This is a genomic window from Agrobacterium sp. SOY23, from assembly GCF_027212525.1.
Lineage (GTDB): Bacteria > Pseudomonadota > Alphaproteobacteria > Rhizobiales > Rhizobiaceae > Agrobacterium > Agrobacterium tumefaciens_I.
Map to the genome: position 1 here is coordinate 114539 of NZ_JAPWDT010000007.1, position 224557 is coordinate 339095.

Genomic DNA, 224557 nt, shown 5'->3' on the forward strand with positions numbered 1-224557 from the left:
CGGTCGGATATTGTGCCGCAACCAGCGCCGCGACCTCGCCAATTCGCTTTTTTCGCTCTTCGAAACCGGCCTTGTCGAAATCACGGATCATGACCTTCAGTCGGGCCTCGCTATCGCTGGCGACCAGATCCTTGAACCAGAAATACCCTTCCCTGCCTTCGGTGCATTCAGGCGTATCGTTACGATCGAAGTGCGAGATGAAATCGAGCGCCATCAAAAGAGGATTTACCAGTATCCCTTTGGCCGACATCGGATGAGCGCTGACGCCCGTAAAAACGATCTCGGCGGATGCGGCGTTGAAATTTTCGACCACCACCTCGCCCTGCTCACAGCAATCGATGGTGTAAGCGAAGTCGCAAGGGAAACGGGCAAGATCGAGCGCCTTTGCTCCCCTTAAGCCGATCTCCTCGTCCGGAACGAAGGCGATGGCAATGTCACCGAGGGGAGCATCATCCTCCAGTCGTGCCAACAGCGTCATGATGACCGTAATCGCGGCCTTGTTGTCGGCACCGAGCAGGCTGGTGCCGTCGCCCACGACAATATCTTCACCGTCCCAGTCCCTGAGTTCAGGATGATCATTCACCCTCAGCCAGATATCGTGGTCACTGTTCAGGCAGAGATCGCTTCCTTCAAAGCGCTTGATCTGTGGCTTGATGGTCGCAGACAGGCCGACATCGACGGTATCGAGATGGGCGATGAAGCCGACGCGCGGGAGGTTCGGATCACTGCCGCGCCTGATCGCCGTGACGATTGCATTATCATCGACAATCACCCCTTCAAGGCCGAGTTCCTGAAGCTCCTGTGCAAGCAGCAAGGCAAGTTTCAGTTGTCCGGGCGTTGACGGTAACTCTGAAGAGGCCGCATTGCTCTGGCTTTCGATGCCGACATACCGGAAAAATCGTTCGAGAAGCTCGTCACGTAGCCCGGTTGCGTCCCCTGCTGTCGTGTCCATGATCTGCGCTCCGTTCGTAATCTTTGTAATGTGCAGTTTGAAGATCTTATTGCTTTGCTTTTGCCCGGACCTGCATGGCAATTCGCGCTGCCTCGTGTTCTGCTCGATCCAGGGCTCAGAGCCGAAGAATGCCGATGTTGTCTTCGATGTCGATCCTCGTTCCCAGTTTAGCCGACTGCGCCTGAAGTCGCGTGAGGATACGGTCCGCTCTCCCGTTGGTCGCAAGATGGGGCGCCAGGCGCTCCTCCAGCCTCGAATGGCTCAAACCCTCCTCGCCACCGATGACAACGGGATGGAAATCGATACCTGCCAGGTGATTGCCGGTATCGAAACTGCACACACCAATCACGCTCTCCCAGACCTCCGGTGCATGCCATGTGGATTTCGACGGAACATGGAATATGAAATTTCCAAGGCTGTAAAAGATCGGCCGGCCGTTATAAATCTCGAGCGGTTGAAGAACGGGTGCGCCGTGGCTCAGGAACATTGCCGCGCCCGCGTCGATGCAACTGCGCGCGACGGAGCCAACCCAGTCGGGAACCTGGTACCAGTCCGGGGCCCAATGATGATGATGCAGATAGGCGACGACGAGGTATCCTTCATTCGCAGCCGATGCGATTTCCTGAAGGTTGCGCTCCATGTCCGATCTGTCGATGCTGACGTTGCGCCCAAAACGTCCGGCCCGCTTGAAGACCGTCCGGCCGAGCGCCAGCTCGTCAACAGGATCGACGAAAGGCGGATCGTTCGGTTGACTGTCGTTGGAAAGGTCAATCGCGGTATATCCGACTTTGTCCCGGATCGCGGTCAGCTCTTCAAAGGCGCGATCGTCGACTTCGATGAGCTGCGAAAGCTTGAGACGGTTGATGCCGGGACGCGCGGGGCGATGTTCGTCACCGTCAGCTGCATACATGAGATCAGGTCCCGGACCGCCATCCATGGCAACCATCGCCACGCGGTTTGTGCCAACCACTCCCCTCGCCGCCTGGGCTGCATGCCGGTGGTCCCTTCCGATCCCCGCACGCAGTATCCGGCGCCGTTCCACTTCGTCCAGGGTTGCCAGGATCCCTGACGGTCCCAGGTCAAACGCATGGTTGTTGGAAAGTGACAGAGCGCCAAAACCCATCTCGGCCAGAGCATCAAGCACGATTGGCTTGCTGCATCCGAAAAAGGAACCTTTCAGTGGCCAGCCGCCATAATCTCCAAGAATGGTGCCCTCGAAATTCGTAAAGGAAAGATCTGCATTTCGAAGGATGTTCTGGACCGCCTTGAACTCCGCAGCATCGATGTTCCGAATGTCGTGTTTGATAAGAGACTGGCCGGTCACGGCGAGAGTAAATCGTCCTGTCATATGCTTTTGCCTGTGTTGACCGCCTGCGGGGGCGGCAGGTTGGTGGACGGGCGAACAATCGCGCCCCTGAAGCTGTGGTGCTGGTAAATGAACGTGATCTTCCGCGGAGATATCAGTGCGTGAATCTTCGTGGGCGAGCGTCGATGAGACTTCGCGTGTAGGGATTGCGCGAATTCGAGAAGACGTCATCACAAGGGCCGCTGTCCTCGATCCTGCCATCCCTGAAGATGAAAACCGAGCGGCAAAGCTGCTGGACGACCGCCAGATCGTGCGAGATAAACAGCATCGAAAGTTTCTGGCTCAGAACGGTTTCCCTGAGCAATTCGATGATCTGGGCCTGCACCGAGACATCAAGTGCAGAGGTCGGCTCGTCAGCGACGATGATTTGCGGACGTGCCAGAAGGGCTCTTGCGATGCAGACGCGCTGTTTTTGTCCACCCGAAAGCTGGTGCGGATAGCGGGCAAGCAGGCCCAGCGGAAGTCCAAGTCGTTCCATCATTGCATCGAGTGAGTGCTTCTCGCCGTCGTCTCCCGCACTAGCGCCAAAGCGGAGGCTCTCGCGCAAGGCCTCGCCTATGCGCATCGTCGGGTTTAGTGACACGGCAGGATCCTGAAAAATCATCTGCACCTGTCCCAGAAGGCCGCTGCGGTGTCCCGGTCGAGTCACATCGTAGGGCCTGCCCTCCAGCAGCATCGTTCCGGTGGACGCCGTTTCCAGCCCCGCAATGATCCGGCCGAATGTTGTCTTTCCGCTGCCGCTTTCTCCGACTATGCCGGTGATCTCGCCCCGAGGCAGCGTCACGCTGATCTCGCTTAAGGCGAACCGGGCAGAGCCACGCCCCCTGCCGACCACAGAGGACAGCTTGCTTGCAACGAATGACTTTCCAATGCCTTCGGCAACAAGCGAAGCATTGGAAGCACCCCTCATCGCTGCAACTGCTTCCTCCCCCCGTGGGCCGTTGTGGCTGTTCTCGCCAGGACCCTCACTATTCAGACGTAGCCGGGGAACCGCGGCGAGAAGGTCGCGTGTATAGTCCTCGGCAGGTTTGTCGATCACGCTGGTGGTGTCGTTTTCCTCGACCACCTTTCCGTTGCGCATGACGAGGACGTGATCCGTAACGTCTGCGACGACGCCCATGTCATGGGTGACAATGATGATTGAAATGCCCGTTTCATCAACGAGCGTGCGCAGTAGCGCCAGGATTTGCTTCTGCACTGTGGCATCCAGTGCCGAGGTCGGTTCATCCGCGATAATGAGATCGGGCGATCCGGCCAGCGCCATGGCGATCACCGCCCGCTGTCGCTGCCCGCCGGAAAACTGGTGCGGGAAGTGACCGTAGCGACGCTCCGGGTCGGGAATGCCAACTCGCCCGAGCAGCTCCAGCGAACGCAGCCGGGCATCAGCGGAAGACAAGTTCGCGTTATGGGCGCGAACCGTCTCGGTGATCTGGGCACCGATGGTCATCAGCGGGTCTAGTGAGGCGGTGTGATCCTGGAACACCGCTGAAATCCGCCGGCGCCTCGCGAGGTCACTGTCGAGTGGAGCGATGGCCACCCCGTCGATGGCCATCGTTCCGGAAACCTGCTCGATGCCGGGCGGTAGCAGGCCGAGGATCGCGTTTCCAATCGTTGATTTTCCGGCACCTGATTCCCCAATAATTCCCAGGATTTTGCCACGGTCGAGTGTGAAACTGACATCGCTCAGGATGATCGACTGGCCGGACTTTGACCGGTGGCGGAGACTTAGATTGCTGACCTCGACAAGAGGCACAGCGTCGTTGTCTGTCACAGGTTTTGTCATTGCTGTTCCTAAGCTCTTCATCGCGGCTTGCTCCTGGGGTCGAGGCGCAGGCGAATGCCTTCGCCCGTAAAGTTGATGGCGGCGATCAGGCAAAACAGTGCAAGGCCAGGAAACAGGCTGATCCAGTACTGACCAGTCAGCAGGTATTGGAAACCGTTTGCGACCATCGAGCCGAGCGACGGTTTGTCGAGCGGAACGCCAAGGCCGAGGAACGACAGTGTCGCTTCAAGCGCTACCGCATGCCCAACCTCGATCGGGATGAGACTGACGGCCGGAGCGATACTGTTTGGCAGGAGGTGCCGAAATATGACCTTTTGGGTCGGCAGACGCATCAGGCGTGCTGCATCCATATAGGACTTTCGTGTCTCGCTGAGGGCGACACCCCGCACCAGCCGCGCATAACTCGCCCATTGCGCAATCACGAGCGCGAGAATGATCCGATCCACGCCCGGACCAAGCGTGACGATGGCGACCAGCGCAACGAGGATCGTCGGAAGGCTGAGCTGCAGGTCGACGAGACGCATGATGACAACGTCAACCCAGCGCCCGAAATAGGCGGCGCTGACCCCAGCCGTCAGACCGATCAATGCAGCGATCGCCGAGCTGGTGAGCGAAACGACGAGGCTGATGCGCAAACCATAGAGAATGGTGCTGAAAATATCCCGCCCCAGCCCGTCCGTACCAAGGAGATAAATGTAACCTCCGCTGCCGACGGTGCCAGGAGCCGATGACGCCTCCCACACGAAAACCTGAAGCGGATCATAGGGGTTCTGCAAAGCAATCAGGGGTGCTGCAAGCGCCGCCAGTATGAAGCAGCAAAGGACGACTGTTGATAGGCGACCCGAAGCATGAGAAAAAGGGCGTCGTCCGGACATGCCGGTGCGCATCCCAAGCGCCCGAAGAATAAGCGGTCTCATGATATGTCCCTTCTTATGGCGACAGGCGCACGCGTGGGTCGACGAACGCGTAATAGAGATCGACGACAGCGTTCAGCGTAACGAAGCTCACGGCGGTGAAGGTGAGGCTCGCCATCACGACAGGTCGGTCCAGCAGCTGAATGGAGTCGATCAGGAGCTTGCCAATCCCCGGCCAGGCAAAGATCGATTCAACAACGATGGCAAAGGCGAGCATTCCGCCAAATTGCAGGCCGATGATCGTGACAAGAGGCACACTGATATTCGGCAAGGTGTGAGCCAGGAGGATTCGCTTCGGCGAAAGGCCTCGTGCCCTGCAAAAGCGCGTGAATTCCTGCTGTTCCACCTCGATCGTGCCCGATCTTGTCAGTCGGGCAATCAGTGCGATGTTCGGGATGGCAAGTGCCAGCATCGGGAGGATCATGTGCCGCAATCCGTCTGCGGTCAGAAAGCTCCATTCGCTCCCTGCAAAACTTGCCGTCGTGCCTCTGCCACCCGACGGGAACCAGCCGGTCAGGACCGCACCCGTCAGGATCAACATCATGCTGAGCCAGAACGAGGGAACGCTGAGAGCAAAAACGCTGCCGTTCAGGACTGTCCGGTCGAACGCCGTTCCCTTTCTTCTGCCGGCAACGAGGCCAAGTCCGATCCCGGTGACGGCCGACAGAAGGATCGCCGCGCAGGCGAGCTCCAGCGTTGCCGGCAGTTTGCCAAGAACCAGGTCAAATGCGGGTTGATGGTAGATATAGGAGGTACCGAAGTTGCCGCTGACGACGTTCTTCAGGAACAATCCATATTGTTGCCAGATCGGCAGGTCGAGCCCGAGCGCAACTGTCGCACGCCTGATGTCTTCGGGTGTGGCAGTTTCGATGTTGACCACATTGAAGACGGGATTGCCGACGCTGTGGATGCCGATGAAGCCGATCAGCGACATGGCGAGGAGTAGAAGCAAGGCCTGCGAGACCCTTGCCGACAAGGCGGAGATTAGACCCATCACCTTACTCCGTCGCTGCGATGGTCTGCATGGCCGTTGTCCAGCCGCGCGGGTGCATCACGAATGATCCAACTTTCGGGCCGTAGCCGACGATATGATGGAAGTGATAGAGCGGGATGATCGGCTGGTCTTTGAGAGCAAGCTCCGTTGCCTCTGCAAGCGCAAAATTCCGCGCCTCGCCTTCTTCGAGGCCCTCTGCCTTTGCAAGAAGTGCGTCAAAGGCTGTATTGCGATAATGCCCGAAATTCAGCGCTCCGGTGCCGCGCTCCTTATCCGGAGAGGCCAGCAGCGCTTGCAGGATGACGTCCACGGATTCGCCAGAGGTCCCGCCGTACCAGGCGGCGTATTCGCCGGCGGCGCGTTTGGTGTTGAATACCGAAAACGGGGATGCCTGGGGCTGGACAGACACGCCGATCCGCGCCCAGCTCTGTGCCACAGCCTGAAGACTGTCGCTGTCTCCGGGGTAACGGCCGGCAGGGCCAGCAAGCACCAGGTTGAAACCGTCAGGATAGCCGGCATTTGAAAGCAGTGCCTTGGCCGCGTCATAGTCGGGTGCTTCTGCCTTCAGGTTTGGGGAGGTTCCGGGCAATCCTTCGGGAAACAGCTGTGACGCTGCGGTTCCGTAGCCGGAGAGGATTTTTTCCGCGATTACTTTGCGATCCGTGGCAAGCGCCAGGGCCTTTCTCACCCTCACGTCGCGAAACGGGTTTGGAATTGGGGTACCGGATTTGTCGGTAACGCCGGACACCTTCTCCTTCTCGACTTCGAACTGCAGAAAATTGATGCGAGCCGCACTGATGCTGGCGATACTGGCACCGCGCTGTTTCAGGGAACTCACGTCCCTTGCCGGGATGGAGTCAGCCACGTCCACATCACCGGCAGACAAAGCCGCGACACGGGCCGCAGGACTTTCCATGACCCTGAAGTTGACCGTGGGCCATGCAGGACGGCCGCCCCAGTAGTCATCGTTTCGTGTCAGTTGCAGGGTCTCGCCCGAACTCCAGTCTCCCAGCTTGTAAGGGCCCGTGCCGACTGATGCCCGCCCGGAATTGAGTTCCTCTGTTGTTTGAAACCCGTCCCCCGGCTTGTGCATGATGAAGACGGAAGACATCAGTAAAGGGAAATTGGGGACTGGCCGATCCGTTTCGAAGGTGACCGTTAATGGATCCGATGCCGTAACGGACCTGATATCTGTCACGTAGGAACGGTATCCGCCGCTGGGTGACTGCAGGAAGTTACGGACACGCTCGATGGAATAGACGATATCCTCTGCCGTAAACGGCGAACCGTCATGAAACTTGACGCCGTCACGCAGCTTGAACTCCCAGCGGTTGCCGGAGATCATCGACCATGAAACCGCGAGGCCGGGCTTGAGAGAGAGCTTTTCGTCCTGGTAAACCAGCCGCTCGTAAATATTCGACAGCAGCGAGGTGTTTTCGTTGAGGTTCGCGTAGTGAGGATCGAGTGTCATCAACTTGTAAGATGTCGCGATCCTTAAGTCCGACTGGGTCTGCGCGCCGACTGGCGTTGAGGGCTGGGTGAGAAGCACGATTGAGAGAATGCCCGCCGCAATAGCGATTGGTCGTAATGTTTTGGTGAAATTGGTCATTGAGTTCCCTTTTGTCGTTGAAATTTGGACGGCCGAGCCACCTGCTGCGACAAGGCCGCAACTTGGTTCAGCAGTCAGATGGTTGAATCGGAAACACGACGGGACACTCGGACCCCGCCGGATAAATGTAACGGTGTTCGAATTTAGACGGCTACGGCCTTCCCGTTTTGATCCCCGGCCCTAGTTGGTTGGGCCGGCGCGGTCATCGGGCCAACGCGCGGGCAGTAGGCAGGAAAAAAGACCTAGGAGTTGAGTTGAAATCTGTCCTCGCGAAATTAGGCGTAGTTCTGCTATTGTCGGAATCAGCCATGATCCGAGCTCCCTAACAGCATGATTGTGGTTAGGCCGCATCATGCGCTCGTGCGCGAGATGCAGTCAAGTGAAACTAAAAGTGCCACATGAACTAAAAAAGTTCAACCCGAAATCGTGGATTTATGAAGAAAATAACAGGTGCTCAGATTCGAGCCGCAAGGGCCCTAAAGCGATGGACGGCTGAAGAGTTGGCCAGTCATGCCTCTGTTGGATTATCGACGATAAGAAGAGCTGAAGCTGACAATGGAGTACCATCCATCACCGCGGCAAACTTGAAGCTAATACATCTCGCTTTTGAAGATGCTGGAATCGAATTCATCGAAGAAAATGGCGGTGGGGTTGGTGTTCGCTTCAAGAACCCGCGTTAATCGAACGATCTTAGATCTGCCCATGGGAAGCGAGGAAGTTTCTGAACTGCGACGTACGCGATAATCCCAATAGAAAATTGCGTGCATGTTGCGATCGTCAATTGGTTTTTCGCGACGAAGCGCCTCTCAATTTTCTGTCGGAAGCGACGTTTTGGAATCTCTGCCAAGATGGGTTTATCAGTGAGCGCTCCGGCAAATCACACACCGTAGTGGCGCAAATCTAGGCAGACTCTCGTGATTGGCAACTCGGGGAGATTGAATTGATTGCAGATGGCCGAAAACCTAGTGATATGAAAAACCCACAGGAAGATAGCGCAGCGATCCGTTTGCTGGGGATGGAAATACCGGACGTTACGCTGAAAGCGACCGATGGCACGACTGTTGACCTCAAAGGACCGGGTCTATCCGTAGTCTATGCGTACCCACGCACTAGTCCACCAGACGGCAGCGCATTTGAGGGATGGGACGAAATACCCGGAGCTAGAGGATGCACGCCTCAGTCTTGTGCGTTTCGCGACCATTTCTCTGAGTTGAGAAGACTAGGGGTGAGTCGTCTTTTCGGACTTTCGACTCAGACCACTGAATATCAAAAAGAGGCCGCAGAACGGCTTCATCTGCCCTTTCCATTGCTTTCTGACAATTCGCTTTCGCTGGCCAACGCTCTTGACTTACCCACTTTTGAATCCGGCGGGTTCACCTTGCTCAAGAGGCTGACAATGATAATCGAAGAGGGTACTATCAAGCATGTTTTCTATCCGGTTTATCTGCCCGATGAGAATGCCGACGCGGTGATTGCTTGGCTGGCAGCAGACTATCGCTCATGATTGAACGGAGTACCGACAACGGTCGAGACGCACGCTGCTTCTGTGGTTCCCGCACAGATCCATCGGCTTCGGGCACTTTAGCCCACGTGCTTAGGTGCCTTTGGAAAGACAGTTATGGGGCCGGGCGCGGACTGTCCGCTGGTGGACACATTTACCGGATAGCTACGTTCAGTAACCGGCCTCAAACAGATGTCGACGCTGCTCGTTCGCGCATGCTGGGCGGCCGCCACTGTGCATGGCGACCGTTTGGCCATGCTCAGAGGTTTTCCTTGTAGAAAGAGATCAGCTTCGCCAGCGCCTTTCCGACTGGCTCTGGTTTGTCATAGAGGTCATAGTGCGACCAACCTTCGACGACGACCAGTTCCTTCTTCTTCGAGGCTGCCCGTTCGATGATCTCGCAGCCGTCGCGATAGGCGCCGAACGCGCCAACCTGATCGCCGACTACGATGCAGAGAGGCTGCGTCAGCAGCACTTCCGCCAGATGGAAAGCGTCCCAGCCGACCGCGGCGGCCTGATGTGACAGGAGCGAACGGTTCAGGCCATTCGGCTTCTGGCCGCGTGGCGTCCGGTAATAGTCGGTCGCCTCCAGCGGATCGCGGTCGGTAACACCGGCGGCTCGTGCTTCCTCGACGGAGTTGGCCAGCAGATTGTCGACGTGGAGCGTTGCACCACGGGCCTCGGCGGTGCGTTGCCTGGCCATTGCCTCCAGCGCACCAATCGGGTTGAGGCCGGTGAAGTTGCCGCGCATCAGGCGGCCATAGTTTGCGCCGGTGACAGTGCCGACTGCCTTGATGCGGCGTTCGGTCATGGCGGCGTTGATCGAATAGCCACCGCCGCCGCAGATGCCGAGGACGCCGATGCGGTCTTCATCGACATAGGGGAGCGTCACCAGATAGTCGGCGACATGGCGGAAGTCCTCGACGCGCAGCGTCGGGTCTTCGATAAAGCGCGGCTCGCCGCCGCTGGCGCCCTGGAAGCTGGCGTCGAAGGCGATGACGACGAAGCCTTCCCTGGCCAGCGCCACGCCATAGACGTTGCCCGCGGTCTGGTCCTTGCAGCTTCCGATCGGGTGTGCGCTGATGATGGCCGGATATTTTTTCGACTTGTCGAAGTTCGGTGGGAAGTGGATATCGGCGGCGATATCCCAGTACATGTCGTGGTTGCGGATTTTCACGGTTTCCATGATGCGATCTCCTTGGTTTCCAGATTAGGGGGTGTTTTCACCAGTCGAAGGGCGGGCTTGGTCATATGAAGGCAGGCTTGTCGCCATCGGTATCGGGCTTGTTGACACCGATGTTGCGGTTGCCCAGAGCGCCCGGCACTGCGGCCAGTTCAACAACCAGCGCCGCCACGCTCTTGCGAGCGACTTCCGTGCCCTTGAATGGCTCGTTGCGCTCGGTGGTCTCGTAGTCGACCTCGTCGGCGTCAGTCAGCCACGCCGGACGCAGCACGGCATAATCCAGCCCGGATGCCTCAATGAGATCCGCTGCCTTCCGGTACGGCGGGAAATACTCGCCGATCTCCCGGTTGTTCCACTCGCCGAACTTTCCAGGCACTTCGTCATAGATGCCGAGCGTGGTGCAGAAGATCAGCTTTCGGACGCCGGTAACGTTCATGGCGGCGATAATCGCGGCTGCCTGTGTATCTACGTCGCCTGCGAGGTTGGCATAAACAACATCCTGGCCGCCCATGGCTTCCTTCAGTTTGGCAGCGTCGTGAACGTCGCCTTCGATAACGCGGGTGTTGGCAGGAACCTTGCGGCCCAACTTCTTCGCATCGCGCAGGAACAAGGTCAGTTCGGCACTGTTTCGCTCCGCCAACATATCGACGACATGCCGGGCGATCTGCCCGCTTGCGCCGAGGATCAGGATTTTCGTCATGCCGTTCTCCATGCCGTTTTTTGATGAGGTTAACATAGCCCCCTCGACGGCCCTGAAAAATGGAGGCATCCTTCAATGAGTTTGAAGCAGCAGTTCATAATGAGAGCCTATGGATCGCAATCTCCTACCTGCCATCGCCGCTTTCGCGGAAGTCGCCCGGGAGGGAAGCTATACCCGCGCCGCCGGCCGGATTGGCATTTCCCCGTCGGGTCTGTCGCAGTCGATCAGAACCTTGGAACAACAGCTCGGTGTTCGCCTGCTCAATCGGTCGACACGCTCGGTGTCACTGACGGATGACGGCAGGAAGCTGCTGTCCCAAGTCGAGCCAGGGCTTGCGATGATCTCCCATGCGGTGGTCGCGGTCGGCGAGGCGCGCGAGAAGCCGAGTGGTGAAATCCGGCTGAACGCGCCGCGTGTCGTCGCACATCATTTCATCGAGCCGCACCTGGGAGAGTTCGCCCGTCGATATCCTGAAGTGCGTATCGAACTCTTCATCGATGACGGGTTGGGCGATATTGTGCGGGAGGGCTGCGACGCGGGCATTCGTCTGCGCGAAAGTGTTACGGACACGATGATTGCTGTACCAATTACGCCACCTGTTGCCCTGGCCGTCGTTGGTTCACCGGCCTACTTTGCAGCCAATCCGCCCCCTAGGCTGTTCGAGGACCTAGCGAAACACAATTGCCTCGGCTTTCGCCAGTCGAGCAGCGGGGCTGTTTTCCGCTGGGAGCTAACGGACCCTCGGTCGGGCGAGGAGCGGCTGTACCAGCCGCTTGGAACATTCGCCACCAACAGCGACGACGTCATGCTGAGTGCCGCGCTCCAAGGACTCGGCCTTGTTATGCATCTGGACTTTGCAGTGCGTCAGCATCTGGCTTCGGGCGCATTGGTCCGTGTGATGGAGGATTGGTGTCTGCCCTTCGAGGGTTTCAATCTTTATGTGCCGTCTCGTGACCAGATGCCGGCGAAACTGCGTGCCTTCGTCGATTTTCTTGTCGAAAAACGACGGCAATTGGAACGGTAAGCTGCTTCGCGTCAATGGGCTGCTGGCGAGGGGCGGATCGCCTCGATTCCCAAATTTTCCATTTTCCATCAAAAGTCACCGTCAAGATGCGTTTGAGTTGATATCCGCTTTTAGGGGAAACCAAAGCTGTACGACGGGCCAAATGAAGGCGCGTTGCCGATGTTCAACCGGCGCGGCGAAGGACAGCTTCGAACCCAATCTGGACATCGACGAGCAACTATGCGCACCGTAAATCATGTCCCTGACGCAAGACCTCGAGAAAATTCTGGAAACTGTCCTGCCAACCGATCCCAGCTTTCGGCGGATCGAACAGACGATGATAGACAGCTGCATTTGTGACACTCGACGATGCGCTTTGGAGGGCTCCAAGGAGGCCTTTCTGTTTTCCGCGATGCGCCTGCTCGCACTTCCCGACAACGGACACACACGGCTGATCCCAAACGATTCCATCTCGGTGCTCCCGCTGAGGTTTGTGAGCGTCGGTACGGTGGTGCAGTTGACTGACACCGCACTGGAAACAACTGCGCCAAGAGGAGAGTTGATAGCAGTCAACGGCACACCTTTGGGCCAAATTGAAGCCGCCGCAGAGAAATTTCTGGCGGGAACGCGCCAGAGGAAACGGGTCCTCGGACCGATTCTTCTCGCATGGCCGTATGCATTGGCTCACCTCGGGTTTTCTTCAAAAGAGAATACGACGGAATATCGCGTGAAAGACGAGAATGGGCAGATAACCGATTTGAAAGTGGAGAACGGGCATACGGTTCCTGCATCGATGCTCTACCCGAGAAACGAGCATGGCAAGGCTGATCCGGCCTGGAAACCCGAGAGATTTGTGGAGATTAAGGACTGGCAGGGGCTTGGGCTTTCAATATTATTGCCAAGTTTCTTCGATCCAGGCGAAAGTGCGCTGCCGAAAGCCGTCTCTGGCGCAGTGGAGCATGTAAGCGCCTGCTCGAACAAAAAACTCTTGATTGACGTTCGCGGAAACACCGGTGGCGACTTCCTTCAAACGATGCCCTTGATCGACGCCATCTCTCAAAATGCAGGCAGGCAGGTTGTTGTGCTTGTCGACAAATTCACGTTTTCCGCAGCGATAGTGTTTGTAGCCATTCTCAAACATCGTTTGGGACGCAGACTCAAACTCGTCGGGGAGGAAATGGGCGACGGGTTGATGTTTTTTGCCGAGGGAGGGTTGCTCGATCTACCGATCAGCGGAGCGGTCGTTCGATACTCATCAGCCTTTCACGACTGGGAGAACGGAACCAGCAACGAAACCACACCGGCTGAGATCGCGCGGCAAATGGTCCCGGCAGGAAAACTGAATTTGGATTGGGAATGGGTCGCAAGGTCTACTGCTGAGAATGCACAAGGCGCGTTCTATCAACAAGTTCTAAAGAGCCTGAACGATTAGACGAATGGCGGCTCAGTCCGCTTGGCCGACCTTGGAATGCGCCGCGGCGAACGGCCGCTTCTCGAGATATTAAGCAACCGTGAACGACCGGGATGAAGGCGCGAAGCTGCATATCAGCTTCCGACCTTAAAAGCGGTCGCCCAGGGGAGTAATCGAAAAATGCGGAAAGTGGTCTTAGCCAAGCGTTGCTAACCTGGGGCGGCCTCTGAGCTTCTCAACTCGGCTCGGGGATTTGGATTTACAACTCCGTCTGGTCGTAAGCGCGTCGTCGCGCCTTGATGGTGTTCAGATTGTCGTGAACCCAGAAGTTAAATCCCTCAAGGGCGCGCAAGGCTCCGTGGCCGATGTCTGTCAGCTCATACTCGACACGCGGCGGCACCTCGGGGAAATAGTGACGCACAACAAATCCTTCGCGCTCGAGATTGCGCAGCGTGAGGGTCAGCATGCGCTGGGTGACCTCACCGACTTCTTTTCTCAATGCCGTAAAGCGGAGCCGATGATCCTCAGCGAGCGAAAGGCGCCAAAGAACAGGCACAGTCCATTTGTCACCTACCAGGCTGCAGACCCCGTTTGACGGGATTGGTCTGAAGTGTCTGTCGTTTTCTGATCCGCGCGACCTGCCGGCATCGATCTGTTCGTCCAAGGGTATCATCCTTGTGCCTGATGCTGAAGAATGTGCCGTCTTCCGGCAAAACTGCATTCATATATATAGACGGTCCTTGTTTAACGCGAGGGTTTCAAGTGACCAATAGCAAGCACCCCATTCTGGTTTTCGGCGCTACCGGAAGGCAGGGCGGATCTGTCGCCAAAGCCTTGTTGAAGGCGGGATGGCCCGTTCGCGCGCTCGTTCAGGATTCCAGCAAAGCCGTATCTCTGAAATTGCGGAATGCAGGCGTCGAGCTCGTGCAGGGTTCATTTGAAGAGGCCAATGTAATCCACACAGCGATGAAAGGCGCTTACGGTGTCTTTAGCGTACTGCCAGCCAACCTGGCTGCCGAAGACGAAGTCCGTCATGGTATATCGATTGCGGATATCGCTGCAGAAACCGGCATCAACCATTTTGTTTATTCGTCGGGCGCCAGCGTGGGGGATGAGCTGACAGGCGTTCCGCGTTTCGACGCCAAGCCTCGTATCGAAGCCCATATTCGACATCTCGACATGGCTACGACAATCATCCGGCCGATGATTTTCATGGAAATGCTTGTACGACCGGGTTTCGGTCTGGATCAGGGCCGGCTGGTGTCCCTGATCCGACCCGACCATTCTATTCAGCTTACTGCCGTGGAAGACATCGGCAGGTTTGTCGCTGCCGTGTTTGCTGACAAGCCCCGCTTTGACGGCGTAACACTCAAGATCGCCAGCGATCGACTGACCGGCCCCGGGCTTGAGGCCGCCTTCAGCGAAGCAGCCGGTCGCCCGATCACCTATGAACGGTTTCCGGACGATGTTTTGGCTGTAAACGCTGATCTCGCGCATATGGCAAAAAGCCTGGAAGACGGGCCGCTCGCCGAGCAGGTCGATCTGAAACTTATGCGCGAAATCAACCCCGACCTGCTGACTTTTGCGTCTTGGCTTGCTGGCGATGGGCGCAGGTCGCTGGATGCAGCCTTGTCAGCATCAGTCTCGTGATGATACGCCGGCTTCAATAATACCAACCGGGAGGGACGTCACGAGGACAGGCTTGCCAGGCCTTTCGACCTCATTGCCATCGTTACCTTCCCGTAGCCGGGTGCCTTAGAGCTGATATGACAAACAAGGTTACGCCAATTAAGTCAGCCTGTTTAAAGATACGACGGCGCCACAAGTACCAGGAATGCGGCGACCTCGAGATCGCATTGAACGTGCTGGGCTTGGTCGGAGCACAAGCATGATCTTGCCGCGCAGTCCGCCTTTTGCGATCACGTCATACTCCCTGTTTACGCTGGACACGGATATCGTCGCATCGCAACCGAGCGAACGTTTGCGGGCATCAGTCACGCGCCAGGGCTTCGATCGGGTCAAGTTTTGCCGCATTGCGGGCGGGAAGAAAGCCGAAGACGATTCCAATGAGGGTCGAGCAGGTAAAGGCCACCATGATGGAGCTCGAGGAGAAGATCATTTTGAAGTCTGGGCTTAGCAAATTGAAAAGAGCGCTGATCCCGAGGGCGAGCATGACTCCCATGAAACCGCCGACAAGGCAGACCAGAATGGCCTCGATCAGGAACTGGGAGAGGATGTCGCTGCGGCGCGCGCCGACGGCCACACGAACCCCGATCTCCCTGGTGCGCTCGGTCACGGACACCAGCATGATGTTCATCACGCCGATGCCGCCGACAATCAGCGAGATCACGGCGACTGACGATATCAGCAGCGTCAGGGTTTGCGTGGTGGTCTCGATGGTTTCACGAATGGTCGCCGAGTTGGTGAGGAAGAAATCTTTCGCGCCGTGCCGGCGCTCGATAAGGCGCGAAACCGCAGCCTCGACATTTCCCGGGTCGACATCGTCTCTGATACGGACCGTTATGCCGTCGACGTTCGGACGACCCAGCATGCGGCCCATGACGGTTGTGTAAGGCGCATAAACGGTCAACGTATCAACCGCCGGGCCGAAGGAGTTTTCCCGTTTCGTCACACCTACGACCCTCGCCGGCATTGTGCCCAGAAGGATGACCTGCCCCACCGGGTTTACCCGGTCTGGAAACAGGTCTCGCGCGGCGTTTGCATCGATCACCACATTCTGGCTGTAGCTGGTAACATCCCGGGTGTCGAACAGATGTCCTTGCGCCAACTCAAGGCCCCTTGCGCGAAAGAAATCCGCGCCGACCCCGGTGACTGACGCATTGACGGCCACGGCGGCTCGCTTGACAGTTACGCTCGTCGTGACGGCTGGTGTCACGCTGTCGACATAGGGCTGGTTCACCAGCGCTTCTGCATCGGCGGGAACCAGCGTCCGTATCTTGCCCGCTTCCAGATCGCCGAAGCCTTTACCGGCCCGCACCTCGATCGTGTTGGTGCCGAGCGAACTGATACTGCTCAGGATTTGTTGCTGCGAGCCGGCTCCCAGTGCCGAGATAGCCGCCACTGAGGCGATACCGATGATGATGCCGAGCATGGTCAGAAGCGAGCGCATCTTGTGCGCCCATATTGCCGCGCCCGCCATACGAAAAGCTTCGGCCATCCGGTCAATTGCGCCACGCCAGCCAGCGCCCGGCGCGTGCTCGCGGATGGGACGGGCCGTCGCGGCGGATTTGGATATATTGCGCTCATCGGAAATGATAACGCCGTCGCTGATCTCCACAACCCGATCCGCGTGGTCGGCGATCTTCTTGTCGTGGGTGACCAGAATGATGGTGTGCCCTTCGGCGTGAAGCTCGCGCAGGATCTTCATAACCTCGGCGCCGCTGTGCGTATCCAGTGCTCCGGTCGGTTCGTCGGCCAGAATTATCTCACCGCCATTCATCAGGGCGCGGGCGATCGACACCCGCTGCTGCTGGCCGCCAGACAGCTTTCCAGGGATATTGCCCGTCCGCTCGGCAAGGCCCAGTCGGGTCAACAGGGAGATGGCTCGTTTGTGCCGGTCGGATCGGCTGCGTCCGGCATAGATGGCTGGCACCTCGACGTTGCTGGCCGCGCTGAGATCGCCAAGCAGATGATAGCGCTGGAAGATGAAACCAAACCGCTCACGGCGTAGCGCAGCCAGTTCGTCCACGGACATCTTCGACATCTCGCGCCCTTCGATCCAGTAGCTGCCGTCCGTCGGACGATCGAGGCAGCCAAGAATATTCATCAGGGTCGACTTGCCGGAGCCCGAAGCGCCGATGATGGCCATCATCTCACCGGCCTCTATGTCTAGGTCGACGTCTTTCAGCACCCGCACCATCTCGTCGCCTGCGGGGAAAGCACGGGATACCCTACGTACCCGGATCAGTGGTTCCGTCATGGCGCCGCCCTACCGCTGCGCCGCGGCCAGTTGAGACTGACCATCTGTGCGCTCGTCTGTGGATGCTCCCAGGACGATGATCTCGCCTGTCTGAAGACCGCTACGGATCTGGATGTCCGCACCGTTGTCGATGCCGACCTGGACCTGCCGGATCTGGACGTCGCGTGCCGCGTCGAGCACCCGGATGCGTGCCGTGTCGCCAGCCCGCAGCGCACCCTCCACAGCACTCAGCGGGACCAGCACGGCGCCGCTGACGCGGCTCAGGACGATGGACACCTGCGCCGTCATGGAGGGCCGCAGAACCCCGTCCGCGTTTGCGACGTCGATCAGCCCGGTGTAATAGACAGCACCTTTGGTTGAGCCTAGCCCGCTTGCAGCAGTGCTGCCCTCGTTGGCGATAGAGGCGGGGGCCGGCTCCACCTGGTGCAACTCCCCATCGAAACGTCGTTTCGGGTCGCCAAGAATGCTGAACCAGGCCGGCAGGCCCCGCCGTACACGCACGACGTCAGCCTCGGAGATATCCGCGCGCACCTTCATTCTGTCCAATCGCGCGATCATGACGATGGTCGGCGCAGTCTGCAGGGCATTGACGGTTTGACCTTCGTCGGTGACGATCGCCACCACGGTGCCGGCGATCGGGGCGGTGATGCGGGTATAGCCCAGCTCTATATCCGCGGACGCCAGCGCCACCTGCGCCTGGGTGATCTGAGCATCCAGCGCCTGGACCTCCGCCCGCGCACTGTCCAACGTGGCGACAGCCGCGTCATACTGGGCACGGGGTATCGAGCCTCCCGCCAGCAGTTCCCGCTCGCGCTCGAAATCCTTCTTCGCTTTCACCAGACCGGCCATACGCGCGGCATGGACGGCGCGGATGTTGGCCAATGCGGCCTCCCGGTCCCGCAAGGTGTTGCGCCGGGTCTGGGAATCGATCTCGGCCACCAATTGGCCAGCCTCCACGACGTCACCGATCTTGACAGCCAGATGCTCAACGCGACCCGACGCCTGGGCGCCGACACGCACCAGTTCGAGCGGTTCGAGAACACCTGTCGCCAACACGACCTCTTCAATGTCACCCGTTCTCGCCTGCGTGGTCACCAGTTCAGGCTTCGCCGGCGGACGCAGAAACAGGTCCCAGACAACCAGCAGACCGACAAGGGTCACTGTCGCCAGGATCAGACGCTTGCGGGTAATGTGTCGTGTCATCAAGCCATGGTCCGTGCCATTGAGAATTGCGGGCTTTCTCCGTCACGAAAATTACGCAAAAATTACGGAGAGTGGCCGTCGCCGCTGGCAGTTGGTCAGGAACCTGCCATTACCTGGCCGTTGTCACGCCTGGTGTGTTTGGCGCCCATTGCAAAGTCGACGGGTCGACAAAGAGTGCTTGCCATGTTGATGGCATGCCAGAGATTGCCTGCGGGACATTGAATGCGATAACGGCCATATCCACAAATGAAACCGTCTTATCGACCAGTCGGCGCAACCGGCGAGCTCCCTACGGGTGACGGAAAACGCGCATGTCGCGCCAGCGCACCACGAAGATGCTGCCCTTGCCTGGCGCGGAAGAAAGCTCGACGTAACCTCCATGGCGGGTCACGATCTCGTTGACCATACTGAGGCCCAGGCCCGCACCTGAGCCGTGAGGGTTGACCCGGTAGAACGGCTCGAATATGCGCGAATGCTTGTCACCGGCAATTCCGCAGCCCTGATCGGCTACGGTCACGCTGCCGTCAGCCTCAATACTGACCGATATCTGTCCTTTTCCACCTCCGTACTGGACTGCATTCCGTACCAGATTGACGAATGCACGCTCCAAAGATTCGGCATCACCAGGGACGAACACGTCTTCCGCGTCGCTGTCGAACGAAATCTCGTAGCCTTCGGCGATGGCCAGGGGAGCAAGGTCGGCGACCACCTTCGACACGACTCTGTTGAGATCGACAGGTGCATTCTGCTGAGGCTTTTGCCGGTACTTCTCGGTGTCGAGGAGCTGGTTCGCGATCGCTGTAAGTCGCTTGATGGCCGTCTGCAGGTGCGTCTTGTCCGCACCTGGTGAAAGGGTATCGATTCTCACCTGCAGGACAGCGATCGGCGTTCTAAGTTCATGCGCCGCGTTCACGAAGAAGCGCTCCGTCGCCTCGAAGCCACTATCGAGACGACGCAGCGCCCTGTTGATGTCGCGCACCAGGCGAAGCACCTCATTGGGCAAGCCACGCTCTTCCACCAGGGCGCCGCGTGTATCGAGATCAATCCTGTCGAGACGCCCCGTCAGATCGCTGAAGGACCGCAGCGCCCAGCGTGTGACAAGCGGAACGCCAATGAGGGAGATGGCGACGAGGATAAGCGCCGGTACGCCGATGGCAAGGTTCCCCAACAGCACGGTCACACCATATTGGGACATCGAAACACCGCCAGCAAAAATCGTTGCCTCACCGGCCTGGGTGTCGAAACGCTCCATGCGGGCGACACTCAACGGATCATTCAGATCACCATGGAGCTCGACGCTTCTGAATGTCCGCAAGAATGGTATGTTGTTGGCGATTTTCCCGGGAGGCACGCCGTGTGCAAGGACGATATCGTTGCCCAGGTCTGCCACGAACCACAGGTCAGGCGCTTCCTCCATAATCTCTTTAAGCTTGGCCGTCGGCACCAGATGGGGGCGGCCATTCGGCTCGAGACGGACCGAGTCTGCTATTTCCTGGGACAGCCAGATGGACGTGATCGCCACATCGGGCTTGATGCCAGAAAGGAGATAGAAAACCAGGCTGAGCGACGCGATGACCGCGCAGAGCTGCAGGACAATAAAACCAAAAGTGAATCGCCAGCGAAGGGATGTGCTGGTCATCCTATTTCTGCTCATGAAGGTAGTAGCCTATGCCACGAATGTTCTTGATAACAATGTCGGCCTCCGCTTCACCAAGCTTTCGGCGCAGGCGAGACATATTGGATTCCAGGGAGTTAGACTGGATCTCATCGTCAAATGAATAAACCTGCCCCTCAAGGGACGAGCGCAACACGGTACGACCTCGGTTTCTCAGAAGAGTTTCGATGATGAGCAGTTCCCTGCGGGTGAGCGCAAGCCGGACACCGTTGACATGCACGTCGCATGAAACGCGATCATAGGTGACGTTTCCTGCCGACAAGACGAACGGGCCGGTTGTCGGCGCCCGCCTCAGCACAGCGCTCATTCTGGCAATCAGCTCGGGGATTTCGAAAGGCTTCGGCAAATAGTCATCAGCACCGTCATTGAGCCCGGAAATTCGCTCGTCGGTCGATCTCAGAGCGGAGATGATGATCGATCGCGTATTTGAACCCGCGCGACGCAAATCAGCGAGGAAGGTACTGCCATCACCATCCGGCAGTTGCCGATCGATAAGGACAATATCGTAATCCGCCATAGCGATTGCTTCCCGCGCCGTTGCCAGATCTCCAACGGCGTCAAGAACGATGCCATGCTGCGAGAGAGCTACCCTCAACGCATCCGTCATTTCCGGATCATCTTCGATAAGTAGAAGTTTCATAATCGCATAGCCAGTCAAATCACGAACTATCATTCCCGATAGTCTCTACAGCAAAACTGCGGAACCGGTTCAGATAAGCTCGACGGTCTTGATGTCCGTTGTTGGACACCAGAAAACCGTTGCGGACGTAGATACCAGCGAAACCGAAGTTCGCCCGGTATCCATCTCGCCTTTGACCGCGCTTCGCCCAGGCAACAATCTTTATCGGCAGCGACCGTAATAATCCTGATATCTGCAGCCGTAGTTGCGTCGGTCCTGTGGTTCCCAGCGGTCGCGGCGGTTCCTGTCGTTACGTTCGCTGACGTTGCCCACCACGGCCCCTCCCACGCCACCTGCAGCAGCTCCCACTGCAGCGCCTTGCCAGGTGCCGCTTGCCAGTCCGCCAATGACTGCACCACTGGCCGCGCCAATGCCGGCAGCCTTTTCCGTCCGGCTGCAGGCTGTCAGTGTCAAACAAATGAGTATGCCTGAGATTATCTTTTTCATGTCTGTCCTTTCGACCCATCGCTGCTACGGCCATCCGTCGACCGTTGAGACGCACCAAGGCGGAGACGTATGGACACCGAAAATTACGCGGAAGTTACGGGGAACCATCGCAATCGACACCGGTCGAAAGCGCAAATTCGTGTAGGATGCGTGACGCCTTATCGGAAGCCGTATGGAATAGGGTCGCAGCTGAAGTCAGCTCTTGGGTCGGCTCTGGGCGGAGAAGAAAGTGGTATGCCCTTCCGCCCGCGAGGTTATCAGATAACAGGCCACAATCGTGAAATACCTCTAAGCCAGGGAACCAACTGAACGAAATCTCCGTTGCCGTCACGATTATTTCTTCGGAGGCGCGTCATGAAATTCAAGCTGGCTTTAAGCATAATTTTAAGCGTTACCTTTACGGCTGCAGTCGCGGAAGCACGGACCCAATTGCATCTTTATGGTACTGTCCCGGTGACAGGTAACCACGTACTCGAGGTTGCCTATCGTGCCGCACTCGACAGGTGCAGCTTCGAAACCTACCCATCATATGACCAGGCGTTTCTCTATGCAGGCGCCTACGGCACTACCGAGGTGCGCAGTTGCATGTACCGTAAGGGTTTCGTCTTTGAAAATGGTCAGCCTTTTGCATACCCTGTCAGGAAGGTAACCTACCTTTTACGGTAACAAGGTGTTGAAACATCTGATTGCGGAGCGCGTGATAGTCGCCGTCCAAACGGGGGGGACTTGATATATTTACGAGGCCTGCCCCCAGGGCGCTGTCATTGCCGTTGACTGGCTCGATTGCGTCTTGAAAACCGGCTCTCGAATATCAATTTTCAGGCTAACCTGGAGGTCGACATGATCTACATTATTTTCGCATTATGCGCGCTCGTGGCGACATTCTTTGTGTGTCGGTACTACGCTGCCAAGACCCTTCTCGTCGAACACGAAATCGACAAAGCCATCGCGCGGCGATTTTCATCCAGCCAGAAGGCTCTCGAGCTTGCGAAACTGCGAGAGGAAAACGTCGTTATCCGAAATCTCTTGCTTGACCTTCTGGAGAACGAAGCGGCTTTTCCAGTTCAGCCGGCAACAGTATCGAAGGACGATTTACGCAGGATGAGCGCGGCCAAGATCCAGCGGTATCGCGAGATACTGGCCGAAAGTCGGCACTTGCTGCAACAGCGTGACGCCACGGACGTTTTCGAACACTCCAGCTCATTGAAGGCTTCCCAACGGAGGATGTAAGGTTGGAAAAGGTCGAGCAGAAAACTTCAGAAAGCCGTCTCCCGAAAGGTCGCCTGCTGCCGGCCCAAAGCCCTTTTGCGGATGTAACCGCCTCGAACAAATGGTCCTGCCTGAACCACCTGGAACTCTCCACGCGATTTGAATATCAGGATAGTGACCGTCGACTCGCGCCACAAATGGTGCGAAGCGGAAAGCCGCAGTTACACGGAAGCTCAGAAGGAACCCAAATGTCGATCACTGTACAGAGAACAATTCCTGCCGAGCGAATGCTCCAGTTCCACCAAATGGTTGATCGGTGGCTGGGAGAAGGTCCGATCAAGCTTGCGACGAATGCAACGATAACCGCAATGGACAATGCCGGCATCCCCAAGGCCGAACAGGCGGCGATTATCGAGGATCGGGATATCATCATGAAATACAATATGCGCCTTGGTGTAATCAGCGAGGTATTTGGCCCAGCCATTGATAAAGCAGTGGGGTCGTACCGTTCGGGAAGTGAGGCCCAGGATGAAATCGCTCGGTTGATTGTGACCGCAATCGGTATCCGTCAGGACGATGACAGTGAACTGATCACATTCACCTTCACGACCCAAGCCGAAGCAGATGCGTTCGACAAATCTACCTGACGGACTGCGTGTCCTGTCGCTCTTGTGTCTTGAAACTTTCGAACACTGGCCTCTTCTCTGGCCGAAGAGCGAACGTCTGTGCGACCAGCCATTACATCCTGGTCTATCTCGGAGCGCGGCTTGGTGTGACCCCGGCGTCCTGTGTGAGGCAAGCTGTCACTTATTTCTTCTTCTGCCCAATCGAGACCGTCGCCGTCCTTCCAGCAATCAGCCGCACCTCCTTAGGGACATCATCGATCTCGATCCGCACGGGAATCCTCTGGGCGAGCCGCACCCATGAGAATGTCGGAGCCACGCTTGCGAGCGAGCCGGCCGTATCGCTCCGTTCCCGGTCCTCGATACCCGCGGCAATTCCGGTGACGTGTCCGGTGACCCACACAGCTTCACCCATGATCTTGATTGCAACGGGGTCACCGACATGGATTCCCGGTAGCTTGGTTTCTTCAAAATATCCCGCAAGATAGATGGATTCTCTTTCCACCAGGACGCCCACGGCATTTCCAGCCTGGACGTAGTTTCCCTTGCGAAGGGAAAAATTCGTAATCGCCCCGGATGTCGGCGCCTTCAGCGTTGTTCGCTCAAGATTCAGCTTTGCCAGATCCCGCGCGACCAGCGCGGATCGATAGGCAGCCTCTGCCTGGTACATCCGGCTTTCCGCCTGCTGCCGATCCTTGAGGCTGGCAGCCTCCTTCGATGCAAGCAATTGATACCGTTCGAAATCGATTTTCGCCAGCTCTGATGCCGCCCTCGTCCCCGTGACCTGCGTTTCTGCCTCCCGCAACGCAAGCTCGAAACGATCCGTTTCGATGCGAAACAACGGCGTTCCTTTCTCAACCTGCGCATTGTCCGACACAAGCACCTCGGTGACCGGCCCGGAAACATCCGGCGCAAGTCGAACGATATCGGCCCGGACATGGGCGTCTCGCGTCCACGGCGCCTCCATATAGAAAGACCAGATGTGCCAGCCCAGCACGGCAGCACATACCGCCATGGACAGCGTCAGGAGGACTTGACCCGAAGTGAACGCCAGATTTTTCATCGTCATTGAAACCAGTCGATAGCGGCGGAAAATCCGCCGACAAGGGAGATATAAAGTGCGAGGTTGAACAGAGAGCGATGCCAAACCGCGCGGTAAAAACCTGTCTTGCCAAGAAAGGAGGCGAGGACGCGCAACCCGACGTAAGCAGACAAGGCGAGCGCTGCGGACGATGGCAGAAAGACACCATAGAGATCGAGGTCTTCCATCAAGCGGCTTTCCCTCCTGTAAACGGGATTCCAGGGACGGGCCTGTCGGCGTCCGGAGCGATGCATAGGCGAAGAGCGGCGGCGTGAATCAGAACCTCGTTATCCATCGCGGTGGTGACGGCAAGGGAAAGGATGAGATCATCCAGCGCCCGCACGGCGTCATCCAGGGAGGTCGGGCGATCGGCCGGGAGGCTGCCGTACAATACTGTGACTGCCCGGAAGACCGATCCTGCGATGAGACGAATATCGACCGGCGCTTTTGCAATAAGCTCTTGCATTGCAATCAGATGCAGGCCTGCGCGGATATTCCGTAAAGGGTCGCAATCGCCGAGGTTGGAAGTCCGCGGGAGTTTTGCCACTTTCGAGGCGAACAGGCCGACCACGTCGACCATGCGATGTCTTGTAACAAGCCGGCCGGCGTGCTTGCCAACGGCGATATTTGCGACGTGCCTGCGGGTAACGGAAAAAAGCCTTCTCGCATTCGTTTCGGCCTGCACAGATCGAAAGATACCACAGACCGCAATCGTCCAGACCATCGCCAGAATGGTCGCGGCCGTCGCATTCGTAAATGTGGTAAAATCGGCTCTCGGATATGCCTGAAGCGTGAGAAGAAGCGGGAAATTGATGCAAAGACCCATACCGACAAGTGCCAGCGAAGGCACGGCGAGGCATATTCCCGCCGGTATCAGAAACACTCCCAGAGCAGCGACAAGCGGTGCAAAACTGTCAATCGCCGGCAGGATCGCATAGCCATAGACGAATGCCGCAATCGCAGCGCCGATCGTCACATTAGCGAATTTGCGCATGGCCGGGACCGGATCATCCATCGTGGCAAGGAGGCAGCACAGAACGCCCGATATCTGGGCAAGTGTCATTCCGTCGGACCAGCCAGTGGCGATCCAGAAGGAGAGCGACGTCGCAAGGCACACCGCAACCGCAAGCGACGATAGCAACGCCATTCCAATATCACGGTGCGGTGCGGTGCGGCGGAGGGGAAAACGAGCCGCTGGTGCGCCTTTTTCGCTTTCAATCAGGTTTCGAAGAGTGAGGCACTCCTCAGAGAGTCGAAAACCAGTCCGCAGCTCCCGGGTATAATTGGCGAGAAGAAGTTTTTCCCATGTTGGGCGCGCCGCCGAAGAGGTTGCATCGACCGTGGTCTCAAGCGAGGGCGAACCAGCCCCGGTGATCGTTGCCAAAGTCTTTTCGTGACAGGACGGATCAAGCCTGCAAAGCGCTCGTCGCAAATCCTCCAGTTCGCTCAGCAACGGAATGAAGGCGACCATCCTGTGCTGCAGCGACTTCACCAACACAACTCTGCTTCGGTATCTTGAGCCGTCATACTGAAGATGGGCCGCAAAAGAACGCAGATCGGCCGCCTCCGCTGCCAGTGCATGGAGCTCCATCCTTCTCCGGGTTTGGTCCATTTCGCCGGCGGTCGCTGCAAGCGACTCCTGCGCCCTCGCCATCCAGCCATCGATCCGGTCGAGAAGGGTTGTCCCGACATGAACCGGAAAAACAACGTGACTGACGATCGAAGCGCATATGATCGCGAGTCCGATTTCCTCTGTACGGGAAACGACAATATCGAAAGCATTTCCGGGGGTGTTGACCAGCGGTAGTCCCGCAAGAAGCACCGTATACCCCGCCAACAGGGCTACATAACTGCGTGGCGTGCGATCAAGAAGACTGAAGAAGGTGCATGTGGAAACCCATAGGATGATCGCACCAGAGAGCAAGATCGGCTCGTTTACGAGGTTCGGAACCATCACAATTGTCGCGCTGCCGCCAATCAGTGTTCCGAGCAGCCGATAGACCGACTTTGATGAGATCGCGCCGGACAGGGGATGAGCGACGATGTAAACGGTCGCAACTGCCCAGTAAGGTCTGTTCAAGTCAAAGCTGAGGGCTATAAGATACGCCAGCATGGCCGCGAGGAATGTCTTCAGTGAAAAGATTACGTTTCCGCTGGTGACAATTGGTCTACCACTCAAATGTCTTCTCCCGTCCGGGAGGTATTCTGCTCCACTCCCCGTTCGTCGCAGGTGGTCCTGGGCGGCAGGTAGATCACTGGCGAGACATAGCAAAAGAATGGTGCGGCGAGGCAGGCGTGCAGATAGGCTTCGGCCTGATCGGTGCACGCATTACCCTCCGGACGGCGGCCAGGAAGCGCGTGGGCTTTTAAAAGGATACGGCTCGTGATTGTCCTCAAAAGACCGGTCCGGGACGAGTTGGATGGCGACAGAATCCAAAGACTACGAGGCCCTTTTCGGGATAAACGAATTTCGGTTCTGACAATGTCAGACCACCACCGGTCGTCGAATTTTTGAAGTGCCATAATCATACTCCAGCTTGTTGCCGGATGACCCTATCGACAAAACGCACGGAAGAATTTAGGTATTCTCTCTAATGATCACTAAATACCACCATTCGCCAATATCCCTGTCCGGCGCCGTCGCCGACCATGATCTTGAAAGCTCTTCATCGCGCGTTCGCGCTGTGAGGATCGACGTGTCGCAGAACGAACGCGAGGCTCCTGAACACCGGCACCGCAAGGGCCAGCTTGTTATGCCCCTGCGTGGTGGTGTGACTTGCCAGGTTCCGGGCGGCATGTGGATGGTTCCGCCTCACTGCGGCGTCTGGGTGCCGGGAGGCATGCTGCATAGTAATGTTGCTACGGCCAACGCGCGTCTGTTCTTCCTGTTCATCGAGCCGGGGGCTGCCGATCTGCCGGACCGGTGCTGCACGCTTTCCCTCTCACCGCTCGTCAGGGAACTTATCATCGAGATGGCGGACCAGTCCGAGGTTGCGACCGCGCACTCGGAACTCATGACGACGTTGCTTCTGTCAGTATTATCGCGAATGCCGGTAGAGCATCTCCATCTGCCGCTGACGGGTGAATCAAGGCTCGCGCATATTGCGTCAGTGCTGGCGGATAATCCCTCCGATCGCAGTACGATGGCGCAATGGGCAAAACGAATGGCGATGAGTGAGAATTCGCTCGCCCGTCTCGTCCAAAACGAGACGGGCCTGACCTTCGGCCGCTGGCGACAGCAATTGCAGGTGATTGTCGCAATTCGAAGCCTTGCAGCGGGGGCGACGGTGCAGCAGGTTTCGGGGGATCTTGGATATCAATCCGTGTCTGCGTTCATAACCATGTTCAAGAAAGCGCTTGGCACATCGCCTGCCCGATATCTGGCAAATTTCGACCGCTGGACGTCAGAAAATACAGCGACACCCGAGAGGAGATAAAGCATGTTCACCCACGTCATGATCGGCAGCAACGACCTGGAGCGGGCCAGGAAATTCTACGATGCCGTCTTCGCCGCTCTGGGCGGCAAGCCCGGCGCGATGGACGCGAGAGGCCGACTGATCTACGCCCATGAGGGTGGGCGGCTCATGATCACGAAACCGATCGACGGCAAGCCGGCGACTGCTGCCAACGGCGGAACGATCGGTATTGCGGCCGCAACCCCCGATCATGTTTTGGCCTGGCATGCCGCCGGCGTCGCGCATGGCGGCGTGGCAATCGAGAGCCCGCCGACGGCGCGCCCGAACGGGGCGTTCGTCGCATATCTTCGCGATCCTGATGGAAATAAACTGACCGCGCGGACGCCTCCGACGACATGAGGCAGGCAGCCTCGCGCTCGGTTGGTTTCATGAAATGAAGCAAATCGGCGGAGGGTCCGGATCGGAACCTAATAGGCCATTTGCTCGCGCAGGCGGGGCGTGATCCAGTCCAGAAAGCGTCGCACTTTCATCGATAAGGGGTCGGCCGGCCCATGAATGACATTAACGGGCAGCGGTTCAGGTGCGAACTCGGTCAGAATTTCCTGCAGGGCGCCGGAACGTAGCTGATCGGCAACCTGGTAGGAGAGCACCCGAATGATGCCAATGCCAGACACAGCTGCCTGAATTGCGGCCTCTGTCGTGTTGACCGCAAGCCTGGGACGGGGTTCAACATTGAAGGTGGCCCCGTCGCGGCGGTAACGCACTTCGGGCGCGGTCGCGAAGCCCTGGAAACTTATACCGTCGTGCCGGGCAAGGTCGTCGGGGTCAAGCGGAACTCCTCGCCGGGTGATATAGTCAGGGCTGGCGCAGACGACCCGGCGGACTGAACCAACACGCGTTGCGATCAGCGCGCTGTCGGCCAGATGACCGATGCGCAGCGCGACGTCAACGGGTTCGTCCGCCAGACTTATCTGGCGGTCCGTCAGCGTCAGTCGCATGTCGATTTCGGGTTGCTCCTTCAGGAATTCCAGCACTATAGGCAGAACGTGGCGCTCCCCGAAAGCAATCGGCGCGGTCATATGCAGCCCTCCGCGCAGCGCGCCGTAATCGCCGCTGGCCTGCCGCTCTGCCGCATCCAGTTCCCCGAGGATACGCCGTGACGCGGCGACGTAATTTCGTCCTTCATCCGTCAAGGTCAGGCCGCGGCGGGTACGCAGCACCAGACGGGCGCCAAGGTGCTTTTCGAGGTCGGCGACCTTGCGGCTGACCGTGGCGAGCGGCGCCTGCAATCGCCGTGCACCAGCCGAGAGGCTGCCGGCATCGACCACCGCGAGCAGTACTGACATCGCTTCGAACCGGTCCATTCTATCCTTCCATAAATTGAGAGGTAATCTCCTGAAATCGGAGGATACCGTATCGGTTTTGGATATCCTAGCTTTCATGATGTCGGGGACCTTCCCTCGTTGCCACATTAAGGAGAAAGACATCATGCCCAATCTTTCGCGTCGTGCCTTTGCCAGCGCTCTTCCTTTTGGTCTCCTCGGGGGAGGACTGATCCATAGCGCGCAGGCCGTCGCCGCAACACCGGAACCGGTCGCGACGCTGGCCAGCGTAACGCCGCTGGCGCAAATACGCATCGGCCGCTTTACGGTGACGGCGCTGACGGATGGTTATGCGGATATGCCCTACAACTTTTTTCCCGGGCGTGACCCGGCCCAGGTAGAACAGGCGGCTGCCGCCCAGTTCATCGCCAGGCCAAGCGGAGTGCGGTTTCTGTTTAATCAGTACCTTGTCGATGACGGCCAACGTCGCATCCTGATTGATGCCGGTGCAGCGGGCTCGATCGGGCAAACCGGCAACCTGCCGCAAGCCCTCGCCAGGCTCGGTCTGCGGCTTGATCAGATTGACGCGGTGATCGTGACCCACATGCACCAGGACCACATGGGCGGGCTGATCGCGGGCGGCAGGAACAACTACCCGAACGCGGAGGTTTATATCGATCGGCGTGACGTCAAGCACTGGACCGACCCGGCCAAGCGTAGCGGCGCGCCCGATTACCTCCGGACCAGCTTTCAGATGGCAGAAGAGGTCGTGCGCCTCTACCCCGGACTCCAGGCGATCGACGGAGAGCGCGAAATTATGCGTGGCGTCTCGATCGTCGACCTGACCGGCCACACACCCGGTCACATCGGCGTTCGGGTGGAAGATGAGGGAAAGAGCCTTGTCATGGTTTCAGACATGATCTTCCCGGTCGTACATCCGGGAGCGACCGACGTGTTCTTTCTGTTCGAACAGGACCGGGCAGCGGCCAGGGCGATGCGCGACCGCTTCTTTCCTCGCGCCGCTTCGGAAGGCACGCTCATAGCCGCGACGCACATGCCGTTCCCGGGACTGGGTCACGTCGTTGTCGATCGGGGACAAATTCGCTGGCAGGTCGCGGACTGGGCGTTGCAAGACTGAGGCCGGTTTCGGCCGTCTGGAAAGGCAGATGGAAAATGAGCAAATATCTCGACATTGCCGCGACTCCTTCCGTCACGGCCGCACAGGATAAGTACGGAAGTGCGGAGCAATGGGCGCGGATAGCCGCGCGTGGTGGCGCCGGTGAAACGACCCTGAGCCAGCGCCTCGGTCCCGCAGAAACAGCCTTCATTCAAGAGCGTGACGGTTTTTATCTCGCCAGCGTTTCGGAAACGGGCTGGCCTTACGTCCAGTACCGGGGCGGGCCGGCCGGTTTTCTCACCGTTCTCGACCCGACGCTGCTGGGTTTTGCGGATTTTCGCGGTAACCGGCAATACATCACGACAGGCAATGTAACAGCGAATGACCGCGTCTCACTGTTCCTGATGGACTACGCTCACCGGCAACGCCTGAAAATCTTTGCCCGCATGCGGATCGTCGACGCAGGAGATGATCCGTTGCTGGCAGAGAGGCTGACCCTGCCCGACTATCCCGCTCGTGTGGAACGTCTTGTGCTCATCGCCGTGGAGGCATTCGACTGGAACTGCCCCCAGCATATAACGCCGCGCTTTACACTTGCCGAGCTGAAGCGTTGGCGAATGGAGTGAACAGGGTTGCTGCCCCGTTTTCAGGGCTTCGGGACTTTATCGAGCCGAAGGGGCACTGGACATAACCGGCATCGTCCGTCTCGCCGTGCGAAGGGGGCGATCTGGTCAGGATCGGACTCATTGGGTATCCCGAGTTTATGCTGCAGCCTTTGATCCGAACCGGAATTCTGTGCCCTTGCCCCGACATCCAGGGGGCACATTGGTGCCTCGTGCGACATTGAATATCGGTCATGCGTGTCTCGGCCGGAGGCGTTTTTAAGTGAATGTCTAAATACTGAGATTAATGTTGACGATTGAGACAGTGGTGTGGTCTATTCTTCTTTTCGTCGTTAGGTCAAAAAGGGGAACAAAATGACCATGGACACCGCGTATCGTGAGGAAGTGACCTCATCGAGTCCGAGTGAAGTAGATGGAAAGGCAAAGAAGGCGATGCTGGGCGCCGCCATCGGTTATGCGATGGACGGGTTCGATCTGCTGATCCTCGGTTTTATGTTGAAAGCAATTTCGAGCGACCTCTCCCTGAGCCAGGGGCAGGCGGCATCGCTCGTTACCGCGACGCTTATCGGCGCCGTTATCGGGGGCGTTCTGTTCGGCATGTTGTCCGACAGACTGGGTCGCGTCAAGGTTCTGACCTGGACGATCGTGCTTTTTGCCGTTTTCACCGGACTTTGTGCCCTTGCACAGGGCTATTGGGACCTTCTTTTCTACCGTACGATGGCCGGCCTCGGCCTTGGCGGTGAGTTCGGCATCGGGATGGCTCTGGTGGCCGAGGCCTGGCCAGCAAACAAGCGCGCCAGGGCGTCATCCTATGTTGGCCTGGGGTGGCAACTCGGTGTCCTGGCAGCGGCGATTGTGACACCAATGCTCTTGCCTGTGATCGGGTGGCGAGGAATGTTCGCGATCGGGATTTTCCCGGCTGTCGTCGCCTACTTCATTCGAAACTCCCTGCACGAGCCCGAGGTTTTTGTCGCAAACAAAGCCAGAAAATCTACGAAATCCTCGCTGCGACTTCTGGTGGAAGACTGGGACACCACAAAACTCAGTATCGGGATGGCTATTCTCTGCTCGGTTCAGAATTTCGGCTATTACGGCGTGATGATCTGGCTTCCGAACTATCTTGCTACCCGGTTTGGCTTTGCGCTGACACAATCGGCGATCTGGACGACCGTAACGATTGCGGGGATGGCATTGGGCATTTTCATGTTTGGTCACATTGCAGACCGGATCGGTCGTCGTCCTGCCTTCTTCGGGTACATGTTCATGGCCGCGGTTATGGTCGTGATCTACTCGCAACTGACGGACCCATATGAATTGCTGGTGGCAGGCGCAGTTATGGGATTCTTCGTCAACGGAATGCTTGGCGGTTACGGTGCCCTTATCAGCGAGCTCTTTCCGACCCCGGCTCGCGCTACCGCACAAAACGTCCTCTTTAATGTCGGACGCGGCGTTGGTGGATTTGGCCCCGTCGTGGTTGGCACTATTGCGTCGTTCTACGGGTTTGAACTGGCGATTGCGCTTTTGGCGACGCTATACATTCTCGACATGGTAGCCATGTGGTTCCTGATCCCGGAACGGCGCGGACGTGAGCTTTCCTGACGATTGAGCGGGACGCAACCCCCGTAAATTCGAGGCCCTGCCGCAGAATGCGGCAGGGTGAATGTGACTGACGCCGCCCATGCGGCGTTGTCAGTGCGACAGGAACATATATTGATTTTTCGCGGCGTAATTCCCGCCTGCCCATAACTGAAAGGCTCCACGGTCGTCGCATCGAGCGATCGCTTCACGGTATTTTGCCCGGGTGTCCAGAAGTTTAGATTTGTATAAATACCGTGCAGGCATTGTGGCATGTTGCTCCGATCCTTCTGGTATGCGAACGGTATCGCTCATGTATTAGTCTTTGAAAGCTGGCGGCGGCATCAGGATGACTGACGAAACTGCATATGACGATGTAATTCGGATCGACGAGATTGGTGCGCGATTGCAGGCCTATCGTATCGGTCACGGTCTGTCCCCGGAGGAAATGGCGAAACGTCTTGGTATTTCTCGCGCCGCCCTTTATCGCGCGGAAAAAGGGGAGATTCTCAAGATCGAGCTCCTCATCAGCATTACCAAGGTTCTGGGTGTTTCTATCCAGAGCCTCCTTGGCGTTGACATTGAATACATTGACACCGCTGGTTCCTTCTTTGAACGCATGCGTCAGCTCGAGGAGAAAAGCGAGCAAATCATTGGTTTCTTTGGTCCGATCTCTTATCTCCTGACATCCGAAGTGTACGACGAGATGCTTCAGGAGGTCTTTCTCGATACAGCTCCCATGGATGACGCAACCGAAGATGCGATCCGCCGGTTGATCGATACGTTAAAGGGACGGAAGAAAAACTACCGATTGCGCCGGCCCTTGCTCGTAAGCCTGATTGCCTCTTCAGATCTCGAACGTTTTCTCCTCCATGGTCTGGTTGGTCGCCAGGATTTGCCGGAAGATGTTCAGAGGCGCCGCCGTGTCATGGCATGCCGGGAAGTACGCCACATAAGCAGCCTGTTTCGAAAGCAGCCACTGGGTGTCCAACTGGGTATCCTTCCGCAATCGGTCCCTTCCACAAGCTTCCAGATTTTTCGTCAGGCCGATCACTCGGTGCTGGCCATCAGTCCGTTCCGTTTGGGAGAGCAGCCAAATATTCGCGTCGGCGTCGGTCTGATAACCAGCTCCCAGGATGGAGTGCGACTGCATGAGGATATCTCACGCCAGATGTGGGAGCAGGCACTGAAAGCGACTGAAGCTGCGAACTTCATTGATAGTTTGATAGCCAAATACGGTGTGGATGACGACCAGTAGGATCGAGTGAAACGTTGGGGTTTTCGGCGATGTCGGAACCGGGCAGTTTCCTGCGTCTTGCAACACGGGCGTTTGCTGGAGAAGATATCACCACTACCCTCCCTAAAGAGGATTTCTTCCCTGTTTGACAGAAAAAATTGACAACCCCCGATGTTCCAAGCCTTACCATGTCACTCCCTCAATGTGAGTAGATCTCCTGTCGCGTCATCAGGCGAAGCTTGCCCGGTGGACGCGCGGTAAATGTCCAGCGAAAAACTTGCCGAAGGTGCGAGATCCGCGGCGCTGAATGTGCGCGGGTCAACCAGAGGGAAGCCGCTATTTTTGTCGGTTCGGTAACTGTCATGGGACCGGAGCGCCACCCGCAGATATAAAAGACGACAATCCAGTTCGCGGCAGTTCCCGACGCTCCTTCCCCGTCATGCTGGAGGCGCAGGTGAGAAAACCGATCGATTTCAATTACGGCCGCTGTTCCAACTTCTTCCTCGATTTCCCGATGCAACGCGTCCCGAAATCGCTCTGCGTTGGTGCATTGCCCCCCAATCCCTTCGAGGAGGCCAATATTGTCGCGATACATCGGTCCCCTCTTGATGAGAACCGCTTGCCCTTGGTCGTTCAGAACAAGTCCTTCAACTGCAAAATTGGTTATACTCTTGTCGATGCCATGCCGTGAGCAGGCCACAACGAGTTCGCCAATATCCGCGGATTCCGGGGAGGATAAAGTGTGGGCATCAGCGCCCCGGCTCCTGCAGGAAGCGAGCTGAACGAGCGAAGTCGGCGATTGTCTCGCGAAGTTGATCTCGGTCGGGCCCTGCTGAAAGAATTGACCGGGACACTGTCGGAATTACGCGTGATGCACTCGACCCGAACATTTTATGCGCGTCCTGCATCGTTGCCCCTTGGGCACCAATACCTGGGGACAGAAAAAGGGATCGGGGCAGCGCGTCCAGAAGTGTCGCAGTTTCGGCTCCGCCCGTGGCGCCGACGACTGCGCCAACTGGCCCGATATCGGTCTCATTTTCCAGTGCGTCGTTCCAGTCCGTGACCGACGCCGCGACCTCATGGGTGACACTGCGCCCCTGCGTCAAGGCGGCTTGAATGGACGTGCCTTCCGGATTGGACGAACGGACCACCACAAATACGGCCGTCTCCGTTGAAGCCGCCTGCCGATATAGCGGCGATAGCGCCGAGGTTCCCAGATAGGGGCTGGCGGTGACCGCGTCGGCACCGAAGGCGCTTTCGGGCCCAAGCCAGGCTCTCGCATAGGCTTCCATGCTCGAACCAATGTCTCCGCGCTTCGCATCAGCAATAACCAGCAGGTCCCGCGACTTCGCGTCGCGTATGAAACGAGAAAGCACTTGCATGCCTTCGGGGCCAAAGGATTCGAAGAACGCGACCTGGGGTTTCACGATACCAGCCAACCCGTCAAGCGCATCAAGAAGGACGCGACAGAGCTGGGCTGCGCCCTTTGCATCGGGCGCAAACCCCCAGGATTGAAGGACCGTGGTTGACGGGTCGAACCCGACACAGAGCGGCGACACGTTTTTGGCGGTCTGCATAAAACGCGAGGAAAAGCTGGTGGATGACATGAATACCCTTTGTCGTCATTTAGCATTAATAATGAGATTATTCTCATATATAGATAAAAGTTTCATAATGCAAAATATATCATTAAATATGAGACTCGTATCAAGAACAGTTTTTTGACCAAACTGATGTGGGTGCCGGCAGGCCAGACAGCGCTTCACTCTCAATGGATTTGCGCTGAAGTCGCCGGGAAGCGCACCCTTTGCCTGATTATTGATGCGATTAATCTCAATTTTGAGAATTTTGTTGACTGTTCAAGCGTTGAGGACGTATGTTCTGTTTTTGAACGCAGGAGTGCCCATGACACTTTATCGCCTTATCGCTCGACGCTGATCTGGGTTTCGGTCGCGCGATGCCGGTGTTTCCGTCTGCGTACTTTCCTCTCTGTCGATGCTTGCCTCAACAGCGGACTTGGCCGCTGGAGGGCCGCCCGTCTTTTCCCGGATTCACACATGTCAGCCAGTCTTTGTGCCTTTCCAGCTTCCGCTCCCCTTCCACCTCATCGATCCATTCATGAGGTTGAGACGATCATAAAACGACACGAACCGGTAAACGGCCAGTACCGCCTGATTGTCCTCTCGGCCCCCGATTCAGTGCTCGATTGCCGGTCGGGCCAGTTCTTTCACATTCTTTGCCCGCAGACGGATCAATTCCAGCCATTTTTCCGTCGACCGATGAGCATCTACTCGTATGACCTGGAAGAAGGAGAGCTAGCCTTCCTCTACAAGGTGGCTGGTGCAGGTACCCGTGCGCTGTCTGAACTGAAGGCAGGCGACACGCTCGATATCGTCGGCCCGATTGGCCAGGGTTTCGAATTAAAGGCTGAATGGCAACGGCCTCTTCTTCTGGCGCGGGGTGTAGGGCTGGCGACGCTTGCACCGCTTGCCAGGGAATGTGCGTACACGGGGCGGCGACTGACAGCTATTTGCAGTGCACGCTCTCCCGAGCTTCTTATGTCCACAGACCTGTTTCACGCCTATGGCGCGGAAGTCATCACCGTTACCGATCTGGAAAGCAATTCCGGTGTGGAGAGCCTGACACCGCTAATCGATAAGCTGGTCAAGAGCCACCAGGTCGATTCGTTCTTCACCTGCGGGTCGGCCCGCCTGATGCGCATGTTGCAGGACATCGCTACCAGACATGGTATCGGGGGGCAGGTTGCACTGGAGCAGCATATGGCGTGCGGCATTGGCATGTGCCAGGCCTGTGTAAGACCCTTCAAGCGTTCGGCAGAGGCAGTCAATCTCAGGGTCTGCCGTGAAGGCCCTGTCTTTGACCTCGATGAGGTGCTGTGATGACGGATATTTCCACGCGGATCGGAACTCTCTCGCTAAAAAACCCGATCATGCCGGCGTCCGGCACATTTTCCGAAGAATTGGCAGATGTTTTCGACCTGGACTGCATTGGTGCGCATGTGACCAAGACCATCACCCGTGAAAGACGTTCAGGCAACCCTGTGCCACGCGTTTGTGAGATCAGTGGTGCAATGCTGAACTCGATCGGGATACCAAGCAAGGGGGCGGACTGGTTTGTCAGGAACACAATTCCTTTCTACACGCAGTATGAGGCGCCTCTTGTCGTCAGCATATCTTCGGGAACGGCCGACGATTTTGCCCGGTTCGCCGAGGAGATCAGCATTCCAGGTGTCGACGCGATCGAGATCAACATTTCCTGTCCCAATATTGAAGATCATGGCAAGGCCTTCGCCATGCGCCCCGGTTCGACCGAAAACGTGATTCGGAAAATTCGTGACGCAACCGATCTGCCGCTCTGGGTAAAGCTGTCGCCTAATACAGGTGAAGTGGTGGAAGTGGCTCAGGCAGCCGAAGCGGCAGGTGCCGACGCACTCGTCGCGGCCAATACCATGCTCGCGATGGCCATTGACAGCCGCACCGGCGAGATCCGGCTTGGCAATGTTATGGGCGGCCTGTCCGGCCCGGCCATAAAACCAATCACGCTGCGCATGACATATCAATGCGCTAACGCGGTTTCCATCCCTGTAATCGGTTGCGGGGGTATCTCTACGGTTGATGACGTCATCGAATACCTGATGGCCGGCGCACGTGCCGTTCAGGTGGGCACCGCCACTTTTATCAGCCCCAATACCATGCCGCGTCTTGTTCGCGAGCTCGAAGCTGCGCTCATTGCCCGCGGCCTCGCCAGTGTGGATGCATTGATCGGCACTGCAAAACTTGCCAGAGAAACGATCGCTCTTGCGGAGTATATCTGATGCCTGCAACCCTTGCGAACATGGGCGAAATCAACGACCTGTCCGGCACGGCTGTCCATCTGTTCAGGCAGGTCGCCATGCAATCAGCCGATCTCGAAGGCGTCAGTCGACCCGCGTTCTCCGATATCGAAACCGGTACGCTGCAGTTCCTGATGGATTTTGCCCGTGCTGAAGGGCTGGCCGCTGTGTGGGATCAGGGCCGCAACGTCGTATTCTCGCTGCCCGAACATCAGACGGCCGATCGCTTTGTGTTGTGTGGTTCACATGTCGACAGCGTTCCTCGCGGAGGGAATTTCGACGGACTGGCCGGGGTTCTGTCAGGTATCATGTGCCTGGTTCGCGCCAAGCGGGAGGGCAACAGTTTCTCCCAGCCGGTAAAGGTCATTGCCATGCGCGGCGAGGAAAGCGCATGGTTTGGTCCCTGCTACGTGGGGTCCAAAGCCCTTCTTGGCGTCCTTTCACCGGAGGAACTTGCCGCAAGACATCGAGGTGATGGACGCACGCTGTCCAACCATATGGAAGCCCTGGGTATCGACATGGAGCCGATTTGCGCCGGCAGACCGATTATCGACGCGAAACGTGTGAGCGCCTATCTCGAGGTCCACATCGAGCAGGGGCCTGTTTTGGTCGAACGCAATCTGCCGACCGGGATCGTGTCGGGTATACGCGGCAATTTTCGTTACAGAAAAATCGCTTGTTACGGCGAGGCAGGTCATTCCGGGGCGGTTCCCCTCGCCTACAGACACGATCCGGTGCTCGCCATGGCGGAACTTCTCAACGTTCTCGATGCCGCCTGGCATGAATTTGTTGCCGCCGGCCGTGATCTCGTCATAACCAGTGGTATGGTTTCAACAGATCAACAGAAACATGCACTGACCCGGATCCCCGATTTTATAGAGTTCAGCCTGGATATTCGCAGCCAGGATAGCGAGATGCTTGACAGTATGCATTCGTTTGTTCTTGCCCAGATCGCTCGTATCGAGCGCGAGCGCGCGGTTCGTTTCGATACCGGTGAAGTTTTATGGACGAGTCCGGCGATCTGCGATGAGAAACTCATCGCTCACCTGGGGGAGGCCACCAGGGCGACAGGTTCACCCGTTTGCCTGCTTGCATCAGGTGGCGGCCATGATGCGGCGGTGTTCTCGGAAGCGGGAATTCCATCCGGTATGATCTTTATCCGCAATCGCAACGGATCACATAATCCGCAAGAAGCGATGGCAATCGAGGATTTCGACGTCGCAACGGACATTCTCTATCAGCTTCTGATCAACCCGATTGCATTACCTTCGAGGGAGCTCTCCCCTCGGGAAAGAGAAAAGGCGAAGAACCCCATGTTTAAAATGATTACCGATATCATCCGGGAAAAAGGCAACGGCTCTCGGGCTTATCACAGCGCCGCAACCGTGGCCCGGAAGGCCGCGCTGGCGGATCCCGAGCGGGCTGCTGGCTATTTCATTCTTGCGGTGGCAGCCCAGGAGTTCGCCGATCTGCATTATGGCGAGGCCACGCAGGCGGATGTTTTTGACCGCGAACTGGACCGCTTCCAGGACGCCGTAGACACACTTGATCAAGCATTTGGGGGCTCGGACGCAGACCAGAAGCTGAAGGCTATATCAATGATGGCAATACATTTTATTGCCGGGGAGCAAGGCCAACAGCTTTGAAAATGCCATCTCGCCTGTGCGCATTTGGGTGATCGGGGATTGCTCCAGGAGCTCATCGCCGCCTTTTCGTCCGGTATCTGGCGCGCTCGAATCCCGTGGATGTCTTGAGCAGGATGACAGGGTGTTTGATCAAATGAAACCTATCCATAAAACGGCAAAATGAAATCCGGCCGCAGAGGATAGTGCTGCCGGCCGCCATAACCTACCTCTTCTGGCATCAGCACGATGAGACGGGAGCAGCAAGCTGCTTCTCGCCTTGATGACATCGCGCAGGCCGAGAGACAGGATTGGAGATAGCCGTGATGAATGATGACAAACCGATAATCGTAATTGTCGGAGCGACGAGCAAGCAGGGCCGGAGCGTTGCGGCGACCCTGCTTCGAAGCAAGCGCTTCCGGGTTCGTGCATTGACCCGGAATGATGGATCTCCTGCAGCCGTTGCGCTCAGGGATATGGGGGCGGAGGTCATCAGGGTTCCTTCCGGCCGGACGAAAGAGCTTGTCGTCGCTTTCGAAGGCGCGGCAGGCGCTTTCCTGATGACGCCTCCCATCACACCACCCGACACAAGCGAAGCACCGCTCGGCCGGCAGCTCGCAGACGCTGCGGTGGCGGCAGGCGTGCAGCATATCGTGTTCAGCACGCTCGAGAACGTCGACAGGATTTCAGCCGGCACAAAATATGCGCCGCATTTCACGGACAAGGCCGAGGTTGCCGATTACATTCGCGGGCTACCCATTTCCCGTTCCTTCGTCATGCTCGCCTTCTTCTATACCAACCTCCTGGAATATTATGTTCCTCGTTATGAGGGCGATACGCTTCTCCTGCCCATCTACCTTCCGGAAGATTTCCGCGCACCTTTCGTCGACCCGTTGACGGCGACGGGTCCTGTTGTGCTGGAGATTTTCTCCAACCCCGCGCTCTATGACGGCAAGACACTCCCGATCGTCGGTGACCTGATCTCCCCGCGGGAGATCGTGGACACCTTTCAGCGGGTAACGGGTATCAGGGCCGAGTATCGCAATGCCTTCACACGCAATGGCCTGTTGCAAAATTTTCCGGATTTTGCTGACAACGAACTCCTGGTGGATGAGCTCCTGGGTATGGTCGAATACGCCGTCGAATACGGATATTATGCAAAGGAACGCGATCTCGATTGGAGCCGCAAGTTGAATCCGGAGACATTGAACTGGGAACAATTCCTGCGGACGACGGGATGGCGGGGAGACCGGCAGTCTTTCGGTATCTAGGTTTGATCGTGCCGTGGCCGGTATGGCCTAATCCCCGGAAGCTTCCGGATCTCTTCAACGAGAAAGTCGGTCAGCAGCCGCACGCGGGCAATGCCGGCCCTTTCGGGAACAACGAGAAGACTGACAGGGACAGGGTCGAGATCGTAGGCGTCAAGCACGGTTTCGAGCTTGCCGGCATCCAATAGATCCTGGACGAGCCAGAGGTGCGCCGGACCAAGGCCTCGGCCGGCAGCGAGAGCAGCCCGGGCGGCGAGCCCATGGTCGACAACCAGGGTGCCACTCGCCGGCACCATCAGGCGTACTCCATCCGAAGCAGTCAGAAAAAGCTGGTTGCTTCCCGCGACGTTGGACATCATCACGCAGTTGTGCTGTGAGAATTCGGCGGGACGTGCAGGGCGTCCGTGGCGAGTGAAGTAATCAGGTGAGCCCACAAGTCTTCGGTGACTTGCGCCGATCGGGAAAAGCTTCATTGCCCCATCAATGATCGGCCCCAGCCGAACCGCGATGTCGACACCCTTGCGGGCAAGATCAATTCGTTCATCCGTGAGATTGAGCTCTATACGGATATCAGGATGCTTGTCCTGGAACTCGAAGACCATCTGCGTGACATGCATGACGCCTAGTGCTGCAGTGCAGGAGAGGCGAACAGCGCCGGCGGGGACCCGACGGGCGTCTCTCGCTTCGTCCGTCGCCTGCTCTACCAGCCGCAAAATCTGGACGCAGTTCGTATAATAGCGGCTGCCCTCCTCGGTCAAAGTGACCCGACGCGTGGTTCGTCCAAGAAGAGGAACGCCAACAGTCTCTTCGAGCTCGTTGATATGCCGGGTTACCGTCGACTGCCCGATATCAAGATCTCTGGCCGTCGCTGACAGGCTGCCGCGCTCGGCCACACGGACAAAGGTTCGCATTCGCTCCAGGGAAAGGCCTCTGTCATCCATTTTTCGGCAAAATCCAGTTCTTGGCCTTTGTATTCCGCCCATCACTTTTTGGCTATAGGCCGCGTTGGACAAGCGCCGTCAGTCTGCGCCTTGCAAACCACGAAGACGGATCAGCTTCCAACTGTGCTGATCAACAGCAAGGCCGCACGTTCAGTCGTCTGGCCATGAGGATCTCGTCAAATGCGCCGCCGGCGTCCTCGTGGCCTTGAGGGATATTCCCGATTTCGGCGAAACCGGCATTTTTGTAAAACCGGATCGCTTGCTTACGGTCGGCACGTACCCCGAGCTCGATTTGTGCAATTCTTTTGCTCTGCGCATGGTGTATGACCGCATCCAGTAATTCGCCGGCAAGACCGGAACCGCGAAAGCTCTTGTTCACGTAGGCCATCATGAGCGTTGCCCGATGCATCATTTTCGGCGGCTTAAGTCGTTTCAGGGCCATCAGCGCGACTGGCCGGTCCTCCACAAAGGCGACGAAAATAGGAATGTTCATCCGAGCCTCCCATTCCGCGTCCGGGAGTTTCAGCCAGTCTCCGTAAATACTTGCAAAAGCCTGCGGCTCGCATCGCAGCGCCTCAAGACGAATCTGGCGAAACGCGTCCATTTCCGCCACTGAAATCTCTCGGATTTGCCATTTCGCTTGTGCCATGGTGGTGCCTCGGTTTGTGCCTCTGCTAGGCCCATTGCCATTCCGTCGACGCGGCGGTGATCTTTCCGCTTGTGATATGTCCGCACATCACCGGCCAGATCGGATCGGCCGTGAAGAAAGAAAGATCGCCTGCCGATGTTTCGAGCGATTGTTCACCGTATGCCGCCGCAACGGCGAGGCCGTGTCCTGTCTTCTCTGTTTCCAGCAATGGAAAGGCATTTGCGGGACGCAGAACGCGATGACCCCACATGCCGGCACGCCTGTCATTGCGTATAGCGGCCAGAAGGGCGCGATCATGCTCGACGTCCAGAGCGGTCGCGACGAGATAACGCATGAGCGGATGATATACGGTCTGCCGGCTGCCTCCGAGCAGCCGCACACCCGGAAGGATTGATGTCACGAGCGCCATCATGAGCAAGTTCGGGATCAACCGGTGTTGGCGCAGCGAAAGAGCAAGATTCTGAGGAGTGAACGGGATACTGATGCCGGAAGTGATTGAACCTGTAAGCACACCGTTGTCCAGCCGAAGGGGAACGATCCGGCCGCCCGCAAGACCCCAGAAAAAGTCAGTCGTTCGCCTTACCCAAGCGGCCCAGAGACCACCGTTCAGATCATCTATTGCGCAAAGGATTTTCTCCGCGACCAGATTATCGCCCGCGAAGCGTCTGGAGAGCCACGAATCCGGATCTTCGAAATGATCGGCAACGAGTTCTCCGATGTCGGTGTCATTGAACTGGAGCAGTTGTAGCGAAAGCGGGAAGAACTGCTTCCAGAGTGTCTGGTTGGCAGCAACGATCGCATCGCTTGCCGTCGGAAACACCGTTTCAGGCAAGTGGGTTTTGAGCCATTGAGCGGTGGGACTTACAGCAGACGGAATGTCGGCGTCGAGCTTGAATTCGTAAGGCCCGTTGTGGCCACAAAGACTGGTCGAGCCCATGCGCCTTCTCGACAGACCGAAGACGTTGACGAGATGACCGCTGTCGTCAAACCAGCCGGGCCCCTTGCCAGGCCTTTCAATAAACTTCACGGTCGAACAGCCGAAGTACATGTGCCACCGGCGTCTATGGGAACTTAACCCAAGCGCGCTGAACAGGTGTGTGTAAAAAGCCTCCGGGTCAACCATCAAAAAACAGTGTGGTCCACTTTGCATGACCGGCAACTCGGATATCTGCCTGGCAGCATCAAGCGCCTGGTCCTCGCTTGCTCCCGATCGCAGGGCCACGTTGCTGACGAGGGTCTGCAACCGGCCCATCGCGTCATTGCGGACGGAGCAGTTTCCTCGATCAACACGATCGTAGACCGCATGGGCGTAGTCGGAGAGTGGACGCGGCCAGAACGTTCCGAGTTCCGGAAACAAATGCGTCAGGGCTTGTCTGATCTGCCCGGAAGAAACACGAGATTTTCCGGGTTCTTCATGGTTATCAGCCATAAGTTCATCCCCCGCAGGACCGTGGCGGCCTCGTCTCGATAGGTGGTGTCGCTTGAGAGGGGCGCCACTGCCAATTGTCGGAAAGTGGTTCTCTGTCATCGTCAACTATGATCTGTGGCAAAGTCTCATGACAGAAGTCGTTAGGTATGGCCGGTTTCACCAGAGATGAGACGAAATCGATCATCGAGTGCCGGCAATTCGATGAAATGATCGTATAGAAATTGCCGCTGTTCCAGGTCACCACGCTGTAGCGAAAACACCGCTGAAGGGCTGCCCTGGTCGTTGCCATATCTACTTGGAAATCGACCATGGTATTGAGGACCTCACGTCTTTTCTCCGCGATCTGGGCAGGTGAAAAAAAACGCGATTTGAACATCTCGTCCTTCTGGCGCTCACGCTCTGCGTAGACCAATGGATCAGGATGAAGAAGTTTCTGGACCTGCACCAGCACGCCGGTCGACCGTACCGAGCGAGCGACAAATCTCGTCTGCCTGTCACGGTCGGTCCCATACATCTGGAACGTGGTATCTTCCATGAGCACGTCGAACCCGTGGCGAAAGGGCTCAAGATCCTGATCGGTCGAGTAACGTTCCTCGTTAAGCTCGAAGAATGCGCCGTCGAAGAAATTCGCATGCTCGCTGCCGCGCTTCTCATAGAAGCATACGCGGTTTGCGACCGTTGGACTGCAACTGAGGGTCTTGATGCGTCCGTCGCCGAGTTTCGCCAGGGAACGCGAAAGACTGCCCGCGCCAGCGCCCAGGGTGTACAAGGTGGCCGCCCGGTTTTCTCGTGCCCAGGCCCTCAGGCAAAACCGGAACGCCGCAGCCGCGAGACGGCACTCCTCCTCCAGCCGGAAAGGAATGCTCGCAAAGTAATGATGCTCGAACTTGCCCCAAAGTCGCCGGTGGGTGTCTGCATAGATGAGGCAATCGAGATCAAATTGCAGCAGATCGTATTCAGCGGCGGGCGCACCATAATCAGGCGCACCCTCCTGACCGCTCGCTGTCCTTTCGAAAAAGTCGGCAAATTCGTTTAGTCGAGGGGCACGTCGCCACGCGTCGATTACCTTGTCATCCATCGCTGCCTGTCCTCGCTGTTGCCGAAATGACATGCGCTACCGCTTGGCCGGACGCGGCAACTGGTGTCGCCGCGGTCAAGACCCACAGTCGTTGTTCAGCGAAAATGCCGTGGAGAATGATGAGGGTACAATCTGCCAGTTTCACCAGATTGACGAACTGCCGGAGCAAACGATTGGTCGTCCCGACGCGTCGTTGAAGACTGCATCACGCGTCTGCCTCATTGGCGAAGTCACAGGGAGTGTGAAAAAACGGACAGCTATGTTCAAACCTCGATCAGCTCAAGGATGCTTGCTCGAGCAATCGCCTGATAAATTGTGGTTGCGTCCAGCTTTCGTTTCGCCGAAGCAAGGTAGAGCCGAACCGCGCTCTCGGACAGGTGCAGACGGTGGGCGATTCTCTTTGGCACGACACCTCCCGCAAGGAGCTGGAGACATTCCCGTTCCCGTCTGGAGAGAGCCCGGAAGTAATGGCTACGCGTCCCGGTGACCGCCATAAATCTCTCGTGCATGTAGTGTGACAGAAGCATCAGATCGTGTTTGGTCGATCGCCGAAGTTCTATCCAGTTCTCCACAGAGAGGTTTGATGTCACTGAGAAAAGGCTACGCTCTCCTGAGGGACCTCGTATCGGCATTGTGACGCCGTTACGGCCGATCCCCACCTCGAGAGCCTCGTGGAACAGCTCATGTACTCCGTCGGAAAATTCTGCGAGCGACGCCCAGTCGACTGGCTGAAATCCGGTTCTGTAAATCGCGACAACGGGGTCGATCCTGAAGTAGTTTCTCTCGAGATAACGCGACGTCCACTCACCCGGATATGTCGTGCAGAATGCCCATTGAGCTCGCTCCCCGACTGAAATTCCAACGGACAAGAATGTCATATGAGCAAATCCGTACAGGTCCCGGATTTTGCTGATTGCGCTTTCAATATCGCGCCTGCTATCGGCCCCAAGCAGCGTGGCAATGGATAACGAGAGCTTGGACATCCGAGTTTCAGCCATTTGCCGATGATTTCCGGGTGGCGCGAGTTGCCGTTGGATCGCGGCGCGCCCTCCGCTTCGATGAAAAAGGCAGTAAATGCCGAAACGTGCCGGTCGTGCAATTTGCGGAATTCGACAACTTGCGTAACGGAGAGCCTTGCTGCCGTCAGGGGGAATGTTATCGATCGGGCTTTTGATCGAACGGAAACACTCCGAACTTGCCGGACTTCGAAAGGATTGCAGACATCATTCTGTCTGCGAAAGACCTGTCAGGTCAAATCCTGGCAGAAGCCGGAGTCGTTTCGTCAATGCTCTGAACGGAGGTCGGGACGCGAAGGGTACCTGTCCTGGACAGAGTTACGAGTGAAAGCGATCATCCCTTGCGTGTCGCGCGCAACAAGTCACCCGGCTCGATACCGAGCGCATCCGAAATCTTGCCCAGAACCGTGACACTTGCGGATTTGTCAGCCCGTTCTATCGCACCGACATAACGGGCGCTTATCCCGGAAAGGTCCGCGAGTTCTTCCTGCGTCATTTGCCGCTCATGACGAATCCTACGCAGATTGATCGCCATGGTCTCCTTGAGATCCATGACATTAGCGGAACCTTAATCGGAACTATGGTTCTAGGAACGATAGTTCCGATTCGACATCCTGCATGGTATCTGTTGCATTACCGGTTTTGGAATCTGTGTTCCGCGGCGCTTCGACGGGGTGAATACGCGCCGAATAGATGAATTTACCAGTCTGATTTGTCACATGTCTCTGTTATATACGCTGCGGGAGAACGGGAGGGACGGTGAAATGTGTGAAAAAAGCGCGCTGAGCTACCAGTCGATGGACCGGTCCCAACTGGAACAACTGGCGATATCGGCAATCAGGGAGCATCGGGCGTTGCTCGCAGCTGATCAGATTATGTACGAAGAATGGACACGCGCGAGCGAGGATCCGTCAGTGCCAGCCTGCGTTACGCAGTCCTTGCAAGACGAATATCTGTCCCGGCAGCGAAAATCCGAGGCACAACAGGAGAAACTCTCGGATATAATCGACACGTTGGGTTTCGTCCCGACAGTGGCTGAGGAAGATTGATCGGCAGGTTTCAGATCAGCCCGCGATCTTTGGCATTTCCGATTAGTTGAGTCACCGTTCTGGCGTTGAGCTTTTCGCGTGCTGTGTCCAGATAGTGCTGAACTGTCCGGGCATTTATCCCCGTTAACATAGCCGTTTCGGGCGTGTTTCTTCCCTTCATGGCCCACACCACACACATGTGCTCCCGCGGTGACAGCATTCGCCGTGGCGCGACAATAGTTTTGCCCGCTACGATCTTCAGACTGTAGTGAACAGCCAGAACAGCCCGAATTGCGCTTTGGGAGTCGAACAACTCCGTCGAATCCGCTCTTCTTCTTGACGATGCCAGGGTCAGCATCATCATCGAGCCGAAACTTCCCTCGACAGGAATGGTCACGCCGCAACGGATTTTATGATCGATCGCCTCATCACGAAACCGTCGCAGCGGGGATGAGCCACTCGCTGGCCAGTCTTCGGCACTCCATGTAAAGGGTTCCCGGCGTCGTTTCGCCTCAGTGACGACGGGGTCTATACGGGCGTAGCCGCCGGCGAGATAAGTGTCTTGCCAGACCTCCGGATAGGAGTTGAACGTTCTGACCTCCAGACCTTCCGTCTGCAGATAAGCGAAGCGGTCGAAGCCGAGGGATTTCGCAAACATTTTGACCGCGTTTTTGACCATGTGTTCGTCAGGCGCGGCTTCCAGCATGTCAATAAGTGGGCGGAGACTTTCGTTCACGAGCTACTCCTGTCTTCTTACCCCACAGGCGGCGAACTGTGGCGCGGGATGAGAGTTGAATTGGCCTGCTATGCGCGCAGTGTTCAGACCACTTGGGGCGGGGACGTACGAACACGATCGTCCGCAGTGTATTGGTCGACTATCACCGCTCTTTGCCGAGATGGATCTGCGTATGCGCCGACTTGGTGCTCGAAATAGTACTTCAGGCCTGATTGAATGTTACACGTCTGCTCAACCTCGAGAAAGCGGCTATTGTTCATGGCCCGTTTATCTTTGCCGATACGCCGACGGAAACACGATATCTTGATCAACCAGCACATTGAACGTGTAGCCTGGCCGAATCCGGATCGTCGGTTGGACGTCGAGGCTTCTGGAGATGCTCTGCTCGGCAACGCGCCCAAAGCTCTCGGCGAAGTTTCGCCGCGCTGCATCGGACGCAGTGTCCTGCGTGGCAAGCGTCGAGCTCTGAGGGAGAGACAAGTCGATGCCCGCGCCGATGAGCGCGACAAGGGCGGCCGAGCCGAATGTCCGCAACAGGTGACGGTCGACCTTGTCGTCGAAGCCACCGTATCCTTCCGCATCAGTTCCAGCCATGCCGCCGATCTGCAAGGTCGATCCGTCAGGAAAGACAAGATCTGTCCATATAACCAAAAGTCGATCCTGACCGAACGATAGCTTTGAATCGTAGCGACCAAACAGTTTGGCGCCCTGGGGGATCAGGAGGCGATATCCAGTGGCGCTGTCATAGACATTTCGACTAACCTGCGCCGATATCCGCCCGGGAAGCTCGGAATTTAGGCCGGTTATGAGTGTGGCAGGAATGACTGAGCCGCGCTTCAATTCGTAGGGCGACATTTGCGGTATGACCCGGTTTGGCAAATATCCCGGATCCTTGATGTCCTGATTGAAAAAGCCCTCTTTCTTCGTTTGGCCATTCGGGTCGCCATTCTGCCCAAGCAGCCCCGACCCCATCGCCGCGGCGTAGAGGTCGGACCCACTGTTTGCCGTTGTGCTGGCCGGGCCTTCCCTGTCGGAAGTTCTGGTGTTTGGCGATGTTGTGGCGACATCGACTTTCAGAGGGGAATCCAGGGCCGTCGCCCGTGCCTGCACGCGTGCCATCCGCTGCCGTTGTGCTTCGCGGATATATTGCTCTTCCTGTTCTCTTTTCAGGCGTGCCCTCCATTCTTCCTCCGGCTCGAGCCGGGAGCGTGCTTCCTCACGCACCTCTCTGTGTTCGATGACTGGAGCTCGCCTTTCCTCCTTTTGGGGGGCGGCGGGCGCCGGTTGAAAAACTTCCTGATTTTCCGGCTCTCCGATAATGCCGTCGGTTACGCCACGTTTAAGCTGATCACCGAAATTCGTCGCCGGCGGGCTTGATGCGCTGCCTGGATCATTGTCCCGGCTGAGCGAAAGTCCGCGCCAGGAGAGGCCGACGACGACAACACCCAGGAACAGGATGACGATCATGATGGAGACTACAATCGGCATGCGATTGAGCCGACGCATCCCCTGTTGGCCATCCGAACCCGCGGAAGTTCCAAGTTGCAGTGACTGAACCATTGCTACACCTTTTCAGTTTCGCTGCATGACGGACAATGGGCTGGAAGCCGTTGCGCCTGCGCCGGTGACATTATAGGCGCGGCCGAGTGCGATAGAGGGTGTTGCGAGATAGGCAAGGAACTGGCCGTCGAAGCTATGCAGCGAATAGGAAATCTCGACAGGCTTCTGATTTTTTGCCTCCTTCTCATCCGTGATGACGGTATAGCCCCAGCCTCTAAACGCCGCCTCGAGCGCGCTCGCATACTCTGTCGCGTCCTTCTGCATCTTGATCGACCTTGTTCCGGCCGGACCGATCTGCTCCGCAAGGCGGCTTGTCATGTCACCGGCAATCGCGGATGCGGCGGGCCCTGCCACGCTGGTGGCCATGGAGGTCGCAGACAGTGCGCCATCCGTGCCTTGGCAACCGGAAAGCATGGCGATCGGGATGAAGGTGAAAAGCATCCGCATGGTTCACGCTTCCCGCCGGATGGTAATCTTTTGCTGGCGCCAGCCAACGCCTGACACAAGGGTCGCTTTGTCGACCGCATAGTCGACGATCATCATGTCATTCTTCATCCGATAGTTGACGATACGGTTCTGGCCTCCGCTCACGACGAAGAGAACCGGCGCATCCTGTCCGGATATCTCCTTCGGGAACTGAATGTAGGTCTTCATTCCATCGGAATAGACACGCTTCGGCTTCCAGGACGCGCTTCCGCTCACAGAGTAGGAGAAGTTCAGCCTGTCGGCTGCCGTTCCCGCGACACCTCCCGCCTCAAGCCTCGCGTTGATATCGGCAAGCTTCATCGATGTCTCTTCCGGATACTCGAAACCGATACGGGCCATGTACTGGCTTGGGTGAGACTTCAGCTGGATATGGTAGGTTCGCCGCGAAGTCGTCACGATCATCGAGGTGACGAGGCCGGGTTCTGATGGTTTGACAATAAGGTGGATAGCCTGTCCGCCGGCGGCGCCAGATGTCGCCGGCTCCACCTTCCACCGGACTGTGTCGCCTACAAGCACATCTCTGACGACCTCGCCACCCTGCAGTTCGATATCGCAGACCTGAAGGGGTGAGCACACCACGGAAGGCTGCGTCTCACCGAACAGAAAGATGACTTTGCCGTCCGGCCCTGTCGTAACCAGCCCAGCGGCGCCTCGCCATTTTTGCGAGATGCCGGTCCCCTTGAGTTCCTTCGAGGTCATGCTCTGTGCAATCGCGCTGTGCGTCAGGACGATTCCAGCCACGCAGCCGGCGGCCGCGATCAACCCGGTTCTGTGCATCTTGTTTTCCCCTGCTCTCAAAGCTGTGCGGTCCAGTCGAAATCCTGGATATAGAGACCGATCGGATTGAGGCGAATGATCGCCTCGTCCTGTGGAGCAGTCAGCGCGACCGTTGCGATGCCGCGGAACCGGCGTGTGCCGGTTTCCTTGCCCTTGCGATCGCGCTCATATTCTGTCCAGTCGATCTGATAGGTCTGGTTGGAGAGCGCCACGATGTTGTTGACCTCGATGGCGACCGTCGACATCTTCGCCCGCTCGAAGGGCGAGTTTCCCCTGAACCAGGCATTGATCTTCTGCGTTGATGGATCCGGAGCGCGCAGCAGTGCGTAGGTCCGATCGATATACTGCTTTTGAACGACCGCATCGGGCGTGATCGATCGGAAGCTTGCCACGAAGCTGCCAAGCGTTGCCCGGACCACCCTTGCGTCCGCATACTCGATCTGTTGCGGAAAACCTGCGGTAACCGAGGTTCCCAGCTTGTCCACCTCGACAATGTAGGGAACGAGTTTCACCTGCGTACTCAGGTACATGGCATAACTGAAACTGATCATCGCAATGGTCAGGCCGATGATACCGACAATCCGCCATGCCCGTGCGGCCTGGACATAGGATCCATATCTCTCCGTCCATTCCTGTCGCGCGGCAAGATATGGATTTTCACCGGCACGATTTACGGCCATTCGGATTTCCTTCTCGATTTATGATTGGTCTTTGCGTTCCGGAGGTATTGGCTTGCCGCTTTGGCTGCCGTCGAGCTTTGCGTTGGCGAGACCAAGAAGAGACCCGGCATAGGCGCCTGGTGATCCGATCGCCTTTTCCTTCGCGGCAGATCCCGCCGCCCTTGCGCCTGATCCGATTGCCGTTCCAATACCGCGCAGCGCGGCGCCCGCTGTCGATGATCCTGCCGAGCGTGCTGACTGTGCCGCAGCACTCCCTGCCCTGGCGGCGCCAGCAGCAAGCATGGCTGCTCCGGCTGTAAACGATGCAGCCTGCCCGCCATGGCGAATGGTCTCCATTCCAACGGTGACCGATGCCCCCTGAACAACGCCCTGGATGATGCCTGGAACATACATCGCGATGATGAAGACGACGACGGCTATCCCTGCGATTGCAAGGGCAGTCTGGAATTGATCGCCGACATCGGGGCGGTTCGACAGACCGATAAGCACTTCCGAACCTATGCGGGAAATCATCACCAGGGCCATGAGCTTCATGCCAACCGAAAAGGCATAGACCAGGTATCGGACCGCAAAGTCCTTGGTGAAGGACGACCCGCCAAGTCCCAGCATAATCATTCCTGCAAGCAGGCCCAGGTACATCTCGGCCATGACGGAGACAAAAATTGCCGCGACCAGTGAGAATGCGATAACTGTGACGACCATCGCGAAAGCTGCTGATATTGCCAGCGCGTTGTCTTCGAACAGGCCAAACTGGACCTTCTCCGACATTTTCGTTGCGACGGTGAGACCAGCATTGAAGACGTCTGCGGGTGAAGCGGTTCCGCTGCCAGCACCGATCTGGAACAAACTGTCTACGACCGCCTTCGCGAAGGTCGGCCCCTCAGCCAGGACGAAGGCAAAGAAACCCACGAAGATGATCCGCCGGACGAGTTCGGCGAACCAGCTGTCGAGAGATGCCGCCTGCAGGGCAAGCCACACTGCGGCGATTGCGATTTCAATGGTCGCGAGAATCCAGAATAGGGATCTCGCTGCATTCATCACGGTGCTTTCCCACCCTTTTGCGGCCGCGGTCATCTCTGCCTGCAATGCAGAGAGGACGGAGCCGTCCTGTGCGAGGGTGGGTCCAATCGACATCACGAAAATTCCCGCGGTAATTGCCAGAAACCTTGTTCTATTAAGATCCGGCGTCATCGGCTCACCACTCGATCTTCATTTTTTCGCCACCGGATGCTGGAGGCGCGATTGATCTGAAAAACTCCTCCCGCCGCTTCTGCGCCAGGTCCTTGTCGGTTTGTTCCGACTGAAGCCAGGTGCCCATCATCGTCATTTGTTGCGAAACCAGGCCGCGGAGCTTTTGTATCTGGGCAACCTGCTGGGCGGCTATCTGGTGGCCGACCTGAAGCGCCTTCATCTGCCCGTCTGCCGTTTCCGACATCCCGCGCAGTGAGTTCATCGTGCCTTCTTCGCTGTCAAACTGATCCGCCGTCAGGCTCGCGGCTTTCAGCGTGCTGGCGATCGTGTCGCGGTTCGTATCCGACCAACTCTGATAGCTTGAGGAGAAGCTTTTCGCATTTGGCAAGTTCGCCTCAAGGTCAGCATAGCTTTTGAACCGTTGCTGGAGAACGTCGCCAGCATTACCCATCGAGAAAGAAATGCTTTGGCCCTGATCGACGACATTCCGGAGGCGGTTGAGGTCATTTTCGACCTGCCCCCATATGTGATCGGGAAGCCGGGCCGTGTTCTGGATCATGTTTTCGTAGATCCTCAGCTGGTTCTGGATCTGCTCCGCCAGTTGACTTATCTGGGTGATCTGATTGTCGACCTGAATACCGGAACTCTTCAGGAGGTCGATAAGCTGCGCATTGTTTGCGAGCTGGGTCCATTCCGTGGCGGCTCCCGTCGCCGAGCCAGCCCGGGCCGTGGGTGTTGCTCCGAAAACCAGGGCGCCGGTCATCAGGCTGGCGACCAGTCTACGTGAAGCTGGATAGCGATACGGCATCGTGGACTCCTCTCATTTCAAGCCATTGGATCGGCCAGCTTTCACCATGTGCTGCCTTCAGTGTGCGAATGCGCTTCAGGTCCTCTTTTCCGGAGACGCCTACGAAGCTGAGCGCGACGGGCCCGGGCGACATGTCGAATAACCGTCGGCCATCGGGCGTCGCGACGTAATAGTCGCGTTTCGGGATGGCGCTCGACACGATCTCGATCTGGCGTTCGTTGAAGCCGATCCGCTCGTAGAACTCCCGAGCGCCCGGCTCGCGAGCAGCGCCATTCGGCAAGCAGATTTTTGTCGGGCAGGATTCCTTAAGCACGTCGATGATGCCGGAACGCTCCGCGTCGGATATTGACTGGGTCGCCAGCACGACGGCGCAATTGGCCTTGCGCAGGACCTTGAGCCATTCACGAATCTTGGCTCGGAAAACCGGATGACCCAGCATCAGCCAGGCCTCATCCAGAAGGATAAGGCCGGGTGAGCCATCCAGCCGCTTTTCGATCCGGCGAAACAGGTAGGTCAGGACCGGCACGAGATTTCGTTCTCCAAGATTCATCAGATGCTCGATCTCGAAGCACTGGAATGTTCCGAGGGTCAGGCCGTCCGCTTCAGCGTCGAGCAGCTGGCCCATAGGCCCATCGACGGTGTAGTGGTGGAGCGCCTCCTTGATCTCACGCATCTGGACGCCGCTGACGAAGTCCGAGAGTGATCGGCCAGGTGCTGTCGCCATCAAGCCAACTTGCCGTGAGATTGCGTTGCGGTGGTCGGGCGTGATCGTCACACCCTGCAGCGCGACAAGCATTTCGATCCACTCGCTTGCCCATGCGCGATCTCCTTCGGTTGAAAGATCAAACAGCGGACAAAACGATAACGCCCTCCCCTCTTCCCCTTGATCGCCACCGATCTCGTAGTGGTCGCCGCCAGCGGCCAGTGTCAGGGGCAGAAGAGAGTTGCCTTTGTCGAACGCAAAGATCCGGGCGAACTCGTAGCGCCTGAACTGTGCCGCGATCAGCGCCAGAAGCGTGGATTTACCTGAACCGGTCGGTCCGAAAATCAGCGTATGCCCAACGTCACCGACATGAAGGTTCAAACGGAAGGGACTGGAGCCGCTGGCGACCTGCATCAGAGGTGGAGAATTTGCGGGATAAAACGGGCAAGGGGCGACCGGATTGCCCGACCAGACCGAGTTGAGCGGGATGAGATCGGCCAGATTGTTCGTGTTGATCAACGGTTCGCGGATATTGGCATACCAGTTGCCTGGAAGGGTTCCGAGAAACGCGTCCGTGGCGTTCAATGTCTCGATCCTGGCGCCAAAACCCTCCGCCTGAATGAGCCTGCGGATTGTCTCGGCCTTTTCCCGTAATGCCTCGCGATCCTCATCAAAGAGGATAATGGCCGGTGTGTAGTAGCCATAGGCAACCATTTGCGACGACGCCTGTGCGATTGCATCTTCAGTTTCCGCGACCATCGTCATGGCGTCCTGGTCGATGGATCGGCTCTGCGTCTGGAACAACTGGTCAAAGAACGGCCGCACCTTCTGCTGCCACTTCTTGCGGGTTCGCTCCAGCTTCTGTCGTGCCTCCTCGGCATCCATGAAGATGAAGCGGGAAGACCATCGGTAGGTCAACGGCATCAGGTCGAGGTTGTTCAAAATACCCGGCCAGCTCTCGGCAGGCAGGCCATCGATCGCCACGACACCGAGGAACCGGCTTTCGATTTTCGGTGTCAGCCCGTGTTCGAGTTCAGCCGTGGCGATCCAGTCCAGATACATCGGCACGGCGGGAAGCCGGATCGGATGGTTTTCGCCAGTGATGCAGAAACGAACAAATTGCAGAAGCTCGTCATAACGAGCCGTGCGTTCCCCGCCCCGTTCGGCGACTTCACGTGTTTCCATCCGCAAGATCGAGATGGTGTTTGCGAGATATTGCTCGATCTCCCGGACTGAATTCTTGAACAGTAAAAGCACGGTTTCCGCATAGGACTTCTTCCGGCTTTCCTCGTCGGAATAAATATACTTGCTGAGCGCCGTCTTCCTGGATTCGGGAGGCCGGTACGTCATGACAAGTGCATGCTTGCTCTCAAAATGCCCCTGTTCGCGTTCGAAGTGCGCGCGCCGCTCTGCATCTATCGCCCGTGTGACCGGATCAGGGAAAAAGCAACGATCCTCGGACGGATACTCGATCACCGGAATCCTGATTGCCTCGACATGGATCATCCAGCCGCTGCCAAGCCGCGACAGGATCGCGTTGATCTGTCGCGAGAGTTCGTTGCGCTCGACATCGGTCGCGCTTTCTGCGTCGGGGCCGGCAAAATACCACCCCGCCATCAGGCTTCCGTCCTTGAGCAGAAGGATGCCGTTGTCCACCAGGCCAGCATAGGGAACGAGATCCGCGAAGGATGGGCCGGTGTTTCGGAAACGTTTGAGTGTTGCCATCGCCGCCGCCTCAATACTTCCGCCACGGTGACGTGGTCGGCCTGTAATAGGGCCTGTAGGACACGTGGCGCACATAGACCTGGCGCATGAGCGGATCGGCCTTCGCCATCATGCGCAGGACGCCGATCACAACAATCCAGATGGCAGCACCAACGAGGGCCGAATAGACCGTCAGAACGACGAATATCAGTATAGTTGCCGCGAGCCCGGTGATGAGAACCAGTTCCCGGTCAGCACCCATGAGAAGGTTCGGGCGTGATATCGCCCGGTGGATCCGGTTGCGGTGCAGCCCTGACAGATTGTCAGCCATTTCCTCCCTCCCCCGGCTTCAGGTACTTAAGAGTGGAAATCAGTTCTTGCGGCTCTCCGATCGATGCACCCGTTGCACCGAAGAGACCAACGATTGTCGTGGCACCAAGAAGAATGCCGGCGACCAGCACGACATACACAAGGCGACGCGCAAAATCGTTGAGTTCGCCGCCAAAGATCAGCATGCCGCCGGCGATCGCGACCGCAGCAAGGGCAATGTAGCCGGCAACGGGGCCGGTGATCGATTCCTGTATCTGCTCGAGCGGTCCTTCCCATGGCAGGCTGCCACCGGAACTGGCAAATGCCGGTGTGACCAGGGCAAGGAGGATCGGGGCGGCGATGAGGGTGTTTTTACGCCACATTGCGTGCCTCCTGCTCTTCCGTGGGTTGATCAGCCTGAATTTCGTAGTCGCCGTTGGCAAAACGCTCGACATTGATCACGTCCCGAACCCGGCGACCACGTGAGGTTCGCTCGATCGACACGATGAGATCGACAGCGTCACCAATCACGTCATGCATCGGCTGTTGGCTGACTTCTGCGGTCAACTGCTCAAAACGTCTCAGGGCAGAGGTTGCGGTATTGGCGTGAACTGTCGCTACACCGCCAGGATGCCCCGTGTTCCATGCCTTAAGCAGGGTTAAAGCGGCTCCGTCACGGACCTCACCGACGATGATACGATCCGGTCGCAGCCGCATCGTGCTTTTTAACAAGCGGCCCATATCGACCGTGTCACTTGTGTGGAGGAAAACAATGTTGTTGCCGACACACTGGATTTCGGCGGTATCTTCAAGGATAACCAGTCGATCATCTGGCGCGCGGTTGACGATTTCGCCAATGACCGCGTTGGCAAGTGTCGTCTTTCCCGAGCCCGTTCCGCCGGATATGACGATGTTCAGGCGTGAGCTGATCGCGCTCCGGATCTTGCCGACCTGAGCCTCGGTCATGACGCCATTACGCACGTATTCTTCGAGTGGTATGAGGCGTGACGCCCGGCGGCGGATCGAAAAGGCCGGTCTTGATACGACAGGAGGAAGCAGGCCCTCAAATCGATGGCCGCCAATCGGTAACTCTCCGGAAATGATTGGTTGGTCTGTATCGACTTCCGACCGAAGCGCGTGAGCGACGGTGCCGATCACCATTTCAGCGGCAGCCGATGACATTTCCCCGGCCGCCGTGATGCCTTGGCCGACATTTTCAATGAAGAGCCTGCCGTCTGGATTGAGCATAATTTCGGCGACTGTGCTGTCGTCAAGTGCGGAGCAAAGCCGATCGCCGAGCGCCTCCTGGAGTTTTCTGACGAGCCTTGAATGGGAAGGGAGCTGGGTCACAGTCTGCTCCTTAGGCAGGTTGACAGTGGGTGAAGGCAATCATCGACTGATAGTTTTTGGGCCGAAGCCTCGCGAAGATGGCAGGGTCTGCAGGAAGGGTGCCCGCTACTGCGGTCGTGCTCCCGATTTTCCTGGGAGGCCCAATGCGTTGCAGCGGCCAGTCAACGCGAGACAATATCCGTTCGAACCGGAGATCAGTGACTGTTACGATCTCCGTGTAGCCATTGGCGATCGACCATTCGATGATCCCCGCAAACATCGTGAGCGTCGCTTCGTGAATTGCATTCGATCCCCGGCCCGCCTCCACGGAGGTATCGACGCAGAAACGCGAACTCTCGATCATTGCGTCGTGGGAGCGGAGCTTTCCGTCAGGAAGAAGCGATGAGAAGACGTTGGCAATCATTGTAGGACCGGCTGCCGGAAGCAGGCGCGCGCAACCGATCACGCGGTCGTTGTCTGTGACGGCAAGAATGTATATCGGCCGGAGGTCGTCGAAATGATCTCTTTCCTGCCCGCCACGGACGTCGACTTCCCATCCCAGGCGTCCTGAAAAGACTTCCGCTCTGAGCTTGTGCTGCTCCGATAGCAGCTTCCTTTCGGCCTCATTCCGAGGTGTCGCAACCGCTGTAATATACATGAAATTCCCCGTTTTTGATGTTAGCGGGAAATCAGCACATCTCGGAACCGGGCGGCAGTTGATGAATCCTACAAATTCGCATTTTGATGAGTCGCGCGTTTTCAAACTCTCTATGGCGCGCTGAGCGTGCTTCCTAAAAGCTTTGCCCTGTGTGATTGACCCTAGAACAAAGTGCGATCACGGCGCCGGGAGAATATAATTAAGTGATTGAAAAATAAAACTAAATATCAAGTTTTCGTTCAATTGTGCCGTTCCGTGGAGATTGGTCTGTTAAGACTTTGTTAACCCTAAACGGCTGGACGTAAGGCTAGAATCGTGTTGTATCTTTGGCGGGCAATGGTCGGCAAACCGAAAGCTGCCCGCCAAGGGGACGATATGGCGATAGCGAAAAACGTAGAAGCAACAATCGGTCAGAAGGAAGACGCGGGTGGAAAGATCATGCGTCACGCAGGCCTTCTGTCACAGCAATTGCAGCAGCTTCGCACCCGCATGTATCCTCCGAAGTCGGAGAAGAGCTTGAGGCCCTTCCTTACGAACGAAGTCTCCAAGCTGACATCCATACCCGATTCCACCCTGAAGCTCATGTCGAGCGAAGGACGCGGTCCGATTCCAGGTCGGCTGGAGAATAATCATCGCGTCTATACGCTTGCCCAGATAAACGAGTTGCGCGAATTCTTTGCCAGCCAGAAGCCTTCAGAGGCGCTGAGATTTTTGCCGCGCAGACGCGAGGGCGAACATCTTCAGGTCGTCGCAATTGCCAACTTCAAGGGCGGCAGCGCGAAGACCACGACCTGCGTTCATCTTGCACATTATCTCGCATTGCAGGGGTATCGCGTCCTTGCACTTGATCTCGATCCGCAGGCATCACTTTCTGCTCTCTTCGGTGCGCAGCCCGAATTCGATGTCGGCGCCAACGAGACCATCTACGCGGCTCTTCGTTATGACGACGCCGAGCGTCGCCCGATCCGCGATATTATTCGCAAGACGTACTTCGATGGTATCGACCTGATTCCCGGCAATCTCGAAGTCATGGAGTACGAGCACGAGACACCGCGTGTGCTGGCCCAAAAATCAGGCTCCGGGGCAATCTTCTTTGAGCGCCTGAAGCTCGCACTTGCGGAGGTCGATCAGGATTACGATGTCGTTATCCTCGATACACCTCCGTCACTGGGGTTTCTGACGCTCAGTGCAATTTATGCTGCGACCAGCATGATTATCACGGTACATCCGGCGATGCTTGACGTGGCTTCCATGAGCCAGTTCCTGTTGATGATGGGCGATTTGATCAGCGTGCTGAACGAGAGTGGAGCACAACTCGATCAGGATTTCATCCGGTATCTTGTCACCCGCCACGATCCGAATGATGCGCCACAGTCGCAGGTCGTGGCTATGATGCGTCATCTGTTCGGAACTGATGTGCTTCTACCCACGCTGATTGAAAGCACGGCGGTCGAGGCAGCGGGACTTGCCAAACGGTCCATTTACGAACTTGAGATGGGCCAGATCGGTCGTGACACGCACAAACGCGCACGCGAGGCGGTGGACGCCGTCAACGAAGCGATATTGAAACTCATCAACATCAGTTGGGGACGCACATGACCAGCAAGTCGTCGCGTAAATCCATCGTTGCAAATTTCGGACTGTTGTCGGCGGAGCTCGAAAACCGGCTGTCGACGGACAGTTCTGCCTCCCCGCAACAATCGCCAGCACCCGCACGTGTGGGCGCTGGCGTCATCGGTGCGGCACATCGGGCAATCGATGACATCAAATCGGAACGCGACCGGCTGAAGGCGCTTGTTGAATCGGGTGGCGGTGCGATCCGGGAACTCGATCCGTTAATGGTCGATCCCTCCCCCTTTCCTGATCGTCTTCCGGACGACGATGCATCGGACTTCGAGACTTTCAGGAACTCCATTCGGTCCGAAGGTCAGAAAGTTCCCATTCAGGTCCGCAAGTCACCATCCTCACCGGATCGCTATCAGGTGATCTACGGCCATCGTCGACTGCAGGCAGCCAAAGATCTCGGAATTCCGGTCAGGGCGATCGAGGTCGAGATTTCCGATGTCGAGCTTGTCATCGCGCAGGGTATCGAAAATGCCGATCGTCAGGATCTGAGCTGGGTCGAGCGCGCCCTGTTCGCCCGTCGTATGGATGACGCCGGCGTGAAGCCTCGCGATATCAAGGCGGCATTGTCGATCGATGATCCGGAGCTTGCGCGAATGCGGGCGGTTTATCGCTCCGTTCCCCTCGATATCATCGAGGCGATCGGTCGGGCTGCCAAGGTCGGCCGTCCGAGATGGGTAGAATTCGCGAAGGTGTTTTCTGAACGGGCTGATCTGCACGAAGAACTGCGTAGAGTGCTGTCAGCCGCCGCAGAGAAACGGCTGGGGTCAGACCAGACGTTTCTGGCCGCCTTCAATGCCCTGAAACCCACAACAGAGCCCCGGAAGGACGGCAAGAAGATTGCCGGTGCCGCGGGCGAGCCGCTTGGCAGTTACGTGCGCACGCCCAAGGACATTCGCATTTCGGCGGAGACGCTGGCCGGAGCAGAATTCCTCGATTTTATCGAAGCCGAACTGCCCACGCTGGTGGAGCGGTTCGCACGCGAGGGATCCAGGACTTAATTCGAAGCTGACTGGCAGGCTTCGAAATGATTTTACGGAAGGAAAGTGCGCAAAAGAAAAAGGCCCCCGAAACGTTGCCGTCATGGAAGCCCTTCTCGTTGTGTGAGAACTTGAGAATCGCATTTCCATGAATCCTAGTCAAGAGTCTTTGGCATCGTTTTGGTGAGCGTGGATCTTTTGCCTTTTTGAAAGGTGAAGACATGGAAGGTGGACAAGTGACGACGCCCTTTGGGCGGCGGCCGGTGACCCTTGCGCTTGTGAAGCGGCAGATTGCCGCGACCAAGATCGAGGAAGGCAAGTCGGCAGACAAATGGAAAGTCTTTCGCGATGCATCGGAGGCAAGAGAAGTGCTCGGTCTGCAGGATCGTAGCCTTGCGGTGCTCGACGCTCTCCTCAGCTTTTATCCCGAGAATGAACTGCGCCAGGACGCGCAGCTCGTCGTCTTCCCGTCGAACATTCAGCTGTCAATTCGCGCGCATGGCATCGCAGGTGCCACTTTGCGTCGGCATCTTGCTCTTCTCGTTGAGGCCGGCTTAATCATCCGCAAGGATAGTGCGAACGGCAAGCGCTACGCTCGAAAGGATGACGAGGGATCAATCGAACACGCCTTCGGATTCGACATATCCCCGCTTCTTATGCGTGCTGAGGAACTCGCATGCCTGGCTCAGCAGGTTGCCGCTGATCGAATTGCCTTCAGAAGAGCAAAGGAAAGCCTGACGATCTGCCGGCGCGATATCCGAAAGCTGATCACCGCTGGCGTTGAAGAGGGAGCCTCAGGCGATTGGGGCGGGCTTGAAGAGCGCTATCTTATGCTCGTCGGGCAAATTCCGCGCAATCCGACACTGAATGAACTTGGCGATCTGGGTGCCGAGATGGGCAGTTTGCGAGCGGACATCCTCAAACTCCTGAATTCCGGCGATTTTTCTTCAAAAATGATCACCAATGATGCTCAAATTGAGCGTCACATACAGAATTCAAATACCAACCCTCCTAATGAACTTGAACCTAGCTCTGAAAAGGAGCAGGGAGCGAAGCCGGGCGAGAACAAGCAGACGGGCCATGTGCCGATCAAGGCTTTTCCTATTGGCCTTGTATTGCGAGCTTGCCCGGAGATCTCGAACTATGGGCCTGGGGGCCAAATCGGGAGTTGGCGCGAACTCATGACCGCCGCCGTGGTTGTCAGGTCAATGCTTGGGGTTAGTCCCTCCGCATATCAGGAGGCCTGTGAGATAATGGGTCCGGAGAATGCTGCGGTAACCATCGCCTGCATTCTGGAACGTGGTGGCCACATCAATTCACCGGGCGGGTATCTCAGGGATTTGACGAACAAGGCAAAGCGCGGTGAATTTTCACTTGGTCCGGTACTTATGGCGCTATTGCGAGCTGGCGGTCACCAGGTGAAAGCCACGGGATGATGGTTGGCGGAGAGGTGATATCCATGGCGGCCGCAGCCTGGGACTTCGGAACCGTAGTCAAGGTGGTGAGGCGTTTAACTGCTCACGCCAGGAAGACGGCCATGCCAGTTATCACCACCCGCCCTGCCCTTCATTGACCCGTCCCGTTCACTTCACCGAACCGGTGAATGGGACAAGATCAATCCACGTCCGGTCGATAATTGGTGCATGCCGCAAAATAAGCCCGCCGTTAGTTCGGCAGGCTCGTCCTGCGGAAATCTTCCTAAAATGGTTCTAGCCCGCGAAACGCTCAGGACGGAAGGTCGCCAACATCGGATGTTCCGCTCCCGTTGCGATCTCATACGCCAGCAACTCGCCAGTGATAAGACCAAGCGTTGCGCCGCTATGGCTGAAGGCCACGTAATAGCCGGGAATGGCCTTGATGGCTCCAATCACCGGCTCGCCGTCGCCCGGGATCGGTTTCCCGCCAACACCTATCGAAGCGACTTCGAGTTGCGGATTGCCTTCCATCACCTTGGCAGCCTCCACCAGAAGCTCGGCAACAATGCTGCCATCGATCTCATAGGTGCCGTCCGCACGCACTGTCACACCCTCGTCGGCTGCCCAGTCGGCATCCAGCGAGAAGGTACCCCCCGGGGCCGGGCGGACAGCGACACGCGGTGTGTTGAGGACAGCGCGCAGGGGATGGGCGAGCGGTTTGGTCTGCACGAGAAGCGCGACCGGTGTCCCGTCGCCGATTGTCTGTCCGCTTTCCGCAGCCATTTTCGGCACGGCCGGGCCTGTCGCAAGCACAACAGCATCGGCCCGATGGAGATGACCTTCTGCGGTTTCCGCACCGACGGCACGACCACCCTCGAGCACGACCCGCGCGGCACCCTGGTCGGTCACCAGAACGCCCCCGAGTGTGGAAAACTCTTCCAGAAGCACTCCGATCAACGTCGGCAGATCGACCCAGCCTTCGCCGGGATTGAAGATGGCGCCCTGCGGAGTGATAGCACCTGCATCGAGCCCGGGCGCGACGCCGGCGACTTCTGCTGCGGAAAGCCGCTGCGCATCATAGGCAAGCGAAACCTCGTGGCGATAGGCCGCGTCGATCTCGTTGCGCTCATCATCCGCATCCCAGGTCAGCCCTCCATCGAAGCGAAGCCATTCCGCATCAGGGTTCTGCGCCGCGAGTGTGCGATACCGGTCGATGCCGGCCATACGCAACTGATGATAGGGTTCCGAGCGCATGCGCGCCGAGTTTAGCCAGGAAAGCGAACGGCCGGAGGCACCGTTGGCGGGCGGGCCGTCATTGAGGATAGTGACCTCGATGCCGCGCCGCGCAAGCTGCACGCCGGTAGAAACGCCGAAGATACCGGCACCGATGATGACGGCCGAAGAGATGGTGTTGTCGGTCATGGGGTTGGCTTTCAATCAATTATCATAGGGATGGTGTAAAGCGGTCAGGGCTCTTCCCAGCGGCCACTGGCGGTGGAGCGGAAAAGGGCGTCGATTGCCTTCATGTTCGCAATCGCGTCGCCAAGCCCTGTCTCGAGTGGCTTTCCGGAGAGAACGGCCTCGGCGAATGCATCGGCCTGTTCGCGATACTGGTCGACCTGGCCGATCACGATCTCCTCGCGTCCACCGCCGGCAAGATCACGGCCGTCGTCGAAGATGAGGACAGTCGGCTCATCGGCCGGTGCATTGAAAGGAACGGGAATTTCCAGACGCCCGCGCGTTCCGAGCACCGTAACCTTTTGCGTGAGGGACAGCTGCGTGGAACAGGTAAAGGCAAGCTGCCTTCCTTCCGGAAACGCCAGCAACCCGCTCGTCAGGCGGTCCGTGCCGAAGACGGGATCGCATTCTATGAGAGCGATTGCCCGCAGCGGTTCCGCGTCGAACAGGAAACGCGCCGTGTTGATGGCATAACACCCGACGTCGAACAGACCACCGCCGCCGATATCGGCCTGGTTACGCACATTTCCAGGATCATCGAGATAATAGGAAAAGATCGTCTGGATGGCCCTGACCTCACCAAGGCGCCCCTCCGCGATCAACGCACGTGCTTTCTTCCATTGCGGATGGTGGCGAACCATGAAGGCTTCGGCGACGGGCAGGTCCGCCGCCTTCTGTGCAGTCGCCAGTTCCACCGCCTGCGCGGCATCAAGCGCGATCGGCTTCTCGCAGAGAACGGGTTTGCCCTGCTCCAGCGCCTTGATCGTCATGGGCACATGCAGATGATTGGGCAAAGGGTTGTAGATTGCATCTATTTCCGGATCGGCAAGCAAATCCTCATAGTTGCCATAGGACCTGGCTATGCCGAAGCGGGCCGCCATCTCCTTCGCCTTGGCGGCATCACGCGAGGCAATTGCAACAACGCGCCCCAGACGGCTTGACTGGATGGCGGGAATGACCGCCTTTGCGGCAATTCCTGCGCAACCGAGTACGCCCCATCGTATCGTTCGTGTCATCTTTTTCTCCTCCCGACGCTCAGAGCACTTCCGCAAGGAAGCGCTGAAGGCGCGGGCTCTGCGGGGTATCGAATATCGCCTCCGGCGTGCCGGCTTCCACCACGCGCCCCTCGTCCATGAAGACGACCTGATCGGCGACCCGGCGGGCAAATCCCATTTCATGCGTGACGACGACCATGGTCATGCCACGCGTGCCGAGTTCGGCCATCAGGTTGAGCACGCCCTTGACCAATTCCGGATCGAGCGCACTCGTCACCTCATCGAAGAGGATAACTTCCGGCTCCATGGCAAGCGCACGGGCAATGGCGACGCGCTGCTGCTGCCCGCCGGAAAGACCGCCTGGACGATGATGCTGGCGGCTTGCAAGACCAACATCGGCAAGCCTTGCCTTGGCGATGCGCTCGGCCTCGGCTGCCGGTAGGCCCTTGATCTTCGTCAGCGACAGCATGACGTTTTCCAGTGCCGTGTGATCCGGAAAGAGGTTGAAATGCTGGAAGACCATGCCGACCCTGCGGCGCAGCGTTTCCGGCTTGATGGCGAGAATGCTTTCACCATCGATGAGAATATCGCCACTCTTCGGCTCGACCAGACGGTTGAGCCCACGCAACAGGGTGGATTTGCCGGAACCGGACGGGCCGATGATGCAGGTGACGCTGCCCGGCTTTACTGAAAGGTCGACACCCTTCAGCACATCGAGGTCGCCGTAGGCCATGCCGAGACGGCGCACATCAAGGCTGCCACCCTTGAAGGCGACACCGGAGGCGCGGGCCGCACTGTCGAGTTCACTGACCTCTTCCAGCCCACTGGTGATGACGGAGGGACGCTGCTTGCCCATCCGCAAGCGATTGTCGATCGCATTGACGACATGGGTGAGCGGTACGGTGACGATGAGATAAAACACGCCCGCCAGCAACAATGGTGAAAGATTGCCCGTCACCACCGCCTGGTCCTGTCCTACGCGGAAGATCTCGCGTTCGGAGGCCAGAAGCCCGAGGAAATAGACAAGGCTCGAATCCTTGACGTTGCCGATGAACTGGTTGACGAGGGCCGGCAGCACACGGCGCACGCCCTGCGGCACGACAATGAGGCGCATGCCCTGACCGTAGCTCATGGACAGTGCACGACACGCCTCCATCTGGCCGCGATCGACACTCTGGATGCCGGACCGGAAAATTTCGCCAATATAGGCGCCGGCAATCAGGCTGAGCGCCAGAATGCCGAGTGGATAAGGCGACGGGCCGAAGAGTTCGCGGCCGATGCGGGCAAAGCCCTGACCGATGAGGAGGATTGTGACGATGGCCGGCAGGCCGCGGAAAATATCGGTATAGAAACGTGCGGGAATGCGCAGCCATGGCGAGCGGGAAATGCCCATGATGGCGAGCATCATGCCGATGGCGACGCCAAGCACCGTCGAGGTCGCAGCCAGGATCAGCGTATTCTTCAGGCCGACCGTGATCATGGTCGGCAGCACTTCGGCCATGGCATTCCAGTCGAGGAAGCTGCGGCGCAGGTTTTCAAGCCAGTTCATCAGGATATCCCTTGAAAGAAAGGCCGGTCCGATCGGTGAAGGCCGGACCGGAAGGCGGCATCACTGCTTGGGAAGATACGCCGCCGGCATGGGCGTGCCGGGGAACCATTTTTCATGAAGCTTCTTCCATGTGCCGTCCTGCATGGCCTCTTTCAGGCCATTGTTGAGTGCCTCGCGCAATGCATCGTTCCCCTTGCGGATGACGAAGCCGGCAGGTGCGTCGAAACTTGGAATGTTGACGGCAATCTTCAGTGCCGGATAGCGGGCGGAGTAGTCCTTTGCCGCCTCGAAATCGAGGAAATGGGCGTCGACCGTGCCGTTGTTGAGTGCGGAAACGGCAGAGTTGTTGTCCGGGAACTTGACGAGATCGGTGCCGGCAAAGTTCTTCTCCGCATAGATTTCCTGCAGCGTGCCCTGCACGACACCGAGACGCTTGCCCTTAAGCCCTGGTGCATCGGTGATGCCGGCCTCGGAAGTCAGCACGCTGAGGAAACCTGCAAGATAACCATCGGAGAAATCAACGGTCTCCTTGCGCTTGGCCGTTGTGCCGATTGCGGCAGCCGCAACATCGAAGCGGCCGTTGGCGACCGAGGGCATCAGAGCCGAGAACTCCTGGCCAGTGAAGACCACCTGCTCCTTCCTGAAGCCAAGGCGTCCGGCGACATTGAGAAGAAGCTCGATGTCGAAACCGGTAAAGTTACCGTCGGCAGTCGTAAAGGCATAGGGCTTGGCATCGCCCATCGTACCGACACTGATTGTGGCGGGATCAATGAGGCCAAGCGGATTGTCGGCAAGCGCCGGGGTCGCCGCTCCTGCAAGGACACCGAGCGTGACCGCGATGGCAGTGGCGCGGATTCTGGCAAAGGGGGAAATGAGGGTTTCGTTAAATCGCATTGGTTTCGTCTCCTCTGGTGTCGTTGTCTGCGATGTATTCAATGCGCACGGGTCCCATCCGAGCGGCGACATGACGTCACCTGCCCGGCCCATGCAGTTCGCATGTCGGAAGTCTTTTTTCGCCATTGAGACCGGTCTCAATAAGAAAGAGACCGGTCTCTTTGACTATTGGCAATTGTTATCTTCGCATTTGCCACTCGTCAAGTTCTCTTGTAAGGCTACCGTCTATGGATAAGAGCCTATCTAAAACTCCTTCCGTCACCGTGGCTGACGTCGCGCGCAGGGCCGGCGTCTCGAAGGCAACGGCTGCACGCGTACTTGGCGGCTACGGAACTGTCAGCGACAGGGTGCGCGAGGCTGTCACAACTGCCGCAAGTTCCCTTGATTATCGCCCCAATGAGCTTGCCCGCAGCATGACGACGGGCCGTTCCGGCACGATCGGTGTTGTAGTGGGGGATATCGAGAACCCCTTCTTCAGCCTCGCCGTGCGCGGCATCACGGATATCGCGCGGCAGGCAGGCTTTACCGTCATTCTCATCAATTCGGGCGAGGACGCGACAGCGGAGAAGGCCGCGATCCGTACATTGCTTGCCAAACGCGTCGATGGCCTGATTGTCTCCCCTGCCAAGGAGAACGATGTCGATCACCTCAGGGAAGCCATCCGGTCCGGCTTGCCACTCGCGTTACTCGACCGTTGCGGCGAGGCGCTGGACGTAGACACTGTCATCGCCGACGACCAGAATGCGGCGGAGAGTATTACCCGCCAGTTGATCACACTTGGCCACCGCCGCATCGCCTATCTTACCGCCTGCGACACACCGGATCATCGCTTCCATACGCCGCGGGACATCAGCACCGGTTCGGTGCGGCGCCGCATCGAAGGGTATCTTGGCGTCTGCCGTGAGGCCGGCCTTATCGGTATGGAGGACTGGGTGAAGGTTGGGGCCGTTACACCGGAACGCACACACCGGATCGTTATCGAAATGTTCAAGTCGGGACACCGTCCGACGGCGATTATTGCATCGGACAGTATAATCGGTCTTGAAGTGTTCAGGGCACATCGTGAATTGGGAATAAATATTCCGGGTGATCTATCTCTGGTGTCGTTCCATGACGCGGACTGGACATCTGTAACCACTCCCCCGGTTACTGTCGTGCGGCAACCCGTCTACGAACTGGGAGCGACAGCGGCCAAGCTCTTGGTTGAGCGATTAAATGGCGAAGATCGGGCCGCCCGCAAGGTGGTTCTAAAAACCGAGGTCGTTGAACGCGCTTCCACGCAGGCCATTTGACATTAACCGTCGCCCCTGGCCCTTGGATTTCCACGTTGCTTCCGTTTCTGGCATGGCCGCGACGTCCTCAATCATCGCAGGACCAACGTGCGGCCCTTGGGTCGATACTGTCGAAGACGCACCAGCCATCAGGGGCAACCGGTTTGGAAAGGGATTCGATCTCCTCGTCACCGCAGACGGAATAGTAATCTTTTGGTGCGCCGTGCAGACAAATGTATCCTGGCGGCGTGTTGAAAGCTTCTGTAGGCCTCACGAGAGAGGCATACCGTTGCAGGCCCCTCCCCTCTCCGGTATTGACCACGCGGTGGTATCACTGATGGGTAAGTCACTTCCGGCTATCTTGCAGTTGCGCGTTGTTAAAGAACTGGCGCTTCGGACGTTCCCGGCGCATTTCCCGTTTACGGCGAATAAAATGACACCGGGCGAGTTTGAAGAGTTCCACGGTCGCGGCGAACCTCGTCATCCCGCAACGGTTTTTCTGGCGTTACCGGGGGGCTCGCGGTTATGCCGTAACGGGGTTGCATATAGGTGGGGTCATTGCAGCGGGTACGTTTCGCGAGCAGCTCAGACCTTCTCGCAAGTGGATATGCCGCCTTGGTTTGCGGCGGCTGATACCGCCGTTCTGGTTCGTGCTCGACCGGAGAGATGCACCTTGGTGGAGTGCCAAAATTGAACCCGTTGTTCGTCCACATTGTAGACATGCCGGCACTTGGGAAGTGGCTCCTTTGGCAGCGTACTATCATGCCGGTCAATGCCCCCTCCCCGCCTTCCCTCCCCCGTCCCTGCGAAAGTGTGTCGGCTCTCTTTTGTGGCCGAGCTATGCCAAGCGGTGTTTTTCGCAAGGTAATATTGATCTCTTCGGCATCCCTGCTCCACCTGAACTGCGTTCCAGGCGAATGTTTCACTTTTGCAAACCTTGTCAGCTGACAAGGTTTTCCAGAGGTGCCTTCCAAGCCGAGCAGTGAAGACCGCACCCACTGGTATCGAGAAACGAACATGCCGTCGACTGAAGGAACCTATTCAAGGTAACGATGAAATACATGTAGCCGAGCTTGTAGAATCCGACCTGCCGTGGTCGAGGCGCTTGCACTTTCCCGGCACGCCGCCCCACTTGGCAATGTCGGATAGTCCAGATCGCGCGGCATTTGTCCCGTCTGCCTGGAGGGCGATCGGCAAAGTGGCCGCGATCAATACGTTCGCAGACGCTGGTCGCGCTCCGAGACCGTGGCTTGCCCCATCCACCGGGTTTGCCTGCGCTTCTCCTGCATGAAATGCTTCACGCGATACGACTTCCGGTTCGAATATCGGGATGAATTGGCTGAGCTGATTTGCTCCGGCTGCCTGGCGCCTGTTGTGTGCACCGCCGGCACCCTTTTGAGGTCCATCACGCCGACCTGCCCATTGCAACGATGGAGGTGACCGATGGTGCCGAGAAGGGAAGGGGCGGGCTAAGGCTTTGGCGCGACCCTGCGAACAGCGGAAAACTCGAGATCACCTTCTTCGGTGTCCAAAGCACGCCCGGGCCGGCTTCCATCCCGGTGAACGCGGATGCGCCGTTGACATGCTTGTCCATGACGTGGCGATCCAGCACTCTTCTGACCATTGCACAGATGCTGGATATCGGCAGTGCGCGTTCCAATTTCGGGCCTCCCAGCGACTGGCTGACACTCGCGTTCGAACGGTTTGGCAGCAATGGCGCTTACAGACCGAGCTTACCCGAACGACCCAAGGCGAAACCTCGTCGAGTGGCACTGTCGCTTCGGTCTGACGCGGACTATCTCCAACTGGCCGCCTTGGGATTAAGGGATCCGCAACGGCACGACGTATCGAGGTAGAGCGCGCGCGACCACTCAAAAGCTCTCTCGATTGGCACCCGACCTGCTCAGTCAGCTGCGATTATCTAAATACCTTGCGCGAACGTCACGTTGAATGTCAGACCAGTTTGCTGTGGAAGTGAGCCGCAACCCGGTCGGCGGCCTGACGCACGGTGTCGCCCTGGTCGTAGAAGTCGAAATGCTTGCCGACCACCCAATGCAGCTCCTTCGGACCTGCAAGCTGATTGTAGACTTTGCGTGCCTGATCGGGGAATGCGGCGCCGTCCGAATGGATCACCAGTGCGGGCGCCGTGACCTTCGAGGCCTGTGCAACGGGATTAAAGGCGATCCAAGACTCCCAGCCCATCACCGCAAACTCATTGCGCCACGAACGGACACCGCCGCCGCGTGTTTGGTCAAAGTAGTATTCGCTTGGGCTCGCGCTCACCGCGGTTTTGTCACCGGGATTGTAAGTCAACACGGTCTCGATGACGCCGGTTTCCTCAAAGCGTTTACGGGCCGCACGGCTCGCCGCGATCCGCTGGTCCACGCCTTCTTGTCCGCCGAACATTTTGACCGCGAACTCCGGATCGGAAAAGAACCCGGCGACGGTCGCTACGGCACTGACGTTGGCATCCTTGGCCGCTGCATACAGGACCGTGCCGCCGCTGGTGCAGATCCCTAGCAGGCCGGTCGCGGTCACGTCGGGTCGCGCCTTCAGGAAGCGGAGCGCGGCCGACAAATCCTCTGATTTGGAGGCCTGATCCTCGTACTGGCGCTCGGCGCCGCTGCTTTCGCCGTAGTTCCGGTAGTCGATCGCCAAGGCGATGATGCCGCGCCGGGCCAGCTCGCCGGCGTAGTTGCCTCCCATCTGTTCCTTGACCGAACTCAGCGAGCCGGCCATCGCCACGGCTGGGTAGCGTTTGGACGGATCATGCCCTTCAGGAAGGTAAAGGTTAGCCACGACTACGCCGTCGCCGCTCCGGAAGCTGACCTTCTGCGACTTGGGCTGGCTCCGTTCGGTCAGTGATTCTGCCATGGCATAGGTTCCTGTATTGAGGAGGACAGCACTTGCCCCGACAGCGAGGCCAAACATCCGGCGTGTGATCGATGTGGGGGTCATAAGAGCATCCTCGCTAAGTTCCTCCACAAGGTAGGCCATGGCGCTGAGCTTAACAATTGGCTATTCATTTCACACCCTATGAAACAGGATTTGACAATGCAGGCCGATTTGCTTGATGGGATTGTGATTTTCACGCGTGTTGCGGAGAAACGCAGTTTCACGGCCGCAGCTGCCGAACTCGGTGTTACGACGGCCGCAATTAGCTGGAGCATCAAGCGCCTTGAGGCACGTGTTGGCACCACGCTTCTGACCCGCACGACGAGATCGGTGGGCTTAACCGAAGCGGGTGAGCTGTTTTTGGAGCAAGCGCTGGCCAGCGTGGCCAACGTTGAAGCGGCGATCGAGGCCGCCCAGCGGATGGGGGCCAACCCCGCAGGGTTGCTGCGCCTGAGTGTTCCCTACATTGCCCAGACGCTGCTCGAGCCGATATTGGAAGGCTTTGCCGCCGCGTATCCCGGTATCGAGCTGGAGCTGGTTTTTGAAGACCGCTTTGTCGATATCGTCGCTGAGGGATATGACGCTGGCATCCGCATCGGCGAAATGATCGCGCAGGACATGGTGGCTGTAAGGCTCACTGAACCCTCGCCACTGACTGTTGTAGGATCTCCGGCGTATTTCGCCCGCAGAGGTAGACCGCTACGTCCGGAACAGCTCAGTGAGCACGCCTGCATCAACGTCCGGCTGTTCGGGGGCGCGGTCTACCGCTGGATGTTCAAGGAGCGATCCGGACAAGACGATCCGCGAAGTTTTTCCATGGATGTCAAAGGTCCGCTGACAGTCAACGGGCCGGCGACATGCATATCGGCCGCTGTATCCGGCGTCGGTCTCACTTACAATATTGCGTCGGTCGTCGAGCCCCTCGTCCGGCAGGGGTTGCTGGAGCCTTGCCTGGAAGGCTTCATGCCTGAAAGCCCCGGCTTGTTTATCTACTTTCCGAGCAGGAAACAGATGCTGCCCAAGCTCCGGGCATTCGTGGAGTTTTGGAAAGAATTCGGTGGCCGACAGATTGATCGCCCGTGACCCTGTCTAGCAACACTGGGAGCCGCTCCCACCGAACAGGTCGCGCAAAACGACGGACCTCTGCATGTTCGTGCTCGTGGCGGATAAGGCCGAACCGTTGCGCCTCATCCAGCAGGTGGCGGACTGACGACGGTTGCCATTTGCGTCCACCGCGCGCGGGCCGCTGCATGATCGCGGCGATAGCGTGGATCAATGGTGGCCAGTTGGCGATCCGAAACCTCAAAGATTTCGAGACAACAGGGCTCGAATTGATCTCGCCCTGGCAATTCTGACAGTGAGACCCGATCCTACAACAATCGGGCCGCTCGCCCGCTTCTGCGTGTAGCACTGTTATAATAGCTGGATGCTTGCTGGACGGATCGGTGGCGTAAGCTTTGCGTGTATTGGCGGAACTGGCCGCTGCGACGTAGCCCCTGGCACGATCGGCAAGGGTGGCGAGATGAGCCGGTGTCTCGTCCTCGCCGACAAGAGAGGGGAGGGGGCCGTCGCGCGACACCTCCGGCGCGGAAACATCGCGCCCAAGCGCCGGGCTGAGAGACGGCACTGAGGTCTCCTCGACATGAGTTTCGGTGTTTTGCTCGATGATTTGGGCCATTCCTCTCTAATGACAAAGATGTCCGATAATGCAAGATTATCGGTCGTTTAGCGAAGAAATGGTGTCGAGGAGTTACGCTGGCCCGCAGACTATCCCCATCAATGAGAATTTGGCTATCGGTCAAGCAATAGGCGACCGGCGGCAGACAGGGACATTGCCGTCGCACCGTTTGGAAGAGGGAAGGCCTCTTGACCGGGGTAGATAACGACCCGCTTTTGCGGCTGCAAATCCTCGCAGGCAAGATAAAACCCTTTTTCGAGTTTAGGCGTAAGGCTTCGCTTGATCTCTATCGCCCAAGGCTTTTCGCCTGGAGGAGTCAGCAGGAGATCGATTTCGGCTCCAGCAGCTGTGCGGTAGAAGTTGGCTGCAGTGCTGTCAGGCGAGGACGCGATCAGTGTTTCGATCACGAAGCCTTCCCAACTGGAGCCGACAATTGGATGACCAAGTAATTGTTCAGCGCTTCCAAGCCCAAGCAGCGCATGGGCAATCCCGCTGTCCCTGACATAGACTTTTGGTGATTTGACCAACCGCTTGCCGACATTGGCATGCCAGGGTTCGAGACGACGCACCAGTAGCAGGTCGACAAGAAGATCGAGGTAAGAAGCGACGGTTTTGCCATCAACCCCCAGCGAACGGGCGAGTTCGGCTGCATTGAGAAGACTAGACTGGTGGTGTGCCAGCATGGTCCAGAACCGCCTCAGCGTCTCGGCAGGAATGCGTGGCCCCAAAAGCGGAATATCTCGTTCGAGATAGGTGCGAATGAAATCCTGTCGCCAGCGCATACTTCCACGGTCGCTGGAAGCAAGGAAACTATCGGGAAAACCACCCCGTAGCCAAAGTCTCGCGAGTGCATCTGCCGGCACTTCCAATCCGTCGACAGGCTGCATTTCAAGATAGGCTATACGGCCAGCCAGCGTTTCTCCAGATTGTTTGAGGAGATCGATAGAAGCTGAGCCAAGTAGCAGGAACTGGCCGGTGCGCCGTCCGGCGCGGCGGTTGCGATCGATCAAGCCTCGCAGGATTTGGAATACGTTTGGCAGGCGATGAACTTCGTCAAGGATAACCAGCTTGTCGTCATGGCTTGCAAGATAAAGCTCCGGTTCCGACAGTTTGGCTCGATCTGCTTCCGATTCGAGGTCGAGATAGATGGACGGTCGGGTTTCGCCAATATTGAGTGCTAATGTCGTTTTACCGACCTGACGAGGGCCCAATAGCGCAACCGCAGGGCTTTCGTTAACCAGATGCAGGAGTTCGGCTTCAATTCTTCGCTTAATCATCCTTGCATTTATGGAGTACTGTTCCGGAATTGCAAGGAAAAGTTTATCTATGTAAGGAACCGCGTGGCCCGACCGCTACGCCGTGTCGCATTATTGTAGTAACTCGATGCCTGCTGAACAGACCGATGCTTTGACTGCTCCATAGCTTCGGGCAGTGGGATACCACGATTGGCAGCCTCTGTTAGATAGCCGGACCGCAACCCGTGCGCGGAAAACTCCACACTGTCCAACCCCGCCATCTCTGCCCGTTGCTTGAGAATGGCATTGACCGACTGCGGATCGAGCGCCCGCCGGGACACGGTGCCCCATCTTCCGATCCCCCGGAAGACGCTGCCCTTGTCGACCTTGGCGGCCGCCAGCCAGGCATTCAGCGCTTCCACCGGCCGACCGGTCAGATAGACGACGTCGTCCTGCTCGCCTGATGTCGTCTTGGTCCGGCCGAGATGAATGGCGAGTGAGGGGAGGGGAGGGCCGTCTTCAACTTCGATTGGAGGTTCCACGGTCAACTGTTCCAGGCGAAGGCCTGCGATCTCGCTACGTCGTCGGCCGCCCGAGGCAAAGGCGACCATCAGGATCGCCCTATCTCTGACATCGCGCAGACTGTCGCTGGCACACGTGGCAAGCAGCTTTGCCAGGACATCACCGGTCACCGCTTTCGCGCTCTTGCGGCGACGCTGCCTCGGGACGGCCCGCACGGCCAGACGAATGGCGGATTTAAGGGCAGGAGAGGCGAAGGCGCCTGAAAGCGCACGCCATTTCGTCAGGGTCGACCAGCTGGCCAGACGGCGGCGGACCGTATCCGGTGCATGCGGGCCGACGGATTTCAGAAAGCCCTGGCGCCGGAGGTTGTCGTCGACGTCCACAGGCATGCCGTGATCCGGATCGGCCGCACGTTTCTCCGGATCCCACAGATGGTGCGCGACGAATTTCAGCAGCAGCGCCTCGGGCGCTGGCCAAGGCAGGGAGGATCCGGTCGCGGCCAGTCCCCAGGCTTCGAGATAGGCGAGATCGGATGTGAGCGCTCTCAGCGTATTGTCGCCCATACCGCGTTCAACGAGATGCTTGAGAGTTTCGACATCCTGGTCGGTGAGAAGCTCGGCAAGCTCGTCGCGGCGCTCCATTGGCAGGACGGCGGCAATGGTGTCGAGTTCTTCGGCGCGGCGCTCGACGGCAGTCAGGGATGTTTTGGTCTTGGCCACGGACGCTCCAAAAGGACGGTTTCGGCGGCCTCGAAGGCCGTGATTTGCCTCGATTCTTGCTGATTTGCGACTCCAGATCAACTACTATCGATAAGGGGTACTTATCGATGGTAAATATACCAACCTGGAATTATACCATGTGAGGAATAATAACATTCAGCTAGAGTTCCTTTAACAAATCATTTATCATGATTTCAATGGCTTACGATATCGCGAAAATCAGCATGACAGCGCTCATGGAGTCGGCTTTTCGGGCTGGCGTCTTATTGGCGCGTCTCGACGAGCGTATTGCGCGCTCGCCGGTCGGAAGCGGGTGGATCGAGCGGCAAAATTTCGCCGACGCCTGCGCCTCGTTGTGGATCGACGGCGAACTGGTCCATTTCGAAGACCTCATCCTGCATGACGCGACCCGCGACATCCGCACCCCGACCCACGAACTCACCATCGCCCGCGACGTGTTGCGAACTCGCCGACGTATTTCTGGCCAGCCGCCGGATTGGGCTTTGTCCGCCGAGGGTGTCCGCACCTTGCGACAAACATCGGACATCACGCCGGCGGGCGCCGAGGCTGCGGAGCCAATCGGCGTCATGCGGCCGGCGGTCCCAATCGAACAAGGGGAGGGGGATGATGACGCCAACGATCTGCCCGGCGTTGATTATGCCGCTATCGACTCGCTGCTCGCTCGATCCGAGGCAGCGATCGAAGACGCAACTCGTCCTGGTCGCGCCGGCGGCCGTGCAACGGCCGGCCGTCCCGAAAAGGATCCATTGATCTACGATCTTGATTGGGACGAGGATGTCCGGCTCGACGAATGGCGCGGCGTCCTGCGGCAGGCCGAACATCTGCCGGCGGTGCTGCAGGCGATCATTGCCCTCGATGCCTGGAACGAGATTTTGGTCCTGGAGCACGCGCCCTGGCTTGGCCGGCTATTTGCCGCCTCTATCCTACGGGAATCCGGCATCACATCAGGCGCCCATCTCGCGGCCATCAATCTCGGTCTCAAAACCATCCCCGTCGATCGGCGCCGACATCGCGACCGGGAGACCCGGCTGCTCGCAATTGCCCACGGTCTTTTGGCGGCCGCCGAGATCGGCATGAAGGAATACGACCGGTTGATTCTGGCGAAGACGATGATGGACCGGAAACTGGAGGGGCGGCGGACGTCGTCAAAACTGCCGGAGCTGATCGAGCTCGTCATGGCAAAACCATTGGTGTCGGCCGGGATGGTCGCAAAGACGCTCGATGTGACGCCGCAGGCGGCGCGGCGGATTGTTTTGGAGCTGGGCCTGCGCGAGATGACGGGGAGGGGGAGGTTTCGGGCGTGGGGCATTCTCTAGGACAAGGTCGGCCAATTCGCCAGCTCTCTCTGGATGCCACCGCAGTTTCGATGTCACGGTCCCGTATGGAACTGCTGCGGATCGTTAGTGGTCACCCTCAAAATTCTAGCTTGATGCACTGGAAAAACCTAATTTACGTCTGCCTTCAAATTGAAAGACATCAGTTCGCTCCTAAGTCATTTTCACCTTCCGCCTTCGCAGTTGAAGTTAAAAGCTCCTCTGCTTGGTCAAGAAAGGCCGCGATTCCGCTGTTATTGCGGGCACCTTGTGCTCGCCATTCCCGCAATGGCCTAGCCGTGGCAAGCATTTCTGCCTCTCGCGAAAGCTCCTCGAGAGCTGCGCTCTCTTTTCCGCTACGTTGAACGTAGTACTGTGCCCACCTCGTAAAGGCGAATATCCACATCGCAACCAACAAAGCGTCATTCCATCGAGACCAATTGGATGTGCTAGCAAGTGGTTGCTGGATGGCGTGCTTCTGACCCTTCAGTATAGATTTCAAAACGTTTAAACTGCTCGCTTGTTGATCGTTACTACTATAGGCAAACAAGATCGCAGCTATATTAGTCGTCTGGCCTTCACGAGATTTTTCGAAGAGCCTCGAGTCTTTTTGCATCGGTCCGAGCAGCATATTCAGTTCCTCGAACCAAATACCGCAGGCGTCGTCAATATTTGCGCGCTCGCTCTCCAGCAAAGGAAAAATCACATCTCTTGAAAGCCATGGTTCCGCCCAGGCCAACTCGGGCATATGGCCACGCATAGAACGAACCAGACGTTTCAGATCCTCTGCCGGAATTGGTGATGGGAGCGCGTCTCGCAATGCTGCCAGCAAAGCATCGTAGATGCCAGATTTTTCAGGATTCTTTGCTGCACGACAAATCATCCATCCGAGGGTGTGAATCTGCTCGGGATATGGAAAAGCGGCAATTAATCTTAGTGCTTCTGAAGGCCCCTCGGATTTTCCAAGCTGCCGCTCGATCGCGTTGAGGCCCATCCAATGCATGAGGCTGTTTTGGCTGCGAATAAGCGAGTCCCGCTGCGTCGGGTTAATGTTAAAATCGGCAGACAGCGAGATTTCGCAGGCAATCTGGCTCAATAGCGATAGTCGCAGTGCCCCTTCGACCTTTGGCTCTTCAGGAAGAGATCCTATTTTTGCCTCGGCTATCTGAAGAAGCACCTCCGGGGTATGCAACCATAGAATCTTGATTGCAAAAAACTCTGACCAGGCCAGGCCGGAGAATTTTGTCATATGGCTCAGGTGATCGAGACGATATGGGCTGTGCAGGAGCTCATCGAGCGAACTTTGAAAGAGCCTAGAGTCCAATACAGTCCATTCTTTATCCCCGGCGTCATGAGCACGACTAAAGGACCTTTCGATAACTTGGGCAAGGAGCTGCAGAAGGCCGTGATCGGATTGAAACTCACGATAAACGCGGTCGTCGATATGGGAATGTGCAAGAATGTCACCTATAACGCCCCACCAAGCTTCGAATTCATCGAAATTCTCTGCCTGTTTCGTGACGCAATTGCGTAAGCCGGGTGTATCAGGCAATGCCAGCGCTTCATCCTTGAGCAGGCCGAGGTCTGTCATCTGCTTTTTTAACTCAGCTCCGTTGAGGCCTTCCAGCGAAATTTCGCCGGTCCACGCACTCAGCACATCTCCGGCCCGCATCTTCTCCAGGAACTGCAGCGGCTCGTAGTTCATCCGCATCGGGCGCGAAGTCTTGGTTTCGAAGAGAAGGCGCATAGAAGGGTTGTCTGCCTCTTCAGTCGATTGGGCGGCTTTTGCCTCCTGAATTAGAGTTGATTTGTAGTCCTCCACTGCAAGCAGGGTGTCCGCAGGAATCGGGGTAATCAGTAGCGGATAGTTTTCAGCTGCCTTTTGAAGCGAATTCGAAAAATGAAAGCCCGCTGCCGGCAGCCCGTCCGGAGCCATGAAGAGGACGTAGCGATCATGCAATCTACCTTCTTTCAAGCCGTATATCCGCAATTTCAAATGTTCTATTCTGTTGCGATTATTTTCGCAGATTGCAATCAGGTTGCTGATCCGGGTCGGCGTGGCGCTCTCCGATCCATCTGCTACGGGGCCATCCGCTTTGTGCCGCACCTTTGGTAGCGACGTGAATACTATATAGTCCCCTTGGGCTGAGGCTCCGAGCACCATAAGGCTTAGGCCCACATCTTCGAAATAAGGATCGAAAATCACAATCTGATGATCTCGATACTTGTTTAGCAGCTGCTTGAACCACTCGACGAATTGAAGACGCCCGTCACCATTACCTTCGCTCCAGCGTAAGAAGAAGCGTCCATCTGACTTCGAAGGATGGAGACGCGCAAAAAGCGACCCGAGATTGTGATTGGCCGGAACCCAAGGATCCGCGGCGCGTCCGCCCACGCTGCTTTTGAATGCATGGCTGCTACGATCAATTGTCAGCGCACCTTTCACTCGGGCCGATGCTGCCGGACGGGTAGTTTTTTCTAGCCAGTCAAACTTGACCGGACTACTGCTATGGCCTAACGCGTGACCACTGAAGCTTATCTCCCGAATATAGCTGATCCGCCAACGGCAGCACAGGATGCCTTGGCGAAGATGGTTGTCATTGAATCCATAAATCTCAAGTTCCGTGCTGTCGGTTCTGCTGCGGAACTGATCGGGTAACTCGAATTTGCACTCAAATATTTCCGAATTTGTCCGCTCCGCAAAAGCAATTGCGGAATATGCAATTTGGCCACCATTCTCGATAACAAGGCGGAACTGGAAACCGGTAAAGAGTGACACTTGCTGCGGATCGAATTGCGCTGTGAGCGCCAGCGGGCTTTCGGTCCATTTTACATCTAACAACTGACGCTCGCGATCGTCCAGCGTCGGAAACACCATGAGCTCGATGTCGCCGAGACGTGAGCTGTCCACGCCGCCGAAATCCAGGCCGGTATCAGCGTCCAAGCGGCGAACTAATAATTCGGTTAGACGAACGCTGTATTCTCCTAGGAGGCGAAATAGTTCTTCTTTGTTGGCTTGGACGATGGACGCGCTGTAGGCGCCGGAGCCGCCGTGCGGACTGGATGGAGCTGAGCGCTCATATGCATCTCGATTGATCAGATAAGAAACAGGGCGATAGACCAAGGTACCAGCGGTCAACGATGCTGTTCCGAACTGCGCTTTTAATTTTTTTCTCTGGAAGGTCAGCTTCAGATCATCGCTGATTTCGGAGATAGTCCGGCCGGTACTGAAGTGTCGCAACAGCTCCGCACACCGCACACTCCGGATGTAGAGGCTGAGTTTCTCGATCTTTACATCCGCTTCCCCAATGACGTGAGAGTCGTTGTTGTCGCTGGCTGACCATGAATCGCTCGAGAAGTTGTAAGGGACAAGACGCCCATAAATGATCCGGTTCTCAATTGTGTCCGCGGACTCTATCCGCATGACCCAAAGCTGCAGAGCGCAGTCGCGTTCACCCGACGAGAATAAACGACCCAAGCGATCGTCATTGAGAAGATCGTCAAGTGTTGGAGCCGCTTGTTCTAGTTTTGCGTGTTTTCCCATTCTCATTTCACCAGTAAGAGGTCGAGATTTTTTCGATCTTCGGATAGAAGCCTCGGATATGATATGAATTGGGTTGTTAAGAACAGCACGAAATATGCGTGCCGTGAAGCTCCTGAGGCTGCCCGTCTTCCGTCTCTCGCGCGGGGCGAATTCCCGAAATCCTGGCCAGCGGTCGGCGCTATGCTGATTTCTTCGATTGCAGCAAGTTGAAAACGGACGGTCGCCCTTTGCTCATCCTGCTATTTTGCGACATCCCATATCCATCGGCGCACGAACTCAATTCGTCTGATGACCAGTTGATGATTTGGCATGTCCCATCGTTCCGCTAGGCCCGTCACGCGGGCGTATGAGGGATCCCATTGCCTTCCGGTCATTTCGGCGCGCACCATGCCGGTGTCCCAGACGAGCGATCCGCTCAGACCATAGGCTTGCTCCTTCCTGGTGTTCGCCCTTGTTTCCCGCGGCGTCCCACGTGTAAAATGGCTGTCACTCATTTCAAAGTTCAAATAGAAAAAGTTGTCTTCCGAGATGAACTTCTCGTTGATTTGCGTACAAAATCCGGTCGGCTTCGTATCGATGATACCATCCCAGGCCGCAGAATTTTCTTGGCTGTACCCCTGCAAGAAAAACACTTCTCCCCGCACAGGATCGTGTTTCTCCGCAAATAACGTTTCGAACTCGATTGGCTCAGACTCATGAATGGTATCAAGCCAAGCCTCTTCCTGAACTGGCAAAACGGCGCAATCCAACGCACCATCTGCTTCGATGTACTTGTAAGCTGACCTGTAGAGCTTTTCGGTATTTTGGAACCCAAACACAGCTCCACCGTCATCAGCGACGTGTTTACACGTTATAATGTGAAGTCTTTGATCGATGGTAAGTAGCGTCCCGGTACCCACCAGATATGCGTGATAATCGTCTACCCGCAGCAATGGAATGACCGATGGCCCGATCAGCCTGATCATGACGTCGGCGACGTGTGCCATCTTCTTTCGGAATTGTCCCTGTGCTTTGTCAGACACTGCAACCTCGATCAATCAATACGACTATGTCGGCGCAAGCTATGCGTTGTGGGTTGAACTGCGGTTAAGTTGAGTGGGCGAACATTGAGGTTTCAGGCAAGCCGGTCGGTTTGTGACAGGAATTTCACAAGTTTTATTCACTAATTCTCGCTGGGACCCGGTGTCCTTGTAGACCGATTTGGTCCGACGTGATCGACGGATGCCAAGACTGTAAATAGGACCAGGCCGCGGATCACCGTCACACGCTTTATGTCGATGGCGCGGAGCCGACCATTCGGCCGCCTCCGCAGACACCGGTTACGATCGCTTGCCCTACGGACGCCTACGCACCCGATTATGAAGCCCGTTCCGGACCGCTTCTGTCTGTTCTCGCCCCACGACATCGCCATCCGTTCGGGTCAAGTGACGGGCGCGGCAAGCCGCTTGTCGCGTCGGAGAAAAGCGGCTTTCGGCCTGCGGGCCCCTTCAAAGTTTGGTCAAGTGTCCGCGCAGCCCGTGGCGTCCAAACCGGCGGCAGGAAACCGACCATCGTATTGTTGCACTACCTCGGCCGTGTGGGGATAGCGACTAGCGGTAAGGTCAGAAACCTAGCAGCGCATTTCGATCTGGCGAATAGCAGCAGTCGCCGATCGCGCGAAGTCTGGTTGATTGAGGAGAATTCGCAGCATTCCCAAATCGCTCCTGTCGCCTAGCTGCCCGACGAGGCTCACTGCCCATGCTGTGGACCGCTCATCTTTGCGACCGTGACTGTCTAAAGCTGGAGTGCCATGAGGCAGGAGCTGCCGTGCAATTTTAAGCAATTCCGGCTGAAAAAGTCGAGAAATCTCGACCGATCCATAGCTTCTTGACTCAGACATCGGCGAGCGTTGTTCAAGCCCCTCGAGAATGACGTCATGCAGACAACTAATAACGATGGGAGCAGGTATAAGCAGCAACGCTTCCCAGGCCGCAGCTGCACCAGACAAGGCAGCCTCCGAACGAACTTCAACATACCTTACGATGTCACGGAGGTGTACGAAACATCGCTGGCGATCGTCATCCGTAGGCGCTTCAGGCAATTCGACTCCATGTCTCGCAAGGAACCTCGTCGCTAGAACAAAAACCGCGATTTCGTCCTGCCAGTGCGGATTGCTTTCCGGATAGCGCGCATAGCGAATGAAAAGTGGCGCACTCGAAGGGTCATCTCTATCTGCCACTGCGGTCGCTAGCCATTTCAACGACATGGAGCGGCGAACGCTATCGGCTTGAAAAGCGCGGGTTACCAGTCGCTTCTTCTCGATATCCGAAAGGCCGTTGATCTCCTCGCAATATATGCCGTCGAACGGATGATCGAACTGGGCGACGTAGACCGACAGTGCCTGCTCAAAGGTATCTTCTTCATCCTCGCCGTCCAGCGCCGCGCGTAGCTGGTCTTTTATCCCTTCTCGTGCCTCTTCCGCTTCCTCATCGAGAGCACCCAGAAGCTTCAATGCCTCGATAATGCTGGTGCTGATAAAGATGTGAAAATCATTGGGCTCAAGTTGCTGTATCGCTTCGGTGAGGGTGGTAAGCGCCTCGTCTGAAGCGCGGCGCACAAAACCGGCGGCATGCAGGATGGCAAGCTGTACATGATACGGCTCGCGCCGAAACCTCGCCGTAATCACCTTTGCGAGTTCCTCGCAGAACGACGATTCATGCCCGGCATACAAAGAGTGCCTATGTTCAACGGCGAAATGAAGTTCGCCGGATGTCAAATCCATCAAATGTTTGGAGCGCATCACATCGCTTGGTCCAACGTCCTCCCAAAACGATTGCGCCGCTCCCACCATGAGCCGGAAACTCGATTTCCAGCCGGAATACAGGCCGAGATACGCAAGCCCAAAGCTGACACTTCGAAGTCCAACATTGTACCGTTGGGCATCATCATCTAACCGCTTTCGCTCCCACAGGAGCCGAGCGTCCATTGCTCGGCATAGCCTCAGGTATTCCTCGACCATAACGCCGAACTTTGCAGCAATGCCCAAACCGCAAAACTGGGCGATCTCTTCTTTGCTGTAGTCCGGCAGTTGCTCCCACTCGACACTGACCTTGTCCTCGGTCGCACGAAGCGCCAATCGCAGGTTTTCGATATCGAAAAGTATCTGGGATGCCGCTTGGGCCAAGATTTTGCGGGACGCCGACCTGGCAACTGGGCCGGACTCGCCCATAGCGCATTTCGCTAAAATTTCAGCGCTCGTCAGTGAGCCTAGGATTTCACAGGCTGTTGTCTCGTCGTCGACTGCCGCCAAAACATCCGGTGCAAGGGCTTCGGCAAAGGCGGTATTTAGCGCTTGCGACACTGCACCTGTTCCCGAACGGGCAAGCTGAGCGTAGGCCTGCGCAGCGCAGCCAAACAGGAACATCTCGTGATAGAAAGAGATGCGGCCGGCGCGGCGTTCAAGCAGGCCGGATGAGACCATTGTCTCGCACTGCTCATCGCCAAGACCATTCGCGATCATAATGTCGTCGAATGCGGTCTCGGTCATCGAATAAGAGAACTGCCCAAAGAGCTGAAGAGCGAAGGATCTTAGACCGGCGTAGCAGGTTCTCGCGTTCTCTCCCAAGCGTTTTCGGATGATCTGATCAACAAGAGTGCTTCTTGTCGCATCAAAACCAAGCTCTCCTTGAAGTTCGGCCACCATTCTCGCCTCGAGGCCGCTTCGCACCCCTGTAAGAACCTTCTTCGCCTCAGCAGAGAGAGAGGATGCTGCTGCGGCTGTCGCGATTCTATTTTTCAGGCCATCATCCGGTTCACTCACCCTGATGAGTGCCAATTCTTCAAGAATGGCCGGTCTTTTGCCCTGGCTGGTGACGACCAACTGTGCTCCGTATCTCCTGGCAAGGATTTTCAATCCGCGGAGTGTTTTTTCAACGACGTTACCGGGTAGCTCGTTTAGGCCGTCAAGAAAGATGCACACACGCGCGGACGTCTGCCGGACAGCTTTCAGCAGCGAGGCCAGGAGGATATCCGCCACGAGTGCAATTTCGGTTTTCAGAGCATCGGCAAGCGATTCCGAAATGTCTTTTGCCTGCACAAACAGGACTACTGCACCATCCCGCGCCAGATGTACCGCAGACGCCTTCGCCATCAGGGTCTTGCCGCATCCTGAAGGGCCTGTGACGAATACTCCCGCATTTCCTCCAGCCAGCGCAGACGCAATGGCATCACGTTGCTGATCGCTAGCGGCGATCCAGCCATCGGCCTGCGGATTATAGTCCCTGAGGAGAGCTTCTCGATACCGCCCCATGAGTTCGGCCGGCGCATTGTCGAATGCCTCGATCAATGGCACTCGCCTGAGGCGCTGGCGTTCAGCCCATTGCCTCCACTCCTCAAGAGACCAAGGGTTACCATCCTCCCGAGAAAGTGCTGTAAGAAAGTCCGCCAAGCCGCCAACATACACCTTGAAGTTTCCAGGCGTGAGATCGGAGCCTTCAGGAATATCCTCGGTGAAAACAACGTGTGCCTGGGGATGAAATTCCTTCGGCAAGCGCCCCATGGCGTCGCGAAGGATATTCTTCTGACGGAGAGCCTGCTTGTAGCCATTGGTGACGGTTGTCCAACCGCCATCGGCCGTCGCGTACTCCCACATGCCCTCGATATCGCCGCGCACAGGAAAGGCGCTTGACTTGACCTCGGTGACGACAACGCGGGTAGCTGTGATGACAACGAAGTCGAACTGCCGCCCGGAAAGCTCAAAATTGGCGAACACCAGAAGTGGTTGTTTGTGTTCATCGGAGAATTTACTCAAAGCTCGGAGAAGCTTTACTTCTGAGCGGTGCGCGATTGGGTCGCCTATAAAAATGTCCAAATATTCGTTGTGACTCATGCCGTTTATTCTAGCAAAGTTTTAACTCGCCCGCACCAACGCCGATCTGGACGGGCTAGCGCGGGAATCGTGAAAAGCTCCGCCCTGGCGTCACGGACGAAGCTGAATCGCGGGCGTGCATACCAGTAGTAATATCAGCGGCAGAAGAATTTATTCGGCAACATTGGGCGGATGTATTCGGCGCACTCATCGATCGCAGACGGGCTTTTGGGGCGTCGCTCCGAGTCGTCCAACTGTCCTGATCTTAAATCGGCCGCGAAAAGGCTTCTTGCGAGATGGTGTGTAAAATGTGACGTTACACTCGCCCATCCTCAAGGAACTGACCCACACGCATGAGCGACGCCTATTTGCAGGGAATATTGGCCCGCGAGGCCGTCGATACCGGGCCATATTCGCCGGTGCGGGATGTTCAGGGGATTCTGACGCCGCTGGTTGGCGAGTGGGCTAACGGCAACCTGATTTCGATTAGCCCGAGTGGATCATTTTCAAAGGGAACAGCCAACCACAGCGGCACGGATATCGACCTGTTCATCTCGCTGTCGGAGAACACGCCTGATACGCTCCAGGAGATATACGACAAGCTGTTCGCCAAGCTCGCAGGGGCGGGATACGCGCCGAAACGACAGAACGTTTCCATAAACATCAGGGTCGGCGGCTACGACGTGGACCTGGTCCCGGCCAAGCGGCAGAACGCCTTGTCGAACGATCACAGCCTTTATCGGCGCAAGGCCAGCACCTGGACCAAGACCAACGTCCAAACGCACATCAAGACTGTTTGGGCGGGCGCCCGGCAGCAGGAGTCGCGCCTCATCAAGCTGTGGCGAGACCAGAAAGGGCTAGATTTTCCGTCCTTCTACGTTGAGCTGGCCGTCATCGTGGCGCTGAGCAATACGAATTACCCGACCTTGAGCGATCGGATCGTCGCGTGCCTCACCTATCTGCGCGACACATTTGCGAATGCCCGGTTTGTCGATCCCGCCAACACCAACAACGTGATTTCGGACGATCTGACGGCTGCGGAAAAACAAAGGATCAGCGCTGCCGCGGGGCAGGCGCTTAACGGTGGCTGGGAGCAGTTTATCAGATGAGTGGGTGGTCGCTGCAGGAATTACTGGCTGGGTTGCACGACAAGGTGCAGGAGGACCTGAACCGAGCGCGCAAGTCGTTCGCCCATTCTGGCACGAAAGGTGACGCCAGCGAAGCCGTTTGGGTCGATTTGCTGAACACCTATCTGCCGAAGCGGTATCAGGTAGACACCGCCCATATCGTGGACAATCACGGCACGTTCAGTCAGCAGATTGACGTCGTCATTTACGACCGGCAATACACGCCGCTGATTTTCGAGATGCACGGCATCAAAATCATTCCGGCCGAAAGCGTTTATGCCGTATTTGAGGCCAAGCAGACGCTGAACGCGACCTATGTGGGATATGCCCGCGACAAGGCGGCGAGCGTCCGTAAGCTTGACCGCACCAGCCTGGCGGTGACGTGGCTCGGCGGGAAGTCGGAACCAAAGAAGCCGCACTGGATTCTCGGTGGCATCCTGACGTTCGAAAGCGAGTGGAGCCCGCCGATGGGCAAAACCATGACGGACCTGCTCGACAGCGCACCGGATGAAAGTCTGCTCGATATCGGCTGTGTGGCGGCACACGGCTGGTTCGGCCGCAAGGCCGACGGCGTTACGGCCGTGACACTCAACGGCAAGTCCGTCACGGGATTTCTGTTGGAGCTGATCGCTCGGCTGCAGGAAATCGGAACCGTGCCGATGATCGACGTGCGGGCTTATGCTCGCTGGCTGGCGGAAAACTAGGAGCGCTTGATGCTTAAATTTGACCCTGCATGGCGGTTTTCCAGCCCTGGACCGGCGCCGGCGACCCTGTCGCGCGCATTCTATGATTTCATCGAAAAAATCGCCTCTCAGGGAAGCACCTGGGGGATCGTGGAACGCTTCAAGGAAGCGTTCGGCGGTTCGGGGAACAGCAGCAGCCTTAGCTGGGCGTGGTCCGATCTGGATAGCGCAATGCGCCGGGCGGAAGAAAACGCGCCACTGTTCATCGAGGCGTTTTATACGGTCTGCATGGAGTGCGCTGATGACGGCCTGGGCGTGCCCGACGTGGCGATGATCAATCGCGTACTTGCGGAACACGGCGCGGGCTATCGAATCGAACCGCCCCATCTGGTCGCCGCAAACCCGCAGACCCCACCGATTTCCGTGCCCGACGCCGCACCTTCCCTCGACGCCCAGGCGCGGGAGCTGATTGACGCGTCGCTCGAGGAGTCGAACCGGCTCCTCGGAGAAGGTAAAAGCCGCCAGGCGGTCTCTGAAATCCTCTGGCTTCTGGAGTCGGTCGCGACCGTGTTCCGGGGCACCGGCACGAGCGATGGCACGGTTCAGGGAAAATACTTCAACAAGATCGTCGGCGAAATGAGATCCGGCAATCGCGGAACGGCTCAGGAGCAAATCCTTGACTGGATGACGAAGTTGCACGGCTTCCTGTCCTCACCAACCGGCGGCGGCGTACGTCACGGCATGGATCTCAAGGCCGGGGTCGCCATCCAGCAGCATGAGGCGCGGCTGTATTGCAATCTGATCCGGAGCTACATCACCTATCTCATCGAGGAACACGAGCGTCTTCAGAAGATGGGAACCACTGCAGCGTGAAGCGGCGCGAATGCTTTACTTCGGATCGATCGATTAGGATCGGAACACGGCGCACTTTTCGTTCCGATCAGCGTTTGGGCATGTTACAACTGCTTTTGCGGTACAAAAAATGAAGATTACGTATGGAAACTAGCGACCCCACCCGTCGGGAACCGAGCTTCCTAAGGTAGGGTCGATATCCGACCAGTAAAGAAGCGCGGACTATATAGCTATAGTGGTGGACACAGCACAATTAACGGAGATAGGGGTACCCCCTGCGTTTTCCATACCCCTGCCAGCCCGCGTCATTGAAAGCTTGTATGCCCCTGCGTATCTTCTTTGCAGCCGAAGGAGATTTAAACCATGAGCGCAACGCCTACCGACGCAGAAGTCATCAACTTTCCCAAACCCGCAGCCAAAAAGCCGTCCTCTACGGAGCGCATCTGGGGAAGGCTGTTTATAGTCACGGCTATGCGGGCATTCCCTCCATCCTGATCCAGGCCCAGCGGCGCCTCGGCATCAACGCGATGCAGATGAACATCATTATCCAGCTTCTGGATTACTGGCACGAGCCTACGCGCAAGCCGTTTCCGGCCAAAAAGGAACTGGCGAAACGCATGGATGTCACGGAGAAAACCATCCAGAACAATATGCGCGCCCTGGAGAAGGCTGGCTATATCAAGCGAGAAATGCGCAAGACGGCCGCTGGAGACTGGAACAGCAATATCTACCACCTCGACGGTCTGGTGACGGAGATTCAGGCGCTTGAGCCGGAATTCGCGGCTGAAAAGAAGCAGCGGAAGGAAGCCAAGGCGGCTTTGCAAGTTCCGAAGCACGTCAAGTGATTAGGGCAAAAAATTACCCCGGCCGCATGCCTAGGGCAGAGACGGTACCGGGGTGTACGATTATCTATATAGAAGGGGTGGGGAAAAAATGCAAGGGGAAGTAGGGAAGCCAGTTTCCTATGAAGCGCTGGAAATGGCGCTTTCCCTAGAGCGGTTTGGCCGTTACCTCGATTGGGCGAACGGCGACCGTAGCCGCGCTATTGAGCTATATACGCTCAACACGCTGATTTCGGAAAGCCTCTATACGCCGCTGCAGATGCTTGAAGTGGCGCTGCGCAACCGAATCCATGCAGTCATGACCGAAGCGGTTAATGAAAGCTGGTTTCATGAACCGGGGTTGCTGCTCGGCGAATGGCAGCCCGAACAACTCGCCAAGGCCATCCAGGACATTGAGGCAGACAAAAAAGAAGCGACCCCCGGCCGGATCGTCGCGGCCCTGACCTTCAGCTTCTGGACCGCTATGTTCGGCAAGGACTATGAAACATTGTGGCAGACGACGCTGCACAAGATCGGCCGTAAGCCAGACGGAAAGGGGCTGCGAAGAAAGGATTTCTCTGGCCCGCTGGCGCAAATCCGCAGCCTGCGCAATCGCATTGCCCATCACGAGCCTGTCATCATGTGGAACCTGCCAAAGCGCTACGAAAGCATGGTGGAAATAACGGGCTGGCTGTCCCCGGCCGCCGCGGCCTGGTGTCAAGCGCACTGCCGGTTTTCAAAGGTCTATCCGGCGGAACCGATCATGCTGCATCAGCCGCTCAAGGAAGCGAAAGCCGGGAAGCCTGATAGGATGAGCGACCGCGCCTAAGCCATCTGACTTTGCGCCACCATGCCACGCTGATCGACCACAGATGGAGCAAGACGCGCGTCGTCTTAAAGAAACAAGACCTACAATCGCAGAGTTTAAGAACTATTCCACTTCATCAGAAACGCGCTAATCCCGATGTCACAAATCGATCGCCTGAACCCCTATCTGCATGGCCCTGTCACGATCCGTGCCCCGAAAATGACGCTCTTAGCCCGGGACTTCGAACCGCCCTTGGCGGAGGGGGAAGGCGTGTTCGAGCTCGTGTCCGAGCGGGAATTCCGCTATCGCATGACAGGGCTGCCTGTCGATCTGAATCACAGCCTACAAGCTCTCAATCGGGAGCGGGATGAGCCGTACGACCCTCTCAACAGGTTCCGTCTCGTGATGACCGACGCGGACGGGACAGAATGGATGGGCGGCTGGACGGTGCCCGATGTAGATCCGGATGGCGATCAATGGGTGCTTCAAGGCACGGTTCAAAGTTTGAGCGCCGGCGTTCAGGGGCCTGCAATGGGGGAAGGCGGCGCCGAAGCCCGCTTTCTCATTCCCCGAAATCATAGCGCCTCGATCATTTTTCGTCGCTTTGTGCAGAGCGACGACGGGAAGGGCGGACTACAGGCCATCCGCACCATCGAAGCTCTCGGCGTGCTGGTCAGGTTCGCGTTCGATAGCGAAACCAACGTGCTGTCGATTTCGGCTGACAGCAGCGCGGCACTACCCGCGCACAACGCGGAGAACTGGTTCGGGGAACCGCTCCGGATTCTTTTCGGACAGTTGGTGTTTCCGCGTCTGGTCGAGCGTCGGTTTCCGGACGGGCGGTCGATGCTCTGGGTGCGACAGTCTCCCGTCTGGACTGCAGATTCGACATGGACCGCTTTGTGGAACGGTGACGACCGTCTTACGAACGACGCCGATTTCTTCGATCTCTATGCTGGGCTCCTTACCCTGGTTGCGCGCGAAGGAGGGTGGGAAAGCCACACGATCACCACCTTCTATGAGGAAGTGATCCAATCTGCGCAGGGTTCCAGATGGGTGATGGCGCTGACGCTGGCCAGCAGTATCGAAGGCGTGGCGCGTCGCCTCGTTCCTGGAGGCACGCTCAGAACCGACGCCGATCAGGCCGCTATCGATTCCCTAGTCGCTCATATCGAGCAGTGGGAGGGTGCGTCGAGGCTAAGGGATGCAGCCAAAGCCGCGGTGAATAGAGCGGATGCGGTTTCCGTGCAGCGGGCGCTTTACACATTGGCGGATGAGAGGGTGGGAACAAGACCTCAGGTAGCGTCCTGGATAAAGATCCGCAACGGTGTCATGCACGGCAAGCTTGTTTCGCCCTATTCAAGCGAGGAGGATGACCAGATCATCATCAATCTAGCCGGTCTGCTTCGGGCGCTGACGCGAGAAGCAGCGCGGCGCGCATTGATTTGATCCTTGAGAAGGCGCGAGCGAAATCGGAATGTTCTATGTATCGAGCATGTTAAACTGATGCAGCAATGTCGGAGCCGCAAGTGTCGCTATCGGCAAGGCCGCAACAAAAGCATCGACCTCTTCCTCGATGCTATGAAATCTTCCAACGGTTCGTCTCCTGCATTGCCGAGATCGGCATAACTTTATCAATCGGGAAATTCCGCTCGGGGGTGGGCAAGCCTCGCTGCAGCGAGAAGATCCGAAACATCATTCAAAAGAATATAATCGATGCCACCGAGTAGGTGTGCCAGTCTTGCTCCATAATCATGGGTATTATCACGACCGCCGCCCGTGACGATTGAGCGGATGAGGAACTTTCGAGCTTCCTCGTCCCCGGGCTGCACGAGATACCTGATGTCCCTCAAGGCGCATTCGACCATATACATAGCAAACGTATCGCCGACACGTTGGGACTGGAGAACATAGTAGAGGCACGTGCCAAGACTGCGCGCCGCATTCGCCGGAATGCCCGCCGATCCTTGGTGAAGGCTTCCCGGAAAACTACGATGAACCGATCCCTCTGGGGCCTTTCGAGTAAACTGAACCCAGTGTCCCAAGGTGTTGATACATTCATAGATCAGGTGAGCATTCCAAGTCGGAAATTCATCACCCTGAGCGATCTCGGGACCGGTGGCATCGTAGATGTCAACCAGCTCGCCAACGAAGTGATCCAGGTATCTTTTGTGCGATTTAAGCATACCCAAAAAGCAGCTGCTCCATTGAGCGTGGGGTATGCAAATTTGCTCACCCAGCCCCTCCTGCGACAATCTGTCCCGACGGCGGAAATTTTCATGGGAAAACAAGCCGGCGTGGATCTTCCGTTCCGGATTTGTGCTATAACCAGCTTAGTGAGTCGTTAACCATATCAAGGTTTTTTTGACTCGCAGTCGGTTTTATCCACAGCGTCGTATTGACGATTTGTGGAAAAAATGTAAAATCGCGCAGCGGCATATTCAATAGCTATTGATTTGTATTCAATTCTCAGATAACAAAAAAGCCGGAGACACGTTTTGCGTGCTCCGGCTTCTGTGTTTTCCGAACGCTGAACGTCGGCCTCGGTTCAAGGAGACACGGCGCGGCGCACGTCAACGGTGACACTTGGTGTGTATCCCTCGCGAAGCCTTTTTTCAACTGGCCGCAGGATTGAACCCACAATGGGATCTCATAGCAGTGGCGGTGGTGACCGTCTGAAGCCGGGGCAGGCTGCCCCTCGTTCTGATCAGTACGACCTTGTCGGCGCCTGGGGTGGTTGCCCCGGTCTCGAAGTGATGGGGGGCAAGGGTAAGACTTTGCATCCCCGCAATAGCAGTCCCCGCCTTACCCCCTTGATCGTCTCCCAGATCAAGGGCCTCTGGCAGCATACCCGTCTCAACCAAGCTCAGATCGCAGCTCGTCTTGGTGAGCTTAACCAGGGTCGTGTCTCCGAAGTTATCTCTGGTCAGCGCTTCCCTGAAATCCAGCCTGCAGATCTGCAAGCCGTCCGTTCTTACATGTGAGGTGAACCATGGCACGCGATACGCACCGTGTAATGCCTCATCCTGACGGTGGATGGCAGGTTAAGCGTGATGGCGACCAGAAGGCCAGCCATCGCACCGACATCAAGAGCGATGCTGAGAAACTCGCCCGTCCGATCAGTCGGAACCAGGGAACGGAACTCCAGATCCATGGCAAGAATGGCGTGATCCAGCGCTCCGATAGCCATGGCAACGATCCGAACCCGCCCAAGGACAAGAAGTAAGTCGCCGGGCGATCTGGGACAATTAGAAAAATGCACCTGGTGACCACTTATCTCCGGGTGCATTTTTAAAGTTGAATTTCCATAAGTTGTATTGTCATATTCTCTGAATTGGGGAACGAAAAGTCATGTCACGATGCACGGCGCCGAGAAACGGCCACCGCACTGCAAGCGGTCGAGAAAACTGCCCCGCATGTAGTCGCGGGTATAGCCGTTATGGCGGTGGATACAGCAGCTATTCAAGCTCTTACCCATCTTATTCTTCGGGAAGCACCGGTGGTGTCCGGAGCAGCGGGGGCGGGGGCGGTGGTGGCGGAAGCGCAAGGCCACGCTGGTCGCGAGCCGGTTCTTCCGTGTCTTACACCCTTTCTGAGGTGCTCGCCCTCACACCGGTACGGGAGAGCGTCGAAAGACAGGCGCCGTTGGATCTTCGGGACGTCTTTCTTTGCCATGCTTGGGACGACAGGCAGGGCGCTGCGAAGGAACTTCACGATCTTCTGGAAGGACTTGGTGTCAAGGTGTGGTTCAGTGAGAAGGACGTGGGCCTTGGAGTGCCATTGCTTCGCGCCATTGACAAAGGCCTGGCCAATTCGCGGATCGGTATCGTCCTTGTAACGCCCGCGCTGATCGCTCGCCTTCCCAAAGAAGGCATTGCCGACAAGGAACTCTCGGCACTCCTTGCGGGCGAACGGCTTGTTCCGGTTGTGCACAACACAACATACGAAGCTCTTCGCAACGTTAGCCCGCTACTTGCATCCCGAAGTGGCCTGAGCACTGCAGAAGATCCCATGGCAACTGTTGCGGCCAAACTCGCCGAACTGGTCGCCCTTTAACGTGCAGCACAACAGATCGAGGGATGACAGCATGCAGAAGTACCGTAAAGTGCCCTGGCAACGGAACCTCAGACAGGTGCCGGCTGCAATTCTGAACAAAATCCAGCATCTTCCCACAGATGCTTTCGTGGTTGGCTGCGTCAAAACGTTGACGGCGTCACAGCTCACTGATCCCTTCGGCCACCTGGCTCCTCCTGGTGAACTCGACGCCGCGAGCGATGTCCTGCCCCCGGCCAACATGGGCTTGTATTCAGAGCGGAATACGCACGGCTGGGTGGAAAAACGCAAAGACCTCCCGAAGATAACGAAAACATTTTACTGGGAGTCGCCCAACTTTGGTGATGCTGCCACTTATGGAACGCACCTTCATTTCCATGACCGGCAGGTCTACCAAACCGAGTATCACGAGCCCCGTCTCTACAAGATCCGGACCAAGCTCCTGAAAATGGCTACAGGGCCTGTCGGCGGCGGTGTCTATCAGATCACGGTCGATCAGCCCCTTCTGCGCAGCCAGAAGGACTTCGAGAAGGAGCTGCTTTTTATCCTGAACCTGCTTCAGGAAAACTGCGGCGAGGTTGACGTTTTCAGCGATGGTGCGTCGGCCGAAGAGATTATTTCGACGCTCTCGCTGGACTGGGACGTTTTCCCTCCGGGAACCAACGAAGATATCGTGCGCCATTTCATAGGCGGGCGCCAACTGCCTGCAGGGAAGGCAGGGGTTGTCGCCGAAAGGGTCAAGTTGTTTTCACTGCTGAAACCTAACGCCTACCTCAAGGGTAAAGGCACCTTCGGAAACTACATTGGCGCCCGTTACGCGGACGATCTGGTGGTTTTCGAGAACATGGATTACGGCAATGCGCTCTACATCCTCTATGATGACTGGGCAGAGGTTTCCAAGCGCTCCAGGCTCGATCTCATTCGTGGAACCGATGCCACCTTCGATCGCCTGGTTCACTCGTATGGATGGGAACAGGCGTTCGGCAAGATCATGAAGAGGGAGAAGCGGAAACGGGGCTTGGTCTAACCCGGTTAACCGGTAACACAGCCAGGCGCCGAAAGCCTAGCTGTGCCGCCTTGAAACTACTTTTATCACTTCACATATCATGAATATGCCCTGGGTGGTTCGCAGACGCTGGCTTGGCATATGAATGGGTTACCAGTGGGCGCGGCCTTAGCCCAAACGCAGTCCGAACGACAGAAGCGTGGCCGCCGGGAGTTCACCGTCACTCTCGCAAGTCGCTGTCAATCCTGACGCCAGGTGAAGGCTGTCAGGGGTCTGAAGCGCGGGGTCGGCTCCGAAGAGCAGATGTTGACGCAGAGGGCATGGGACCGCCCTGGCTAAACCCCGGGGCTGGTCGTACTTATGTCCTCGCTTAAGGTCTCACCAAAGAGCAACAGGACGTGACTTTCTGGTCTGGTTGTGCCAGGCATTCGGTGCACGCATTAAATCAAAGGGCAGGAATGATGGGTCAGCAGCTTTCCAAGTGGAAACGGCGGAAAGAAGCGCGCCAGAGACTCTATGACATAGGTGAAGATAGGGCGCATACCCTGGTAATCCACTACTCCTGCGAATCCTTCTACGAAATCAAAGATGGCCGCACTCCGCGCGTTACATCCATAGCCGTTCGCTATTTTGCTTCCGGCACGACAGCCTCTTTTTCGATCCACAAATCTGCGGAGCTCAGTAAAATTGCGTTCGGAGACATTGATGGCCAATACGACGTTCTCGAGAAGCAAATGCTGGACGAGTTTTTCAAATTTATAGAAATTCATCAGCAATATCAATTTGTTCACTGGAACATGCGCGACATCAACTATGGCTTTCAAGCCATTGAACACCGCTACAAGGTGCTTGGCGGCAATCCGATTTCGATTCAGGAGTCAAAGAAAACAGACGTGGCCCGCCTGTTAATCGACGTATACGGTCCTGGCTACGCTGCGCATGGCAAGAGCGGGCGCCTCCATACTCTTATGGATCTGAATTCGATTAAGACGAAGGATGTGCTTACCGGCAAAGAGGAAGCACAGGCGTTTGATGATAAGGAATACGTCAAACTCCACCAGTCAACGCTGAAGAAGGTCGATGTCGTCGACAATCTGCTAGATCGTTTCATCGACGGTAATTTGAAAACACAGGCAAAATTTAAAGAAAAATATGGCTATCATCCCGCCATATTGTTTGAACTGCTTAGTGAGCATTGGATCGTATCCTTGCTCGGCGTGGCAATCGCGATGATATCATTCATCGCGGTGTTCTTTCCGGATTTGTTTCCTTCGATTTTCGGTTAAGACCGAACTGAAAGCAGTTTAGCCCATCAGGTCGTGTGGAATGGGGTCCGCACGTTCATTCCAGTCGATCACCCTCCGCGGCTGCGCGCTATTGTAGACCACTGACCCGCGACGCCGGAACGACTGCAGTGATGCTGTGGGAGACCTGGTTCGAGCCAGTCGTAGATGGGCCGCTTGTGATGAGCCAGACCGGTGCAGTCGCTGAAGCAGCACCGGTATATTTGACCGTTATAGTTCGCTTGCAACTGACAAAGGCATCCTGCTGTTGCCGATCGTTCATGTCATTCAGTGCATCGCGTATACAATCCAAGAGACCGGTCTGGAAAATATTCCGCTTATTGCAGTCGTCGAAATTTCCTGCGCTGATGTTGAAAACAGATCTGTAGGTCCGGGAGCTTGCGTCCGTCGTATCGATGCCACCTGACACGCCGATGTTGAACAGGGGAAATTTGAGCCCAACCGGTGTCCCAACACTTTTTGTGCTTTCCAGTACAGTCGTAATCCTGGCTTTCAGCAGGTCAGGTTTGATGCTGCTGTAATTTCCCGCCCGAATGGCGAGGGCAAGCTCACACTTGATGCTTGAGTTGATGACGTCCTTACTGAAATCCCAGATTTTTGGATAATATCTCGGTGCGGCAAGTGCCTGACCCGATATGAAGATCACACTTAACAGCACTGCAAAAATTCTGCGCATTTTCGCAAGCTATAGTAGTATGGACGATAAAGTCGAGGGTTCGATTTTAGCTTGATCCAACAAAATGCTCGAATTAGCCGCGGCTGGTAAGTTGAAAAGCCTCGGCTATGTTGAAAGGGGACTTGGCTCAAATGGAGGAGTTGGAAAATAGATGGAAATGGCGCTCCTCGGCGTTTCACCTGAAGCCTGGTTTCCGATCATTACGCTGCTTGTCGGCGCACTCCTCAAGGGAGTCTTCGATATTCTCACAGAAAGGCGTGCGGAACGTCGCGAGGCCCGGTTGCGCCGTGAACAGCGGCGCGACGCCCTTCAGCTGAAACGGGCTGAATTCCAGCATGCGACCCTTGTTGAGTTTCAGGAGGCGACCGGTCGGCTGGTGCGGCTTTTCGGTCGGGCGCACTTCGTCGATGAAATGCACTTCCGCGAAACAGGAAAGTGGAAAGGCGCTCGCCTTCCGTCCGACCTGGATCAGGATCTGGCGAACGAACAAGCAATCTTCGCACGCTTGCGAGTGCGGATCCGGGACGAAAAGACACGCAAGCTGGCTGCGGATTTTTCAGACCTGGCGATCGGCGCCATCATGTCCAAGGATCAGGACGATGCGCGTGCCGCAATGATGGCTATGACTGATCGCATGGTAGAACTGACGGAGCGCGTAGGGGAACTTATCCGGGATCTCGAAAGTGACGAGGATGCTCTTGTTCTGAAAGACGCGCGGTGAAAGGGCATTCATTGGGTGGAAGCCTCACCAATCCAATCCTTACCTTCCCTCCACTGCTTTGCGCACGATGTTAAATGCCAACGCAATGCCTGCGATAGCGTCCGATTGCAGTGATCCGCTCGTCGATGTGCGTCGAGTACTGGTCGATCGGGTCAACGCCCTATCCATGATAGACGACATTATCACGATTATTCAGCGCGATAAGCAATTGGGAGATCTGCGGGTCACGGGTTCGACTCCGTTCAAGGCGTTCGCCCATGAGGTTCAAGCCGCGGCAGCCCCCAACCCGCGTACACCGCAAAATAACAAACCTGTAATCTGATTTACTTCCCTAGGGGATAGCTCAAGACAGGTGGTACAGTTACGGTGTCAGTAAGCAAGTTCGGGTTGGGGAAGTGAAGTGGCTCTATCGCAGAAACAATTTCAAGAAATCCGCAGTCTCTTCGTTCATCCGGATGGTACACTAACTGAAGCCGCTCATCGCGAATCAACTGAAATTTCTTTGAATCTTATCCGCGACATAGTCGTAGAGCGTTTGAATGATGCAAGCTTCATTGATCTAATTCCTACAAGTATGCCCCTCGGGCAGAGCAGTGGATATCTAGTTGAAGACGCCGCAGGAATTGTTGAGAAGCGATTAATGCTAGTGGCGCAGCGAGCAAAAAAGTTACAGAAAGACGTTGATAAAGCAGTCCAATTGGAAGCCTTTCCAATCGCTGCCGCAATCGCGATCGAAGTGGCAGGCACCCACCCTAACACCGCCGATCTTCCTGACGGCGAGTCTGCGAGCGACTTTCGAAATTCGATGCGATCCTACCTCGCTGCAAAAAAGCGTTGGGACGATAAGGCAGATGCTGCTTACGAGCCTAACCAACTTCAAGAAGATATTTTTCAGATTAGAGCTGCCAAAAGGGAACTTGCCTCTCAACGGCGAGCGTTAAGCCTCCTCTTGGAGGAAGCACGTATCCGAGTCGAAGCGAAGCTTACGGAAATCGATAGGCGATCAAAAGACATTGAGGACGGCTTTAGGACTAACCGCGAGTTATTACGAGATGACCTTTCGCTCCTTCAAAATACAGCTTCGTCAGAAGCTGAAGGCCGTGAAAGGCGTTTTCTTGAGTTTCTGAAATCGACTCAGTCGGATCTCTCAAATGCGACGACTGAAATCGTTGATACCTACAAAAAGGAAATCGATAAACTTAACGCCAATCGCTCTCACGTTGAAGAACGTCTAAACGAGCGCATAATAGGACTTCAAGATTACATATCGCGAGCTGAGGATGCCGAGGCTCGTCTGGTGGCGCTAAATGCGTCGATCAGCCTTACCGAAGAGAATTTGGCGGCATTTAAAAAAGCGGCTGAGGAACGCGCTGGACAGTCCCAAAGTCGTCAGCATTGGTCACGTCGGGTCAAGATCAATAGTGCTGGCTTTATTTCGTCGCTTGTATTGATTCTGTTTTTCCTAATTATTGTGCCAGTTTTAGGTGTCATATACTCTTCTGAAATTTTGCTGTTTTTAAAGTCGGTGAATAGTGAAATAAGTAATGAGCTTGGGGATTCGCCAAATGCCGCCCAAGTCACGATGGCGGCTGTGAACCGCTTGCTTTTGATCGGTGCCCCGGTGGCGCTCTACTTTTGGCTGGTAAGAATACTCGTCCGTTACAATTCGATGGCACTGGCCCTGATGGACGATGCGCATCAGAGACGAACAATGATCGATACGTATATCCACCTAATCGAGCATCAAGTCGCCAGGACTGAAGATCGGGCGATACTCCTAAACGCCATTTTTCGGGCATCACCAGGACAAGGCAGCGACGTAGAACCGCCTAGCTTTGTAGATCTTATCGATCGACTGAAGCCGTCATCATAAAGATGCAGAAACAAAAATTGAAACCATCGCTAGAAGCAACACCTCCGCCGCGGTAGCGTTGATGCAATGGATTGATCGGGATTGAGTCATCAGTGACAACCTGAATGTATGAAAAATCACATTTGAAAAGGGTAACAAGAGGCCCTGCTGAATTCGACCTTTAGCTAATTGTAACTGATGGACTAGCTGCTGGATGTTAACCGCCGCCCTTCGTCCGAGAGACACCGGAGGCGTTGTGTCGATCGAGGAAGCTTTTCGCGAGCAAATGAGGGACGGAAATTGAGTGATGGACCGACCGCCATCGGTAATAATGCGACCTCTCCTGTTCTCCTCTACAATCCCAAGCTACTGAGCTGCGACTTAGACGGCGACAACCGTTGCTACCCTATTTGCGATGGCGGCCTGCACCTCGGCGTATAGCTCGGCTGGGGCCGAGCCGGCGTCGATTTCGATAACCAGCGCGAAGCGTGCATTATAGTTGTGGGGATCGGGGATGCTCTTCGCCTTCCACCATCCGGTTACGGGATGGACTGCGATTAAATTGCGGCGTGCAAGGTCTGAGGCAGCACATGTCAGCTGATCGATCTGAAGCGATCCAACATCGCGCCTGTTCGGCCCAAACATCCAGCCATCCGGCTCCTCGATCGTCCCCTCATCTGTTTGCTCGGCAATCTTGCTGATCCGCCTGATAAAGGCGCCCGGCTTTTCATTAGGCCTGTTCAACTTAAAGCGCAGATTGTGCGACGCATAACGGTATTTGTTGCCGCGTGCCGGTTCCGAGGGGTTCGGCAAAATGAAGGTGCTGAGGCTGATGCGGAGCTTAACCTCGATCGCACCAAGCCGGCGAAGTTCCTTGACCGGCCAGGGAAGCTCGAACAGCTTCAGCTCGTTGTGGATATGCTCGGCATTCTTCGTGGCGCTCTTCTTGTAGGGCTGGATCGTATCCTCGACGATGAGCGTCAGTGCATTTGACGCGCTGCGCCGTGCCCGCTCCATATCTGGAACGCCATAGCCATAGCGCCTGAAGAGAATCCCCAGATCCGTCTTCGACGGCTGCTGAGGAACGTGGCTGAGCATCCGGTTGGTCCATCGGGCCGACGACACGAAGATTGCCCGCACGGTTTCCGGCCAGAGCTCCGGATAGTCCGACCACAGCGCGGTGATGTCGCGCGAGGCGAGCGCTGTCGCCGCACTGGTCTCGCCGCAAGTCGTGAACGCCCGCGCCGGATATTGGTGATGGGTGGTGAGCGGCGCAAGGGCCGGATGTTTCATCGGCGGCGGCGCGCCGTGCATAAACCAGTTGCCACCCTCGTAAACGACGTCTGGCTTGATCGGCCAGTAGGATTGCCAGCTTGCGGTCCGCGATGACGGCGCCAGATCGCCCAAGGGAGCAACGCAAACGCCGGGCTCCTCCGGCGGCAGCGTGACCTTCTGCGTATAGGCGCCAACACTGATTGCATTCCATGCTTGCGCAGGCGATTCCAGCTCGTTGTCGGGGTGATCGGAGACGGCGAGATAATTGCCACCGGTGAAAGCGTTCTGGTCGCTGTTGCCCGCCGAGACCAGAATAAGTCGCTGGCGTCTCTGCAGTCCTGATGCGCCGGAGGCGAGCTGATCGATTTCACTCGACCAGGACGTCGGCGCGCCGTCATGTGGTGTGTCGTCTTCCGTGGTGCTCGCCAGGCAGAAGGTCCGCCGCCGGACCGCAGCCGCTTCCGCCGCATTGATGCCTTTGCGCGTCACGGTTCCAAGCAGATGATGCGGATTGTGGCCGGCATCCGGTATAATCTTTGCCGATTCCAGCCGGTGACCGATGGTGATCGGTAAAGTGGTCTGCAAGGCCGTGCTCAGATCGCCGAACAGCGCCAGGCCGGCCAGCTGCGTACCATGCCCAACGAAATCGTTGACGTCCCATGCCGCCTCCGCGGCATGCCGGTCGGCTGCCGCCAGTGCGGGCTGGATCAGAGGATGGGCCCGGGTCACGCCGCGATCGAGGAGCGTGATGTAGTTCGGATCGGCATCGACGGAAAATGTGGTGCGGCCGACGAGATCGCCGACCCACTCATGTTGTTCCTCGATCGGCATGGCATCGAAATCGTCTGCGGTACGGGTCGGCGTCGCCAGCGCCCGGACACCGCCAAGATTTCGGACAGCAGCTGCCAGTTCAACGGCAGTCGCAACCGCGATCACCACCACATCTTCCGGGAATTCTAGCCTGTCGGTTCCGACCGCAACACCATAGTCTGCGGCACTGGCGAGAAAGCCAGAGGCGCCCGACCTTCCAAGCCAAACTTCCCAGGCCTGCTTGCCGGGTTCGGTCGGAAACCGGCCACCGGGACTGCGCCATAAGGCCCGGAGCCCGGCCTCGGAAATCGCGCCGATACTCTGCACCAAGTCGGCGTTCTTCGGTGGCTTGAAGCTTCCGTCTTCGTTGACCGGGAGATCGCCGCCAAAATCCTCAATCTTCTTGCGAAGCTTCTCGATGCCATTTTCGGTCGCAAACACCGTCGCCGCCGCCGTCGCGCCGGGCTGCTTCGCGACTTTAAGAAGGGTCAGCCCACTGGCGTTCAGGCTCTTGGTGACCATCACCTCATGCGGGCGTCCCTCGATCGCGAGGTAGACACCCGGTAGGTTGTTCTCGGTGATGTTTGGGAGGTGGCCGAGGGCTGTCAGCAGCGCCTGCGCATGCGCCTCACGGTGGTTGACGTCACTTGGATGTTTTGACGATCCGCCGGTTTTTGCTGCGAACGGGCGCGTCTTTCCGATTCCGCTCAGTGTGAAGTGGCGCCGATCTCGAGCCATGTTTGCCTGTTCCTATGCCTTGCAGCGAACGCCTCCGCTCCAGCGATGCCACCACCGCTGAAGTCTCGACGGCGCCGGAATCGAGAATGACAGCACGGCGCGCAGCGTCTTCAGCGGCCGCGATCACGTCGGCCGTCGACAGACCATCGGCGCAGCCGGTGATCTGACTCCAGTTGATAGCACCGACGTCGAAGCCGTGCAGTCGGCGGCGCATTGCCTTTTCGATCGCGTCCTCGTTCGGCAGGTCGTAAGACAGGACCAGATCGAAGCGGCGCAAAACCGCGCGGTCGAGCAGTTCGGGAAGATTTGTGGTCGCGATGATAATCGATGGACCAGTGTCCTCGTCGAGGAACTGGAGGAACGAGTTCAGGACGCGTCTAGCCTCGCCGACATCGTTCTCATTGCCGCGACTTGAGGCCAGCGCATCGATTTCGTCGAAGAGGTAGACGCCGCGTGTCGTCTTGATCGCGTCGAAAACCATGCGAAGCTTCTGGGCAGTCTCGCCCATGAACTTCGTGATTAGCCCGTGCAGAAGAACGGTAAAGAGTGGATAGCGAAGTTCGGCGGACAATGCCGCGGCCGTCAGGGTCTTGCCGGTCCCAGGCGGACCGGCCAGAAGCACCCGCCGCCGTGGCCGTAGGCCGCGCTCTTCGAGCTTTTCGGCATGGTGGATCTCGACAACCAGATGCCGAAGTTCGTCTTCGATAACAGTCGGCACGATCACATCCGCCATCCGGGCCGTCGGATAGCTGGCGCCCAGGAAGCCCGACAGTTCACCGCGTGGAGCGGCAAGGGGCGTCAGGTTGGGCCGTTTCTGTTCCGGCGCGCTGGCGCCGGCCTCGGCCCACTGGCGAAGTTGTTCGGCTAGACGGCTGTGGCCCTTTTGGGATTCGGCGGCAGCCAACTGCATCGCAAGGTCGTAAAAACGATCCTTGTCGCCTTCAGCATGGCTCTTGACGAGCCCTATGATCTGTTGTGCCGATGCCATGGTCTTAACTCTAAGCGTGTTGCCTGATTTAGGAAGCCCCAGAACGATTATATGGGAACTTTCTGAACAGATTTACTTGTATCCTGTCGGAATTGGCTCGCGCGGACCTTACGATCCGGAAGGAGCCGCAGGCATAACGCTCCGCCCCCGATAGTTGTTCGCAAGCTCATAGCAGTCAGGGTCGGCCGACACCACCCGATTCAGAGAGAATGAAGAGGCGAAGAAAGGCGGGAAGGAACATGATCACAGGGTTTCCGCGTCGGCGTCGGTTGCGCTCCCCGATCGCCCTGTGTTTGGGTGTATGTCTTCAAAGGACTGAAAAGGGAGCACGAGCGACTTCACCCGTCATTCGGTGATCGAGTGCGTCAGGATAAATAAAAATCTCTTTGTTTCAGTTCTTGGCTGCTCAAATTGAAGACGCCAACTTAGGGGGTCGACGGTTCGATTCCTTTCAAGACGTTAACTTACAAGTACGAGCGCGCCGAAAAGGCGCGCCCGGTGTTTTCTTCATTTCTGCGGAACGCTTGCGATCGCATCGAAAACTCGAGCTGAATATGTCAGGGCAGCTCCGGCATTGAGTGCGATCGCGACACCCAGGGCCTCTGCAATCTCGCCCTCGGTCGCACCGAGCTCGATGGCCTTCTTGGCATGAACCGCAATACAGCCGTCGCAACGCGTAGTAACGGCTACGGCGAGGGCGATAATCTCGTGCATCTTCGGCTCGAGACGACCCGTCTTGTTGCCGCTGCCTTCGATCGTGTTCAGGCCGCGGAGCACGTCCGGGCTCAGCTTGGCGAAGTCGCCAACCCGGCTGATCAGCGCGTCGCGATAGGCGTTCCAGTCCTGCATATTATTCATGACCGCTCCCTATTGGCGGCCGGCGGTGACGCCGCCGTCGACCGGAAGAACCGTGCCGGTGATCCATGAGGCCTGCTCGGAGGCGAGGAACAGGATGGCCTCTGCAACGTCGCGTGGCTGACCGTTGCGGCCGAGCGGATGGAAGGCGTTGAACGTCGGCAGCACTCCTTTGACCTGGTCGTCGGAGAGGAAGGTGTTATAGACCGGCGTCTCGACGACGGCCGGAGCCACGGCGTTAATTCGGATGTTGTACGGTGCTAGTTCGATCGCCAGATTGCGAACCATGGCGTGGACGCCTGCGTTCGCAGCCGAGTATGCGGCCGATGGCGTGGCGCCGATCGCCTGGATTGCCCACATTGAACCGGTCTGCACGATCACGCCGCCCTTTTCCTTCATGGCCTTCGCCGCAGCCTGCGCGGTGAAGAATTTTCCCTTCAGGATCGTGTCCAGGTACCAGTCGTAGTCGGCTTCCGTCAGCTCGATGAACGGCTTCGGATTGAAGACGCCCGCATTGTTGACGAGCACGTCCAGCTTACCAAAAGCTGAAACTGCCGCGTCAACGAGAGCCGCGCCGGTCTCCGGCTTGGCGATGTCGCCTGCGGAAACCACGATGTTCTTGCCCGACGGATCGATGTCCTTGGCTGCTGCCTCAAGCTTCGCGAGATCGCGACCATTGATGGCGACCTTCGCACCTTCGGCGACAAACCGCGCTGCTGCTTCCTTGCCGATGCCCGAACCGCCGCCGGTGATCGCTACTACCTTGCCTTCGAAACGCATGTCTTTCTCCTTGTTTTTGTCTATCTAACGTTAGATAGATGATCTGGATCTAAGGATTGCGTTTCCGAATTGCAAGTCCTATCTAACATTAGATAGAGAGGATTTTGAAATGACCGATACCGTTACCGCCATCCTGGACGCTGCCGAGGAACGAATCAGGGGCGGGGGCTACAGCGGCTTCAGCTTCCGCGACGTCGCGGCCGACGTCGGCGTAAAGTCGTCCTCCGTCCACTACCACTTCCCCGCCAAGGAGAAGCTCGCAGCGGCCGTCGCGCGGCGATATACCGACCGCTTCGTCGACGCGGTGGACACGGAGATCGCGAACGGCTCGGAGGTCGTCGAGGCATGGCGGGACGTGTTCCGCACCGCTCTGAGACGAGACGGCCGCATGTGCCTCTGCGGAGCGCTCGCCGCGACCTCGCACGACCTGTCGGAAGAGGTCAGGGTCGAGGTCCGCCGCTTTTTCGAGTTGGGCATCGCCAAGCTTCAGGAAGGCGGCCTCGACCGTGACGCCGCCATTCGGGTGCTTTCCGCGCTCGAGGGTGCGATGCTCACGGCGAACATCCTCGGCGACCATCAGGTCTTCGAGAGCGGCAGCGCCGCTCTCGTCTGAGCATTCCCTAGGCCGCGGACAGCGGGCGCGCTGCCCGCCAGACCAGCGGGACGAGCACGAGCGCGCAGGCAGGCAGCACGATCCAGTTGATCGTCTCCCATCCGGAACTGTGCAGCAGCGAACCGGAGAAGAAGGACGCGCAGGCGACCGTCCCGAAGACGAGAAAGTCGTTTGCGCCCTGGACCTTGCTCCGTTCCGCGGGCGTGTGGCAGTCGCCGACCATCGACGTCGCTCCGATGAAGCCGAAGTTCCAGCCGATCCCAAGGAGGATCAGCGAAACCCAGAAATGCGCGATGTCGAAGCCGGACAGTGCGACGGCCGCCGAAGAGCCGATCAGAAGGAGGCCTACGGCCGCGATCCTTTCCTTGCCGAACCGCACCATCAGGCGGCCGGTGATGAACGACGGGCCGTACATGGCGAGGATGTGCCACTGGATGCCAAGCGCCGCCTGGTCGATGGAGTGGCCGTGCCCGACCATCGCGATAGGGGACGCGGTCATCACGAAGGTCATCAGGCCGTAGGAGACGACGCCCGTTGCGATGGCGAGCAGGTACCGGCGGGAGCTGAGGATCTCCAGAAGCGGCCTCTCGGCAGAGCTTGTGGCTCCCGTCGTCCGGGTTGCCGCCGTCGAGCGCAGGCTCCATAGGACAGGGAAGGCAAGGGCCGCAAGCAGGAGCTGGCTTATGAAGCTTCCGGCGAATGCCGTGCCGGGTACGGCGTCCCGTGTCCAGATGACGAGCTGCGGGCCAATGATGGCGGCCACCAGTCCTCCGACCATTACGCGGGCGATCGCCTTCTGGCCCTCCGCACCCGAGACATTGTCGGCCGCGGCGAAGCGGTAGCTCTGGACGTAGGACGAGTAGAAACCGGCCATGCAGGTCCCGAGGCAGAAGATGACGAAGCTCGAAAGGATGATCCCCATGGCCGCGATCAGGCCGGAGATCATGCCGATCGTGGTTCCGAACAGATATCCGCTTCGGCGGCCGAAGCGGCGCATTACATAGGCCGCCGGCAGGGCTCCGAGCGCAAGGCCGAGGTTCAGCAGGCTCACGGGCAGGGTGATCAGGTCCGGATCCGGCGAGAGCTTCTGTCCGACCAGTCCTCCCAGCGAGATGACGATAGGAGCATTGGCCCCGCCGAAGGCCTGGGCGACGGTCAGGATCCATCCATTTCTCTTGCCCACGGCCGTATCGACCGGTGCGTTCTGAGCGATGTTCATTTCGTTTCCAATCTCGTGAGGATTTCTGAGACCGCCTGCTTTGCGGCGACGACGGCGCCCGCGAGATAGCCGGGTTCTGATGGACTGGTCTCGCTGCCGGCCATGACCAGACGACGTTCCCATTCGCCGCCGACCCACCGTGAACTTCCGGGAGTCGGATGATCTCCACCGGTCCGGTCGTCCGCCGTCGCAGTGAACGGGTCTCCAGCCCAGTCTTTCAGAAGGGTGGCACGAGGAGTCAGCGCCGCTGGTCCGAACAACCTTCCGAGCTGGTCGACGCAGGCTTGCTTCAGCGCCTCCTCGCCGACCGACTTGCGTTGCTCGGCGCCGACGCCGAGAAAGCCGAAGAAGGCCGCCCTGCCAGACTTGGTCGTGGAGTCGTGGATCTCGACCATAGGCCCGACCATGCTTTGGGCCGTTCCTGAAAGGCCGTCCGTCCCACGCAGGGACAGTTCGACGCCGTGTTGCCTCAGGGCCATCGCCCTGACCTGAGTTCCCAGTCGGATTCGTTCGTCGGGCAGACGCGCGGCAAGCGCCCGCACGACCGCGCCCGTTCCTCCGGAGACCCGCATGGACTGCTGGTTCTCGTAGGCGGGAGAGAAACGCTGCGGCCGTTCACGAGACATGCGCTCGAAGACGACGTCGCCGGTGCTGTGTTGGATAAACGAATCGAGCCCCAGTTCGGTGACGAGCTCGGCCATGGTAGGCTGCATCTCGGGCCAGAACCACGAAGGGCCAAGATCGAACCCATCGTCAGAAGGCGTACCGCCATCATCTACTGTCAGGATTCGTCCGCCGAGGCGGTTGCGACCCTCGAGCAGGAGAACGTCGACGCCCGCGGCGTGAAGCGCCTGAGCCGTGTAGAGGCCTGCCAGGCCCGCGCCGACGACAGCCACCTTGCTTGAATTCATGAACGTGTCTCCTGGACGGACACATCGAACGCGCAGACGTCGTAGTGCATCGGAGGCGCCGCCTTGTACCAGACCCGCGCGCCTGCCGGGCCGACCTTCGCATTCAGGGCCTGTCCTGCCGGGAGCCTCAGCCAGCTCCACCGATCGAGTGCATCGCCATCCTCGACAAAGCTGCCGTCGATGACAAGAAGCTCAAGCCCTTCGTCATTGGCAAGCTCGACGTCGGCACCCGCCTGCCATTCCTCCAGCCCGACGCGTTCTTCCGAACCTTGAAACAGAACCGTCGACGAGGTGACACCGGACCGCAAGGCTGCGGCGTGGCCTTCGCCCGGACGGCGCACGATGCGCTCACGGTCATCCGCCTTGAACTGCCAGAGCTTCACCAGGATCGTGCACCCGGCATCGCTCTTCGGCGTGTGCCCTGTTCCGGGAGGGTTGCGAACATATGTCCCGGCCGGGAAGTCGCCGCTCTCGTCCTGAAACGTGCCGTCGAGAACGAGGAATTCCTCGCCACCCGGATGCTGGTGATGGGCGAAGCTGCTTTCCGGCGCGTAGCGGACGATGGATGTCGCGCGAGCCTTCTCGTCGCCGATCCTAAACAGCATGCGCCGGTCGACGCCCTTCGCTGGGCTTGGTACCCAGTCGATCGCGGCGGCGTGGACGAGTGCACGCCTGGTGAGGTTTTCGTTGATCAACATGTCAAAGTTCCGATCTGCCGCCGTCGATCACCATCTCGGCCCCGAGCATGTAGCTCGATGCGTCGCTGGCCAGAAAGAGGACGGCGGCTGCGATCTCTTCCGGTCTGCCCATTCTACCAAGTGGAACCTGCGTGCCGACCCGCTCGGTATAGGCGCGAAATTCCTCGTCGGTCTGATCCTTGCCGCGGTGGATCGGCGTTTCGATCGATCCTGGACTGACGGCATTCACCCTGATGCGACGGTCGAGCAGTTCGGCCGACATCGTTCTCGCGAACGACCGCACCGCCGCCTTCGAGGCGGACAGGATGGCGCGGCCGGGTGTTCCGACCTGGTTGAGCCAAGACGTGTTGAGAATGATCGAGGCGCCGTCGCGCAGCAGCGGAAGCACCACCTGGACGGTGAAGAACACGCCCTTTACGTTGGCATCCATGATCCTGTGATATGTCGCCTCGTCGGCCATCGCGAGCGGCGTGCCCATTGCAACGCCCGCATTCGCAAAGACGATGTCGAGCGATCCGAGGGTATCCTCGATCTTCGTTCTCATCGCGGCAAGGTCTGACAGCAACGTGACGTCCACGACCACCGGAACGACGTCGCCACGGAGTTCGGCGACGGCCTTGGCGAGCTTTTCTTCCGAGCGCCCAGTGATGGCGACGCGCGCGCCGTTTTCCATCAGTATCTTCGCGGCTGCCAGGCCGATCCCGCTCGATCCGCCGGTCACAAGCGCCGTCTTTCCTTCAAGAACCATTCGTTTTTCCTCATGTTCAGTCGTCCATGAATAGACCCCACCGTTTGCATTCACGAGGAAAAGACGCCATATCGAGAAGAAAGAAAATCTTTGTCGTGATGATCATGAGAAACCTGACGAGACTGAAATCGCTGCAGGCGCTCGAAGCTTCGGCCAGACATGGAAGCTTCGTCGGGGCGTCGGCCGAACTTGACGTGACGCCGCCGGCCGTCGGCCAGCTCGTGCGCTCGCTAGAGGACTGGGTCGGCTATCCGCTGTTCAAGAGAAGCCGTTCCGGGGCAGAACGCCTGACGCCCGTCGACGAGGCACAGGAGGCTCTTGAAGACATCGCGCAGGGTCTCGACCTGCTGGAGTCAGGTCTTCGAAAGCTGCGCGGCCGCAAGGCCCGGTCGGTCGTCGTCGTAACGGCGTCGCAAGCGCTTGTGGCAAACTGGCTGATGTCACGCCTGGAGGACTTCTCCTCGAAATATCCGAACGTCGACGTCCGGCTCGACGTCTCCGATCGCGTGATCGATCTCGCGCAGGGAGAGGCGGATATCGGGATCCGATGCGGCCTCGGGACCTGGAAAGGCGTAAAATCCACCTACCTCATGGGCGAGGAGATCATCGCCGTCTGCCATAACAAGCTGCTGCCGACCGATCGCGAGGTGACGGCCGGCTGGATCGCGGAGCAGACCCTGATCCATGACGGCACCCCGCATCCGGGCGGCGACTTCCCGACCTGGAGCGAGTGGCTGGCCCGCGCCGGCGCGAACCAGGGCCCAGCCGACGGAGGACTTAAGATCAACTCCACCGCAGCGGTGATCAATGGGGCGGTCGCGGCACGCGGCATCGCGCTGGTTCGCAAGGCCTTCGTGGCGCAGGAGGTCGGGAGCGGTCGGCTCGTGCATCTGATGCCCGAGGTGCGGTGGCCGGTCAAATGGGCCTACTACGTCGTGGCGTCGTCGAAGGCTCTTAGGCGCTACGAAGTGAACGCCTTCCACGACTGGCTGGCCTCCGGCGTCGCCCGCTTGTAGCGTCATCTCGGCAGCACGAAAGCACAGGTTTTCAAGCGATTAGGGCGGAATATACATCGGGTCGAAGGTTCGACTCCCTTCAAGAGCAGGACTTGTTCCGCTTCGAAGAACATAGCAGTTCGAGGCGGCCGAAGCCGCCCCGCCAGAACCGGGCCTGTGCCCTGCCGCCATCGGTAACCAGAACGCAAAGGTTCAGATTGGCGGGGATGACGACCGCCACCATCGGCGCTGCGATACCCGGAAACAGAGCTGTAAGGACATCCACCTGACCCGCCGCGCCTTCCGTAACGCCGAGATCGGGGGCATTGCCATGGGCCGCAATTCGCTGCTGATCAGGGCAAAGCTGACGACGGTCAGCGAGATGATCGACAGGCATGTCGAGATCGGCCAGGAGCTTTTCCTTGAAACCGTTTCGGGCATTATATCCTCCCCAGTCACCGCTCGCGGCAATCGCACGGGCAAACGCAAGGACTGCTATTCGTACCGATCGTGACGGCGCACCCAGTCCATTCCTTCGGCTTCATTGCGTCCCTTCGGGGCGAGATCGAGCAGCTGATAGGTACCCATCATCGCCTCGACGCCGCGCCCATAGGTGGAGTAGGTGCGGAAGACCTTGCCGGCGTCGTCCTTGTAAAAGGCGCTGATGCCCGGCCACTCCTCTCCCAGCTCCGGCCACTCTCCGAAATTGTAATCGATCCTGCCGGAGGCGACTTCGTCAGGTGTGAAGCTGACACGGAAATCGTGATTGAAGTCATTTCCGAAGGACGACACCCATTTGAACTGCCAGCCCATCCGTTTACGATAGCGCTCGATGTCGGCGAGCGGTGCCCGCGATACGGCGATCATGGTAACGTCGTGATGCGCCAGATGCTTGTTCATGCCATCGGTGTGATCGGCCATGAAAGAGCAGCTCGGGCAACCCTCCTTCCATCCCGGTGCGAACATGAAGTGCTGCACCAGAAGCTGCGATCGGCCATCGAACAGATCGGCAAGCGTTCGGGGGCCATCGAGCGTATCGAACCCGTATTCCTTCTCGATCCGTACCCATGGCAGTGCCAGCCGCTTTTGGGCAACCTGGTCCCGGTGTCGAGTAAGCTCTTTCTCTGCTTTCAGAAAATCCCGCCGGGCGGCGCGCCAGTCTTTGGCTGAAACGATTTTGCGGTTCATTGTCAGTCTCCTCGGGTTTTGGGGGATGGATATTGCCGCCAGCAAGCGGAAGCGAGCTTCAGCCAGGGCGACAGGTGAAAGAGGTTCATCAGCAGGTACATGAAGGCCATGCCGCTGATGGGCAGCGTGCCGGGTGGGGACGCGCAGATCCCCGCCTGCATGTCGTTCGCCGAAATCCAGGCCATCGACGCGAAGGCTGGTGAAGCTGCAAGAACGAGCCACCCTGAGACATTGCCTGGTCGCCAGGTGCCCGAAGGGCGTTTTCCCGTTGGTTTGGACATTGTCATTTCCGGATTCCCTTTTGAGGTTCGACATACCGTCCCGCGACGCTTAACCTGACAAAAATCTATGTCCGAACGGCCGGAGAACGTGAGTAACAAGTGTGACGGGATTTCAATGGACTCTCTGATGACCTTCGCGGCGCGGGCGCTTGCGGCGGGTGATCCGCTTGCTGCGCTCAAGCGCATCGCCCTGCGCGACGATGCGCCGGCGCTTGCCCTGCGCGGCATTGCCATGGCGCAACTCGGCGACCTTGCGCGCGCGAAGAAACTGCTGGGAAACGCGGCGGGCGCTTTCGGCCGCCGGGAGCCTATGGCCCGTGCGCGATGCAACGTCGCGGAGGCAGAGATCGCGTTGGTCTTGCGCGACCTCGGCCGTCCCATGGACGGGCTCGCCGCCGCCCGGACAACGCTGGAGGCATTCGGAGACGTCGCGAACGCCGCGCATGCCGGCTATCTCGAAGCAAGGCGCTTGCTGTTGATCGGCCGTCTCGACGAGGCCGAGCGGGTTCTGGGCAGCCTCGATGCTGGTGCGTTGCCGATGACATCGCGGGCAGGCTACGAATTGGTAGTCGCGGGCATCGCGATGCGCCGCATATGCGCGAAGCCGGCTCATGATGCGCTCGATCGCGCGGAAAACGCCGCAGCCGCCGTTGGAAATGCTGCATTGAAAGCCGAAGTCGACAGAGCCGTACGGGCCTTCGAAGTGCCAGCCGCGCGGCTGGTCGCGCGCGATGGAGAACGGCTTCTTCAGCTCGACGAGGTCGAGGCGCTCATTGCATCGAACGCGCTCGTCATCGATGTTTGCCGGAACGTTCTGCGCGTCAATAAAGCCATGGTCCTTCTCGCCAGTCGTCCTGTCCTGTTCGCGCTCATCCGCGTGCTCGGTGAAGCTTGGCCGGAAGATGTCACGCGGGAAGAGCTTCTCGTCCGTGCCTTTCGCGCAAGGGAGGCGGACGAATCGCATCGCGCTCGGCTGCGGGTCGAGATCGGACGTCTGCGTGAGGCAATCAGGCCCTTGACGGAGATACGCGCCACTGCGCGGGGATTCGTACTGGAGCCCCATGACAGCGGCGCGGTGGCGGTGCTTGCGCCGCCCGTCGAAGACAAGCATGGCGACGTGCTGGCTCTTCTCGCCGATGGCGAGGCTTGGTCCAGTTCTGCGCTGGCGCTGGCGCTCGACGTCAGCTCGCGCACGGTGCAGCGGGCGCTCGATACCCTTGCGAAAAATGACAAGGTGGAGTGGTTCGGCCACGGACGCGCCCGTCGCTGGATTGCGAGGAGTGTACCGGGGTTCCCGACAAGCTTGTTACTCCCCGCCGTTGACGTTTTGGGCTAGGATGAGGGCATGAAACACACAGCCGCCGAAATTATCCGTGAATATGGCCCTTTTCCCGGAGTGGATCACGTCCATGGGGTCAGCTTTGACGGTCGCCGGATCTGGATGGCGACAGGCGCAAAACTGGACGCGTTTGATCCCGACAGCGGGGACATGCTGATCTCGCTCAATATTGCCGCCGATGCCGGCACGGCATTCGATGGCGAGTACCTGTTCCAGATTGCTGAAGCGGTGATTCGGAAGGTCGATCCCAGGACCGGCGAGGTGATTGCCACGATTCCCGCCCCCGGCAATGGAGGCGATTCCGGCCTTGCCTGGGCTGAGGGTTCGCTGTGGGTCGGGCAACATCGTGGCCGCAAAATCCATCAAATCGATCCCGAGACGGGAAAGGTACTACGCACGATCGAAACCGATCGCTTCGTTACCGGGGTCACCTGGGTCGACGGCGAACTCTGGCACGGTACATGGGAGAACGACCAAAGCGATGTCCGCCGCATCGATCCTTCGACCGGTGAAGTGCTGGAGCGGTTGGAGATGCCGGCGGAAATGGCAGTTTCCGGACTTGAATCCGACGGACGGGATCGTTTTTTCTGCGGGGCCGGGGATAGCCCCAAAGTTCGCGCAATACGCAGGCCAAAGCGATCTGGAGCCGCAATGTGAAACAGGAAGCAAGTTGCGGATTTGTGCAATCTTTATTCTATGGTCCTTTTGGCGGTAACCGTTGGCCTGCGTGAGGGTGGTTGTCGCTTTACAGCGTCAGCCCGAACGACGTTGCCAGCCGGGGACACTTACATGTGCTGTCGTTCCGGGCCGCTGACAGTCTGCTCCCGCAGCGGCTCTGCCGTTCGTGGTACCGATCAAATGGCAGGTTTCAGGTGGCAGCAGCGCATTGAATAGCTGACATCACGTCGGGAGCCGTCAGAATGCTCAGCGCCAGAAACGGTCATTGCAATAATCTACATTTTGCATATATTGATATCAAAGCCATCATTTCTGTGGAGGTGATATCAATGCCGGCAGTCACTATTCGAAACCTTTCTGATGAAACACATCGTGCTCTGCGGGTGCGAGCGGCTCATCATGGGCGGAGCACCGAGGCTGAGATCCGTGACATTATTGAAGCGGCTGTTCGTCCTCCTGAACGTATCAAGCTTGGCTCCTTGCTGACGGCCATTGGTCGCGACGCCGAGCTTTCCGACAGCGACGTTGATGCCCTGCAGAAAAGTCGCGACAAGACACCTGCTGAACCCATGACCTTCGAATGATCTTGCTGGACACCAACGTTATATCCGAACCCTGGAAGCCGGTTCCTGATGAGGCGGTAATCGCTTGGTTGGACGCCCAAGCTATCGAAACGCTTTCCCTCTCCGCAATAACGATTGCTGAACTTCGATTCGGGATTGCTGCTATGCCTTCAGGGAAACGTCAGACTATCCTCCGCGACCGCCTTGAAGGCGAAGTGCTGCCCCACTTTTCCGAGCGCATCTTTTCCTTCGATCTGGCTGCTTCTCAGTTTTATTCCGAACTGATGGCACGCGCTCGAGTATCTGGGAAAGCGATTGGTACGGCTGATGGTTACATCGCGGCCATAGCGGCAGCAAACGCCCTAGTGATCGCAACTCGCGACACGAGCCCTTTCGAGGTTGCAGGACTGAAGGTGATCAATCCCTGGTCCAGATAACGACGGTGTGCATGCAGGTGTCGTGAGTCGGATCCCTGTCAAGAGCGAGCAGTGCTCACTTTCGCAATGGCGCCCAATCGGAAATAGAAGATCAGTCGCTGAACGTCGGCTTCGCGCCTTCATTTCAGTCTTCGGTGTCACTCTACCTGTTTCAGGAAGCTGCCATTCGGGTTTGTTTGAGCTGAATGCCCTACTTTGAGGTGGTTGCAGTCTGGCAGCCTGCGGCAATTGGCAAGCATTCAGACGCTCGTGGACGGGTTTGGGCGCGGGCCAACTGACCAACGCCAATCGCCGGCGCCGCCTTTAGAAGTTGCGCTGCGGCAGTATCGGTTGGATTGATGAAGTCAACATCTCGACCAACCAAATTTCTCTGAAACGACAGCACTCGGTAAGGTAGCAATTAATGGATAATTAAGTATCATATTGGCAACATCGGGCATTGAGTCTCATAATTTTCGGGCCAGTGCGCAATGCAAAAAAGCCTTTTTTACCAAAGTGTTTGGGCGTCGCGTCGGTGTCTGCTCATTTCGACGGCGCCTTTCGTCGTAGCGCTGGCGGCGCTCTCGCCCGCATCAGCGCAAGTGTTCGTGGGCGGGGACAGCACGCCGTCAGACCCCGCACTCATCGACGGCAACGTTGATCTGGAAATCGGTGTGAACGGTGCTGGTAGCTTGACCATTCTCAATGGCAGCACATTGACCAATGCTACGGGTTACGTGGGGCTCAATACGCTCGGTGTCGGCGTCGTAACGGTCTCGGACCAGGGTTCACGTTGGGACAATCTTGGTGACGTCGTCATTGGGCAGGAAGGCAATGGAACGCTCGGCATCGACGCGGGCGGGTTCGTCAGCGGCGGGACCGGCTATATAGGGTCCTTTCTGGGCAGCACCGGCATTGTGACGGTCACGGGCGCGGATGGTTCGGGCAATGCTTCGATATGGTCACTTCGGCAAAGTCTGAACATCGGAGATCAGGGGACAGGAACGCTCAATATTGAACTGGGCGGTCATGTTGAAGTTGGCGGGCGGGTCAATGTCGGCCTGGACGGGCAGGGCAATATCGAGCTCTCGAATAGTGCCACTCTATCGAGCAATGACGCCGTCATCGGCCTCTATGATCATGGCGAAGTGCTCCTGACTTCGGGCGCGTCCTGGACCATGGCGGGCCAGCTTACGGTCGGTTGGGGTGACCAAGGCGTTCTGCGAATTGAAGACGGCGCCAGCCTGACCAGCAATCAGGGCTATGTGGGCGCCGAAGCCGGCAGCGATGGCAACGTTACCGTGATCGGAGCGGGGTCGAACTGGGAGATGACCGGCTTCAACCTCAACCTTGGCCATAAAGGGACCGGCGCGCTGACCATTGCAGATGGCGGCCGGGTTTACGCGAATAGTGGCGTTTATCTCGGCTTCGACAATGCGGCGGCCAGTGGCACGCTGAATGTGCTGGGTACGCCAGGTGCGCGTGGGGTTCTGGAAACCAGCGGTTTCCGCGGCGGGAACGGCACGGCAAATGTCACTCTGGATGGCGGCATCGTTCGGGCCATCAGCAATAATGCGAATTTCTTCAACAGCTTTGGCGCTCAGCAGGTTACCCTTGGCGCTGGCGGCGGCTTCATCGATACCAATGGCCATAATATCGGCATCGCCCCTGTCATGACCGGCGCGGGCGGCTTGACCAAGGATAGTCTGGGCACATTGGCGCTCACCGGCGCCAACACCTATAGCGGAGGCACGACGATCGCGGCCGGCACCTTGCAATTGGGCAATGGCGGGACGAGCGGCAGCATAATGGGAAATGTCGCCAATAGCGGTGTGCTGGCCTTCAATCGCTCTGATGCAGTGACCTTTGGCGGGGTGATCGCCGGGACAGGTGGCGTTTGGCAGGTCGGTGCCGGGCAGACCACGCTCACCGCCGACAGTTCAGGCCTGTCTGGCATGTCCAGGGTGTATGACGGCATTCTCTCGGTCTATGGCCTGCTTGGTGGGTCGATCGAGGTCATAGGTGGGAGATTGCAGGGTATCGGCCAGGTAGGGGCGACGACGAATTTTGCCGGAGGAACTATCGCTCCGGGCAATTCGATCGGCATACTCACCGTGGCGGGCAATTATACCGGTAATGGCGGCACGCTCGAAATCGAGACGGTTCTGGGTGACGACAGCTCGGCCACGGACTTGCTGGTGGTGACCGGCGACACGTCCGGCAGCACCGGTGTTCGTGTCATCAATCTCGGAGGCACTGGTGCGCTGACCAGCGAAGGCATCAGAATCATTGATGTCGGGGGTGTATCCGCGGGGGATTTCACGCTGCTGGGGAGCTATAGTTTTGAAGGAGCTCCGGCGGTAGTTGCCGGGGCCTATGCCTATCGGCTTTATCAGGGGGGCGTCAGCACGCCTGCCGACGGTGACTGGTATCTGCGGTCGGCCTTGATCAACGGGAGTACACCGACGGGGCCACTTTATCAGGCCGGGGCTCCGATCTACGAGGCTTATGCCACGGTGCTGCAGAGTTTCAATGAACTCGAAACCTTGCAGCAGCGCGTCGGTAATCGCGCCTGGATTGCTGGTCCGGCCGAAGCAGACGCCTTGCCCGAAGCGGCTGGCGCGGATAGCGGTATCTGGGGCCGTATTGTTGGCCGCCACGCCAGCATGAATTCCAGGTTCTCCACGACCGGCACTGACTTCGATGTCGATACCTGGCAATTGCAGGCCGGGGTCGATCAGCAGCTCTATTCGGATGAGGCCGGCAATCTTGTCGGAGGACTTTCCGCGCGATATGGCACCATTGCTGGCGATGTGACCTCGATATTCGGAAACGGCTCGATCAGCAGCAGCGGCTATGGTCTGGGCGGATCGTTGACCTGGTATGGTTCGGGCGGTTTTTACCTCGATGCTCAGGCGAACCTGACCTGGTACGACAGCGCACTCGCTTCCTCGACCGCAGCGACCGGCCTGGTTTCGGGTAATGGCGGCTTCGGTTACGCCCTTGGTGTCGAGGCTGGCCAGCAGATCGCGCTTGCTCGCAACTGGTCGATCACGCCACAGGCGCAGCTAACCTATTCCGATGTCAGCTATGATGGCTTCACCGACCCCTACGGCGCCGCCGTTTCGCTGACCGAGGGCGATGACCTCACTATCCGGCTAGGCCTTTCGGCGGACTACCAGGACACCTGGATCGATGAGGCCGAGGAGACCAGCCGTATCCATGCCTATGGCATTGCCAATTTTTACTACGACGCTCTGCCCAATAGCAGGACCGATCTTGCTGGCTTCGAGTTGATCAACAAGCAGGACAGTCTCTGGGGTGGCCTCGGGATCGGCGGTACTTATTCTTGGGGCGACGATAAATACGCCATCCGCGGTCAAGCTGGCGTGAATACAAGTCTTGCCGATTTCGGTAGCAGCTACAGCCTCGCGGGCACAGCCGGGCTCACGGTCAGGTTTTAGGGTGTTTCAGGGGCTACTTGGTAAGTCGTCAGCCTGATAAAGGGAGCTGCAACTGGCTGCTGCTTTGGAGCGATGGTAGCCTCGCTCAACCTAAGGGCATATTAGCGCTCGGGCTTGTCATTCAAGATATGATAAACCCCTGAGTCGCAGGAAGCCGAAATTGCGGGGCTTCGGTCCGATTCCCTTCAAGGCGAAGACAGTCAGGAAAAGTTTTCAAGCACCGCCATAAAAGTATGTCGATCGCCCTGTCCTTCAGTCAGCCTTACGCGACCCTCGATGTCGGCGAGGTGGTGATCCATCAACTGTTGCGCCTTGGCCAAGTCCTTGGCTTTCAAGGCGGTAACGATCAGGCGGTGGTGGTCGGCGCCGCAGTCGTCTTTCTTGTCTTCTTCATAAAGCGCCATGACGAGGGAAAGGCGCGCGACGATCTTGGAGAGCGTTTCGGTCATGACAGCATTGCCGCCAAGCTCTGCCAGCACAATATGGAATTTTCCGGAAAGCACCGTCTTCGACTTTTCGTCGCCGTGGTGGTGAATATGCTCTTCCTCATCGGTCAATTTTTCGAGCGCATCAAGTTGTTCGGTGGTGGCACGGGCCATTACGAGGTCGAGGATCGCGTGTTCGATCTTGCGGCGCGCCTCGAACAGAGCCTTGGCTTCTTCGATGCCCGGTTCTGCGACGAAGGTGCCGCGGTTGCGCTTGCGTTCAAGCAGGTGATCGCTTTCCAGTACGCCGAGAGCGCCACGAACGACGGTGCGGCTGACCCCGAAATGGTCGGCAATCGCGTCTTCGAGGATTTTGGTGCCGGGTTTCAGCGCGCCTTCGCCGATGGCATTGGCAAGGGTCGAGCGAATGCGCTCAGAGACATCGTCATTGGCATTCTCTGTGGTTTCGGCCGCGCTCGGCGCCTTCGGGGCGGCTTTAGGGTTTTGCCGACGTGTCTTCTTCATGTCCTGCTCCGCATGCATTCGAGCGGCAGTTGCTCGATTTGATCACATCCATACACATATTGTTGCGTACATTGACGCGCGCTGGAAATCCACCTGATCTTGGTGTTTTGCACGATGGCGGCGGCGATCTCCGCCATCAGCGCGCAGGGCGATATCAAGCCGCCTCGCGTTTCGCGACGGGTGCGGAAAGATCAATGCCGTTGTCGGCGCAGATCGCCTCGATATGCTTGGCTGAGTTGCGGATGAAGATGATAGCCGCGTGGAAGCCATAGGTCTGCTTTTCGTATGTCGGGTGGCCGTAGTTGCTTGCCTCATAGGTCTCCCAATCAGGGATCTCTCCGGAAGCAACACGCTTTTCGAAGGCGCTGACCAGAGAAAGATAGGCTTCCAGCTCTTCCGCATCCAGGTCCGGGTGGGCAGCGCGCCATGTGGGGTCGTCAATCTCGATGCACTGGCGTGGATTGGCCTTGCGCGGCTTGTCTTCGACGGAGGCCGCAACTTCCAACGAGAGATTGAGATCCGGGTTCGCCGCGGCCAGGATCGGAATGATTGTGGTAAAATCCACGATACCGCGACCGACGGGGCGGGTCTGGAAATCGAGGCCGCCCGGTGCGCGGCCCACATAGGCGTCCTTGATATGGGTTTGGCGAACGTAAGGCGCGATGCGCTTTGCCGCGTAAACCGGATGTTCCCCGCGCTGCAGACCGTTGGCCGTGTCGAAGACGACTCCCATGCAGTCCTCACCGACCTTTTCGATCAGCTGCACTATTTCGAAGGACGTAATCTCGTCATGGGTTTCCATATTGAGATGGACACCATTGGTGCGCGCGACGGGAGCGAGTTTCCGCAAGACCTTCTCGATTGCCAGCAGCTGCTCATTCCAGGTGACGTCGGTGCGGAAGCGGTCGTTTGCCAGCCTGCCACGATACTCCGATTTGAAATTGCCCGGCGAGATCCATAGTTCGCGGCAGCCGATGGAAGCGCTTGCCTCGATCATTCGGGTAAAGCCCAGAATGACGTCGCCATCGCCGATCGCCCGAAACTCCGGAGCCTCGGCACTGCAATAGGGATTGATCTTGCCGACGCCACTTTCGAGGTAGAGCCCCAGTTCATCGGCTTTCTCGCGGATGTCGCGAAGGGCAGCCTTGTCGAGCGTCGGGCTCATGTCGAGAACGGTCGGGAAGAACAGGCCCCCAAGGCCGAGTTCCTTGACAAGGTCGAGGCTTGCGAGCGGTCCCCGTTTCACGAACTCGGGAAGTTTTTGGCTGTCGATACCCAGTCTCATAGTGGTCTCTCCTTGATGTTTCCTGATAGGATGCGCTGCGGTGGCGATCCCTTGGTTGATTGATTTTTCTGGCGCCATCGCCGGCGCTTAGGGCGTCCAAATGCTCAATTCTTGCCGCTGTTCGAGCGGCCTTTCGGCGCGAGTTTCCGTTCCAGATAGTGCTGGCCGATCGATGCGATCGTGGTGATCCCGAGGTACCAAAGCGATGCAACACACAGGAGCTCGATGACCAGAAAGTTGCGGGCATAAATGGCCTGCGCCTGTGTCAACAAATCCTGCATGCCGATGACAGAAACGATGGCGCTCGCTTTCAGCATGCCGATCGCCTGGTTTCCGGTCGGCGGGACGATCAGACGGACTGCCTGAGGGAGGACGACGGTCCGCAGGGTCTGCAATGGTCTGAGGCCCAGAGACGATGCGGCTTCGCGCTGTCCCCGATCCACGGCTGTCAGGCCGCTACGAATGATCTCGCTCATGTTTGCCGCCTCGTGCAGACCCAGCGCCAGGAAGCCCGCGAAGGCGGGTGTGACGATGTCGTTTACCGAAACGGACCAGGAACCGAAGCCGATCTCGGGAACGAAGAGCGCGATGTTGAACCAGAAGAATATCTGGACGATCAGCGGTACGCCGCGGAACCACCAGACAAAGGCGACGGCAATCGCCTTGAGAACGATGTTCTGGCTCGTCGCCATAATGGCAACGAGGCAGCCGATGACGATGCCGGCGACCATGGCGCCGGCGGTCAGTTCGAGCGTCAGGACCACGCCGCCAAGAATGACGGGGTCGATCATGTAGCGCGGGATCTCGCTCCACTGGACGCTTTGATTGCGCCCGATAGCCAGGACCATGAGGGCCAGAACGAGGATCGCGATGGTTCCAGTTGCGAATTGTCCCCACCGTACAGATTTGCCGTTTGGCGGGGCGATGGTCATGCTGATCGGTTGAGCGAAGAGTGCCATGGCTCAATCCACCGGCATCGAAGCGGCGTCGTTGAACTTGACTGTCTTCACGGCAAGAGGCCCGAGGCTCCATTTCTCCATGATTGACTGATAGGCGCCGCTATCCACCATGTGCTGGAGTGAGGCGATGACGGCATCCCGGAGCTGCGGATTGTCCTTTGAGACCAGCATGCCAAGATATCCGACGGCAAGGCGGACGTCGGGCAAGGCTTGCAGGCCGACGCCTTTGCCGGTCTGCTTTTCTGTGGTGTACACGCTCGTTGCGTAGCCGTTGACGGTCGCATCAGCGCGGCCGGTTCGCACTGCCTGCAGGACGTCAGGCATTTTCGGGATGGACATGATCTCAATTGGAGTTGTCTTGCATTTTGCCGATGCGGCGACCACGAGCCTGTTCTGGAAGGTGCCGACGGGCACGGCAACCCTCTTGCCGCAAAGGTCTTCCATGCTCTTGATGCCGAGCGGATTGCCCTTGATCGTCATGATGGTCGTTGCGTCATACATGTAATCGATCACATCGACCTGCTTTTCCAGCTCCACGTCATCATTGATACCGGAGAGCGTCATGTCGAAACGCTTGGAAAGCACGGCCGGAACGATGGCCGCCCCCGCGCCGACATTGGTCATCTGGACGTCGACGCCGAGGATGACGCCCAGCGCGGCTGCAAGGTCCGCATCGATGCCGATGAGCTTGCCGGCCTCGTCCTGGAAGCTGATCGGCGGTGTGAGATCGGTTGCGACCTTGATGACCTTCTTGTCTTTGATCGTGCCGGGAAGGCTGTCGGCAAGTTTCTGGTCGAAGGCAACGCCTGGCAGTTTCGCGACGTCGGCCTCTGGCACCATCTTTACGGCCGGACCTTCGGCAGCCTGTGTTGTCGATGCGAGCAGCGTAAATGCGATGCCGGTCAGGCCGGCTGTGAGTGTTTTCTTGAAGCTGTGCATGCGGAACCCCTCTTTCACATTCTATTGGCGTGAATTCTCAGGATGGTTCCATGCAATCACCATGCCATCTTGGTTTCCTTATCCGTATTCCTTTGTTTTTCATGTAGTATTTTTCATTGTCAAATTTTTCAACGACCTTGAGCGAGGATTACGCATATCTGTGCGTATATAGATGATGAAAAAATCATCGTTTATCAAATTAGTATGCACAATTTATGTATGATTATATTAATCCGGAGATATATGATTATAGATATACGAAAATAAGTAAAACAAAAATATGCTATTTAAATCAGTCTGTTGATATTTGAAATCCGGGGCTAGGCGCAGAGTTGGCACGCCGCTTGCAATTGCTTTGGCATGAGCCAGAATGAACTCAAAATTGCCGATCGATCACATCTCCGCCTGATGTCGGCGAGCGCGACGCTCTCGTCAGGTCAGGCGCAACCCGAGGGGATACTCATGCCGCAGGCTTCAAATGCAGCAGATGGCAGAGAGCTCAGCGTTCGTGGCCTGACCCATAGTTATGGCGGGCAGAACGCAATTAGCGACATTTCCTTCGAGATAAAGGCGGGCGAGATCGTCGCGCTTTTGGGCCCGAGCGGCTGTGGGAAGTCGACGGTGCTGCGTGCCATTGCGGGCCTGATCCAGCCGAAAAGCGGGCTGATCCAGCTTGGCGGCCAGGATCTCGCCAATGTCTCGGCCCGTGCGCGCGGTATCGGCATGGTATTCCAGAACTATGCGCTGTTCCCGCACCTGACGGTGGCCGAAAACATCGCGTATCCGCTGGCCTGTCAAAAGGTGGCGCGCGCCGAGCGCCGCGAACGGGTGGAGGACATGCTCTCGCTCGTGCAGTTGAAGGGGTTTGGCAACCGGCTACCGCGCGAGCTTTCCGGCGGTCAGCAGCAGCGCGTGGCGGTGGCCCGCGCGATTGCCGGACGCCCTTCGCTCTTGCTTCTCGACGAACCTTTCGGCGCGCTGGACCGGGCACTGCGTTTCGACCTTCAAGTGGAACTGCTCCATCTGCAGAAGACGCTCGGCATTACCACGCTGATCGTCACGCATGACCAGGAGGAGGCGCAGAGCCTCGCGGGTCGGCTCGTGCTGATGAACAAGGGCAATGTTGAGCAGATCGACACGCCGATGGCCGTTTATGACCGGCCGAAGACCCTGTTCGTCAATACGTTCATCGGGCAGGCGAATGTACTGCATGGAACGGTAGATCGCCTGGATCCCGAGGCAACGACGGTTGCGCTTGCCAACGGCAAGAGCCTGGTCCTGCCACGTCGCCTGAATTTCACCACAGGCTCCAGGGTCACGATTACCTTCCGTCCCGAGGACGTTCGCCTGTCTGCCACGCCGAGCGCATCGGCCCTGCCGATGCGGCTGACAGTGTCCGTGCCGCTTGGCCCCACACTTGTCCATGATCTCCTTCTCGAAGACGGGACAGGTCTTCGTGCGTCGGAGGTCCGCGGACCTTCGACCTTCTTTCCCGAGCCGGGAGCACAGCTCTTTGCCGAGATCGACACCACGAGGTGTCACGCCTTTCCGAGCGAACCGGAAGCATTGCGAGAATAAACAACAATAGAGGTGAACAGATGCAGGACTTCAACATCACAAGACGCCATTTCGGACTGCTTGCCGCCGGTGCGGCCGCCACCGTTCCTTTCGTCGCCCGTGCGGCCAGTGGCACTGCCGTCGCCGCGACCTTTCCAGGCAACTGGGAAGACGGTTACCGCAGCGTATTGACGCCCTTAGTCAGGCAAGCCGGGTTCGACCTGACCGTTGCCCCGGCAATGGCGCAGGACCAACTCGCCAAGGTTATGGCGAGCCCTGGAAACCCGCCTTATGACACCCTTCTGATGTCGCCCGGCCAGATGGCTGTCGCCGTCGAGAACGATCTTATCCAGAAGATCGACCCGTCGAAGCTGAAGAACTGGAGCATGCTCGATCCGGCCTTCCAGGGCGAGTATGGTCCGACCGTGACGGTGGAAGTCAACGGCATCGCGTATAACCCGGACCTCGTTCCGGCGCCGAAGGGCTATCGCGATCTCTTCGACAACCCGGCGTACAAGGGCCTGGTGTCATGGACCGGCTTTGCCTCCAATACCGGCGTGATGGCCTATACCGAAATCGCAAAGATCTTCGGTTCCGGCCCGACCGACATGGATGCCGTCTTCAAGCTGTTCAAGGATCACCCGGAACACATCAAGGGCGTCGTTGCCAGCACCAACCACCAGATGACACTGTTCCAGCAGGGCGAGATCGCCGTCTTCATGTGCTCGACCGGCAATGTCGCCAAGCTGAAGGCGCTGGGGCTGAAGGCCGAATTCGTACAGCCGGAGACGGGTTCCCCCGCGGCCCCCGTCAACATCCATCTGACCAAGGGCGCCAGGAACGTGGACGCAGCTTACGCCTACATGGATGCCGCCATCTCCAAGGCGGCGCAGGACAAGCTGAAGATGCCGCCGCAGGAAATGTTCCCAACCAACAGGCAAGTCGAACTGACACCCGGCATCGAAGCCTATGTGAAGCGCGAGCAGCTCGCCTCGCTCGTCTATCCGGACTGGGCGGCGATCAACAGGAACCGTGCGGAATGGATCCGCCAGTTCGACGCCCTCGTGGCCGGTTGAGGATTGCAAATGAAGGCGAGCGGCTTCCCATACGTTATCCCGATGCTTCTGCTGTCGGTGGCGTTCTTTGCGACGCCGCTCGCCGTGCTTGTCGGGTTCAGTTTCATCGGTCCCGACGGCCTGTCCCTGCACAATTACGCGCGCTTTCTCGGCGACGCGTTCAATTACCGTGTTTTGATCAATACCGCCAAGCTTGGCCTGCAAACCATCGTCAGCACGACGCTGCTCGGGATGCCGATCGCGCTTCTCTACTGGCATAGCGGCAAGACCGCGCGCCAGATCATCATTTTCCTGACGCTGATCCCGATGCTGACAAGCAATGTGGTGCGCACCTTCGCCTGGATCGTCATTCTCGGACGGCAGGGACCGATCAGCGAGACATTCGTGGCACTCGGACTTGCGGAGCGTCCGTTCTCGCTGATGTCCACAGAACTTGGCCTCGTCATGGCCATGTGCCAGATCGACCTGCCGCTGATCATCCTGCCGCTGATCGCCATCCTGTCGCGCATCCCGGTCACCTATACCGAAGCCGCACAGGTCTCGGGTGCCGGCCCATGGCGCATTCTCTTCACTGTTCTGTTGCCGATGATGCTGCCCGGCCTGCTGGCGGGCTGGATTCTTGTCTTTGCCAGCACCAGCGCATCCTTCGTCACCCAGGCGGTCATTGGTGGCGCCCGCAACGTCTACGTGCCGCAACTGATCTATCGCGAGGTCGGCACACTGTTCGACTGGCCGATGGCGTCGGCGATCGCCGTCATCCTCTTGATGTCGACCGGCATCCTGCTTGTCGCCATGACCATGATTTCCCGTCACCGGAGGCTCGTCGGCCATGCGTAACACCCAAGGAAACCCGGTTCCCGCCTTTCTCTACAAGGTATTCGTCTTCGGTTTCGGGGGCTTGAGCCTGATCTATCTGGTGGCCCCGATCGTCATCGCGATCACCATGTCGTTCACATCCGGGCAGACGCTCAAATATCCGCCCGAGGGTTTTTCGCTGCGCTGGTACGAGGCGCTGCTCGACCCGCTTCGCTCCGGCACGGAACATATCGCCGCTGGCAATTCGCTGAAGATCGCGGGCCTTGCCGTACTCGGCTCGCTGCTCTTTGCCGTGCCTGCCACGATCGGCATGGCGCGCATGCGGCGCAGTTCTGCCAACACGATCGAACCGCTGCTTCTCGCTCCGCTGGTACTGCCAAGTCTTGTCTACGGTCTAGCAGCTCTGATCGTTGCCAACTTCGTCGGCTTCCAGCCCTCGCTCTGGCTCACCGTCGTCAGTCATATCGTGGTCTTCGGGCCGCTGATGTATCGCGCGGCTTCCGTCGTTGCGCAGGGCATCAACCCCTCGCTGGCGGAAGCCTCGACGGTGATGGGCGCGACATGGTTCACGACGCTGAGGCGCGTGATCCTGCCATTGCTTACGCCCGGAATTCTTGCCGGCGCATTCCTCGTCTTTATCCAGTCGCTCGACAACGTTTCCGTCTCGCTCTTCCTCGCAGACGCGCAGACGACGGTGCTGCCGCTCAGAATGTTCGCACTGATCGAGGAATCGCTCGATGTACGCGTTGCCGCCATGTCGGGGCTGCTGATCGGTCTGACGTTGGCAGTGATGCTGGTGGCAAGGCGGGTGCTGGCGCCCTCACGACAAACCTGACGCAAAAGAACAATCCTGGAAGGAATACCCCATGAACATGACCGTCACCAAGGCAGGAGCTTACCGCGTCGGATCGCTGCTTGCCGATTTCCAGCCGAACTTTGATTTTTCCGCACCGCTGCCATTGCCGGTCGAGGAATTCGAGGATCGCCTGCGCCGCGTCCGCCGTCAGGCAGTCGAAGCCGGCCATGATGCGCTGCTTGTCCATACTGGCGGCGTGGGCTGGTTCCACACATCAAACCACTATCTGCGCTATATCTGCGACTGGATGCGCGAGGGCGTGCTGATCATCCCGACGGATATCGACAGGCCGATGGTGCTTCTCTCCTTCTTCACCCAGTCCGTGCTGCTGCCGCCGGGCGGTGAGCCGGTTCTGGTGGAAGATATCTGGCAGATCGGCCCGATCGGTCGGGAATATGCCGATCGTCCGGGCGACAGTGTCATCAAGACGGCGGAAAAATGCGCCGAACTGCTGGCAGGAATGGGACTGTCGAAGGCGCAGATCGGCCGCATCGGCGACCGAACCTCGCTGACCTTCTGGGCGGCACTCGATGAACTGATGCCGAAGGTGAAGTTCGTTGCCGACAACGCCATTCTCGATCGCATGCAGAAAATCCGCTCGCCGCGCGAGGTCGCGATGTTCCGCGCTGCCGCCCAACTGGTCAGCATTGCCACACAGGCGGCCTATCATGTGGCAAAACCCGGCGTGACCGACCATGAAATCTATGCCGCCTTCACACAGGCCCAGCTTTCATACGGCGGCGAGACAGGCGACGGCTACCAGATCGGCATCAACGAATTCGGCACCCATTGCGGTAAGCCTTACGGCCATGTCGTCCGGTCGGGAGACCTGATCAATCTTTATGTCTCCAATGTCACCTATCGCGGCTACACCGCGCAAACCGCCCGGATGATCGCCGTCGGCGATATAACCAGGCGACAGGAGGAGGTGCTTGAAGCCTGCACCGAAGGCGTCAAGCGCGCCGAAAAGCTGATCCGGCCAGGTGCTTTGATGCGCGATGTCAACAACGCGGCCTTCGAGCTGATGATCGAGCGCGGCATGCTGACTTCACCCGAAGCACGCACCATGCCCTATAACTGGGCGCCAATGGACGATGGCAGCGCCCGGCTGATCCCGCGGCAATATGTGAAGAACATCGACTGGGAAGCACAGGGCCGCAAACTGATGCATGTCTATCCGGCAACCCACGGGCCACATAACCCGAACCTTGGTCATTCGGTCGGCATGGCCGGCGGCCAGAACAGTTTTAATATCTCATCCCACAACTACGACCGGATGGAGGAGGGCATGGTGTTCGTGTTGCATACGCAGTGGCTGGAGCCACTGTCGGCCGGCTGTAATGTCGGCGACATGTATGTCGTCACCAGGGATGGGTTCGAGAACCTGTCGCGCCACACTCCGCTTGAAACCCACCGCATTGCTGCCGAGGCCTGATATGTACGATCATACCCATTTCGATTTTGCCAAGCTCACCGAGCGTGAGCGCTACAAGATCCTGATCGGGACCGTGATCCCGCGTCCCATCGCGCTGGTCACGACCGTCAGCAGGGACGGGCAGCCGAATGCCGGCCCCTTCAGTTTCTTCAATGTCTTGACCCATGATCCGGCCATCGTTGCCATCGGCGTCGAGAACTACTCGGACATGCGTTTCAAGGACACGGCTCGCAATATTCGCGAGACCGGCGAGTTCACCGTCCATATCTGCGACAACGCTCTGGTTGACCAGATGGAGGTCTGCGCCATCAAGTTCGGCCCCGAGGTCAATGAAATGGAAGAGGCCGAACTTGCGACGGTTCCCGGCCAGATGGTCAAAAGCCCGCGCATTCTGGCCGCTCCGGCAGCTCTCGAATGCCGTCGCCACACGACGCTGCAGGTGGGACCGGCCCGCGAGATCATCCTTGGCGAAGTCGTTGGCGTCTTCGTTCGCAGTGATGCGGTCAATTCATCCAACCTTCACATTGATCAGCAACTCATGGACGCCGTCGGGAGAATGGGTGGGCATACTTATTCCCGCACTCGTGAGCAGTTCGACATCAAGACGTTAACCCCGCAGGAATGGGAAAGCCAGAAGGCGGGTGGCAAAGCAGCGGCGGAATGAGCAGCAGGTGCTTTCCGGCGGTTCAAATACGTAGTCGATTGGGAGCAGAGTCGTACTGGTCGACAGTTCGACTCCCTTCAAGACTTTAATTGGACACATTCATTGCGGCTCGCAAGGTATCGTTTATGCGCTCTTGCCAGCCCGGACCGTCCGCCTGAAAATGCGCGAGGACATCGCTGTCGATCTTCAATGATACAAGCTCCTTGGTGTTAGGGATTGCAGGCCGTTCAACGGCCGGCGCTGCGACCTTCTTTGCCGGTTTGAACAGCGCCTCGGCTGCGTCTTTCGGATTGGATGGTCGTCGGGGTGTTGCCATGGTCATGTCCTCTTGTGTCGTGCGTTTGAACAGCGCGACTGGTCAGTTTTTGTTTCCAGGCAGCGGAAGGAACGTAATTGCTGCTGATAAACTGGTTAGCCGCCCCCCGCAGTCCGGAAGAGATCGCATATCGCGAAGTGAAACTCCACTGACTTCCCGCAACTGCCGAACTGGTTGCAGGAAGCCTCACCCGATAATAGCCTTCGATCTCCGCTAGAAGCTTGGTTGTTCTGAAAGCCTGCCGCGCCTGCTCTGGAAACCGTGGGCGACTAGTTTCCATAATTGAGTCTTATGGCGGGGAGTAGCATGTAATCAGAGCCTTACCGGCGATCGCCAGACTTCCGAGTGGGCGCGTACCTAATCTTTTAATTGAAGCCGCTCAATCTCTCGCCGTTGCTCTGCATGTTTTTCGGGGTTCTGCGCCTTTAGTTTCTCAAGGTTGAGAATCTTCCAATGAATGGCAGGCAGGTCGGCTCCTTGTGGCAGTCCGATGGCTTCGAAATCCGGTTCGCCATCGTGGAGCGACAACAGGAAGCGCATGGCGTTGTCGTCGAGCCTTGCAAGAAGATCCGCCGTCATTTGCTCTCTCGCGGCTTTCAACTCATCGAGGCTGACGGGCTGTGTCGTCATTCCCTCGAACTCATTCACGAATGCTTCTTCCAGCGGAGCGAGCGAGGGCCTGACCAGCTCATGCGGCGGACGCCCGGAACTGGCGACATAAATCAGGAATGTCCGAAACAATCCGTCGGTCAGTCCCTCGTTTTCATAAAGCAGCTTTACATCGAACAGATCGCGCGGATGCTGCCGGTCAACCGCCGCATGCAGCTTTCCACCAAACAGATCCTCGAACGAGACGACTTGCATCTCGGCGAACCCGAAAGCTTCCTCGACGCTCTCGCTTACCCTGCGCTGTTCCGGCGGATGAACGGTGCCCCTCGCGACTGGGGAGGTCTCAATCTTGATCTCGGCGTTTCCTTGCCTGACGAGAATGCGGGTGTCGTTATTTCCACCGCCGGCGATCCTCTGGACGCTCGCACCCCGCAGATTGCGCAAAAGGTCATCACGGATGTGATCCAGGGTCGTGTCGATGTTTTTCAACGTCGTGTCACGGTCTTCGATTGGTAGATAAGTCAGGTCGATATCGACCGAGAGCCGCGGCATGTCGCGATAGAACAGGTTGATCGCCGTCCCACCCTTCAGCGCGAAGGCCTCGTGCCGCGCGATATAGGGAAGGGTTCGCACCAAAAGGTCGACCTGGCGCCTATATTGTTCACGTGCCATCCGGGGTCTCCTTGGGCATCAGGTCTACTGGAATGGTGATGCGATAGGTGGGATGCAGCTTCCCGCCCGGTGTCAGCGCCCGGTCACCCTTGCCGAGATCCACCACCGACATGTCAATGTGTCGCCGCCAGGCATGATTGTGCTTGTCGGCATATATGAAGAAGAGACGCTTGGTTTTTACGCTCCGGCATTTCGTGATGAGTGTCGTCAGCAACTTTGGGCGCAGATTAGCAAGGCTTTCGAATACCACGTCGATCTTATGAAAACTTTCGTTCTTGGGAATCTCGTCAATCATTTCGAGGATCGCGCGTTCTGGCGAGGACATCGGCATCGGCCAACGCCAAGGGCTCTGCGCAAGCTCCGGATCGTCTTCGTTTGAAAGGTCGAAATCTACGTTGTCGATTCCGGTCGCTCCGTCGCCAAAAAGGACGTTGCTCCTGGCCTTCAAATCGGCGTCTATTCTCAGCTTCGGTAGCCACGAGGGAATATCCGATCCGTATAGATAAAGATCAAATGCGCCACCGAACGATAAGTAGTGGGCATGCCCCCGCAATGAGAGTGCGCTGGCACCGCCGATATGGAATCTATGCTGCAGGAGCCAGGCGGCCGAGAGCAGTGGTATCTTCCAGCCACCAATAGCTTCTGGATTGGCGTCAGAGGAGAAAGGGCGACGGTAGACGCCTGACATGATCGGCTCGAGCCAGCCCTGCTTGAGATAGCCTGATACGGACTGTCGCGAGATGGCATGACGGGCCATCCACCTCGAGTCCACGATGAAGCCAGGAGGCACTCGCTGTAGGAGCTGCTTTAGCTTGGTCTCTGATTGTCCATTCATGTTTGACACTATGCCACAAAATTAATGTATGTGCGACAGCGGCTTTAAAATAAGGTGAATTTGTCAATTCAAAGTTGACGTTAAATGCCAAACTGCAAAGTGAAGTGAGAAATTCGTGATGTTTCCTAGGCGTAACGGACTCGGATCACCTTATACGGTTCAGTGCGACTGTGCCGTGTGATCACATTCAGGAAACTGATTGCACCCCAGAAACCGGCTGTTGTTCCGCCCTTTCCTCTCGATCAACTGTCCAACACGGCATTTGGGACATTGATGCAGGGGATCACCATCGATGGATTCAAAGTGTAGATTGTCGCTGGCGATTTCTGAGAGCTCGCGGATATATCGCGAAGGCTCACGGCTGTTTGTCAGCAGGAACACGCCACGGCTTGCGCGGGTCAATGCAACATAGAAGAGGCGACGCTCCTCAGCAAACTCGAAGGTTTCCGGTCGCGGCATGACAAGATTGAGCAGTTCATCATCCTCGATCCGGCTCGGCACCCCGTAATCGCCCTCGCTGACATCGAGCAGGATCGTGTAGTCGGCCTCAAGCCCCTTGGCGCGATGGAACGACAGACCCGAAACCTCGATATGCTCGAATTTTGGCGGTCTACTCCTGAACGGATCGAGTTGGTTGTAGCGCCACAGCACCATCACCTTGAGTTTTTCGCGTCCATCGCTCCGCCATTGCCCGGAAATCCCGCCCAGAAACGAATCGAGCCGCTGCAATAGCTGGTGGCACGCCTTGCCAAAATCCGGCTTGCTTCCTTCACCACTGATCGGAATGACCCGGAGGGAGCGCGGAATGGCCGGCCGCGTCGACCGCACCGACTTCCTCAATTGGGAGGAATTTCTTTGTACGAAGCTGGCGGCGGTCTCGGCGATCAACTGATTGCAACGGTATGTCTGCTCCAGACGCCCTCGCCAGCTTGCCCCGAAATTTGCCTCGAACTGAGCGAAGATCGTTACGTCCGATCCAGCAAAGCGATAAATCGACTGCCAGTCATCGCCGACTGCAAAGATCTTGGTGAACGGCTTCTGGTGTTTCAGCGCCTTGATCAGGTTTGCACGGGGCTCCGAGATATCCTGGAACTCGTCGACGAGGATCAGCGAGTAGGGGCTCCGGTATTGCCCGGTTTCCACAAGGCGTGTGGCGTTGGCGATCATCGAGTCGAAATCGATGCGGTTGGTTTCTGCCAGCTTCCGGGAATAAGTTTCTGTGATCTTCCAGATCGCTTGGGCAAATTCCCGGGCACGAGTCTGGTCATGAAGCGATTTGGCTCGCTCAAACAGCATGTCGAGAGTCAGATGGCTGGCCCTAATGTGCTTGATACAGACCGCGATCAGCTTGTGATAGTGCTTGATGACCACCGGTTCGAGAGCCTTGACGATGGCCGCGTAACTTTTTTGTTGGACCGGAATGCCTCGCTTCGTGATTTCTGCCTGTAAGGCTGTGAGCAGCGATCCATCGCGCGCTTGCGCAGACGTCGTCTGGAACACGTCCATTTCCGCCTTGCGATAGCCGGCCATCTTGTGTTCGGCATGGGTGGCGTAGTTTTCGAAGGGGGAGGAACCGTCTGCATTGATGGCCAGATGCTCATGGATGGTGTTGCTGGCCGGGTAATGGAAGTCCGGATGAACATGCCGGATCTCGCCGTTCTCCTCTTCGATCGGGATCTGACCCTCATACTCGAATTCGACCGAGTTCAGCCAGAGCCAGTTCACGATCGTCTGTTCCTGCAGCGATTTCACATACACGCCGGCCATTGTGCCAACGGTCGCATTGCCCTTCCGCCGACGCGCAGAGAGATAACGGTCGTAGTCGGATTTGGTATCGAACACCTCTGCTGGAATATCTGCCTTGGGATGAAGGACAAGGAGGTTGATCCAGAGCTTGGCAAATTCCACATCCGATCGCAGCAGCTCGTCGATGATCTGTTCGATGATCCTGGCTTCGCCGGCAGGGTGTTCCACCCAGTCTGCCAACTGGGGTGGGCGGCCTTCGACCTCTTCGATAATGCCGCGACCGAGCGCATGAAACGTGGTCACCTTGCATTCGAGATTTTTGGCGTCGACCGCAAGCTGCCGGGCTATCCGTTCCTTCAGTTCGTCGGCCGCGCTCTTGTTGAAGGCGAGCACGAGAATCTCTTCAGGGCGGTAGATCTGCTTGTCGAGGACATAGGCGACCTTGCCGACCATGGTGGCGGACTTGCCCGAGCCGGCAGAGGCAACGAGAAGATTGTTGTCCTCCAGCCGAATGCAAGCCTCGCGTTGCTGATCGGACAATGACCGGCCGTCCAGATTGTCGAAGAACGATCGATATCGCGTCAGCTCAGCCGAAACGAACGTGTCATTATATCTGTGGCGCACGTCCGGATAGGTGATGAAGGAAACCGATTGCGGAAGCGCCGTTTTCAAGGCGGCCGGCGTCAATTCCGGATCGAGCAGAGGGTGCGAGAGCGCTGCGGCGGCTTCATCATCCACACTGGCAATAGCCCGCGCGAGATCGGCATGGGCGAGATATTGGCGTTGGCCCTCCACGATACCCATCAGTTTCGCATCCACATCGGTCAAGCGTTCAGGATTGGAGCCGATCAGGTCGAAAAGGTGGCCGTTGATGAAACTGTAGAGATCAGCCGCCAGCCGGGTTGCGGCGTCTTCACCCAGACAGGGGAGGTTATAGGTCTGATTGCGAGATCGGACTTCGACCGAATGCCAAAGCAAAGCCTTGCCGACGGAAATAGCGACAATATCCAGGCAAGCGAGATTGGCGTTGCCTCTCTGAGAAATGTTTACGCTCTCTGGCAAGGACGGGCGCAGTGTCACCTTCCATTTCCCTTGGGGAAGGAGGCGGGCAAAGAATCCAGGCTGGTATGTTCGAACACGATCAGACATCAGGGTTCACGTAATACCGGAAAGCTTAATCTGGAAGCCATGCGCAATCGGTCCAATGCTGCTCGTACCGTTTCGCGAACTGCGTCATCTCCCGCACATTGGCCTGCGGCGTTTGGCAGGCTCGGGCGCAGGTGGTGACCACATCGCGGTAAAACGCCGGCGAAACCGGCTGGATGCCTTCGTAGTTCATCAGTAGGTCTGGAAGGCGTTCGGTGATCGCCTCGCCGCGAGGCGCCATGACAATGGTCGGCGGTGTGCTATGCGCGTTGATCAAAAAATACCTCCAGCTGGGGGCGGCCTGTCCCTGCGCCGGAACGAGTTCGCAGGGGCAGGCGTCACCTCCTCCGGAAATCTCCTGATAGATCGCTTCGATCGCCTGGGCTTTCCTGGCAATCAGCACGTAAGGGCCTGCAGGCGTATAGCCACCCATGCGCTCATCGTACTCGATACCCAGCAGGCGTGTCAGGTCGTGTCGGGCGGATCCGTCGAGAACGGCCCGTTCCGAGGTAAACCACTGAAGCTGACGCAGGGTGATTCCGGCCGTGGCCGCGATGTCTTTCGGCGGATTGGGCCAACAAGCTACCAGGTGCCTGGCGATTTCAGGCGTATTGTCGTGTTCTTCGTAGGCCGGTAATTCGTCATCATCATCGTCGTCGGTCTCTTCTGACGGGTCCTGTCCCAGAAGCAACCACGTTCTGCGGCTCATACCGTCATGATGAAAATAACGCGGCTGATCCGGCGGGAGCGATGTCTCCCAGGATGACAACCATGGGCCAGCTTCCCAGACTCTGTTTTCGAGTAGAACAGATGATGGTTCGCGCATCGGTAAACTCAGCCATTGCTCGATGCTGTCCTCCAGCTTTCGATTGCTCAGGCCGCGAGGACTGCGGCTCGCTCGCCGATCATGATCTGCATCTGCATCCAGACAAAGCGCTTCCACGGATGCCGCCAGCGACAAGTCGATCGGGTCGTGCCGTCGCGACAACCATCGGGAGGCATCATGAGCCGAGCGTAGTGATGCAGGAACTGTCTTATCCTTGGGGTCAGCAATCTCAAGGCGGATGCCGATTCTGGCGAGATCCGCCGCCAGTCCCGGATCTGCCTGTGCCACATAGCGGTTCACACGAAGAACATCTGGTAGGCCGCGCAACCCCTCGGCGTCTCTCCATGCGGTCAGCAGTACCTCGCATAACGATTTAGGCTGGTCGACAGGCGAGAATGTCAGCCAGCGGATCGGTAGACCGGCGACAGTGACGCCATAGAGCATGATAGGATGCAGTCCACGTTGTGCCGCATCTGCCAGCCTTATGGGATCGCGTACCGCGACGATGCCATGCTCAGCGTGGTGGAACAGGAATTTGGCGATCGAAACATAGAAATGATGTTCCCGGCGTGGCTGGTGCGTCTGATCATTCATGGCTGCTCTCAAATCATCAAATCAATGCCGTCATCCTACGATTTCGAGGCCTCACACCAAAGTAATTCCTGACTTCAAATGGCGATTGTTTGCGGATTGGTAGTCCAACGCTTCAAGCGAACCGGAAGAACGGGGGTGGTCATTGCTCACACCAGTGCCAATACGTATTGTGCGCTCGACAGCGCCTGCAATCGGATTGGAATGAAATGACCTCGCAGCTCGACTTCTTTGCAGCTCCTGTCGCCACGGAGCGAGTTGGCCGACTACAGCCAGTTGAGCAGGACGGGACGGGCATTGATGATGAAGCCATGGCCCATCATCTCGAAGCGACCGGTAATTACCGCATCCCGCGAAAACTCAAGCCGCGTCCGATCGTCGAATACCCGCGCCCGGGTTTTCCGCGTCGCGGCATTATTCTCGATACCGAAACGACCAGTCTCAACCACCGTACCGATGAAATCATCGAAATCGGCGCAATCGCTTTCTCCTTCAATGACGCGGGAGAGCTCGGAGACGTCACCGGCATCTATGGTGGCCTTCGGCAGCCAACAATCGCCATCCCGACCAACATCACCCGCCTGACAGGCGTCACCGACGCGATTGTTGCAGGTCAGGTTATCGACAATGTCCTGTTGAATGCCCTGATCGAGCCAGTCAGGACATCAGCCAACACCCGCAACCGCGGACGGTTTAACAAGTCTTCAGCTATGGTGTGGCCGCCTTCATGTGGTGTCTCCACATTGGCACTTTCATGTCGTTTAAAAATCGGCCACTCAATGAGCGGTTGAACACGGGCGGGCGGAATGGCGGACGACGGCGATAATTAGGAAGCGCATTGGAGCGGGACTTTCCAGCGGTTGAGGGCGGAAACCGTGATCATGGCGATCGTTATCGTCGCCATGACGCAACTGGAGCTGAACCTTTCGAAACTGCCGATCCTCGGCATCGAGTTTGCGAAATCGGTTCCCAAGGGCCCCATCCTGATCTTTCTCTATCTGTTCTTTTTCTATTTTGCCCTTGCCTGGTGGGTCCGTTACCGTCGGGAGAAGCTTTCTCTCGAGACCGAGCGGCGACGAATTGCCGAAATGCGACAGGGTATGGCTGACGTCATCGAGCAGACGAGGGGTTCGGCTCTGTCATTCACGGGCGATGTCGAAGCCAGCGCGAGCATCCTGCTTGAGAACATGTCCTCCGTTCGAAGCGCCCACGCGGCATTTATGCCGGAATTGGCCAATGCGGCGGCGGCATATGAGGGCAGCGTCGAACGGTTGCGGAAGATTGTCTCCGACGGGTTGCGTAGTGGACAGATCGGCCGGCAGGATAGTCTCATCAAGGACGCGTTTGCGCCCTCGCCGGTGGGTGAGAGGGTCCGCGAGGTCTATGGTTTGTTCAACCACTTCTCGAAGCTGGTCGAGGCAGCAGAAGAGCGCATGAATAGAGCCCTGGGCGAGGCGCGTGCCGAAATGCAGGTGAAAGGCCCGGCTTTCGAGCGGGCGATCACCGATCTGCGCAGCACTATCAATGATCACATCCGGCGGCTGCGAAACCTGCGGACAAGCATATTCTACGATCTCGAATTCCTCGGCTTCTACACGCCCCTCGCCTTTTCCGTCCTGCTTGCCGCTTATTCTCTGCCGCAAGGTTATGTTGATGCCAGGCCGGCGCTGGCAAAGTTTGCGGCGTGCGTGGCCGAGCCAACAGCCGGCCGATGCTGGTTTCGGATGCCGGCGCAATCGCCGCAGGTCGATCTGAGGCAGACGCCGCCGGAACTTCTGCCGCGATAGCCGGGCGGTTGCTGTTATCATGTCTTCCGCCCGCCCGCCGGTGGGGCATCACGAGATGTGCTGGGATAGTGCAAGGATTGACAGGTTCTGACGATCGAGTACAATAGACCCTAGGTCTCATATATCTTTCGTCCTTAGGACGAAAGATATATGAGACTTTGATATGTGGTCATGTCGATTGTTTTGCAAGGCACCTCAATCAAGTGTGTTTTTATTGACATCCTAATACGGGTAACCTAATGTCCTTAGGACATTAGGTTACCCGTATATGAAATTCGACGACGCAGTCCACCGTCTCTTGGCCGACAGAGGTGATCCCGTTATCACCGAGTACGAACTGTTTCGTCTGCTCTATGCCCTTCAGCGCGCCGGCGAATATGACGGTCGCAAACTGCGCGTGGGCAAAAATGCACCCGATCGGACCCGGTATCGCAATCTCGTCGGACGGCTACTGAACGATCGCTATCTGAGGCCGGATGTGGATTTCTATCCCCCGGAGGAATGGCGCCCGTCCGGTTACAACTTCGCCCGCGTCTTTCGCGTTTCCGATGTGCCGGATGGCAGCGCCGAGACCGTCACTGCCCTGGTCGATCCGTTCTGTTACATCTCCCATCTTTCGGCGATGCAGCGCTACAGCCTGACGAACCGTATTCCGGAAGCCCTGAGCCTGTCGACGCCCAAGACCTGGACCGCTTCCCGGTCGGCAAAGATCGATGCCGACTATGGTGCCGAGCGTGATGCGGACATCTATCTCGCACCGCTGGCGCAGTTGAGCTGGCCCCAGATCATTCGTCGCCGGCCGGTCGTGCTGCACAAGACCGTCCGATCTCCTGCCCTGCGCCAGATCCGCAACGAGGCGGCACGCATTGCCGCAATCGGTGAAACGTTTGTCCAGATGCTCGACCGGCCGGAACTGTGTGGCGGCATCGCGCATGTGATCGAGGTCTGGGACCAGCATGCGCAGATCTATGTCGAGGAGATCATTGCAGCCGTCGACAATGCCGAGGAATCGATCATCAAGGTGAGGGCGGGTTATCTGCTTGAAGAACGGCTAGGAATCACCGACGATCGCATTCTGGCCTGGACGTCATTCGCGCAGCGCGGCGGCAGCCGCAAGCTGGATCCCGGTGCCCCATACCAACCCCGTTTTTCCGAAAAGTGGATGATCTCTCTAAATGCCGGCACCCCAAACGATCCTTATTAATGCAGCTCTGTCGACATGGGTCGACGAGGCCAGGGCTGACCCAGTCACCTTCCAGGAGCGGCAAGTCACGGAAATACTGCTGCAGGCGATCGGCATCACGCAGGCACTACGTCAGTCGCTGATCCTCAAGGGCGGCATTTTGATGTCGCTGATGCACGGAAGTTACCGCCACACAGGCGATGTCGATTTTACCGCTATCGTCGATCCGGAACCCTATGCCGAGCAATTGAAGACAACGCTCGGGGGCGCCCTTCGGCGTGCAGCCGCTGAACTTGGTTACGCCGATCTCGTTTGCGCAGTGCAGCGCTTCGACTATCAGCCGAGGAAAGACGGCTTTTCCGGCTTTACTGCGCCGGCGCTCAAGCTGAGCATCGGGCACGCACGCAAGGGCACGACCGACGAGCAGCGGCTTGCGCAGGGACGGTCCACCCGCATCGTCGAGGTCGACATCTCGTTCAAGGAAACCGTCGTCAACACGGCGGAGATCGTCATCGAGGAGCCGGGTGTCACCATTCTGACCTATAGTGTCGAAGAAATCATTGCCGAGAAAATCCGGGCCATTCTGCAGCAGGTAAAGCGCAACCGCACGAGGCGGCAGGATGTTTTCGACATCGTATGGCTGCTCGATCGCTACCAGCCCGGGGACGAGATGAAAATCGTCATTCACGCGACTCTGCTGAAAAAATCGCAGGCGCGTGATCTCGACCCGGGTCCCGGCTCGTTCGATGATCCGGAGGTCAAGCGGCGTTCGGCCGAGGAATGGGAAACCATGCGCCTGGAAGTTGGCAACAAGCTCCCGGACTTCGAGACGGCTTTTTCACGGGTAGGCGATTTTTACCGCACCCTGCCATGGGGCAGCTGATCAACCGTCAGTCGCCTTACCTGGCAGGCATATTCCGCTTGAGGGCCGACGCGATAAAGCTAGTATTGTGGCGGCGGCGGCAAGGCCAGAGACGACACGACAACGTTGCTCGCTATCGAGATCAACGTCCGGCCATCCTATTCGCTTCGGGCTCTCCTGTGGAAGGTTTCACGGACGTGCTGTTTTACGCAGCCACCGACTGTGCGTAAGACACTGAAGCAGTGTTCGAGGATGCGGTCATCTATACCTCAGTCGATTTCGTCAGAAATTAATTCGGTGACCAGGCCATGTCTACTGCTGCCCAATGTGCCGTCACCGCGCGAGGCGATGGACGCCAACTCGACTATCAATGCGGGGTCGCGGTGTTCAAGCGCCTGAAACGGGAAAAGGACGATGGCTTGGCGGCCGCCCTTCATTGACGGGTTGCCAGCCCGCAAAGCCGCCGAAACCGACGCACAGACACCGATGGTGGAGCCGGCATGGCCGCCAGACATGCTTGACCGAACACGGTTTCACTCCTCTGGAGCGAAATCACCATCGTTCCCCTAAACAATGTTGCGTCTTCGGCAGCGCGTTGTCCTTTCAACCACTTACTGATTCCCACTCTTGATGGATAAAGCTGGGTCGCCGGTTCGTACCCGTTCAAGGCGGTATGTATGATCAGATCGGATGTTCAGCATCGGTGGCGAACGTCTTGAAGTTTTCTGTCATTTTTTATATATTGCTGTCAAAGCTATCATTAGGATAAAGGTGATATCAATGCCGGCAGTCACCATTCGTAATCTTTCGGACGAAACGCATCGTGCTCTGCGGGTGCGAGCGGCTCATCATGGTCGGAGTACCGAGGCCGAAATCCGTGACATCATTGAAGCCGCTGTCCGTCCTCCTGAACGTATCAAGCTCGGAACTTTGCTGACGGGCATTGGTCGCGACGCCGAACTTTCCGAAAGCGACGTTGAAGCCCTGCAGAAAAGTCGCGACAAGACAACTGCTGAACCGATGACGTTCGAATGATCTTGCTGGATACCAACGTTATATCTGAGCCGTGGAAACCGGTTCCTGATGAGGCAGTAATTGCGTGGTTGGACGCGCAAGTTCTCGAAACGCTTTTCATATCCTCAATAACGATTGCTGAACTTCGTTCTGGTATCGCTGCCATGCCTTTTGGGAAACGGCAAACTACCCTCCGCGATCGCCTTGAGGGTGAAGTTTTACCCCACTTTTCCCAGCGCATCCTTTCCTTTGATCTGGCTACTTCTCAGTTTTACTCAGACCTCATGGCACGCGCTCGATTATCTGGGAAAGCGATTGGCACAACTGATGGCTACATTGCAGCCACAGCGGCAGCAAACGGCCTCGCGATCGCAACGCGCGACACGAGCCCGTTCGAGGCAGCTGGGTTGAAGGTGATCAATCCCTGGTCCAAATGACGAAAGTGTGCGCGTAGGTGTCGTAAGTCCGATTCTCATCAAGAGCAACCTGCCCCGCCCTTCAAGGGCAACTCTCTTGATAAATTCGCGGCGCTGAATATGTGCACAAAGTGGTCTCGGGGCATCATCGGCGACTGGATTTTATCCAGAGGAGGGAACGTGGTTCCTGGGGAAGTTTAAAACCAGCTCATAGGCCGTGCTTCGTCCTCCAGCCTCACCTTTTTGCAGGATGCCTTTCGCCATCAGATCCGCTATGTCGCGAGAGGCAGTGTCCTGGGATGCGTTCGTCAACTTTGCCCATTTTGTCGACGTGAGCTTGCCCTGGAAATTTCCCTCTAGCAGCCGGTTTAGGACCTTGGCTTGTCGCGGATTGAGATTGCTTGCAGCATGCGACTGCCAGAAATCATTTTTCAGCATCACGTTATCGAGGGCCAGCAGCGCCTCGCTAACAGCATTGCCCAAACGATCGAGGAACCACTCGATCCAGCTTGTGATGTCGAGGCTTTCCTTGCCGGTAACTGATTGCAGGGCTTCATAATACCCGATACGGGATCGCTCGATTGCTGCGGACATGGAATAAAGCCGCTGGGCGCCCCCACCACTGCGTGCAAGCGTCATGTCGGCGATTGCGCGAGTTATGCGGCCGTTTCCATCGCCGAAAGGGTGGATAGCAACGAACCAGAGATGAGCAATGGCTGCCTTAATGAGAGGATCCAGTTCGTGCTGTCCGTTAAACCACTCAAGGAAGGCTGACATCTCAGCTTCCACGCGATCTGCGGGCGGAGCAACATAGTGGATTCTCTCGTGCCCGAATGGACCGGAAACGATTTCCATACGACCGCCAGAGTCGTCACGCCAATCGCCGACGCGAAGCTTATGGCCCCATTCGTTGCGGCCTGTCGGAAAAAGGGCCGCATGCCATTGGAATAGTCGCTCTGCCGTCAGTAGCTCTGCGCAATTGATCGTGGCATCGAGAGTGATATGGACGATGCCCTCAACCGAGCGGTTTGGCGTCACAAACCCATCGATATCGATACCGAGCCGCCTGGCGAGCGAGGAACGAACCTGTTGCTCATCCAGCTGTTCTCCCTCAATCGCTGACGACTTTACCACGTCATCGGTCAATGCTCTTAGAAACGTCGCCTCGCGTGTACGAAAACCGAGGCCCTCGACGCGGCCAATAAGACGTCCTTGATCAAGGCGTACGGCCGCAATCCTTGATGTAGGGCGGTCAATATCCCACTCGAATTTCGGCCAGAGGGCGCACTGCCAGATATAACTCATATCCCACGATAGAGCTCATCTGCGGAGAATAGCAAGATTTATCTCCGCAAAGTTGCGGAGATTTTCTCCCGTAATCTCCGCACCCACCTGAAGCCGGGTGCACAAAACAGCGTCGCCACGCTTGTGTAACGGCTCCGGCTAAGAGAACCGATGCTCGCTGACCTGATCCTCACGTGAGGCAGCCCAGACCAACAGACTGGGATATGAAAATGCAATCGGATCAATAATTTAAGTAGATCAATGAGGGTTGCGTTCCTGAAATAATGCAGGTTTGCATTCGTATATCGCGGGTTCGAGTCCCTTCAAAAGCTTTTAAGTTATGAATTTGGACGGCGCTCACGCCTGCACCGACTAATTGGGTGGGATCATAGGTGTATGCAGCACGGCGCCTGTCTTTTGAGCAGCTGCTGTTAGGCGTTTGTCTCTGGTCCACAAGCTAGATCGCCCGTCAAGCAGCGTCGAAGCCAACAAGTGTGCATCCGTGTAGCCGATTCCCATGCTGAATATCGAATGCCGATCTATCATCGTCATGACTTCGGCGTGCGTGGCGACGAATGCTTCGCGCTGTGCCGCAAAATACGCCATCACGGCATCACGGTCCCGCAGACTGCCAAGCGCCAATTCGCCGATAATCGCAGGGTGGCAGAGTAGGCGGTCGTCCTCGATAATTTTGCGTAGCTCTGAGTCTCCGTAGCGGAAATGATCAATCCAGATGGAGGTGTCCACAAGAATCACTTTGTCGCTTCGCTCCGGCGGCGAGGAGCTGCTTGTGCATCGGGCATGGAGCCCCCGAGCGCGAGGAGTCGCTTTCCAGACTCGACTCGCACAAGTGTTTCCAATGCCTGGCGGACAAGCGCAGCCGTTTCCTTGGTTCCGGTTAGGGATCTTGCTCGTTCCATGAGGTTATCGTCGAGATTGATAGTGGATCGCATGAAAAAACTCCCGCATTAAAGCGGCATTTATAGCACCATTTGGTGCCGAAATCTACGCCTTCCTGTGCTCGCTATAATATAGCAACCGCCTGCCGACCAGAATTGTCTCAGGGTCTTCGGTTCAAATCCCGTCAAGGTGAAGAAGACTTCAGCTATCGATGCCATCCTGATGCCTGCCGCACAGAAGACATCGCGCCGGCGGTCGCGTCATGTCGCCTCTGCGCCGGTTGAAATCAAAGCAAGTCAAGCGGTTTTTCCGTCTCGAGCATTGCTCAGCTCCCCTGACCGGCTTCAGCGGTCGCCAAACCTTTCGCCCTTGCAGGCAAAACGTGTCTGCCCGAACTAAACGTGGAGCCTTGCTGTCGATTTGCGCGGGATCAAAGTCGGGGCTGACACGAGAATTTGGTTTTCGCGGACAACAGTTGTATGCGTGAGCAAGTCGAGTGCGTTGGCCGCGATCTGATCAAAGGGAACGCGCAGTGTTGTGAGTGGTGTCGAGAGATGGCTGACGATCGGGATATCGTTGTAGCCGACCAGGGAGACGTCATCCGGCACAGAGAGCCCCATCTTGTTCAATGCCGAGAGAGCGCCGATCGCCGTATTGTCGTTGACGGCAAAAATTGCAGTCGGTGGATTGCCAAGTGCCATGAGCTTCGCGACCGCTTCTGCTCCCGACTGGATACTGAATGTCGACGGGATGATCAGGCCGGGATCGATTGCAATTGATGCCTCTTCAAGGGCCTGCCTGTATCCGTCGACGCGTCCGGTCGCGCTGGATGCGTAGTTTGGACCCGCAATCAAGCCTATCCGCTCATGGCCCAAATCCAGTAAATGACGCGTCGCAAGATAACCACCGAGCCGATCGTCGCCCACGGCAGAGAGGCTGTGACGATCCGTTCTCAGCGCCAGTACAAAGGGGACACCCCGTTCTCTTAATTCATCGGGGAAACTATCGTCATCGCGCGCGGTGGATAATATTAATCCATCCACACCTCGATTGAGAAGCGACTCCGCTGCCAGGCGGTCCGCCTGCGGTTTATCCTCGGTCGTCGCAACGATAGCAAACCGTCCGGTCCGGGCGCAGGCTTTGACGATTGCCTCATACAGCATCGCCATGACGGTATCCGTTAACCGCGGAACGATGACGCCGATCGTCATCGTGCTACCGCGCCGTAGGCTGGCAGCTGAAACATCCTTCACATAACCGAGTTCCGCGGCAATCTTGCGCACACGCTCGGCAGTTTCGCTGTCGGACCGCGGCAGTCGCTCATCGAGGATGCGCGAGACAGTCGATTTCGACACTCCCGCCGCAGCGGCAACACTGTGAACAGTCACACGCGGTTGTCGAGGACGCTCTTTTGATTCCATTGTCTTTTTTCCATTCCACGTCTGTTGCCGGGCGCACGCCGAGTACATTGCACGAAAAACGCGGTTGACTCCAGAACAATTCAGATCGATAACGGGAACGTTCCCATTAACGATCCCGTCTGCTGATCGATTAAGGACAGCAGCTGATAAGGAGGAGAAATTAGATGCAACCCATGGATCTTCGTGGCCTCAGCCCGGCACCCGTCACCGCTTTCACGCGTGATGGTGAGGTCGACTACGCAGCCAATGCAAAAATCGCCAAGTGGCTTGCCTCGATGGATGGCGTAAAGAGCCTCGTCATTCTCGGCCATGCCGGCGAAGGCACGTTCCTGACTGAAGACGAGCGCCTGGAACTCATCCGCATTTACGTTGATGCTGTTGGTGGTTCGCTGCCCATCATCGCCGGTATTACCGGGGAAGGTACGCGGGTGGCTGCAGTAGAAGCCAAGAAGTGCAAGGCTGCTGGTGCCACCGGCGCGCTCGTTTATCCTAACCACGGCTGGCTTCGCTTCGGTTTCCAGAAGGGTGCACCACAGGACCGTTACAAGGCGATCTGGGAAGAATCAGGCCTGCAGGAAATCCTGTTCCAGTATCCGGATGTGACCAAGGCGTCCTATGACCTGGATACGCAGCTGGCAATCGCTACCCAGCCCGGTGTCGTGGCGACGAAAAACGGCGTGCGCAATATGAAGCGCTGGTATGTCGAAATCCCGGAACTGAAGAAGGCCAATCCGAACCTGCAGGTCCTCAGCTGCCACGACGAATGGCTTCTGCCAACGATGTTCGATGTCGACGGTCTACTCGTCGGCTATGGCAATATCGCGCCCGAGCTTCTGATCGATCTGATCAAGGCGGGCAAGGCACAGGACTATCCGCAAGCGCGCAAGATCTTCGAACAATTGCTGCCGGTGACCCGTGCGGTCTACCACCGTGGTTCACATATGGAAGGCACTGTCGCCCTGAAACTCGGCCTCGTACACCGTGGGGTTCTCGATCATGCGACGATCCGCGAGCCTTTGAAGAACCTCGGCGAAAAGGCGGAGCAGGAAATCTTTGCTGCCTTCGAGGCAGCCGGCATCGGCCGCGTCGAGCAGTTGCTGGCCGCTGAATGATCTTTTGCCGCCCCCTGCATGCGCTCGGGGCGGCAAGCCAAAGGGGCCGGCCTGAGCAAAGCAGCAGGTCCGCACCGGAACAAGTTTATCTCTGACAGGAACGCCGAAACATCGTAGCAACAACGCAGGGAGCGTATCCGTAGCCGGGAGCGAGAAAGGCGACGGGTCGAGGAGGAAATCATGAATATCATGCAGCCACAGATGGCTGACGCGACGGCTGTTGCCGATCCGCAGGCCGACATCAGCGCCCGACTGGAGCGCCTTCCTATCACAAGAGAAGTATTCTGGGCTCGCAACATTGTGGGGGCCGCAACCTTCTTCGATGGTTACACGGTGATCGCCATTGCCTATGCGATGCCGGTTCTCGTCCGGGAATGGGGGCTCAGCCCATCCCAGACGGGCATGATCCTGTCGATGGGATACCTTGGGCAACTCATTGGCGCCATCCTGTTCGGCTGGCTCGCGGAAAAGATCGGTCGGCTGAAAGTCCTGCTGTTCACCATTCTGTTGTTTGTCAGCATGGATGTTGCCTGCCTTTTCGCCGCGGGCGCCGGCATGATGATGGCGTTTCGCTTCGTACAGGGGATAGGCACCGGCGGGGAAGTACCTGTCGCCAGTGCATACATTAACGAGTTGATCGGCTCGAAAGGTCGCGGTCGCTTTTTCCTGCTCTATGAAGTCATGTTCCTGCTCGGCCTCGTTGGCGCCGGTCTGATCGGCTACTTCATGGTTCCAGTCTACGGCTGGAAAGCAATGTTCGTCGTGGGTCTGGTGCCCGCGATCCTGATGATTCCGCTGCGGTGGTTTCTGAAAGAATCCCCGCGCTGGCTGGCGGCAGCCGGCCGGCATGATGAGGCCAACGCTATAGTAACACGTATGGAAGAAAGCGCTCGAGCCTCCGGGAAGGAGCTTCCCGAGCCACGGATCATCGCAAAGCCTGTCAAGCGTACATCCGACTGGAAGGAACTGTTCCAGGGAATCTATCTGAAACGCACCCTGTCGATCTGGGCGATGTGGTTCTGCGCCTACATGGTGGCGAACGGAACGATTACCTGGCTGCCGACGCTCTATCGCCAGACCTTCAATCTGCCGCTCGAGACAAGCATTCTGTATGGCTTCATGACATCCGCGGCAGGCGTGGTCGCTGCCGTCATTTGCGCACTGCTGATCGACAAGGTCGGTCGCAAACGCTGGTATGCAGGGGCGCTGCTTCTGGCTCCCGTGCCCCTTGCCATTCTGGCGTGGCTGGGCGCGACATCGCCCATGCAGGTACTGATCCTTGCAGGCCTCGCATACGCCATCGTGCAGACCGTGACCTTCTCACTGTATCTGTATTCGGCGGAAATCTACCCGACCCGCATGCGTGCAATCGGCACGGGTGCTGGCAGCGCCTGGCTGCGTCTCGGTTCCTCCGCCGGTCCCATGCTTGTGGGGTTCGTGATGTCATCAATGGGCATTCAGTACGTGTTTGCGACCTTCGCCGTCGTTCTGGTCGTTGGTGCTGTTGTGACGATGCTGTTTGCGGTGGAGACCAAAGGCAAGGTTCTCGAGGAACTGTCCCCGTAAGAACGAAGCGGAGCTTCCTCACCGGCTTTCTGACCGCCCCTTGGGTCACCCGAGGGGCGGTCGCATTTCCACCACTGTGACGTCATTGTGTTCCTGTTGCGGACCTCTTATTTTCGCAAGGAACTGAGGCGGCTTTTTAACAATATAGAATCTGCGCACGCAGAAGGGGCGACACTAAATATTTCCTCGCCTTGCCGGCCTCTACCGGGGTGGACGTGGGGCGCGTTTGGATGCCAAAAGCTGATCTGCCGATGAACGTGTTTGATCAAACTCGCCAGGTTGGCGGGTTCAGTGAAACAACGGATCGTAGGTTCGAATTTGTTCAAGAGCTAATTGGATGAGAGTCGTTTATCCGTGAACCAAAGTGCGCCGGATCGTAAGCTAAAGTCCGGACTTGAACTTTTGGACACCCGCGTGATTGTGAGAGACGGACAAATCGGAGAAAAAACTCTCCGATCCTAACTTAATCGGTGTTGGAGTTTACATGATCAGAAAATCGATAATGGCTGTATCGCATGCGGTTCTTGCCGTACCCAATCCCCTCCGCGCCCAGCGATGCCCTCCACCAGCCATGCAGCAAAATAAGGGAAATGCCGCATTGGTTTCCTGCGTTGTAGCTGCCCAAATTTCGCACAAGGATATCTCGCTTATAGCCGCGGCCACTTCGAGGCCGAGGTGAACGCAGAAGTCTGTGAATGATTGGCCCATGAATTGACAAAACTGAATTCCGACTAAGGCGCGAGATGATGATGCCAAAAATGCAGATTGTATTAGGGCTCGTCGTGGCCAGTGTTGTGGCGCTGTCTGGACTGGCTGCACCTGCTATAGGTGCTTCGAGTATTGAACAGGGAATAGATTTACAGTTCACGCCACCGAAGGGTCTTTGTCAGGTCGATCCGTCACGCTCGAAAGCAGACCAGTACCTTTGGACTAGTCTTCCTGATAAAAAGACGGCCGAATTGACACATACATTGTTTGTCGATTGCCTTCCGCTGGAACAGGCGCGGAAAGGTGACTTTTCGGGTAAAATGCCAACGAATGTGATTTTTCTCGCAGTGATTCCGCGTACAAAAGACCAGACACCTCCCATCCCATACAATCTGAAAGATTTAGTGTCGGCTTTGGTAGCGAGGGACGCGCCGCGTTATAAGGACGCAAAGCCGTTTTTTGGGTCGCGGAAAGAGACAGCCGACGTTTTCGCATTACTCGGCAGCGACGAAAACGGCGTGTATTACGGCATCCGAAAATTTGACAAATCCGGCAAGGAAATAGGAGGCGGCATTTCGATTTACACGATGATCGAAACATCCCCCATCCTCCTCTGGGTGCTCGCTTTTGAAAACACGATTGATGAAGCCAAGTTTGACACGGCAAAGCAGCTGGCCGCACAATTACAGGCTGAAAACAGCCGCCCCGTAACAGTAAATCTAAAGGGTCTGCCGCGCTTGGCAAAAAAGGTACAATCCTGCCTCAACGTGCCCGCAGGAGTAGGGGGAAAGGCGGTTGTTTCATTCAAAATCAACGAGGCGGGCGCTCTCGAAGGAACGCCGGTGGTTATCGAGCAGGGTGGTGGCGAAGCGAACGAGGTCATTGGTAAGGCAGCGATAAGGGCGCTTCAAAAATGTCAGCCGTACCTGGAATTCGGTTTGCAAGGCCAATTTCATCTCCCGTTTGTAATTCAATAGGTGGGCCGAAGGTTCGATCTTCATTCAAGAACGAGACTGCTGAAGCTTGAAGCCTCCGGCAATCACGGCGTGACGGAAGGCGGAGATATCATTCCGCTGCCGAAATCTTTCGCAGAAGGCGGTCCCGTGGCGCCGCGATCAGTCACGTGGACCGCCGACCTCGTTCGACACCGCCAGGCCCAAGCATACTCGAGGCCCAAATTCTTGTGAGCGTTCAAGCCCTCCTTGACTTGAACGCCCAAAATCTGCCTATTCGGCCTGCGGGCTCGCGGTTGCCCCTCCCAGGGCGTCTGCGAACTTTCGCATTAACCGCACGAGGTCGTTGACTTCAGCCGTTTCCCAGCTCGCAAAGACGGCGAGGGCGATCCTCTCGCGTGCGGCATCGATTTTGTCGGTCATCGCCTTGCCCTTCGGTGTGACGACGGCCTCGTTCACTCGTCGGTCAACCGGGTTTTGCCGGCGTTCGGCAAGCCCAAGACTCTCCAGCTTAGCGACCTGACGGCTAACCGTGGTGTAATCCCGCCCCACACCTACCGCCAAATCCACGATGCCGATCGGCCCGCGCCGCTCGATCCCGACAAGCAGCGGGAAAAGGGCGCGATCGAGCGCAATTCCGGCTTCGCGAACAAGCATCTCGTCGCGTTGTGGTTGGTTCATCAGGCTAACGATATCAATCAGCGAACCGTGCAGGTCACGAATTTTTTTGCGAATGTGTGTATTTTGCACATTTTTTGTTGACGACATGTCGAGTCTCCTATTATGTGCATAATACACACATGGAGACGGACATGACAAACCATTTTGACGCAGATGTACTCATCTGCGGTGCGGGAGCGGCTGGCCTGACGTTAGCTATCGAATTCGCACGGCGGGGTGTTTCTTTCCGCTTGGTCGAAAAGGCCAGCGAACCGTTCCCGGGCTCGCGAGGCAAGGGCATCCAGCCACGGACCCAGGAGATTTTCGAGGATCTCGGTATCCTTGACAAGGTCGTTGCGGCTGGCGGCGTCTACCCGCCCATACGCGATGATCGCAGCGACGGCAGCTTCATAGCAAAAGATTTCGGGGAGCGGTCTCATGCGACACCAGCGGAGCCCTATCACATTCCGCTGATGATTCCGCAATTCCTGACGGAAAAGATCATGCGTGACAGGCTGGCCGAGCTGGGGGCCCGAGTTGAATTCCGATGCCAACTGACCGCGTTCGAGCAGGACGGTCATGGGGTCACTGCCCATCTGTCTCGCTCAACCGTCGGCGAGACTGTTCGCGTACGCTATCTGGTCGGCGCGGATGGAGGGCGCAGCTTCGTACGGCACGCACTTGGCATTGCATTTCCCGGCAAAACGTTGGGTGTGCGCGCGATCGTTGCCGATGTCGTGCTCAACGGACTTGGTCGGGATGTATGGTGGCAGTTCAATAGCGGCGACACACAGCGGATGATCGCCATTTGCCCGCTCGGAGGAACCGATCTGTTCCAGATTCAAGCGCCGATTCCACCGGAGGGGGAGGTTGACCTCTCTGCCGAGGGATTGGAAAAGCTGATTGCCGACCGGACAGGCCGCAACGACGTGAAGGTGCAGACGGTCACCTGGGCGTCGACCTATACGATGAACGCCCGGCTCGCCGACAGCTATCGGGCAGATCGCATCTTCCTGACGGGAGATGCCGCCCATATCCACCCGCCGACGGGCGGCCAGGGTCTCAACACCAGCGTACAGGATGCTTACAATCTCGGCTGGAAACTTGCATCCGTGCTTTGCGGAGCCGAGGATGGGCTTCTCGACAGTTACGAGGCGGAACGCCGCCCGGTAGCGGCGGAGGTTCTAGGCCTGTCGAGCCGACTGCTCGATGCCGGAAAGCAGGGGGAGATTCGCCGTGGCCGTGAGGTGCACCAACTTGATATCGGCTATCGGCAATCGCCACTCGTCCTTGGCCCCGCCAGCCGCAGCCATGGCCTGCGCGTGGGCGATCGCGCCCCGGACGCACCGGTCGAAGGAGCGGCAGGCCAGCCTTCGCGGCTCTTCCGATTGTTCGCCGGGACGCATTGGACGCTGCTTGCGAACGGGGAACGCAGCGTGGCACCCCGATCCGGATTGCATATCCACCGTCTCGGCCAGCGCGGCGACTTGCTCGATTCGTTCGGGCATGTTCGCGACGCGTACGGCTTGGCGCCGGACGAGTGCGTACTGATCCGGCCCGACGGATATGTCGGCGCGATGCTGACACTGGATGCCGAGGGGACGCCGCAGCTCGAAACCTATCTGGAGCGCGTCGGCCTGGGAGTGCGTAGAACTCGATGCGGGAGGCGGGACCATGACGACCAGCTCGCTGTCTGAAGTCGCTTCGGCAAAACCGCTCGATTGGCGGATTATCCTTCCGGTCTTCGCGATCGTCTTCGCCCACGCTTCGGGCACCGCTGCGGTCTTGCCCGTGCTGCCATTCCATATCCGCGGCATGGGTGGTTCTCCCCTTGTTCTCGGCATTGTCGTTGCCGCAGAGGCTGTCGGCCAGTTTGCCTCGGCCCCCGCCCTCGGCCAGTTGTCGGATCGTTTGGGCCGGAAGCGCGTTTTGTTGATCAGCCAACTGATTGCCGCCGGCAGCCTTTTGCTGCTCGCGATTGCACCCAGCGTCGCATTCATCCTGTTGGCCCGCGCACTATTTGGGCTGACGGCGGGAAACATATCTGTCACTGCAGCCTATATTGCGGACCATACCGATATCGGAAATCGCAGGCGGGCCATCGGCGTTCTGATGGGAGGTGCAGGCCTTGGCGGTATTGTCGGCGCGGGGCTTTCGGGCGTTTTGTCCGACATATCCTTGACCACACCCATCGTAGCTGCATTTGGTCTTGTGGTTGCCTCAATCGTTGTCACGTCTCTCCGCCTGGATGCCGGGCAACCGACAGGGTTCATAAAAAGGCGGAATCCCGGCGAAAACACCTCGTTTCGGGCGATCCTTGCGTCGCCGGTCCTGCGTGCTCTCGTCGTCATTATGCTCTGCCACTTCTTCGCCTACGGCACGTATATCTCGCAGATGCCCGTGTTTCTTGGTGATACATTCACATGGAGCGGTCATGCATTTGGCGCGAAGGAATTAAGCTATCTCATCATGACGGATGGAGCAGTCAACGTCTTTGCCCAACTCTTCCTGCTGGGCTGGCTTGGCAAATATCTCACCGAGCGCAATTTGATTCTCCTGATATTCCTCCTGATTTCCGTGGGCTTCCTCACGGCTGGTCTCGCCAGCAGCATACCCGTGCTTGTCATCGCTGTTGTGTGTGTCAGCATCGGCGATGCACTTGCAAAGCCGACTTACCTCGCGGCACTGTCTATCCATGTCCCTTCCGAACGGCAGGGCATGGTCTTGGGTGCCGCACAATCCCTGGTCGCGGTGACGGACATTATTACGCCAGTGTTGGGCGGGTTTATATTGGGATATGCGCTATATAGCCTGTGGATCAGCATCGCTGTCGCTGTGGCGATTACCGGAGCCGCCATCGCGGCGGCGCGGCTCCCGCGGTACGGCGGCGCCGAGGCGTGACAATGCACCGTGGGCCGGTATTCGTCGGGGCTTGGTCAAGTCTGATGGGACTCTGTGTCCTCGCTTTGGTCCTCTTGGGCGGGTGCGCGGCACCCGCTCGCCCGACGTACAGCTCATCGGAAGCTAGCCGAGCGCAGCTCCCCGGTTTTGAAAATATCAGGGCTCATGCGGATGACCCGCGGCCTCCGAAATCGGTGTACGACCCATGGCGGCCGATCACAGGAAAGGATAAACCCGCCATGCTCGCCATATCGGGCGGTGGTGCTGGCGGAGCTTTCACGGTTGGTGTTCTTTCCGCCTGGAGCGAACTTGGTACCCGGCCACGGTTTCAGGTCGTCACCGGTGTCAGTACAGGAGCACTCATCGCGCCATTCGCGTTCCTGGGCACCCAGTATGATAAGCGGCTAAGGAGTCTCTATCTTTCCGATCAACCCCGCAGTCTCGTTGACCTCAACTGGAGAGGGCTTGGCGTTTTTTCCCCAAGTCTTCTTCAAGGAAACGCACTCCGTGAGATGGTCGAAGACAACATCACGCCGGAAATCCTCGGCCAGATTGCGCGAGAACATCGTGCAGGTCGTCGCCTTCTCGTGATGACGACGAACCTCGATACCCAGCGCGCGGTCGTCTGGAACATAGGAGCTATCGCCAGCAGCGAAAGGGTGGACGCTCTCCCGCTGGTTCGCCAGTTATTGATCGCTTCAGCAAGCGTTCCGGGTATCTTCCCGCCTGTTTCCATCAACACGGTAGTTGACGGCAGGCTCATTGAGGAGCTGCATTCCGACGGAGGCAGCTCGGCGCAGTTTTTCACGTTGCCTGAACACCTGATCGTCGCACCAGGCCGTACTGGCGAGGGGAAATTGCACATCTATGTCATCATTAACAACGCGCTAATACCGGAGTTTTCGATGACTGCCAGCAAGGCGTTGCCCATTATGGCAAGAGCGTATGCTATACTTCTGAAATCACAAACCAAGCAGGGGTTGATCGCGCTGTATAATTTTACTCAGAGGTCGGGCATTGATTTGGATATCGCGTCGATTGATGAGCAGGTGCCCTATTCCATGGTCGACCCGCTGAACGGCGTCTATATGCGCACAGTTTATCGAATCGGCTACCGGAAGGCATTCGGGGATCACCTTTGGACTCAGTACCCGCAGTTTACCATTTCCCAATGACTTCAGCGGAGCAACAAAAGTAAGTAGTTCACATTAATTGCTATGGATCGGTTCACAGGTTCTCTGATGGGCAAGAATCAATTAGGTACTTGATGCAACTTCAAAAATTAGGTGCACCGCTTTCGACAGACCGCCTTATCCTGCGCGAATTCACAAGAGGCGATTTCCTCGACTATTCAGCATACTGAACTGCCGTTCAACCAGATGACGAGCATCGGTATGAGGCCCGGAAGGACGCAAAGAAACTACGCTACGCGGCAGAGTTTTTCCGTGGCCTGTTTCCTGACAAGCGAGGCGCGCGTCGGTACAAGCGTTTCGTTGGCACCATGGAGATGCTGCAGGACGAGCTAGGTGCGCTGAATGATCTTGCGACCGGACCAGAGGTCTTGGAGAAGCACGGTCTGAATGACCTGCCGGGGACCGATGACCTGATCGTCCACGCCAGCAAGACGAAATTGATCGAAAGTGCTCAAGCCGCTCTGGACGATGTACTTGATGCCAAGCGGTTCTGGCGCTGAAGCCGAGGTGCTCGAGGAGAAGGCATCAGCGATCAAACCGATCACTCGAACCGAACAACGGATTTAAGCGGGATTTTAGCGACCAGTACGCCGTCGCCCCTGACTACCTCGAATTCTGCGCCGTCCACAATCTCATCCTTGAGGATTTTTTCCGCCAGCATTTCTCTTGCAGCTTGCGCTGCCTCGATATAGGCGCGTTTATCGTTCGACAGCATCGTCCCTTCCGTATCTTCGGAGAGGCCGTCGGCGTCCCGGACGTGGAAAAAATACCGCGGCATTGCCCGTCTTTCTGTTTTACCATGCAGATTTGTACAACCTCTTCCCACGAAGTTGGTTCCGTTCAAAACGAAGGGCGGTTCGGGGGCAGAGTTTGTGATGTCCCGGCTATTTGGTCGTCACTTCGTTCAGGGTAACGTGAATGGAAACGCCCGCTGGCATCCACGTCCGCTCGATCCTGGCATTGAGGCTTTGCGACAACGTTGCCTCCAGGATTCTACCGAAACCCGACGACGATGCGGGTGGCACATCGGAGCATGTGGGGCCATTGGCTTCGAGCCACACAATCTCCAACCGATCTGCTCGGGCTGCTGCCTGAATATCAAGGGTGCCATTCTCGACAGAAAGCGCTCCGTACTTAGAAGAGTTCGTCGCAAATTCATGAAAAAGGAGAGCGATGTTTGTAACCGTGCCTTGCTGTATGGTTACATCTTCACCGGAAAGCGTCCAAGGTCTCCGGTCGTCTTGCCCGTACGGTGCCAGGATACTTGAAAGAAGCTGAAACAGGCTTGTTTCGCTATTTTCGAGAGCGTGGCCCGTGAGAGTTGGCAACGTTATCTCATGGGCTCTGGCCAATGCCGATAGCCGCTCTCGCATTTCGAGGGCGAGTTCGCCCGGCGTCGCCGCGCTTCGAGCGGCCAAGGCAATGATGCTGCCGGTCACCGAAAAGAGGTTCTTTATGCGGTGATGCAACTCTCTCAATAGCAATTCGCGTTCATCGGCATGGCGCTTGCTATCTGAAATGTCTCTGGCGATTTTTGAGGCGCCGATAATGCGGCCTCTGCTGTCGACAATTGGCGAGATGGTCAGCGAGATATCGATCAAGGTGCCATCTTTGCGGCGTCGCACCGTTTCAAAATGGTCGACGCGCTCGCCTGCCTGAATGCGCGCCAATATGGACGGCTCTTCGTTTTTCCGATCCTCGGGGATAACAATTGTTATCGGTTGGCCAACAGCTTCGTCCGCGGTGTATCCAAAAATTCGCTCAGCGCCTTTGTTCCAGGTCGTGATAACCCCTGACAAGTTTTTGCTTACTATCGCATCATCTGAGGATGCGACGATTGCAGCAAGAAAGTCAGCCGCCTCAAACGGCAGCACTCGCATATCTTGATCGGCTCTTGCTTCCCGCTCATCCGGAATCCCCATCGTCTCCTCCAAGCTTCATGTCAGGCGCCCACACATTTCGCCCTTCATTAATGCGTCAAAAAGAACGTGCCCGTCAAACGTTGTGCGCACCCTCGCGCGGGCGTGTTCAGCTATCGACGATACCTTGCAATTCCAGGCGAAGGCACCGATCCCTTGCCTCTCAATTCATGACAACAGATGGGCCGAAGGTTTGATTTTCATCAAGGCGAAGACGACTGGTTGCAATGCTGATCGCAGGTGCCCAAGCAGACCTACAATGTATATCCCATTGACATATCCCAAGCGAAGAACTATATAGGCTACGCAGTTATTGATGCAATCCGGAGGATGTAGATGGAACAGGGTGCAGTATTCCAGAGCAATCGGAGCCAGGCAATACGTTTGCCAAAGGCGGTCGCTTTGCCCGATGACGTAAAGCGTGTCGATATCGTTGCGGTGGGACGCACTCGCATCATCGCACCCGCCGGTGAGATCTGGGACAGTTGGTTTGAAGGGGCGGAGGTGACATCCGACTTTATGATTGAGCGTGACCAGGCTGCTCCGCAGGAGCGCGAGGCATTCTAATGCTAAAGTATATGCTGGATACCAACATCTGCATTTTTACGATCAAGAATCGACCTCAGCAAGTGCGCGACGCGTTCAATCGCTCACATGATCAGCTTTGCATCAGCTCGGTCAGCCTAATGGAATTGATTTACGGAGCGGAAAAGTCAGCCAGTCCAGAAAAGAACCTTTCTGTTGTGGAGGGCTTCGCGGCGCGCCTCGAGGTGCTGCCATACGATGAATTAGCAGCAAGCCATACGGGTCAATTGCGGGCCGAACTGGCGCGCAGTGGCACTCCGATCGGTCCATATGATCAGTTGATTGCGGGGCACGCGCGCTCGCGCGGATTGGTTATGGTTACCAATAATCGTCGTGAATTTGATCGCGTACCCGGATTACGAGTGGAAGACTGGACTTCCTAGTTTCAAACATGGATCACCTGGCGGATCCCGTAAGCATTCAACTACCGGGTCGTCGCACAATATCCCATTAAGAGCTTAATTGGACATATTCATTGCGGCTCGCAAGGTATCGTTGATGCGCTCTTGCCAGCCAGGACCGTCTGCCTGAAAATGCGCGAGGACATCGCTGTCGATCTTCAATGATACAAGCTCCCTGGTGTTAGGGATTGCAGGTCGTTCGACGGCCGGCGCTGCGACCTTCTTTGCCGGTTTGAACAGTGCCTCGGCTGCGTCTTTCGGATTGGACGGTCGTCGGGATGTTGCCATGGTCATATCCTCTTGTGTCGTGCACTTGAACAGCGCAGCCGATCAGTTTTTGTTTCCAGGCTGTATGCCCACACAGCGGTGGTCGCAAGCCACGTGTAGCGGGCAGCCGAAGGAACGTAATTGCTGCTGATAAACTGGTCAGCCGCCCCGCAATCCGGAAGAGATCGCATATCGCGAAGTGAAACTCCACTGGCTTCCTGCAACTGCCGAACTGGTTGGAGGAAGCCTCACCCGACAATAGCCTTCGATCTCCGCTAGGAGTTTAGTTTCTATAATAGCGTCTAATCGCAACTGGGGCGTCAAGATTGAATTTCTCTGAAGATCGCTGCCGGGTGCATGGTTGTCTTCGCGGTCGACACCAGGCGCCGCATGATAGAGCTACGCAGCACGAGCCTTCAATATGGACGACGCATTCAGCCGAGACAGCGATGCAACCCATCAGTTCATATTGATGCGCCTGGCTTCGACCGAGCCAACTTCCATGAAGAATTCAATGGTGAAGTGGTCGCATTTTTCCGGCGATATCTGAGGGAGTGAACTGCCTGATGCAGAATGCAGGAATCTGCCTTTCAGCCGAGGCAAGATGACCGCTTTGCGGCCTTTGGCCCCGACATAAGGAAACGCTATAGCGGCAGAAAGGACTTGTGTTGGCAAAATATCCGGCGATGAACCTACTCTGCCTGAAGATTAGCATGACGTTAATCGAAAAGAACCGCAAAAGCGGCAAAAGCTCGCCCGGCCAAAGCCGGAACAGATAAATCCGAAAAGGAGTGGGAACATGAAAAACGGTATTACTCGCAGACTTCTACTAGTTTCCGCAGCGGTCGCTCCGATCCTGAGCCTGTCGCCGGCGCTCTCCGCCTCCGCTTATGCGGCTGACACCATCCGGCTCGGCCTCGTCGCGCCGATGAGCGGTCCGAATGCGCGCTACGGCGCGTTCTCCATGCACGGCGCGGAACTCGCGGTAAAGGACATCAACGCGGCCGGCGGCATCAACGGCGAGCAGATCGAACTTTTTAACGCCGACAGTCAGGGCACGCCGGTCGAAGGTGTTTCGGCCACACGCCGCCTGATCGATCAGGACGAGGTGGATTTCGTCATTGGCGACGTCTCCAGCTCCGTGACGCTTGCGATGCAGCCTGTCGCTGAAGATGCGGAAATTCTGCTGCTGAACGCCGCATCCTCCAACCCGAAGATCACCTATCAGGCGGGTGTCGGCGGTTTCAAATGGACATTCCGCAATTATCCGACGGATGAGAACCGTGCGCTCGTCGTGGCGAAATATGCCGCCGAACAGCGCGGTTTCACGAAGTTCGCCGTCCTTTCGGTCGATAGCGACTACGGCCGCTCCGCCATCACCTTCACCAAGAAATACCTGCCCGACTTCAAGGGCGAAATTCTCAGCGAGGATTATTACAAGGAAGGCGAAGTCGACTTCCGCAGCGTGCTGGCGAAGATCCGCGACAATGGCGCGCAGGCGATCATCATGTATGGTCTGGCCGATACCACGCCGATCGTCGCCCGCCAGATGCTGGAACTCGGGCTTGCCGGCAAGGTCGTGCTGATCGGCAATGGCGAATTCAACACCGAAAAGACGATCAAGTCAGCACCGAAAGCCATGGAGGGCGCCGTGGAAGCCGCCGCCTGGCTGCCGCAGTTCGATAGTCCGGCCAGCAAGGCCTTCGTGGAGAAATTCACCGCCACATATAAGGAAGCGCCGAACAATCACGCCTATGTGCACTGGGATACCGTCAACCTGCTCGCTCAGGCGATAAAGGAAGCCGGAAGCGCTGATCGCAATGCCGTCCGCGAGGCCCTCTCGAAGATCAAGTACAAGAGCCCGGTCGGCGAAGTGACCTTCGACGATCACAATCAGGCCCGCCTTCCGATGATCCTTCTCCAGATCGAGAACGGCAAGCCCAGCATCAAGGGCGCTTATACGGCGGAAATCCAGTACCCTGCGAACTGACAGACCGGGAGGGGTACAGCCATGTTCTCGACAATTCTCGAGCAAGTCGTAAACGGGATCGTCACCGGTTCCGTCTATGCGATCGTCGCCGTCGGCATGACCATGATTTTCGGGGTGCTGAGAGCCATCAACTTCGCTCATGGCGAATATTACATGCTCGGAACCTTCGGGGCGTGGTTCGCCATCGATTATCTCGGCCTGTCCTATGAGGCCTCGATCGTCGTCGGTGTTCTTTCCACCGTTGTCGTGGCCTATGTGGTCGGCCAGCTGGTGATGCGCAGAATGGTAGGGGCGCCGGCGGAGTCCGGCGTTCTCGCCACCCTCGGCATCGCGCTGATCCTGCAGAACACGATCATTTTCGTCTTCGGCGGCGGCTACAAGTTTTTCGCCGGTGGTTACATCGAGCCGATTTCCATTCTCGGCTTCACCCTGGCGCAGCAGCGCGTGCTCATTCTGGTCGTGTGTCTCATCGTTTTCGTCGGTCTGGAACTGATGGTGACCTATAGCCGTCTCGGTATGGCGATGCGGGCGGTCTCGCAGAATGTGGAATGCTGCGGCGTGGTCGGTATCGATGTATCGCAGGTCGTGTTGCGCACCTTCATTCTCGGCGCCGCGCTAGCCGCACTGTCAGGTGTGCTGACCGCGCCGGTCAATGTCAGCGTCTATGGCGGCATGGGGGAGCTCATCACCTTCAAGACCCTGCCGATCATCATCATGGGCGGTCTTGGAAACGTGCGCGGCACCTTCTTCGCGGCCATGATCCTCGGCATCGCCGAAAGCCTCGTCGCCACCTATGTCGGTCTGCAATTTCGCGACACGGTCGGCTTTGCAACGCTGATCCTGATGCTGATGTGGCGTCCGCACGGCCTGTTTTCGACGCAGGCGCGCTTTTAGAGCATTTCCAGGAAAAGTGGCCCCCGGTTTTCCGTCCGGAAATGCGGAAAAACAAAGAGTTAGAGCGCTTTGGCGATTCGAAGAAAAAGCCAAAACGCTCTAGAAGCCGCGCCCGCCGAATTTACTCGAATTTTGAGGACTCGACATGTCTCTCACAGACACCGTTCCCCAGGCACGCCGCCGCGATCTGCGCATTCCGCTCGCCGCCGTCCTGATCGTCGTCGCGCTGGCCGCGCCCTTCATCGGCACGCGTTACGTTACCCATTCGCTCATCATCGCCCTTATCTTCATGCTGCCGGCGCACGGGCTCAATCTGCTCGTCGGCTATACCGGCCTGCTGTCGCTGGCGCAGGCGGCTTTCTTCGGCATTGGCGCCTATACCGCCGGCCTGCTGGCGGTGCACTATGAAACGCCGTTTTATGTGAACCTGATTGCCGCCGGCCTGGTTTCCGGCGCGCTCGCCCTGCCGCTCGGCATTCCGGCTTTGCGGCTTCGCTCGACATCCTTCGTCATGTGTACGCTCGGTTTCGTCATCATCGGTCAGGCAATCGCCAAGAACTGGATTTCGCTGACCCGCGGCGACATGGGCCTTTCCGGCATACCTAAACCCTATTTCGAGCTTGGCCTGCTCTCCTTCACCGTCAGCGGAACCACCAGTTTCTATTATCTGGCTCTGGCCATCTGCGTGCTGGGAACGCTTGCCGCATGGGCAATCGTCCGCTCGCCGGCTGGCCGCAACATGGTCGCCATCCGCGAAAACGAAACGCTGGCGGAATCCCTCGGCGTTCCCACCTGGCGTTACAAGCTGATCGTCTTCATGCTGAGCGCCGTCTTTGCCGGGGTAGGGGGCAGCCTCTATGCACACTATTTAACGGTGGTCAGCCCGCTGACCTTCCAGATGTATTATTCGACGACGATGCTGATCATCGTTCTTGGCGGTGGCGCGGGCATGATTTCGGGAACCGTGTTCGGCAGCCTGCTTTTCGTCGGTCTGACGGAGGCGCTGCGTGTCGCGCCAGAAGTGCGGATGATCGCCTATGGCTTCTGCCTTCTCGTTCTCGTTTTCTGGTTCAAAAAAGGCTTTGCTCCCCTGATCAATCGCTTCTGGAACGCGATCGGAGGCTCGAAATGACGGCTCATCTTCCCATCCTCGAGATAAAGAACCTCAGCAAGTCCTATGGCGCGGTGAAGGCGGTCAACGATGTCAGCATGCACATCGATCGCGGCGAGATCGCCGGGTTGATCGGGCCTAACGGCTCGGGAAAGTCCACCTTCTTCGATTGCAGCACCGGGCTTGCCCGGCCGGATACCGGCAAGGTGATACTCGACGGACAGGACATCACCGGCTGGTCGCTCAACCGCATCGCCCGCGAAGGCCGCATGCTCCGGTCGTTCCAGAAGACGGTAACCTTCAAGGCGCTCGATGTGGAGGAGAACCTCGTCATCGCCGGCCAGATGTTCACCTTTCCCTCGCTCCTGTCGACATTCGGCCTCGGCGGCATGTCGCGCCGCCGCGTCGCCGGGTTGAGAGAGCGGGCGCGCGAGCTGATCAAGATGGCGGGGCTGTGGGACGTTCGCCATCAGCCCGCCGGCAATCTGTCCGGCGGCCAGCAGAAACTCATCCAGTTCGCCTCCATGCTGATGCCGGAGCCGAAGCTCATCCTGCTGGACGAGCCGATGGCGGGCATCAATCCGAAGATCATCGAGCGCGTGGTGGAAACGATCCAATATGCGAATAAATCGCTCGGCGTCAGCTTCCTCGTCATCGAACATAATATCGATGTCGTCACCAGCATCTGCCAGCGTGTCGTCGTGCTCGATCAGGGAACGAAACTGGTCGAGGGACTGCCGCATGACATCATCAAGGACCAGCGTGTGAGGGAGGCCTATCTTGGCGGCTGACAGCAATCTTTCCATCAAGGGCCTGCGCGCCGGTTACGGCAATCTCGATATCCTCAACGGCGTCGATCTCGACGTGCCGGCCGGGCAATTCGTGGCCCTCATGGGACCAAACGGTGCGGGCAAATCCACCCTGCTCAAGACGCTCTACGGCATGACCACCATCAAGGAAGGTGGCATCGACTGGCGTGGCAAAAATATCGCCGGATTGTCGTCGCGCGCCATTCTGGGCGAGGGCATATCCTTCGTGCCGCAGGGCCGCTGCAACTTCCCGGTCATGACGGTCGATGAAAACCTGCAAATGGCCGCCTATACCATCCGCGATGCAAAGGTGAAGGCGGACCGGGATTATGTCTACGACCTTTTCCCGATCCTCAAAACCCGGCGCTCGACGCTCGCCGGCAACATGTCGGGCGGCGAGCAGCAATTGCTCGAAGTGGCAATGGCGGTTCTGCAACGGCCGAAGGTACTGCTGGTGGATGAGCCCTCGGTCGGCCTGTCACCGGCCGCAATCGGCATCGTGTTCGACGAACTGCTGCGCCTGCATGCGAACGGCATGACCATCCTGCTGGTCGAGCAGAACACCAAAAAGGCGATGGAAGTGGCGCAGCGCGCCGTCATCCTCCGTCTCGGCAAGGTGATCTGGGACGGCACGCCGGCGGAGATCACCCATGACGAACTTGGCGAATTGTTCCTGACCGGAAAGATGCGCGGCGAACTCGAAGCCGCGCACTGATTGGTCCAAAGCTTTAGATTGAGACGAGGAAAGACCATGAGCACTTTCGTGCCAGCATCACGCGTATCGAAAATCAAGGTATCGCCAAGCACGGCGGCCGCGGCCCGCGCCCGCGAACTGAAGGCCGCAGGCCGCGATATCGCCGACCTGACGGTGGGCGAGCCGGATTTCGATACGCCGGAAGCCGTCAAGGCGGCGGCCCATGCCGCCATCGACCGTGGAGAGACGAAATATACCGCCGTCAACGGCACGCCGGCGCTTCGCAAGGCGATCATCGGCGACTTCCAGAACCGTCTCGGCATCACCTATGGCGATAGCGAAATCTGCGTTGGCGGCGGCGCCAAGCAGATCCTGTTTCTGGCGCTGATGGCAAGCGTGGAGAATGGCGCGGAAGTTATCATTCCGGCTCCCTACTGGGTGTCCTATCCCGATATGGTCATCGCCAATGACGGCACGCCCGTCATCGTCGCATGCCCGGAGGAAACGGGCTTCAAACTGACAGCCGAGGCGCTTGAAGCGGCGATCACCCCCAGGACGCTGTGGTTGATCCTCAACGCGCCTTCAAATCCGACGGGCGCTGCCTATAGCGAGGCGGAGCTGAAGGCGCTGGGCGAGGTTCTGCTGCGGCATCCGCATGTCATGGTTCTTTCCGACGATATCTACGATCAGGTCTGGTTCAGGGATGAGCCGATGAAGACCCTCGTTGCGGTCGTTCCAGAACTGAAGGAGCGGGTGCTCCTGACCAACGGCGTTTCCAAGTCCTATGCCATGACGGGATGGCGGATCGGTTATGGGGCAGGGCCGGCGGCGCTCGTCGCCGCCATCAACAAGTTGCAGTCACAAATGTCGTCCTGCCCGTCCTCGGTCAGCCAGGCCGCCGCCGCCCATGCGCTTTCCGGCGACCAGACATTCGTGGCGGAAAGCGTCGCCGTCTATAAAAAGCGGCGCGACTACGCCTCATCGCGTCTGAACGCGATCCCCGGCCTCTCCTGCATGGTTCCGGATGGGGCTTTCTATCTCTATCCGAGCTGCGCCGGTGTAATCGGCAGGACGACGGCGGATGGCAAGGCAATCGAAAACGACCTCGACTTCGTTCTTTATCTCCTCGACAGCGTCGGCGTGGCGGCGCTCCAGGGCGCCGCCTATGGGCTTTCGCCCTATTTCCGCATTTCCTTCGCCACTTCCATGGAAGTTCTGGAGGATGCCTGCAACCGCATCGAGCATGCGGTGGCGGCGTTAAGGTAGGGCAAGTCGGCAGGACCGAGGGCGGTCTGTTCAGCGTCCCTCATCCCTGTGCTTGTCACAGGGATCCAGCCAGCCCAAGTCCTTGGGCTGAAAGGACTCTCCCCGTCGCGCAGACGCGCGTCGGCTGGATTCCTGTGACAAGCACAGGAATGAGGGGGAGAGGATTTCCGACCAGCATGAAACATGTATGTCGTTTATTCAGCTCGGTGCATAAAACACTCTATCCCATTGAAATTACGCATCCTCCTAGCAGAAACCCATTCCTGTTTCCGCCCTGATGCGCTAGGATTTCCCCAAAAAGTGGGGACCGATGAGCGTCGATTTCAAAAAACTCAAAAGCTTCGTCAAGATCGTCGATACCGGCAGCGTCTCGCGCGCCGCCGGCATTCTACGGGTAGCGCAGCCGGCGCTGTCGCAGCAGATCGCGTCGCTGGAACAGCACTTCAAGCATCAGCTTCTGCTGCGCAGCAATGTCGGCATCACGCCGACGGAAGCCGGGCTGATCCTTTACCGCCATGCGCAGATCATGCTGAAGCAGATCGAGCAGGCGCAGACCGACATCGAGCGCTCGGCCCGCTCGGTCTCCGGCCGGGTCTCCATCGGGCTCGCCACCTATTCATCGTCCAGCGCGCTGTCCCTGCCGCTCATCAAGGAGATGAGGGCACGGTTTCCCGCCATTACGGTCCATATCAACGACAGTTTCGGCCACATCCTCAGCGAGCTGATCATGACCGGCAAGATGGATATGGCGCTGATCTACACCTCCGATCCCATCAAGGGCGTGACGCTCGAGCCGCTGTTCCGCGAGGAGATGTTCCTCGTCTCGCCCGCCGATATGAAGCTGCCGGCCGAACCCGGTCAGCCGCTTCCACTCTCGGCGCTGGATGGACACGCGATGCTGCTGCCGAGTAAGGCGCATTTCCTTCGCCGGCTCATCGATGAGGGACTTGCCCGGGCGCGGGCGCGGCCGGAGGTCATTTCCGAACTTGAATCCGTGCCTGCTTTGGGTGCTGCGGTGCTAGACGGCCTCGGCTCAACGATCCTTCCGGCCTCCGTTGTTCTGGAAACCCCGAGCTTCAGCGGCGCGCAGCTGCACCCGCTCACAACCCCCGTCATCGACGCCACGGTTTCGCTTTGCGTCTCCGATCATATGCCGCTTTCCGAGCCGGCTCTGGCGGCGCGTTCCGTGCTTCTCGAGATCGTCACCAAGCTCAAGAGCGGCCACCACCCCGGCATCCGCGCCATCTGAATTCGCTATAAGCAAACCCTATGGCGGCAGACCGAGGTTGTGTTGGTAAAGGCCGGCGGAAGCCTTCAATTTTCCATCAGTGAACGGACCCGATCTATGGGTCCCAAAGGCAGCCAGAGAGGCTGCATGGTCGCTCGAGGGAAACAATGGCAAAACTGGCTTTCGATACTGGCGGTACCTTTACCGATTTCGCGCTTCTGGACGACAGCGGCGAACTTCACCTCCATAAAGTCCTGAGCACGCCGAAAAATCCGGCCGAGGCCGTTGTCCAGGGCGTATCGGAACTGCTCGAAAAACACGGGGATGCGATCGCGATCGAGAACCTGCAGGTACTTGGCGCAACCACCGTCGTCACCAATGCCGTGCTGGAGCGCAAGGGCGTCGAAACCGGTTTCGTCACCACCGATGGCTTTCAGGACATGCTGCGCATCCGCAACGAGGGGCGTTACGATCTCTACGACCTGAACATCAAATATCCCGATCCGCTGGTCACCCGCGCCAACAGTTTTGGTGCCGAAGAACGCATCGCAGCCGATGGCGAAGTCATGACGGAACTCAAGGAAGAAACCGTTCGTGAGATTGCCGGGCGGCTGAAGGAAAAGGGTATCCGCTCGGTGGCGGTCTGCCTGCTGCACGCATACAAATATCCGCAGCACGAGCAGCGCGTCGCCGCCCTTCTGCGCGAGCAAGACCCTGACATTTTCGTGTCGCTGTCTTCCGAGGTCTGCCCGGAAATGCGCGAATTCGACCGCGCCTCGACAACGGTGGTCAATGCCTATACCCGCCCGCAAATGTCCGGCCATGTCGCCCATCTGCAGCGGGAATTTGCGCAAAAGGGCATCGACCGGCAGGTGCTGTGGATGACCTCTTCGGGTGGCCTTGTGCCGAGCCGCCGCGCCGCCGAACTTCCCGTGCGCCTGATCGAATCCGGCCCCGCCGCGGGTGCCGTCGCCGCCGCCGAATTCGGCCGCACGGCGGGGGAAGCGAGCGTGCTTTCCTTCGACATGGGCGGCACCACCGCCAAGCTCTGCCTCATTCCCGATGGCGAACCGAATGTCGGCACCGATCTCGAAGTCGCGCATTACCAGCGCTTCCGAAAAGGGTCTGGTTTTCCTCTGAAAATCCAGTCGATCCAGATGATCGAGATCGGCGCCGGCGGCGGATCCATTGCGGCCAAGAACCCGCTCGGCCTTCTCGATGTCGGCCCGCATTCCGCCGGCGCCATGCCGGGGCCGGCCGCCTATCAGCGCGGCGGAACCGAGCCGACGGTGACCGACGCCGATATTCTGCTCGGTTACATGGGAACGGAATCCTTTGTCGGCGGCTCGTTCAAGGTGTCGAAGGACGCCGCCCATGAGGCGATGTCGAAACTGGCCACTTCTCTCGATGTGTCCGTCGAACGCTGCGCCTGGGGCATCCATGATCTCGTCAATGAATCCATGAGCAAGGCGGCCGCCATGCACGCGACCGATCTCGGCGTCGATCCGCGCTCTTTGCCGATGGTGGCTTTCGGCGGCGCCGGCCCGGTGCATGCCTATGGCATCGCCCGCAAGCTCGGTATCTCCCGCATCATCTGCCCGACCGGCGCGGGCGTCAGCTCCGCCATCGGCCTGTTGATCGCGCCGGTCGCCGTCGATCTCTCCGCAAGCCATCCGATGGCGCTCGATGCCTGGGATATCGATGCGATGAACCGCCTGCTCGATGATCTTTCCGCTCAGGGTGCGGAAGTCGTTTCGGCCGCCGGCGTTCCGAAGGAGACGATCGGCAATCGTTATACCGTGGACATGCGCCACGTGGGACAGGGACACGAGATCACGGTGGTGCTTCCCGACCGCAACCTGCCGAAGGACCTCTTCCTCGAAGAATTGCGCGGCAGTTTCTTCAAGCTCTATCGCGAATTGTTCGGCCGCACGGTGGCCGCACCGCTGGAAGTCATCACCTGGCGTCTGCGCGCCAGCGGCGAGAAGGATCAGGTCACCCGGCCGCATGAAACCGTCGTTGCCGAAGCCCGGAAGGGCAGCCGGAAGGTCTATTTTCAGGAGGCGGGCGGCTATGTCGAGACCTCGGTTTACGACCACTACAAGCTGCCGGTCGGCCACGAGGTGAAGGGGCCTGCCATTGTGGAACAGCGTGAATCGACGGCTGTTGTCGGGCCGAGCGGCACCTTCCATGTCGATGCCCACGGCAATCTCGTGATCAACATTCTCTAAGGGGGCAGTCAGATGTCGAAACCCGCAACCGATTTCAACGATCCGATCAACCTTCAGGTCATGTGGAACCGCCTGATCTTCATCGCGGATCAGGCCGATAACGTGCTCGGCAAGACGGCGTTTTCGCCGATCGTGCGCGAGAACCATGATTATGTAACGGTACTTCTCGACAGTAAGGGCAGGGCGCTGGCACAATGCACCTGGTCGATCCCGGTCTTCATCACCTCGCTGCCCGCGGCGGCGCAGAAATATTTCCTGCCGAAGTTTCCAGTCGAGATGCTGGAAGAGGGCGACGTTCTCGCCACCAACGATCCGGAAATCGGAACCGGCCATCTGCCTGACGTGACGATGATCACGCCGATCTTCAAGAACGGCAAGGTCGTCGCCTATGCGGGATCGATCGCCCATCTTCCCGATATTGGCGGCGCGCCGCTGCATTCGGAAGCCAGCGACATTTTTGCGGAAGGCATCCGTTTCCCCATCGTCAAGCTGCTGAAAGCCGGCGTTCCGAACGAGGACGTCTTCGATATCATCGCAGCCTCCGTCCGCCTTCCCACGGAAGTGCGCGGCGATCTGGAATCGATGATCGCCGCCAACAATGTCATGGGCCGCGAACTCGTCAAATTCCTCGATGAATACGGTCTTGATGATGTCGATGGACTTGCCGATGCCATCCACACCCGTTCCGAGGCGCAGACGCGCAAGGCAATCCGCGAATGGCCGAACGGCACCTATTCCGCCGAAGTCCTGCTCGATGGCTACGATGTCGACGTCAAGCTGAAAGCCTCGGTGATCGTCAGGGACGATTCCATCCATGTGGACTATACCGGTACGTCGGATCAGGTCCTGCACTCGATCAACTGCCGCACGAACTACCGCTACGCCCATTCGGTTTACGCGCTGAAATGCCTGCTCGATGCCGAAACGCCCAATAATGAGGGCTGCATCGTTCCGATCACCGACGAGGCGCCGCTCGGCTGCATCCTCAATCCGCAGGAATGGACGGCGGGTAATTCGCGCAACCTCATCGGCCACGTCATTCCCTCGCTCATCTTCAAGGCGCTGGAAGGCATCGTGCCGGAAAAGGTGCTGGGCGACAGCGGCGGCGCGCCGATCTGGGCAGCCAATTGCGTCGGCCAGCGTAACGATGGCACGCAATACGGCTCCGTGCAGAATTTCCATGGCGGGCAGGGCGCGCGTGCCGAATTCGACGGGCTGGATACGCTGAGTTTCCCATCCAACTGCAAGGTCACGGCCATCGAAATGTTCGAGGTCGCCGTGCCGGTGTTGACGGAATGCAAGGAACTCATTGCCGATTCCGGTGGCGCCGGCAAACATCGCGGCGGCCTTGGCCAGCGCGTCGTTCTGCGCAATCTCGGCAGGAACCCGATGAACATCTATCTGGCATCGGAACGCGTCCGCCACCCCTGCTTTGGCGTGGTGGAAGGCCAGAGCGGTTCCGCCGGCAAGGTGATGAAGCAGGGCAAGTCGCATTTCCCCAAGGGTAAGGTCGTTCTTCAGACCGGCGAACGTCTGGAAGTTCAGACGCCCGGCGGTGGCGGCTGGGGCAGGGCCAGCGAGCGCTCGCGCGCGCTGATCGAACAGGATATTTCCGAAGGTCTGGTAACCGCGAAGGCGGCGAAAGAAATCTTCGGCTATTCTGGCGCCATTGCTGCCGCCGCCGAATAGGAGATGAGCATGGGACTGCTGAACGGAAAAATTGCGCTGGTAACCGGCGCCGGTTCAGGCATCGGCCGCGAAACCGCAATCCTGCTGGCGAAAGAAGGGGCGACGGTGGTTCTGACCGGCCGCCGTCTCGATCCGCTGCGCGAGGCCGCGGAACTGATCGAGAAGAAGAAAGGCAAGGCCATTGCACGTACGCTCGACATCGCCTCGCGCGAGGCGATCTTCGACACGGTCAAGTCGATCAGCGAGGCCGTCGGTCCCGTCGATATTCTGGTCAACAATGCCGGTTCCGCCAGCAAGGTGCTCAACGCCCGCTTCATCGGCGAGGAGGAGTGGAACGCCACGATCAACGTCAATCTGACGGCCGTGTTCAACCTGACGCAGGCGGTGCTGCCGGAAATGATCGCAAAGGGCGAGGGCACCATCATCACCGTCTCCTCGCTCGCTGCCCTCAATCCCAATCTTCTGGGCGGCGTGGCTTACGGTGCTGCAAAGGCGGGCGTGAAGAACTTCATGACCTTCCTGCATAATACCTATCGCAACCAGGGTATCCGGGCGACGACCATTCTGCCGGGCGAGACGGATACGCCGATCATGAACAACCGCGCGCGGCCGCCTCTCAAGGAAGAACGCGCCGTGATGATGGATCCGCATGACGTGGCCCGCGCCATCGTGCTCTGCGCCAGCCTGAACAAAAGCGCTGTCATTCCGGAACTGCACATCTGCCCGACCCATATGCGTGACACGTCGAAGGATATCGAAGTCGCACGCTGGGTGGGCGCACCGGACGATACGCCGGATATGCCGAAAAAGAACTGAGGAGAGACATCCATGAATGGAGCCAAGCTGCGCGCCCGCCTTGCGGCAGGTGAAGCTATCAGCATGTTCACCCCGCACCATACATCGTCTGGCCTTTCCGCCCGGCTGGTGGAACTGGGCGCGGACGCGGTCTTCCTCGATTGCGAACACGGCACATGGAGCTTCGAGGATGTACGGGCGACCGGGCAGGTGGTGCGCTCCGTTGGTGGCGCTGCCATCGTGCGCCCGCATTCGCATGAACGGCCGCTCATCATCCGCTACCTGAATGCCGGTGCTGATGGAATCATGGTGCCGATGGTCGGCAATGCCGACGAGGCCCGCGCGATCGTCGATGCGGTACGTTACGCCTTGCCGTCCGATTATGACAAGCGGTTGGTCATCGCCATGATAGAGACCGTCGATGCGATCGACGCTCTGGACGAGATGCTGACGGTCGAGGGTATCGACGTCTTTTTCATTGGCCCGGGAGATCTGTCCCAGGATATGGGATACCCGCCCGCGCCGCCATTCGGCGAGCCGCGCCCGGAGGTGGTGATGGACAAGATTACCGTCGCCGTCGACAAGATACGCTCAGCTGGAAAGATCGCGGGAACGCTTGCAACGCTGGAAGAGCTGCCGCACTGGCGCGAGCGTGGGGTCCAGTTCTTTTACGTGCATTCCGATCCGTTTTTACGCCGTGGCATCGCTGCCGTGAAACAGATTCTGGCAGGGTAACTCTGCAAGACCTTTCCTTTTTCGAACCTTCGGGCTTTTGTGACGAGCTCGTCGCAGGGCTTTGGTTTGGCGCGTGCCGAGAGGCTGTAGGTGCATGGCGCCGAGGCGGGTGCTGAAGGGTCACGACAAGACGAAGCTTGTACGGTGGTCTATCGCGGGAGAGCATTCAAACTGTGTTTCGGGGCAGAACATTGCAATCCGATTGACACACAGGAACATGGTGTTCGTCAAGGAAATCGAAATGCAGGGCACCTTCCGCTTCCGCGAGAAATTCGCCCTCGCGGTCGACCTGATCGGCAAGCGCCGCGTCGACCTCAAACCGCTGCTCATCGCCATCTTCCCCATCAACGACGCCGTCAATGCCTTCGAAACCGCGACAGAGCAAAATCAATGAAGGTCCAGCTGGCTTTCTGATGAGATCATCCCGCGACCTGGCAGGAGCAATCTGAACTCGAAGGTCCTATGCGTCCGGTAGCCGCGCTGCCAAGAAGTCGATAAGCGCCCGTGCCGCCATGGGAAGATGCGTTCGGGAAACATAGAGAGCGTAGATGCCAAGGGTGCTCGGCTCCCACTCAGGCAAGACAACCGCCAGCCTACCCGCATCAACCTCCTGATCGGCGGCAAAACAGGGCAGCATTGCGATGCCCATGCCGGACAGCGCGGCACGTCGGAGAGCGATGGCGTCGTTGGTCTGGAAAGCTCCCCCCACAGCAACGACGACCTGCGTTTCGAAATTCTTCAGCGACCATTCCGCTCCTCCAAGGCGGGTGTAGGTGAGGCACCTGTGGTCGTCGAGATCCTCTGGTCCCGATGGAGTTCCGAATTCCTTGAGATAACGGGGCGAGGCATAGAGCCTGGACGGGCACTGTCCCAGCCTTTTCGCGATCAGGGATGGGTCCAGGTGGTTAGCGATCCGTATCGCCACGTCGATGCGATCCTGCACCAGGTCGACCGCCCGATCGGAAATCTGCAAATCGACCTTGATGCGCGGATAGGCGTCCGCAAATTCGGAAAGAAGCGGGACGAGCTGTGCCTCGGCCAGGATGCCCGGTGCCGTCACCCGAAGAAGGCCGTGCGGAGTATTGGCATGCCTCGCGACTTCCGTCACCGCGTCGGCAACGCGCACGATTTCCTTACACAATTCGAGAACGCGTTCTCCGGCGGACGTCAGGCTGAGCTGCCGCGTCGTGCGGTGGAGAAGCCTTGTTCCCGACCAGTCCTCCATGGACGCTATATAACGTGATGCCATCGCTCGGGACATGCCGAGCTCCTCGGCCGCGCCAGAAGCGCTTCCACGCTCGACGGTCTTCAACAGAACTTTTGCTGCGATTATACGGTCCATTTATTTGCTCGATTTATGCAACATTCTGTCGATGACTTTGGCGTATATCTTCGATGCGCGCAACATTATGTTCTCCTCAACACAAGGAGATCGCAATGCCCCCCGACATCGAACTTCAATATTTCTTCGATCCTTTCTGCGGCTGGTGCTACGCAAGCGCACCCGCCCTAGCATGTCTTGCCGATAAGTTCTCAGATCGCCTCAGGATGCGTCCGTCCGGCCTTTTCGTCGGAGAGAGGCCGATCTCATCGATCGCCGATCATGCATGGCGCAACGATCAGAGGATCCAAACTCTCACGGGTCAGCGTTTCTCCAAGGAGTACCATGAAAACGTCCTGCTGGCACCGAACGGCATTTTCGACTCAGGACCTGTGACGCTGGCGCTCACAGCACTCGGGGAACACGATACAAGGCTCGAGCCCCGTTTCCTGCATGCCGTCCAGATCGCGCGCTATCTCAAGGGGCGCAACACGTCCAACATCCAGGAAGTGGCGTCAGTCGCTGTTGAGGTCGCGGCCGAGCACGGCCTCGAACTGGCCGCTGAAACGTTCGCCGAGAGGCTCCGGGACGATTCCGACCTTAGGGAACGCACTCTGGAGCGGATGGAAGAGACCCAGCGCCAGATGAGCGTCCTCGGCATTCGCGGTGTCCCGCAGCTCGTCGCCCTCGTCAGCGGCAAGGCCCACGTCCTTAGCGGCGAGGCCCTCTATCAAGGTCCGGCGCATCTCGTCTCAGCGCTCGGAGAGCTCGGTGCAGACGTATGAAACATCAATCCCAAATCCGGAGTAACATCATGAAAATCGCTCTTATCGGAGCTTCAGGTCAGGCCGGCTCGCGCATCCTGTCCGAATTGTCAGCTCGCGGCCACACAGTCACGGCTGTTGCCCGAAATCCCTCCAAGGTGTCCTCTCTCCCGCACGTCACCGCCGTTGCTGGTGACATCGAGGCCCCTGAAGCTCTCGCAGCGGTTCTGGAAGGCCATGACGCAGTCATCAGCTCAGTGCATTTCTCTGCCAGCGATCCGGACAAGCTGATTGGCGCGGTCAAGGCTTCTGGCGTTCGTCGCTATTATGTGGTGGGCGGTGCAGGCAGCCTTGAAGTTGCTTCAGGCGTCCTCCTCGTCGATACGCCCGAGTTTCCGGCGATCTACAAATCCGAAGCGCAGGGCGGCGTCGACTACCTCAACAAGCTCAAGGGTGAAAATGACCTCGACTGGACCTTCCTGTCGCCTTCGGCTGCATTCGTCCCCGGCGAGCGGACCGGCACCTTCCGCCTTGGCAAAGACCAGCTCCTGATGAACGAAAACGGCAGCAGCATTTCCTTCGAGGACTTCGCCGTTGCCCTCGCCGACGAGATCGAAGCTCCGGCCCACGTCAGACAGCGGTTCACCGTCGGCTACTAATCCGAATCCCCTTGCCGCAGCGTGGCCGACACCGTTCGGGTGTCGGCTGCGACAGGTCCCATCTGTCTCGAAGGCAGAGTTAGGCTCATCCCAAAAACCTCGGAGATCTACGATGATCAACAGACGCACCACCCTCAAAACGATCGCCACGGCCGCGGCTATCCTGATCCCTCTCGCCACATCCGGTGCGGCGCAGGAGAAGTCTCCACTGTCATGGACGGCGTTCAGGACCACCGAAGCAGGCTTCCTGCGCGCCCCGGTCCTTGTGACCGGGAAGACGGAGGCCGTCCTCATCGATTCGAGCTTCAGCTTTTCGGATGGCAAGATCGTGGCCGCTGCCATCAAGGCCAGCGGCAAGCGCCTGACCACGATCTACATCACCACCAACGATCCCGACTACTACTTCGGCCTCGCACCCGTCCATCAGGTCTTTCCGGATGCTCGCATCCTCGCTGCTCCCGACACCGTCGCACTGATGCGGAAGAAGGCCGAAGGCAAGATCAAGGCCTGGTCGCCTGTCCTCGGCGACAACGGTCCAAAATCAGTCTCCGATCTCATTTTCCCGGAGGCGAGCGACATTGACACCCTGTCAGTGGATGGCGAGAAGCTCGAAATCATCACCGCACCAGGCCTGAAGGATCGCGGTCGCTATATCTGGGTTCCGTCGCTCAGCGCCGTGTTCGGCGGCGTTTCAGTATTCGGCGGCATGTATCCTTGGGTCGCTGATCTTCCGACGGTCGATGGACGAAAGGCTTGGCGCGCGGCGCTTGACGACATACTCGCCCGCAAGCCGAAAATAGTTGTCCCGGGTCACACCACCGCCACGTGGCCGACGGATGCTTCCGGCGTCAGCTTCACCCGCGATTATTTGATCGCATTTGACGCCGAGATGGCCAAGGCTGCAGACTCCAGGGCATTGATCGCCGCCATGAAGAAACTCTATCCCGACGCAGCCATGCCGATTTCGCTGGAATTGGGTGCGAAGGTAGCCAAGGGCGAAATGATTTGGGGTCAGTGAAAAGAGAGCCGAACTCGCGGCCGCGAGTTCGGCTCTCTCGGCGTCCGGCGGGCGCAAGATGTTGTGCCGCCGAACACAGATCGGAGTGGCATCGAATTGCTTGGGGGGTATCCGAGCAATTCGATTTTGAACGTCGCTAAAGATCGCTTCGGGGTCACCCCTTCTTAGGCGATTTCAGGCTTTTCAAGTGTTGAGACGTTCTCCAACAACTGAAAGTTGGCGCACTCTCCCGAAAATGCGATCGAAAGCTCATTTCGTTCGATTCCTTCGCGAGAGCGCGGCGACTTCCTGGCTCTAGGCAATGGGGATAAGCGGCGATGTGCAGTCGACAGTCACGCCGTGTAGTCCTTGAAACGGTTCGAGCCACGATCCACCGACAACTCCTTGAGGTCGGATCCCTTCTTTGCCTCGCAAAACATGCGATGCGAAGTGAGGCTTCTACGTCACCGTTGCAGTCTGCCGAAGAAAGGCCTGGAACTGTTCTTCGGGAACATGCGAGCCGCCTGTCGTCCAAAGAACGTGGGTGCCCTTCGTCATCTTGCCGCGAATGCCTTGCTCATCCTGGAACCTTTTACCCTCTTTATGGCCGACCAGAAACCCGGGCCCTAAAAGAGCCGCTGCAGCCGATGGCTCCAACCTCTGGCCCTGGACAGTCCATGCTACCCGAACCAGCGTGAGCAGTTCGTCGTCAGCGACGGTGAAGACGCCCGCGAGTATTTCACGCATCACTGTCGCCACAAAAGCCGACATACGGGCGACGGCCATGCCGTCAGCTTCCGTCTTGTTCGTCAGCCCTACGTCGTAGACAGAGACCAGTTGTTGCGAGCCGGACATCATATGGACGAGAGCGCACGGCGATTGCACAGGTTCGACGAAGAAAGCATGTACGTTGTCACCGAATGTCGCCTTCGCTCCGAACGCCACACCTCCGGGGGCACCACCGATGCCGCAAGGCAGATAGAGGAAGAGCGGATTGTCTGCATCGACCGTGATCCCGCGTTCATCCAATTGCTCCGCCAACTCTGATGCCGCCGCGCTGTAGCCCAGGAATAGATGTTTGGACTGCTCGTCATCGACAAAATAGATGGTCGGATCGGCGTCGGCGATGTCGCGGGCCTTCTCTACGGCGATGGTGTAGTCCGCCTCGTGCTGGATGACCTCCACGCCAAGTTTCCGGAGACGCTCCACTTTCCAGGCCTTGGCATCTGAAGACATGTGGACGGTGGCTTTAAAACCTAACGCCCGTGCAGCAATACCAACGCTCAGCCCAAGATTTCCGGTGCTGCCGACGGCGACCGTGTATTTTGAGAAGAATGTCTGGACTTCTTTGGTCTTCAGCTTGCGGATATCATCGCCGTCGGTGACGAGGCCGTTGTCGCGAGCGAGACTTTCCGCAAACACGAACACTTCGTAGAGGCCGCCGCGGGCCTTGATCGAGCCTGCAACCGGGAGATGGCTATCAGCCTTGATAAAGACGTTTCCGAATTCCCGCGTGCGGTACCCGAGGGCCTCGCGGAGCTCCTTGAGCTCGACCAGTTCGGAACGGATTTCGCCGTTCGTGGATTCCAGTTCGGGAAAGCAGGCGGCAAGAAGGGGGGCCAGACGTTGCCAGTTCATGCGGGCACGCTGAACGTCCGCAGGAGAGATCGGCAGGTCCGAAGTCTCGATTGCGCCACGACGGTAAAGCGGATTGAGCCAAAGCGTGGGGCGAGCAGCGAGGACGTCGTCGCGAGCGGGGTCGGCGGGCAGTACTGCGTTCATGTCAGTTTCCAATGCTTCCGTGGATCGGGACAAGGGGGACCTTCCCGTCAGTGCTTCAGAACACGCGCGAGAAAGGAGCGTGCTCGATCATTCTTGGGGTCGTCGAAGAATTCGTCGGGCTTACCGATCTCAAGGATTGATCCCTGATCGATATAGACGACGCGGTCGGCGACTTCTCTTGCGAAGCCCATCTCATGCGTCACAACCATCATCGTTATGCCGGAAGCGGCGAGTTCGCGCATGACGTCGAGGACTTCGCCGACCATTTCCGGGTCGAGGGCGCTTGTCGGTTCGTCAAACAGCATGAGATGCGGCTCCATTGCCAGGGAGCGGGCGATCGCCACGCGCTGCTGCTGCCCCCCCGAGAGCTGCCCCGGATACTTGTGGGCATGGGCCCTAAGGCCGACGCGATCCAGAAGCTTCATTGCCGTCGCTTCGGCTTCATCCCGAGCCTTTTTGCGGACGCGCATGGGAGCAATCGTGATGTTGTCGAGCACTGTCTTGTGCGGAAAAAGACCGAACTGTTGGAAGACCATGCCGACGCCCTTTCGGATCGCGGCGAGCTCGCGTTCTCCACCGAGCCTGCGCTCTGCTTCGACAGGCATGTCGAAACCGTCAACGACGAGGCTGCCGTTCTGATACATCTCAAGGCCGTTGACGCACCGGATCAGGGTCGATTTTCCCGAACCGCTGGCGCCCAGGATTACCATGACCTCACCGCGGGTGACATAGAGATCGATGTCCTTGAGCACATGGTGAGCGCCATAGAACTTGTTCATGCTTTTCATTTCGACGATGGCATTCATCGTGGAATCTCCGTGTTTCATCAGCTCAACGGCTACCTGTTGCCATGTGGTCTTCGAGCTTGCGTGCGGCATAGGTGATCATCGAGCCGATGAGGAAATAGGTTACGAGAAGAAACGAGAGCACTTCGAACGTCCGGTCGCCATACTGCGGGTTCGCGAGGATCATCTGCCCGGCACGAAGGAAGTCCGTGAGGCCGATGATGAAGACGAGCGGGGCCGAGTTGAAGATGTCGAGCACGTTGCCGACCAGCGGAGCGACAACGACCCGCAACGCCTGCGGCAGAACGATCGAGCGGTTGATATCGAACTCGCTCATGCCGAGGGAGCGTGCCGCTTCGGTCTGCGTCCGCGGCACCGCCTGGAGGCCGCTTCGAACGTATTCAGCGACGTAGGCGGAATAGAAGATCGTGAAGCCTATCATGCCCCGCGCGACGTCTGCGAGCCCCCACCGAGGCGCCAGGACGGGCACCAGGATCCAAATCCAGTAGACGACCAGGATGAGCGGAACCGAGCGCATGACTTCGATGTACCAGGTGCAGATGATCCGCAGGCTCGACAGACGGCTCTGGCGACCGAGGGCGAGAAGGATTCCGATCGGCAGGGAGAGAACCGATGTCACCAGCGTAAGGAGTACGCTAAGCAGCAGTCCACCCCAAAGGCCGACACCCGGAGGCGCCATGACGGCCACGACGACAATGAAGCCCGTAAACGCAGCGGCCGGAAGGACCTTCCTGGACGCGGACACATAGGAGGTCAGGGACCAACCAAGTATGGTCGACGTGATGATCCCGCTGGCGGGTAGTGCGTTTCCGAATCCGCGATCTACGATCAGTAGCAGGACCGGCACCAGCAGTAGAACGAGACCGTGGTGAGGCCTGAAATGGAAGACACAGCCGAGGCCCGCGCCAAGAGTTGCGCCGATGATTGCCGAGGCAGTCCATGCACGCCAGGCTTGGTCGGCAGGAAACACACCGATCATGAGAACACGAAGGCTCTGCACGATGATATCCCACTTCGCCGACATGATTGCCCACTCAACGATCGAACAGGCGAGCCAGAGGACACCTGGAATAACAAGGAGGGAAAGGACGACGTCGAAAGGCTTGCCGAAGAGGTTGTAACGGCTCCACTTGATTGAGGTGGCAATCATCGTAAAACTCCCGGTGGGTTCAGACGGCGGTTTGCCCAGTAGACGATCATGCTGATGAGCCAGCTCAGGATCAGGTACGACACCATTACGATGATGATGCCTTCGAGACTGTGGCCCGTCTGGTTGGCGACTGTTCCGTAGATGTTGAAGAGATCGGGATAGCCGATGGCGATGCCCAGGGCCGTGTTCTTCGTCAGGCTGATGTACTGGTTGCCGAAGGACGGCAGGACCACACGGAAAACCTGTGGGAGCACGATGTCGTTCACGGTGTCGCGCCGACTCAAGCCGAGCGAGGCCGCAGCCTCCCACTGCGACTTCGGCAGGGCGTCGATCGCGCCACGAACAGTCTCCGCGATGAACGACGCGCTGTTCACGACAATGGCAAGAAGAAGGGCTGCCATTTCGGGGCTAATGCTGGTTCCGCCGCTAGCCTTGAACTTATTGGCGACCGGGAAATCCAGCGCAATCCCGCCCGTCAGGAACAGGAGCGTGAAGCATATGATGGCTGCAGCGACGCAGACGCGCCGGATGCCCTTGATAGGGTCGAAGATGGCTCCGAGAACAGAAACCCAGGCGAGCGTGACCAGCGCCATCGAGATCATGGAGTCGCCGTCGGCCCAGGAAAGGGTCGGGATGAAGACGCCCTGCTGACTGACGATCAATCCGTAAAGGTGCACGGCCGATGCCATCGGCGGAAAGCGCAGGATAACAGCGAAGTACCAGAACACGAGCTGGATCAGCAGTGGCGTGTTGCGAACAAACTCGACGATCCAGAAACAGAGATTGCGCACAACCCAGTTGGTCGAGAGGCGGCCGATGCCGAGCATCGTGCCGAGAACGGTGCTGAGGATGACCGCAAGGATCGCGACCTTCGCGGTGTTGAAGATGCCGGTGACGAAAGCAGATGCGATCGTCATATCGGACGAGAAGAGCGTGAAGTCGGGAAGGAAAGTTTCGCCGGAGGTCAGCGTCCAGCCTTCACTGATGTCGAAGCCCGCGGTGTTTGCAAGAAATGAAAAGCTGAACCGGATGCCCTTCTCGGCAAGTCCGGACTTTACCGCATATGCCAGAAGGCCGACGAGCGCGATGACGATGGCTATAATCCCGAACTGGATTGCATCGTGCCGTATGCGGTTGCTCAGGCGTCGCGACTTCATCTGATCTTGGTCTACCATGCCGTGGACCGCATTCGTTGCACGGGTTGTCATTTTCGTCAGGCTCCAAGTGTCAGGGGGCCGAAATATCACGATCCCGACCCCAGCCGCCGTTAGTTCCAGAGCGGCGAATAAATCGCTCCACCCTGCGTCCAGAGCGCGTTGGGCGTGCCCTTGCGATCGAGATACATCTTCGTCTTCGGGCCGAGGTTGCGGTCATAGATTTCGCCATAGTTGCCTACGGCCTTGATGGCCTGAGCGATGAAGTCATCAGACAGGCCGAAGTCCTTGCCATAGCCACTGCCTGCGCCCAGGAACTTCTGAACGAACGGATCTTCGCTCTTGAGCTTCTCGGCAAGATTGGCCTGCGAGATGTTGGACTCTTCTGCCTGGAAGAGGCCGTATTCAATCCAGCGAACGGCGTTGCGCCATTTGGAGTCATTGGCGACGACGAAGCCGCCAAACGGTGACTTGTCCAACGTGTCCGGGAGGATCAGATAGTCGGCGGGCTTCGGTGCGTTTCCTGCCCATGCTGCGAGTGCAGACTTGTCGGTGCTCATTGCATTGCACCGTCCGGAGTTGAGCGCGGAGAACAGCTTCTCGAGGTTTTCGTAGGTCAGGACCTTGGAGTCCTTCCAGCCGCGCGCCTTGAAGGCTGCCGTCAGGACGGTCTCGGTTGCAGATCCCTGCGTCGTGCAGATCGTCGCGCCGTCGAGATTGCCGAATTCCTTGATACCGGAATCCGCCTTTACCATCAGTCCAGTGCCGTCGTAGAAGTTGATCGGAAGGAAGTCGATCGCGATGGACGATTCACGCGCAGGCTTGATGGTGGTGTGTGCGAAAACGACATCGACCTGACCCGTCAGTACGGCGTCGAACCGGCTTTTATCGGTTACGGTGATGAACTTGACCTTGGAAGCGTCGCCAAGGACGCCGGCGGCAACTGCCTTGCAGAAATCGACATCGAGGCCTTCCATCTGGCCCGTGGTCGTATTCAGATAGCCAAAGCCTGGCGCGGTATTGTCGGTGCCGCAGTTGAGCACGCCACGCTGCTTGACGGTATCGAGCACGGATGCGGACGTCTGTGTTGCCGCAAATGCAACGCCTGCGAAAATGCCCGCGGTGAGGATTTTCAATAGATTCATCTCGGTTCCCCTTTCGGATCGCGATAGCGACGGTGACGCCAAGTAATGAGCGTTGGCCCTCATCGAAAGTCCGGTTGGACGCTGGTGGCGTTGTCGCCATTCTGAAACGCGTCGTTCCCACTGTTGGCCAAGGTCTGCGTGCGATCCTCGCTCCCAGTCCCATCCTTTGGCATGAGGAACATAAGGAGGGGGTATATTCAAATCTACTTAATTTTTCTTGTGGGATACATTAGCAAAACTGTTTTATCATGATCTGGGCAAAGGAATATCCGGATCGGTTCCCGAGTGTGATCTCGAGAATTGCGAATGCGATGAGGAGGACCAAGGAGCCTGGCCTCGGAAGGGCTCTACATGCTGACGGATTCAGTCGATCTCTAACTCCGGAGCTACCTTTAGGGCCATTGGGCGTCGTCGAGCTCGAATTAGGCGAGGGGCGGCTTCTCCGCCATCCTGTCCAGGAACACCTGAAGGGCAGGGCTGCGTTTCTCCTCGCGCCGGAAGGCAAGAAAGATTTTTCGACGGATTTCCGGAACGAGGCGGCAGACCCACACATCTTCCAGATCGTAGCTGGCGCGCAGACCCGGAAGGATGGAGATCCCATAGTTCTGCCGGATCAGCGCGATCGTGACCTCGAAGCCTTTGCATCGCGCCACGATGTTCGGTTTGAAGCCTTCTTCCTTGCAGGCTTCCACGAGCATCTTCGTATAGGTGTCGGACGCAGTGTCGATGGCCCATCGCTCGTCACGAAGTTCCCGCAGCCCGACCGTCGGCTGTTCCGACAGACGGTGCTCTTTGGAGACCATGACGTTGAAGACATCCTCCATCAGAAAGATTGTTTCAACGTTCGGATCGAGTGCACCCGTCGGCATGTTCAAGTCGTCGATGATGGCGACATCCGTCTGCCAGCTCCGGAGAGCGGCAATGCTTTCGGCCGGCTCCATCTCGTCGAACTGCACGGTGAGGTAAGGGTGACGCTCGGCAAGGTCGTAGACGACCTTCGGGATGACCGCGGCCGCGACAGAGGGGAAGGCGGCTACACGCAACTCGCCGGAGACGACGCTCTTGAGCTCGGCGATATCCGCCTTCGCAGACTCGATCTCGATCAAAATCCTTTCGGCGCGCTGGACAAGCTGCTGGCCGGCGGGCGTCATCACAACACCTCGGCCGCGCCGTTCGACAAGACGGATTCCGACTTCTTCCTCCAGGAGCGCAATCTGTTGCGAGACTGCAGACGGCGAGACGTAGAGCGCTTCGGCTACGGCCGCCATGGTTTTCCGTATTGACAGCTCCCGAAGAGCGCGCAAGCGTCCGATATCCATTGCCATCTCCTCAGAAGCATCTTCTGAATCGTTAGCATAAATGAATATATAAGCAAATATTATTAACTTTTTCTGGTGTTTCTATAGGCCTAGGTTCCCTCCCACGAAATTCGAGGAATTGGAGAACCCAGATGACCAACGCTGCCAGAGCGCATTTTACCACAACAGTTCAAGAGGTTGATCCGCTCGTCGCCGACGCCCTGGCGTCGGAGCGCGCTCGTCAGCAGAACCAGATCGAACTCATAGCCTCGGAGAACATCGTCAGCCGTGCGGTTCTCGATGCCCTGGGGCACGAGATCACCAACAAGACTCTGGAAGGCTATCCGGGCAACCGCTTTCATGGCGGCGGCCAGTTCGTAGACATCGCCGAGCAGGCCGCAATCGATCGCGCCAGGCAGCTCTTCAATTGTGGTTACGCCAATGTTCAGCCGCATTCGGGCACCCAAGCCAACCTCGCTGTATTTTTTCTGCTCCTGAAGCCGGGTGAAAAAGTTCTCTCGCTTGATCTGGCAGCCGGCGGCCACCTGTCGCACGGCATGAAGGCGAACCTGTCGGGCCGCTGGTTCGACGCCAACAACTACAACGTCAATCCACAGAACGAGGTTATCGATCTCGACGAGATGGAACGGATCGCGGAAGACGTTCGTCCGAAGCTGCTCATCACAGGGGGCTCCGCATATCCCCGGGAACTGGACTTCGAGCGGATGTCGAAGATCGCGAAGAAGGTCGGCGCATACTTTCTGGTCGACATGGCACACATTGCAGGCCTTGTGGCTGGCGGCGTCCATCCTTCGCCGTTCCCGCACGCCGACATCGTTACCTGCACGACGACGAAGACGCTTCGCGGACCCCGCGGCGGTCTGATCCTCACCAATAACGAGGAATGGTACAAGAAGCTGCAGGCCGCCGTCTTCCCGGGCGTTCAGGGTTCGCTGCACAGCAACGTTCTGGCCGCCAAGGCGATTTGCCTCGGTGAGGCGCTTCGAGACGACTTCAAGGTCTATGCGCGGCAGGTCGTCGCCAACGCGAAAGTTCTTGCCAACACGCTTGCCGACCGTGGCGTCCGTATCGTTTCCGGCGGTACCGATACCCACATCGTCCTTCTGGATCTCTCCAGCAAGGGGCTTCTCGGCAAGCAAGCCGAAACCCTGCTGGCTCGGGCGAACATCACGTCGAACAAGAACCCGATTCCCGGTGACTCCCCGCGCCCTCCGGAATGGGTCGGCATGCGCCTCGGCTCATCCGCTGCGACCACGCGCGGTCTCAAGGAGGAAGAGTTCCGTGTGCTTGGAAAGGTGATCGCCGACCTCATCGACGCCGAGACCCAGGGCAAGACCGACAAGGTGGTCGATGGCGCCAAGGCCACGATCGCTGAACTGACGAGCAAGTTTCCTGTCTATGGACACTGATGTCAGCCTAACGCCGGACGCACATGATGCCGCACGGTCATATTGAACGCGCGGCATTTCCCTTTCACAGACCCAGCTTGCTGGTGCGAACTTTGATCGAATGGAGACGCATCCCATGGGAATGGACAGATTCACACGCGCCGCGAACATCGACGGCAAGCAGTTTGCCACGAAACTGCTGGAGCGTGTCAGGTCGGACGTCGAAGTGCTCAAGACAGAAACGGGCGTCGTTCCGGGTCTTGCGGTCGTACTCGTCGGTGACGATCCGGCGAGCGCCGTCTATGTCGCCTCCAAACATCGCCAAACGATTGCCGCCGGCATGAAATCCTTCGAGTACCGGCTGGCGGCGGAGACGACCCAGGACGAACTCCTCGCGCTGGTGAACCGGCTTAACGTCGATCAGGAAGTCCATGGGATCCTGGTGCAGCTACCGCTACCTGCCCACCTCGATCCGAACGCGGTGATCCATGCCATCAATCCCGACAAGGATGTTGACGGCTTTCATATCTCGAATGCTGGTCGTCTCGCCACCGGCAATCCCGCGCTGGTTCCATGCACTCCTCTCGGCTGCATGATGCTCGTCAAGGATACGCTGGGCGAGAACCTCTCGGGACTTCATGCGGTGATCGTCGGGAAGTCGAACATCGTTGGCAAGCCGATGGCGCAGATGCTGATGAATGCCCACTGCACGGTAACCATCGTTCATTCCCAGACGAGGAACCCTGCGGAGCTTTGCCGCGCAGCCGACATCCTCGTCGTCGCGGCAGGTCGTCCCCGTCTCGTTCGCGGCGACTGGATCAAGCCAGGCGCGGTCGTCATCGATGTCGGCATCAATCGGATAGACGGCGACGGCAAGTCAAAGATCGTCGGCGACGTTGCATACGGGGAAGCGGGCCACGCCCGCGCCATCACGCCCGTTCCCGGCGGTGTTGGTCCGATGACCATCGCCTGCCTGCTATCGAACACGCTGACGGCCTTTCGCAGACATCACGCCTTGGCCGTTGCGGCCTGAGACCGAACAAGGATTTCTCAAATGACGACCACACACCCTCGTTACGCACTTCGCGTTGCCTGTCCGTCGATCCGCGGCGTGACCGCTGCCATCGCGACTTATCTCTCGGAGAACGGCTGCAACATTTCTGACAGCGCGCAGTTCGATGACGCTGACACGGGACGCTACTTCATGCGCATCAGCTTTCAACCGGAGGAAGGGCATTCGCTTGAACAGCTCCGCGAAGGGTTCAGGCCAATCGTGGAGAAGTTCGATGCCAACGCCGAGTTCTTCGACGAGACCGAGAAAAGGAAGGTGATCCTGATGGTGAGCCGCTTCGGCCACTGCCTGAACGATCTTCTCTACCGCTGGAGGATTGGGGCGCTGCCGATCGATATTGTCGGCGTCATCTCGAACCACATGGACTACCAGCGGGTCGTCGTGAACCATGACATCCCGTTCCATTGCATCAAGGTCACAAAGGAGGAGAAGCCGGAAGCCGAGGCGAAGCAGATGCAGATTGTCGAGGACTCCGGAGCAGAACTCGTCGTGCTCGCCCGCTATATGCAGGTCCTCTCCGATGAAATGTGCCGAAAAATGTCCGGCCGCATCATCAACATCCACCACTCGTTCCTGCCAAGCTTCAAGGGCGCCAACCCCTACAAGCAGGCGTTCGAGCGGGGTGTGAAATTGATCGGCGCGACGTCGCATTACGTCACGGCCGATCTCGATGAGGGTCCGATCATCGAGCAGGACATCGTCCGCGTCACCCACGCTCAGAGCGGCGAGGATTATGTCAGCCTCGGCCGCGACGTCGAAAGCCAGGTGCTCGCCCGAGCCATCCACGCCCATATTCATGGACGCGTGTTCATCAACGGTAGCAAGACGGTCGTGTTCCCTCCCTCTCCCGGTTCCTACGCGTCTGAGCGCATGGGCTAATCGAAAGCGATGACAACTATCGCCAGATATCCGCTCCGCAGTTGTGGGTCAAAATTCATGCATACCAGAAATGCGGCAGTTGGGTTTACGCCGCTTCCCAGACCTGATTGAGAATGCGCGCTGCCAGTACAGCCTTGTCCTGTTGCAGAAAGCGACCATAGTGATTGGCCACCATTTCTGGCGTGTCCTGGATTGCGTAGCTCGCCTGTTCGCAGGAGCCCGTCAGCTTCAGGATGTGGGTAGCAAGAACATCCCGGACATTATGCGGCCCGTGAGGAGGCAGCCCCTTGATGGCGCCGCGGCCGGTATAAGGATTGTAGATACCATAGCCCTGGATCGCACAACAAACAAAGCGATGGCGCCTCGCCGATACAAGTCAACCAGCTACCTTTCGGAGTGATTTCTCAATTTCTCCTCCGCAATAGGCGTTGCCATAGTCTTCAAAACTTTTACTGTTCAAAGCAGCCAGCGGAGCTGTAGCTCCCACTCTTCTGGAGAGACCCCAGATTATGGGGGAGGCGTCCTCGATGAGGACTTTAATGGCTGGGAACCGATCAGCTATAGTCGTCCAAAGGATTGCGGTTACGATATCTGCGACGCCGATCTTTTCCGTTCCGAGCATAAAACCGGAAGTCGCACTCAAGCCGTTTCGTGCTCCGGTGTCCGCGAAAATACGGACCCATTTTCGGAAACGCGGGACGAACTCTTCCCACTTTTCAGGCGTCCACATCTCGCGTCCACCGTTGAGTGTCAACTCATCAAGGACGTCATTGGCATCGTTTACGATCTTGGCGCTGAGCATGCGGCCTTCAACAGTTGTCGGCAGGATATCCAGCCGCTCTCCGAGGTAGATGACGATCACCGGCATCTGAGAGATTGCAAAATTGCGTTCACGGTCAATCAGAACCGGTGGTCCCATGAAAGCGACCGGCTGCTTTTCAACCCCGCAATCCATAATACCTTCAATCGCATCGACACCGTGTTCATCCCAGGAACACCCGCAATGGGCCAGAATTCCGCGAATGAACTGACCTCGAAACGGAACTGGCCAATAATAAAGGTCGAAGTCGCTCATGTCGTACTCCATTGGTCATGCAAACCACTAACGGGGCTGGTTATTGCTGGTTCCCACAATGTATTGAGCGCGAACTGAGCTCTGACCCTATGTATTGTCCGGATGATCGCGATCTCTGCGTCGATTCCGCACCGCTATCGACCGAACTGCCCGGGAATGGTACGCTCAAGACCTACCGGGCCCTGGGCCACGGCATGTGGACGATCAACAGGGACATGGTCAACGCTGACATCCGACCGTTCTCCAGAGTGGATGCCTCCAGACGCGCGACGGTAGCCCCGCTATCTGTCCGACGACCAGGCACCGCGGCACGTTCTTGATTTGCGCAACTTTCAGGGGACCTGCATGCTCATTCTTCTCACAATTCTCATTGGAATCGTCGCAGGTCTACGCGCCATGACCGCTCCCGCTGTAATTGCCTGGGGTGCCTATCTCGGATGGTTCGATATCTCCCAAAGCAGTCTCTCCTTCATGGGGTCGATCTGGGCCGTGGCGATTTTTACCGTGCTTGCCATCGTCGAACTCATCACCGACCAGCTGCCCGGAACGCCTTCACGCAAAGTGCCCATGCAGTTCGGAGCACGCATCGCGACGGGCGCTCTCAGCGGTGCGACGATCGCCGCAACTGAGGGCATGGTGGTTGTTGGGCTCCTCGCGGGCGTGATCGGCGCTGTGATCGGAACATTTGGCGGTGCGGCTGGTCGCGCCTATCTCGCCAACGGGTTCGGCCGTGACCTCCCCGCTGCCCTGGTCGAAGATGCGGTCGCCATTGCACTTGCACTGCTCACCGCGGCGGCCGTGTCATGAGAGAGTACGACGCGATCTTCATTGGAGCCGGACAGGCCGGACCGTTCCTCGCCGCCCGCATGGCCGCGATGGGCCGCAAGGTAGTCCTGATCGAACGGAAGTTTCTTGGCGGAACCTGCGTAAACGCCGGATGCATGCCGACCAAGGCCCTGGTTGCCAGTGCCAAGACCGTCGAGGTCGCACGGCGTGCATCCGAATTCGGCGTCAAGATTGATGGCGAACCGATCGTGGACATGCCGGCCGTTGCGGCCCGCGCCCGGAAGGTGACCCTTGACGCGCGAAGCGGTCTGGCGGCATGGTTCGACAGCCTCGAGACGATGGATGTGGTCTATGGCCACGCCAAATTCGTCGCCGCGAAGGCCGTGGCCGTGGACGGGAAGCACTACACCGCGCCGCAGATTTTCATCAATGTGGGCGCGCGACCGCACATCCCCGAAGTTCCGGGCCTGGCCGACGTGCCCTATCTCACGAGCACCTCGGTGATCGGACTCGAGGAATTGCCGAAGCACCTGGTCGTTCTCGGTGGCAGCTATATCGGACTGGAATTCGCCCAGATGTATCGGCGCTTCGGCGCGGAAGTCACTGTCATCGAGCGCGGGCAGCATCTGGCCCCCCGGGAGGACACCGATATCTCGCAAGCCATTGCGGATATCCTGACCAGGGATGGCATCAACGTTCTTCGGGGCCACAATCTGCTGTCCATTGCCAGAGACGGCGCAGACGTGGTCGTGCGGACTGATCAGGGCGAAGTCCATGGCAGCCATGTCCTGGTCGCCGTCGGACGCCAGCCGAATACCGACGATCTGGGGCTCGATCTTGCAGGCGTTGAGACTGATCGGCGGGGCTTTATCACGGTGGATGGGCGTCTGCAGACGACTGTCGACGGCGTCTGGGCACTTGGCGACTGCAATGGGCGAGGGGCCTTCACCCACACATCCTACAATGATTTCGAGATCGCAGCGGCGAATCTCCTCGATGGCGGCGACCGCAAGGTGACCGACCGCATCCTCGGCTATGGCCTCTACATCGATCCACCGCTGGGACGTGTTGGCATGACGGAGCGCCAGGCGAAGGAGGCCGGCCACAGGATCAAGGTCTCGACCCGTCCCATGAGCCGTGTCGGCCGTGCCATCGAGAAGGGCGAGACGCTCGGCCTCCTGAAACTCGTCGCCGATGCCGACACCGACCAGGTGCTCGGCGCCGCCTTTCTCGGGGTCGGGGGTGACGAGGCGGTCTACGGCGTTCTCGACGCCATGAACCTCGGGGCCACAACCGAAAAACTCCAGTGGGCGGTACCAATCCATCCGACCGTCGGAGAATTGGTGCCGACGTTGATCGGCGACCTCAGGGAACCTGACGTTTAGCCCGCACCGAACTGAGAGCGGAAATGATTTCCGCCATGCAGCAATACGGTCGTCAAGACGCCCGGTTTGTCGGGTTTAGTGCTGCCGGTCGACTACGAAAGCGACAATGCCGCCAGAGAGCCGTTCAGGCGGCTAGCGTCTTTCCGCATAGTTTCGGGGGTTCAGGTGAGTTGAGAGAGAATATCGTCGATGACGCTTGGGACGGTGCCCGCCGTCTCGATATTAATGCCAACGGGAAGACATTCCCGGGAATGACGGTAGCGGAGTACCGGTGCCCGCTCATTCGGCCGCCCATCTATTCGTCGGTTCAACGTCTCAACATCGATGTCGAGCACGAAAACCTTGTCGAATATGTCCAGGGATTTGTGGAATTGCGCGAGCCCCCCACAGAACGCGCAAAGGGCTATGAGCCCAAGCGAACAATAGGTCAGCGTCGAGAGCAGCGGCTGCTTTGCGTCCTCGTGTTGGTCGTCCCCACCACCCGCATTGTCTCCTGCCAAACGATAAGCGGCTGACGGAACAATGATCGGAGGCTGTCGTTAGGGTAAAAACCTGGAATGGAGGCCGTCGTGATCCATCATATTTCGCTAGGGACGAACGATGTCGGGCGTGCAAAGCGCTTTTATGATGCCGTTTTGCCAATTCTCGGCATTTTACCTATGGCTGAGGACGAGGGTGGGTTAGGCTACGGAAGCGGCACGTTTCACTTCAGCGTTCAGGTTCCGATTGATGGACAACCGGCGACGGTGGGTAATGGCACTCATATTGCCTTTGCCGTCGAGGACCGCTCGATGGTCAATCGATTTTACGCAGAGGCATTAAAATATGGCGGCCGCGACGATGGCGCGCCGGGGCTGCGGCCGAACTACGATGCAAACTACTATGGAGCATTCGTCCGCGATCCGGACGGTCACAAACTAGAGGCCGTGACTTACTCTGCTAAATAGCCGCTAACGGAGGTTCGCATGCAGGCCCTTCCCTATGCAATTCTCGAAGCCCCCTCCACGTTGGGTCTGGCGACCGACGGTGTGGAGCTGTTACCCGAGCAACTCCTGAGCCTTGGTCTCGCTGAATGCATTCATGCGCGCCGAGTGGGGCGGTTGGCCGTACCTGCGAAGAACCCCTCACCTGATCCCGAGACGGGCGTCCTGAATGCAGGGGCAATTGCGGTGTGGTCACCCAAGCTCGCCGACGCAGTGGAGGCAGTGCTTGATGCGGGCGAATTCCCGGTCGTACTCGGCGGAGATTGCACGATCGTGCTGGGTTCGATGCTCGCCTTTCGGCGACGTGGTCGTTACGGTTTGCTCTTCATCGACGGCAACGCGGATTTCTTCCAGCCGGAGGCTGAACCCAACGGTGAGGGTGCCTCGATGGACCTCGCTCTGGTCACCGGCTACGGCCCGTCGCTTTTGACCGATATTGAAGGCCGCGGCCCTCTGGTCCGTCCCGAAGACGCCGTTGCGTTTGCATATCGCGATCATAAGGATCAGGAGGAATATGAAAGCCAGCCGCTTCCAAAGGAGCTCAAGACGATGGATCTTCCCGCCCTGCGCGCAACGGGTGTCACGGCCGCTGCGTGCGAAGCGGTCGAGCACCTGACGCGAGAGGAGCTGGACGGCTTTTTCATCCATCTCGACGCCGATTGTCTTGATGACGCGAGTATGCCGGCTGTCGATTTTCGCGTGCCGGGCGGATTGTCGTGGGACGAACTCGCTGCGGTGCTGCGGATCGCCCTGGCCAGTGGCAAGGCAGCCGGCATCGAAATCACCATTTATAATCCGCGCCTTGACGAGGACGGTGCTGCCGGACGGGGCCTGACTGACGTGTTAGCGAAAGCGCTCGCAAGCTGACGGCAGGATGCAAAACCGAGTTATTTTGGGATCTCGGCACGAAACGGAAGCCGAACGCTGTTGATTGCCACCCGGCGTTGGCGTCAACCCCTCGCGCTGGACCACGGGACGCGGAAAAACTGATACACTCTGCGGACCTGAATCGGAGAAGGCTCATGAAATCCTGGGGTCCAGCCCGAGGGGTTCACTCCTATATCGCGTCGCATTTACCGCAGGTTCGACGGTTCGATTCCCTTCAAAGTGGGGAGGGAAATATCCACCGTTTATGCATGTCTTGGAATTTTCCTGCGCTGGCAGAAGACAGCGCGGATGAGCCGAAAACACCAGCTTGCGAGCTTACCGTTAACTCGCGTAATCCGATGCAGGGTGAGAGGTTATCCCTTTATTCCGCTTGCCGCGATACTGGAGATGAACAGCCTCTGCAGGCAGAGATAAAAGATAAGCACCGGCAGGGTGATGATGGTGAGGTAGGCCATGACCTCACCCCAGGGCGTGTTGAGCTGGAAGAAATATTGCAGCCCTACCATCACGGGTCGATAGGCCTCGGATTGGGTCACGAGAAGCGGCCATAGATATTGCTGGCTGTACATGACGAGGAACTTCAGGATCGCGGCCGTTGCTATGACCGGGCCGCTCAGCGGCATCACCACCTGCGCGTAAATCCGCAGCCAGCTTGCCCCGTCGATGCGTGCTGCCTCCAGCAACTCCTTCGGCAGATCCTTGAAGTATTGCACGAAGAGGAAAATGGTCAGCCCATCTGCGACCCAGGGAATGATCTGCACATGCCAGGAGTTGAGCCACCCCCAGGTGAACCCTTCGCTGCCGATCCATGGCAGATTGTTGACTTCCAGCAATAGCGGCACGGCAATCGTTTCAAAGGGAATGATGAGCGTGGCGAGGATGATCGAGAAGAGAACATCCTTTCCGCGCCAGTTCAAGAATGTGAAGGCGAAGGCGGCAAGCGAGCCAAGCAGCAGGGCGAGAAACACGGTGATGCCCGTCACAAGAACTGAATTGAATATGAAGGTGGCAATCGGTGCCCGGGCGAAAGCTGCCGCGTAGTTTTCAAGCGAAAGAATTCCCACCGGCAGGAAGGCGCGTATCGACGTGGCGTCACGCAGCAACTGGTCGTTCGGTTTCAGCGACGAGAATCCCATGAACAACAGGGGCAGAATGAAGATCGCCGCGAAGGCGATCATGAGGGCATAGTTGCCAATCAGAAAGGCGAGGCTCTTGCGTTGTCCGGCCTGCATCATTGCTTCTCCCGTGTCAGATATCGCTGGATCAGGGAAATGCAGAGAACAAGCAGGAAAAGCACAACCGAAATTGCCGAGCCTGCTGCAATATCCTGCTGCCGGTATCCCCGCTCAACTGCCTGGTAGACGATGCTCTGGGTCGAGTCGCGCGGCCCGCCTTTGGTCATCACATCGATCTGCGCAAAAAGCGCAAAAGCCTGCATGGTGATGACGATGATGATCAGCACCGCCGTGTTGCGCAGCAGCGGCCAGGTTATCATGCTGAACTTCTGCCAGCGGCTCGCTCCTTCGATATCGGCTGCCTCATAGAGATCCGGAGCGATGGTCTGCAGGCCGGAAAGCCATATGACCATGTGGAAACCGACGCCCTGCCAGACCGACATCACCAGAATGGCCCAGAGGGCGGTATCGGTTCTGCCCAGCCAGTCGACAGGCTGGAGTAGCCCGAAGCTCATGTACCTCAAAAGGCTGTTCAGCAACCCGTTATCGGCCGCATAGATGAACCGCCAGAGAAGTGCCACCACCACCACCGACAACACCACCGGCATGAAGTAGATTGCGCGGAAAATCGTGACGCCGGGAATCTTCTGGTTCACCAGCAGGGCGAGAAACAGCGCCAGCGCGGCCTGAACCGGCGCGACGACCACCACGAAGGAAAGCGTATTGACGAGGGCTGTCAAAAACACGACGTCGCTCGCCAGAATAACGATCTGGTTGTTGCCCCAGCTGAAGCTCTTATATTCCCGCATTCCTTCCAGATGGGGATAACCGGGGTTGTTGCGGGTAAAACTGCGAATTCTCGGATAGGAGATGGCGCCATCGGCATCTCGCTTGATGCTCCCGTCCGCCTCCTTTTCCGGTTCGAGTGTCAGCATTCCCACACCCAGCAGCCGGCTGTAATTTTCAAAGCCGACAAGCCCGGTCGGATTGGGAGACGTCAGCCGCTGGTTGGTGAAGGAAAAACCGAGCCCCAGCAGAAAGGGTGTGATCAGGAACAGTCCGATCAGCACCATCGCCGGTGCGGCCATGAACCATCCCGTGAAACCATCGCGGGTCAGTTTTCCCGGGGAAGAAAAGCGCGGCATAGGTGACGTACCCCTATTTGGGCCGGTAACCGGAATTGCGCTCTATGTTGTTGTTTATCTCGTCCGTTGCATTGTCCAGCGTATCGGCAACATCCGCGCCGTTGGCGATATCGGACACCGCCTTGGCAAAGACCGGCGAGATGAAGGCATAGGCCGGCGTTGCCGGACGCAACGTTCCCTGGCGCCTGGAGAGATCGAAGAAAACCTCGAGCGGGCCGCCCTGCCTATAATTCCCTGTCATCTGGGCCGCCGAAGACGTGGCCGGGATCAGGCCGATCGCGTCGGAGAACTGCGCGAGATATTTGTCCTGTATGGCGAATTCGATAAAGGCGGACGCGCCTTCGGGATGTTTGCTGGTGGCCGACACGCCGAACTGCCAGGATCCGGCGCCGATCTTCGGACCGTTGCCGAAATCAGGCGCCGGCAGGAATAGCAGATCGTCTCCGTATTTCTCCAGAGCCTTTACCGCAACCCAGTTGCCCATCCATTGCAGGGCGTGGCGCCCTTCCAGAAATCCGGTTTCATGGTCGGCAGGTGATTGCGAGGTTCCGGGCGCAAGCTTTTTCTCGAACAGCGATTGCCACCATTCTCCGAACTTGACGGCATTGTCTCCGTTAAGGACGTTCTCGGCGGTCTGGTAACCCTGCTTGTCGATCAGGCTGCCGCCGAAGCTTTCCAGAAACGGGCTGAAGGCATAACTGTACCATTCGGTCTTGTCGGCCATGCCGAGGTCGATTGCATATTCGAACTTGCCGCTGGTGGCGAGCTTTTCGAGCGCCGCATTGAATTCCTCGCCGGTCCATGGCTGTTCAAGGCTTGGAATGCGAATACCGTTTTCATCGAGCACCGATTTGCGGGCGAATATTGCTACCGCTGCGTCCCACAGGCCGACGGAATAGAGCTTGTTTCCCCACCTGCCGACGGCGCCGGGCAGAAAATTCGCAAGCTTTGCCTCATCAATCTGCAAGGGCTGCAGATAACCGGACCAGGCCCAGTTCGGCATGTTCGGCCCGTCGACATCCAGAATGTCGGGCAGCTTGTTGGAAAGCGCTGCGGCGGTGACGGATTCGTTATAGGCGTTCTGGGGGAACTCCTGAAGCGAGACCCGCCAGTCCGACTGAGACGAATTGAAGTCGTCTATGATGCCGGCCAGGATCTTGCGTTCTTCCACATTGCCCGCGCCGTGATACCACATCGTCAGGTCGGTCTGCGCGAATGCAACGGTGGAAAAAAGCGTCGACAACGCAACGGCTGCACCCACAAAAATGGCTTTGGTGATCATGGATGGTCCTCCTCCTGATGAAGAGTAACTTCAACATCCACCGATTGTTCCGCAAAAAACTGTATTGTTGCGCTGCGCCCGGCCGTTCAACATTGGTGGTGCTTTGCGGTAGATGATCATGCTGATGAGGTATGGCCGGGCATTTTCGAGAACTCGTCTTGATGAGATCGGAGCAATGCGCATCTCGCAGAATTCGGAGATTTTCCGCTGACAATGACGTGATGAAAGATCGTGTTTGGGCATGCTTGTTCATTTCTTTCGGCACCAGCGCTGGCTCTCCACATGCCACTCCCATCGACAGCTTGGGGACCGCTGTGTCGCCGCGCCCCCGTCTACTGGTCATCGGTCCGAACCCTTGGCGATACTTCAGCTGTGAAGGCAAGGACCGTTTCGTTGAATTCGTCTGGACGCTGCAGCGGCGCAAAGTGACTAACACCGGGCAGGATGTTTAAGGTGGCGCCGGGAATAACTTCGGCCAGATAGCTGGCATGCTCTCGCTTTATGAACTCGTCATTCTCGCCAAGTGCGACGAAGACGGGCACCTCAATGGCGCCAAGGTCCTCTTTGGTATAGTTCGGCTGTGTTCGCATCATCAGTCCTACCGCGCTGACGAATTGGTCGAAGTCGGCTGGCGTGGCGGAGAGCGCGGTGTAGTCTTTCCTGTGGCGGCTGAAGCAGCGATCAAGAAGCGGGCTGGGTTCAATCTGCTTTGTGCCACCGGGATCCATGTTACAGGCAAAAAAGAAGACGCCCGCCGCACGTGCCGGTGCCTTGGATGCAAAAACGAGGGCGACGCAGGCGCCGTCACTCCAGCCGACGAGGGCAGCCCTGTCGAGGGAAAGGTGATCCATCACGGCGGCGACGTCAGAAGCCATGAGTTCATAGGAATATGGTCTGTCATCGCGAGTGCTGCGACCGTGCCCGCGACTGTCGATCGTCACGACGCGATGGCCTGCCGCTACCAAAGCTGGCACCTGATATCCCCAATTGCCGCTGTGGCCGAGGCCGCCGTGCAACAGGATAACGGGAGGGCCGCTGCCAAATGATGCATACCAGATCAAGGCCCCGTTATGCTCCACGCGATCCTCGTGGTCGGGGGTAGGAAGAAGGGGGGCTCCATGTTCGGCAAACTGGACAAGGTCGTCGTCACATGAATTCATATCGCGTTCCGATTTTTTAAAGCTGGGTCTCTGCCATTGACACATACCAACCGTACGGTATGAATATTCGAATGTCCAGACCAACCAAACATGCTCCTGAGCGCGGTGATGCCCGAAACCGACTCCTTGAAGCCGCAAGAGACACCATTCGCGCCAAAGGCTTCGCCTCGACCAGCATCGATGATCTTTGTAAGGCGGCTGAGGTAACCAAAGGGGCATTCTTCCACAACTTCGGCAGCAAGGAAGCGCTGGGAGTCGAGGCTGCGGAATTTTGGGCCAGGACCACTGCGGACTTCTTCGTCGCGGCGTCCTATCATCACCATCGCGACGCGCTGGACCGGGTGCTTGCCTATGTCGCGTTTCGTAAAACGATCATCACGGAGAATCTGGCGGAGTCCAGCTGTCTGGTCGGAACGATGGCTCAAGAGATTTACATGGCCTTCCCCCGCATCCGCGATGCCTGCGGAGCTAGCATTTTCGATCATGCGTCCTCGCTGGAGGCCGATATTGAACTGGCCCGCTGTGAGCGCGGCATCACGGATGATTGGACCGCCGAAAGTCTGGCTCGGTACACACAGACTGTTATCCAGGGGGGATTCGTCCTTGCAAAAGCAGGGAATGACCCGAAGCTCGCGCGCGAAAGTCTCACTCATTTGGAGCGATACATCCGGTTGTTGTTTCGCGTTGCGGAGGATGAGAGATGAGCGAAATCGATGCATGTTCTGCTGGCCTGGTCCACTGGGACGCCAAGCAGTGGATTTGATTCAAGGTGTCGCTGATATTCGATTCTCGTCAAGTTCTGTACTCATTCGTCGCGGGTGGCGTTTTACATCTCGAATGATCCTCGAGGCATTCCACAGCTCGATCCTCAATTGATCTTCCGGCTTGGAAATCCACGCGCCACAAGTAAATTCGCCTAGCTTGATTTCCCCAAATTCCTGTCCTTCGCCTCCGGGGAGGTAACGGCAAACGTGAAATGAGCCTGATCCGCTTTGTCCTCAAAGTATGAGTAAAGTTGGAAGCTCCCAGCGTCACTTTGCCGCTAACTCGGAACCATCCGTATTCTCCTTTGTTAGTGCCATCCCGCGGCGCACATTACCGAACCACCTGTGGGCGATATGACGGGTGCGTTTTGCGTCGACATCTGTGTCAACGGCGAGGTGCAGCGCGCTATGAACAAGTTCTTTACCCTTTTTGCTAGTCGTATTGCGTCTTTTGCCGGCTCGCCGATGGCGTTTATCGTCGCGCTTGGTACGGTCCTCGTCTGGGGAGTAAGCGGGCCGTTGTTCGGCTTTTCGGAGGTGTGGCAACTGGTCATCAACACAGGCACGACCATTGTCACGTTTCTCATGATTTTCCTCGTGCAGAATTCACAGAACAGGGATTCCGCGGCGATGGAAGCAAAACTGGACGAGTTGTTGAGGGCCGTGGAGCAGGCGCGCGCGGATTTCATCGGGATCGAGCATCTCACGGAAGAAGAGATCGAGGACATCCGTGCTCGGCTGGAAAAAGAAAACGGCCCTGAAGGCGAGAAGCCTCCTCCCCATCACGCCATGGCGCGATTGCTTTCCCGACGTTAGGTCACGGCAATTTATCAAGGGGATGGGCGATGGCCGCGCCATCTCGAGGCGACACAGTCACCGAAAACCAACATAGGGCGAAGCCCGCTGACAGAAGGAGTTATCATGTCTCTCACGGCCCTGGCACTGAACGCAACACTCAAGTCATCGACATCGACGGAGCCGTCATCGACAGAAAGACTGCTGGCGTTGATCCTTCGGGAACTCAGCAGTCATGATGTTCGCACCGAGACGATCAGGCTTGCCGATCATGACGTCAAGGCCGGCGTGAGCTCCGATGAAGGCGAAGGGGACGCCTGGCCGGCCATCCGCAAAAAGATTCTTGCCGCCGATATTCTGTTGTTCGGAACACCCATATGGCTCGGACAGCCCTCGAGCGTATGCAAAAGAGCGCTGGAGCGCATGGATGCATTCCTGGACGAAACCGACGAACAGGGGCGGATGGTTTCCTACGGCAAGGTTACTGCGGTGGCTGTCGTCGGAAACGAGGATGGCGCGCACCACGTTTCGGCGGAAATCTTCCAGGCTCTGAATGACGTCGGCTTCACCATTCCGGCAAATGCGGTTGCCTATTGGGTGGGAGAGGCGATGGGGTCTGAGAATTTCGTCGATCTCGATCAAACGCCGGACTCTGTTAAAACCATGATCAGTATGCTTGTGCGCAACACGGTGCATCTGGCTGCGCTCCTCAAAAACCGTCAATATCCGGGCAGCGAAGCCTGAGTTCATTTCTTCCGGACCGGTTGCGACCGGCCTTGTCTCGCCCGTGATCGCAGGGAGCATCTTGCCCACCACCGCTGTCGCGGCTTCGTGAGCGAGGGCGCCGCTGCGTCAGTGGTCATGGCCACTACGTGGTCCGAGTTCTGCTGCAGCGATCATCGCGCGAAACGGCATTTCTCCCGGCAATAATTATTTTCGGAACTCTCCGCATGCCGGTTTGTTCGGGAGGCGTTCATGCCGGCCCGAGATGGGTTTCCCGTCTCTCGGAGGAAAACTCCCGAAAGGGAGGCTCGTAATCCATGATCCTAGCGGAGGAAAAATCCAGATGAAGAAAACTGTTTTCGTTGCGTTGCTCTTAGGGGGCGGTGCGCTGTCGGCTTTCGCCCAGCAGGCGCCAACCGCCAATCCAGGTGGCGATACGCCGGCTGTCGCGACACCGGGCGCCAATAATCCCACAGCTCCGGTTGAAGGCGCGAACAGCTTCACCGAAGCGCAGGCCAGGAAAAGGATGGAAGAGGCCGGCTATACGCAGGTCAAGAACCTGACGAAGGACGACAAGGGTGTGTGGATGGCATCGGGCATGAAGGGCGGCAAGACCGTGGCCATAGCGCTCGATTATCAGGGCAACGTTGTCGCCAAGTAAGGCGCGGGATCTTTTTGGGAGAAATGACATGAGAACTGTAACAGGGCTTTTTGACGACTATGACGATGCAAGCGCCGCCGTCAGCGAACTTGAGACAGCCGGCGTGCCGTCGAGCGATATCAGTATCGTTGCCAGCAATGCCGACAGGCGGCACGGGGAAGATTCCAACGCCGCGGAAGGGGCTGGCGCAGGCGCAGGGATCGGCGCCGTGGTTGGGGGTGCAGGTGGCCTGCTCACCGGACTTGGGCTGATGGCAATCCCGGGCGTCGGGCCCGTTGTAGCCGCAGGCTGGCTTGCTGCAACGGCCGTTGGCGCAGCCAGCGGTGCGGTCGCTGGCGGCGCGGCCGGCGGGCTGATCGGCGCGATGACCCGCTCCGGTGTTTCCGAAGAAGACGCCAACGTCTATGCGGAAGGCATCCGCAGGGGTGGCACGCTGGTGACGGCCAGGGTGGAGGATGAATTCGTACCCGTGGCGGAAGATATTCTCAAGCGCTCAAACGGGGTGGATCCGGCGGATCGCCGTGCGGCCTATCAGGAACAGGGCTGGACGCGTTTCGACGACACACTAAATCCCTACGCGCTGGAAGACGTTGAAAGGGAACGGAACCGCTATCGCCGTTCGGCGATCTGACAGGAAACCCGTCATCGTCAAGCAGGGGGCATGGCTCCGCCGTCGCCCCTTGCGGTCGCTATTCAGGAGCTGATATGGCCAGCAAACCACCACAGTCCACCTCGTTCGCCCGCAAGGCAACGGCTGCGACGATCCACGATCAAAAGCTTCACCGGGGCACGGGCGGAGAATTGCATCAGACCGCGGAGGGCGACGATCCTGTCTTGACGACCGCCCAGGGCGGGCCGGTCGCGGATGACCAGAATTCACTTCGGATTGGTCCTCGTGGGCCCCTCGTTGTGGATGATTTTCATTTCCGTGAGAAGATTTTCCATTTTGATCACGAGAGAATTCCCGAGCGCGTGGTTCACGCCCGCGGTTATGGGGCGCACGGTTATTTCGAGACCTATGAATCCCTTGCGGCTCACACCAGGGCTGATCTGTTTCAACGGGCGGGCGAAAGGACCCCGGCCTTCGTGCGGTTCTCGACCGTTGCCGGCAACAAGGGCTCGGCCGACCTTGCACGGGATGTGCGCGGTTTCGCCGTAAAGCTTTATACCAAAGAGGGTAACTGGGATCTCGTCGGCAACAACATCCCTGTCTTCTTCATTCAGGATGCCATCAAGTTTCCGGATCTCATCCATGCCGCCAAGCAGGAGCCCGATCGCGCCTTTCCGCAGGCGCAAACGGCGCATGACACCTTCTGGGATTTCATCAGCCTCACGCCCGAAAGCATGAACATGGTGATGTGGATCATGTCCGACAGGACCATTCCGCGCTCCTTCCGGTTCATGGAGGGTTTTGGGGTGCATACCTTCCGCCTTATCAATGCGAAGGAGCAATCGACCTTCGTGAAGTTTCACTGGAAGCCGAAGCTTGGGTTGCAGTCGGTGGCGTGGAACGAGGCGGTCAAGATCAATGGTGCCGATCCCGATTTCCACCGGCGCGACCTCTGGACCGCAATCCAGTCGGGCAATTTCCCGGAATGGGAATTGCAGGTGCAGCTTTTCGACCAGGATTTCGCCGACAGTTTCGACTTCGACGTCCTCGACCCCACCAAGATCATCCCCGAGGAGATATTGGCACCGAAGCCTGTCGGCCGGCTGGTTCTCGATCGCATGCCGGAGAATTTCTTTGCCGAAACCGAGCAGGTGGCGTTTATGACACAGAACGTGCCGCCGGGTATCGATTTCAGCAACGATCCGCTGCTGCAGGGCAGGAATTTTTCCTATCTCGATACGCAGTTGAAGCGTCTTGGCGGACCGAATTTCACGCATCTGCCCATTAACGCGCCGAAGTGTCCTTTCGCGCATTTCCAGCAGGACGGCCATATGGCGATGCGCAATCCGACAGGACGGGCCAATTATCAGCCGAATTCCTTCGGGGAGGGGCCACGGGAATCGCCAATGCGTGGTTTCCAGCATTTCGCGGCTGAGGAGCAGGGTGCCAAGGCAAGGCTGCGACCGGAAAGTTTTGCCGATCACTACAGCCAGGCGCGGCAATTCTACATCAGCCAGACGCCACCCGAGCAACGTCATATCGCGTCGGCCCTGACGTTCGAACTCAGCAAGGTCGAAACGGTGGCCATTCGTGAGAGAGTGGTTTCGCATCTTTTCAATGTCGACGAAACGCTTGCGGCGACGGTGGCACAGAAGCTCGGCTTTCAGACCATGCCGGAACCAGCGGATACCTCCGTACCGACCCGTCAGGATCTGGAGCCCTCGCCGGCGCTCAGCATTGTTCAACGGGGTCCCAAGCGGTTCGAAGGCCGCAAGCTCGGCATTCTCATCACCGACGGTGTGGATGCAAAGTTGCTAAAGGGTCTTACCCAGGCTGTGATCGCCGAAAAAGCCGTCTTTGAGTTCATCGCCCCCAAGGTTGGCGGTCTCACGGCGTCGGACGGCGCCTTCATCGAGGCCCACCACATGATCGACGGCGGTCCTTCGGTGCTTTTCGATGCTGTTGCGCTGCTGACATCGGCGGCGGCCATCGATGAGCTGATCAAGGAGGCAACTGCCCGGGATTTCGTCGCCGACGCGTTCCAGCATTGCAAATTTATCGGCTACGACCAGTCGGCGCTGCCGTTACTGGAAATCGCTGGAATTGCTGATGCCATGGATGAGGGCGTTCTCCCATTGCCGGGCGAAGGCGGACTTGCGGCCTTCGTGTCAGAGCTCGGCAAGCTACGGGTCTGGGCGCGCGAGCCGTCGCTCAAACTCGGCAGGGCCTCCGTTCCCGTCAACGGGCTATGAAGAAACATCTGTTCCCACTCACCACCCAAGCAACAGGAGACTGAAATGGCTGAGAAGACATTGGAAGACCTTTTCCTCGATACGGTGAAGGATATTTATTTCGCTGAACGTCAGATTCTGAAGGCGCTCCCCAAGATGGCGCGGGCTGCGCAGTCAGCGGATCTGAAGGCGGCATTCGAAAAGCACAGGGACGAGACCGAGGTCCATGTGGAGCGTTTGCAGAATGTCTTTGAACTGCTTGGCAAGCCGGCACGCGGCAAGACCTGCGAGGCGATCCAGGGCATCATCTCGGAAGGTGAGGAGATCATGGAGGAGTTCAAGGGCTCAGCCGCGCTCGATGCCGGGCTTATTTCTTCGGCCCAGGCCGTGGAACACTATGAGATCACCCGTTACGGTACTTTGAAGACCTGGGCAGTCGAACTGGGCATGAAGGAAGCGGCCAGACTGTTCGAACAGACGCTTGGCGAAGAAAGCGCAACGGATACAGCTCTCTCCTCGCTTGCCGAGGCAAGTGCTAACGTCAAGGCCAAATCCAAAGCGGCGTGATCCGCCGCCACGCAGAAGTGCCGCCGAAACCGGCGGCACTTCCGTTTTTGCAGTTGTCTCTTTCATGCGAGGCTGAACCATGAGGCTGTTTCGCGACAATGGATTGACGATTGTCCTTGTCCTGACTTCCCTGCTCACCATTGGGGGCATGCTTGCGACGGGTTGGGTCGTCCACAACGATGAACTCGCACAGCATCAGGCCATGCCGCTCACGCTTTTGTCTTACGTGAAGAGCGGCCATTTTCTGTCCGCCCTGTTCGAAAACTGGGAGAGTGAGTTTCTCCAGATGTCGGCTTATGTCATGCTGACCGCGTTTCTTTTTCAACGAGGCTCGTCAGAATCCAAGAATCCCGACGAAACGGCGCCGCAGGACGAAGATCCTGCGCAAAAAGAAAGTGACCCCGAGGTGCCCTGGCCGGTGAAAGCGGGGGGATTTATCCGCGCCATTTATTCCTACTCCCTGGGGCTGGCGCTGTTTTTCCTCTTTCTCGCGAGTTTTGTCCTGCATCTGAGATACAGTGCGGACGCGGCGGCACTGGAAGCCGCCATGCATGGCGAGCCTGCAACAACGCTGTTTGCGCATCTGGGAAGTGTGGAGTTCTGGTTCGAATCCTTTCAGAACTGGCAATCGGAATTTCTTTCGACCGCCGTTCTCGTCGTTCTCTCCATCTTCCTGCGCTTCCGCGGATCGCCGGAATCGAAGCCCGTTGCCGCCCCTCACAGTAAGACCGGCGGATAGGGGGAGAGGAATGATCGAGTTTTCATCCGAGGGAGACTGGCGACACCTGTGCGTCGACATGCAGCGTCTCTTCGCCGAGGATACACCATGGCATGTCGAATGGATGGACCGCATCAGCGAGCAGGTGGAGGCTGTGGTTCAAGGCGATCCCGCCCGGTGCGTCTTCACCTGCTTCGTGCCGCCGAAAACTGTCGGCGAAGCCCCCGGCGCCTGGAGGGCCTATTATGAAAAATGGCCGATGATGACGCAGCAGTCGCTCGCCCCGGAACTGATTGGTGTTGTGCCGGAGCTGTCGCGCTACATCCCGCCCGCCCGTATCTTTCGTAAAAGCGTCTATTCCCCGTGGCAGTATGGGGGCCTTGGCGAAATCCTGCGGCGGGAACAGGTTTCAACCCTGGTGATTACCGGTGGGGAAACAGATGTCTGCGTTCTGGCCACCGTTCTTGGGGCGATAGACCAGGGTTTTTACGTTATTCTGGTCGAGGATGCGCTTTGCAGCGGAAGGGATGCGACGCACGATGCAGCGTTGACGCTGCTCTCGCGTCGTTTTTCGACGCAGTTGCAGGTATGCGATACGGCAACCCTTCTTGCCGGGCTTCCTCCGCAATCCGCTCCGCGGTTCATGAGGTCCTAGCACCGGAACTGCTCCGGGCGGTCAACGAAAGCAGCCGGTTGGGTGTTGTCACCGAAGAGAGGGAACAAGCTTGTCCGACCGAAGTTAGGCCGCCTATTCACACGAACCGGAGGTTCCAGCCGTGACAGAAGCCATTGATCACGAAACCAGCAACAGCCTGAATATCGAGGCTTCGACCCCCAAGATGGTCAAGATCGTTGTGGGCGAGCGTACGGTTCTGGAAGGCGTGCTAAACACCGGCAGCGTCTTGACCGTGCAGACAAAGGAGGGTGCCGAGCCACAGTCCATCGAACTTGTTGTCGAGGATCTGGCCCGGTGAAGATCGTCGTTTGCGACAGCACTACTCCCGGAAATCGCTCTCGTTCGTTTCCCGTTCGTCGTAGTTGATATCCCAGTCCTTCTCGGGTTTCTTGACGCCGGGCGGCAGCTTGTTGGCAGTTGCATCGTCGGAGCCGGTGATAACCCTTGGCTTCGCGCTTGCCACACCATTGTTATCAGAGGTTTTTTTACCGCGTGCGAATTGCGGTTTGCTGTCCTTGTGGATCTGCTCGAGCTTGTCGTCCTTGTTCATGACATCCTCCGTGATGCCTTCCTAACCTTTTTCCTTCGTCTCTGTTCCCTCAGAGCCTCCGCCAGCCCGGAACCTCTTCAGGTCGCCGGGGTTGGAAAGGTGGGGGCCGGATGAGCGATCCATCATTCTGTGCTCACAAGCGGAGATGAAGCGATGAGCCGATCAGAGGACGATACAAAGCCGGAGCCCGGTACGGACGACGCCCGTTCCGGCGATAGCGAAGAAAGCCGCCGGGACCGTGAACAGACGCGAAAAAACGCGGAACGAATGATCGAACAGAGGCATGGGGGGCAACAATCTGGTGGCGCGGAAAATACCTGACCATCAAGCCGGGTTCACGCTGCTCAGGTTTTCCGGATCAACGCACCCGTACCCATTGTACGCTGTCGTACAGCAACCAAGCGGCTGCCGAGGCATTTCCTCATTGTGAAAGGATGGGAAAATGACCAGGCACGCTGTGAGTGGAGTTTCCGGAAACATATTGAGTGATGCGCAACTGGAGGTGTTGCGTATCGGTATTGCCGATCAAGCGCCGGCTTTGACAGCTTTTGCACGGCGCTTCGTCAGAAATGAGGAGGATGTGGACGATCTCGTTCAGGAGACGATGTTACGGGGACTTCGCTCCATCCATAGTTTTACCCCCGGCACGGCGCTGAAATCATGGCTCTTCACCATTTTGCGCAATACTTTTTGCACCCGTTACAAGGTGTCGAGACGTGAATGTATCGGTCTGCCTGTCGGTATAGAGCAAACCATGTCAACGCCCGCCAGCCAGGAATGGCGGGTGCAGCATCAGGAAGTCATGCGGGCTATTCGCGATCTGGACAAGGATCAGAAAAAAGCTCTGCTGCTGGTGGCCGGAGGGACGAGTTATTCCGATGCCGCCGCCATTTGTGGCTGCCGCGTGGGCACCATAAAAAGCCGCGTCAACAGGGCAAGGGCATCATTACGACGAAATCTGGATTGAGAGTGGTGCGCGTCGATCGCAGTCGTGCGATATAGCCTCCGTGTCGCCCTCATCAACGCTGCCGTGCCGGTGAAGGCTCATCACCGGCAGTTCGTGTGGGAACCTCAACTCCCGGCCTTGCCATTGCCTCCGGCAGAGTGCCGACGCATCGGTTCTGATGAATGCAAACATGGTGGCTATAACGGCAGGAACCCACATTCAGCGTCTTCGGGATTCATGTTGATCCGTGACTGCGAGGAGCGCGGAATGAGGTACAACCTATCCGAGCGCTATCTGTCCTGCTGGTGACCTTGATGGGTCGTGTTTATCTTTATGTTTGCCTGCCTGCCGGTCTGGGTCGAAACCTTCTGCTCCCTGATGGAGGAAGTATCTTCAGTGCTCAGCCGATCATTGTCGCCAGGACCTTGCTGGCTTCGGTTGTCTTCGGGAATAGGGAGTGTTTTCCTGGTCATGTTGCACCTCATCCGGCATGATTTCCGTGGTACAACCCGAACCATGCTTGCGCAGGTTTGTTCCCGGTCCGCCGACCAGGTCTCATGCTGCGACCGGGTAACGTCTGGCGGGAAACCCGAATGCAACATCACCTGTCTACCGGCATCACGAAGCGCCCGATTTTTCCGGGAGACGGCAAACCCTCCCCGCCTAACGAAATCGAGCCTGAGATTAGGGCGAGTTGCGTCGCGCAAGACCGGATATCAGCCGACGAGCAATTTGGTTCTAAAATAGAGAATTGCGAGCCGCTGAAGTTTCAATGGATCGACAACGCCGCGATCATACATTTTCAGGACATAACGGGCGACGTCTGCCCGGCATAAAGCATAATCTCGTTCCGCAGACAGAACATTCTCGTAGGCTGCCTTAACGATGTTGATGTCGTCGTTCAGAAAAATTCCGGAACTCTGGTACTCGTGATTGGCGTGCATTTCACCTCCTTGAAACGCGTCCGGCGTTTCATAGCGTGAGGGAAGATGCATCCATACTATAGGGAAACGACCAAAGGTAAATGTCCGGAAGCGTACCCAACGGTGATTGGAAGGGCCGTCCGGCTCAGCGAACCATGCCGTTCCCGAACGCGGTCAGGTCGCCAGGCGGGGTTTCTGACCGGTCGTCCTGCAAAAGCGGGCGATCATACGATTGTTCTCCTCCTCGGGCATGCCGTAGAGATCGTGTGCATAGGTCTCGAGCGTCTCGCGGTTCCTGATCGTAATTCGTCCCCTCTCGGAACGAATGAACCCGTGGCTTTCGAGAACGTGGAGAGCATCCGTCACACTTGCGCGCCTGACTGCCAGCATGGTGGACAAAAAATCGTGGGTTAGTGGCAGATGATTGCCTACTACCCGGTCGTGGCACATCAGCAGCCACCGGGCGAGCCGCTCCGTTACGGACTGGGTGGCATTGGAAGAGGCCGTGTATTCCACCTGGGTTCTTGAAACGTGCAGGGCGCAGACCAGGATATCGGAAAAGACCCGGTGTTGTGCAAGAAGGGCGTCAAAGGACCTTATGCTCATGAAAAGCGCTTCGCCCGGAGCCTGCGTAACGATCTCAGTCAGGTTTGTTTGCGCGCCAGCCACCGCTCCCGTTGGCACAAAACCCTCTCGTCCGACAATTCCCGCTTCGATTTTGCGTCCCGATTTGGTGACCACCACGACGGAGGCGATACCGGATGACAGGAAGAAAACACGCTCGACGGGCGCACCGGCGGATATCAGCACATCGCCCAATGCCAGCTTGAGGGGGCTGCAGACGCCCGTAACCTCATGCCGGATATCATCGGGCAGAAGAGAAAGCAGGATGTTTACTTCACCATGGCCCTCGGGTCGTTCCGGCATAATATGAGCCTCGCTCTAATGTCTGATGCCCCCTCCTTGCGCCATCAAAGCGGAAACAATGTTTTCGATGTCTTCCGAACGTCCGGAGAGGACAAAAGGTCCCGGCTCGCTGTCGATAACCGTCTCCGGCACAAAAAAAAGATAGGGAATGGCCTCTCCGTCCAGTTGATCGGTGAGGCGCAGCATGACATCTGCCTCGTAACGTACGTCGATAATCGCAGCGGCAAATTTGAGGGTGCCCTCACTCTCTATGAAGCTGGCTGAGTAGGGTCCCTCCAGGCCGATCTGGGCATGAAACCAGGCCATTCTGATTTCGGATGTAACAGTATCTGTCATTCCGATGATTGCGATGGTGAGGCGTTTAACAGTCTGCATCCTTTACTCCTCGCATGCCACCGGCATGCGTGTGCCTGTCTGCCCACCATAACGCCTGAACGGGACGATTTCAGCCGCCCTGTCACCGAATTTGTCAAAGAGGCGCCGATAGGGACATTCCATGCGGGTGAAAGCAAAGATGATTGATGCGACGTGAGGAAAATATCGGCCCGAACAGGATATGAACCGACCGTTGCACGAAGGCTCAAGTCGAAATTCTGGTCCGTCGTACAGATGATGGCGATTTTTGCGGGCGAAAACGGCCGTGGAAAGCCATGATGATCTACACGCTGGCTGTTGCGATCGTGCCCTGTTTTCTGACGGAAATGCACCCTGGTCGCGCCGCATGAGGTGAGGCCGGCCGCCATCCGGTTATACTTTGCCGTCTGCCAGATTGAAGCCGCCGATTGACGATGGAAAACTGACTTCTCCGCTTCTCCGCCGCAAGGGAATATCCACCTGATAGGGCACAGCCACCACTACCTGGAGCGAACTGCGCAAAAGGCTGGGTGTCGCGGCGTCGGTCAAGGTCAGATAGGTGGTCGCGGTAAAGCGTTCCGGCTCTTGCGTCGGGACCACATCGCTCTCCAGCAGCTTTGCGGCTGCCAAAGCCAGATGCCGGCTGGGGTAAACAGCTCTCATGACCTCAGAGACGACAACGCCCCACCCGTTTTCATGTGCCACGATCTGGTATTCGATGTTCTTTTCCATGATGTTCGAGCCTCCCTGTTCGGTCGCACCTAACTGCGATGGGAAAAGCTTGTTCCTGACAGCGGGCGAATGCGGCAAGCCGGTTTCGCTAGGTCGCCTCGCCAAGGATTTCGCCTATTTTGTGCAGGTCGGACACGAAGGCGCGCTGCTGTCGATCCGCCTCCTGCCGGTCGCGAAGGCGCAGCAGGTAAGACGGATGGATGGTGACGAGAAGACGTGTGCCGCGCGGCGTCAAAAGGACATGCCCGCGTTCCTTCGTCACACCGCTTGTACGTCCCGTCAGCGCATAAAAGGCCGTGGCGCCCATCGCCACGATAAGGTCTGGATCGATAAGGCGCAGTTCCGCTCCCAGCCACCAGGCGCAGCGCTGCACTTCACCGCTGTTTGGCCGGGCGTGTAGTCGTCGTTTCCCACGTTGCTCGAATTTGAAATGTTTTACGGCATTGGTCACGTAACATTGCGAACGATCTATACCGGCCTCCTTCAGACATTCATCGAGCAGACGGCCGGCCGGGCCAACGAAAGGCCGGCCTTTCAGGTCTTCTTCATTGCCGGGTTGTTCGCCGACAAGGACCACGCGCGCTCTTGTGTCGCCGTCGCCAAAAACCAGTTGGGTGGCGTGCCTGTAGAGGTCACATCTTTCGCAACTTTCCGCTTCCGCGTGCAAGGCGCGGAGTGAAGGTGCGCCAGCGCTGTCGGGCTGGAAGGCAGGCGGCGGTCGGTTTCTATTCGTGCTTCTGGCCAAGGTGTGGCTCCCGCTGGAATGATCATCATTCCCGATTTCCGTGACGGTGCGGGACGACATACCCAATGATCGGGTTTCGATGTAGGATGCTCCCTGAAAAATGGGCCTAAATTTGGAATTTCGGCCATTCTGTGACGCAGAGACGATCCTTTCTGCGAATTGGTACGGAAACGTACTCACTGTTTTCATGCGATTTTCCGCTGCTAATATGATTGCCGGGCTGATGTTTTCGAGCAAAGGGAAGAGCCGGGCGAACCGCTATGCTTGGATCAGGTTTTCTTGTCTACAATCGTTTATTGAAGACCATCGGCACGGAAGGGCTGTCGCGCCTTGCGTCGCGCATGGAGGCGGTGGATTTGCCGGCGGGACACCAGCTCGTTGCGGCTGGCAAGCCCATTTCACATCTCTGTTTCATCGAAACCGGCCTTGCATCGACCGTTGTTCATGATGATGGCGGCAAAAGCATTGAAACCGTGATGGTCGGACGTGAGGGGATTACCGGCTGGCCCGTTCTGCTGGGCGCGGAAACCACGCCGGATGAAACCATCATGGGCGTGGGCGGCCGTGGCTTCCTGATTCCGGCTGCTGAAATACGACGGGAAATGGAGGAAGACGCACGCCTGCGTGCGCTGTTGCTGGGCTATATCAATGTCTGCCTGCTTCAGGTCGGTCAGCTTGTGCTTGCAAATGGACAATATAGTCTGCGGGAAAGGCTCGCACGCCGGCTGCTGATGTGTCATGACCGGCTCGATACGGATGACTTGCCCATTACCCATGAGTTTCTCTCCACGGTTCTCGGGGTGCGGCGGCCGGGCATCACCAACGAGTTGCATGTTCTCGAAGGCATCCATGCCATCCATCCCGGCCGCGGAAACATCCGGATCATCAACCGCAGCATATTGGAAGACGTTGCCAACATGACCTACGGCGTCCCGGAAAAAGAATATGAAAGGCTGATGGCGCGTATGCAGACGCATGTTGCCGCGCCATCACTCTTTTCTGTCTAGCGCGTCGGCGAAGCGGACGACCTTCAGCACTTCCTGTTGCCGGCTGCGGATAATGATGCATCCCTCGGAGATGTCGCGCCCTTGCAGGATTGCTTCGCTCATCAGGGCGCGTGCGTCCTTGAGAGCCTCTTCGATTGCCCGATCCAGCGACGGGAGGTCGCTCCCTTCCAGGTCATCAAGGACATTTTTGCCGCTGATCACGGTGAAGAAAAATCTTGGCATTGCGATATTCCCAAGAAATGGCATGGCCGCCGCTGGCGCATAGAGCGGTTTCCTCAGCCAAACTGCCGCAGATATTGGGCCTGTTTTTCAAGCCGCGTCGCAAGTTCGGAAATGCTCATATTCGTCGCGCATAAATGAATCGCGCATTCCAGGAATTGCAGCGACGAGCTTCTGGGAAAATCCTGCTGCTGCTCATACGCAATTCTGGAGATGCGATCGGATTTTCCGGATTTTTCCGTCATCGGACGCTCCCTGGGATTGAATGTCTGGCTCGCCTAACCGGGGGAGACAGAAATTGTTTCAAAAAAAATCCTTCTTCTGCCTCCCGGTCCTTGTGGAACATTGCCGCAGGAAAATGGTTGGGGAGCGTTAAAATCCAACCGGAGGCTACGATGCCCAATAATTCTCCACGAGATGGTGCTCCCGGCACCACCGACCAATCGCCACGCTGGGAAGGGCCCAAGGAAAGCCGGCCCCGAGGCTATATGAAACCCACGGATGATCCCGAGCACGACCGGGACGCCGTTGGCGAAAACCTCAAAGACCCGCGGAAGAAGCGTGTTTCCGATGCGATGAAAACCCGCGACGACCAATAGGCGCAGCGGCTTATCCGCCACCAACGGCAGGAGGAATAGATGTCCACCTCGACGAAAACACCGGCAAGCATCCGGCAGGGCGGGCCGGGCTCTTCGCATGAAAACGCAAAGGCACCCCTGGAGGTCAAGAAACCTGCAGCAGACAATGGCAAGCGCTCAAAGAGCAGAGTTTCCGGGGGAGGGGGCGAACGTGACAGTCACCATACCCATGACCCCGAACGAAAATAATGATTTGCCGGGAGAAGAACGATGAAAAAGGCAAAAAAGAAAAAGAAATGGTCGCAGAAAGTGGCCGAGGAAAGCGATGCGCTCGATCTTGAGAAGGAGGTGTTTACCAAAGACGATCCCTCGCAGATCGCGCGTTCGCTGAAAGCCTCAGCGGAACAGTCCTCCAGGCGCAAGACCAGTCCTTTCCGGTCTGCGATGTCGATGCTGGTCTTCTACATCAACCGCGCTGGCCGGACGTTGCCCGGAAAACGCAAGGAAGTGCTGGAGGACGCGAAGGATGAGCTTCGCAAGGAATTCGGCAAATCACGATAGACGCGTGCGGGTTGGCTTTGTCGCTTGAAACCGCTCGGAGCCGTTCGGTAAAAATCGCTCCTCACGAAATATTAAATCTCGGAACTCCCGTGGCGCCGCATGGTTCGTCCAGGGCGAGCCGCAAGGCGCGCAAGTGACAAATCACCAATATGAGGAGTGACATATCATGCCAAATCAGGGTGGTACGCACGAACAGCACGTTAAGGCCGGCCAGCAGAGCCACAAGGACAGCGACAAGCGTTCGCAATCCGCATCGGCCCCCACTAACGGCAATAAGGACAAAACCCGCGGTGGCACACATGAGCAACATGTGAAGGCGGGGCAGCAGAGCCACAAGAATTCCTGACACGGAAAAACTGGGAAATCCCTGCGCGCGTCGTGGGGATTTCCTTGTTTTATTCCCTGACAATACTGAGGAATTGATCATGAAGACCGCAGCAGACGTTCTGGTAGAGACATTGATCGACTGGAAGGTCGACACGATATTTGGCCTTCCGGGAGATGGCATCAATGGTGTCATGGAGGCGCTTCGCAAACGTCAGGACGCGATAAGGTTTGTCCAGGTCCGACATGAACAGTCCGCTGCCTTCATGGCGACAGCTTATGCCAAATGGACTGGCAGGCTCGGTGTTTGTCTTGCCACGTCCGGTCCCGGTGGCACCAATCTCCTGACCGGTCTTTATGACGCCAAGCTGGATCAGGTTCCGGTCCTCGCAATCACCGGAATGCAATATCATGACCTGATTGAGACTTTCACGCAGCAGGACGTCAACCTGACCCGCGTTTTTGAGGACGTCAGCGTTTATAACACCGTCGTCAGCGATGCTGCGCATATGGAGAATGTCGCCAGCCTCGCCTGCCGCACGGCAATCGCACGGCGTGGCGTCGCGCATCTTTCCATAGCAAACGACACGCAGGAAGAACCAGCCGACGAACGACGGTCTCGCCGTAACCTGCCCAGGCATGTTCCAAATGACTGGTTCTCATATCGTCCGAAACCCGCTGAAGAACTCGTCCACGAGGCAGCCTCCTTGCTCAATCGTGGTAGCAGGATTGCTATACTTGCCGGACGTGGTGCCCTTGGGGCGCGGAAAGAATTGAAGCGAACCGCCGAATTGCTTGGCGCGCCGGTGGCGAAGGCGCTTCTGGGCAAGGCGATCATGGATGATGACGACCCCTTCACCACAGGGGGGATCGGCATTCTGGGAACCGCCGCATCCCAGGACATCATGAAAAATTGCGATACCTTGCTTATCGTGGGGTCGACATTTCCCTATATCGAATTTTATCCGGATCCCAAGACCGTCAAGGCGGTTCAGATCGATCTTGACCCGCAGCGCATCGGACTTCGGCATCCCGTGCAGTGTGGCCTGGTGGGTGACGCAGGTGACATACTGAACCGGTTGAATTCCCTGCTGGAGAAAAAGAGCGACCGGAGTTTTCTGGAAGCCGCGCGGAAAGGGATGCACACCTGGCGCGAACAGATGGCCGCCCTGACATCGGAGCAATCAACACAATTGAAACCGCAGCCAGTGGTGCGTGCCTTTGGCAGGCGTATCGATGCAGACGGAATGCTTGTGACCGATTCCGGTCAGAACACGGAACTGGCTGCGCGTCACATCGACCTGAAAACCAGCAACGCCTTTGCCGTTTCGGGTGCGCTCGCTTCGATGGCCTCCGGCTTGCCCTACGCCATTGCCGCCGGACTGGCCTATTCCGGCCGTAACGTATATGCGGTTGTGGGCGATGGCGGACTTGCCATGCAACTCGGCGAATTCTCCACCGCCGTCCGGCATCGGCTGCCTCTGAAGATTCTGGTTATCTGCAATGGGATGCTGAATCAGATTGCATGGGAGCAGATGATGTTCCTCGGCCATCCGCAATTCGCCTGCGAACTCGCACCCATAGACTTTGCCAGGGCGGCCGATGCAATGGGCGGAAAGGGTTTTACGATTTCCGGATTTGACGAGATAGAACCGGTTCTTGACGCGGCGTTCGCCGAGGATGGCCCTGTTATCATCCAGTCGATTGTCGATAAATACGAGCCGATGATGCCGCCGAAAATGCCGGACGACTATGCGGCGAATTTGAAGAAGGCGCTGCCCGATACGCCGGGGCATCGGCAGATAGAGGAGAATATGGCGCGAGAGCCGCTGCGGACGATGATGCGCGGAGAAAGTCATCCAAAAGCGGGCCCGTGATAACCGACAGCCATATCGAGAATGTGCTGTTCGGCGCGATAGAGACATGGCGGAAAAATCATCTCCGTGCGTCGGCAATCTCCTCGCTAAGGCGCTCGTCGATTGCATTCATTTGCTCGATTTCCACCCGCTGGCCGCGGGAAATTTCCGAACAGAGGGCCATCAGTTCCGGGTCGGTGATCGCCGATTTCCGGCACATGAGAATGGCGCCGGAATGATGGGGAACCATCGAAGCAATGAATTGCCGGTCGCCGATCAGGGTCTGGCTACGCGTAGCGGTGAAGGCCATTACGAAGAGGAGAGCGAGACCGGCATGGAGAAAAAGATTCAGCCGCTTGTTCGGATACATTCGGCCCATCGTCGCGAGCATGAGGATGCCCATCGGCGCAACCATTGTCAGCGCCATATAGAGCATGTTGAGATTGTTCCGGAAGTCGCTCCAGCCATCGATCATGGAGAACATGACGAGGTACATAACCACCAGGCTGAGGGCCATGTTAAGGGCAAAAGCCGCATAGGGATGGCTGGCGGAGCGCGTTTTCCCCCGATGACCGGTGCCGTGATTGTCGTACATCTGATACTCCTGTTGCCGCACAGCGACTTGCCCCGGAGAGGAATACAGCCCTCGCCGGTGATCCAATCGGTAAGGGCCTGTCAAAACAGGCCCTGGCTGTCGGTTTAATGCGGCTGCACGCCGGACTGGCTGTGGGTTCCGCCGGGACGGGAGATTGCTGCCAGCGCCTTGCCCACGCCGGTGCCATCGGTCTCCACGGCGACATCGCCGAGGGACAGGATTCCCACTAGCTGCTTGTTGCGATCGAGTACGGGAATACGGCGGATTTGCTGGTCGCCGAGATTGCCGCAGACATGTTCCACCTCCTCGTCATCGAAGCAGTATTTCACTTCCCTGGACATGATCTCGCTCGCCTTGGTGTCCGGACCCTTGCCTTCGGCAACCGCGCGAATTGCGATATCGCGGTCGGTCAACATTCCCACCAACCTTCCTTCCTTGCCGACCGGCACGACACCGGCATCGATTTCCGCCATGATGCGGGCTGCTTCCTGAATGGTCTCTTCCGCATTCACGATGCGCACATCATGTGTCATGACTTCCTGGACTTTCATGAAGGTAACTCCTTCCAAGGGGTAAATCCCTGCTGCCGGCTCGCCTAGTGCTGGGTGTGCTGCTCGTTGCGTTTGCGGGTTGCTGCGGCCTTTTTGGCAGAGGCTGATCGCTCTGCCCTTGGTCTTGCAGCAGCGGCCTTGCCACCTTTGCGGCCACCCTTTTCGGAGGAGGCGTGGTTCTCGGCATGGCCGCGACCGGAGCCGGATTTCTTGCCGCCACCGCTTTCCTTGTTCACGGTGGCCCAGGCACGCCGCTCGGCCTCTTTCTTGCCGACGCCGCGATCCTCATATCCTTCTTCGATATGCTCGGCCTTGCGCTTCTGTTTGTCCGTATAGGAGGACTTGTCGCCGCGGGGCATCGCGCTTCTCCTTTTCTGTTGAAGCGCACCTAACTAGAGCGCTCAAACAAAGTTCCCGAAGATATGCGATCAGTTTCCCGCGTTCCGGGATGTCGGGTGCGGTTAAGTTGGTACGGGAATTCCATCGTGGCGTTCGAAGCCATGGTGGCGCTCTATTGGCGTTACCAGGAGAGGCGATTAAGAAAGGCCCTGACCAGCGGAGCAACTTCATCGAGGTTTGTCTCCAGCAGCCAGTGTCCTCCATCGAGCAAATGAAGCTCGGCATCCGGCAGATCGCGGAGGTAGGCGCGGGCAGCCCGTTCCGGCATGTAGTGATCCTGCGGCCCCCAGATGATGATAGTCGGCGGCTGATAGGTTTGAAGATAGCGTCGGTGGATCGGAAACCAGTCCCGGTTTGCTTTCAGGTCGGAAAGAAGCTCCGCCGCCATATCTTTTTTTCTTTCGGTCATAAGACTCCAATGCAATTGCCAGAGGTCCGGGGGAATGATCGCGGAAAGCTCTGGCCGCACGTCATTTAGAAACTCTTCGCGGAAGTTCTCTTCGGTGACGGCGCTGCGAAATTCGGCATACATACGGTCCGCAGGCAGTGACCAGAACTTTTCGATGTCGGCGTATTTCGGCCCCAACGCGTCTTCATAGGGAATGTCGCCGTTCTGGATGATCTGTCCGACGATCCGACCCGGCTTCATGATCGCAAGCCTGGCCCCAATGGGAGAGCCGAAGTCGTGCAGGTAGAGCACAAAGCGGTCGAGACCCAGCACCTCGACAAATGTGTTGAGCCAGGCGGCATAGCCGTCAAAGGTGCAGGAGAAGGTCGCAGGGCTGCCACTGTAGCCGAAGCCCGGAAAATCCGGTGCGATCAGTCGCCATGCGTCGGCCAATCTGGGTATGAGGTTTCTGAATTCAAAGGATGAGCAAGGATAGCCGTGCGGCAACAGGACGACCGGCGCGTCGGGCGGGCCAGCTTCTCGATATAACGTATCGACATCAGCAACCAGGGCTCTGCAATGTCTGATGCGGCTGTCCATTTTCTGCTCCTCAACAGATAAGAGTGCGGAGCACGCCAAATGGTTCCACTCGACCGTTCTTAAATTGCTCCAATCCGGAGACGCCGTGGTGGTGCGCTCAGGATCCGTGAAGCCGGTCACCGCGGTCTATCTTTTGCTCGCGGATTCGCACGCCAATCAGTCACCTGGCAGGTCGTGCCCGGCAACGACAGGCCCCGGATGGTTCTCTCGACCTCGATGCGACCAGCGATGATCTACAATGTGTGTCGGCCAACTTTCGAGCAATCCAGACCCTGCTCGGCATACCAAGATCGAGAATATGGTTTGATGTGGAGATCGAGGAAACGCTGAACCTGGCGGAGCATACTGAGATTCGAGAATGCATGGCCTCGCGAGAGCGGTGCCATGCATTTCTGCGCGGAGGGCCACATCTGAAAAAGCTGACGAGCGGCTACGCGCCTTCTCCCCAGTCATAGAAGCCGTCGGGGTACACATCCGAAAGCCGGAATCACTTGCGACAAAGTCACGTCGACTGTGCGCCAGAAGCGGACGTCAACATATTGAGCGATGCGAGGCTTTGGAGCACTATCGGCAAAATAACCTATCGCCACGGACTGGATCGCAACCTGTTCGCCGATCTCGATGACCCGGTTAGGAGGAAGCTTGAAATATGCTGACGGATCAATACCAGAAACCGTCAATGTAATGTAAAGGCTGTAATTGCCCCCAAAATACCGGACGGGATCAGGTTGGCATAGATTGAGTGGCTTGCCTCACTCGCTCGAAGATTTCACTGATCGTGTTCTCGTCGCCCGTGATGGAAAGGCCAATATAGGTTTCTGCCTCTATGGTGATTTCGTGCCCGGCCAATCGCGCCTGAACTGTCTCAATTTCCTGCGAACCAGCGACGGACCAATTGCGACTTTCGAAGGAAGCACCAAGCTGTCGCATAACTTCCATGATCGTCGCCCGTAGGTGCTGATCGTATTCAGGACCCAATATCACAGTTCTTGCCATCAGATTAATCCAGATGATGAGGGTCGGCTTTTCTTGTCGGCTATGAACTCTTTTGGCGAACGGTAGCGAGGAGCTTTATGCGGGTGAAAGCAATTGTAGTGCTCAAACCAGATCGGCAGTTGGTCGATGACCGTCTGCGCATCGGGCACGGGATTGACGGAGACGTAATCTCGCTTGAATGTTTTCACAAAGGCTTCGGCCATGCCGTTGGATTGCGGACTTCGAACAGGTGTCGAGCGCGGTTCCAGGCCGATGTCGCGCAGCAGGGTTTTGGTGCCCCTGGCCACAAAACATGAGCCGTCGTCAGTCAACCATTCGATTGGTTCTGGAAGGGCGTTGACGGGCCCGAAGCGGTTTTCTACCGCCGTGATCACTAGGTCCTGGACGTCCTCTCTTTTAATCCCTTCGGTGGTCGCGACATGGGCAATGGCTTCCCTGTCACAGCAATCCAGCGCAAAGGCCACCCGGACTTTCTCTTTGTTGTCGCAACCAATCTCGAAGCCGTCCGGGCACCGTCGAGGGTTTGATCTCTCGACGGACACCTTGCCATCGTGACGACGGCTATCGATGTCCCCAGTCTGACGCTGCAGAAGCAAGCCGTGCAGCTTCATCACCCGGTAGACGCGTTTTACGTTCGGCCAAGAACGGCCCTGAGCACGGAGGTTCCTTCGCAACACCGCATGAACCCGTCGATAGCCATAGGTCGGCATCGAGGCGATAATCGCCTTGATCTCGGCGACGAGGCCACCGTCGTCGAGTGCAGGTCGCCCCCGCCTACTGGCAGGACGCGTCTTGCGCTGGAGGGCGATATTGGATCGGGCCACGTCGAGAGCCTCACACACCGCCCTCATCGCAAAACGTCCTTCGGCAACGATAGCGAGCGCAACAGGTGTTTTTTTGACCCTGTTGCGATATCAAGCGCGTCTTTGAGGATTTCGCCTTCCATGGTCTTCTTGCCTGGCAGGCGCTGCAATTCCCTGATCTGGTTCTGCAATGCACGGTATTCGGAAGCCGGAACCACGTCCTCTTCCGCAGCCGTGGCAACCAATGCACCGTGGACAGCGAGCTTATGCCATGTGAACAACTGGTTCGGCTGGATGCCGTGACGCCGGACGACAATGGTTACCGTCGCATCGGCTTCATAGGTCTCCTGAACGATGGCAACCTTTTCTGCCGTCGTCCATCGGCGACGACGCTCTGGTCCTGAAAGCACTTCTATCTTCGGATTGTGACTGGTCATAGCGACGACATTACTCCTCACACTTGTTAAGTGGGAGACCCTGTCCGGTCATTTGGGGGCTGTTACAGAATATGCCCCAGCTGACTATGCCTTCAAGTGTTGGTCTGTAATGGTAGCGCTTTCTTTGTATTGAAAATGACATTTAACAAGTTTAACGACTCGCATGCGGAGTTGGGGACATACCCTCGGCTGATACGATTCCCGTCAGACCGGTCGCCATCTCCGCAATTCAAAATCCAGTTGGAGCCGCAACGGGATTTGCCGACTATGTGATATCCGGCCTGAGCCTACCAGAAACTGGTATTTGGTGATGCGTCGTTATCGAGATCACGGTCCACAATCTTGTAATTCCCTTTTTGTATTTCAGGGAATTTCCTGGTCTGTGTCCTAATCCAACCGAAACACCGAGTAATGTCATCGGCTTCGAAAACTGGACTTTCCTCGCCAGCGCATTTTAATATTACGATGTACCGCAATCATCGCTCCATTATGAAATACTGAAATAAATAAATACGTGTATAGATTTTATTTGCAATTTCGCAACGAATGCCTTCGGTGCAGTAAATTTTACCTTGTCTGAGTAGTTTAAACCTCCCGGCTCACACTTTGAAGCGGACATTGCGGAATGGCCTGCTGCCGATTATGGACCTCAGTTAAGATGGAATCCACCCTCCGCAAGCCGCCCCAACGGGGCGGCCCTCGACCGACCGCAAGTTTATGATGGTTGCGCCCTTCCGTAACCGGTGGACGCGGCTATGCCCAGAACGGACATCGCGCCAAACTCCAGGCGTGGCAGCCGCGCGAAATTCCCGGCCGGGTTGCCGTAGCCGACAGTCACGATGGAGTTGACCTTGATCGCTGTGTCCGCGAAGAAACCACCATCTTGGTTATGCTGTCGCGCGATATGTTGAAATGCTGCTGCCTGCCGGCGCGTCATCCCTTCGGAAACAGCCAGGCGAACCACAAATAAAGTTCCACGGTATAGATCCCTGTCCCTCCTGCGCTCATTGCAGAAAGGAAATAGGTGGCCGGTTTTTACTCCGCCCGCGGACGGATTATTCCGCCGCTACCGTGGCCGACTTTTCCACCGCCGAGGCTCACCTCGCGCGAGATCTTGCCTTCCAGCGTCTCGGTCGGCCCGACGAGGGGCGGGCAGCTCATTCGAAGGCGCTCGCCATTGATCCCGCCTGCGAGGAGGCCCGCCTGTTCAGCTTGGTGAGATCGATTTCGAACCAGGCAGCGCTTCTGGGGCTCGGAACCTTCAGTGTGGCCAGCCAGTTCTTGTCGGTGAAGCTAGAGGAACTGACTATGCCCAGGAAAATTTCGGCCCCCTCCAAAACGATCGACCCTAAAGAGCAGCCTGCCCGCCGTTCCGACGACCAGGTGGCGCCCGCCGAGCCGGACGATCGCCAACATCCGCCGCGCGATACAAGAGAGACGCCGGCTCCGAACCCAAACGACAAAGGGCTCCCGAACAGGGCGCCTGAATAAGTCGGAGACCGAAGACGGTCTTAAGGCGCGCGATCGGTAAGAGCGTCGGCTCCCTCCCGCTCGGCGCAATACGCACAGCAGTAAATGATGTCGCTCTGCTCGACGCCATGCCCGATGATCCGGATGCCGCAATGCGGGCAGGCCAGCTCAAGTTTCTGGATAGCGCACTTGAAGCTATCGAACGTGTAGGTTTCATTCCTCAGATTTACTTGAAAGGCCTTGTCATAATCGTTGCCGCACTGGTCGCATTGGGCCATAGCTGCACCTTCTCGTGAATAACGTCAAGTTTGGGATCACCCACAGGTCGCCGTCAATACTTGAGAAAACCTATGTATCTGATTTAACGCATTTCACGCGGTGGCCGCTCATTCGTTCCTTTCAAGACGTAAAAGACGCGAGTGAGCGGCCACGGCCGAAACGCTATTGCCTCTGTCATTCATTTGCATTACCATTTCATGGAAATCGGAGATAGCTATGCCTGCAAACGCTCTCGTCCAAACTCGCATTGATGCCGAAGTTCGGGATCGTGCTTCCGCTGTGCTCGAAAACATGGGCCTCACGGTATCAGATGCCGTCCGTATCTTGCTCACCCGTACGGCTAATGAGGGTGCTTTGCCCCTCGAACTACTTTCAGGCAGCGAGGCTCATGATGCCTGGTTCCGAACCAAGGTACTTGAAGCTCTGAACGATACTCGGCCGGACGTCTCGGATGATGAGGTCGAGGCGCATTTTGCTGGGCGTCGAGCGATGGCACGCCTCAAAACAGATGCAGGTAAAGCGTGAAGATTACTTGGTCTGCGTGCGCCTTATCGGATCGCGATGCCATATTCACATATATCGAAGCAGATAATCCTTCAGCCGCCGTTATGATCGATGAACGGATCATCGCCGCTGTTCGTCGCCTCAGTGACTTTCCCGTAAGCGGTCGTGTTGGCAGGATTGCTGGCCCACGCGAACTGGTAATCGGCGGCACACCCGTCGCAGCATATGCGGTAACGGAAATATCGGTTCGAATTCTTCGTATCCTCCACGGCGCGCAGGAATGGCCAGACACTGTGCCGGCTAGCTAACTCGACCTCGATCCTGCATCAACGGGACTGTGGTTCGAACTGGTTCAAGGCGATAACTGTAGCATCTCAGACTGCGCTTGCACGGAGGGGATTGATCATTTCGATTTCTTTGAAATCTCGCTCATTATCGGTGACAACGACGCAGCCGTTCGATTGAGCGATGGCCGCCACGATCGTGTCCAGGGCACTACGTGGGCGGCCTGTTGCCCTTCCTTCTGCCATCAGTTCTCCCCATATGAGAGCTGCCTTCTCGTCAAACGGAAGGATGCGCCCTGCGAAGAGTGACTGCGGTCCCTCTCTACCTCCAAACCAAGTTTCGAGAGCTGCTCGCTTCTTGCCTGGCGGCTTCTCCAGTATTCCTTGGTGTATCTCGGCAATAGTGAGCGATGTGATGAACAAATCGTCGTCAATTTGCTCGTCCATCCATGTCATCAATGACGCTGAAGGCTCTGGTTTCGTGATATTGCTGAGAATATTGGTATCGAGCAAATAGCGCATTACAAATCGGTCTCGCGACCCACTTCGCGTGAACGGGCTGTGTCGATATCTGCCCCAACAAGAGGCGATCGGCGGAGTGCCGCGAGAATCCCTCCCTTTTTCGGGGGGGCTCCGGCGAGATTTTCACTTACAAAGGCGCGTAAATGCGCCGCTTCCGGGCCGTCTTCTGCCAATCGGCGCGCAAATGATCTGATTAAGCTGCGATCGCTATCACGACCGAGTACCTCGAAACGAGCGAGACCGCGGTCGCCCAAGCGGTTTCTATAATTCTGAATTGCGCGAGTCTGTGAGCTAGCCATCATGTCCTCCTGAGATTTCCAGTAATATATCCAGATGTCTCCGTTTCTGCAAGCTTTCCGGAGGGATGATGTTGTCGCAGCTGACAAGCTGGAGAGCTGCAAATTGTGGCTCTAAGTGATAGATGGGCTTGCAATAGCTCATTTTTGGTAATAATTATGAGTTATAGAAAGGGTGTCTATAACTCATGACATGGAACTGGCAGAACGCCGATTGGCCAAACTTCAGGTACGACATCGCAAGCCTGGTACCGTTGGAGCAGAAATTCCTGCAGTCCGCCGGCGAGGTTATCGGTGCTGTTCGACATTTCAACGATGACGACAGCAACCAGCTTCGCATTGAGTTGCTGAGCGACGAAGCGGTCAAGACCTCAGAGATCGAGGGGGAATTTCTGGACCGAATGAGTGTCCAGTCATCACTCCGTCGGCAGTTCGGGCTCGACGCTGATGACAGGCAGATTCGCCCCCAGGAGCGGGGGATCGCTGAGATGATGGCGGATGTCTATCGAAGCTGGCATGGGCCGCTGTGTCCTGAGGGACTGTTCCACTGGCATTCAATGCTAATGGCCGGAAACCGATATATTGAAACAGTTGGTGCTTACCGCAAGCATGAAGACGCCATGCAGATCGTGTCGGGTCGATTGGACAAGCCCACAATCCACTTCGAGGCTCCCCCCTCTCGCCGGGTTGCCGCTGAGATGGAGACCTTCATCACATGGTTCAATCAATCCGGGCCAGATGGCCAAACGTCGCTTCAAGCTTTGACGCGCGCTGCAGTAGGCCATCTGTACTTTGAAAGCATACATCCATTTGAGGATGGCAACGGCCGAATTGGGCGCGCGCTCGCTGAGAAATCCCTAGCGCAAAACATAGGGCAGCCAAGCCTCATTTCACTCGCCTTCACAATCGAGAAGCGCCGGAAGGCCTACTACTCCGAGCTTGAGCGGCACCAGCGTACGCTCGATATCACCGACTGGGTCATTTTCTTTTCAGAAACTATCCTGGATGCTCAACGGGTGACGCTTGAGCGCATCGATTTCTTCATTCAGAAAGCAAAGTTCTATGATCGTTTTCGGGGCCAGTTGAACGAGCGGCAGGAAAAGGTAGTCGCGCGCATCTTCAAAGAGGGCACGGCAGGCTTCAAGGGGGGGCTAAGCGCCGAAAACTATATCTCGATCACAGGCACATCCCGCGCTACAGCAACACGCGACCTTCAGCGGCTCGTGGAGATCGGTGCACTTACGCGTACGGGTGAACGTCGGCATACCCGGTACTCGCTGTCATTGCAGAAATAAATTGCTGCCAGTCTAATGAACCCCACCAAAGTCATTATCGAGGTAACCGGCTGCCCGTTTCCGCTCAACTGCTTTGCGCTTCCAGATAGAGGACACCCCATCGATTCTTTGGCCGGTTGCTTCCATTGGTAATGCCCGTTCGAAGAATTGATCTCGAACAAGGCGGTCTTTGCCCGACGCAGAATCAAAATTGACTCTTTTTATCATGTTATTTATTCGGCTTGATCAAAGCGTGAGGCCTCGAATCAGCGAAAGCCTGCGATCGTCAATTTTGTCGGGGGCTCATTATGAATATTCGCAGGGGATGCGCGATAGTATTGGCGGTTATGGTCAGCGAGCCGGCTTCCGCCGAAGATACGACGCAGCTTAAACCAATCGTCATTTCAGGCGATAAGGAGAAAACCTCCACGATCGGAACATTGCCGGATCAGTATCCCGGTGGGCAAGTCGCAAAAGGTATGCGACTTGGCATACTTGGCGACCGGGATTTTATGGACACTCCCTTTAGTGCAACAGCCTATACGTCGCAGAAGATTGAGGATCAGGGTGCGCAGACTGTCGGTGAAGTGATGGACAACGATCCATCTGTTCGAAACACCCATTCGTCGGGCGGCATGCTGGACTCTTTTTACATCAGGGGGTTTCCGATCGGCGAAGGCAATTTCGGGGAGATGGCATTTGACGGCGTTTACGGAATTGCGCCGACCTACCGCGTTTTCACGGACTATGCGGAACGCATCGAGGTGTTGAAGGGTCCAACGGCATTCCTCTATGGCATTTCACCCAACAGTGCCGTCGGTGGCACCATCAATATCGTGCCGAAACGGGCTCTGGATGAAGACCTGACCCGGATCACCACTGATTATACTTCAAAGATGCAGGGCGGCGTTCATATCGACCTGTCCCGCCGTTTCGGCGATGAGCGTCAGTTTGGTGTCCGGGCCAATGGCAGTGTTCACGACGGTGAGACACAGATCGACGATCAGAGCCGAGGTTTCTTCGTTGGTTCGCTGGCTCTGGACTACGAGGGGGAAAACCTCAGAGCCACGCTCGATATCATCGGACAGCATGAAAAATACGATGCGTTATCACGTCCGTTCTACCCAGGCAGTCGTCTTGCAGCAATCCCGCCTGCGCCCAACGGATCGCTGAACGTACAGCAGCCATGGGAGTGGTCGAAAAGCACCGACCGCTCGGTTCTTGGGCGGTTCGAATATGATCTGACCGACGATGTCACCTGGTTCGGTGCAGCAGGCGGCGGCACCTCCCATGTCCATCGCCTGTTCGGCTTGCCTACCATTCTCAACTCCGCCGGCGACATCAGCACCCTGCCGCAAAATGGTGTCTTCGATGTCGATAGGTTAACAGCGGAAACCGGCCTGAGGGCGAAGTTCGATACCGGTCCTGTTTCTCATGCGGTGACCCTGCAGGCGAGCTATCTGAGGCAAAGCCTCGACCGTGCCATCGTGTCTGGCACGACTGATCTCAGCAACATGTACGATCCGGTGAACCGGGTTGAGCAGTTTGTGGCGAATCCGGGCTCGGTGCCGAAAGTGTCGGAAAGCAAGCTCTCTGGCATTGCGCTGTCTGACACATTATCGATGCTGGACGAACGACTGCAACTGACCGTTGGCGGTCGCTTTCAGCAGGTCGATTCCAAAAACTTCAATACGGTCACGGGCATGGTTTCCTCTTCATCGGATGAGGACGCAGTCACGCCGTTGGTGGGTGTCGTCGTCCGTCCCTGGGATGCTGTTTCCTTCTACGCAAATTATGCCGAGGGGCTCAGCATCGGCGATACGGCGCCAACCACTGCAATCAACTCCGGTGAAACGCTTGCTCCCTATCGGACAACCCAATACGAGATCGGCACGAAGATCGATCTTGGCCAGGTTGGGATGACGGTCAGCGCGTTCCAGATCGAAAAACCTTTTGGTCAGCTGGAATTGACCGGGGGAGGGCTTCTGTTTTCGGCGGGAGGCGAACAGCGCAATCGCGGACTTGAGTTTAATGTCTTTGGTGAGGTCACGGATGATATCCGCTTGCTCGGTGGATTGACGCTAATTGATGGCGCACTGACGAAAACATCGAGTTCACAGACGCTCGGAAACAAGCCTGTTGGTGTTCCCTCCGTTCAGGCGAATATTGGCGTGGAATGGGATACTTCGTTTCTCGAGGGCTTCACCCTCTCAGCCAATATGATCCACACTGGAGAGCAGTATATCAATACGGCCAATAGCCTGAAAATTCCGTCCTGGACGCGGCTGGATTTAGGCGCGCGTTACAAGACGGAAATCGAGAACAGGCCGGTAACATTCCGTGCTTCCGTCGAAAACGTCTTCGACAAGGATTATTGGTCAGGCGTGGCAAGCTACAGCACGATCGCGCAGGGCGCGCCGCGCACGTTCAAGCTATCGATGACAACTGATTTTTGAGATCGTCAAGTCGGGACCGGCGCCACCCTGTTTTTGATGGCGGATGGAACCGGTCTTCATATCATCACAAATGCGAGGGCCGGCGCCACTACGCGAATGGACATTATTTTGCGGAGGCATCGAAGCTGACGGCATAGCCAGGTTTGTAGTCGATCGGCAGAAACCGTCTGTGGTATTCAGCGAATGTCTCGTCGGGATCAAGGTCCGCAAAGAGGTCCGGATGAAGCCATTTGGCAATCCATTGGATGGCGACAAACTCATAGGGGCTGTTATAGAACTGGTGCCAGATGCCATGAAAGTTGTTCTTTATCTGTGCAGTTGTACCGGTGTAGGCATGGCGTGTGGGATACCATTCCAGTTTTTTGCGGGCCTGTTCGAGGTTGGCACCCGGCCCCAAAGGAATCCAGCGACCTGCCGGCGCGTAAGCCTGCCAGTCCGCACTTGTGACGATCACCTGATCGGGGTTGGACACGACCACCTGTTCAGGGCTGAGTTGCCCAAAGGTCGACGGCAGGAATTCGCTTCCGATGTTATCGCCACCGGCTAGCTCAACGTATTTTCCGAAATTCTCGGCGCCAAAAGTCAGGCAGCAATCCTCGGAATATCCACCGATGCGCTCGATAAACACTTTGGAGCGAACTGGCTTGACCCGGTCAAGAACGCTTTCGACCCGCTCCATTGCCTCCTTCCTGAATGAAATGACTTCTTCCGCCCTTTCTTCTCGCCCCATAATCTTACCCAGAATCCGGATTGTCGGATCGGTGTTTTTCAGGGGCGAATGGCGGAAATCGACATAGAGCACCGGAATATCAAGGGACGCCAGCTTCTCGACGTATTGTGCTTCCTCGTTTGCCTGTTTCGCTTCAAGATTGAGAAGGACGACATCCGGTTTCTGGACGACGGCGGATTCTATATCGATGAGACTGCCTTCATGGCCCTTGAAGGTGGGCAATTGCGCGAGCGCCGGGAATTTTTCGAGATATTGTCTGTAGGTCGCGGGATCAGCTTCGATCAGATCGTTGCGCCAGGCGACGATACGTTGAAACGGGTTTTCCTTGTCGAGGGAGGCGATTAGATAGAGTTGGCGCCCTTCTCCCAGCAGCATGTGCTGAACGGGGACGTTGACCTTCACGCGCCGTCCGGCAATGTCGGTAATCGTCACCGTATGTTGCGGCACATCCTTTTCTTCGGCGCCAGCGAATATGGGCAGCGCGAGCCAGAATGAGAGCAGTATGCCGAGGCGTCGTTTCACGGGTATCTCCAATGCGACTTACATTCATACGGAGTCGGTTTACCTCACACTCGTAACTATCCCACGCGTTTGCACAAGATATCCAACCGATTATCAGATGATCGACGGCGATCCGCTTTGAATTGTGGATCGGACGGGGCGCGTTTCCATTTTTGCGGCAGCAAATTTCCGCCCAAAGGTGGGGAAACGGTTCGCCGTCTCGGGCCGGAATATGTGAGGGGCCAACCTGAAGCTTTTGGCGACAAGGAAATTGACACATTCGTGGCGCCCCGGCACCAAAGTTCTTCCTGCCCCTGAAATAGTGAACCTCTGTGGCGGCTTGTCCGTTTCCGTCCATGGCGGCGGACAAGCAGCTTTCAAGGCGAAATCGTAGCGGTCTTCACCGGATGACTACAAAGAATCTGATGATCCTACCTTATGTAATCGGCGATACCAGCAACGGTATTCTTGCTGACGCGCGATCCAGCGATAACTACGACCCTCGGCAATCAATGCAATGACCTTGGGATCATGCGGGCCATTGGTATCCTTTGAAAATCAATCTAGAATGATCAGCAGATCCTTTGCATCGATCTGGTCACCGGGCTTTACCAGAACTTCAGCGATCTTGCCGTCACGCTCGGCATGCAGCGCGGTTTCCATCTTCATGGCCTCAATGGAGAGCAGCACGTCGCCGGCCTTGATCTCCTGACCCTGATTGACGAAGACCCGGCTGATCACGCCCGGCATCGGCGCGCCGATATGGGAGGCATTGCCGGGTTCTGCCTTGCGGCGCACCGCGGAGCCGGAGGCGCCATGGGCGCGATCCGGTACCTTGATGCGGCGCGGCTGGCCGTTGATCTCGAAAAACACCGTCACCATGCCCTTATCATCCGTGCCGGACGAGGCCTGATTGACGATGACCAGCGTCTTGCCGCGTTCGATATCGGCAAACAGCTCCTCGCCATCTTCCATGCCGTAGAAATAGGCATGGGTCGGCAGCACGGAGACCGGGCCGTAGGTCTCAGCGGTC

At 57.6% G+C, this 224557-nt stretch carries 220 protein-coding genes and 8 pseudogenes (1 of these 228 only partly in view); 112 read left to right on the forward strand and 116 right to left on the reverse strand.

Translation table 11 applies throughout. From position 1 onward, the window contains the following. The 6 genes from pepT to O3S81_RS19830 all read right to left on the reverse strand — a co-directional run. A protein-coding gene (gene pepT / locus O3S81_RS19805; RefSeq protein WP_269345938.1) for a peptidase T crosses the window boundary here: on the reverse strand, positions 1–952 show its 5' portion. The gene continues 344 nt to the left of window position 1, outside the view; the window shows 952 of its 1296 coding nt (coding positions 1–952); it begins with the start codon at positions 950–952; its stop codon lies beyond the left edge, outside the window. 115 nt (positions 953–1067) lie between these two features. Beyond that, on the reverse strand, positions 1068–2300 hold the full coding sequence (locus O3S81_RS19810) for a CapA family protein (RefSeq protein ID WP_269345939.1): 1233 nt from the start codon (positions 2298–2300) through the stop codon (positions 1068–1070). A 112-nt stretch (positions 2301–2412) separates the two neighbouring features. Continuing rightward, positions 2413–4101 (reverse strand): dipeptide ABC transporter ATP-binding protein, encoded by a 1689-nt coding sequence (locus O3S81_RS19815; RefSeq protein ID WP_269345941.1) that lies wholly within the window; start codon positions 4099–4101, stop codon positions 2413–2415. A gap of 17 nt (positions 4102–4118) precedes the next feature. Beyond that, positions 4119–4976 carry an ABC transporter permease gene (locus tag O3S81_RS19820; protein ID WP_442864969.1) on the reverse strand — a complete coding sequence of 286 codons (858 nt, stop codon included), beginning with the start codon at positions 4974–4976 and terminating at the stop codon, positions 4119–4121. Positions 4977–5031: 55 nt separating this feature from the next. Next, positions 5032–6009: an ABC transporter permease gene (locus O3S81_RS19825; RefSeq protein WP_269345943.1), complete on the reverse strand. Its 978-nt coding sequence runs from the start codon at positions 6007–6009 to the stop codon at positions 5032–5034. Positions 6010–6013: 4 nt separating this feature from the next. Next, positions 6014–7618: an ABC transporter substrate-binding protein gene (locus tag O3S81_RS19830; protein WP_269345945.1), complete on the reverse strand. Its 1605-nt coding sequence runs from the start codon at positions 7616–7618 to the stop codon at positions 6014–6016. A gap of 434 nt (positions 7619–8052) precedes the next feature. Here O3S81_RS19830 and O3S81_RS19835 point away from each other — a divergent pair, with 434 nt between their 5' ends. Further along, positions 8053–8298, forward strand: a complete 246-nt coding sequence (locus O3S81_RS19835; protein WP_080868767.1) for a helix-turn-helix transcriptional regulator — start codon at positions 8053–8055, stop codon at positions 8296–8298. Positions 8299–8588: 290 nt separating this feature from the next. After that, on the forward strand, positions 8589–9122 hold the full coding sequence (locus O3S81_RS19840; RefSeq protein ID WP_269346312.1) for a peroxiredoxin: 534 nt from the start codon (positions 8589–8591) through the stop codon (positions 9120–9122). A 256-nt stretch (positions 9123–9378) separates the two neighbouring features. Here the strand turns inward: O3S81_RS19840 and O3S81_RS19845 are convergent, their stop codons facing one another. Together O3S81_RS19845 and O3S81_RS19850 are read right to left on the reverse strand one after the other, a co-directional pair. Then, entirely contained in the window at positions 9379–10305 is a 927-nt protein-coding gene (locus tag O3S81_RS19845) for an alpha/beta hydrolase (RefSeq protein ID WP_269345949.1), read from the reverse strand. A 61-nt stretch (positions 10306–10366) separates the two neighbouring features. Further along, positions 10367–11002 (reverse strand): SDR family oxidoreductase, encoded by a 636-nt coding sequence (locus O3S81_RS19850; protein ID WP_269345951.1) that lies wholly within the window; start codon positions 11000–11002, stop codon positions 10367–10369. A 109-nt stretch (positions 11003–11111) separates the two neighbouring features. On the opposite strand from O3S81_RS19850, the gene O3S81_RS19855 reads away from it, so the two are divergent. Both O3S81_RS19855 and O3S81_RS19860 read left to right on the forward strand, forming a co-directional pair. Further along, positions 11112–12026, forward strand: coding sequence for a LysR family transcriptional regulator (locus tag O3S81_RS19855; protein ID WP_269345953.1), 915 nt, complete (start codon positions 11112–11114; stop codon positions 12024–12026). A 235-nt stretch (positions 12027–12261) separates the two neighbouring features. Next, positions 12262–13437, forward strand: a complete 1176-nt coding sequence (locus tag O3S81_RS19860) for a peptidase S41 (protein ID WP_269345954.1) — start codon at positions 12262–12264, stop codon at positions 13435–13437. 238 nt (positions 13438–13675) lie between these two features. On the opposite strand, the gene O3S81_RS19865 is transcribed toward O3S81_RS19860, so the two are convergent. Next, positions 13676–14089, reverse strand: coding sequence for a winged helix-turn-helix transcriptional regulator (locus O3S81_RS19865; protein WP_269345956.1), 414 nt, complete (start codon positions 14087–14089; stop codon positions 13676–13678). Positions 14090–14178: 89 nt separating this feature from the next. On the opposite strand from O3S81_RS19865, the gene O3S81_RS19870 reads away from it, so the two are divergent. Further along, positions 14179–15066, forward strand: a complete 888-nt coding sequence (locus O3S81_RS19870) for an NmrA/HSCARG family protein (protein ID WP_269345958.1) — start codon at positions 14179–14181, stop codon at positions 15064–15066. Positions 15067–15406: 340 nt separating this feature from the next. On the opposite strand, the gene O3S81_RS19875 is transcribed toward O3S81_RS19870, so the two are convergent. From O3S81_RS19875 to O3S81_RS19895, 5 genes are all read right to left on the reverse strand, one after another. Beyond that, positions 15407–17356: a MacB family efflux pump subunit gene (locus O3S81_RS19875; protein WP_269345960.1), complete on the reverse strand. Its 1950-nt coding sequence runs from the start codon at positions 17354–17356 to the stop codon at positions 15407–15409. 9 nt (positions 17357–17365) lie between these two features. Continuing rightward, positions 17366–18559, reverse strand: coding sequence for an efflux RND transporter periplasmic adaptor subunit (locus O3S81_RS19880; protein WP_269345962.1), 1194 nt, complete (start codon positions 18557–18559; stop codon positions 17366–17368). A 289-nt stretch (positions 18560–18848) separates the two neighbouring features. After that, a complete protein-coding gene (locus tag O3S81_RS19885; RefSeq protein WP_269345964.1) occupies positions 18849–20198 on the reverse strand; it encodes a sensor histidine kinase in 1350 nt (449 codons plus the stop codon). Position 20199: 1 nt separating this feature from the next. Continuing rightward, positions 20200–20874 (reverse strand): response regulator transcription factor, encoded by a 675-nt coding sequence (locus O3S81_RS19890; RefSeq protein ID WP_095445557.1) that lies wholly within the window; start codon positions 20872–20874, stop codon positions 20200–20202. Positions 20875–21075: 201 nt separating this feature from the next. After that, entirely contained in the window at positions 21076–21360 is a 285-nt protein-coding gene (locus tag O3S81_RS19895) for a YMGG-like glycine zipper-containing protein (RefSeq protein ID WP_269345969.1), read from the reverse strand. 354 nt (positions 21361–21714) lie between these two features. Between O3S81_RS19895 and O3S81_RS19900 the strand changes: the two genes are divergently transcribed. The 3 genes from O3S81_RS19900 (at position 21715) to O3S81_RS19910 (ending at position 23216) form a co-directional block, all read left to right on the forward strand. After that, positions 21715–22026, forward strand: coding sequence for a hypothetical protein (locus O3S81_RS19900; RefSeq protein ID WP_269345971.1), 312 nt, complete (start codon positions 21715–21717; stop codon positions 22024–22026). A 174-nt stretch (positions 22027–22200) separates the two neighbouring features. After that, positions 22201–22590: a hypothetical protein gene (locus O3S81_RS19905; protein ID WP_269345973.1), complete on the forward strand. Its 390-nt coding sequence runs from the start codon at positions 22201–22203 to the stop codon at positions 22588–22590. 2 nt (positions 22591–22592) lie between these two features. Next, a complete protein-coding gene (locus tag O3S81_RS19910; RefSeq protein ID WP_269345975.1) occupies positions 22593–23216 on the forward strand; it encodes a hypothetical protein in 624 nt (207 codons plus the stop codon). A 160-nt stretch (positions 23217–23376) separates the two neighbouring features. Here the strand turns inward: O3S81_RS19910 and O3S81_RS19915 are convergent, their stop codons facing one another. From O3S81_RS19915 to O3S81_RS19925, 3 genes are read right to left on the reverse strand one after another with little or no spacing between them, the layout of a single operon-like run. Beyond that, on the reverse strand, positions 23377–24255 hold the full coding sequence (locus O3S81_RS19915; protein WP_269346314.1) for an efflux RND transporter periplasmic adaptor subunit: 879 nt from the start codon (positions 24253–24255) through the stop codon (positions 23377–23379). A 2-nt stretch (positions 24256–24257) separates the two neighbouring features. Beyond that, on the reverse strand, positions 24258–24461 hold the full coding sequence (locus O3S81_RS19920; RefSeq protein WP_269345977.1) for a DUF1656 domain-containing protein: 204 nt from the start codon (positions 24459–24461) through the stop codon (positions 24258–24260). Continuing rightward, the gene (locus O3S81_RS19925) at positions 24461–26452 is read right to left on the reverse strand and encodes an FUSC family protein (RefSeq protein WP_269345978.1); all 1992 of its coding nucleotides are present in this window, start codon (positions 26450–26452) and stop codon (positions 24461–24463) included. The genes O3S81_RS19920 and O3S81_RS19925 overlap by 1 nt, the downstream gene beginning before the upstream one ends. 415 nt (positions 26453–26867) lie before the next feature. On the opposite strand from O3S81_RS19925, the gene O3S81_RS19930 reads away from it, so the two are divergent. Both O3S81_RS19930 and O3S81_RS19935 read left to right on the forward strand, forming a co-directional pair. Next, complete coding sequence (locus O3S81_RS19930; protein ID WP_269345979.1) at positions 26868–27710, forward strand: AraC family transcriptional regulator; 843 nt, start codon at positions 26868–26870, stop codon at positions 27708–27710. A gap of 3 nt (positions 27711–27713) precedes the next feature. Then, a complete protein-coding gene (locus O3S81_RS19935; RefSeq protein ID WP_269345981.1) occupies positions 27714–28088 on the forward strand; it encodes a VOC family protein in 375 nt (124 codons plus the stop codon). Positions 28089–28156: 68 nt separating this feature from the next. Here O3S81_RS19935 and O3S81_RS19940 read toward each other — a convergent pair whose 3' ends face one another. Next, entirely contained in the window at positions 28157–29053 is an 897-nt protein-coding gene (locus O3S81_RS19940) for a LysR family transcriptional regulator (protein WP_269345982.1), read from the reverse strand. Between the two features lie 124 nt (positions 29054–29177). On the opposite strand from O3S81_RS19940, the gene O3S81_RS19945 reads away from it, so the two are divergent. The 4 genes from O3S81_RS19945 (at position 29178) to O3S81_RS19960 (ending at position 33584) form a co-directional block, all read left to right on the forward strand. Next, positions 29178–30149, forward strand: coding sequence for an MBL fold metallo-hydrolase (locus O3S81_RS19945; protein WP_269345983.1), 972 nt, complete (start codon positions 29178–29180; stop codon positions 30147–30149). Positions 30150–30184: 35 nt separating this feature from the next. Continuing rightward, entirely contained in the window at positions 30185–30754 is a 570-nt protein-coding gene (locus O3S81_RS19950; protein WP_269345985.1) for a pyridoxamine 5'-phosphate oxidase family protein, read from the forward strand. A 351-nt stretch (positions 30755–31105) separates the two neighbouring features. Beyond that, positions 31106–32350, forward strand: a complete 1245-nt coding sequence (locus tag O3S81_RS19955; RefSeq protein WP_139786544.1) for an MFS transporter — start codon at positions 31106–31108, stop codon at positions 32348–32350. Between the two features lie 325 nt (positions 32351–32675). Next, positions 32676–33584 carry a helix-turn-helix domain-containing protein gene (locus O3S81_RS19960; protein ID WP_269345988.1) on the forward strand — a complete coding sequence of 303 codons (909 nt, stop codon included), beginning with the start codon at positions 32676–32678 and terminating at the stop codon, positions 33582–33584. Positions 33585–33762: 178 nt separating this feature from the next. Here O3S81_RS19960 and O3S81_RS26660 read toward each other — a convergent pair whose 3' ends face one another. Continuing rightward, complete coding sequence (locus tag O3S81_RS26660) at positions 33763–34158, reverse strand: NUDIX hydrolase (RefSeq protein WP_442864957.1); 396 nt, start codon at positions 34156–34158, stop codon at positions 33763–33765. Positions 34159–34312: 154 nt separating this feature from the next. Beyond that, complete coding sequence (gene pyrF / locus O3S81_RS19970) at positions 34313–35170, reverse strand: orotidine-5'-phosphate decarboxylase (protein ID WP_269345992.1); 858 nt, start codon at positions 35168–35170, stop codon at positions 34313–34315. A 114-nt stretch (positions 35171–35284) separates the two neighbouring features. Between pyrF and O3S81_RS19975 the strand changes: the two genes are divergently transcribed. The 4 genes from O3S81_RS19975 to O3S81_RS19990 all read left to right on the forward strand — a co-directional run bounded on the left by O3S81_RS19975 (position 35285) and on the right by O3S81_RS19990 (position 40309). Further along, the gene (locus tag O3S81_RS19975) at positions 35285–36463 is read left to right on the forward strand and encodes a dihydroorotate dehydrogenase electron transfer subunit (protein WP_269345994.1); all 1179 of its coding nucleotides are present in this window, start codon (positions 35285–35287) and stop codon (positions 36461–36463) included. Continuing rightward, positions 36463–37398, forward strand: a complete 936-nt coding sequence (locus tag O3S81_RS19980) for a dihydroorotate dehydrogenase (RefSeq protein WP_269345995.1) — start codon at positions 36463–36465, stop codon at positions 37396–37398. The genes O3S81_RS19975 and O3S81_RS19980 overlap by 1 nt, the downstream gene beginning before the upstream one ends. Further along, positions 37398–39062, forward strand: a complete 1665-nt coding sequence (locus O3S81_RS19985; RefSeq protein WP_269345997.1) for a Zn-dependent hydrolase — start codon at positions 37398–37400, stop codon at positions 39060–39062. Before O3S81_RS19980 ends, O3S81_RS19985 begins: the two co-directional genes overlap by 1 nt. A 302-nt stretch (positions 39063–39364) precedes the next feature. Further along, a complete protein-coding gene (locus tag O3S81_RS19990; RefSeq protein WP_442864958.1) occupies positions 39365–40309 on the forward strand; it encodes an NmrA/HSCARG family protein in 945 nt (314 codons plus the stop codon). On the opposite strand, the gene O3S81_RS19995 is transcribed toward O3S81_RS19990, so the two are convergent. The 6 genes from O3S81_RS19995 to O3S81_RS20020 all read right to left on the reverse strand — a co-directional run bounded on the left by O3S81_RS19995 (position 40306) and on the right by O3S81_RS20020 (position 45972). After that, positions 40306–41247, reverse strand: coding sequence for a LysR family transcriptional regulator (locus tag O3S81_RS19995; protein WP_269346001.1), 942 nt, complete (start codon positions 41245–41247; stop codon positions 40306–40308). The genes O3S81_RS19990 and O3S81_RS19995 overlap by 4 nt on opposite strands. Positions 41248–41377: 130 nt before the next feature. Continuing rightward, positions 41378–41896, reverse strand: a complete 519-nt coding sequence (locus tag O3S81_RS20000) for a GNAT family N-acetyltransferase (RefSeq protein ID WP_269346003.1) — start codon at positions 41894–41896, stop codon at positions 41378–41380. A 25-nt stretch (positions 41897–41921) separates the two neighbouring features. Beyond that, entirely contained in the window at positions 41922–43325 is a 1404-nt protein-coding gene (locus O3S81_RS20005; protein ID WP_269346005.1) for a hypothetical protein, read from the reverse strand. Between the two features lie 4 nt (positions 43326–43329). Further along, positions 43330–44403 (reverse strand): class I SAM-dependent methyltransferase, encoded by a 1074-nt coding sequence (locus O3S81_RS20010; protein WP_269346006.1) that lies wholly within the window; start codon positions 44401–44403, stop codon positions 43330–43332. Positions 44404–44666: 263 nt separating this feature from the next. Beyond that, positions 44667–45401 (reverse strand): helix-turn-helix transcriptional regulator, encoded by a 735-nt coding sequence (locus O3S81_RS20015; protein ID WP_269346007.1) that lies wholly within the window; start codon positions 45399–45401, stop codon positions 44667–44669. A gap of 352 nt (positions 45402–45753) precedes the next feature. Further along, on the reverse strand, positions 45754–45972 hold the full coding sequence (locus O3S81_RS20020) for a helix-turn-helix domain-containing protein (protein WP_269346008.1): 219 nt from the start codon (positions 45970–45972) through the stop codon (positions 45754–45756). A 211-nt stretch (positions 45973–46183) separates the two neighbouring features. On the opposite strand from O3S81_RS20020, the gene O3S81_RS20025 reads away from it, so the two are divergent. Further along, positions 46184–46468 (forward strand): transcriptional repressor TraM, encoded by a 285-nt coding sequence (locus O3S81_RS20025; RefSeq protein WP_060723563.1) that lies wholly within the window; start codon positions 46184–46186, stop codon positions 46466–46468. A gap of 10 nt (positions 46469–46478) precedes the next feature. Here O3S81_RS20025 and O3S81_RS20030 read toward each other — a convergent pair whose 3' ends face one another. The 12 genes from O3S81_RS20030 to traI all read right to left on the reverse strand — a co-directional run bounded on the left by O3S81_RS20030 (position 46479) and on the right by traI (position 57388). Next, on the reverse strand, positions 46479–47183 hold the full coding sequence (locus O3S81_RS20030) for an autoinducer binding domain-containing protein (protein ID WP_269346013.1): 705 nt from the start codon (positions 47181–47183) through the stop codon (positions 46479–46481). A 267-nt stretch (positions 47184–47450) separates the two neighbouring features. Then, positions 47451–48743 (reverse strand): IncP-type conjugal transfer protein TrbI, encoded by a 1293-nt coding sequence (trbI, locus tag O3S81_RS20035; protein ID WP_269346014.1) that lies wholly within the window; start codon positions 48741–48743, stop codon positions 47451–47453. Positions 48744–48755: 12 nt separating this feature from the next. Next, entirely contained in the window at positions 48756–49190 is a 435-nt protein-coding gene (gene trbH, locus O3S81_RS20040) for a conjugal transfer protein TrbH (protein WP_269346015.1), read from the reverse strand. Positions 49191–49193: 3 nt separating this feature from the next. Next, on the reverse strand, positions 49194–50006 hold the full coding sequence (gene trbG / locus O3S81_RS20045; protein WP_269346017.1) for a P-type conjugative transfer protein TrbG: 813 nt from the start codon (positions 50004–50006) through the stop codon (positions 49194–49196). A gap of 17 nt (positions 50007–50023) precedes the next feature. Further along, positions 50024–50686, reverse strand: a complete 663-nt coding sequence (locus O3S81_RS20050) for a conjugal transfer protein TrbF (RefSeq protein WP_269346019.1) — start codon at positions 50684–50686, stop codon at positions 50024–50026. A gap of 18 nt (positions 50687–50704) precedes the next feature. Further along, the gene (gene trbL / locus O3S81_RS20055) at positions 50705–51877 is read right to left on the reverse strand and encodes a P-type conjugative transfer protein TrbL (RefSeq protein WP_269346022.1); all 1173 of its coding nucleotides are present in this window, start codon (positions 51875–51877) and stop codon (positions 50705–50707) included. A 4-nt stretch (positions 51878–51881) separates the two neighbouring features. Next, on the reverse strand, positions 51882–52685 hold the full coding sequence (trbJ, locus tag O3S81_RS20060) for a P-type conjugative transfer protein TrbJ (protein WP_269346024.1): 804 nt from the start codon (positions 52683–52685) through the stop codon (positions 51882–51884). Continuing rightward, complete coding sequence (locus O3S81_RS20065; RefSeq protein WP_269346026.1) at positions 52657–55113, reverse strand: conjugal transfer protein TrbE; 2457 nt, start codon at positions 55111–55113, stop codon at positions 52657–52659. Before O3S81_RS20065 ends, trbJ begins: the two co-directional genes overlap by 29 nt. A 10-nt stretch (positions 55114–55123) precedes the next feature. Continuing rightward, complete coding sequence (locus tag O3S81_RS20070) at positions 55124–55423, reverse strand: conjugal transfer protein TrbD (RefSeq protein ID WP_269346028.1); 300 nt, start codon at positions 55421–55423, stop codon at positions 55124–55126. Then, on the reverse strand, positions 55416–55784 hold the full coding sequence (locus O3S81_RS20075; RefSeq protein ID WP_269346030.1) for a TrbC/VirB2 family protein: 369 nt from the start codon (positions 55782–55784) through the stop codon (positions 55416–55418). Before O3S81_RS20075 ends, O3S81_RS20070 begins: the two co-directional genes overlap by 8 nt. Then, positions 55774–56751, reverse strand: coding sequence for a P-type conjugative transfer ATPase TrbB (gene trbB, locus O3S81_RS20080; protein ID WP_269346032.1), 978 nt, complete (start codon positions 56749–56751; stop codon positions 55774–55776). The genes O3S81_RS20075 and trbB overlap by 11 nt, the downstream gene beginning before the upstream one ends. A gap of 10 nt (positions 56752–56761) precedes the next feature. Next, the gene (gene traI / locus O3S81_RS20085; RefSeq protein ID WP_269346033.1) at positions 56762–57388 is read right to left on the reverse strand and encodes an acyl-homoserine-lactone synthase TraI; all 627 of its coding nucleotides are present in this window, start codon (positions 57386–57388) and stop codon (positions 56762–56764) included. Between the two features lie 375 nt (positions 57389–57763). Here traI and repA point away from each other — a divergent pair, with 375 nt between their 5' ends. From repA to repC, 3 genes are all read left to right on the forward strand, one after another. Next, positions 57764–58987 carry a plasmid partitioning protein RepA gene (gene repA / locus O3S81_RS20090; protein ID WP_269346035.1) on the forward strand — a complete coding sequence of 408 codons (1224 nt, stop codon included), beginning with the start codon at positions 57764–57766 and terminating at the stop codon, positions 58985–58987. Further along, entirely contained in the window at positions 58984–60012 is a 1029-nt protein-coding gene (repB, locus tag O3S81_RS20095) for a plasmid partitioning protein RepB (RefSeq protein WP_269346037.1), read from the forward strand. Before repA ends, repB begins: the two co-directional genes overlap by 4 nt. A gap of 200 nt (positions 60013–60212) precedes the next feature. Continuing rightward, the gene (gene repC, locus O3S81_RS20100) at positions 60213–61427 is read left to right on the forward strand and encodes a plasmid replication protein RepC (RefSeq protein WP_269346039.1); all 1215 of its coding nucleotides are present in this window, start codon (positions 60213–60215) and stop codon (positions 61425–61427) included. Positions 61428–61700: 273 nt separating this feature from the next. Here the strand turns inward: repC and O3S81_RS20105 are convergent, their stop codons facing one another. From O3S81_RS20105 to O3S81_RS20120, 4 genes are read right to left on the reverse strand one after another with little or no spacing between them, the layout of a single operon-like run. Beyond that, positions 61701–62828 carry an NAD(P)/FAD-dependent oxidoreductase gene (locus O3S81_RS20105; RefSeq protein ID WP_113082310.1) on the reverse strand — a complete coding sequence of 376 codons (1128 nt, stop codon included), beginning with the start codon at positions 62826–62828 and terminating at the stop codon, positions 61701–61703. A gap of 44 nt (positions 62829–62872) precedes the next feature. Beyond that, positions 62873–63880: a Gfo/Idh/MocA family protein gene (locus O3S81_RS20110; RefSeq protein ID WP_113082311.1), complete on the reverse strand. Its 1008-nt coding sequence runs from the start codon at positions 63878–63880 to the stop codon at positions 62873–62875. 19 nt (positions 63881–63899) lie between these two features. Beyond that, positions 63900–65408, reverse strand: a complete 1509-nt coding sequence (locus tag O3S81_RS20115) for an amino acid ABC transporter permease/ATP-binding protein (RefSeq protein ID WP_269346042.1) — start codon at positions 65406–65408, stop codon at positions 63900–63902. A gap of 60 nt (positions 65409–65468) precedes the next feature. After that, complete coding sequence (locus tag O3S81_RS20120; RefSeq protein WP_269346044.1) at positions 65469–66302, reverse strand: ABC transporter substrate-binding protein; 834 nt, start codon at positions 66300–66302, stop codon at positions 65469–65471. Positions 66303–66529: 227 nt separating this feature from the next. Here O3S81_RS20120 and O3S81_RS20125 point away from each other — a divergent pair, with 227 nt between their 5' ends. Beyond that, the gene (locus O3S81_RS20125) at positions 66530–67594 is read left to right on the forward strand and encodes a LacI family DNA-binding transcriptional regulator (protein WP_269346046.1); all 1065 of its coding nucleotides are present in this window, start codon (positions 66530–66532) and stop codon (positions 67592–67594) included. Between the two features lie 1143 nt (positions 67595–68737). Next, positions 68738–69013 carry a hypothetical protein gene (locus O3S81_RS26665; protein ID WP_442864970.1) on the forward strand — a complete coding sequence of 92 codons (276 nt, stop codon included), beginning with the start codon at positions 68738–68740 and terminating at the stop codon, positions 69011–69013. Here O3S81_RS26665 and O3S81_RS20130 read toward each other — a convergent pair. Both O3S81_RS20130 and O3S81_RS20135 read right to left on the reverse strand, forming a co-directional pair. Beyond that, positions 68979–69233 (reverse strand): hypothetical protein, encoded by a 255-nt coding sequence (locus O3S81_RS20130; RefSeq protein WP_269346048.1) that lies wholly within the window; start codon positions 69231–69233, stop codon positions 68979–68981. The genes O3S81_RS26665 and O3S81_RS20130 overlap by 35 nt on opposite strands. Before the next feature lie 293 nt (positions 69234–69526). After that, positions 69527–70531 carry an alpha/beta hydrolase gene (locus O3S81_RS20135; protein ID WP_269346049.1) on the reverse strand — a complete coding sequence of 335 codons (1005 nt, stop codon included), beginning with the start codon at positions 70529–70531 and terminating at the stop codon, positions 69527–69529. Positions 70532–70627: 96 nt separating this feature from the next. On the opposite strand from O3S81_RS20135, the gene O3S81_RS20140 reads away from it, so the two are divergent. Beyond that, positions 70628–71551: a LysR family transcriptional regulator gene (locus O3S81_RS20140; RefSeq protein ID WP_269346050.1), complete on the forward strand. Its 924-nt coding sequence runs from the start codon at positions 70628–70630 to the stop codon at positions 71549–71551. Between the two features lie 79 nt (positions 71552–71630). Here the strand turns inward: O3S81_RS20140 and O3S81_RS20145 are convergent. Further along, a pseudogene (locus tag O3S81_RS20145) lies at positions 71631–71717 on the reverse strand (recombinase family protein); the annotation flags it as partial. Between the two features lies 1 nt (position 71718). Here O3S81_RS20145 and O3S81_RS20150 point away from each other — a divergent pair. Further along, a pseudogene (locus O3S81_RS20150) lies at positions 71719–71823 on the forward strand (type II toxin-antitoxin system VapC family toxin); the annotation flags it as partial. Between the two features lie 86 nt (positions 71824–71909). On the opposite strand, the pseudogene O3S81_RS20155 reads toward O3S81_RS20150, so the two are convergent. The 3 genes and pseudogenes from O3S81_RS20155 to O3S81_RS20165 all read right to left on the reverse strand — a co-directional run. Then, positions 71910–72146 (reverse strand): annotated as a pseudogene (locus O3S81_RS20155) (integrase); the annotation flags it as partial. Positions 72147–72259: 113 nt separating this feature from the next. Next, positions 72260–73423, reverse strand: a complete 1164-nt coding sequence (locus tag O3S81_RS20160) for an ATP-binding protein (RefSeq protein ID WP_269346051.1) — start codon at positions 73421–73423, stop codon at positions 72260–72262. A gap of 47 nt (positions 73424–73470) precedes the next feature. Further along, entirely contained in the window at positions 73471–74622 is a 1152-nt protein-coding gene (locus O3S81_RS20165) for a site-specific integrase (RefSeq protein WP_269346053.1), read from the reverse strand. Positions 74623–74810: 188 nt separating this feature from the next. On the opposite strand from O3S81_RS20165, the gene O3S81_RS20170 reads away from it, so the two are divergent. Continuing rightward, positions 74811–75959, forward strand: a complete 1149-nt coding sequence (locus O3S81_RS20170; RefSeq protein WP_269346056.1) for an RHE_PE00001 family protein — start codon at positions 74811–74813, stop codon at positions 75957–75959. Between the two features lie 160 nt (positions 75960–76119). Here O3S81_RS20170 and O3S81_RS20175 read toward each other — a convergent pair whose 3' ends face one another. From O3S81_RS20175 to O3S81_RS20185, 3 genes are all read right to left on the reverse strand, one after another. After that, positions 76120–79500: a VPA1262 family protein gene (locus O3S81_RS20175; protein WP_269346058.1), complete on the reverse strand. Its 3381-nt coding sequence runs from the start codon at positions 79498–79500 to the stop codon at positions 76120–76122. A gap of 239 nt (positions 79501–79739) precedes the next feature. Then, positions 79740–80522 carry a hypothetical protein gene (locus tag O3S81_RS20180; RefSeq protein ID WP_269346060.1) on the reverse strand — a complete coding sequence of 261 codons (783 nt, stop codon included), beginning with the start codon at positions 80520–80522 and terminating at the stop codon, positions 79740–79742. A 587-nt stretch (positions 80523–81109) separates the two neighbouring features. Further along, positions 81110–84367 (reverse strand): NERD domain-containing protein, encoded by a 3258-nt coding sequence (locus O3S81_RS20185; RefSeq protein WP_269346062.1) that lies wholly within the window; start codon positions 84365–84367, stop codon positions 81110–81112. Positions 84368–84699: 332 nt separating this feature from the next. On the opposite strand from O3S81_RS20185, the gene O3S81_RS20190 reads away from it, so the two are divergent. From O3S81_RS20190 to O3S81_RS20215, 6 genes are all read left to right on the forward strand, one after another. Then, positions 84700–85455 carry a nucleotidyltransferase domain-containing protein gene (locus tag O3S81_RS20190; RefSeq protein WP_269346063.1) on the forward strand — a complete coding sequence of 252 codons (756 nt, stop codon included), beginning with the start codon at positions 84700–84702 and terminating at the stop codon, positions 85453–85455. Continuing rightward, positions 85452–86177: a DUF6602 domain-containing protein gene (locus O3S81_RS20195; protein ID WP_121692443.1), complete on the forward strand. Its 726-nt coding sequence runs from the start codon at positions 85452–85454 to the stop codon at positions 86175–86177. The genes O3S81_RS20190 and O3S81_RS20195 overlap by 4 nt, the downstream gene beginning before the upstream one ends. Positions 86178–86186: 9 nt before the next feature. After that, complete coding sequence (locus tag O3S81_RS20200; protein ID WP_121692442.1) at positions 86187–87029, forward strand: hypothetical protein; 843 nt, start codon at positions 86187–86189, stop codon at positions 87027–87029. A gap of 299 nt (positions 87030–87328) precedes the next feature. Continuing rightward, a complete protein-coding gene (locus O3S81_RS20205) occupies positions 87329–87853 on the forward strand; it encodes a helix-turn-helix domain-containing protein (RefSeq protein WP_269346068.1) in 525 nt (174 codons plus the stop codon). Positions 87854–87941: 88 nt separating this feature from the next. Then, positions 87942–88658: an Abi family protein gene (locus tag O3S81_RS20210; RefSeq protein ID WP_269346070.1), complete on the forward strand. Its 717-nt coding sequence runs from the start codon at positions 87942–87944 to the stop codon at positions 88656–88658. Between the two features lie 135 nt (positions 88659–88793). After that, entirely contained in the window at positions 88794–90083 is a 1290-nt protein-coding gene (locus O3S81_RS20215) for a hypothetical protein (RefSeq protein WP_269346072.1), read from the forward strand. Between the two features lie 185 nt (positions 90084–90268). Here the strand turns inward: O3S81_RS20215 and O3S81_RS20220 are convergent, their stop codons facing one another. Beyond that, positions 90269–90826, reverse strand: coding sequence for a hypothetical protein (locus tag O3S81_RS20220; protein ID WP_269346074.1), 558 nt, complete (start codon positions 90824–90826; stop codon positions 90269–90271). Between the two features lie 800 nt (positions 90827–91626). Between O3S81_RS20220 and O3S81_RS20225 the strand changes: the two genes are divergently transcribed. The 4 genes from O3S81_RS20225 to O3S81_RS20240 all read left to right on the forward strand — a co-directional run bounded on the left by O3S81_RS20225 (position 91627) and on the right by O3S81_RS20240 (position 94979). Further along, positions 91627–91860, forward strand: a complete 234-nt coding sequence (locus O3S81_RS20225) for a DUF2188 domain-containing protein (protein ID WP_269346076.1) — start codon at positions 91627–91629, stop codon at positions 91858–91860. Positions 91861–92210: 350 nt separating this feature from the next. Next, positions 92211–92690: a toll/interleukin-1 receptor domain-containing protein gene (locus O3S81_RS20230; protein ID WP_331284197.1), complete on the forward strand. Its 480-nt coding sequence runs from the start codon at positions 92211–92213 to the stop codon at positions 92688–92690. A gap of 31 nt (positions 92691–92721) precedes the next feature. Further along, positions 92722–93714 (forward strand): hypothetical protein, encoded by a 993-nt coding sequence (locus O3S81_RS20235; protein ID WP_269346080.1) that lies wholly within the window; start codon positions 92722–92724, stop codon positions 93712–93714. Positions 93715–94154: 440 nt separating this feature from the next. Then, on the forward strand, positions 94155–94979 hold the full coding sequence (locus tag O3S81_RS20240; protein ID WP_269346082.1) for a hypothetical protein: 825 nt from the start codon (positions 94155–94157) through the stop codon (positions 94977–94979). Between the two features lie 88 nt (positions 94980–95067). Here the strand turns inward: O3S81_RS20240 and O3S81_RS20245 are convergent, their stop codons facing one another. After that, complete coding sequence (locus O3S81_RS20245) at positions 95068–95673, reverse strand: hypothetical protein (protein ID WP_269346083.1); 606 nt, start codon at positions 95671–95673, stop codon at positions 95068–95070. A 151-nt stretch (positions 95674–95824) separates the two neighbouring features. On the opposite strand from O3S81_RS20245, the gene O3S81_RS20250 reads away from it, so the two are divergent. Both O3S81_RS20250 and O3S81_RS20255 read left to right on the forward strand, forming a co-directional pair. Then, positions 95825–96394: a hypothetical protein gene (locus tag O3S81_RS20250; RefSeq protein WP_269346085.1), complete on the forward strand. Its 570-nt coding sequence runs from the start codon at positions 95825–95827 to the stop codon at positions 96392–96394. Positions 96395–96794: 400 nt separating this feature from the next. Further along, positions 96795–98267: a coiled-coil domain-containing protein gene (locus O3S81_RS20255; protein WP_269346087.1), complete on the forward strand. Its 1473-nt coding sequence runs from the start codon at positions 96795–96797 to the stop codon at positions 98265–98267. Between the two features lie 360 nt (positions 98268–98627). Here the strand turns inward: O3S81_RS20255 and O3S81_RS20260 are convergent, their stop codons facing one another. From O3S81_RS20260 to O3S81_RS20275, 4 genes are all read right to left on the reverse strand, one after another. Then, complete coding sequence (locus tag O3S81_RS20260) at positions 98628–101069, reverse strand: S8 family peptidase (protein WP_269346089.1); 2442 nt, start codon at positions 101067–101069, stop codon at positions 98628–98630. Then, the gene (locus tag O3S81_RS20265; RefSeq protein WP_269346090.1) at positions 100975–102057 is read right to left on the reverse strand and encodes an AAA family ATPase; all 1083 of its coding nucleotides are present in this window, start codon (positions 102055–102057) and stop codon (positions 100975–100977) included. The genes O3S81_RS20260 and O3S81_RS20265 overlap by 95 nt, the downstream gene beginning before the upstream one ends. 507 nt (positions 102058–102564) lie before the next feature. Further along, positions 102565–102915 (reverse strand): carboxymuconolactone decarboxylase family protein, encoded by a 351-nt coding sequence (locus tag O3S81_RS20270; RefSeq protein WP_442864959.1) that lies wholly within the window; start codon positions 102913–102915, stop codon positions 102565–102567. Between the two features lie 9 nt (positions 102916–102924). Further along, complete coding sequence (locus tag O3S81_RS20275) at positions 102925–103692, reverse strand: SDR family NAD(P)-dependent oxidoreductase (protein WP_269346092.1); 768 nt, start codon at positions 103690–103692, stop codon at positions 102925–102927. A 109-nt stretch (positions 103693–103801) separates the two neighbouring features. Between O3S81_RS20275 and O3S81_RS20280 the strand changes: the two genes are divergently transcribed. Beyond that, positions 103802–104305 (forward strand): TetR/AcrR family transcriptional regulator, encoded by a 504-nt coding sequence (locus O3S81_RS20280; protein ID WP_269346094.1) that lies wholly within the window; start codon positions 103802–103804, stop codon positions 104303–104305. 7 nt (positions 104306–104312) lie between these two features. Here the strand turns inward: O3S81_RS20280 and O3S81_RS20285 are convergent, their stop codons facing one another. The 4 genes from O3S81_RS20285 to O3S81_RS20300 are packed head-to-tail and all read right to left on the reverse strand — an operon-like array spanning position 104313 to position 107881. Beyond that, complete coding sequence (locus tag O3S81_RS20285) at positions 104313–105524, reverse strand: MFS transporter (protein WP_269346096.1); 1212 nt, start codon at positions 105522–105524, stop codon at positions 104313–104315. Further along, positions 105521–106435: a flavin monoamine oxidase family protein gene (locus O3S81_RS20290; protein ID WP_269346098.1), complete on the reverse strand. Its 915-nt coding sequence runs from the start codon at positions 106433–106435 to the stop codon at positions 105521–105523. The genes O3S81_RS20285 and O3S81_RS20290 overlap by 4 nt, the downstream gene beginning before the upstream one ends. Beyond that, positions 106432–107133, reverse strand: coding sequence for a cupin domain-containing protein (locus O3S81_RS20295; protein ID WP_269346100.1), 702 nt, complete (start codon positions 107131–107133; stop codon positions 106432–106434). Before O3S81_RS20295 ends, O3S81_RS20290 begins: the two co-directional genes overlap by 4 nt. 1 nt (position 107134) lies before the next feature. Then, positions 107135–107881 carry an SDR family oxidoreductase gene (locus tag O3S81_RS20300; RefSeq protein WP_269346101.1) on the reverse strand — a complete coding sequence of 249 codons (747 nt, stop codon included), beginning with the start codon at positions 107879–107881 and terminating at the stop codon, positions 107135–107137. 104 nt (positions 107882–107985) lie between these two features. Here O3S81_RS20300 and O3S81_RS20305 point away from each other — a divergent pair, with 104 nt between their 5' ends. Beyond that, entirely contained in the window at positions 107986–108897 is a 912-nt protein-coding gene (locus O3S81_RS20305) for a LysR substrate-binding domain-containing protein (protein WP_331284199.1), read from the forward strand. A 79-nt stretch (positions 108898–108976) separates the two neighbouring features. Here the strand turns inward: O3S81_RS20305 and O3S81_RS20310 are convergent, their stop codons facing one another. From O3S81_RS20310 to O3S81_RS20320, 3 genes are all read right to left on the reverse strand, one after another. Beyond that, the gene (locus tag O3S81_RS20310) at positions 108977–109273 is read right to left on the reverse strand and encodes a hypothetical protein (RefSeq protein WP_269346105.1); all 297 of its coding nucleotides are present in this window, start codon (positions 109271–109273) and stop codon (positions 108977–108979) included. A 98-nt stretch (positions 109274–109371) separates the two neighbouring features. Then, positions 109372–110064, reverse strand: a complete 693-nt coding sequence (locus tag O3S81_RS20315) for a DUF899 domain-containing protein (protein ID WP_269346107.1) — start codon at positions 110062–110064, stop codon at positions 109372–109374. Between the two features lie 2 nt (positions 110065–110066). Next, the gene (locus tag O3S81_RS20320; protein WP_269346109.1) at positions 110067–110345 is read right to left on the reverse strand and encodes a hypothetical protein; all 279 of its coding nucleotides are present in this window, start codon (positions 110343–110345) and stop codon (positions 110067–110069) included. 115 nt (positions 110346–110460) lie between these two features. Here O3S81_RS20320 and O3S81_RS20325 point away from each other — a divergent pair, with 115 nt between their 5' ends. From O3S81_RS20325 to O3S81_RS20345, 5 genes are all read left to right on the forward strand, one after another. Beyond that, a complete protein-coding gene (locus tag O3S81_RS20325; protein WP_269346111.1) occupies positions 110461–111681 on the forward strand; it encodes a helix-turn-helix domain-containing protein in 1221 nt (406 codons plus the stop codon). Positions 111682–111690: 9 nt separating this feature from the next. Continuing rightward, positions 111691–112341 (forward strand): Vgb family protein, encoded by a 651-nt coding sequence (locus tag O3S81_RS20330; protein WP_269346113.1) that lies wholly within the window; start codon positions 111691–111693, stop codon positions 112339–112341. A gap of 350 nt (positions 112342–112691) precedes the next feature. Continuing rightward, a complete protein-coding gene (locus O3S81_RS20335) occupies positions 112692–112946 on the forward strand; it encodes a FitA-like ribbon-helix-helix domain-containing protein (RefSeq protein ID WP_269346317.1) in 255 nt (84 codons plus the stop codon). After that, on the forward strand, positions 112943–113362 hold the full coding sequence (locus O3S81_RS20340) for a type II toxin-antitoxin system VapC family toxin (RefSeq protein ID WP_269346115.1): 420 nt from the start codon (positions 112943–112945) through the stop codon (positions 113360–113362). Before O3S81_RS20335 ends, O3S81_RS20340 begins: the two co-directional genes overlap by 4 nt. A 470-nt stretch (positions 113363–113832) precedes the next feature. Continuing rightward, on the forward strand, positions 113833–116805 hold the full coding sequence (locus tag O3S81_RS20345) for an autotransporter outer membrane beta-barrel domain-containing protein (protein ID WP_269346117.1): 2973 nt from the start codon (positions 113833–113835) through the stop codon (positions 116803–116805). 200 nt (positions 116806–117005) lie between these two features. On the opposite strand, the gene O3S81_RS20350 is transcribed toward O3S81_RS20345, so the two are convergent. The 4 genes from O3S81_RS20350 to O3S81_RS20365 all read right to left on the reverse strand — a co-directional run bounded on the left by O3S81_RS20350 (position 117006) and on the right by O3S81_RS20365 (position 120938). After that, positions 117006–117755, reverse strand: a complete 750-nt coding sequence (locus O3S81_RS20350; RefSeq protein ID WP_269346119.1) for a GntR family transcriptional regulator — start codon at positions 117753–117755, stop codon at positions 117006–117008. Between the two features lie 154 nt (positions 117756–117909). Continuing rightward, positions 117910–119040 carry a sugar phosphate isomerase/epimerase family protein gene (locus tag O3S81_RS20355; protein ID WP_269346120.1) on the reverse strand — a complete coding sequence of 377 codons (1131 nt, stop codon included), beginning with the start codon at positions 119038–119040 and terminating at the stop codon, positions 117910–117912. A 104-nt stretch (positions 119041–119144) separates the two neighbouring features. Next, positions 119145–119999: an amino acid ABC transporter permease gene (locus tag O3S81_RS20360; RefSeq protein ID WP_269346122.1), complete on the reverse strand. Its 855-nt coding sequence runs from the start codon at positions 119997–119999 to the stop codon at positions 119145–119147. Between the two features lie 3 nt (positions 120000–120002). Continuing rightward, entirely contained in the window at positions 120003–120938 is a 936-nt protein-coding gene (locus O3S81_RS20365; protein ID WP_269346124.1) for an ABC transporter substrate-binding protein, read from the reverse strand. Between the two features lie 360 nt (positions 120939–121298). Between O3S81_RS20365 and O3S81_RS20370 the strand changes: the two genes are divergently transcribed. From O3S81_RS20370 to O3S81_RS20395, 6 genes are read left to right on the forward strand one after another with little or no spacing between them, the layout of a single operon-like run. Next, positions 121299–122516 carry an ABC transporter ATP-binding protein gene (locus O3S81_RS20370; protein ID WP_269346126.1) on the forward strand — a complete coding sequence of 406 codons (1218 nt, stop codon included), beginning with the start codon at positions 121299–121301 and terminating at the stop codon, positions 122514–122516. Positions 122517–122536: 20 nt separating this feature from the next. Next, entirely contained in the window at positions 122537–123571 is a 1035-nt protein-coding gene (locus O3S81_RS20375) for an extracellular solute-binding protein (protein ID WP_269346128.1), read from the forward strand. 9 nt (positions 123572–123580) lie between these two features. Beyond that, positions 123581–124408 (forward strand): ABC transporter permease, encoded by an 828-nt coding sequence (locus tag O3S81_RS20380; RefSeq protein ID WP_269346129.1) that lies wholly within the window; start codon positions 123581–123583, stop codon positions 124406–124408. Next, positions 124401–125222 (forward strand): ABC transporter permease, encoded by an 822-nt coding sequence (locus tag O3S81_RS20385; protein WP_269346131.1) that lies wholly within the window; start codon positions 124401–124403, stop codon positions 125220–125222. Before O3S81_RS20380 ends, O3S81_RS20385 begins: the two co-directional genes overlap by 8 nt. Before the next feature lie 31 nt (positions 125223–125253). Continuing rightward, positions 125254–126678: a M24 family metallopeptidase gene (locus O3S81_RS20390; RefSeq protein ID WP_269346132.1), complete on the forward strand. Its 1425-nt coding sequence runs from the start codon at positions 125254–125256 to the stop codon at positions 126676–126678. 1 nt (position 126679) lies between these two features. After that, entirely contained in the window at positions 126680–127342 is a 663-nt protein-coding gene (locus O3S81_RS20395; protein WP_269346134.1) for a flavin reductase family protein, read from the forward strand. Between the two features lie 85 nt (positions 127343–127427). Here O3S81_RS20395 and O3S81_RS20400 read toward each other — a convergent pair whose 3' ends face one another. From O3S81_RS20400 to O3S81_RS20420, 5 genes are all read right to left on the reverse strand, one after another. Then, positions 127428–127658 (reverse strand): BrnA antitoxin family protein, encoded by a 231-nt coding sequence (locus tag O3S81_RS20400; RefSeq protein ID WP_142840636.1) that lies wholly within the window; start codon positions 127656–127658, stop codon positions 127428–127430. Between the two features lie 357 nt (positions 127659–128015). After that, on the reverse strand, positions 128016–128939 hold the full coding sequence (locus O3S81_RS20405; protein ID WP_269346138.1) for a nucleotidyl transferase AbiEii/AbiGii toxin family protein: 924 nt from the start codon (positions 128937–128939) through the stop codon (positions 128016–128018). Further along, positions 128929–129774, reverse strand: a complete 846-nt coding sequence (locus O3S81_RS20410; RefSeq protein ID WP_269346140.1) for a type IV toxin-antitoxin system AbiEi family antitoxin domain-containing protein — start codon at positions 129772–129774, stop codon at positions 128929–128931. Before O3S81_RS20410 ends, O3S81_RS20405 begins: the two co-directional genes overlap by 11 nt. Positions 129775–129933: 159 nt before the next feature. Next, positions 129934–132600 (reverse strand): UvrD-helicase domain-containing protein, encoded by a 2667-nt coding sequence (locus tag O3S81_RS20415; protein WP_269346141.1) that lies wholly within the window; start codon positions 132598–132600, stop codon positions 129934–129936. A gap of 94 nt (positions 132601–132694) precedes the next feature. Then, positions 132695–134086 carry a hypothetical protein gene (locus O3S81_RS20420; protein ID WP_269346142.1) on the reverse strand — a complete coding sequence of 464 codons (1392 nt, stop codon included), beginning with the start codon at positions 134084–134086 and terminating at the stop codon, positions 132695–132697. A gap of 206 nt (positions 134087–134292) precedes the next feature. On the opposite strand from O3S81_RS20420, the pseudogene O3S81_RS20425 reads away from it, so the two are divergent. The 4 genes and pseudogenes from O3S81_RS20425 to O3S81_RS20440 form a co-directional block, all read left to right on the forward strand. Continuing rightward, positions 134293–134733, forward strand: a pseudogene (locus tag O3S81_RS20425) (exonuclease domain-containing protein); the annotation flags it as partial. Positions 134734–134964: 231 nt separating this feature from the next. Then, complete coding sequence (locus O3S81_RS20430; RefSeq protein ID WP_269346144.1) at positions 134965–135870, forward strand: hypothetical protein; 906 nt, start codon at positions 134965–134967, stop codon at positions 135868–135870. Between the two features lie 268 nt (positions 135871–136138). Beyond that, the gene (locus tag O3S81_RS20435) at positions 136139–137074 is read left to right on the forward strand and encodes a hypothetical protein (protein WP_269346146.1); all 936 of its coding nucleotides are present in this window, start codon (positions 136139–136141) and stop codon (positions 137072–137074) included. Next, positions 137046–137936: a nucleotidyl transferase AbiEii/AbiGii toxin family protein gene (locus O3S81_RS20440; protein ID WP_269346147.1), complete on the forward strand. Its 891-nt coding sequence runs from the start codon at positions 137046–137048 to the stop codon at positions 137934–137936. The genes O3S81_RS20435 and O3S81_RS20440 overlap by 29 nt, the downstream gene beginning before the upstream one ends. A gap of 248 nt (positions 137937–138184) precedes the next feature. Here O3S81_RS20440 and O3S81_RS20445 read toward each other — a convergent pair whose 3' ends face one another. Next, positions 138185–138352 (reverse strand): hypothetical protein, encoded by a 168-nt coding sequence (locus tag O3S81_RS20445; protein WP_269346149.1) that lies wholly within the window; start codon positions 138350–138352, stop codon positions 138185–138187. 343 nt (positions 138353–138695) lie between these two features. Here O3S81_RS20445 and O3S81_RS20450 point away from each other — a divergent pair, with 343 nt between their 5' ends. Both O3S81_RS20450 and O3S81_RS20455 read left to right on the forward strand, forming a co-directional pair. Continuing rightward, on the forward strand, positions 138696–138950 hold the full coding sequence (locus tag O3S81_RS20450; RefSeq protein ID WP_060726010.1) for a FitA-like ribbon-helix-helix domain-containing protein: 255 nt from the start codon (positions 138696–138698) through the stop codon (positions 138948–138950). Next, the gene (locus O3S81_RS20455; RefSeq protein ID WP_269346151.1) at positions 138947–139366 is read left to right on the forward strand and encodes a type II toxin-antitoxin system VapC family toxin; all 420 of its coding nucleotides are present in this window, start codon (positions 138947–138949) and stop codon (positions 139364–139366) included. Before O3S81_RS20450 ends, O3S81_RS20455 begins: the two co-directional genes overlap by 4 nt. Before the next feature lie 141 nt (positions 139367–139507). Here the strand turns inward: O3S81_RS20455 and O3S81_RS20460 are convergent, their stop codons facing one another. From O3S81_RS20460 to O3S81_RS20475, 4 genes are all read right to left on the reverse strand, one after another. Further along, positions 139508–140650 (reverse strand): Fic family protein, encoded by a 1143-nt coding sequence (locus O3S81_RS20460; RefSeq protein WP_269346153.1) that lies wholly within the window; start codon positions 140648–140650, stop codon positions 139508–139510. 351 nt (positions 140651–141001) lie between these two features. Continuing rightward, positions 141002–141385: a type II toxin-antitoxin system VapC family toxin gene (locus O3S81_RS20465; RefSeq protein WP_113082334.1), complete on the reverse strand. Its 384-nt coding sequence runs from the start codon at positions 141383–141385 to the stop codon at positions 141002–141004. Next, positions 141382–141582 (reverse strand): type II toxin-antitoxin system VapB family antitoxin, encoded by a 201-nt coding sequence (locus O3S81_RS20470; protein ID WP_080868762.1) that lies wholly within the window; start codon positions 141580–141582, stop codon positions 141382–141384. The genes O3S81_RS20465 and O3S81_RS20470 overlap by 4 nt, the downstream gene beginning before the upstream one ends. 342 nt (positions 141583–141924) lie before the next feature. Continuing rightward, positions 141925–142950 carry a LacI family DNA-binding transcriptional regulator gene (locus O3S81_RS20475; protein WP_269346156.1) on the reverse strand — a complete coding sequence of 342 codons (1026 nt, stop codon included), beginning with the start codon at positions 142948–142950 and terminating at the stop codon, positions 141925–141927. Positions 142951–143114: 164 nt separating this feature from the next. Between O3S81_RS20475 and O3S81_RS20480 the strand changes: the two genes are divergently transcribed. From O3S81_RS20480 to O3S81_RS20490, 3 genes are all read left to right on the forward strand, one after another. Continuing rightward, entirely contained in the window at positions 143115–144062 is a 948-nt protein-coding gene (locus O3S81_RS20480) for a dihydrodipicolinate synthase family protein (protein WP_269346158.1), read from the forward strand. A 180-nt stretch (positions 144063–144242) separates the two neighbouring features. Next, on the forward strand, positions 144243–145628 hold the full coding sequence (locus O3S81_RS20485; protein WP_269346160.1) for an MFS transporter: 1386 nt from the start codon (positions 144243–144245) through the stop codon (positions 145626–145628). Between the two features lie 749 nt (positions 145629–146377). Next, complete coding sequence (locus O3S81_RS20490) at positions 146378–147313, forward strand: energy transducer TonB (RefSeq protein ID WP_269346161.1); 936 nt, start codon at positions 146378–146380, stop codon at positions 147311–147313. A 249-nt stretch (positions 147314–147562) separates the two neighbouring features. Here O3S81_RS20490 and O3S81_RS20495 read toward each other — a convergent pair whose 3' ends face one another. Then, the gene (locus O3S81_RS20495) at positions 147563–148057 is read right to left on the reverse strand and encodes a MarR family winged helix-turn-helix transcriptional regulator (protein WP_113082056.1); all 495 of its coding nucleotides are present in this window, start codon (positions 148055–148057) and stop codon (positions 147563–147565) included. A gap of 44 nt (positions 148058–148101) precedes the next feature. Between O3S81_RS20495 and O3S81_RS20500 the strand changes: the two genes are divergently transcribed. From O3S81_RS20500 to O3S81_RS20515, 4 genes and pseudogenes are all read left to right on the forward strand, one after another. After that, on the forward strand, positions 148102–149646 hold the full coding sequence (locus O3S81_RS20500; protein ID WP_269346163.1) for an FAD-dependent oxidoreductase: 1545 nt from the start codon (positions 148102–148104) through the stop codon (positions 149644–149646). Continuing rightward, positions 149624–150850 carry an MFS transporter gene (locus O3S81_RS20505; protein WP_269346165.1) on the forward strand — a complete coding sequence of 409 codons (1227 nt, stop codon included), beginning with the start codon at positions 149624–149626 and terminating at the stop codon, positions 150848–150850. Before O3S81_RS20500 ends, O3S81_RS20505 begins: the two co-directional genes overlap by 23 nt. Positions 150851–151089: 239 nt before the next feature. Beyond that, positions 151090–152025 carry a patatin-like phospholipase family protein gene (locus tag O3S81_RS20510; RefSeq protein WP_269346167.1) on the forward strand — a complete coding sequence of 312 codons (936 nt, stop codon included), beginning with the start codon at positions 151090–151092 and terminating at the stop codon, positions 152023–152025. 206 nt (positions 152026–152231) lie between these two features. Then, positions 152232–152543: pseudogene (locus tag O3S81_RS20515) on the forward strand (CHAD domain-containing protein); the annotation flags it as partial. Between the two features lie 41 nt (positions 152544–152584). Here the strand turns inward: O3S81_RS20515 and O3S81_RS20520 are convergent. Both O3S81_RS20520 and O3S81_RS20525 read right to left on the reverse strand, forming a co-directional pair. Beyond that, on the reverse strand, positions 152585–152821 hold the full coding sequence (locus O3S81_RS20520) for a DUF6894 family protein (RefSeq protein WP_442864961.1): 237 nt from the start codon (positions 152819–152821) through the stop codon (positions 152585–152587). A 106-nt stretch (positions 152822–152927) separates the two neighbouring features. Next, positions 152928–153965, reverse strand: a complete 1038-nt coding sequence (locus O3S81_RS20525; RefSeq protein WP_113082050.1) for a PAS domain S-box protein — start codon at positions 153963–153965, stop codon at positions 152928–152930. A 333-nt stretch (positions 153966–154298) separates the two neighbouring features. Between O3S81_RS20525 and vapB the strand changes: the two genes are divergently transcribed. After that, a complete protein-coding gene (gene vapB, locus O3S81_RS20530) occupies positions 154299–154529 on the forward strand; it encodes a type II toxin-antitoxin system VapB family antitoxin (protein WP_003519381.1) in 231 nt (76 codons plus the stop codon). Then, positions 154529–154930 carry a type II toxin-antitoxin system tRNA(fMet)-specific endonuclease VapC gene (vapC, locus tag O3S81_RS20535; protein ID WP_038496209.1) on the forward strand — a complete coding sequence of 134 codons (402 nt, stop codon included), beginning with the start codon at positions 154529–154531 and terminating at the stop codon, positions 154928–154930. The genes vapB and vapC overlap by 1 nt, the downstream gene beginning before the upstream one ends. Positions 154931–155005: 75 nt before the next feature. Here vapC and O3S81_RS20540 read toward each other — a convergent pair whose 3' ends face one another. After that, positions 155006–155236, reverse strand: a complete 231-nt coding sequence (locus tag O3S81_RS20540; protein WP_269346172.1) for a BrnA antitoxin family protein — start codon at positions 155234–155236, stop codon at positions 155006–155008. Between the two features lie 400 nt (positions 155237–155636). Here O3S81_RS20540 and O3S81_RS20545 point away from each other — a divergent pair, with 400 nt between their 5' ends. From O3S81_RS20545 to O3S81_RS20605, 13 genes and pseudogenes are all read left to right on the forward strand, one after another. Next, positions 155637–155765 (forward strand): hypothetical protein, encoded by a 129-nt coding sequence (locus O3S81_RS20545; RefSeq protein ID WP_269346174.1) that lies wholly within the window; start codon positions 155637–155639, stop codon positions 155763–155765. Positions 155766–156014: 249 nt separating this feature from the next. Then, positions 156015–157205, forward strand: a complete 1191-nt coding sequence (locus tag O3S81_RS20550; RefSeq protein WP_269346175.1) for an ABC transporter substrate-binding protein — start codon at positions 156015–156017, stop codon at positions 157203–157205. A 21-nt stretch (positions 157206–157226) separates the two neighbouring features. Next, complete coding sequence (locus O3S81_RS20555; protein WP_035217353.1) at positions 157227–158099, forward strand: branched-chain amino acid ABC transporter permease; 873 nt, start codon at positions 157227–157229, stop codon at positions 158097–158099. Positions 158100–158244: 145 nt separating this feature from the next. After that, positions 158245–159231: a branched-chain amino acid ABC transporter permease gene (locus O3S81_RS20560; RefSeq protein ID WP_269346178.1), complete on the forward strand. Its 987-nt coding sequence runs from the start codon at positions 158245–158247 to the stop codon at positions 159229–159231. Further along, positions 159228–160001, forward strand: a complete 774-nt coding sequence (locus tag O3S81_RS20565; RefSeq protein ID WP_269346180.1) for an ABC transporter ATP-binding protein — start codon at positions 159228–159230, stop codon at positions 159999–160001. The genes O3S81_RS20560 and O3S81_RS20565 overlap by 4 nt, the downstream gene beginning before the upstream one ends. Continuing rightward, positions 159991–160734 carry a branched-chain amino acid ABC transporter ATP-binding protein gene (locus tag O3S81_RS20570; protein WP_080828768.1) on the forward strand — a complete coding sequence of 248 codons (744 nt, stop codon included), beginning with the start codon at positions 159991–159993 and terminating at the stop codon, positions 160732–160734. The genes O3S81_RS20565 and O3S81_RS20570 overlap by 11 nt, the downstream gene beginning before the upstream one ends. 36 nt (positions 160735–160770) lie before the next feature. After that, the gene (locus O3S81_RS20575) at positions 160771–161979 is read left to right on the forward strand and encodes an aspartate transaminase (protein ID WP_269346182.1); all 1209 of its coding nucleotides are present in this window, start codon (positions 160771–160773) and stop codon (positions 161977–161979) included. A gap of 310 nt (positions 161980–162289) precedes the next feature. Next, the gene (nac, locus tag O3S81_RS20580; RefSeq protein WP_269346184.1) at positions 162290–163228 is read left to right on the forward strand and encodes a nitrogen assimilation transcriptional regulator NAC; all 939 of its coding nucleotides are present in this window, start codon (positions 162290–162292) and stop codon (positions 163226–163228) included. Positions 163229–163374: 146 nt separating this feature from the next. Beyond that, positions 163375–165438 (forward strand): hydantoinase/oxoprolinase family protein, encoded by a 2064-nt coding sequence (locus O3S81_RS20585; RefSeq protein ID WP_269346186.1) that lies wholly within the window; start codon positions 163375–163377, stop codon positions 165436–165438. Positions 165439–165450: 12 nt separating this feature from the next. Continuing rightward, on the forward strand, positions 165451–167127 hold the full coding sequence (locus O3S81_RS20590) for a hydantoinase B/oxoprolinase family protein (protein ID WP_269346188.1): 1677 nt from the start codon (positions 165451–165453) through the stop codon (positions 167125–167127). A gap of 9 nt (positions 167128–167136) precedes the next feature. After that, positions 167137–167943: an SDR family oxidoreductase gene (locus O3S81_RS20595; RefSeq protein ID WP_269346190.1), complete on the forward strand. Its 807-nt coding sequence runs from the start codon at positions 167137–167139 to the stop codon at positions 167941–167943. A gap of 12 nt (positions 167944–167955) precedes the next feature. Next, complete coding sequence (locus O3S81_RS20600) at positions 167956–168657, forward strand: HpcH/HpaI aldolase family protein (protein ID WP_269346192.1); 702 nt, start codon at positions 167956–167958, stop codon at positions 168655–168657. A 211-nt stretch (positions 168658–168868) separates the two neighbouring features. Further along, a pseudogene (locus tag O3S81_RS20605) lies at positions 168869–169071 on the forward strand (L-idonate 5-dehydrogenase); the annotation flags it as partial. Positions 169072–169117: 46 nt separating this feature from the next. Here O3S81_RS20605 and O3S81_RS20610 read toward each other — a convergent pair. Next, positions 169118–169999, reverse strand: coding sequence for a LysR family transcriptional regulator (locus O3S81_RS20610; protein WP_269346193.1), 882 nt, complete (start codon positions 169997–169999; stop codon positions 169118–169120). A 95-nt stretch (positions 170000–170094) separates the two neighbouring features. Between O3S81_RS20610 and O3S81_RS20615 the strand changes: the two genes are divergently transcribed. From O3S81_RS20615 to O3S81_RS20625, 3 genes are all read left to right on the forward strand, one after another. Beyond that, entirely contained in the window at positions 170095–170763 is a 669-nt protein-coding gene (locus tag O3S81_RS20615; protein WP_269346194.1) for a DsbA family protein, read from the forward strand. A gap of 29 nt (positions 170764–170792) precedes the next feature. Beyond that, a complete protein-coding gene (locus tag O3S81_RS20620) occupies positions 170793–171401 on the forward strand; it encodes an NAD(P)-dependent oxidoreductase (RefSeq protein ID WP_269346321.1) in 609 nt (202 codons plus the stop codon). A gap of 112 nt (positions 171402–171513) precedes the next feature. Beyond that, on the forward strand, positions 171514–172419 hold the full coding sequence (locus O3S81_RS20625; protein ID WP_269346195.1) for an MBL fold metallo-hydrolase: 906 nt from the start codon (positions 171514–171516) through the stop codon (positions 172417–172419). A 438-nt stretch (positions 172420–172857) separates the two neighbouring features. Here O3S81_RS20625 and O3S81_RS20630 read toward each other — a convergent pair whose 3' ends face one another. The 6 genes from O3S81_RS20630 to O3S81_RS20655 form a co-directional block, all read right to left on the reverse strand. Further along, positions 172858–174180, reverse strand: coding sequence for a D-serine ammonia-lyase (locus O3S81_RS20630; RefSeq protein WP_269346197.1), 1323 nt, complete (start codon positions 174178–174180; stop codon positions 172858–172860). Positions 174181–174227: 47 nt separating this feature from the next. Then, positions 174228–174986 carry an amino acid ABC transporter ATP-binding protein gene (locus O3S81_RS20635; protein ID WP_269346199.1) on the reverse strand — a complete coding sequence of 253 codons (759 nt, stop codon included), beginning with the start codon at positions 174984–174986 and terminating at the stop codon, positions 174228–174230. Positions 174987–175011: 25 nt separating this feature from the next. Continuing rightward, positions 175012–176136 carry an amino acid ABC transporter permease gene (locus tag O3S81_RS20640; RefSeq protein ID WP_269346201.1) on the reverse strand — a complete coding sequence of 375 codons (1125 nt, stop codon included), beginning with the start codon at positions 176134–176136 and terminating at the stop codon, positions 175012–175014. Continuing rightward, a complete protein-coding gene (locus O3S81_RS20645; RefSeq protein WP_269346203.1) occupies positions 176133–177344 on the reverse strand; it encodes an ABC transporter permease subunit in 1212 nt (403 codons plus the stop codon). Before O3S81_RS20645 ends, O3S81_RS20640 begins: the two co-directional genes overlap by 4 nt. Before the next feature lie 59 nt (positions 177345–177403). Further along, positions 177404–178435, reverse strand: a complete 1032-nt coding sequence (locus O3S81_RS20650; RefSeq protein WP_269346323.1) for a transporter substrate-binding domain-containing protein — start codon at positions 178433–178435, stop codon at positions 177404–177406. 422 nt (positions 178436–178857) lie between these two features. After that, positions 178858–179754, reverse strand: coding sequence for a LysR family transcriptional regulator (locus tag O3S81_RS20655; RefSeq protein ID WP_269346206.1), 897 nt, complete (start codon positions 179752–179754; stop codon positions 178858–178860). 131 nt (positions 179755–179885) lie between these two features. Between O3S81_RS20655 and glyA the strand changes: the two genes are divergently transcribed. The 3 genes from glyA (at position 179886) to purU (ending at position 183093) form a co-directional block, all read left to right on the forward strand. After that, positions 179886–181163 (forward strand): serine hydroxymethyltransferase, encoded by a 1278-nt coding sequence (glyA, locus tag O3S81_RS20660; protein ID WP_269346207.1) that lies wholly within the window; start codon positions 179886–179888, stop codon positions 181161–181163. 115 nt (positions 181164–181278) lie between these two features. After that, positions 181279–182175, forward strand: a complete 897-nt coding sequence (gene folD / locus O3S81_RS20665) for a bifunctional methylenetetrahydrofolate dehydrogenase/methenyltetrahydrofolate cyclohydrolase FolD (RefSeq protein WP_269346209.1) — start codon at positions 181279–181281, stop codon at positions 182173–182175. Positions 182176–182196: 21 nt separating this feature from the next. Then, on the forward strand, positions 182197–183093 hold the full coding sequence (gene purU, locus O3S81_RS20670) for a formyltetrahydrofolate deformylase (protein WP_269346211.1): 897 nt from the start codon (positions 182197–182199) through the stop codon (positions 183091–183093). An 85-nt stretch (positions 183094–183178) separates the two neighbouring features. On the opposite strand, the pseudogene O3S81_RS20675 reads toward purU, so the two are convergent. Both O3S81_RS20675 and gst read right to left on the reverse strand, forming a co-directional pair. Further along, positions 183179–183430, reverse strand: a pseudogene (locus tag O3S81_RS20675) (hypothetical protein); the annotation flags it as partial. A gap of 39 nt (positions 183431–183469) precedes the next feature. Beyond that, positions 183470–184168: a glutathione S-transferase gene (gst, locus tag O3S81_RS20680; RefSeq protein ID WP_269346213.1), complete on the reverse strand. Its 699-nt coding sequence runs from the start codon at positions 184166–184168 to the stop codon at positions 183470–183472. Positions 184169–184513: 345 nt separating this feature from the next. Here gst and O3S81_RS20685 point away from each other — a divergent pair, with 345 nt between their 5' ends. Beyond that, entirely contained in the window at positions 184514–184975 is a 462-nt protein-coding gene (locus O3S81_RS20685) for a DUF4126 family protein (protein ID WP_269346215.1), read from the forward strand. Next, positions 184972–186339, forward strand: a complete 1368-nt coding sequence (locus tag O3S81_RS20690; protein ID WP_269346217.1) for an FAD-containing oxidoreductase — start codon at positions 184972–184974, stop codon at positions 186337–186339. The genes O3S81_RS20685 and O3S81_RS20690 overlap by 4 nt, the downstream gene beginning before the upstream one ends. Positions 186340–186500: 161 nt before the next feature. Here the strand turns inward: O3S81_RS20690 and O3S81_RS20695 are convergent. Continuing rightward, positions 186501–186731, reverse strand: a pseudogene (locus O3S81_RS20695) (nucleoside kinase); the annotation flags it as partial. A 177-nt stretch (positions 186732–186908) separates the two neighbouring features. On the opposite strand from O3S81_RS20695, the gene O3S81_RS20700 reads away from it, so the two are divergent. Then, positions 186909–187286 carry a VOC family protein gene (locus O3S81_RS20700; RefSeq protein WP_269346219.1) on the forward strand — a complete coding sequence of 126 codons (378 nt, stop codon included), beginning with the start codon at positions 186909–186911 and terminating at the stop codon, positions 187284–187286. Between the two features lie 18 nt (positions 187287–187304). Then, entirely contained in the window at positions 187305–188189 is an 885-nt protein-coding gene (locus O3S81_RS20705; RefSeq protein ID WP_269346221.1) for an arginase family protein, read from the forward strand. Positions 188190–188563: 374 nt separating this feature from the next. On the opposite strand, the gene O3S81_RS20710 is transcribed toward O3S81_RS20705, so the two are convergent. The 4 genes from O3S81_RS20710 to O3S81_RS20725 all read right to left on the reverse strand — a co-directional run bounded on the left by O3S81_RS20710 (position 188564) and on the right by O3S81_RS20725 (position 192972). After that, complete coding sequence (locus O3S81_RS20710) at positions 188564–189442, reverse strand: carbohydrate ABC transporter permease (RefSeq protein ID WP_269346223.1); 879 nt, start codon at positions 189440–189442, stop codon at positions 188564–188566. After that, on the reverse strand, positions 189442–190530 hold the full coding sequence (locus tag O3S81_RS20715) for a carbohydrate ABC transporter permease (RefSeq protein WP_331284198.1): 1089 nt from the start codon (positions 190528–190530) through the stop codon (positions 189442–189444). Before O3S81_RS20715 ends, O3S81_RS20710 begins: the two co-directional genes overlap by 1 nt. Before the next feature lie 13 nt (positions 190531–190543). Next, positions 190544–191812 carry a sugar ABC transporter substrate-binding protein gene (locus O3S81_RS20720; RefSeq protein ID WP_269346227.1) on the reverse strand — a complete coding sequence of 423 codons (1269 nt, stop codon included), beginning with the start codon at positions 191810–191812 and terminating at the stop codon, positions 190544–190546. 332 nt (positions 191813–192144) lie between these two features. Next, the gene (locus O3S81_RS20725; RefSeq protein ID WP_269346325.1) at positions 192145–192972 is read right to left on the reverse strand and encodes an alpha/beta fold hydrolase; all 828 of its coding nucleotides are present in this window, start codon (positions 192970–192972) and stop codon (positions 192145–192147) included. A 71-nt stretch (positions 192973–193043) separates the two neighbouring features. Here O3S81_RS20725 and O3S81_RS20730 point away from each other — a divergent pair, with 71 nt between their 5' ends. From O3S81_RS20730 to O3S81_RS20775, 10 genes are all read left to right on the forward strand, one after another. After that, positions 193044–193676, forward strand: a complete 633-nt coding sequence (locus O3S81_RS20730; RefSeq protein WP_269346229.1) for a TetR/AcrR family transcriptional regulator — start codon at positions 193044–193046, stop codon at positions 193674–193676. A gap of 468 nt (positions 193677–194144) precedes the next feature. Further along, complete coding sequence (locus O3S81_RS20735; protein ID WP_269346326.1) at positions 194145–194552, forward strand: low affinity iron permease family protein; 408 nt, start codon at positions 194145–194147, stop codon at positions 194550–194552. A gap of 105 nt (positions 194553–194657) precedes the next feature. Next, a complete protein-coding gene (locus O3S81_RS20740; protein WP_269346231.1) occupies positions 194658–195275 on the forward strand; it encodes a flavodoxin family protein in 618 nt (205 codons plus the stop codon). A 322-nt stretch (positions 195276–195597) separates the two neighbouring features. Next, positions 195598–195915, forward strand: coding sequence for a PepSY domain-containing protein (locus O3S81_RS20745; RefSeq protein WP_269346232.1), 318 nt, complete (start codon positions 195598–195600; stop codon positions 195913–195915). Positions 195916–195943: 28 nt separating this feature from the next. Further along, the gene (locus O3S81_RS20750; protein WP_269346234.1) at positions 195944–196546 is read left to right on the forward strand and encodes a general stress protein; all 603 of its coding nucleotides are present in this window, start codon (positions 195944–195946) and stop codon (positions 196544–196546) included. Positions 196547–196620: 74 nt separating this feature from the next. Then, positions 196621–198777 carry a catalase C gene (gene catE / locus O3S81_RS20755; protein ID WP_269346236.1) on the forward strand — a complete coding sequence of 719 codons (2157 nt, stop codon included), beginning with the start codon at positions 196621–196623 and terminating at the stop codon, positions 198775–198777. Positions 198778–198822: 45 nt separating this feature from the next. Then, complete coding sequence (locus O3S81_RS20760; protein WP_269346238.1) at positions 198823–199323, forward strand: YciE/YciF ferroxidase family protein; 501 nt, start codon at positions 198823–198825, stop codon at positions 199321–199323. Between the two features lie 79 nt (positions 199324–199402). Continuing rightward, positions 199403–200062 (forward strand): DUF6766 family protein, encoded by a 660-nt coding sequence (locus O3S81_RS20765; protein ID WP_269346240.1) that lies wholly within the window; start codon positions 199403–199405, stop codon positions 200060–200062. Positions 200063–200072: 10 nt separating this feature from the next. Then, positions 200073–200696, forward strand: coding sequence for a cysteine hydrolase family protein (locus O3S81_RS20770; RefSeq protein WP_269346242.1), 624 nt, complete (start codon positions 200073–200075; stop codon positions 200694–200696). Between the two features lie 121 nt (positions 200697–200817). After that, positions 200818–201015 (forward strand): hypothetical protein, encoded by a 198-nt coding sequence (locus tag O3S81_RS20775; protein WP_269346244.1) that lies wholly within the window; start codon positions 200818–200820, stop codon positions 201013–201015. A gap of 21 nt (positions 201016–201036) precedes the next feature. Here O3S81_RS20775 and O3S81_RS20780 read toward each other — a convergent pair whose 3' ends face one another. Beyond that, positions 201037–201267: a hypothetical protein gene (locus tag O3S81_RS20780; RefSeq protein ID WP_269346246.1), complete on the reverse strand. Its 231-nt coding sequence runs from the start codon at positions 201265–201267 to the stop codon at positions 201037–201039. Positions 201268–201709: 442 nt separating this feature from the next. Here O3S81_RS20780 and O3S81_RS20785 point away from each other — a divergent pair, with 442 nt between their 5' ends. Beyond that, entirely contained in the window at positions 201710–202234 is a 525-nt protein-coding gene (locus O3S81_RS20785) for a sigma-70 family RNA polymerase sigma factor (protein ID WP_269346247.1), read from the forward strand. Positions 202235–202929: 695 nt separating this feature from the next. Here the strand turns inward: O3S81_RS20785 and O3S81_RS20790 are convergent. From O3S81_RS20790 to O3S81_RS20810, 5 genes are all read right to left on the reverse strand, one after another. Further along, positions 202930–203157: a hypothetical protein gene (locus O3S81_RS20790; RefSeq protein WP_269346249.1), complete on the reverse strand. Its 228-nt coding sequence runs from the start codon at positions 203155–203157 to the stop codon at positions 202930–202932. Positions 203158–203310: 153 nt separating this feature from the next. Continuing rightward, positions 203311–204063 (reverse strand): Crp/Fnr family transcriptional regulator, encoded by a 753-nt coding sequence (locus tag O3S81_RS20795; protein ID WP_269346250.1) that lies wholly within the window; start codon positions 204061–204063, stop codon positions 203311–203313. A 15-nt stretch (positions 204064–204078) separates the two neighbouring features. Beyond that, entirely contained in the window at positions 204079–204438 is a 360-nt protein-coding gene (locus tag O3S81_RS20800; protein WP_269346252.1) for a hypothetical protein, read from the reverse strand. Between the two features lie 372 nt (positions 204439–204810). After that, a complete protein-coding gene (locus O3S81_RS20805) occupies positions 204811–205149 on the reverse strand; it encodes a hypothetical protein (RefSeq protein WP_269346254.1) in 339 nt (112 codons plus the stop codon). Positions 205150–205237: 88 nt separating this feature from the next. Beyond that, complete coding sequence (locus tag O3S81_RS20810; RefSeq protein WP_269346256.1) at positions 205238–205894, reverse strand: UdgX family uracil-DNA binding protein; 657 nt, start codon at positions 205892–205894, stop codon at positions 205238–205240. 260 nt (positions 205895–206154) lie between these two features. On the opposite strand from O3S81_RS20810, the gene O3S81_RS20815 reads away from it, so the two are divergent. Further along, positions 206155–206901 carry a Crp/Fnr family transcriptional regulator gene (locus tag O3S81_RS20815; RefSeq protein WP_269346258.1) on the forward strand — a complete coding sequence of 249 codons (747 nt, stop codon included), beginning with the start codon at positions 206155–206157 and terminating at the stop codon, positions 206899–206901. On the opposite strand, the gene O3S81_RS20820 is transcribed toward O3S81_RS20815, so the two are convergent. Further along, a complete protein-coding gene (locus O3S81_RS20820) occupies positions 206884–207123 on the reverse strand; it encodes a DUF6894 family protein (protein ID WP_269346261.1) in 240 nt (79 codons plus the stop codon). The genes O3S81_RS20815 and O3S81_RS20820 overlap by 18 nt on opposite strands. 53 nt (positions 207124–207176) lie before the next feature. Further along, positions 207177–207365 (reverse strand): hypothetical protein, encoded by a 189-nt coding sequence (locus O3S81_RS20825; protein ID WP_269346263.1) that lies wholly within the window; start codon positions 207363–207365, stop codon positions 207177–207179. Between the two features lie 150 nt (positions 207366–207515). On the opposite strand from O3S81_RS20825, the gene O3S81_RS20830 reads away from it, so the two are divergent. The 5 genes from O3S81_RS20830 (at position 207516) to O3S81_RS20850 (ending at position 210460) form a co-directional block, all read left to right on the forward strand. Beyond that, entirely contained in the window at positions 207516–207719 is a 204-nt protein-coding gene (locus tag O3S81_RS20830) for a hypothetical protein (protein WP_269346264.1), read from the forward strand. Between the two features lie 39 nt (positions 207720–207758). Next, positions 207759–207947 (forward strand): hypothetical protein, encoded by a 189-nt coding sequence (locus O3S81_RS20835; protein ID WP_269346266.1) that lies wholly within the window; start codon positions 207759–207761, stop codon positions 207945–207947. A gap of 21 nt (positions 207948–207968) precedes the next feature. After that, entirely contained in the window at positions 207969–208259 is a 291-nt protein-coding gene (locus O3S81_RS20840; RefSeq protein ID WP_269346268.1) for a DUF3175 domain-containing protein, read from the forward strand. A 166-nt stretch (positions 208260–208425) separates the two neighbouring features. Then, positions 208426–208605 (forward strand): hypothetical protein, encoded by a 180-nt coding sequence (locus O3S81_RS20845; protein WP_269346270.1) that lies wholly within the window; start codon positions 208426–208428, stop codon positions 208603–208605. A gap of 79 nt (positions 208606–208684) precedes the next feature. After that, positions 208685–210460: a thiamine pyrophosphate-binding protein gene (locus tag O3S81_RS20850; protein ID WP_269346272.1), complete on the forward strand. Its 1776-nt coding sequence runs from the start codon at positions 208685–208687 to the stop codon at positions 210458–210460. Positions 210461–210518: 58 nt separating this feature from the next. On the opposite strand, the gene O3S81_RS20855 is transcribed toward O3S81_RS20850, so the two are convergent. From O3S81_RS20855 to O3S81_RS20885, 7 genes are all read right to left on the reverse strand, one after another. After that, positions 210519–211034 (reverse strand): DUF305 domain-containing protein, encoded by a 516-nt coding sequence (locus O3S81_RS20855; RefSeq protein ID WP_269346274.1) that lies wholly within the window; start codon positions 211032–211034, stop codon positions 210519–210521. 104 nt (positions 211035–211138) lie between these two features. Next, positions 211139–211585, reverse strand: a complete 447-nt coding sequence (locus tag O3S81_RS20860; protein ID WP_269346276.1) for a CBS domain-containing protein — start codon at positions 211583–211585, stop codon at positions 211139–211141. A 44-nt stretch (positions 211586–211629) separates the two neighbouring features. Continuing rightward, positions 211630–211944 (reverse strand): plasmid stabilization protein, encoded by a 315-nt coding sequence (locus tag O3S81_RS20865; RefSeq protein WP_269346277.1) that lies wholly within the window; start codon positions 211942–211944, stop codon positions 211630–211632. A 161-nt stretch (positions 211945–212105) separates the two neighbouring features. After that, positions 212106–212972: an alpha/beta fold hydrolase gene (locus O3S81_RS20870; protein WP_269346279.1), complete on the reverse strand. Its 867-nt coding sequence runs from the start codon at positions 212970–212972 to the stop codon at positions 212106–212108. A gap of 723 nt (positions 212973–213695) precedes the next feature. After that, positions 213696–213968: a hypothetical protein gene (locus O3S81_RS20875; RefSeq protein ID WP_269346281.1), complete on the reverse strand. Its 273-nt coding sequence runs from the start codon at positions 213966–213968 to the stop codon at positions 213696–213698. Then, a protein-coding gene (locus tag O3S81_RS20880; protein WP_269346282.1) for an IS3 family transposase occupies positions 213968–215208 on the reverse strand; the annotation gives its coding sequence in 2 pieces (ribosomal slippage) (positions 213968–214876 and positions 214879–215208; 1239 coding nt in all). The genes O3S81_RS20875 and O3S81_RS20880 overlap by 1 nt, the downstream gene beginning before the upstream one ends. A gap of 715 nt (positions 215209–215923) precedes the next feature. After that, positions 215924–216172 (reverse strand): hypothetical protein, encoded by a 249-nt coding sequence (locus O3S81_RS20885; protein WP_269346284.1) that lies wholly within the window; start codon positions 216170–216172, stop codon positions 215924–215926. Between the two features lie 107 nt (positions 216173–216279). On the opposite strand from O3S81_RS20885, the gene O3S81_RS20890 reads away from it, so the two are divergent. Then, entirely contained in the window at positions 216280–216699 is a 420-nt protein-coding gene (locus tag O3S81_RS20890) for a hypothetical protein (RefSeq protein WP_269346286.1), read from the forward strand. A 20-nt stretch (positions 216700–216719) separates the two neighbouring features. Here O3S81_RS20890 and O3S81_RS20895 read toward each other — a convergent pair whose 3' ends face one another. After that, entirely contained in the window at positions 216720–216956 is a 237-nt protein-coding gene (locus O3S81_RS20895; protein WP_269346288.1) for a hypothetical protein, read from the reverse strand. Between the two features lie 217 nt (positions 216957–217173). Here O3S81_RS20895 and O3S81_RS20900 point away from each other — a divergent pair, with 217 nt between their 5' ends. After that, positions 217174–217482, forward strand: a complete 309-nt coding sequence (locus tag O3S81_RS20900; RefSeq protein WP_269346290.1) for a type II toxin-antitoxin system RelB/DinJ family antitoxin — start codon at positions 217174–217176, stop codon at positions 217480–217482. Then, entirely contained in the window at positions 217479–217769 is a 291-nt protein-coding gene (locus tag O3S81_RS20905) for a type II toxin-antitoxin system RelE/ParE family toxin (protein ID WP_269346292.1), read from the forward strand. Before O3S81_RS20900 ends, O3S81_RS20905 begins: the two co-directional genes overlap by 4 nt. Before the next feature lie 66 nt (positions 217770–217835). On the opposite strand, the gene O3S81_RS20910 is transcribed toward O3S81_RS20905, so the two are convergent. Both O3S81_RS20910 and O3S81_RS20915 read right to left on the reverse strand, forming a co-directional pair. Further along, the gene (locus O3S81_RS20910; RefSeq protein ID WP_269346293.1) at positions 217836–218267 is read right to left on the reverse strand and encodes a PIN domain-containing protein; all 432 of its coding nucleotides are present in this window, start codon (positions 218265–218267) and stop codon (positions 217836–217838) included. Then, positions 218267–218566, reverse strand: coding sequence for a hypothetical protein (locus O3S81_RS20915; RefSeq protein ID WP_113082167.1), 300 nt, complete (start codon positions 218564–218566; stop codon positions 218267–218269). Before O3S81_RS20915 ends, O3S81_RS20910 begins: the two co-directional genes overlap by 1 nt. 185 nt (positions 218567–218751) lie before the next feature. Here O3S81_RS20915 and O3S81_RS20920 point away from each other — a divergent pair, with 185 nt between their 5' ends. Beyond that, entirely contained in the window at positions 218752–219858 is a 1107-nt protein-coding gene (locus O3S81_RS20920) for a Fic family protein (protein WP_269346294.1), read from the forward strand. A gap of 287 nt (positions 219859–220145) precedes the next feature. Then, positions 220146–222293, forward strand: a complete 2148-nt coding sequence (locus O3S81_RS20925; protein WP_269346296.1) for a TonB-dependent receptor — start codon at positions 220146–220148, stop codon at positions 222291–222293. Between the two features lie 103 nt (positions 222294–222396). Here O3S81_RS20925 and O3S81_RS20930 read toward each other — a convergent pair whose 3' ends face one another. After that, the gene (locus tag O3S81_RS20930) at positions 222397–223545 is read right to left on the reverse strand and encodes an ABC transporter substrate-binding protein (protein ID WP_442864962.1); all 1149 of its coding nucleotides are present in this window, start codon (positions 223543–223545) and stop codon (positions 222397–222399) included. Between the two features lie 537 nt (positions 223546–224082). Next, the coding region (locus O3S81_RS20935) for a biotin/lipoyl-containing protein (protein ID WP_269346298.1) at positions 224083–224557 on the reverse strand (475 nt) is incomplete at its 5' end.

Coding starts and splice junctions, on each gene's coding strand:
- O3S81_RS19810 (WP_269345939.1), bottom strand. CDS start 2,300: ATGACAGGACGATTTACTCTCGCCGTGACCGGCCAGTCTCTTATCAAA.
- O3S81_RS19815 (WP_269345941.1), bottom strand. CDS start 4,101: ATGACAAAACCTGTGACAGACAACGACGCTGTGCCTCTTGTCGAGGTC.
- O3S81_RS19820 (WP_442864969.1), bottom strand. CDS start 4,976: ATGTCCGGACGACGCCCTTTTTCTCATGCTTCGGGTCGCCTATCAACA.
- O3S81_RS19825 (WP_269345943.1), bottom strand. CDS start 6,009: ATGGGTCTAATCTCCGCCTTGTCGGCAAGGGTCTCGCAGGCCTTGCTT.
- O3S81_RS19830 (WP_269345945.1), bottom strand. CDS start 7,618: ATGACCAATTTCACCAAAACATTACGACCAATCGCTATTGCGGCGGGC.
- O3S81_RS19835 (WP_080868767.1), top strand. CDS start 8,053: ATGAAGAAAATAACAGGTGCTCAGATTCGAGCCGCAAGGGCCCTAAAG.
- O3S81_RS19840 (WP_269346312.1), top strand. CDS start 8,589: ATGAAAAACCCACAGGAAGATAGCGCAGCGATCCGTTTGCTGGGGATG.
- O3S81_RS19845 (WP_269345949.1), bottom strand. CDS start 10,305: ATGGAAACCGTGAAAATCCGCAACCACGACATGTACTGGGATATCGCC.
- O3S81_RS19850 (WP_269345951.1), bottom strand. CDS start 11,002: ATGACGAAAATCCTGATCCTCGGCGCAAGCGGGCAGATCGCCCGGCAT.
- O3S81_RS19855 (WP_269345953.1), top strand. CDS start 11,112: ATGGATCGCAATCTCCTACCTGCCATCGCCGCTTTCGCGGAAGTCGCC.
- O3S81_RS19860 (WP_269345954.1), top strand. CDS start 12,262: ATGTCCCTGACGCAAGACCTCGAGAAAATTCTGGAAACTGTCCTGCCA.
- O3S81_RS19865 (WP_269345956.1), bottom strand. CDS start 14,089: ATGATACCCTTGGACGAACAGATCGATGCCGGCAGGTCGCGCGGATCA.
- O3S81_RS19875 (WP_269345960.1), bottom strand. CDS start 17,356: ATGACGGAACCACTGATCCGGGTACGTAGGGTATCCCGTGCTTTCCCC.
- O3S81_RS19880 (WP_269345962.1), bottom strand. CDS start 18,559: ATGACACGACACATTACCCGCAAGCGTCTGATCCTGGCGACAGTGACC.
- O3S81_RS19885 (WP_269345964.1), bottom strand. CDS start 20,198: ATGACCAGCACATCCCTTCGCTGGCGATTCACTTTTGGTTTTATTGTC.
- O3S81_RS19890 (WP_095445557.1), bottom strand. CDS start 20,874: ATGAAACTTCTACTTATCGAAGATGATCCGGAAATGACGGATGCGTTG.
- O3S81_RS19895 (WP_269345969.1), bottom strand. CDS start 21,360: ATGAAAAAGATAATCTCAGGCATACTCATTTGTTTGACACTGACAGCC.
- O3S81_RS19900 (WP_269345971.1), top strand. CDS start 21,715: ATGAAATTCAAGCTGGCTTTAAGCATAATTTTAAGCGTTACCTTTACG.
- O3S81_RS19905 (WP_269345973.1), top strand. CDS start 22,201: ATGATCTACATTATTTTCGCATTATGCGCGCTCGTGGCGACATTCTTT.
- O3S81_RS19915 (WP_269346314.1), bottom strand. CDS start 24,255: ATGAAAAATCTGGCGTTCACTTCGGGTCAAGTCCTCCTGACGCTGTCC.
- O3S81_RS19920 (WP_269345977.1), bottom strand. CDS start 24,461: ATGGAAGACCTCGATCTCTATGGTGTCTTTCTGCCATCGTCCGCAGCG.
- O3S81_RS19930 (WP_269345979.1), top strand. CDS start 26,868: ATGATCACTAAATACCACCATTCGCCAATATCCCTGTCCGGCGCCGTC.
- O3S81_RS19935 (WP_269345981.1), top strand. CDS start 27,714: ATGTTCACCCACGTCATGATCGGCAGCAACGACCTGGAGCGGGCCAGG.
- O3S81_RS19940 (WP_269345982.1), bottom strand. CDS start 29,053: ATGGACCGGTTCGAAGCGATGTCAGTACTGCTCGCGGTGGTCGATGCC.
- O3S81_RS19945 (WP_269345983.1), top strand. CDS start 29,178: ATGCCCAATCTTTCGCGTCGTGCCTTTGCCAGCGCTCTTCCTTTTGGT.
- O3S81_RS19950 (WP_269345985.1), top strand. CDS start 30,185: ATGAGCAAATATCTCGACATTGCCGCGACTCCTTCCGTCACGGCCGCA.
- O3S81_RS19955 (WP_139786544.1), top strand. CDS start 31,106: ATGACCATGGACACCGCGTATCGTGAGGAAGTGACCTCATCGAGTCCG.
- O3S81_RS19960 (WP_269345988.1), top strand. CDS start 32,676: ATGACTGACGAAACTGCATATGACGATGTAATTCGGATCGACGAGATT.
- O3S81_RS26660 (WP_442864957.1), bottom strand. CDS start 34,158: ATGTATCGCGACAATATTGGCCTCCTCGAAGGGATTGGGGGGCAATGC.
- pyrF (WP_269345992.1), bottom strand. CDS start 35,170: ATGTCATCCACCAGCTTTTCCTCGCGTTTTATGCAGACCGCCAAAAAC.
- O3S81_RS19980 (WP_269345995.1), top strand. CDS start 36,463: ATGACGGATATTTCCACGCGGATCGGAACTCTCTCGCTAAAAAACCCG.
- O3S81_RS19985 (WP_269345997.1), top strand. CDS start 37,398: ATGCCTGCAACCCTTGCGAACATGGGCGAAATCAACGACCTGTCCGGC.
- O3S81_RS19990 (WP_442864958.1), top strand. CDS start 39,365: ATGAATGATGACAAACCGATAATCGTAATTGTCGGAGCGACGAGCAAG.
- O3S81_RS19995 (WP_269346001.1), bottom strand. CDS start 41,247: ATGGATGACAGAGGCCTTTCCCTGGAGCGAATGCGAACCTTTGTCCGT.
- O3S81_RS20000 (WP_269346003.1), bottom strand. CDS start 41,896: ATGGCACAAGCGAAATGGCAAATCCGAGAGATTTCAGTGGCGGAAATG.
- O3S81_RS20005 (WP_269346005.1), bottom strand. CDS start 43,325: ATGGCTGATAACCATGAAGAACCCGGAAAATCTCGTGTTTCTTCCGGG.
- O3S81_RS20010 (WP_269346006.1), bottom strand. CDS start 44,403: ATGGATGACAAGGTAATCGACGCGTGGCGACGTGCCCCTCGACTAAAC.
- O3S81_RS20015 (WP_269346007.1), bottom strand. CDS start 45,401: ATGGCTGAAACTCGGATGTCCAAGCTCTCGTTATCCATTGCCACGCTG.
- O3S81_RS20020 (WP_269346008.1), bottom strand. CDS start 45,972: ATGGATCTCAAGGAGACCATGGCGATCAATCTGCGTAGGATTCGTCAT.
- O3S81_RS20025 (WP_060723563.1), top strand. CDS start 46,184: ATGTGTGAAAAAAGCGCGCTGAGCTACCAGTCGATGGACCGGTCCCAA.
- trbI (WP_269346014.1), bottom strand. CDS start 48,743: ATGGTTCAGTCACTGCAACTTGGAACTTCCGCGGGTTCGGATGGCCAA.
- trbH (WP_269346015.1), bottom strand. CDS start 49,190: ATGCGGATGCTTTTCACCTTCATCCCGATCGCCATGCTTTCCGGTTGC.
- trbG (WP_269346017.1), bottom strand. CDS start 50,006: ATGCACAGAACCGGGTTGATCGCGGCCGCCGGCTGCGTGGCTGGAATC.
- O3S81_RS20050 (WP_269346019.1), bottom strand. CDS start 50,686: ATGGCCGTAAATCGTGCCGGTGAAAATCCATATCTTGCCGCGCGACAG.
- trbL (WP_269346022.1), bottom strand. CDS start 51,877: ATGACGCCGGATCTTAATAGAACAAGGTTTCTGGCAATTACCGCGGGA.
- trbJ (WP_269346024.1), bottom strand. CDS start 52,685: ATGCCGTATCGCTATCCAGCTTCACGTAGACTGGTCGCCAGCCTGATG.
- O3S81_RS20065 (WP_269346026.1), bottom strand. CDS start 55,113: ATGGCAACACTCAAACGTTTCCGAAACACCGGCCCATCCTTCGCGGAT.
- O3S81_RS20070 (WP_269346028.1), bottom strand. CDS start 55,423: ATGGCTGACAATCTGTCAGGGCTGCACCGCAACCGGATCCACCGGGCG.
- O3S81_RS20075 (WP_269346030.1), bottom strand. CDS start 55,784: ATGTGGCGTAAAAACACCCTCATCGCCGCCCCGATCCTCCTTGCCCTG.
- traI (WP_269346033.1), bottom strand. CDS start 57,388: ATGTATATTACAGCGGTTGCGACACCTCGGAATGAGGCCGAAAGGAAG.
- repA (WP_269346035.1), top strand. CDS start 57,764: ATGGCGATAGCGAAAAACGTAGAAGCAACAATCGGTCAGAAGGAAGAC.
- repB (WP_269346037.1), top strand. CDS start 58,984: ATGACCAGCAAGTCGTCGCGTAAATCCATCGTTGCAAATTTCGGACTG.
- repC (WP_269346039.1), top strand. CDS start 60,213: ATGGAAGGTGGACAAGTGACGACGCCCTTTGGGCGGCGGCCGGTGACC.
- O3S81_RS20105 (WP_113082310.1), bottom strand. CDS start 62,828: ATGACCGACAACACCATCTCTTCGGCCGTCATCATCGGTGCCGGTATC.
- O3S81_RS20110 (WP_113082311.1), bottom strand. CDS start 63,880: ATGACACGAACGATACGATGGGGCGTACTCGGTTGCGCAGGAATTGCC.
- O3S81_RS20115 (WP_269346042.1), bottom strand. CDS start 65,408: ATGAACTGGCTTGAAAACCTGCGCCGCAGCTTCCTCGACTGGAATGCC.
- O3S81_RS20120 (WP_269346044.1), bottom strand. CDS start 66,302: ATGCGATTTAACGAAACCCTCATTTCCCCCTTTGCCAGAATCCGCGCC.
- O3S81_RS20125 (WP_269346046.1), top strand. CDS start 66,530: ATGGATAAGAGCCTATCTAAAACTCCTTCCGTCACCGTGGCTGACGTC.
- O3S81_RS20135 (WP_269346049.1), bottom strand. CDS start 70,531: ATGACCCCCACATCGATCACACGCCGGATGTTTGGCCTCGCTGTCGGG.
- O3S81_RS20140 (WP_269346050.1), top strand. CDS start 70,628: ATGCAGGCCGATTTGCTTGATGGGATTGTGATTTTCACGCGTGTTGCG.
- O3S81_RS20160 (WP_269346051.1), bottom strand. CDS start 73,423: ATGATTAAGCGAAGAATTGAAGCCGAACTCCTGCATCTGGTTAACGAA.
- O3S81_RS20170 (WP_269346056.1), top strand. CDS start 74,811: ATGATTTCAATGGCTTACGATATCGCGAAAATCAGCATGACAGCGCTC.
- O3S81_RS20175 (WP_269346058.1), bottom strand. CDS start 79,500: ATGGGAAAACACGCAAAACTAGAACAAGCGGCTCCAACACTTGACGAT.
- O3S81_RS20185 (WP_269346062.1), bottom strand. CDS start 84,367: ATGAGTCACAACGAATATTTGGACATTTTTATAGGCGACCCAATCGCG.
- O3S81_RS20190 (WP_269346063.1), top strand. CDS start 84,700: ATGAGCGACGCCTATTTGCAGGGAATATTGGCCCGCGAGGCCGTCGAT.
- O3S81_RS20195 (WP_121692443.1), top strand. CDS start 85,452: ATGAGTGGGTGGTCGCTGCAGGAATTACTGGCTGGGTTGCACGACAAG.
- O3S81_RS20200 (WP_121692442.1), top strand. CDS start 86,187: ATGCTTAAATTTGACCCTGCATGGCGGTTTTCCAGCCCTGGACCGGCG.
- O3S81_RS20205 (WP_269346068.1), top strand. CDS start 87,329: ATGCCCCTGCGTATCTTCTTTGCAGCCGAAGGAGATTTAAACCATGAG.
- O3S81_RS20210 (WP_269346070.1), top strand. CDS start 87,942: ATGCAAGGGGAAGTAGGGAAGCCAGTTTCCTATGAAGCGCTGGAAATG.
- O3S81_RS20215 (WP_269346072.1), top strand. CDS start 88,794: ATGTCACAAATCGATCGCCTGAACCCCTATCTGCATGGCCCTGTCACG.
- O3S81_RS20225 (WP_269346076.1), top strand. CDS start 91,627: ATGGCACGCGATACGCACCGTGTAATGCCTCATCCTGACGGTGGATGG.
- O3S81_RS20235 (WP_269346080.1), top strand. CDS start 92,722: ATGCAGAAGTACCGTAAAGTGCCCTGGCAACGGAACCTCAGACAGGTG.
- O3S81_RS20240 (WP_269346082.1), top strand. CDS start 94,155: ATGGGTCAGCAGCTTTCCAAGTGGAAACGGCGGAAAGAAGCGCGCCAG.
- O3S81_RS20245 (WP_269346083.1), bottom strand. CDS start 95,673: ATGCGCAGAATTTTTGCAGTGCTGTTAAGTGTGATCTTCATATCGGGT.
- O3S81_RS20250 (WP_269346085.1), top strand. CDS start 95,825: ATGGAAATGGCGCTCCTCGGCGTTTCACCTGAAGCCTGGTTTCCGATC.
- O3S81_RS20260 (WP_269346089.1), bottom strand. CDS start 101,069: ATGGCTCGAGATCGGCGCCACTTCACACTGAGCGGAATCGGAAAGACG.
- O3S81_RS20265 (WP_269346090.1), bottom strand. CDS start 102,057: ATGGCATCGGCACAACAGATCATAGGGCTCGTCAAGAGCCATGCTGAA.
- O3S81_RS20270 (WP_442864959.1), bottom strand. CDS start 102,915: ATGAATAATATGCAGGACTGGAACGCCTATCGCGACGCGCTGATCAGC.
- O3S81_RS20275 (WP_269346092.1), bottom strand. CDS start 103,692: ATGCGTTTCGAAGGCAAGGTAGTAGCGATCACCGGCGGCGGTTCGGGC.
- O3S81_RS20280 (WP_269346094.1), top strand. CDS start 103,802: ATGACCGATACCGTTACCGCCATCCTGGACGCTGCCGAGGAACGAATC.
- O3S81_RS20285 (WP_269346096.1), bottom strand. CDS start 105,524: ATGAACATCGCTCAGAACGCACCGGTCGATACGGCCGTGGGCAAGAGA.
- O3S81_RS20290 (WP_269346098.1), bottom strand. CDS start 106,435: ATGAATTCAAGCAAGGTGGCTGTCGTCGGCGCGGGCCTGGCAGGCCTC.
- O3S81_RS20295 (WP_269346100.1), bottom strand. CDS start 107,133: ATGTTGATCAACGAAAACCTCACCAGGCGTGCACTCGTCCACGCCGCC.
- O3S81_RS20300 (WP_269346101.1), bottom strand. CDS start 107,881: ATGGTTCTTGAAGGAAAGACGGCGCTTGTGACCGGCGGATCGAGCGGG.
- O3S81_RS20305 (WP_331284199.1), top strand. CDS start 107,986: ATGAGAAACCTGACGAGACTGAAATCGCTGCAGGCGCTCGAAGCTTCG.
- O3S81_RS20310 (WP_269346105.1), bottom strand. CDS start 109,273: ATGCCTGTCGATCATCTCGCTGACCGTCGTCAGCTTTGCCCTGATCAG.
- O3S81_RS20315 (WP_269346107.1), bottom strand. CDS start 110,064: ATGAACCGCAAAATCGTTTCAGCCAAAGACTGGCGCGCCGCCCGGCGG.
- O3S81_RS20320 (WP_269346109.1), bottom strand. CDS start 110,345: ATGTCCAAACCAACGGGAAAACGCCCTTCGGGCACCTGGCGACCAGGC.
- O3S81_RS20325 (WP_269346111.1), top strand. CDS start 110,461: ATGGACTCTCTGATGACCTTCGCGGCGCGGGCGCTTGCGGCGGGTGAT.
- O3S81_RS20330 (WP_269346113.1), top strand. CDS start 111,691: ATGAAACACACAGCCGCCGAAATTATCCGTGAATATGGCCCTTTTCCC.
- O3S81_RS20335 (WP_269346317.1), top strand. CDS start 112,692: ATGCCGGCAGTCACTATTCGAAACCTTTCTGATGAAACACATCGTGCT.
- O3S81_RS20340 (WP_269346115.1), top strand. CDS start 112,943: ATGATCTTGCTGGACACCAACGTTATATCCGAACCCTGGAAGCCGGTT.
- O3S81_RS20345 (WP_269346117.1), top strand. CDS start 113,833: ATGCAAAAAAGCCTTTTTTACCAAAGTGTTTGGGCGTCGCGTCGGTGT.
- O3S81_RS20350 (WP_269346119.1), bottom strand. CDS start 117,755: ATGAAGAAGACACGTCGGCAAAACCCTAAAGCCGCCCCGAAGGCGCCG.
- O3S81_RS20355 (WP_269346120.1), bottom strand. CDS start 119,040: ATGAGACTGGGTATCGACAGCCAAAAACTTCCCGAGTTCGTGAAACGG.
- O3S81_RS20360 (WP_269346122.1), bottom strand. CDS start 119,999: ATGGCACTCTTCGCTCAACCGATCAGCATGACCATCGCCCCGCCAAAC.
- O3S81_RS20365 (WP_269346124.1), bottom strand. CDS start 120,938: ATGCACAGCTTCAAGAAAACACTCACAGCCGGCCTGACCGGCATCGCA.
- O3S81_RS20370 (WP_269346126.1), top strand. CDS start 121,299: ATGAGCCAGAATGAACTCAAAATTGCCGATCGATCACATCTCCGCCTG.
- O3S81_RS20375 (WP_269346128.1), top strand. CDS start 122,537: ATGCAGGACTTCAACATCACAAGACGCCATTTCGGACTGCTTGCCGCC.
- O3S81_RS20380 (WP_269346129.1), top strand. CDS start 123,581: ATGAAGGCGAGCGGCTTCCCATACGTTATCCCGATGCTTCTGCTGTCG.
- O3S81_RS20385 (WP_269346131.1), top strand. CDS start 124,401: ATGCGTAACACCCAAGGAAACCCGGTTCCCGCCTTTCTCTACAAGGTA.
- O3S81_RS20390 (WP_269346132.1), top strand. CDS start 125,254: ATGAACATGACCGTCACCAAGGCAGGAGCTTACCGCGTCGGATCGCTG.
- O3S81_RS20395 (WP_269346134.1), top strand. CDS start 126,680: ATGTACGATCATACCCATTTCGATTTTGCCAAGCTCACCGAGCGTGAG.
- O3S81_RS20400 (WP_142840636.1), bottom strand. CDS start 127,658: ATGGCAACACCCCGACGACCATCCAATCCGAAAGACGCAGCCGAGGCG.
- O3S81_RS20405 (WP_269346138.1), bottom strand. CDS start 128,939: ATGGCACGTGAACAATATAGGCGCCAGGTCGACCTTTTGGTGCGAACC.
- O3S81_RS20410 (WP_269346140.1), bottom strand. CDS start 129,774: ATGAATGGACAATCAGAGACCAAGCTAAAGCAGCTCCTACAGCGAGTG.
- O3S81_RS20420 (WP_269346142.1), bottom strand. CDS start 134,086: ATGAATGATCAGACGCACCAGCCACGCCGGGAACATCATTTCTATGTT.
- O3S81_RS20430 (WP_269346144.1), top strand. CDS start 134,965: ATGGCGATCGTTATCGTCGCCATGACGCAACTGGAGCTGAACCTTTCG.
- O3S81_RS20435 (WP_269346146.1), top strand. CDS start 136,139: ATGAAATTCGACGACGCAGTCCACCGTCTCTTGGCCGACAGAGGTGAT.
- O3S81_RS20440 (WP_269346147.1), top strand. CDS start 137,046: ATGCCGGCACCCCAAACGATCCTTATTAATGCAGCTCTGTCGACATGG.
- O3S81_RS20445 (WP_269346149.1), bottom strand. CDS start 138,352: ATGAAGGGCGGCCGCCAAGCCATCGTCCTTTTCCCGTTTCAGGCGCTT.
- O3S81_RS20450 (WP_060726010.1), top strand. CDS start 138,696: ATGCCGGCAGTCACCATTCGTAATCTTTCGGACGAAACGCATCGTGCT.
- O3S81_RS20455 (WP_269346151.1), top strand. CDS start 138,947: ATGATCTTGCTGGATACCAACGTTATATCTGAGCCGTGGAAACCGGTT.
- O3S81_RS20460 (WP_269346153.1), bottom strand. CDS start 140,650: ATGAGTTATATCTGGCAGTGCGCCCTCTGGCCGAAATTCGAGTGGGAT.
- O3S81_RS20470 (WP_080868762.1), bottom strand. CDS start 141,582: ATGCGATCCACTATCAATCTCGACGATAACCTCATGGAACGAGCAAGA.
- O3S81_RS20475 (WP_269346156.1), bottom strand. CDS start 142,950: ATGGAATCAAAAGAGCGTCCTCGACAACCGCGTGTGACTGTTCACAGT.
- O3S81_RS20480 (WP_269346158.1), top strand. CDS start 143,115: ATGCAACCCATGGATCTTCGTGGCCTCAGCCCGGCACCCGTCACCGCT.
- O3S81_RS20485 (WP_269346160.1), top strand. CDS start 144,243: ATGAATATCATGCAGCCACAGATGGCTGACGCGACGGCTGTTGCCGAT.
- O3S81_RS20490 (WP_269346161.1), top strand. CDS start 146,378: ATGCCAAAAATGCAGATTGTATTAGGGCTCGTCGTGGCCAGTGTTGTG.
- O3S81_RS20495 (WP_113082056.1), bottom strand. CDS start 148,057: ATGTCGTCAACAAAAAATGTGCAAAATACACACATTCGCAAAAAAATT.
- O3S81_RS20500 (WP_269346163.1), top strand. CDS start 148,102: ATGACAAACCATTTTGACGCAGATGTACTCATCTGCGGTGCGGGAGCG.
- O3S81_RS20505 (WP_269346165.1), top strand. CDS start 149,624: ATGACGACCAGCTCGCTGTCTGAAGTCGCTTCGGCAAAACCGCTCGAT.
- O3S81_RS20510 (WP_269346167.1), top strand. CDS start 151,090: ATGCTCGCCATATCGGGCGGTGGTGCTGGCGGAGCTTTCACGGTTGGT.
- O3S81_RS20520 (WP_442864961.1), bottom strand. CDS start 152,821: ATGCCGCGGTATTTTTTCCACGTCCGGGACGCCGACGGCCTCTCCGAA.
- O3S81_RS20525 (WP_113082050.1), bottom strand. CDS start 153,965: ATGGGGATTCCGGATGAGCGGGAAGCAAGAGCCGATCAAGATATGCGA.
- vapB (WP_003519381.1), top strand. CDS start 154,299: ATGGAACAGGGTGCAGTATTCCAGAGCAATCGGAGCCAGGCAATACGT.
- vapC (WP_038496209.1), top strand. CDS start 154,529: ATGCTAAAGTATATGCTGGATACCAACATCTGCATTTTTACGATCAAG.
- O3S81_RS20540 (WP_269346172.1), bottom strand. CDS start 155,236: ATGGCAACATCCCGACGACCGTCCAATCCGAAAGACGCAGCCGAGGCA.
- O3S81_RS20545 (WP_269346174.1), top strand. CDS start 155,637: ATGGACGACGCATTCAGCCGAGACAGCGATGCAACCCATCAGTTCATA.
- O3S81_RS20550 (WP_269346175.1), top strand. CDS start 156,015: ATGAAAAACGGTATTACTCGCAGACTTCTACTAGTTTCCGCAGCGGTC.
- O3S81_RS20555 (WP_035217353.1), top strand. CDS start 157,227: ATGTTCTCGACAATTCTCGAGCAAGTCGTAAACGGGATCGTCACCGGT.
- O3S81_RS20560 (WP_269346178.1), top strand. CDS start 158,245: ATGTCTCTCACAGACACCGTTCCCCAGGCACGCCGCCGCGATCTGCGC.
- O3S81_RS20565 (WP_269346180.1), top strand. CDS start 159,228: ATGACGGCTCATCTTCCCATCCTCGAGATAAAGAACCTCAGCAAGTCC.
- O3S81_RS20575 (WP_269346182.1), top strand. CDS start 160,771: ATGAGCACTTTCGTGCCAGCATCACGCGTATCGAAAATCAAGGTATCG.
- nac (WP_269346184.1), top strand. CDS start 162,290: ATGAGCGTCGATTTCAAAAAACTCAAAAGCTTCGTCAAGATCGTCGAT.
- O3S81_RS20585 (WP_269346186.1), top strand. CDS start 163,375: ATGGCAAAACTGGCTTTCGATACTGGCGGTACCTTTACCGATTTCGCG.
- O3S81_RS20590 (WP_269346188.1), top strand. CDS start 165,451: ATGTCGAAACCCGCAACCGATTTCAACGATCCGATCAACCTTCAGGTC.
- O3S81_RS20595 (WP_269346190.1), top strand. CDS start 167,137: ATGGGACTGCTGAACGGAAAAATTGCGCTGGTAACCGGCGCCGGTTCA.
- O3S81_RS20600 (WP_269346192.1), top strand. CDS start 167,956: ATGAATGGAGCCAAGCTGCGCGCCCGCCTTGCGGCAGGTGAAGCTATC.
- O3S81_RS20610 (WP_269346193.1), bottom strand. CDS start 169,999: ATGGACCGTATAATCGCAGCAAAAGTTCTGTTGAAGACCGTCGAGCGT.
- O3S81_RS20615 (WP_269346194.1), top strand. CDS start 170,095: ATGCCCCCCGACATCGAACTTCAATATTTCTTCGATCCTTTCTGCGGC.
- O3S81_RS20620 (WP_269346321.1), top strand. CDS start 170,793: ATGAAAATCGCTCTTATCGGAGCTTCAGGTCAGGCCGGCTCGCGCATC.
- O3S81_RS20625 (WP_269346195.1), top strand. CDS start 171,514: ATGATCAACAGACGCACCACCCTCAAAACGATCGCCACGGCCGCGGCT.
- O3S81_RS20630 (WP_269346197.1), bottom strand. CDS start 174,180: ATGAACGCAGTACTGCCCGCCGACCCCGCTCGCGACGACGTCCTCGCT.
- O3S81_RS20635 (WP_269346199.1), bottom strand. CDS start 174,986: ATGAATGCCATCGTCGAAATGAAAAGCATGAACAAGTTCTATGGCGCT.
- O3S81_RS20640 (WP_269346201.1), bottom strand. CDS start 176,136: ATGATTGCCACCTCAATCAAGTGGAGCCGTTACAACCTCTTCGGCAAG.
- O3S81_RS20645 (WP_269346203.1), bottom strand. CDS start 177,344: ATGACAACCCGTGCAACGAATGCGGTCCACGGCATGGTAGACCAAGAT.
- O3S81_RS20650 (WP_269346323.1), bottom strand. CDS start 178,435: ATGAATCTATTGAAAATCCTCACCGCGGGCATTTTCGCAGGCGTTGCA.
- O3S81_RS20655 (WP_269346206.1), bottom strand. CDS start 179,754: ATGGATATCGGACGCTTGCGCGCTCTTCGGGAGCTGTCAATACGGAAA.
- glyA (WP_269346207.1), top strand. CDS start 179,886: ATGACCAACGCTGCCAGAGCGCATTTTACCACAACAGTTCAAGAGGTT.
- folD (WP_269346209.1), top strand. CDS start 181,279: ATGGGAATGGACAGATTCACACGCGCCGCGAACATCGACGGCAAGCAG.
- purU (WP_269346211.1), top strand. CDS start 182,197: ATGACGACCACACACCCTCGTTACGCACTTCGCGTTGCCTGTCCGTCG.
- gst (WP_269346213.1), bottom strand. CDS start 184,168: ATGAGCGACTTCGACCTTTATTATTGGCCAGTTCCGTTTCGAGGTCAG.
- O3S81_RS20685 (WP_269346215.1), top strand. CDS start 184,514: ATGCTCATTCTTCTCACAATTCTCATTGGAATCGTCGCAGGTCTACGC.
- O3S81_RS20690 (WP_269346217.1), top strand. CDS start 184,972: ATGAGAGAGTACGACGCGATCTTCATTGGAGCCGGACAGGCCGGACCG.
- O3S81_RS20705 (WP_269346221.1), top strand. CDS start 187,305: ATGCAGGCCCTTCCCTATGCAATTCTCGAAGCCCCCTCCACGTTGGGT.
- O3S81_RS20710 (WP_269346223.1), bottom strand. CDS start 189,442: ATGCAGGCCGGACAACGCAAGAGCCTCGCCTTTCTGATTGGCAACTAT.
- O3S81_RS20715 (WP_331284198.1), bottom strand. CDS start 190,530: ATGCCGCGCTTTTCTTCCCCGGGAAAACTGACCCGCGATGGTTTCACG.
- O3S81_RS20720 (WP_269346227.1), bottom strand. CDS start 191,812: ATGATCACCAAAGCCATTTTTGTGGGTGCAGCCGTTGCGTTGTCGACG.
- O3S81_RS20725 (WP_269346325.1), bottom strand. CDS start 192,972: ATGAATTCATGTGACGACGACCTTGTCCAGTTTGCCGAACATGGAGCC.
- O3S81_RS20730 (WP_269346229.1), top strand. CDS start 193,044: ATGTCCAGACCAACCAAACATGCTCCTGAGCGCGGTGATGCCCGAAAC.
- O3S81_RS20735 (WP_269346326.1), top strand. CDS start 194,145: ATGAACAAGTTCTTTACCCTTTTTGCTAGTCGTATTGCGTCTTTTGCC.
- O3S81_RS20740 (WP_269346231.1), top strand. CDS start 194,658: ATGTCTCTCACGGCCCTGGCACTGAACGCAACACTCAAGTCATCGACA.
- O3S81_RS20745 (WP_269346232.1), top strand. CDS start 195,598: ATGAAGAAAACTGTTTTCGTTGCGTTGCTCTTAGGGGGCGGTGCGCTG.
- O3S81_RS20750 (WP_269346234.1), top strand. CDS start 195,944: ATGAGAACTGTAACAGGGCTTTTTGACGACTATGACGATGCAAGCGCC.
- catE (WP_269346236.1), top strand. CDS start 196,621: ATGGCCAGCAAACCACCACAGTCCACCTCGTTCGCCCGCAAGGCAACG.
- O3S81_RS20760 (WP_269346238.1), top strand. CDS start 198,823: ATGGCTGAGAAGACATTGGAAGACCTTTTCCTCGATACGGTGAAGGAT.
- O3S81_RS20765 (WP_269346240.1), top strand. CDS start 199,403: ATGAGGCTGTTTCGCGACAATGGATTGACGATTGTCCTTGTCCTGACT.
- O3S81_RS20770 (WP_269346242.1), top strand. CDS start 200,073: ATGATCGAGTTTTCATCCGAGGGAGACTGGCGACACCTGTGCGTCGAC.
- O3S81_RS20780 (WP_269346246.1), bottom strand. CDS start 201,267: ATGAACAAGGACGACAAGCTCGAGCAGATCCACAAGGACAGCAAACCG.
- O3S81_RS20785 (WP_269346247.1), top strand. CDS start 201,710: ATGACCAGGCACGCTGTGAGTGGAGTTTCCGGAAACATATTGAGTGAT.
- O3S81_RS20790 (WP_269346249.1), bottom strand. CDS start 203,157: ATGCACGCCAATCACGAGTACCAGAGTTCCGGAATTTTTCTGAACGAC.
- O3S81_RS20795 (WP_269346250.1), bottom strand. CDS start 204,063: ATGCCGGAACGACCCGAGGGCCATGGTGAAGTAAACATCCTGCTTTCT.
- O3S81_RS20800 (WP_269346252.1), bottom strand. CDS start 204,438: ATGCAGACTGTTAAACGCCTCACCATCGCAATCATCGGAATGACAGAT.
- O3S81_RS20805 (WP_269346254.1), bottom strand. CDS start 205,149: ATGGAAAAGAACATCGAATACCAGATCGTGGCACATGAAAACGGGTGG.
- O3S81_RS20815 (WP_269346258.1), top strand. CDS start 206,155: ATGCTTGGATCAGGTTTTCTTGTCTACAATCGTTTATTGAAGACCATC.
- O3S81_RS20820 (WP_269346261.1), bottom strand. CDS start 207,123: ATGCCAAGATTTTTCTTCACCGTGATCAGCGGCAAAAATGTCCTTGAT.
- O3S81_RS20825 (WP_269346263.1), bottom strand. CDS start 207,365: ATGACGGAAAAATCCGGAAAATCCGATCGCATCTCCAGAATTGCGTAT.
- O3S81_RS20830 (WP_269346264.1), top strand. CDS start 207,516: ATGCCCAATAATTCTCCACGAGATGGTGCTCCCGGCACCACCGACCAA.
- O3S81_RS20835 (WP_269346266.1), top strand. CDS start 207,759: ATGTCCACCTCGACGAAAACACCGGCAAGCATCCGGCAGGGCGGGCCG.
- O3S81_RS20840 (WP_269346268.1), top strand. CDS start 207,969: ATGAAAAAGGCAAAAAAGAAAAAGAAATGGTCGCAGAAAGTGGCCGAG.
- O3S81_RS20845 (WP_269346270.1), top strand. CDS start 208,426: ATGCCAAATCAGGGTGGTACGCACGAACAGCACGTTAAGGCCGGCCAG.
- O3S81_RS20850 (WP_269346272.1), top strand. CDS start 208,685: ATGAAGACCGCAGCAGACGTTCTGGTAGAGACATTGATCGACTGGAAG.
- O3S81_RS20855 (WP_269346274.1), bottom strand. CDS start 211,034: ATGTACGACAATCACGGCACCGGTCATCGGGGGAAAACGCGCTCCGCC.
- O3S81_RS20860 (WP_269346276.1), bottom strand. CDS start 211,585: ATGAAAGTCCAGGAAGTCATGACACATGATGTGCGCATCGTGAATGCG.
- O3S81_RS20865 (WP_269346277.1), bottom strand. CDS start 211,944: ATGCCCCGCGGCGACAAGTCCTCCTATACGGACAAACAGAAGCGCAAG.
- O3S81_RS20870 (WP_269346279.1), bottom strand. CDS start 212,972: ATGGACAGCCGCATCAGACATTGCAGAGCCCTGGTTGCTGATGTCGAT.
- O3S81_RS20875 (WP_269346281.1), bottom strand. CDS start 213,968: ATGGCAAGAACTGTGATATTGGGTCCTGAATACGATCAGCACCTACGG.
- O3S81_RS20895 (WP_269346288.1), bottom strand. CDS start 216,956: ATGGCCCAATGCGACCAGTGCGGCAACGATTATGACAAGGCCTTTCAA.
- O3S81_RS20900 (WP_269346290.1), top strand. CDS start 217,174: ATGCCTGCAAACGCTCTCGTCCAAACTCGCATTGATGCCGAAGTTCGG.
- O3S81_RS20910 (WP_269346293.1), bottom strand. CDS start 218,267: ATGCGCTATTTGCTCGATACCAATATTCTCAGCAATATCACGAAACCA.
- O3S81_RS20915 (WP_113082167.1), bottom strand. CDS start 218,566: ATGGCTAGCTCACAGACTCGCGCAATTCAGAATTATAGAAACCGCTTG.
- O3S81_RS20920 (WP_269346294.1), top strand. CDS start 218,752: ATGACATGGAACTGGCAGAACGCCGATTGGCCAAACTTCAGGTACGAC.
- O3S81_RS20925 (WP_269346296.1), top strand. CDS start 220,146: ATGAATATTCGCAGGGGATGCGCGATAGTATTGGCGGTTATGGTCAGC.